This window comes from Nocardioides alcanivorans (assembly GCF_021555175.1).
GTDB lineage: Bacteria > Actinomycetota > Actinomycetes > Propionibacteriales > Nocardioidaceae > Nocardioides > Nocardioides alcanivorans.
In genome coordinates this window covers 53,648-236,599 of record NZ_JAKGRW010000057.1, presented here as the reverse complement: position 1 = coordinate 236,599, position 182,952 = coordinate 53,648, and the positions used below count along the sequence as shown (strand labels likewise).

General features: G+C 67.9%; 218 protein-coding genes, 2 tRNA genes and 22 pseudogenes (1 of these 242 running past the window's edge). 136 read left to right on the top strand and 106 right to left on the bottom strand.

The window, feature by feature from the left end; all coding sequences use genetic code 11:
• Positions 1 to 92: 92 nt before the first annotated feature.
• On the bottom strand, positions 93 to 1,073 hold the full coding sequence (locus L1066_RS25795; protein WP_235739185.1) for a protein kinase domain-containing protein: 981 nt from the start codon (positions 1,071 to 1,073) through the stop codon (positions 93 to 95).
• Positions 1,074 to 1,207: 134 nt separating this feature from the next.
• Here L1066_RS25795 and L1066_RS25790 point away from each other — a divergent pair, with 134 nt between their 5' ends.
• From L1066_RS25790 to L1066_RS25750, 9 genes are all read left to right on the top strand, one after another.
• Positions 1,208 to 1,570: an Rv2175c family DNA-binding protein gene (locus tag L1066_RS25790; RefSeq protein WP_235739184.1), complete on the top strand. Its 363-nt coding sequence runs from the start codon at positions 1,208 to 1,210 to the stop codon at positions 1,568 to 1,570.
• Entirely contained in the window at positions 1,567 to 1,992 is a 426-nt protein-coding gene (locus L1066_RS25785) for a guanyl-specific ribonuclease (protein ID WP_235739183.1), read from the top strand. Before L1066_RS25790 ends, L1066_RS25785 begins: the two co-directional genes overlap by 4 nt.
• Positions 1,989 to 2,441, top strand: coding sequence for a barstar family protein (locus tag L1066_RS27325; RefSeq protein WP_376707736.1), 453 nt, complete (start codon positions 1,989 to 1,991; stop codon positions 2,439 to 2,441). Before L1066_RS25785 ends, L1066_RS27325 begins: the two co-directional genes overlap by 4 nt.
• Positions 2,442 to 2,552: 111 nt before the next feature.
• Entirely contained in the window at positions 2,553 to 2,825 is a 273-nt protein-coding gene (locus tag L1066_RS25775) for a hypothetical protein (protein WP_235739182.1), read from the top strand.
• A complete protein-coding gene (locus L1066_RS25770) occupies positions 2,804 to 3,082 on the top strand; it encodes a hypothetical protein (RefSeq protein ID WP_235739181.1) in 279 nt (92 codons plus the stop codon). The genes L1066_RS25775 and L1066_RS25770 overlap by 22 nt, the downstream gene beginning before the upstream one ends.
• On the top strand, positions 3,079 to 3,804 hold the full coding sequence (locus L1066_RS25765; protein ID WP_235739180.1) for a hypothetical protein: 726 nt from the start codon (positions 3,079 to 3,081) through the stop codon (positions 3,802 to 3,804). Before L1066_RS25770 ends, L1066_RS25765 begins: the two co-directional genes overlap by 4 nt.
• Positions 3,804 to 4,562, top strand: a complete 759-nt coding sequence (locus L1066_RS25760; protein WP_235739179.1) for a hypothetical protein — start codon at positions 3,804 to 3,806, stop codon at positions 4,560 to 4,562. Before L1066_RS25765 ends, L1066_RS25760 begins: the two co-directional genes overlap by 1 nt.
• A 101-nt stretch (positions 4,563 to 4,663) precedes the next feature.
• Positions 4,664 to 5,653: a glycosyltransferase family 2 protein gene (locus L1066_RS25755; RefSeq protein ID WP_235739178.1), complete on the top strand. Its 990-nt coding sequence runs from the start codon at positions 4,664 to 4,666 to the stop codon at positions 5,651 to 5,653.
• A 46-nt stretch (positions 5,654 to 5,699) separates the two neighbouring features.
• Entirely contained in the window at positions 5,700 to 6,044 is a 345-nt protein-coding gene (locus L1066_RS25750; RefSeq protein WP_235739177.1) for a GtrA family protein, read from the top strand.
• A 22-nt stretch (positions 6,045 to 6,066) separates the two neighbouring features.
• Here L1066_RS25750 and L1066_RS25745 read toward each other — a convergent pair whose 3' ends face one another.
• Positions 6,067 to 7,137: a polyprenyl synthetase family protein gene (locus L1066_RS25745; RefSeq protein WP_235739176.1), complete on the bottom strand. Its 1,071-nt coding sequence runs from the start codon at positions 7,135 to 7,137 to the stop codon at positions 6,067 to 6,069.
• Between L1066_RS25745 and L1066_RS25740 the strand changes: the two are divergent.
• Positions 7,117 to 7,959: pseudogene (locus L1066_RS25740) on the top strand (methylenetetrahydrofolate reductase); the annotation flags it as partial. The gene L1066_RS25745 and the pseudogene L1066_RS25740 overlap by 21 nt on opposite strands.
• A 281-nt stretch (positions 7,960 to 8,240) precedes the next feature.
• On the opposite strand, the pseudogene L1066_RS29055 reads toward L1066_RS25740, so the two are convergent.
• From L1066_RS29055 to L1066_RS25715, 5 genes and pseudogenes are all read right to left on the bottom strand, one after another.
• A pseudogene (locus tag L1066_RS29055) lies at positions 8,241 to 9,299 on the bottom strand (phytoene desaturase family protein); the annotation flags it as partial.
• Entirely contained in the window at positions 9,296 to 9,415 is a 120-nt protein-coding gene (locus tag L1066_RS25730; RefSeq protein ID WP_235739175.1) for an FAD-dependent oxidoreductase, read from the bottom strand. The pseudogene L1066_RS29055 and the gene L1066_RS25730, both read right to left, overlap by 4 nt.
• 35 nt (positions 9,416 to 9,450) lie before the next feature.
• On the bottom strand, positions 9,451 to 10,044 hold the full coding sequence (locus L1066_RS25725) for a DUF4126 domain-containing protein (protein WP_235739174.1): 594 nt from the start codon (positions 10,042 to 10,044) through the stop codon (positions 9,451 to 9,453).
• A gap of 16 nt (positions 10,045 to 10,060) precedes the next feature.
• Entirely contained in the window at positions 10,061 to 10,426 is a 366-nt protein-coding gene (locus L1066_RS25720) for an ArsC/Spx/MgsR family protein (RefSeq protein ID WP_235739173.1), read from the bottom strand.
• Positions 10,426 to 10,917, bottom strand: a complete 492-nt coding sequence (locus tag L1066_RS25715; protein ID WP_235739172.1) for a YbaK/EbsC family protein — start codon at positions 10,915 to 10,917, stop codon at positions 10,426 to 10,428. Before L1066_RS25715 ends, L1066_RS25720 begins: the two co-directional genes overlap by 1 nt.
• A gap of 345 nt (positions 10,918 to 11,262) precedes the next feature.
• On the opposite strand from L1066_RS25715, the gene L1066_RS25710 reads away from it, so the two are divergent.
• The 3 genes from L1066_RS25710 to L1066_RS25700 all read left to right on the top strand — a co-directional run bounded on the left by L1066_RS25710 (position 11,263) and on the right by L1066_RS25700 (position 13,079).
• Positions 11,263 to 11,703 (top strand): SAV_6107 family HEPN domain-containing protein, encoded by a 441-nt coding sequence (locus L1066_RS25710; protein ID WP_235739171.1) that lies wholly within the window; start codon positions 11,263 to 11,265, stop codon positions 11,701 to 11,703.
• Positions 11,704 to 11,775: 72 nt separating this feature from the next.
• Positions 11,776 to 12,498: a methyltransferase domain-containing protein gene (locus tag L1066_RS25705; protein WP_235739170.1), complete on the top strand. Its 723-nt coding sequence runs from the start codon at positions 11,776 to 11,778 to the stop codon at positions 12,496 to 12,498.
• Between the two features lie 149 nt (positions 12,499 to 12,647).
• Positions 12,648 to 13,079 (top strand): SCO2097 family morphological protein, encoded by a 432-nt coding sequence (locus L1066_RS25700; RefSeq protein ID WP_235739169.1) that lies wholly within the window; start codon positions 12,648 to 12,650, stop codon positions 13,077 to 13,079.
• Here L1066_RS25700 and L1066_RS27320 read toward each other — a convergent pair.
• The 5 genes and pseudogenes from L1066_RS27320 to L1066_RS25670 all read right to left on the bottom strand — a co-directional run bounded on the left by L1066_RS27320 (position 13,027) and on the right by L1066_RS25670 (position 17,696).
• Positions 13,027 to 14,883, bottom strand: coding sequence for a transglutaminaseTgpA domain-containing protein (locus tag L1066_RS27320; protein ID WP_312008826.1), 1,857 nt, complete (start codon positions 14,881 to 14,883; stop codon positions 13,027 to 13,029). The two genes, L1066_RS25700 and L1066_RS27320, sit on opposite strands and share 53 nt — an antisense overlap.
• A gap of 86 nt (positions 14,884 to 14,969) precedes the next feature.
• Positions 14,970 to 15,098: pseudogene (locus L1066_RS29050) on the bottom strand (hypothetical protein); the annotation flags it as partial.
• 124 nt (positions 15,099 to 15,222) lie between these two features.
• Positions 15,223 to 15,498, bottom strand: a complete 276-nt coding sequence (locus tag L1066_RS25680; RefSeq protein WP_235739168.1) for a hypothetical protein — start codon at positions 15,496 to 15,498, stop codon at positions 15,223 to 15,225.
• Positions 15,495 to 16,754, bottom strand: coding sequence for a DUF58 domain-containing protein (locus L1066_RS25675; RefSeq protein WP_235739167.1), 1,260 nt, complete (start codon positions 16,752 to 16,754; stop codon positions 15,495 to 15,497). The genes L1066_RS25680 and L1066_RS25675 overlap by 4 nt, the downstream gene beginning before the upstream one ends.
• An 11-nt stretch (positions 16,755 to 16,765) precedes the next feature.
• Positions 16,766 to 17,696 (bottom strand): annotated as a pseudogene (locus tag L1066_RS25670) (AAA family ATPase).
• Between the two features lie 454 nt (positions 17,697 to 18,150).
• Here L1066_RS25670 and mraZ point away from each other — a divergent pair.
• From mraZ to L1066_RS25535, 27 genes and pseudogenes are all read left to right on the top strand, one after another.
• Positions 18,151 to 18,579, top strand: coding sequence for a division/cell wall cluster transcriptional repressor MraZ (gene mraZ / locus L1066_RS25665; protein WP_235739166.1), 429 nt, complete (start codon positions 18,151 to 18,153; stop codon positions 18,577 to 18,579).
• A gap of 259 nt (positions 18,580 to 18,838) precedes the next feature.
• Entirely contained in the window at positions 18,839 to 19,813 is a 975-nt protein-coding gene (gene rsmH / locus L1066_RS25660; protein ID WP_235739165.1) for a 16S rRNA (cytosine(1402)-N(4))-methyltransferase RsmH, read from the top strand.
• A 159-nt stretch (positions 19,814 to 19,972) separates the two neighbouring features.
• Positions 19,973 to 20,569: a cell division protein FtsL gene (gene ftsL / locus L1066_RS25655; RefSeq protein ID WP_235739164.1), complete on the top strand. Its 597-nt coding sequence runs from the start codon at positions 19,973 to 19,975 to the stop codon at positions 20,567 to 20,569.
• Complete coding sequence (locus L1066_RS25650) at positions 20,566 to 21,249, top strand: penicillin-binding protein 2 (RefSeq protein WP_235739163.1); 684 nt, start codon at positions 20,566 to 20,568, stop codon at positions 21,247 to 21,249. Before ftsL ends, L1066_RS25650 begins: the two co-directional genes overlap by 4 nt.
• A 14-nt stretch (positions 21,250 to 21,263) precedes the next feature.
• Positions 21,264 to 21,614, top strand: a complete 351-nt coding sequence (locus L1066_RS25645; protein ID WP_235739162.1) for a penicillin-binding transpeptidase domain-containing protein — start codon at positions 21,264 to 21,266, stop codon at positions 21,612 to 21,614.
• Complete coding sequence (locus L1066_RS25640) at positions 21,542 to 22,321, top strand: penicillin-binding transpeptidase domain-containing protein (RefSeq protein ID WP_235739161.1); 780 nt, start codon at positions 21,542 to 21,544, stop codon at positions 22,319 to 22,321. The genes L1066_RS25645 and L1066_RS25640 overlap by 73 nt, the downstream gene beginning before the upstream one ends.
• Positions 22,322 to 22,370: 49 nt before the next feature.
• Complete coding sequence (locus L1066_RS25635) at positions 22,371 to 23,933, top strand: UDP-N-acetylmuramoyl-L-alanyl-D-glutamate--2,6-diaminopimelate ligase (RefSeq protein ID WP_235739159.1); 1,563 nt, start codon at positions 22,371 to 22,373, stop codon at positions 23,931 to 23,933.
• Positions 23,934 to 23,938: 5 nt separating this feature from the next.
• Complete coding sequence (locus tag L1066_RS25630; RefSeq protein WP_235739157.1) at positions 23,939 to 25,315, top strand: UDP-N-acetylmuramoyl-tripeptide--D-alanyl-D-alanine ligase; 1,377 nt, start codon at positions 23,939 to 23,941, stop codon at positions 25,313 to 25,315.
• Positions 25,312 to 26,426, top strand: a pseudogene (gene mraY, locus L1066_RS25625) (phospho-N-acetylmuramoyl-pentapeptide-transferase). Before L1066_RS25630 ends, mraY begins: the two are co-directional and overlap by 4 nt.
• Positions 26,408 to 27,874, top strand: a pseudogene (gene murD / locus L1066_RS25620) (UDP-N-acetylmuramoyl-L-alanine--D-glutamate ligase). Before mraY ends, murD begins: the two co-directional pseudogenes overlap by 19 nt.
• Before the next feature lie 14 nt (positions 27,875 to 27,888).
• Positions 27,889 to 29,136, top strand: coding sequence for a putative lipid II flippase FtsW (ftsW, locus tag L1066_RS25615; RefSeq protein WP_235739155.1), 1,248 nt, complete (start codon positions 27,889 to 27,891; stop codon positions 29,134 to 29,136).
• An 8-nt stretch (positions 29,137 to 29,144) separates the two neighbouring features.
• Positions 29,145 to 30,214, top strand: a pseudogene (gene murG / locus L1066_RS25610) (undecaprenyldiphospho-muramoylpentapeptide beta-N-acetylglucosaminyltransferase).
• Positions 30,211 to 31,661: pseudogene (gene murC, locus L1066_RS25605) on the top strand (UDP-N-acetylmuramate--L-alanine ligase). The pseudogenes murG and murC overlap by 4 nt, the downstream one beginning before the upstream one ends.
• On the top strand, positions 31,654 to 32,163 hold the full coding sequence (locus L1066_RS25600) for a cell division protein FtsQ/DivIB (protein WP_235739151.1): 510 nt from the start codon (positions 31,654 to 31,656) through the stop codon (positions 32,161 to 32,163). Before murC ends, L1066_RS25600 begins: the two are co-directional and overlap by 8 nt.
• A 552-nt stretch (positions 32,164 to 32,715) precedes the next feature.
• Positions 32,716 to 33,661: pseudogene (gene ftsZ, locus L1066_RS25595) on the top strand (cell division protein FtsZ); the annotation flags it as partial.
• 299 nt (positions 33,662 to 33,960) lie between these two features.
• Positions 33,961 to 34,731, top strand: a complete 771-nt coding sequence (gene pgeF, locus L1066_RS25590; RefSeq protein WP_235735383.1) for a peptidoglycan editing factor PgeF — start codon at positions 33,961 to 33,963, stop codon at positions 34,729 to 34,731.
• On the top strand, positions 34,685 to 35,386 hold the full coding sequence (locus L1066_RS25585) for a YggS family pyridoxal phosphate-dependent enzyme (RefSeq protein ID WP_235735384.1): 702 nt from the start codon (positions 34,685 to 34,687) through the stop codon (positions 35,384 to 35,386). Before pgeF ends, L1066_RS25585 begins: the two co-directional genes overlap by 47 nt.
• Positions 35,387 to 35,441: 55 nt before the next feature.
• The gene (locus L1066_RS25580) at positions 35,442 to 35,912 is read left to right on the top strand and encodes a cell division protein SepF (protein WP_235735385.1); all 471 of its coding nucleotides are present in this window, start codon (positions 35,442 to 35,444) and stop codon (positions 35,910 to 35,912) included.
• A 6-nt stretch (positions 35,913 to 35,918) separates the two neighbouring features.
• The gene (locus tag L1066_RS25575; protein ID WP_235735386.1) at positions 35,919 to 36,206 is read left to right on the top strand and encodes a YggT family protein; all 288 of its coding nucleotides are present in this window, start codon (positions 35,919 to 35,921) and stop codon (positions 36,204 to 36,206) included.
• A gap of 91 nt (positions 36,207 to 36,297) precedes the next feature.
• Positions 36,298 to 37,083, top strand: a complete 786-nt coding sequence (locus L1066_RS25570) for a DivIVA domain-containing protein (protein ID WP_312007117.1) — start codon at positions 36,298 to 36,300, stop codon at positions 37,081 to 37,083.
• 190 nt (positions 37,084 to 37,273) lie between these two features.
• Entirely contained in the window at positions 37,274 to 38,221 is a 948-nt protein-coding gene (locus L1066_RS25565) for a TraR/DksA family transcriptional regulator (protein WP_235735387.1), read from the top strand.
• Positions 38,194 to 38,784: a signal peptidase II gene (gene lspA, locus L1066_RS25560; RefSeq protein ID WP_235735388.1), complete on the top strand. Its 591-nt coding sequence runs from the start codon at positions 38,194 to 38,196 to the stop codon at positions 38,782 to 38,784. Before L1066_RS25565 ends, lspA begins: the two co-directional genes overlap by 28 nt.
• Positions 38,777 to 39,706, top strand: coding sequence for an RluA family pseudouridine synthase (locus tag L1066_RS25555; protein ID WP_235735389.1), 930 nt, complete (start codon positions 38,777 to 38,779; stop codon positions 39,704 to 39,706). The genes lspA and L1066_RS25555 overlap by 8 nt, the downstream gene beginning before the upstream one ends.
• A 2-nt stretch (positions 39,707 to 39,708) precedes the next feature.
• The gene (locus L1066_RS25550; RefSeq protein ID WP_235735390.1) at positions 39,709 to 40,164 is read left to right on the top strand and encodes a GNAT family N-acetyltransferase; all 456 of its coding nucleotides are present in this window, start codon (positions 39,709 to 39,711) and stop codon (positions 40,162 to 40,164) included.
• Between the two features lie 26 nt (positions 40,165 to 40,190).
• The gene (locus L1066_RS25545) at positions 40,191 to 41,168 is read left to right on the top strand and encodes a DUF2332 domain-containing protein (RefSeq protein ID WP_235735391.1); all 978 of its coding nucleotides are present in this window, start codon (positions 40,191 to 40,193) and stop codon (positions 41,166 to 41,168) included.
• A gap of 158 nt (positions 41,169 to 41,326) precedes the next feature.
• Positions 41,327 to 44,880 (top strand): annotated as a pseudogene (dnaE, locus tag L1066_RS25540) (DNA polymerase III subunit alpha).
• Positions 44,877 to 45,461 carry a hypothetical protein gene (locus tag L1066_RS25535; protein ID WP_235735392.1) on the top strand — a complete coding sequence of 195 codons (585 nt, stop codon included), beginning with the start codon at positions 44,877 to 44,879 and terminating at the stop codon, positions 45,459 to 45,461. The pseudogene dnaE and the gene L1066_RS25535 overlap by 4 nt, the downstream one beginning before the upstream one ends.
• Positions 45,462 to 45,473: 12 nt before the next feature.
• Here the strand turns inward: L1066_RS25535 and ybaK are convergent, their stop codons facing one another.
• The 3 genes and pseudogenes from ybaK to L1066_RS29045 form a co-directional block, all read right to left on the bottom strand.
• Positions 45,474 to 45,962, bottom strand: coding sequence for a Cys-tRNA(Pro) deacylase (ybaK, locus tag L1066_RS25530; RefSeq protein WP_235735393.1), 489 nt, complete (start codon positions 45,960 to 45,962; stop codon positions 45,474 to 45,476).
• Positions 45,962 to 46,153: an LON peptidase substrate-binding domain-containing protein gene (locus L1066_RS25525; RefSeq protein WP_235739150.1), complete on the bottom strand. Its 192-nt coding sequence runs from the start codon at positions 46,151 to 46,153 to the stop codon at positions 45,962 to 45,964. The genes ybaK and L1066_RS25525 overlap by 1 nt, the downstream gene beginning before the upstream one ends.
• Positions 46,154 to 46,269: 116 nt before the next feature.
• A pseudogene (locus tag L1066_RS29045) lies at positions 46,270 to 46,584 on the bottom strand (LON peptidase substrate-binding domain-containing protein); the annotation flags it as partial.
• Between the two features lie 113 nt (positions 46,585 to 46,697).
• Here L1066_RS29045 and L1066_RS27315 point away from each other — a divergent pair.
• The 7 genes and pseudogenes from L1066_RS27315 to L1066_RS25485 all read left to right on the top strand — a co-directional run bounded on the left by L1066_RS27315 (position 46,698) and on the right by L1066_RS25485 (position 53,033).
• On the top strand, positions 46,698 to 46,826 hold the full coding sequence (locus tag L1066_RS27315; RefSeq protein ID WP_283095297.1) for a hypothetical protein: 129 nt from the start codon (positions 46,698 to 46,700) through the stop codon (positions 46,824 to 46,826).
• Positions 46,826 to 47,848 (top strand): hypothetical protein, encoded by a 1,023-nt coding sequence (locus L1066_RS25515; protein ID WP_235739148.1) that lies wholly within the window; start codon positions 46,826 to 46,828, stop codon positions 47,846 to 47,848. Before L1066_RS27315 ends, L1066_RS25515 begins: the two co-directional genes overlap by 1 nt.
• Complete coding sequence (locus tag L1066_RS25510; RefSeq protein ID WP_235739147.1) at positions 47,845 to 48,585, top strand: endonuclease/exonuclease/phosphatase family protein; 741 nt, start codon at positions 47,845 to 47,847, stop codon at positions 48,583 to 48,585. Before L1066_RS25515 ends, L1066_RS25510 begins: the two co-directional genes overlap by 4 nt.
• A gap of 125 nt (positions 48,586 to 48,710) precedes the next feature.
• Positions 48,711 to 49,731: pseudogene (gene hrcA, locus L1066_RS25505) on the top strand (heat-inducible transcriptional repressor HrcA).
• 39 nt (positions 49,732 to 49,770) lie between these two features.
• A pseudogene (dnaJ, locus tag L1066_RS25500) lies at positions 49,771 to 50,945 on the top strand (molecular chaperone DnaJ).
• Between the two features lie 4 nt (positions 50,946 to 50,949).
• Complete coding sequence (locus L1066_RS25490; protein ID WP_235739144.1) at positions 50,950 to 51,690, top strand: 16S rRNA (uracil(1498)-N(3))-methyltransferase; 741 nt, start codon at positions 50,950 to 50,952, stop codon at positions 51,688 to 51,690.
• 74 nt (positions 51,691 to 51,764) lie between these two features.
• The gene (locus tag L1066_RS25485) at positions 51,765 to 53,033 is read left to right on the top strand and encodes a cytochrome P450 (RefSeq protein WP_235739143.1); all 1,269 of its coding nucleotides are present in this window, start codon (positions 51,765 to 51,767) and stop codon (positions 53,031 to 53,033) included.
• A 113-nt stretch (positions 53,034 to 53,146) separates the two neighbouring features.
• Here the strand turns inward: L1066_RS25485 and L1066_RS25480 are convergent, their stop codons facing one another.
• From L1066_RS25480 to L1066_RS28240, 3 genes and pseudogenes are all read right to left on the bottom strand, one after another.
• Positions 53,147 to 54,214 carry a Gmad2 immunoglobulin-like domain-containing protein gene (locus tag L1066_RS25480; protein ID WP_235739142.1) on the bottom strand — a complete coding sequence of 356 codons (1,068 nt, stop codon included), beginning with the start codon at positions 54,212 to 54,214 and terminating at the stop codon, positions 53,147 to 53,149.
• Positions 54,211 to 54,375: a sigma factor-like helix-turn-helix DNA-binding protein gene (locus L1066_RS25475; RefSeq protein ID WP_235739141.1), complete on the bottom strand. Its 165-nt coding sequence runs from the start codon at positions 54,373 to 54,375 to the stop codon at positions 54,211 to 54,213. Before L1066_RS25475 ends, L1066_RS25480 begins: the two co-directional genes overlap by 4 nt.
• 200 nt (positions 54,376 to 54,575) lie before the next feature.
• Positions 54,576 to 54,665: pseudogene (locus L1066_RS28240) on the bottom strand (SigE family RNA polymerase sigma factor); the annotation flags it as partial.
• 221 nt (positions 54,666 to 54,886) lie between these two features.
• Here L1066_RS28240 and L1066_RS25465 point away from each other — a divergent pair.
• The 11 genes and pseudogenes from L1066_RS25465 (at position 54,887) to era (ending at position 63,063) form a co-directional block, all read left to right on the top strand.
• Positions 54,887 to 55,234, top strand: a complete 348-nt coding sequence (locus L1066_RS25465; protein ID WP_235739140.1) for an HIT domain-containing protein — start codon at positions 54,887 to 54,889, stop codon at positions 55,232 to 55,234.
• A 139-nt stretch (positions 55,235 to 55,373) separates the two neighbouring features.
• Positions 55,374 to 56,392 (top strand): annotated as a pseudogene (locus L1066_RS25460) (PhoH family protein).
• A complete protein-coding gene (ybeY, locus tag L1066_RS25455) occupies positions 56,389 to 56,853 on the top strand; it encodes an rRNA maturation RNase YbeY (protein ID WP_235739139.1) in 465 nt (154 codons plus the stop codon). The pseudogene L1066_RS25460 and the gene ybeY overlap by 4 nt, the downstream one beginning before the upstream one ends.
• A gap of 6 nt (positions 56,854 to 56,859) precedes the next feature.
• Entirely contained in the window at positions 56,860 to 58,176 is a 1,317-nt protein-coding gene (locus L1066_RS25450) for a hemolysin family protein (RefSeq protein WP_235739138.1), read from the top strand.
• Positions 58,169 to 58,480 (top strand): cytidine deaminase-like protein, encoded by a 312-nt coding sequence (locus tag L1066_RS25445; RefSeq protein WP_235739137.1) that lies wholly within the window; start codon positions 58,169 to 58,171, stop codon positions 58,478 to 58,480. The genes L1066_RS25450 and L1066_RS25445 overlap by 8 nt, the downstream gene beginning before the upstream one ends.
• 77 nt (positions 58,481 to 58,557) lie before the next feature.
• Complete coding sequence (locus L1066_RS25440; protein WP_235739136.1) at positions 58,558 to 59,973, top strand: FAD-binding oxidoreductase; 1,416 nt, start codon at positions 58,558 to 58,560, stop codon at positions 59,971 to 59,973.
• A complete protein-coding gene (locus tag L1066_RS25435; RefSeq protein WP_235739134.1) occupies positions 59,970 to 61,253 on the top strand; it encodes an SAM-dependent methyltransferase in 1,284 nt (427 codons plus the stop codon). Before L1066_RS25440 ends, L1066_RS25435 begins: the two co-directional genes overlap by 4 nt.
• Positions 61,254 to 61,363: 110 nt before the next feature.
• Entirely contained in the window at positions 61,364 to 61,714 is a 351-nt protein-coding gene (locus L1066_RS25430; protein WP_235739132.1) for a siderophore-interacting protein, read from the top strand.
• A gap of 14 nt (positions 61,715 to 61,728) precedes the next feature.
• Entirely contained in the window at positions 61,729 to 61,959 is a 231-nt protein-coding gene (locus L1066_RS25425) for an SIP domain-containing protein (protein ID WP_235739130.1), read from the top strand.
• Positions 61,935 to 62,141 (top strand): hypothetical protein, encoded by a 207-nt coding sequence (locus L1066_RS25420; RefSeq protein ID WP_235739129.1) that lies wholly within the window; start codon positions 61,935 to 61,937, stop codon positions 62,139 to 62,141. Before L1066_RS25425 ends, L1066_RS25420 begins: the two co-directional genes overlap by 25 nt.
• On the top strand, positions 62,134 to 63,063 hold the full coding sequence (gene era / locus L1066_RS25415) for a GTPase Era (RefSeq protein ID WP_235739128.1): 930 nt from the start codon (positions 62,134 to 62,136) through the stop codon (positions 63,061 to 63,063). The genes L1066_RS25420 and era overlap by 8 nt, the downstream gene beginning before the upstream one ends.
• A 15-nt stretch (positions 63,064 to 63,078) precedes the next feature.
• On the opposite strand, the gene L1066_RS25410 is transcribed toward era, so the two are convergent.
• From L1066_RS25410 to L1066_RS25400, 4 genes and pseudogenes are all read right to left on the bottom strand, one after another.
• Complete coding sequence (locus tag L1066_RS25410; protein WP_235739127.1) at positions 63,079 to 63,309, bottom strand: hypothetical protein; 231 nt, start codon at positions 63,307 to 63,309, stop codon at positions 63,079 to 63,081.
• Positions 63,288 to 64,022, bottom strand: a pseudogene (locus L1066_RS29040) (septum formation family protein); the annotation flags it as partial. The gene L1066_RS25410 and the pseudogene L1066_RS29040, both read right to left, overlap by 22 nt.
• Positions 63,914 to 64,582, bottom strand: coding sequence for a septum formation family protein (locus L1066_RS25405; protein ID WP_235739125.1), 669 nt, complete (start codon positions 64,580 to 64,582; stop codon positions 63,914 to 63,916). The gene L1066_RS25405 and the pseudogene L1066_RS29040, both read right to left, overlap by 109 nt.
• A gap of 200 nt (positions 64,583 to 64,782) precedes the next feature.
• Positions 64,783 to 65,286 carry a flavodoxin family protein gene (locus L1066_RS25400; RefSeq protein ID WP_235739124.1) on the bottom strand — a complete coding sequence of 168 codons (504 nt, stop codon included), beginning with the start codon at positions 65,284 to 65,286 and terminating at the stop codon, positions 64,783 to 64,785.
• A gap of 220 nt (positions 65,287 to 65,506) precedes the next feature.
• On the opposite strand from L1066_RS25400, the pseudogene leuA reads away from it, so the two are divergent.
• Positions 65,507 to 67,278, top strand: a pseudogene (leuA, locus tag L1066_RS25395) (2-isopropylmalate synthase).
• Here leuA and L1066_RS25390 read toward each other — a convergent pair.
• Positions 67,262 to 67,759: a GNAT family N-acetyltransferase gene (locus L1066_RS25390; RefSeq protein WP_235739123.1), complete on the bottom strand. Its 498-nt coding sequence runs from the start codon at positions 67,757 to 67,759 to the stop codon at positions 67,262 to 67,264. The pseudogene leuA and the gene L1066_RS25390 sit on opposite strands and share 17 nt — an antisense overlap.
• Before the next feature lie 4 nt (positions 67,760 to 67,763).
• On the bottom strand, positions 67,764 to 67,961 hold the full coding sequence (locus L1066_RS25385) for a hypothetical protein (protein ID WP_235739122.1): 198 nt from the start codon (positions 67,959 to 67,961) through the stop codon (positions 67,764 to 67,766).
• Here L1066_RS25385 and L1066_RS25380 point away from each other — a divergent pair.
• A complete protein-coding gene (locus tag L1066_RS25380) occupies positions 67,931 to 68,335 on the top strand; it encodes an acyl-CoA dehydrogenase family protein (RefSeq protein ID WP_249225470.1) in 405 nt (134 codons plus the stop codon). The two genes, L1066_RS25385 and L1066_RS25380, sit on opposite strands and share 31 nt — an antisense overlap.
• On the opposite strand, the gene L1066_RS25375 is transcribed toward L1066_RS25380, so the two are convergent.
• Together L1066_RS25375 and L1066_RS25370 are read right to left on the bottom strand one after the other, a co-directional pair.
• Entirely contained in the window at positions 68,313 to 69,788 is a 1,476-nt protein-coding gene (locus L1066_RS25375; protein WP_235739119.1) for an HNH endonuclease signature motif containing protein, read from the bottom strand. The genes L1066_RS25380 and L1066_RS25375 overlap by 23 nt on opposite strands.
• Positions 69,789 to 69,882: 94 nt before the next feature.
• Positions 69,883 to 70,035, bottom strand: coding sequence for a response regulator transcription factor (locus L1066_RS25370; protein ID WP_312008800.1), 153 nt, complete (start codon positions 70,033 to 70,035; stop codon positions 69,883 to 69,885).
• A gap of 16 nt (positions 70,036 to 70,051) precedes the next feature.
• Between L1066_RS25370 and L1066_RS25365 the strand changes: the two genes are divergently transcribed.
• Complete coding sequence (locus L1066_RS25365; protein ID WP_376707734.1) at positions 70,052 to 70,345, top strand: AMP-binding protein; 294 nt, start codon at positions 70,052 to 70,054, stop codon at positions 70,343 to 70,345.
• The gene (locus L1066_RS29035; RefSeq protein ID WP_376707733.1) at positions 70,255 to 70,566 is read left to right on the top strand and encodes an AMP-binding enzyme; all 312 of its coding nucleotides are present in this window, start codon (positions 70,255 to 70,257) and stop codon (positions 70,564 to 70,566) included. Before L1066_RS25365 ends, L1066_RS29035 begins: the two co-directional genes overlap by 91 nt.
• Positions 70,567 to 70,610: 44 nt before the next feature.
• Here L1066_RS29035 and L1066_RS25355 read toward each other — a convergent pair whose 3' ends face one another.
• The 3 genes from L1066_RS25355 to L1066_RS25345 are packed head-to-tail and all read right to left on the bottom strand — an operon-like array spanning position 70,611 to position 73,511.
• Positions 70,611 to 71,405 carry an ion transporter gene (locus tag L1066_RS25355; RefSeq protein WP_235739115.1) on the bottom strand — a complete coding sequence of 265 codons (795 nt, stop codon included), beginning with the start codon at positions 71,403 to 71,405 and terminating at the stop codon, positions 70,611 to 70,613.
• Between the two features lie 25 nt (positions 71,406 to 71,430).
• A complete protein-coding gene (locus L1066_RS25350) occupies positions 71,431 to 72,996 on the bottom strand; it encodes a long-chain-fatty-acid--CoA ligase (RefSeq protein ID WP_235739114.1) in 1,566 nt (521 codons plus the stop codon).
• Between the two features lie 17 nt (positions 72,997 to 73,013).
• A complete protein-coding gene (locus L1066_RS25345; RefSeq protein WP_235739113.1) occupies positions 73,014 to 73,511 on the bottom strand; it encodes a 2,4'-dihydroxyacetophenone dioxygenase family protein in 498 nt (165 codons plus the stop codon).
• A 110-nt stretch (positions 73,512 to 73,621) separates the two neighbouring features.
• On the opposite strand from L1066_RS25345, the pseudogene L1066_RS25340 reads away from it, so the two are divergent.
• Positions 73,622 to 74,169: pseudogene (locus tag L1066_RS25340) on the top strand (AraC family transcriptional regulator ligand-binding domain-containing protein); the annotation flags it as partial.
• A gap of 45 nt (positions 74,170 to 74,214) precedes the next feature.
• Positions 74,215 to 74,640 carry a helix-turn-helix transcriptional regulator gene (locus L1066_RS25335; protein ID WP_376707738.1) on the top strand — a complete coding sequence of 142 codons (426 nt, stop codon included), beginning with the start codon at positions 74,215 to 74,217 and terminating at the stop codon, positions 74,638 to 74,640.
• An 86-nt stretch (positions 74,641 to 74,726) separates the two neighbouring features.
• Here the strand turns inward: L1066_RS25335 and L1066_RS25330 are convergent, their stop codons facing one another.
• Positions 74,727 to 75,752, bottom strand: coding sequence for an NAD(P)H-dependent flavin oxidoreductase (locus L1066_RS25330; RefSeq protein WP_235739110.1), 1,026 nt, complete (start codon positions 75,750 to 75,752; stop codon positions 74,727 to 74,729).
• A gap of 111 nt (positions 75,753 to 75,863) precedes the next feature.
• On the opposite strand from L1066_RS25330, the gene L1066_RS25325 reads away from it, so the two are divergent.
• The 13 genes from L1066_RS25325 to L1066_RS25265 all read left to right on the top strand — a co-directional run bounded on the left by L1066_RS25325 (position 75,864) and on the right by L1066_RS25265 (position 89,655).
• Positions 75,864 to 76,757 (top strand): ketopantoate reductase family protein, encoded by an 894-nt coding sequence (locus L1066_RS25325; protein WP_235739109.1) that lies wholly within the window; start codon positions 75,864 to 75,866, stop codon positions 76,755 to 76,757.
• Positions 76,758 to 76,796: 39 nt separating this feature from the next.
• Positions 76,797 to 77,429 carry a TetR/AcrR family transcriptional regulator gene (locus L1066_RS25320; RefSeq protein ID WP_235739107.1) on the top strand — a complete coding sequence of 211 codons (633 nt, stop codon included), beginning with the start codon at positions 76,797 to 76,799 and terminating at the stop codon, positions 77,427 to 77,429.
• A 134-nt stretch (positions 77,430 to 77,563) separates the two neighbouring features.
• Positions 77,564 to 78,196 carry a TetR/AcrR family transcriptional regulator gene (locus L1066_RS25315; protein ID WP_235739106.1) on the top strand — a complete coding sequence of 211 codons (633 nt, stop codon included), beginning with the start codon at positions 77,564 to 77,566 and terminating at the stop codon, positions 78,194 to 78,196.
• A 116-nt stretch (positions 78,197 to 78,312) separates the two neighbouring features.
• The gene (locus L1066_RS25310; RefSeq protein WP_235739105.1) at positions 78,313 to 79,422 is read left to right on the top strand and encodes an enolase C-terminal domain-like protein; all 1,110 of its coding nucleotides are present in this window, start codon (positions 78,313 to 78,315) and stop codon (positions 79,420 to 79,422) included.
• Positions 79,423 to 79,450: 28 nt separating this feature from the next.
• Positions 79,451 to 80,974 carry an ABC transporter substrate-binding protein gene (locus tag L1066_RS25305; RefSeq protein WP_235739104.1) on the top strand — a complete coding sequence of 508 codons (1,524 nt, stop codon included), beginning with the start codon at positions 79,451 to 79,453 and terminating at the stop codon, positions 80,972 to 80,974.
• A 60-nt stretch (positions 80,975 to 81,034) separates the two neighbouring features.
• A complete protein-coding gene (locus L1066_RS25300; protein WP_235739103.1) occupies positions 81,035 to 81,979 on the top strand; it encodes an ABC transporter permease in 945 nt (314 codons plus the stop codon).
• Positions 81,949 to 82,893: an ABC transporter permease gene (locus L1066_RS25295; protein ID WP_235739102.1), complete on the top strand. Its 945-nt coding sequence runs from the start codon at positions 81,949 to 81,951 to the stop codon at positions 82,891 to 82,893. The genes L1066_RS25300 and L1066_RS25295 overlap by 31 nt, the downstream gene beginning before the upstream one ends.
• Positions 82,890 to 83,924 (top strand): ABC transporter ATP-binding protein, encoded by a 1,035-nt coding sequence (locus L1066_RS25290; protein WP_235739100.1) that lies wholly within the window; start codon positions 82,890 to 82,892, stop codon positions 83,922 to 83,924. Before L1066_RS25295 ends, L1066_RS25290 begins: the two co-directional genes overlap by 4 nt.
• The gene (locus L1066_RS25285; RefSeq protein WP_235739099.1) at positions 83,917 to 84,921 is read left to right on the top strand and encodes an oligopeptide/dipeptide ABC transporter ATP-binding protein; all 1,005 of its coding nucleotides are present in this window, start codon (positions 83,917 to 83,919) and stop codon (positions 84,919 to 84,921) included. Before L1066_RS25290 ends, L1066_RS25285 begins: the two co-directional genes overlap by 8 nt.
• A 4-nt stretch (positions 84,922 to 84,925) precedes the next feature.
• A complete protein-coding gene (locus tag L1066_RS25280) occupies positions 84,926 to 86,023 on the top strand; it encodes an enolase C-terminal domain-like protein (protein WP_235739097.1) in 1,098 nt (365 codons plus the stop codon).
• A gap of 50 nt (positions 86,024 to 86,073) precedes the next feature.
• Positions 86,074 to 87,801: a dihydroxy-acid dehydratase gene (locus tag L1066_RS25275; protein ID WP_283095614.1), complete on the top strand. Its 1,728-nt coding sequence runs from the start codon at positions 86,074 to 86,076 to the stop codon at positions 87,799 to 87,801.
• Positions 87,798 to 88,811 carry an NADP-dependent oxidoreductase gene (locus L1066_RS25270; protein ID WP_235739094.1) on the top strand — a complete coding sequence of 338 codons (1,014 nt, stop codon included), beginning with the start codon at positions 87,798 to 87,800 and terminating at the stop codon, positions 88,809 to 88,811. Before L1066_RS25275 ends, L1066_RS25270 begins: the two co-directional genes overlap by 4 nt.
• A gap of 61 nt (positions 88,812 to 88,872) precedes the next feature.
• Positions 88,873 to 89,655, top strand: a complete 783-nt coding sequence (locus L1066_RS25265) for a 2-keto-4-pentenoate hydratase (RefSeq protein ID WP_235739093.1) — start codon at positions 88,873 to 88,875, stop codon at positions 89,653 to 89,655.
• Between the two features lie 86 nt (positions 89,656 to 89,741).
• Here the strand turns inward: L1066_RS25265 and L1066_RS25260 are convergent, their stop codons facing one another.
• Entirely contained in the window at positions 89,742 to 90,893 is a 1,152-nt protein-coding gene (locus tag L1066_RS25260) for a PucR family transcriptional regulator (RefSeq protein ID WP_512699736.1), read from the bottom strand.
• Positions 90,894 to 91,037: 144 nt separating this feature from the next.
• Between L1066_RS25260 and L1066_RS25255 the strand changes: the two genes are divergently transcribed.
• The 4 genes and pseudogenes from L1066_RS25255 (at position 91,038) to L1066_RS25235 (ending at position 96,036) form a co-directional block, all read left to right on the top strand.
• Complete coding sequence (locus tag L1066_RS25255; protein WP_235739090.1) at positions 91,038 to 91,535, top strand: hypothetical protein; 498 nt, start codon at positions 91,038 to 91,040, stop codon at positions 91,533 to 91,535.
• Positions 91,523 to 91,756 carry a hypothetical protein gene (locus tag L1066_RS25250; RefSeq protein ID WP_235739089.1) on the top strand — a complete coding sequence of 78 codons (234 nt, stop codon included), beginning with the start codon at positions 91,523 to 91,525 and terminating at the stop codon, positions 91,754 to 91,756. Before L1066_RS25255 ends, L1066_RS25250 begins: the two co-directional genes overlap by 13 nt.
• Positions 91,753 to 94,457 (top strand): annotated as a pseudogene (locus L1066_RS25245) (indolepyruvate ferredoxin oxidoreductase family protein). Before L1066_RS25250 ends, L1066_RS25245 begins: the two are co-directional and overlap by 4 nt.
• Before the next feature lie 385 nt (positions 94,458 to 94,842).
• Positions 94,843 to 96,036, top strand: a complete 1,194-nt coding sequence (locus L1066_RS25235; RefSeq protein WP_249224046.1) for an IS30 family transposase — start codon at positions 94,843 to 94,845, stop codon at positions 96,034 to 96,036.
• A 91-nt stretch (positions 96,037 to 96,127) separates the two neighbouring features.
• Here the strand turns inward: L1066_RS25235 and L1066_RS25230 are convergent, their stop codons facing one another.
• Genes L1066_RS25230 through L1066_RS25215 form a run of 5 tightly spaced genes read right to left on the bottom strand, consistent with a single transcriptional unit; the run spans position 96,128 to position 98,997 of the window.
• Positions 96,128 to 97,279, bottom strand: a complete 1,152-nt coding sequence (locus L1066_RS25230) for an acyl-CoA dehydrogenase family protein (RefSeq protein ID WP_235739087.1) — start codon at positions 97,277 to 97,279, stop codon at positions 96,128 to 96,130.
• Positions 97,276 to 97,599 (bottom strand): Clp protease/crotonase-like domain-containing protein, encoded by a 324-nt coding sequence (locus L1066_RS28235; protein WP_312008787.1) that lies wholly within the window; start codon positions 97,597 to 97,599, stop codon positions 97,276 to 97,278. Before L1066_RS28235 ends, L1066_RS25230 begins: the two co-directional genes overlap by 4 nt.
• Positions 97,578 to 98,186, bottom strand: a complete 609-nt coding sequence (locus L1066_RS28230; RefSeq protein WP_312008785.1) for an enoyl-CoA hydratase-related protein — start codon at positions 98,184 to 98,186, stop codon at positions 97,578 to 97,580. The genes L1066_RS28235 and L1066_RS28230 overlap by 22 nt, the downstream gene beginning before the upstream one ends.
• 5 nt (positions 98,187 to 98,191) lie before the next feature.
• Positions 98,192 to 98,359 (bottom strand): hypothetical protein, encoded by a 168-nt coding sequence (locus L1066_RS25220; protein WP_235739085.1) that lies wholly within the window; start codon positions 98,357 to 98,359, stop codon positions 98,192 to 98,194.
• Complete coding sequence (locus L1066_RS25215; RefSeq protein ID WP_235739084.1) at positions 98,356 to 98,997, bottom strand: enoyl-CoA hydratase/isomerase family protein; 642 nt, start codon at positions 98,995 to 98,997, stop codon at positions 98,356 to 98,358. Before L1066_RS25215 ends, L1066_RS25220 begins: the two co-directional genes overlap by 4 nt.
• A 128-nt stretch (positions 98,998 to 99,125) precedes the next feature.
• Between L1066_RS25215 and L1066_RS25210 the strand changes: the two genes are divergently transcribed.
• From L1066_RS25210 to recO, 6 genes are all read left to right on the top strand, one after another.
• The gene (locus L1066_RS25210; RefSeq protein WP_235739083.1) at positions 99,126 to 99,779 is read left to right on the top strand and encodes a TetR/AcrR family transcriptional regulator; all 654 of its coding nucleotides are present in this window, start codon (positions 99,126 to 99,128) and stop codon (positions 99,777 to 99,779) included.
• 31 nt (positions 99,780 to 99,810) lie between these two features.
• The gene (locus L1066_RS25205; protein ID WP_235739081.1) at positions 99,811 to 100,881 is read left to right on the top strand and encodes a phosphotransferase family protein; all 1,071 of its coding nucleotides are present in this window, start codon (positions 99,811 to 99,813) and stop codon (positions 100,879 to 100,881) included.
• A gap of 21 nt (positions 100,882 to 100,902) precedes the next feature.
• Complete coding sequence (locus L1066_RS25200; RefSeq protein ID WP_235739080.1) at positions 100,903 to 102,162, top strand: acyl-CoA dehydrogenase family protein; 1,260 nt, start codon at positions 100,903 to 100,905, stop codon at positions 102,160 to 102,162.
• Positions 102,159 to 102,914 carry an SDR family NAD(P)-dependent oxidoreductase gene (locus L1066_RS25195; RefSeq protein ID WP_235739078.1) on the top strand — a complete coding sequence of 252 codons (756 nt, stop codon included), beginning with the start codon at positions 102,159 to 102,161 and terminating at the stop codon, positions 102,912 to 102,914. The genes L1066_RS25200 and L1066_RS25195 overlap by 4 nt, the downstream gene beginning before the upstream one ends.
• Before the next feature lie 245 nt (positions 102,915 to 103,159).
• Complete coding sequence (locus tag L1066_RS28225; RefSeq protein ID WP_235739076.1) at positions 103,160 to 103,780, top strand: MOSC domain-containing protein; 621 nt, start codon at positions 103,160 to 103,162, stop codon at positions 103,778 to 103,780.
• A gap of 30 nt (positions 103,781 to 103,810) precedes the next feature.
• Positions 103,811 to 104,551, top strand: coding sequence for a DNA repair protein RecO (gene recO / locus L1066_RS25185; protein WP_235739075.1), 741 nt, complete (start codon positions 103,811 to 103,813; stop codon positions 104,549 to 104,551).
• On the opposite strand, the gene L1066_RS25180 is transcribed toward recO, so the two are convergent.
• Positions 104,475 to 105,008 (bottom strand): MarR family winged helix-turn-helix transcriptional regulator, encoded by a 534-nt coding sequence (locus L1066_RS25180; RefSeq protein WP_235739073.1) that lies wholly within the window; start codon positions 105,006 to 105,008, stop codon positions 104,475 to 104,477. The two genes, recO and L1066_RS25180, sit on opposite strands and share 77 nt — an antisense overlap.
• 156 nt (positions 105,009 to 105,164) lie before the next feature.
• Between L1066_RS25180 and uppS the strand changes: the two are divergent.
• Positions 105,165 to 105,952 (top strand): annotated as a pseudogene (gene uppS / locus L1066_RS25175) (polyprenyl diphosphate synthase).
• On the opposite strand, the gene L1066_RS25170 reads toward uppS, so the two are convergent.
• From L1066_RS25170 to L1066_RS25150, 5 genes and pseudogenes are all read right to left on the bottom strand, one after another.
• Positions 105,903 to 106,316, bottom strand: a complete 414-nt coding sequence (locus L1066_RS25170; RefSeq protein ID WP_235739072.1) for a Fur family transcriptional regulator — start codon at positions 106,314 to 106,316, stop codon at positions 105,903 to 105,905. The pseudogene uppS and the gene L1066_RS25170 overlap by 50 nt on opposite strands.
• Positions 106,303 to 107,277, bottom strand: coding sequence for a metal ABC transporter permease (locus L1066_RS25165; RefSeq protein ID WP_249225462.1), 975 nt, complete (start codon positions 107,275 to 107,277; stop codon positions 106,303 to 106,305). Before L1066_RS25165 ends, L1066_RS25170 begins: the two co-directional genes overlap by 14 nt.
• Positions 107,183 to 107,650, bottom strand: coding sequence for an ATP-binding cassette domain-containing protein (locus L1066_RS25160; protein WP_235739192.1), 468 nt, complete (start codon positions 107,648 to 107,650; stop codon positions 107,183 to 107,185). Before L1066_RS25160 ends, L1066_RS25165 begins: the two co-directional genes overlap by 95 nt.
• A 46-nt stretch (positions 107,651 to 107,696) precedes the next feature.
• Entirely contained in the window at positions 107,697 to 108,116 is a 420-nt protein-coding gene (locus L1066_RS25155) for an ATP-binding cassette domain-containing protein (protein ID WP_235739070.1), read from the bottom strand.
• Positions 108,110 to 109,122, bottom strand: a pseudogene (locus tag L1066_RS25150) (metal ABC transporter substrate-binding protein). The gene L1066_RS25155 and the pseudogene L1066_RS25150 overlap by 7 nt, the downstream one beginning before the upstream one ends.
• A gap of 158 nt (positions 109,123 to 109,280) precedes the next feature.
• Here L1066_RS25150 and L1066_RS25145 point away from each other — a divergent pair.
• The 7 genes from L1066_RS25145 (at position 109,281) to L1066_RS25115 (ending at position 114,816) form a co-directional block, all read left to right on the top strand.
• Positions 109,281 to 109,595 (top strand): DMT family transporter, encoded by a 315-nt coding sequence (locus L1066_RS25145; RefSeq protein ID WP_235739069.1) that lies wholly within the window; start codon positions 109,281 to 109,283, stop codon positions 109,593 to 109,595.
• Positions 109,595 to 109,951 (top strand): antibiotic biosynthesis monooxygenase, encoded by a 357-nt coding sequence (locus L1066_RS25140; RefSeq protein ID WP_235739067.1) that lies wholly within the window; start codon positions 109,595 to 109,597, stop codon positions 109,949 to 109,951. The genes L1066_RS25145 and L1066_RS25140 overlap by 1 nt, the downstream gene beginning before the upstream one ends.
• Before the next feature lie 32 nt (positions 109,952 to 109,983).
• The gene (locus L1066_RS25135; RefSeq protein WP_235739191.1) at positions 109,984 to 111,405 is read left to right on the top strand and encodes a glycine--tRNA ligase; all 1,422 of its coding nucleotides are present in this window, start codon (positions 109,984 to 109,986) and stop codon (positions 111,403 to 111,405) included.
• 71 nt (positions 111,406 to 111,476) lie between these two features.
• The gene (locus L1066_RS25130) at positions 111,477 to 112,148 is read left to right on the top strand and encodes a hypothetical protein (RefSeq protein WP_235739066.1); all 672 of its coding nucleotides are present in this window, start codon (positions 111,477 to 111,479) and stop codon (positions 112,146 to 112,148) included.
• A 47-nt stretch (positions 112,149 to 112,195) separates the two neighbouring features.
• Positions 112,196 to 113,338, top strand: coding sequence for a tRNA dihydrouridine synthase DusB (dusB, locus tag L1066_RS25125; protein ID WP_312008777.1), 1,143 nt, complete (start codon positions 112,196 to 112,198; stop codon positions 113,336 to 113,338).
• A gap of 158 nt (positions 113,339 to 113,496) precedes the next feature.
• Positions 113,497 to 114,372 carry a VldE C-terminal domain-containing protein gene (locus L1066_RS25120; protein WP_235739064.1) on the top strand — a complete coding sequence of 292 codons (876 nt, stop codon included), beginning with the start codon at positions 113,497 to 113,499 and terminating at the stop codon, positions 114,370 to 114,372.
• A gap of 39 nt (positions 114,373 to 114,411) precedes the next feature.
• Positions 114,412 to 114,816, top strand: a complete 405-nt coding sequence (locus L1066_RS25115; RefSeq protein ID WP_235739063.1) for a VOC family protein — start codon at positions 114,412 to 114,414, stop codon at positions 114,814 to 114,816.
• An 88-nt stretch (positions 114,817 to 114,904) separates the two neighbouring features.
• On the opposite strand, the gene L1066_RS25110 is transcribed toward L1066_RS25115, so the two are convergent.
• Positions 114,905 to 115,507 (bottom strand): class I SAM-dependent methyltransferase, encoded by a 603-nt coding sequence (locus L1066_RS25110; protein ID WP_235739062.1) that lies wholly within the window; start codon positions 115,505 to 115,507, stop codon positions 114,905 to 114,907.
• A 167-nt stretch (positions 115,508 to 115,674) separates the two neighbouring features.
• On the opposite strand from L1066_RS25110, the gene L1066_RS25105 reads away from it, so the two are divergent.
• The 29 genes from L1066_RS25105 (at position 115,675) to L1066_RS24965 (ending at position 137,784) form a co-directional block, all read left to right on the top strand.
• Positions 115,675 to 116,901, top strand: a complete 1,227-nt coding sequence (locus tag L1066_RS25105; protein ID WP_235739060.1) for a deoxyguanosinetriphosphate triphosphohydrolase — start codon at positions 115,675 to 115,677, stop codon at positions 116,899 to 116,901.
• On the top strand, positions 116,874 to 118,613 hold the full coding sequence (locus tag L1066_RS25100; RefSeq protein WP_235739059.1) for a DEAD/DEAH box helicase: 1,740 nt from the start codon (positions 116,874 to 116,876) through the stop codon (positions 118,611 to 118,613). The genes L1066_RS25105 and L1066_RS25100 overlap by 28 nt, the downstream gene beginning before the upstream one ends.
• Positions 118,614 to 118,671: 58 nt before the next feature.
• Positions 118,672 to 120,561 carry a DNA primase gene (gene dnaG, locus L1066_RS25095; RefSeq protein WP_235739058.1) on the top strand — a complete coding sequence of 630 codons (1,890 nt, stop codon included), beginning with the start codon at positions 118,672 to 118,674 and terminating at the stop codon, positions 120,559 to 120,561.
• The gene (locus tag L1066_RS25090) at positions 120,558 to 120,800 is read left to right on the top strand and encodes a hypothetical protein (protein ID WP_235739057.1); all 243 of its coding nucleotides are present in this window, start codon (positions 120,558 to 120,560) and stop codon (positions 120,798 to 120,800) included. Before dnaG ends, L1066_RS25090 begins: the two co-directional genes overlap by 4 nt.
• Positions 120,800 to 121,042 carry a hypothetical protein gene (locus L1066_RS25085; protein WP_235739055.1) on the top strand — a complete coding sequence of 81 codons (243 nt, stop codon included), beginning with the start codon at positions 120,800 to 120,802 and terminating at the stop codon, positions 121,040 to 121,042. Before L1066_RS25090 ends, L1066_RS25085 begins: the two co-directional genes overlap by 1 nt.
• 86 nt (positions 121,043 to 121,128) lie before the next feature.
• A tRNA-Asn gene (locus L1066_RS25080) sits at positions 121,129 to 121,201 on the top strand.
• 342 nt (positions 121,202 to 121,543) lie between these two features.
• Complete coding sequence (locus tag L1066_RS25075; protein WP_235739053.1) at positions 121,544 to 122,143, top strand: hypothetical protein; 600 nt, start codon at positions 121,544 to 121,546, stop codon at positions 122,141 to 122,143.
• Entirely contained in the window at positions 122,140 to 122,304 is a 165-nt protein-coding gene (locus tag L1066_RS25070; RefSeq protein WP_235739052.1) for a hypothetical protein, read from the top strand. Before L1066_RS25075 ends, L1066_RS25070 begins: the two co-directional genes overlap by 4 nt.
• 192 nt (positions 122,305 to 122,496) lie before the next feature.
• Positions 122,497 to 122,751 carry a WhiB family transcriptional regulator gene (locus tag L1066_RS25065; protein WP_235739050.1) on the top strand — a complete coding sequence of 85 codons (255 nt, stop codon included), beginning with the start codon at positions 122,497 to 122,499 and terminating at the stop codon, positions 122,749 to 122,751.
• Positions 122,751 to 123,056: a hypothetical protein gene (locus L1066_RS25060; RefSeq protein ID WP_235739049.1), complete on the top strand. Its 306-nt coding sequence runs from the start codon at positions 122,751 to 122,753 to the stop codon at positions 123,054 to 123,056. The genes L1066_RS25065 and L1066_RS25060 overlap by 1 nt, the downstream gene beginning before the upstream one ends.
• A complete protein-coding gene (locus L1066_RS25055; protein ID WP_235739048.1) occupies positions 123,056 to 123,220 on the top strand; it encodes a hypothetical protein in 165 nt (54 codons plus the stop codon). The genes L1066_RS25060 and L1066_RS25055 overlap by 1 nt, the downstream gene beginning before the upstream one ends.
• Before the next feature lie 70 nt (positions 123,221 to 123,290).
• Entirely contained in the window at positions 123,291 to 123,581 is a 291-nt protein-coding gene (locus L1066_RS25050) for a hypothetical protein (RefSeq protein WP_235739047.1), read from the top strand.
• A complete protein-coding gene (locus L1066_RS25045; RefSeq protein WP_235739046.1) occupies positions 123,578 to 123,739 on the top strand; it encodes a hypothetical protein in 162 nt (53 codons plus the stop codon). The genes L1066_RS25050 and L1066_RS25045 overlap by 4 nt, the downstream gene beginning before the upstream one ends.
• The gene (locus L1066_RS25040) at positions 123,736 to 123,930 is read left to right on the top strand and encodes a hypothetical protein (RefSeq protein ID WP_235739045.1); all 195 of its coding nucleotides are present in this window, start codon (positions 123,736 to 123,738) and stop codon (positions 123,928 to 123,930) included. Before L1066_RS25045 ends, L1066_RS25040 begins: the two co-directional genes overlap by 4 nt.
• Before the next feature lie 412 nt (positions 123,931 to 124,342).
• Positions 124,343 to 124,567 carry a hypothetical protein gene (locus L1066_RS25035; RefSeq protein WP_235739044.1) on the top strand — a complete coding sequence of 75 codons (225 nt, stop codon included), beginning with the start codon at positions 124,343 to 124,345 and terminating at the stop codon, positions 124,565 to 124,567.
• On the top strand, positions 124,564 to 125,034 hold the full coding sequence (locus L1066_RS25030; RefSeq protein ID WP_235739043.1) for a hypothetical protein: 471 nt from the start codon (positions 124,564 to 124,566) through the stop codon (positions 125,032 to 125,034). The genes L1066_RS25035 and L1066_RS25030 overlap by 4 nt, the downstream gene beginning before the upstream one ends.
• A gap of 17 nt (positions 125,035 to 125,051) precedes the next feature.
• Positions 125,052 to 126,524, top strand: coding sequence for a terminase large subunit domain-containing protein (locus L1066_RS25025; protein ID WP_235739042.1), 1,473 nt, complete (start codon positions 125,052 to 125,054; stop codon positions 126,522 to 126,524).
• Between the two features lie 72 nt (positions 126,525 to 126,596).
• Positions 126,597 to 127,811, top strand: coding sequence for a phage portal protein (locus L1066_RS28220; protein ID WP_235739041.1), 1,215 nt, complete (start codon positions 126,597 to 126,599; stop codon positions 127,809 to 127,811).
• On the top strand, positions 127,808 to 129,520 hold the full coding sequence (locus L1066_RS25015; protein WP_235739040.1) for an HK97 family phage prohead protease: 1,713 nt from the start codon (positions 127,808 to 127,810) through the stop codon (positions 129,518 to 129,520). The genes L1066_RS28220 and L1066_RS25015 overlap by 4 nt, the downstream gene beginning before the upstream one ends.
• Positions 129,520 to 129,900, top strand: coding sequence for a hypothetical protein (locus L1066_RS25010; RefSeq protein ID WP_235739039.1), 381 nt, complete (start codon positions 129,520 to 129,522; stop codon positions 129,898 to 129,900). Before L1066_RS25015 ends, L1066_RS25010 begins: the two co-directional genes overlap by 1 nt.
• Positions 129,900 to 130,247, top strand: coding sequence for a hypothetical protein (locus L1066_RS25005; protein ID WP_235739038.1), 348 nt, complete (start codon positions 129,900 to 129,902; stop codon positions 130,245 to 130,247). The genes L1066_RS25010 and L1066_RS25005 overlap by 1 nt, the downstream gene beginning before the upstream one ends.
• Before the next feature lie 2 nt (positions 130,248 to 130,249).
• Positions 130,250 to 130,672 carry a hypothetical protein gene (locus L1066_RS25000; RefSeq protein ID WP_235739037.1) on the top strand — a complete coding sequence of 141 codons (423 nt, stop codon included), beginning with the start codon at positions 130,250 to 130,252 and terminating at the stop codon, positions 130,670 to 130,672.
• A 1-nt stretch (position 130,673) separates the two neighbouring features.
• On the top strand, positions 130,674 to 131,051 hold the full coding sequence (locus L1066_RS24995) for a hypothetical protein (protein ID WP_235739036.1): 378 nt from the start codon (positions 130,674 to 130,676) through the stop codon (positions 131,049 to 131,051).
• The gene (locus L1066_RS24990) at positions 131,048 to 131,380 is read left to right on the top strand and encodes a hypothetical protein (RefSeq protein WP_235739035.1); all 333 of its coding nucleotides are present in this window, start codon (positions 131,048 to 131,050) and stop codon (positions 131,378 to 131,380) included. The genes L1066_RS24995 and L1066_RS24990 overlap by 4 nt, the downstream gene beginning before the upstream one ends.
• Before the next feature lie 131 nt (positions 131,381 to 131,511).
• Positions 131,512 to 132,546: a hypothetical protein gene (locus L1066_RS24985; RefSeq protein WP_235739034.1), complete on the top strand. Its 1,035-nt coding sequence runs from the start codon at positions 131,512 to 131,514 to the stop codon at positions 132,544 to 132,546.
• The gene (locus L1066_RS24980) at positions 132,543 to 134,846 is read left to right on the top strand and encodes a hypothetical protein (RefSeq protein WP_235739033.1); all 2,304 of its coding nucleotides are present in this window, start codon (positions 132,543 to 132,545) and stop codon (positions 134,844 to 134,846) included. Before L1066_RS24985 ends, L1066_RS24980 begins: the two co-directional genes overlap by 4 nt.
• Positions 134,843 to 136,816, top strand: coding sequence for a hypothetical protein (locus tag L1066_RS24975; protein ID WP_235739032.1), 1,974 nt, complete (start codon positions 134,843 to 134,845; stop codon positions 136,814 to 136,816). The genes L1066_RS24980 and L1066_RS24975 overlap by 4 nt, the downstream gene beginning before the upstream one ends.
• A 24-nt stretch (positions 136,817 to 136,840) precedes the next feature.
• The gene (locus tag L1066_RS24970) at positions 136,841 to 137,164 is read left to right on the top strand and encodes a hypothetical protein (RefSeq protein WP_235739031.1); all 324 of its coding nucleotides are present in this window, start codon (positions 136,841 to 136,843) and stop codon (positions 137,162 to 137,164) included.
• The gene (locus L1066_RS24965) at positions 137,161 to 137,784 is read left to right on the top strand and encodes a hypothetical protein (protein WP_235739030.1); all 624 of its coding nucleotides are present in this window, start codon (positions 137,161 to 137,163) and stop codon (positions 137,782 to 137,784) included. Before L1066_RS24970 ends, L1066_RS24965 begins: the two co-directional genes overlap by 4 nt.
• Before the next feature lie 65 nt (positions 137,785 to 137,849).
• Here L1066_RS24965 and L1066_RS24960 read toward each other — a convergent pair whose 3' ends face one another.
• From L1066_RS24960 to L1066_RS24945, 4 genes are all read right to left on the bottom strand, one after another.
• Positions 137,850 to 138,071 carry a hypothetical protein gene (locus L1066_RS24960; protein ID WP_235739029.1) on the bottom strand — a complete coding sequence of 74 codons (222 nt, stop codon included), beginning with the start codon at positions 138,069 to 138,071 and terminating at the stop codon, positions 137,850 to 137,852.
• A gap of 10 nt (positions 138,072 to 138,081) precedes the next feature.
• On the bottom strand, positions 138,082 to 138,864 hold the full coding sequence (locus L1066_RS24955) for a tyrosine-type recombinase/integrase (protein ID WP_235739028.1): 783 nt from the start codon (positions 138,862 to 138,864) through the stop codon (positions 138,082 to 138,084).
• 68 nt (positions 138,865 to 138,932) lie between these two features.
• Complete coding sequence (locus L1066_RS24950) at positions 138,933 to 139,073, bottom strand: hypothetical protein (protein WP_235739027.1); 141 nt, start codon at positions 139,071 to 139,073, stop codon at positions 138,933 to 138,935.
• On the bottom strand, positions 139,073 to 139,303 hold the full coding sequence (locus L1066_RS24945; RefSeq protein ID WP_235739026.1) for a hypothetical protein: 231 nt from the start codon (positions 139,301 to 139,303) through the stop codon (positions 139,073 to 139,075). Before L1066_RS24945 ends, L1066_RS24950 begins: the two co-directional genes overlap by 1 nt.
• A gap of 343 nt (positions 139,304 to 139,646) precedes the next feature.
• On the opposite strand from L1066_RS24945, the gene L1066_RS24940 reads away from it, so the two are divergent.
• From L1066_RS24940 to L1066_RS24925, 4 genes are all read left to right on the top strand, one after another.
• Entirely contained in the window at positions 139,647 to 140,651 is a 1,005-nt protein-coding gene (locus tag L1066_RS24940; RefSeq protein WP_235739025.1) for a helix-turn-helix domain-containing protein, read from the top strand.
• A 64-nt stretch (positions 140,652 to 140,715) separates the two neighbouring features.
• Positions 140,716 to 141,432 (top strand): prevent-host-death protein, encoded by a 717-nt coding sequence (locus tag L1066_RS24935; RefSeq protein WP_235739024.1) that lies wholly within the window; start codon positions 140,716 to 140,718, stop codon positions 141,430 to 141,432.
• Between the two features lie 188 nt (positions 141,433 to 141,620).
• Positions 141,621 to 143,108, top strand: a complete 1,488-nt coding sequence (locus tag L1066_RS24930) for an aldehyde dehydrogenase family protein (protein WP_235739023.1) — start codon at positions 141,621 to 141,623, stop codon at positions 143,106 to 143,108.
• Positions 143,109 to 143,226: 118 nt separating this feature from the next.
• Positions 143,227 to 144,861, top strand: coding sequence for an AMP-binding protein (locus L1066_RS24925; RefSeq protein WP_235739022.1), 1,635 nt, complete (start codon positions 143,227 to 143,229; stop codon positions 144,859 to 144,861).
• Between the two features lie 41 nt (positions 144,862 to 144,902).
• Here the strand turns inward: L1066_RS24925 and L1066_RS24920 are convergent, their stop codons facing one another.
• From L1066_RS24920 to L1066_RS24905, 4 genes are all read right to left on the bottom strand, one after another.
• Positions 144,903 to 145,724: a vWA domain-containing protein gene (locus tag L1066_RS24920; RefSeq protein WP_235739021.1), complete on the bottom strand. Its 822-nt coding sequence runs from the start codon at positions 145,722 to 145,724 to the stop codon at positions 144,903 to 144,905.
• A 130-nt stretch (positions 145,725 to 145,854) separates the two neighbouring features.
• A complete protein-coding gene (locus tag L1066_RS24915) occupies positions 145,855 to 146,784 on the bottom strand; it encodes an AAA family ATPase (protein ID WP_235739020.1) in 930 nt (309 codons plus the stop codon).
• A gap of 13 nt (positions 146,785 to 146,797) precedes the next feature.
• Positions 146,798 to 147,385 carry a zinc-binding dehydrogenase gene (locus L1066_RS24910; RefSeq protein WP_235739019.1) on the bottom strand — a complete coding sequence of 196 codons (588 nt, stop codon included), beginning with the start codon at positions 147,383 to 147,385 and terminating at the stop codon, positions 146,798 to 146,800.
• Positions 147,382 to 147,912 carry an alcohol dehydrogenase catalytic domain-containing protein gene (locus L1066_RS24905; RefSeq protein ID WP_235739018.1) on the bottom strand — a complete coding sequence of 177 codons (531 nt, stop codon included), beginning with the start codon at positions 147,910 to 147,912 and terminating at the stop codon, positions 147,382 to 147,384. Before L1066_RS24905 ends, L1066_RS24910 begins: the two co-directional genes overlap by 4 nt.
• Positions 147,913 to 148,050: 138 nt before the next feature.
• Here L1066_RS24905 and L1066_RS24900 point away from each other — a divergent pair, with 138 nt between their 5' ends.
• The 3 genes and pseudogenes from L1066_RS24900 to L1066_RS24890 all read left to right on the top strand — a co-directional run bounded on the left by L1066_RS24900 (position 148,051) and on the right by L1066_RS24890 (position 150,963).
• The gene (locus tag L1066_RS24900; RefSeq protein WP_235739017.1) at positions 148,051 to 149,697 is read left to right on the top strand and encodes a sigma-54-dependent Fis family transcriptional regulator; all 1,647 of its coding nucleotides are present in this window, start codon (positions 148,051 to 148,053) and stop codon (positions 149,695 to 149,697) included.
• Positions 149,698 to 149,863: 166 nt separating this feature from the next.
• Positions 149,864 to 150,681 (top strand): annotated as a pseudogene (locus L1066_RS24895) (PIG-L deacetylase family protein).
• A 205-nt stretch (positions 150,682 to 150,886) separates the two neighbouring features.
• A tRNA-Ile gene (locus L1066_RS24890) sits at positions 150,887 to 150,963 on the top strand.
• Between the two features lie 4 nt (positions 150,964 to 150,967).
• On the opposite strand, the gene L1066_RS24885 is transcribed toward L1066_RS24890, so the two are convergent.
• Positions 150,968 to 151,192, bottom strand: coding sequence for a DUF3263 domain-containing protein (locus tag L1066_RS24885; protein ID WP_235739016.1), 225 nt, complete (start codon positions 151,190 to 151,192; stop codon positions 150,968 to 150,970).
• A 52-nt stretch (positions 151,193 to 151,244) separates the two neighbouring features.
• Between L1066_RS24885 and L1066_RS24880 the strand changes: the two genes are divergently transcribed.
• A complete protein-coding gene (locus tag L1066_RS24880) occupies positions 151,245 to 151,682 on the top strand; it encodes a hypothetical protein (protein WP_235739015.1) in 438 nt (145 codons plus the stop codon).
• Here L1066_RS24880 and L1066_RS24875 read toward each other — a convergent pair.
• Positions 151,679 to 151,936: a helix-turn-helix domain-containing protein gene (locus L1066_RS24875; RefSeq protein ID WP_235739014.1), complete on the bottom strand. Its 258-nt coding sequence runs from the start codon at positions 151,934 to 151,936 to the stop codon at positions 151,679 to 151,681. The genes L1066_RS24880 and L1066_RS24875 overlap by 4 nt on opposite strands.
• A gap of 355 nt (positions 151,937 to 152,291) precedes the next feature.
• Between L1066_RS24875 and L1066_RS24870 the strand changes: the two genes are divergently transcribed.
• Together L1066_RS24870 and L1066_RS24865 are read left to right on the top strand one after the other, a co-directional pair.
• Positions 152,292 to 152,456, top strand: a complete 165-nt coding sequence (locus tag L1066_RS24870) for a hypothetical protein (protein WP_235739013.1) — start codon at positions 152,292 to 152,294, stop codon at positions 152,454 to 152,456.
• Positions 152,453 to 152,647: a hypothetical protein gene (locus tag L1066_RS24865; protein ID WP_235739012.1), complete on the top strand. Its 195-nt coding sequence runs from the start codon at positions 152,453 to 152,455 to the stop codon at positions 152,645 to 152,647. The genes L1066_RS24870 and L1066_RS24865 overlap by 4 nt, the downstream gene beginning before the upstream one ends.
• 51 nt (positions 152,648 to 152,698) lie before the next feature.
• On the opposite strand, the gene L1066_RS24860 is transcribed toward L1066_RS24865, so the two are convergent.
• The 13 genes from L1066_RS24860 to L1066_RS24805 form a co-directional block, all read right to left on the bottom strand.
• Complete coding sequence (locus L1066_RS24860) at positions 152,699 to 152,953, bottom strand: hypothetical protein (protein WP_235739011.1); 255 nt, start codon at positions 152,951 to 152,953, stop codon at positions 152,699 to 152,701.
• The gene (locus L1066_RS24855; RefSeq protein ID WP_235739010.1) at positions 152,953 to 153,156 is read right to left on the bottom strand and encodes a phage holin; all 204 of its coding nucleotides are present in this window, start codon (positions 153,154 to 153,156) and stop codon (positions 152,953 to 152,955) included. Before L1066_RS24855 ends, L1066_RS24860 begins: the two co-directional genes overlap by 1 nt.
• Positions 153,156 to 153,794 carry a hypothetical protein gene (locus L1066_RS24850; RefSeq protein WP_235739009.1) on the bottom strand — a complete coding sequence of 213 codons (639 nt, stop codon included), beginning with the start codon at positions 153,792 to 153,794 and terminating at the stop codon, positions 153,156 to 153,158. Before L1066_RS24850 ends, L1066_RS24855 begins: the two co-directional genes overlap by 1 nt.
• Before the next feature lie 70 nt (positions 153,795 to 153,864).
• Positions 153,865 to 154,143: a hypothetical protein gene (locus L1066_RS24845; protein ID WP_235739008.1), complete on the bottom strand. Its 279-nt coding sequence runs from the start codon at positions 154,141 to 154,143 to the stop codon at positions 153,865 to 153,867.
• A complete protein-coding gene (locus tag L1066_RS27310; protein WP_283095613.1) occupies positions 154,140 to 154,262 on the bottom strand; it encodes a hypothetical protein in 123 nt (40 codons plus the stop codon). The genes L1066_RS24845 and L1066_RS27310 overlap by 4 nt, the downstream gene beginning before the upstream one ends.
• Positions 154,259 to 154,978, bottom strand: a complete 720-nt coding sequence (locus tag L1066_RS24840; RefSeq protein ID WP_235739007.1) for a hypothetical protein — start codon at positions 154,976 to 154,978, stop codon at positions 154,259 to 154,261. Before L1066_RS24840 ends, L1066_RS27310 begins: the two co-directional genes overlap by 4 nt.
• Positions 154,975 to 155,592: a collagen-like domain-containing protein gene (locus tag L1066_RS27305; RefSeq protein ID WP_283095612.1), complete on the bottom strand. Its 618-nt coding sequence runs from the start codon at positions 155,590 to 155,592 to the stop codon at positions 154,975 to 154,977. The genes L1066_RS24840 and L1066_RS27305 overlap by 4 nt, the downstream gene beginning before the upstream one ends.
• A complete protein-coding gene (locus L1066_RS24830; RefSeq protein WP_235739006.1) occupies positions 155,589 to 155,954 on the bottom strand; it encodes a hypothetical protein in 366 nt (121 codons plus the stop codon). The genes L1066_RS27305 and L1066_RS24830 overlap by 4 nt, the downstream gene beginning before the upstream one ends.
• The gene (locus L1066_RS26265; RefSeq protein ID WP_249225507.1) at positions 155,954 to 156,532 is read right to left on the bottom strand and encodes a hypothetical protein; all 579 of its coding nucleotides are present in this window, start codon (positions 156,530 to 156,532) and stop codon (positions 155,954 to 155,956) included. Before L1066_RS26265 ends, L1066_RS24830 begins: the two co-directional genes overlap by 1 nt.
• Positions 156,533 to 156,752: 220 nt before the next feature.
• Positions 156,753 to 157,775, bottom strand: a complete 1,023-nt coding sequence (locus tag L1066_RS24820; protein WP_235739005.1) for a hypothetical protein — start codon at positions 157,773 to 157,775, stop codon at positions 156,753 to 156,755.
• Positions 157,772 to 159,496, bottom strand: coding sequence for a hypothetical protein (locus L1066_RS24815; protein WP_235739004.1), 1,725 nt, complete (start codon positions 159,494 to 159,496; stop codon positions 157,772 to 157,774). The genes L1066_RS24820 and L1066_RS24815 overlap by 4 nt, the downstream gene beginning before the upstream one ends.
• Positions 159,493 to 160,953 (bottom strand): phage tail protein, encoded by a 1,461-nt coding sequence (locus tag L1066_RS24810; RefSeq protein ID WP_235739003.1) that lies wholly within the window; start codon positions 160,951 to 160,953, stop codon positions 159,493 to 159,495. Before L1066_RS24810 ends, L1066_RS24815 begins: the two co-directional genes overlap by 4 nt.
• Positions 160,950 to 162,017, bottom strand: coding sequence for a tape measure protein (locus tag L1066_RS24805; RefSeq protein ID WP_235739002.1), 1,068 nt, complete (start codon positions 162,015 to 162,017; stop codon positions 160,950 to 160,952). Before L1066_RS24805 ends, L1066_RS24810 begins: the two co-directional genes overlap by 4 nt.
• A gap of 58 nt (positions 162,018 to 162,075) precedes the next feature.
• Here L1066_RS24805 and L1066_RS24800 point away from each other — a divergent pair, with 58 nt between their 5' ends.
• On the top strand, positions 162,076 to 162,705 hold the full coding sequence (locus tag L1066_RS24800; protein ID WP_235739001.1) for a DUF4352 domain-containing protein: 630 nt from the start codon (positions 162,076 to 162,078) through the stop codon (positions 162,703 to 162,705).
• On the opposite strand, the gene L1066_RS24795 is transcribed toward L1066_RS24800, so the two are convergent.
• The 36 genes from L1066_RS24795 to L1066_RS24620 all read right to left on the bottom strand — a co-directional run bounded on the left by L1066_RS24795 (position 162,698) and on the right by L1066_RS24620 (position 180,459).
• The gene (locus L1066_RS24795) at positions 162,698 to 163,051 is read right to left on the bottom strand and encodes a hypothetical protein (RefSeq protein ID WP_235739000.1); all 354 of its coding nucleotides are present in this window, start codon (positions 163,049 to 163,051) and stop codon (positions 162,698 to 162,700) included. The genes L1066_RS24800 and L1066_RS24795 overlap by 8 nt on opposite strands.
• 50 nt (positions 163,052 to 163,101) lie before the next feature.
• Positions 163,102 to 163,404: a hypothetical protein gene (locus L1066_RS24790; protein ID WP_235738999.1), complete on the bottom strand. Its 303-nt coding sequence runs from the start codon at positions 163,402 to 163,404 to the stop codon at positions 163,102 to 163,104.
• An 88-nt stretch (positions 163,405 to 163,492) separates the two neighbouring features.
• Positions 163,493 to 164,056, bottom strand: a complete 564-nt coding sequence (locus tag L1066_RS24785; RefSeq protein ID WP_235738998.1) for a phage tail tube protein — start codon at positions 164,054 to 164,056, stop codon at positions 163,493 to 163,495.
• An 85-nt stretch (positions 164,057 to 164,141) separates the two neighbouring features.
• Complete coding sequence (locus L1066_RS24780) at positions 164,142 to 164,357, bottom strand: hypothetical protein (RefSeq protein ID WP_235738997.1); 216 nt, start codon at positions 164,355 to 164,357, stop codon at positions 164,142 to 164,144.
• Entirely contained in the window at positions 164,354 to 164,755 is a 402-nt protein-coding gene (locus L1066_RS24775) for a hypothetical protein (protein ID WP_235738996.1), read from the bottom strand. Before L1066_RS24775 ends, L1066_RS24780 begins: the two co-directional genes overlap by 4 nt.
• Positions 164,755 to 165,039: an HK97 gp10 family phage protein gene (locus L1066_RS24770; RefSeq protein ID WP_235738995.1), complete on the bottom strand. Its 285-nt coding sequence runs from the start codon at positions 165,037 to 165,039 to the stop codon at positions 164,755 to 164,757. The genes L1066_RS24775 and L1066_RS24770 overlap by 1 nt, the downstream gene beginning before the upstream one ends.
• Positions 165,040 to 165,042: 3 nt before the next feature.
• The gene (locus L1066_RS24765) at positions 165,043 to 165,390 is read right to left on the bottom strand and encodes a hypothetical protein (RefSeq protein WP_235738994.1); all 348 of its coding nucleotides are present in this window, start codon (positions 165,388 to 165,390) and stop codon (positions 165,043 to 165,045) included.
• Between the two features lie 2 nt (positions 165,391 to 165,392).
• Entirely contained in the window at positions 165,393 to 165,863 is a 471-nt protein-coding gene (locus tag L1066_RS24760; protein ID WP_235738993.1) for a hypothetical protein, read from the bottom strand.
• 16 nt (positions 165,864 to 165,879) lie between these two features.
• Complete coding sequence (locus L1066_RS24755) at positions 165,880 to 166,032, bottom strand: DUF7302 family protein (RefSeq protein ID WP_235738992.1); 153 nt, start codon at positions 166,030 to 166,032, stop codon at positions 165,880 to 165,882.
• The gene (locus tag L1066_RS24750) at positions 166,032 to 166,958 is read right to left on the bottom strand and encodes a major capsid protein (protein WP_235738991.1); all 927 of its coding nucleotides are present in this window, start codon (positions 166,956 to 166,958) and stop codon (positions 166,032 to 166,034) included. Before L1066_RS24750 ends, L1066_RS24755 begins: the two co-directional genes overlap by 1 nt.
• A 30-nt stretch (positions 166,959 to 166,988) precedes the next feature.
• The gene (locus L1066_RS24745) at positions 166,989 to 167,486 is read right to left on the bottom strand and encodes a capsid assembly scaffolding protein Gp46 family protein (protein ID WP_235738990.1); all 498 of its coding nucleotides are present in this window, start codon (positions 167,484 to 167,486) and stop codon (positions 166,989 to 166,991) included.
• A 67-nt stretch (positions 167,487 to 167,553) separates the two neighbouring features.
• Entirely contained in the window at positions 167,554 to 168,186 is a 633-nt protein-coding gene (locus tag L1066_RS24740) for a VG15 protein (protein WP_235738989.1), read from the bottom strand.
• Positions 168,164 to 169,777, bottom strand: a complete 1,614-nt coding sequence (locus L1066_RS24735) for a phage portal protein (RefSeq protein WP_235738988.1) — start codon at positions 169,775 to 169,777, stop codon at positions 168,164 to 168,166. Before L1066_RS24735 ends, L1066_RS24740 begins: the two co-directional genes overlap by 23 nt.
• A 13-nt stretch (positions 169,778 to 169,790) precedes the next feature.
• On the bottom strand, positions 169,791 to 170,597 hold the full coding sequence (locus L1066_RS24730) for a hypothetical protein (RefSeq protein ID WP_235738987.1): 807 nt from the start codon (positions 170,595 to 170,597) through the stop codon (positions 169,791 to 169,793).
• A 22-nt stretch (positions 170,598 to 170,619) separates the two neighbouring features.
• Entirely contained in the window at positions 170,620 to 171,246 is a 627-nt protein-coding gene (locus L1066_RS24725; RefSeq protein ID WP_235738986.1) for a terminase large subunit domain-containing protein, read from the bottom strand.
• Entirely contained in the window at positions 171,215 to 171,526 is a 312-nt protein-coding gene (locus L1066_RS24720) for a hypothetical protein (RefSeq protein WP_235738985.1), read from the bottom strand. The genes L1066_RS24725 and L1066_RS24720 overlap by 32 nt, the downstream gene beginning before the upstream one ends.
• A 99-nt stretch (positions 171,527 to 171,625) precedes the next feature.
• On the bottom strand, positions 171,626 to 171,901 hold the full coding sequence (locus L1066_RS27300; RefSeq protein WP_235738984.1) for an HNH endonuclease: 276 nt from the start codon (positions 171,899 to 171,901) through the stop codon (positions 171,626 to 171,628).
• A gap of 247 nt (positions 171,902 to 172,148) precedes the next feature.
• The gene (locus L1066_RS24710) at positions 172,149 to 172,544 is read right to left on the bottom strand and encodes a DUF6221 family protein (protein WP_235738983.1); all 396 of its coding nucleotides are present in this window, start codon (positions 172,542 to 172,544) and stop codon (positions 172,149 to 172,151) included.
• Positions 172,541 to 173,422, bottom strand: coding sequence for a hypothetical protein (locus tag L1066_RS24705; RefSeq protein WP_235738982.1), 882 nt, complete (start codon positions 173,420 to 173,422; stop codon positions 172,541 to 172,543). Before L1066_RS24705 ends, L1066_RS24710 begins: the two co-directional genes overlap by 4 nt.
• 70 nt (positions 173,423 to 173,492) lie before the next feature.
• Positions 173,493 to 173,675: a hypothetical protein gene (locus L1066_RS24700; protein ID WP_235738981.1), complete on the bottom strand. Its 183-nt coding sequence runs from the start codon at positions 173,673 to 173,675 to the stop codon at positions 173,493 to 173,495.
• Entirely contained in the window at positions 173,672 to 173,839 is a 168-nt protein-coding gene (locus L1066_RS24695; RefSeq protein WP_235738980.1) for a hypothetical protein, read from the bottom strand. Before L1066_RS24695 ends, L1066_RS24700 begins: the two co-directional genes overlap by 4 nt.
• Complete coding sequence (locus L1066_RS24690) at positions 173,836 to 174,102, bottom strand: hypothetical protein (RefSeq protein ID WP_235738979.1); 267 nt, start codon at positions 174,100 to 174,102, stop codon at positions 173,836 to 173,838. Before L1066_RS24690 ends, L1066_RS24695 begins: the two co-directional genes overlap by 4 nt.
• A complete protein-coding gene (locus L1066_RS24685) occupies positions 174,099 to 174,428 on the bottom strand; it encodes a hypothetical protein (protein WP_235738978.1) in 330 nt (109 codons plus the stop codon). Before L1066_RS24685 ends, L1066_RS24690 begins: the two co-directional genes overlap by 4 nt.
• Entirely contained in the window at positions 174,425 to 174,685 is a 261-nt protein-coding gene (locus L1066_RS24680) for a hypothetical protein (RefSeq protein ID WP_235738977.1), read from the bottom strand. Before L1066_RS24680 ends, L1066_RS24685 begins: the two co-directional genes overlap by 4 nt.
• 67 nt (positions 174,686 to 174,752) lie before the next feature.
• Positions 174,753 to 174,953, bottom strand: coding sequence for a hypothetical protein (locus L1066_RS24675; RefSeq protein ID WP_235738976.1), 201 nt, complete (start codon positions 174,951 to 174,953; stop codon positions 174,753 to 174,755).
• Positions 174,950 to 175,363: a hypothetical protein gene (locus L1066_RS24670; RefSeq protein WP_235738975.1), complete on the bottom strand. Its 414-nt coding sequence runs from the start codon at positions 175,361 to 175,363 to the stop codon at positions 174,950 to 174,952. Before L1066_RS24670 ends, L1066_RS24675 begins: the two co-directional genes overlap by 4 nt.
• Complete coding sequence (locus L1066_RS24665; protein WP_235738974.1) at positions 175,360 to 175,737, bottom strand: hypothetical protein; 378 nt, start codon at positions 175,735 to 175,737, stop codon at positions 175,360 to 175,362. The genes L1066_RS24670 and L1066_RS24665 overlap by 4 nt, the downstream gene beginning before the upstream one ends.
• Positions 175,730 to 175,975 (bottom strand): hypothetical protein, encoded by a 246-nt coding sequence (locus L1066_RS24660; RefSeq protein WP_235738973.1) that lies wholly within the window; start codon positions 175,973 to 175,975, stop codon positions 175,730 to 175,732. The genes L1066_RS24665 and L1066_RS24660 overlap by 8 nt, the downstream gene beginning before the upstream one ends.
• Positions 175,968 to 176,390, bottom strand: a complete 423-nt coding sequence (locus L1066_RS24655) for a hypothetical protein (protein WP_235738972.1) — start codon at positions 176,388 to 176,390, stop codon at positions 175,968 to 175,970. Before L1066_RS24655 ends, L1066_RS24660 begins: the two co-directional genes overlap by 8 nt.
• Before the next feature lie 204 nt (positions 176,391 to 176,594).
• A complete protein-coding gene (locus tag L1066_RS24650; RefSeq protein WP_235738971.1) occupies positions 176,595 to 176,978 on the bottom strand; it encodes a hypothetical protein in 384 nt (127 codons plus the stop codon).
• Positions 176,978 to 177,121, bottom strand: coding sequence for a hypothetical protein (locus tag L1066_RS24645; RefSeq protein ID WP_235738970.1), 144 nt, complete (start codon positions 177,119 to 177,121; stop codon positions 176,978 to 176,980). The genes L1066_RS24650 and L1066_RS24645 overlap by 1 nt, the downstream gene beginning before the upstream one ends.
• The gene (locus L1066_RS24640; RefSeq protein ID WP_235738969.1) at positions 177,118 to 177,897 is read right to left on the bottom strand and encodes a helix-turn-helix domain-containing protein; all 780 of its coding nucleotides are present in this window, start codon (positions 177,895 to 177,897) and stop codon (positions 177,118 to 177,120) included. Before L1066_RS24640 ends, L1066_RS24645 begins: the two co-directional genes overlap by 4 nt.
• A 339-nt stretch (positions 177,898 to 178,236) precedes the next feature.
• A complete protein-coding gene (locus L1066_RS24635; protein WP_235738968.1) occupies positions 178,237 to 178,428 on the bottom strand; it encodes a hypothetical protein in 192 nt (63 codons plus the stop codon).
• Positions 178,425 to 178,580: a hypothetical protein gene (locus L1066_RS24630; RefSeq protein ID WP_235738967.1), complete on the bottom strand. Its 156-nt coding sequence runs from the start codon at positions 178,578 to 178,580 to the stop codon at positions 178,425 to 178,427. The genes L1066_RS24635 and L1066_RS24630 overlap by 4 nt, the downstream gene beginning before the upstream one ends.
• On the bottom strand, positions 178,577 to 178,732 hold the full coding sequence (locus tag L1066_RS24625) for a hypothetical protein (RefSeq protein ID WP_235738966.1): 156 nt from the start codon (positions 178,730 to 178,732) through the stop codon (positions 178,577 to 178,579). Before L1066_RS24625 ends, L1066_RS24630 begins: the two co-directional genes overlap by 4 nt.
• Positions 178,729 to 180,459 carry a DNA cytosine methyltransferase gene (locus L1066_RS24620; RefSeq protein WP_235738965.1) on the bottom strand — a complete coding sequence of 577 codons (1,731 nt, stop codon included), beginning with the start codon at positions 180,457 to 180,459 and terminating at the stop codon, positions 178,729 to 178,731. Before L1066_RS24620 ends, L1066_RS24625 begins: the two co-directional genes overlap by 4 nt.
• 111 nt (positions 180,460 to 180,570) lie before the next feature.
• Here L1066_RS24620 and L1066_RS24615 point away from each other — a divergent pair, with 111 nt between their 5' ends.
• Complete coding sequence (locus L1066_RS24615; protein ID WP_235738964.1) at positions 180,571 to 180,927, top strand: hypothetical protein; 357 nt, start codon at positions 180,571 to 180,573, stop codon at positions 180,925 to 180,927.
• Positions 180,928 to 180,943: 16 nt separating this feature from the next.
• Here L1066_RS24615 and L1066_RS24610 read toward each other — a convergent pair whose 3' ends face one another.
• The 4 genes from L1066_RS24610 to L1066_RS24595 all read right to left on the bottom strand — a co-directional run.
• A complete protein-coding gene (locus L1066_RS24610) occupies positions 180,944 to 181,318 on the bottom strand; it encodes a hypothetical protein (protein ID WP_235738963.1) in 375 nt (124 codons plus the stop codon).
• The gene (locus tag L1066_RS24605) at positions 181,318 to 181,611 is read right to left on the bottom strand and encodes a hypothetical protein (RefSeq protein WP_235738962.1); all 294 of its coding nucleotides are present in this window, start codon (positions 181,609 to 181,611) and stop codon (positions 181,318 to 181,320) included. The genes L1066_RS24610 and L1066_RS24605 overlap by 1 nt, the downstream gene beginning before the upstream one ends.
• Before the next feature lie 108 nt (positions 181,612 to 181,719).
• Positions 181,720 to 182,085 (bottom strand): hypothetical protein, encoded by a 366-nt coding sequence (locus tag L1066_RS24600; RefSeq protein WP_235738961.1) that lies wholly within the window; start codon positions 182,083 to 182,085, stop codon positions 181,720 to 181,722.
• A 221-nt stretch (positions 182,086 to 182,306) separates the two neighbouring features.
• On the bottom strand, positions 182,307 to 182,952 hold the 3' portion of the coding sequence (locus L1066_RS24595) for a hypothetical protein (RefSeq protein ID WP_235738960.1). 206 nt of this gene lie beyond the right edge of the window; the window shows 646 of its 852 coding nt (coding positions 207–852); its start codon lies off the right edge, out of view; it ends in the stop codon at positions 182,307 to 182,309.

Sequence of the window (182,952 nt, the reverse complement as noted above, 5' to 3'; positions counted from 1 at the left end):
GTTGGTCGCCGGAGGTCGGGGCACGGCGAGATGGGCCAGGTGCTCCACGTCGAAGGCGCTGGTGAGGTCGGAGGGCGCCTGACCCCCGGGTGTCACGTCGAGGGGTCACGTGCGGTGTCGTGACGGTCGTCCTCGACCGGTGTCGGTGGCTTGGAGGGCAGGAGGTCGGCGACGAGCTCGGGATCGTCGACCGTGCCGGCGAGCAGCGCGGTCCGCACGCGGCGGATCTGACGCAGCAGCACCCGGGCGTCGGCCGACCGGTGCTCCCGGTCACGGGCCGTGGCGCGCGCGACGAGGGCGTCGACGTACGCGGGGATGCCGGGGACGACCGAGGACGGTGCTGGGACGTCTTCGTGGACGTGCTTGTAGGCCACCTGGATCGGCGACTCACCTTCGTGGGGGCGCTTGCCGGTGAGGAGCTCGAAGAGCACCACGCCCAGGGCATAGACGTCGGCGCGGGTGTCGGCACGACCGTCGACGACGAGTTCCGGCGCGAGGTAGGAGACGGTGCCGATGAGCACCCCTCCGGTGGCGGTGTGCTGGGTGTCGGCGCTGATGGCCTTGGCGAGGCCGAAGTCGGCGACCTTGACCTTCGGACCCTCCGGCCCGTCGGCGATCAGCACGTTCTCGGGCTTCACGTCGCGGTGGATCAGGTTGGCCTCGTGCGCGGCGGCGAGCGCGGCGACGATCGGCTCCACCAGGGCGACGGCCTTGGTGGGCGTGAGCGGTGCGTCGTGGCGGATCACGTCACGCAGGGTGCGGCCGGGCACGTACTCCATGACGAGGAAGACAGTGCCGTTCTCCTGGCCCTGGTCGTGCACGGAGACGACGTTGGGATGGGAGAGGCGGGCGGCGTGGCGCGCCTCGCGCACGAAGCGGGCGGCGAACTCCTCGTCGTCGCCGAGACCGGCATGCATCACCTTGACGGCGACGGTGCGCTCGAGGCGCTGGTCGATGGCCTCGTAGACGGTGGCCATGCCGCCGCGGGCCACCCGGGGACCGATCAGGTAGCGACCGTCGAGCACCCGACCGACCAGTGGGTCGTCCGGGTCGGTCACACGTGCTCGATCCACGGGTCGTCCTCTACTCCTGAGCGGAAGGGAAGGGGTCCGCCGGCGCCATCCTACGTAGGCCCGGGGAGAGGTCCCCGTCACGCGTGCTGTCGGCGTGGCGGAACACGTGGCTCCGGGCCTCTAAGGTGGGAGCCATGAACGACAAGGCTCCCGAACTCGGCGATCTCGTGCCGACCTGGCTCGACTGGTCCCAAGCAGCGCAGGCGCTCGACGTCAGCGTCAACAAGTTGCGCACCATGCTCAAGGAGCACCAACTGGCCACGGCCGCTCCGCGCGAGGGCGCGGGGCTGCAGATCCCGGCAGAGATGATCCAGGACGGTCTGATCGTCAAGGGCCTGCCCGGTCTGCTCACCCTCTTCCACGACGGTGGTTGGAACGACCGCGAGTGCATCGAGTGGATCTTCACCGACCAGGAGCTGCCCGGTCGCCCGATCGACGCACTGCGGGAGAACCGGGGCTCCGAGGCCAAGCGCCGCGCCCAAGCCATCGCACTGTGACGCTCGACAAACGCACCCTCCGGGCGATCAGCACCGTGCTGGTCGCCCTCGTCGCCGTGGTCGTCTGGTGGTTCCAGGCCGGCAGTGACGAGGCCGACAAGGGGCCGGATCCGTCAGCCGTCGTTGAGGTCGACACCGAGTCCGGACTCGGTCTGGTCTCCGTCGACAGCCTCCCCGCGCAGGCCGAGGACACCCTCGACCTCATCGATGCCGGCGGTCCCTTCCCCCATGACCGTGACGGTGTGGTCTTCGGCAACTACGAGGGGATCCTGCCCCAGAAGCAGCGCGGCCACTACCACGAGTACACCGTGCCCACCCCCGGCCTCTCGCACCGCGGCGCGCGTCGGATCGTGACCGGGGACGACGGCGAGTACTACTGGACCCCCGACCACTACGCCACCTTCCTGAGGATCGACCGGTGAGCGGGCTCGCGGCACTCGTCGCCGGCCACGAGGCTCCGGACGTCTGGCGGTGGACGAGCAACCGCACCGTCGAAGAGGTACGTCGCGCGGTGGCCTCCGCCGGTTGGCGCTTCGGGGCCGTGGACGGTTGGACGCTCACCGGCCGCGACCAGGTGCTCGAGGCGATCGGTGTCGCCCTGGACTTCCCTGACCACTACGGCCGCAACCTGGACGCGTTGGCTGATTGCATCGCAGAGCTGACGACCGACACGTTGCTGCTCTGGGACGGCTGGGCCGTCCTCCTCGAGGAGGACATCGCCGGCTTCCTCGGCACGTTGGCGGTGCTGACCGACCTCAGCCGGGCCTCCGCCGCGCACCGCCGAACGGCCACCGGTGCGCTGACGCCGCGGTTCGCCGTCCTGCTGCGGGGCGATGGGCCGGAGCTGCCCGACGTGGCCACGCTCGACTGACCCGCGATGGGGTGATGCATCCCACGGCTCGCCGCGGGAGAGACCTTCGCGACACCGGATCTCGGCGCGCTGAATACGGAGTTTCGGGGGCGGCGGATAACATCTGCCCTCGTGTCCACAGGTACATCTGCTACGTCGCGCCGTCGCGTCGTCTGGGTCCTGGTGGCCGTCGTGATCGCCGTCATCGCTGCTTTCAGCAACTCCTTCGGCCGCGCCGAGCCCACCGGCAACTACCGACCCCCGCTCGCACCGGCCGCGTTGGACACTGGCTGCTATCCGTTGCCGGACGGGGTGGAGTTCGACTTCCCGTTCCAGGTCCGCCGAGACGGTGACGTCGACACGGCGGAGGGGAGCGGCGCCGGATGTGGCTGCAGTACGACCTGATCAGCGACGAGGAGGCCCGAGCCGGGCTGCTGGAGGCGTTCACACGGGCCGGTTTCACGGTGGTGAGCGACGAACCGCTCGCTGCTGAGGTGACCAAGCCAGGGGTCGGCCCGGTGTCGTGGCGCATCGCGCCGCTCGACGTGGCCGACGACGTGGCCGTGCAGGGAGACGTGCACCTCGACCTGCCGGTGGTCGAGGTGCAGTCCGACGACCCGGTCTGCTCCGACCGCTTCGCGACGAAGAGGTTCCACGGATGATCGACCGCTTGCGCGACCTCCGTCGCGGTGACCAGTTGCTGCTCGGACTGCTCCTGGCCCACGTGCTGGTGAAGCTCGCCGTCTACCCCTACGTGATGCACGCCGAGCTCATCGGTGACGAGACCTCCTACGTCAACGGCGGTCGAGCCCTCTCCAACGCGCTGCGCGACCTCGTCGCGTTCAACGGGTTCGACACCGAGGAACTCTCCCGCAACGTGGTCAGCAGCGGCTGGTTCATGCCCGGGATGATGTTCTTGTGCGCGCCGCTGTTCGTGGTGTTCCCCGACGCACCGATCGAGCTGATCCGCGGCTATCTCGGCGTGGTGTCGCTGCTGCTGTCGATCGGTGCGGTGCTGGCCGTACGCCGTACCTTCGGCATCCGCTACGCGATCGGACTCGCGGTCTTCCCCGGCCTGGTCCCCATGTGGTCGAGCTTCACCTACTCCGCCTGGGGCGACCTGACCGCCGGCATCGTCGCACTGTGGTTCCTGTGTCTGCTGGTGCCGGTGCTGCGTCGGATCCGCGACGGGGTGCCCCCGTCGTGGACCGAGGGCGCCAAGCTCGGGCTGCTGGCGATCGTGGTCGTCTACTTCCGTTCCTCCACCGCCGTGCTCACCGTCGGACTCTGTCTCGTGCTCGGGCTCGCCGTGCTCTTCCTGCTGCGCGGGCGCGAACGGGTGCGCGGCTTCCTTGCCATGGTGCTGGCCGGGGAGTCTTCGTGATGGTGCTGGCGCCGTGGTCGGTGAGTGCCTCCCGGGCCCTCGACGACCGGGTGATCACGACGACGACCGTCCAGACGGTGCGCGCCAACACCTTCGGGGACCACTACCAACTCTGCTTCGGCCGCTGCGACCCGACGAGCACGATCTGGTTCACGCCGGTGCGCTACGCCCGCGAGGTCTCGCGGGCCACCGGCGTCGGCGAGGTCGAGATGTTCGGCCAGATGTCTGCCTATGCTCGCCGTGACGTGACGCCCGAGAGCTATGCGCGTGACGTCTTCCGCAACACGTCGGCCTACCTCTTCAAGCCCGGTGGGTTCGCCATCCATCTGCAGCCACCCAATGCCGGCAAGGACTTCGGCTATTGGGCCATCGCCGGGACGACCACGGTGATGTTCTTCCTGGCGATGCTGCTCGTGCTGGGCATGTTGCTGACGATCTTCCGGACCTCCTTCGAGAACAGGTGGACCGCGATCGTGCTCAAGCTCGGCATCGGAGCGCTGCTGACCCAGCCCTTCGTGCACATCGCCGGCGCACGCTACTGGACCACCATCGCGCCGCTCATGAGCATGGCGTGCGTGCTCCTCATCGGTGAGCTGCTCAGCCGCCGCAAGGGGCAGGTGGAGCCGCTCGCCGACGTACCCGAGGGTGGGGCAGTGCTTCCCACTGCGACGGTGGCCACGTGGCTCGACCGGGTGCAGTGGGTGTTGCTCATGGGCTTCGTCGCCGTCGTGGCGGTGCTGGCAGTGCTGGCGATCTGACCCTCGGCCGGGGCCTGACGGCTCCGGCTGGAACACTGGGCCCGACGAAGTCGGTGACCTGACTGACCGACGGTGTCGGTGGATGACGTGGAGGTAAGTGGATGAGCGTGACGCCGGAGCGGGCCGACCGCCGGAAGGTCGCCTACGTCCTCCCGGTCTACGAGGAGGCCGAGAACATCGGGGTCTTCCACACCGCGATCCTGGAGTCCACTGCGACCCGCCCCGATCTCGACTTCGAGTTCGTCTACGTCAACGACGGCTCCAAGGACGACTCTCTCGATCGACTCCTCGAGCTGCGTGCCGAGGACTCCCGGGTCAGCGTGATCAGCCTGTCGCGCAACTTCGGTCACCAGATGGCCGTCACCGCGGGGCTCGACGCCGTCGCGGACGCCGATGCGGTGATCATCATGGACACCGACCTGCAGGACCCGCCGCGAGTCAGCATCGAGATGATCGAGATGTGGGAGGGCGGCGTCGATGTCGTCTTCGCGCAGCGCCGCAGCCGCAAGGACAGCGTCTTCAAGCGCTCCACGGCGTGGCTCTTCTACTGGACCCTCGACCGACTCGCCTCGATCGAGATCCCGCGCAACGTCGGCGACTTCCGCCTCATGGACGCCCGCGTCGTCGCCGAGGTCTCGCGCTACCGCGAGCACGAGCGCTTCCTGCGCGGCATCGTCGCCCATGTCGGATTCCGCCAGGAGGCGTTGCTCTTCGACCGCGACGAGCGGCATGCGGGCACCACCGGCTACCCGTTGAAGAAGATGCTGAAGTTCGCCGCCAACGGCATCCTCGGCTTCTCCACCACGCCGCTGAAGATGATCTCCCGACTCGGGTTCGTGATCTCGGGCATCAGCGTGCTGCTGGCGCTCTACGTCTTCGGTGTGCGCATCTTCAACCCCGAGGACGCCGTACCCGGTTGGGCGTTCCTCGGCGTCGGCATGTTCTTGCTCAGTGGTCTTCAGCTGATCATGATGGGCGTCATCGGCAGCTATCTCGGCCGGGTCTACGTCGAGGTCCAGGACCGGCCGCTGTATTCGGTCGCGCTCGCAGCCAGGGGTGACCGGGGCGACCGACGGGAGGCGTCGCGCTGATCCGCGATCTCTTCAGCCGCACCGTGGTGCGGTTCGCCGCGGTGGGGTGGTCAACACCGCCATCGACATGGCGCTGTTCCTGCTGCTGCAGGGGTGGCTGGGCATCGTCGCTGCCAACTTCGTCTCCACCAGCGCGGGCATGACCTTCAGCTTCCTGGTCAACGGCCGCTTCACCTTCCGGGCCGAGCGGCCGACGCTGCGCGCCGCTGGGCTGTTCCTGGCCACCACCGGCGTCACCATGTGGGTGCTCCAGCCGATCGTGATCCACCTGCTGCTGGAGTTCCTCGACACCATGTGGCTGGTGAAGTTCCTGGCGATCGGGGTCAGTTTCGTCGCCAACTTCCTCGCCTACCGGTTCGTCGTCTGGCCAGTACGACACCGGAAGGCCTGAACGCCCGGTTCCCGGGCCGGGGTCAGAGGGTACGACGTGTGGCCGCGTCGGCGAGCTGGCGCAGCGGTCCCCGGGCCTCGGCACGGAAGGGACCCTCCTCGAGAGCGCGTAGCGAGGTCGTGGTGAGCTCGTCGATGAGCTCCTCGACGCGCTCGGCGGCACCCGAGTCGCGGATCAGGCCGCGGAGCTCCTCGACCTCGGCGTCGGTGAGTGCCGTGCCCAGCGCCGAGTCGAGCCGGTCGTGGTCGGCGCTCTCGAGCGCTGCGAGGGTGTGGGCGACCAGCACGGTGCGCTTGCCCTCGACGAGGTCGTCGCCGGCCGGCTTGCCGGTGACCGCCGGGTCGCCGAAGACGCCCAGCTGGTCGTCGCGCAGCTGGAAGGCCTCGCCGAGAGGCAGCCCGTAGCCGGTGAGGGCCTCGAGCTGTTCGGGAGTCGCGCCGGCCAGGGCGGCGCCGATGTGGAGCGGACGTTCGATGGAGTACTTCGCCGACTTGAAGCGCAGCACCGTCATGGCAGTGGTGACATCGGCCTTGCCGCGGGCCTGCACCGAGACGTCGAGGAACTGCCCAGCGACCACCTCGGAGCGGCACAGGTCGAAGACGTCGAGTGCGGGACCGACCCGTTCCAGGGGCAGGCCGCACCGGCGCAGCAGTTCGTCGGCCCACGTGAGCAGGAGGTCACCCAGCAGGATCGCCGTTGCGGCGCCGTACTGCTCGGGGTCACCGGGGAGACCGAGGGAGCGGTGGTGCGCGGCGAACGCCCGGTGGGTGGCGGGGCGGCCACGTCGGGTGTCGGAGGCGTCCATGTAGTCGTCGTGCACCAGCGCGCTGGCGTGCAGCACCTCGAGGGCGGCGCAGGCTCGGAGGAGCGCGGCCGGGTCAGTGGGTTCGGCGACGGCTTGGTGGCCCCACCAGCAGAAGGCGGCCCGCAGCCGCTTGCCACCACTGAGAGCGATCCGAGCCTCGTCGAGCAGGAGCGTGGCGTCCGGCCCCAAGGCGGCGAGGCGGATCGCCTGCTCGTCGACGAAGGCGTCGAGGGTCTGCTGCACCTGGTCGGCGAAGGCGGACACGTCATGGGCGGGCTCGGCGGTCACACTCCAGAGGGTAGTGATCGTGTTTCCCTGCGTGGACAGGGGTCGGCGTCCGTGCCCGGGACGCCTATGCTTCGAGCCATGGCAGCGCACGAGCCCCAGCACATCGGGGAGTTGGTCCGCAACGGCGGTCGATCCTTCTCCTTCGAGTTCTTCCCGCCCAAGGACGAGGCGGGCGAGGCGCAACTGTGGCAGGCGATCAAGGACCTCGAGCCCTACCGGCCGACCTTCGTCTCCGTGACCTACGGCGCTGGCGGCAGCACCCGCGACAAGACGGTCGCGATCACTGGCCGCATCGCCCGCGAGACCTCGATGCTGCCGATGGCCCACCTGACCTGTGTGGGCCATACCCGTGCCGAGATCGAGAACATCCTCGACGCCTACAGCTCCGAGGGCGTCAACCACGTGATGGCGTTGCGGGGAGACCCGCAGGAGGGTCCGCGTGCGGAGTGGACGCCCACCGAGGGTGGACTCAACTACGCCATCGACCTGGTCGAGCTGGCCCGCTCACGCAGCAACTTCCGGGTCGGCGTGGCCGCCTTCCCCGAGGGGCACCCCTCGGCGCGCTCACTCGACGACGACGCCGACGTGCTGGTCGCCAAGGCGAGGGCCGGCGCCGACTTCGCGGTGACCCAGATGTTCTTCCGTGCCTCTGACTACTTCGAGCTGGTCGAGCGGGTCCGTGCGCGCGGGGTCGACATCCCGATCCTGCCGGGCATCATGCCGATCCTCAACCTCAACGCGATCCGTCGCCAGGGCGAGTTGATCGGCACGAGTGTCCCCGAGGACGTCGTCGCCCGGATCAGCGCCAACGAGGGCGATCCCGCGGCCGTGCGCGCCGAAGGCATCAAGGTCGCCGCCGAGCTCTGCGACGAGTTGTTGGCCGGGGAGCCCCGGGCCTGCACTTCTACACCCTCAACCGGTCCAAGGCGACGTTGGAGATCTTCGAGGCGCTGCAGATCACCGTCTGAGTCAGACGTCGCCGATCTCCTGCGCGACGAGCGCACCCGACAGACCGACGTACGGCAGGCCCGAACCGGGGTGGCGTGCGCTCCGGCCGCGAAGACTCCCGGGATCGGGGTGCGGGTGGAGAGCCGGTCACGCAAGGTGCTGCGGCCCTGCCACAGCACGCCCATGGGTGAGCCCCGCCAGTGCTCGACCTGGGCGCGTGGCGACTGGTCGATGCGCACCTCCACGTGGTCACGCAGGTTGAGGCCGCGGCGGGTGAGGGCGATGACGATGTCCTCCGACAGCAGGCCGCGACCCAGGATCGTGACGGCGCGAGCGCCGTCGGGGGCGCGGACCCCGGCGCGCACCACCAGCATCGGGTCGCCGTGGAAGACCGCTTCGGTGGGGATCTCGGGGAGGTCGTCGCCGGTCAGCCCCAGGTGGCAGACCACCGGCGGGATGGCCGGCAGAGTACGCCGCACGTGCGGGGCGAGTGCCGGGAGCAGCCGGGGGTCGATCGCGCACACGACGCGATCGGCGTCGATCTCGCCGGAGTCGGTCGCCACCGCCACGGCCCTGCCGTCACGCACCACGATGTCGGTGACCGTGGTGCCGGTGCGCACGTCGACCTTGCGGGTGGCCAGTCGGTTGGTCATCACCTCGGCCAGGAGGCCCATCCCGCCGGGTACGGTCCAGGCACCGAAGTTCTGCTCCAGGTAGGAGACGACACCGGCCCATGCCGGCACGTCACGCGGGTCGTGGCCCTCGATGACGAACGGGTGGGCCGCCATCAGACGCAGCCGGTCGTCCTTGCCCCTGAAGGACGACTTGACGCGCTTGGCCACGGATTCGCGAGTGAAGATCCGATGGACGACGGCCTTGTCGGTGACCTCGGGACGCCACGGACGCTCGAAGTAGTTGCGCCTCAGTACGTCCCAGTCGTCGGCGAACGCGCCGACGTACGCCGCCCACTGGTCTCCCAGCCCCGGTCCCAGTTGGTCGATCGCGTCGATCTGGGCCGCACGGGAGCCGCCGGGCAGGGCGACGGAGCTGCCGTCGGCGAAATGGTGCTCGCGAATGATCTCGCGCGGTACCAGCTCGAGTTCACGCTCCAAGGGGCGACCGGACTTGCGGAAGAGGTCGCGGATGACTGCAGGCAGCAGGGTGCTGGTCGGACCGGCGTCCCAGGCGAAGCCCTCGGACTCGACGAACGTCAGTGCGCCGCCGAGCTGGGGAGGCGTTCGACCACGGTGACCTCATGCCCCCGCTTGGCGAGCCTTGCCGCCGCCGCCATGCCACCGAAGCCCCCACCGATCACCACCACACGCGCCATGCGTCGAACCCTAGAGGTGGGGCCTCCGGCGTGCCTCAGCGGATGCGCGGTACGGCGGGCGGTCGGCGGCTGCGCCAGCGTCGTAGTCCGCGGCGGACCAGGTTGACGGCGAACCAGAGCAGCACGGCGCCGGTCACCAGCAGGAAGGCGGCGATGACGGCGGCGAGTTCCGGGTGCGCGACGGCGAACCAGACGACACCGAGCACCGTGAGGTCCTCGAGGGTGCTGGCGATGGTGTTGGTGACTGGTTCGGGAGAGGTGTTGATGGCCAGTCGACCACCCATCTTGACCACGTGGGAGGCAAGCGCGGTGCCGCCGCCGACGACGCCGGCCACCGCGGCATTGAGGGTGTCGACCTCGCCGGCGAGGAGCACCCCGATCACCGCGCCGACGGTGGGTCGGACCGCAGTGGAGATCGCGTCCCACGTCGAGTCGATCAGTGGGATCTTGTCGGCGACGAACTCCATGGTGAAGAGGGCGGCCGCGATGAGCAGCACGTCCCAGCGGCCGAGGACGTCGGGGATCTGGTCATGGCCGGCGCGTTCGGCGGTGCCGAGCACGAGGACGACGAGGTAGGCGTTGACGCCGCTCGCCCAGCCGCTGGAGAAGACCAGCGCCAAGGACTCCATGTCTGCTGATCGACCGTCAGGAGGCGGACTCGACCACGCGGGCCAGCGTCTCGGTGTCACGGGCGACCACGGCGGTGCCGTCGTCGAGAGTGATGATGGGGCGCTGGATCAGTCGGGGATGCTCAGCCAGTGCGATGATCCACTGCGTGCGGTGCTCGGTGTCCTTGGGCACCTGCCTGAGGCCGATCTCCTTGGCGATCGGCTCGGTGGTGCGGGCGATGTCCCACGGCTCGAGGCCGAGGCGCTCCAGCACGTCGGTGATCTCGGCGACCGTCGGTGGCTGTTCGAGATAGCGACGCTGCACGTAGTCGGCTCCGGCCCGGTCGAGTTCGGAGACTGCGGTGCGGCACTTGGAGCAGGCGGGATTGATCCAGATCTCCATCAGTTGACCTCGATCTCCTGGGCGCCGGTCATCGCGACCAGCTCGTCGAAGGTGGTGCTGAAGACGGCGGCCGGATGGCCGGCTGCCGCCCACAGCACCTGGTGGTGGCGCAGCGCGGTGTCGATCCAGGTCGGCAGGGGCCGGGGATGGGCGAGTGGGGAGACGCCGCCGATCACCTGGCCGGTGTGCTCCTTGACGAAGTCGGGCTTGGCCCGGGTCAGGGGCCCGGTGTGCTCGGCGACCTTGGCGGTGTCGACCCGGTGGGCGCCACTGGTCAGGATCAGCCGCGGCGCGCCATCGGAGGCGAAGAGCAGGCTGTTGGCGATCGCCCCGACCTCGCAGTCGAGCGCCTCCGCGGCCAGGGCTGCGGTGTGCACCGTGTCGGGCAGCACCACGATCCGGCCGGTGCCACCACGTGCAGTCAAGGCCTCCCGGAACCTGGCCACGGTCGGATGCGCTGCCGTCTGCCCTGCCTTCTGCTCCGCAGTCATGACGACACCCTAGAGCGCGGCGACCACGAAGGTTCAGGAGAACCGCCGCCGTGGGGTTGAGCTGTGTCGGAGGGGGCGTGTACGTTTGGCCGTGTCGAACATATGTTCGACACTCCCGGCGGGAGCGTCCTCGACCCTCGCTCCCGCCGGGCACAACGCAGGGGTCGAGGCGCAAGGGTCGAAACGTTGGGTCGAGTCAGCCAGCAACAGCTCTGGGGAAGGAGCAACCTATGCGCAGACATGACGATCCCGTGGAGGTCAGGGGAGCACGTCGTGGGGGATCCGTGGCGTGATCGCCCACGCCCCGTCCGATGGCAGTTGGCAACGGGTCGGGTGCGACGCCTGATGATCGGCCACCTCCACACCCTGCCCGAAGCCACGCTCAGCTGCCTGGAGCGCTCTGCGGAGTCCCTGCATGAGGCGATCATCGCGAGCGACACCTGCACCCGCTACGCGTGCGCCCACGTGGCTGCCCTGCGGGCTGCCTCCGCGTTGATCGCTGCCCGGGCGCGGCCGGGCCGGGCCGGGCGCCGACAGCTCAATGCTTGGGTGCTGCTGCGTCAGGTGGCTCCCGAGCTGGAGGAGTGGGCCACCTTCTTCGCTGCCGGCTCCGCCAAGCGGGCTGCGGCGGAGGCAGGGGCGTCACGGGTGGTCAGTGAACGTGAGGCCGACGACCTCGTTCGCGAGGCCGATCGCTTCCTGGCCGTCGTCGAACGTTCGCTGGGACTGTTGCCACACGTGCCCTGGGAACGCCAGGTTCCCTGGCGATCGACCTGCGGGGCTTGAGCCAGCGCCACACCGCGCGCCACGGCCCGGGAGTCCCCGAAAGGGTCAGCGCCCCCGGTTAGTCTGTGGAGCATGTCTGCTGCTGAGCGTCGCGGCGCCGCCCGCACCGCCGTTGTCTGGGACGACCTGCGGGAGGTGCTCGCTGACGCGGGCGCCGTCGTCGACATCGGCGGTGGCACGGGTGGTTTCGCGGTGCCGGTGGCTGAACGCGGCCACCGGGTCACCGTGGTCGACCCCAGTCCCGATGCGCTCGCGGCACTGGCCCGACGGGCCGCCGAGAGCGGTGTGGCCGATCGCGTGGTCGGCGTCCAGGGCGACCTGCACGACCTGGCTGACGTCATCGAGCCGGGCAGTGCCGACCTGGTGCTGTGTCACGGCGTGCTTGAGGTGCTGCCCGACCCGAGCGAGGCGCTCGCCAAGATCCATGACGTGCTCCGCCCCGGTGGTGCGCTCAGCCTCGTCGTCGCCCAACGCCACGCAGCGGTGCTCGCCCGAGCGATGGCTGGCCACTTCGCCCAGGCGCTCGCTCTGCTCGACGGGGGCGAGGACCCCGAGCCGGGCCGCGGCGTGCGGCGCCGCTTCACCGCCGACGAGGTCGTCGAGTTGCTGCGGGGAGTGGGGTTCACGCCCGGGGATCCGCACGGGGTGCGGGTCTTCGCCGACCTCGTCCCCGGGTCGTTGCTCGACCTCGAGCCCGGCGGGCACCAGGCGTTGGTTGCGCTCGAGGCTGCGGTCGCCCAGCGCCGGGAGTTCCTGCCGCTGGCTGCTCAGGTGCACGTGCTCGCCACCCGCTGAGGTCGCCGCTTCGCCTCTCCTCGGGGCCGTCGGGGGATGTCGAGCCTCCACGGAAAAGTCACAAATCGGGGATGCGGCTACCGCCTTTGACTTCGGCTGCCTAGACTTGTCCCAACGCCAACAGGCGTCTCGTCGTTGGGAGGAATCCGGTGCCACTCTCCGAAGAGGAGTTGAGACTTCTCGAGCAGATGGAGCGAGCCCTCTCCGAGGAGGACCCGAAGTTCGCTTCCACGTTGCGCGGCACGACTGTCCGCCAGGTGGCGCGTCGCAGGGCCGTCCTCGCCGGGGTCGCCTTCCTTGTCGGTATTGCCGTGCTGATGACTGGCGCGATCATGGCGCAGATCCCTGTCGGGGTCATCGGTTTCGTGATCATGCTGGCCTCGGCCACCTGGGGGCTCACCGCGTTGCGTGGTCAGAGCGCCAATCCTGATGCGCCCGCTGCCAAGGAGACCAAGCACACCGGGTTCTCCGTCGTCGACGGCGGCAAGAAGTCGCGTTCGCGTTCGCGCTCCCACTCCGACACCTCCTTCATGGAGCGCATGGAAGAGCGCTGGCGACGCCGGCGCGACCAGGGTTTCTGACCGCCGGCTCGCATCGCCGTGAGTGATCACGCGTAGGAGATCGTCGGCGGGTTCCGGCCAGATCCGCGCGCCCTCGACCGCGATCGGGGCGCTCTCGGCTACTTGCTGAGGACGGAGCAGGGGAACCAGGTGGCGCGCCGCCTGGCCCGAGGGTGGCCCCGGCATGCAGGGCGGCGGTGCTCGTGCGCACCAGCTCTGCGAGCTCGGTGCGATCCGGCGGGGCGGAGGCGGGGGCATAGCGCTCCCGCTCGAGCAGGGCAACCAGCCTCTCGACTGCTTGGGCTGCGGTCGGGTTAGCCAGGGGGCCCGTCGCAGGGCGTTGTTCGCGTGCCGGCGGCGGTACGGCGCCCAACCAGTCCATGACCGCACGTCCGGTGTCGCGTGGGCTCCGGTGCTCGGGCCAGGCACGGCCGAGGTCCGAGGCGACGTCGTGGACCTCCAGCCAGGCTTGTTCGACGTCGCCGGTGGCCAGCCTGCGGTGGGTGCGGCGACGGCGTACCCACCCGGGCGCTACGGGAAGCAGCAGGAGGAGCAGCGCTACCGGGATCAGCCCGAGCCAAGCGAGGTTGAACCCGTCCTTCTCGGAGCCCTTGCGCGCGGGTGCCGCGTCTTCGGGAGCGGTCGGCTCCTGTGTCGGCTCCTGGGTGGGGTCCTGGGAGGGCGCCGACGTGGTCGGGGCCTCGGTCGGCTCGTTGGGCCGTGGGCCGTCCTCGCCGCTCCCGACCGTGTATTCGGGCACCACGGTGGCCCGGTCCTGCGGGGTCGGCTCGAACATCACCCAGCCGTAGCCGTCGAACCACAGCTCGGGCCATGCGTGCATGTCGTGACTGCTGAACTCATAGGTGTCGGTGGCGATCCGGTCGGGACGGAGGAGGCCGACCGAGACCCGGGCCGGGATGCCCAAGGAGCGAGCCATCAGTGCCATCGATGCTGCGAACTGCTCGCAGTAGCCGACCCTGCCGTCCTCGGAGAGGAAGCGCTGCAGGGCGGCGTTGCCGTTGCCGACCACGGCTCCTTCGTCGGTCTCCAGCGAGTAGGTGAAGTTCTCGGGGCTGCGGAACCAGTTCTGGAGTGCCACCGCCTTGTCGTAGCTCGACTCACGGCCGTCGGTGACCTCCTCGGCCAGCCGGTGGACGATCTCGGGCAGGTCGTCGGGCAATGAGGTGTAGTCACGCACCATGGACGATGTCGGGGGCCGTGCGCCGGCCAGCGCCTCCTGGTCGATCTCCGGGCGGGACTCCACGAGCTCGTAGGAGAGTCCCGCCGTGGTGATGTCGTCCTCGGCGGAGTGGAAGTCCATCACCGAGCGGTCGTAGCGCCAGTCGGTCCCGGCTCGGGCCTGGGAGACCACGAGCGGAGTGGGCAGCCACAACGACGAGAAGGAGTCGTTGATCTGCACGGTCATGTCGCGGTTCTCGCGCGGCACCCTCGACTCCAGTCCCACGGGCGCCGGCACCGGGCCGGTGGCGGCATTCGCGGCTGGCAGGTCGCGGTCGCCGGGGCGCCACGTGCCGCCGCTGTACTGGGTCAGCGCGGTGATCCGCAGATAGGTGGGTCGGATCCCGACCGCGGTGACCTGCATGAGGGGGATGTCCTCACCACGTTGGAGGTCACGGTGGAGATCGGCCATCGGGTTGGTGATCTGCACTTCGTTGTCGCCTCCGCCGCCGCTGCCGTCACCGTTGAAGAGTGCGAGGCTGAAGGTCGGCACGGCCAGGGAGACGACCAGGGCCGCGACGACGGCGACCGTTCCGATGGCCACGGGATGGCGTCCGGGGTCGACTCCGTCGAAGGCCCGGAAGATGTCGTTGTCACGGGGGTGCCGAAGACCCGGCCCCAGTTGCCGATCCTGATGCTTTCCTGGAGACAGAGCATCAGGAGGAAGCAGGCGGCGGTTGCGGCGAAGAGGAGCCAGTGCACCCCGACGTCCTCGTGCACGCTGATCGGGACGGTCTGGATCGCGAGGAGGGGCAGGCCTGCCAAGGGCACCCGACGCAGCGTGACGGCGAAGAAGTCCACCAGCAGGTGCAGCACCAGCGCGCCGAGCAGCGGTGCCGCGACCGCCTCGTCGACGGTGCCGGGGACCGGGGAGCCCACTGGCCGAGGGAGGAGATCGAGGCATCGAGATGACGCACGACCTCGGTCAGGGAATCGGGGTCGGCCATGCCGAGCTGCCCCACACCACGTTGGCGGCGAGGAAGATCCCCAGCAGCTGTACGCCGACCACGACCACCGCAGGCAGTCGGGCGAGTCGGCTGAGCACGCCGAGCACCGAGACCAGCACGATGCCGCCGGCGAGCGGCACCAGCAGGTCGCCGGCGCGTTCGTAGAAGGTGCCCCAGGCCAAGAAGGCCACGATGCTGGTGAGCGCCGTCGCCGCGGTGAGGGGCAGGGTGTGCAGGAGGGAGGAGCGGCTCACGGTGTGTCTCCCGATGGCAGGTTCGGGCGGCGTCCGGCCCGTCGGCCGAGCTCCTTCCACAGCGCGGGGAGCGAGTCTCCCGGGCCGACGGAGACGGCGGTCCAACCGAGGCCGGAGAGCCAGGCGGCGTCACCGGCCCCGCTGCGGCCCCGCCACTGCTCGACATCAAGAGCGAGCGCCAGTGGATGACTGCCGTGCAGCCGCATCCGCCGCAGGGCGGCGTGGTCGTGGTCGTCGAGATGCCCCAGCACGGCGATCAGCAGGGCATCACTGTGCTGTTCGACCAACCAGTCGGTGCCCAGGTGGGAGCGAGGGGTCTGCTGCATGACCGCCAGCGACTCCAGCACGGTGCCCATGCTCTGCGCGACGTCGCGCTCATGCCAGGTGCGGTCGGGATCGGTGCCGTCCGCGGTCACCAGCCGCACCTGGAAGCCACTGCGGGTCAGATGGGCCGCGATGGACGCAGCCGCCACCACTGCGGTCTCGAGCGACGATGCCGGGCCGCTGCCCCGGTGGGCGATCGTCCGGTTGTCGACGAGGACGGTCGCACGTGACTGCCACGGCTGCTCCTCGCGGCGCACCATCAGCTCACCTCGGCGCGCCGAGCTGCGCCAGTGCACCCGACGCAGGTCGTCGCCCGTGCGGTAGTCGCGCACGGTGACGTCCTCGGCGCTGCCGGTGGCGAAGGCGCGTGGTCGGTTGTCGCCCGAGCCGACCCAGACACCTCCCACCGGGATGTCGGGGAGGGCGAGCGTGCGGGGCGTGACGACGAGGGGAACGGTGCCGGGTACCAACCGTTGCAGCTCGACCATGCCGAAGGGATCCTGGATGCGGACGGCGAGGGGCCCGATGTCGAAACGACCGCGCACGTCGGAGCGCACGGCGCAGGACATCGTCCGCGTCTGGCCCGGTCTCATGCCGTCGACGACGAAGCGCGGGCGGGTGCCCAAGGCGTAGGGGAGACGTTCCTCCAGCAGCAGCAAGCCGGTGGACCGCTTGCCCTGGTTGGTCAGCTGCAGGCGCACCTCGGCAGGCTGGCCGGCGGCGACCAGCAAGGGGTGCACGCTCCGCTCGAGCCGCAGTGAGACCTTGGTGCGGCCCACGACGAACGCGCACAACAGCGGCAGCACGGCCAGCAGCAGACCGATGCGCATCAGCGCCGGCTGTCCCAGCACCGCCGCTGCCGCCGCGGCCGTCAAACCCGCCGCGAAGAAAGAGCGTCCGCGAGTGGTGAGGCCCTGCAGTCCGGTGCGCACGTCAAGCCGGCTCAGGAGGGAGTGGGCACGGGCACGGCGGCGATCAAGCCCTTGAGGATCGCATCGGCGTTGCGTCCCGACATCGCGGCTTCGACGCTGGGCACCAGGCGGTGGGCGAGCACCGGGTGAGCCATGGCGACGAGGTCGTCCGGAATCACGTAGTCACGACCGCTCAGCGCCGCACTCGCCTTGGCCGCCCGGACGATGTGCAACGTGGCGCGGGGCGAGGCACCCAGGCTGAGCTCGGGTGTACTGCGGGTGGCTGTCGTGATGGACACCGCGAAGCGGAGCACCGCGTCAGCGGTGTGCACCGACTGCACGGAGCTGATCAGCTTGCTCATCTCGGCGGTGTCGGTGACCGACTCGAGGTCGTCGAGAGGGGAGCGGTCGGCCCGGTTCTTGAGCATGGCGATCTCGGCAGTGGCCACGGGGTAGCCCATCGACACGCGGGCCATGAAGCGATCACGCTGGGCCTCGGGGAGCGCGTAGGTGCCCTCCATCTCGATCGGGTTCTGGGTGGCGATCACCATGAAGGGCGTCGCCAAGGGGTAGGTCGCATTGTCGACCGTGACCTGCTGCTCCTCCATGCACTCCAACAGTGCGGACTGGGTCTTGGGGAGGCCCGGTTGATCTCGTCGCCGACCACGATGTTGGCGAAGATCCCCCGGGGCGGAACTCGAACTGGCGCGTCTCCTGGTTGTAGACGCTCACGCCGGTCACGTCGGACGGCAGCAGGTCGGGGGTGAACTGGATTCGGCGCACCGAGGCGTCGATGGAACGGGCGAGTGCCTTGCTCAGCATCGTCTTGCCGACGCCGGGCACGTCCTCGATCAGGAGGTGTCCTTCCGCGAGCATGACCGCGACTGCCGTCCGGACGACCTCGGTCTTGCCCTCGATGACCGTCTCGATGTTGGTGCGGATCCGGTTCGCGACGCGCACCACCGCATCCAGGTCGCCTGCCACCGCTGCCACATGTCCTCCACTCGCCGTGCTTGGGATCAGTCAACCGTACGGCGCAACTGGTCGCCTGCGTCCCCCGCTGCCGTCGATTTCTCCCACGGGCGCCTGCGCCTTCTCGCGGCCGCCGCGCAGAGGATGCACCCCGCCGATCTCCACCACGGCTCCCCACTGCTCCGCCAAGGGCAACAGGGCGACGGTTCGAAGCCTCTGTTCCCCACTCCTTGCTCCACTTCGCCCCACCACGCCCCTCCACCCCCGCTCGTACGCCGTCGCTGAGCGTGATCTGCCGCCTGTGGCCGGTCGGGTTCGACCTGCGACGCGCTCCGTGGAGGGCGCGAAACTGCGCTCCCGACACGCTCCGCATGGTTGACGGTGGGGGAAAGTGGCGTAAAGTGGGGGAAGTGGAGGAAGACTGGCGCTGAAGGGATGGTGACCGATGTTTTTCGGCACCTTCACCCCGAAGCTCGACGACAAAGGTCGTCTCTTCCTCCCGGCGAAATTCAGGGACGAACTCAAGGAGGGCCTCGTGGTCACAAGGGGGCAGGAGCGGTGCCTCACCGTCTGGTCCCTCGACGACTTCGCGACCCTCACCGAGCGACTCAAGGAAGCCCCGGTCACCAACCGGGGTGCGCGTGACTACGTCCGCATGCTCTTCTCCGCGGCCTCCCAGGAGACCCCGGACAAGCAGGGGCGGATCACCCTCCCGCAGGTGCTGCGGGAGTACGCCTCGATCAACCGCGAGGTGATGGTGATCGGCGCGATGAACCGACTGGAGATCTGGGACCCGACTGCTTGGCGGAGCTACTCCGAGGAGCAGGAGTCCAAGTTCTCCGAGATCAGTGACGAAGTGTTCCCCGGCTTCTGAATGCACCACGTCTGAGCCGCTCTGCGCCACAACTCCACAACTGGTTCACAACGCGAGGTCTCGCGCCCGCTCCCACACCCGCCTTCTGGGGCACCTTCCCCGGTTCCAGACGACGGGCTTCCCAAGGGGAGCGGGCAGGGACCTGGCGAGGTGAACCGCCCACCACCAACAACGCCAGGGGTCATCACATGAAGCAGTACGTCGGCACACCACCGACGACTCGACGCGCCCACCACCAGGGACGTCGGGACTGATCGGCATGACCTCTCCCCGCCACGTCCCCGTCATGCTTGACCGGGTCGTCGCGCTGCTCGAGCCCACCCTGGCCACCCCCGGTGCCGTCGTCGTCGACTGCACCCTCGGTCTGGGCGGCCACAGCGAGGCGTTGCTCCAGGCGTTCCCCGAGTGCCGGCTGGTCGGCATCGACCGCGACTTGCACGCGCTGGAGCTCAGTCGGCAACGGTTGGCCCCGTTCGGCGAACGCGCCACCCTCGTGCACGCGGTCTACGACGAGATCGGTGAGGTGCTCGGCAATCTCGGCATCCCCGGTGTCCACGGCATCTTCTTCGATCTCGGCGTCTCCTCGATGCAGCTCGACGAGGCCGAGCGTGGCTTCGCCTACGCCAAGGACGCACCGCTCGACATGCGGATGGACGACTCCCGCGGACGCACCGCGGCGGACGTGCTCAACGAGGCTTCGGTCGGTGAGCTCACCCGGATCCTCCGGGTCTACGGCGAGGAGAAGTTCGCTCGCCGTATCGCCGAGCACGTCGAGCGGGCGCGTCAGGTCGAACCGTTCACCACGTCGGGCCGGTTGGTGGAGCTCTTGTACGACGCCATCCCCGCGCCCGCGCGACGGACCGGAGGACACCCGGCCAAGCGGACCTTCCAGGCCCTGCGGATCGAGGTGAACGACGAGCTTCGGGTGCTGGAGCGGGCGATCCCCGCTGCGCTCGACGCGGTGGTCGTCGGTGGCCGGGTGGTCGTGGAGTCCTACCAGTCCTTGGAGGACCGGCTGGTCAAGCAGGCCTTCACCGCGGTCACCCGCAGCGAGGTGCCGCCGGACATGCCCTTCGTCCCGGAGGGGATGGAGCCCAGGTTCAAGGCGGTCATCCGCGGCGCCGAGCAGGCCACTGACGACGAGACGGACATCAATCCCCGCGCCGCGTCGGTCCGACTCCGGGCCGTCGAGCGCGTCCACGCAGGCGAGACGAGCAAGGAGGGGCGCGCGTGAGTGAGTGGAGCGAGCGAACCGTTCGGAGTGAGCACGGGGAGGGACGCGCGTGAGTGAGTGGAGCGAGCGAACCGTTCGGAGTTCATGTGCGCCGAGGCGCGCGCAGCGTAGGGCGCGGAGCCTGCGGAGCAACCGGAGTGAGCACGGGGAGGGACGCGCATGAGTGAGCGGGCCGCAACCGTCCGGAGCAGGCTGCCTCGTATTGCTGAGCAGGCGGTCCAACGTGCCCGCCTCACCGTCGTTCCACGCCGCGACCGGCCCGGCAACGGCGTCCCGTTCGTGGTCTTCGTCAGTCTGCTGCTGGTGGCCGGCGTCATCGGCCTGCTCATGCTCAACACCACGATGCAGCAGAACTCCTTCCGTGCCACCGCGCTCGAGAAGGAGGCGCAAGCCCTCACTGCCCAGCGTGAAGGGCTGGAGCTCGACCTGGCCAAGCTCAATGACCCGCAGGCCGTGGCCGAACGTGCCCAGGACCTGGGCATGGTCGAGGCCAACGTGGCCGACTACGTCGATCTCGCCCAGGGCAAGGTCATCGCTTCGGGTGCGCTGCCGGCCACTGCCGACAACAAGCTGTCCATCAAGGCCAGGGCGCCGGACAAGCCGGACGTGCTCAACCCGCCCAAGAGGATCAAGTGGCGAGATGCGGACAACAACCGGCGCAACCGCGACACGGGTGCAGCCTCGTCGGATCGGGAGTCCGGGACGGGTAGGAATGGGGAGCAAGCAGAGTCCCCGGCCGACCGGAGCAACCGTTGACCTCACGCCAGTCCTCCCTCGGAGGGACACGCGGCAAGGCGCACCTGCGGCTCCGGCTGGGGTTCATCGTCATCGCGATGGTGCTCTCGTTCTTCGCGGCGCGGCTCGTCCAGCTGCAGGTGATCGACCCTGGCTCCATCGCGGCGATGGCCGCGAAGGAGGGCACCGTGCGCGTCGAGCTGCCCGCAGCCCGAGGCGCGATCCTCGACCGCACCGGCACCGAGCTGGCGACGTCGGTCAGCGGCGTCATGGTGGTGGCCGACCCCCAGATGACGAAGAAGGACGCGCCCGAGATCGCGACGATCCTGTCCGACGAGCTCGGCCTGGACTACTTCGAGACCCTCGAGCGCCTGCGTCGCGAGGACTCCCGCTTCCAGTACCTGGCCCGTCGGCTTCCGGCGACGAAGGCCACGGCGGTCGTCGAGACGTTGGTGGAGCAGGGCTACAAGGGTGTGACCACCCGGCGTGACCCGATCCGCGGCTATCCGGCCAAGGACATCGCGGCCAACCTGGTCGGTTTCCTCGGCGAGGACGAGCCGTTGGGCGGCCTCGAGCGCACCTTCGACGCGCAACTCGCCGGAGTCGACGGCGAAGCCCGCTACCAGGTGGGTGGAGGCAACCGGATCCCCCTGGGGAGAACACCACCGTCAAAGCACAGGACGGCGAGGACCTCCAGCTGACCATCGACCGCGACGTGCAGTGGTATGCGCAGCGGGCGCTGCGCAACGCGGTGGAGCGGGTCGGTGGGGAGTCCGGCACGGTCATCGTCGCGGACACCGCTTCCGGCGAGCTCCTGGCGCTGGCGGACTACCCGACGTACGACTCGAACGACCCGCTCGGTACGGCTGCGAGCGATGACGATCTCGGCTCCCGCGCCGTCTCCGAGCCCTACGAGCCGGGCTCGGTCGAGAAGGCGCTCACCTTCGCGGCGTTGCTCGACCAGGAACTGATCACCCCCGCACCCGGATCACGGTGCCCTCCGAGCTGGAGCGAGCAGGGGCCAAGCCGATCGGTGACCACTGGGACCACGACACGATCCGCCTGACGGCCGCCGGGGTGCTGGCGAAGTCGTCCAACATCGGCACCGTCATCGCGGCCCGCCAGTCCGACAAGCAGAAGCTGGCCGACTACTTGGCCGACTTCGGACTCGGTCAGCGCACCAACGTGGGCGTGCGCGGCGAGACCGCCGGGATCCTTCCCCAGGGCCAGTGGAGCGACGGCGCCCGCGACACCATCGCCTTCGGGCAGGGCCTCAGCGTCAACGCGCTCCAGATGACGGCAGCGATCAACACGATCGCCAACGGCGGCGTGCACGTGGACCTGAGCCTGGTCAAGGGCTCGACCACCACCGACACCGGGCTCGAGGTCGGCACCGACCACACCGAGACCCGTCGCGTGGTCAGCGAGCGCGCGGCGAAGGACACCGCCGAGATGATGGAGCTGGTGGCCCAGCCCGACGGGGTCTCCCCGATGGCGGCGATCCCCGGCTACCGGGTCGCCGGCAAGACCGGCACCGCCCAGCGCGTCGTCGACGGCCGCTACGACGGCAGCTTCACCGTCTCGTTCGCCGGGTTCGCTCCGGCCGACGACCCGAGGTTCACGGTCTACGTGGTCATCCAGGACCCGCAGAACGGCCAGGGCGGCGGTGGCGCCGCCGGCCCCGTCTTCGCCAAGGTGATGACCTACCTGCTCAACAAGTACGGCGTGCCCAGCACCGGCACCACGCCGAGCACCCTTCCCGTCGAATGGTGACGGCGCCCGTCGTGGTCGAGCTGAGGCACTCCTTGGGTAGCCTCAGGTGGTGACCGAAGCGGAAGTTCGACGGACGAGGCCGGCCGAGAGCCGCCGTACCCCACTGCGTGAGTTGGCCGCCCTGCTCGGGCTCCCCGAGTCCGACGACGCCACCGAGGTCACCGGTGTCACCCTGAGCACCGACCGGGTGCTGCCCGGCGACCTGTACGCCGCCCTCCCGGGCGCCCGCGTCCACGGAGCCAGCTTCGCCGGTGCGGCCGTGGCGTCCGGCGCCGTGGCGGTGCTGACCGACGCTGCCGGCGCCGAGATCGTCGCCGATGCGGGGGTCCCCACGCTCGTCGTCGAGTCGCCGCGCACCGTCCTGGGGGCTGTCTCCGCCCATGTCTACGGCCATCCCACCCGGTCGCTGCGGATGATCGGGGTGACCGGAACCCAGGGCAAGACGACCGTCACCCGACTGGTCGACCTCGCCCTGACCGGTGCCGACGTGCCCTCGGCCGTCATCGGGACCATCGGCACCAGGATCCTCGGCGACGAGGTGCCCACGAGGTTGACGACCCCCGAGGCGCCGGACCTGCAGGCGCTCTTCGCCCGCATGGTCGAGGCCGGCGTCGAGACGTGCGCGATGGAGGTCTCCAGCCACGCGTTGGCGATGGGTCGCGTCGACGGGATCGTCTTCGACGTCGCGGTCTTCACCAACCTGGGCCGTGACCACCTCGACTTCCACGCCGATCTCGAGGAGTACTTCCAGGTCAAGGCCTCCCTCTTCACGGCACGACGGTGCAAGCGGGCCGTCGTCAGCAGGGACGACGAGCACGGCCGCCGCCTGGTGGCGCACGCGCAGGTGCCGACCGAGACCTTCTCCGTCCACGATTCCGGTGCCGACTGGAGTGCACATGCGGTGGTTGCCACGGCACGGGGTTCGGCCTTCGACGTGGTGCACGGTGACGACGCGGTGGCCACGGGGGTGCCGATCGCGGGCGAGTTCAACGTGGCCAACGGCTTGGCGGCGCTCGCCGCCGGCTCCCTCTCGGGCCACGACCTGCCCCGGCTGGCTGCGGCGCTGGTCTCCGGTGCTGGGGTGCCCGGTCGCCTGGAGCGGGTGGAGACGGGGCTAGGTTTCGAGACCGTCGTCGACTACGCCCACAAACCCGACGCGGTCGAGGCCGCGCTGAGCACGCTGCGTCCGCTGACCGATGGCCGACTGATCTGCGTCATCGGCGCCGGAGGAGATCGTGACACCGGGAAACGTCCGGTGATGGGCGAGATCGCGGCTCGTCTCTCCGATCTGGTGATCGTCACCGATGACAACCCCCGCTCGGAGGATCCGGCTGCCATCCGTGCAGCTGTGCTCGCCGGGTGTGCCGGCCCCGCCGAGGTCCTCGAGATCGGAGACCGACGCAGCGCGATCCGCGCGGCCCTGGGCCGGGCCCGTCCCGGTGACGTCGTGCTGGTCGCCGGCAAGGGGCACGAGACCGGCCAGGAGGTCGCCGGCGTGGTGCACCCGTTCGACGACTGCACCGTCGTGGCCGAGGAGGCCGGTGCACTGGTCGAGGAGGCCGGTGCACTGGTCGAGGAGGCCGGTGCACTGGTCGAGGAGGCACGTCGGTGATCGCGATGACGCTTGCAGAGATCGCGGAGGTCGTCGGCGGTCGGGTCGAGGGGGACGCGGCGCTCGTCGTCTCCGGCGCGGCCAGCATCGACAGCCGTGCGGTGCCCCCGGAGGGGCTCTTCGTGGCGCTTCCCGGCGAGCGGGCCGACGGTCACGACTACGCGGTGGGCGCGGTCGAGGGTGGCGCCACCGCCGTACTGGGCAACCGAGACACCGGCGTCCCGACGGTGGTGGTCGATGACCCGGCCCGGGCCCTGGCTGCCCTGGCCAGCCATGTCCGTGGTCGCCTCACCGCCACCGTCGTCGGCATCACCGGATCCCAGGGCAAGACCGGCACCAAGGACTACCTCGCCCAGGTGCTCGCCAGCGCGGGCCCGACCGTCGCCACCGCCGGCAACTTCAACAACGAGCTCGGCGTGCCACTCACGGTGCTCCGCGCCGCCGCCGACACCCGTTTCCTCGTCGTGGAGATGGGTGCCCGCGGCAGTGGTCACATCGCCCATCTGTGCGGTGTCGCTCGACCACACCTCGGCGCGGTGCTCAACGTCGGCTCCGCCCACGCCAGCGAGTTCGGCAGCGTCGACGACACCGCCCGGGCAAAGGGCGAGCTGCTCGCCGCGCTCCCGGCCGGCGGCGCGGCCGTCGTGAACGCAGCCGATCGACGTACCCGGGTGGGACTGGAGGGCGCGCGCGTCGCGCGGGTGGTGAGTTTCGGTGCCACCGACGCCGATCTCACCTGGAGCGAACCGGAGTACGACGACCTCGGTCGCGCCCGTACCACGTTGCACTGGCAGGAGCAGGCCGCCGAGGTCCGGCTGAAGGAGATCGGGGTGCACCAGGTGGCCAATGCGGCCGCGGCCGGTGCCCTGGCGCTGGCAGCCGGCCTCGAGCTCGACCAGGTGGCCACCGCGCTCAACGGGGCGGTCAGCCAGTCGCGCTGGCGGATGGAGCTGTTGGAACGCCCCGACGGTCTCGTGGTGCTCAACGACGCCTACAACGCCAATCCCGAGTCGACGCTCGCCGGACTGGAGACGTTGCAACGCATCGCCCGGGCCAGCGGCCGACCCGCGGTCGCCGTGCTGGGGGTGATGGGGGAGCTGGGGGCGGGCCATCACGCCGGCCACGTCCGGGTGGGCCGGGCCGCCGCCGAACGCGGTATCGACCTCGTCATCGCTGTCGGCGACGAGGCTTCGGGCGTGGTCGAGGGCGCGTCGAGCATCACATCGTGGACGGGTTCCGTCGTGTCCGCGCCTGACCGGGAGTCGGCTCTGGCAAAGTTGCGCGCAGAGATCGGACCGCGCCACGTCGTCCTCGTGAAGGCGTCGCGTGCAGCCGGACTGGAAGTGTTGGCCCAGCAACTGTCGGAGGAGTCCGGAGCATGAGAGCAATCCTGCTCGGTGGGGGATTGTCGCTGATCCTGTCGCTGCTCGGCACCCGCTACGCGATCCGAGTGCTCTCGGCGCGAGGCTATGGCCAGGAGATCCGCGAGGACGGTCCCACCACCCATCAGACCAAGCGTGGCACCCCGACGATGGGTGGCATCGTCATCATCCTGGCCACGGTGATCGGCTACTTCTTCGCGAAGATCGTGACCGGCAACACGCCCAGCGCCTCGGCGCTGTTGTTGCTCTTCCTCTTCGTCGGGATGGGCACCGTCGGGTTCCTCGACGACTTCATCAAGATCTACAAGCAGCGCAACCTCGGCCTGCGCAGCAAGGCCAAGATGATCGGGCAGACCGTCATCGCCCTGGTCTTCGCGGGCCTGGCACTGTCGCCGTGGTTGGAGGACGACCGCGGCCAGACCCCGGCCTCGCGGCACCTCTCGTTCATCCGTGACCTCGACCAGTGGACACTGCCGGTCGTCGTCGTGATGCTGCTCATCTGGCTCTTCGTGACCGGGTTCAGCAATGCGGTCAACCTCACCGACGGCCTCGACGGCTTGGCCGCGGGTTCGGCGATGATGGTCTTCGGCGCCTACACGATCGTGAACATCTGGCAGAACAACCAGTGGTGCGGCCAGGAGAACATCAACTACGGGCGCTGCTACGAGGTGCGGGATCCGCTCGACCTGGCGATCATCGCCGCCGCGATCACCGGCGCCTGCTTCGGCTTCCTGTGGTGGAACGCCTCCCCGGCGCAGATCTTCATGGGCGACACCGGCTCCCTGTCGCTCGGGGAGCGCTGGCCGGCTTCGCGATCCTGACCCGCACCGAGCTGCTGCTCGTCGTCATCGGCGGTCTCTTCGTCGTGGTCACGCTGTCGGTGATGATCCAGGTCAGCTTCTTCAAGGCGTCGGCCCGCAGCGGATTGGTGCGGAAGGTCTTCCGGGTGGAGAAGGGGCACCGGGTCTTCCGGATGGCCCCACTGCACCACCACTTCGAGATGCTCGGGTGGGAGCAGGTCAACGTGGTGATCCGCTTCTGGATCATCTCCGGCCTCTTCGTCGCCACCGGCCTGGGGGTCTTCTACGCCGAATGGGTGGCGGGCACGTGAGGGACGCGTCAGCTCTCGGCCGCGCCGACCAGTGGGACGGGGTCAAGGCGGTCGTTGCCGGCTTTGGCGTGTCCGGGATCGCCGCGGTCGACAACCTGCTCTTCCTGGGCGCTGACGTCACGGCCCTCGATGAGCGGGAGAACTCCCACGGTGAACGCGCCGACCTGCTCGAGTCGCTGGGTGCCAAACTGCGACTCGGTCCCGGCAGCACCGCCACGCTTCCCGACGACGTCGACGTCGTGGTCACCTCGCCCGGCTGGCGTCCGGACGCGCCGCTGCTGGCGCAGGCGACCGCCCGCGGCATCCCGGTGTGGGGAGAGGTCGAGCTCGCCTGGCGTCTGCGTGACCTCGAGCGCCCGGCGCCGTGGTTGGCGATCACCGGCACCAACGGCAAGACCACGACGGTGCAGATGCTCGACTCGATCCTGCGTGCGGCCGGCAAGCGCAGCCTGGCGGTCGGCAACGTCGGCACCCCGATCGTCGAGGCGGTCATGGATCCGACGCCGTACGACGCACTCGCGGTCGAGCTCTCCAGCTTCCAGCTGCACTGGACCTCGTCGATGCGGGCCGAGTCGGCAGCGGTGCTCAACCTCGCAGAGGACCACCTCGACTGGTACGACGGCGCCGACGGCATGAGTCGCTATGCCGCCGACAAGGCCCGGATCTTCCACCAGGTGGAGAAGGCCTGCGTCTACAACGTCGCCGACCCGGTGACCGAGCAGATGGTCGTCGATGCCGATGTCGTCGAAGGGGCGCGGGCCATCGGGTTCACGCTCGGGATGCCTGCCGTCGGGATGCTCGGCCTGGTCGAGGACATCCTCGTCGACCGCGCCTTCATCGCCGAGCGGGCGACCAGCGCCGCCGAGCTGCTCACCATTGGTGAGCTCGCCTCCGACGCCCCCACTTCGTGGCCAACGCGCTGGCCGCGGCTGCGCTGGCGCGCTCGCACGGTGTCAGTCGCTCGGCGGTGGCCGAGGGTCTGCGGAGCTTCCGCCCCGACGGCCACCGGATCGAGAAGGTCGCGGTCGTCGGTGACGTCACCTGGGTCGACGACTCGAAGGCGACCAACCCGCACGCCGCCCAGTCGTCGCTGCAGGCCTACGAGTCCGTGGTCTGGGTGGCGGGGGACTGGCCAAGGGGGCCCACTTCGACGACCTGGTCCGTACCGTCCGTGATCGGCTGCGGGGCGTCGTACTGATCGGTGCCGACCGCGACGTGATCGCTGCTGCACTTTCGCGACACGCTCCCGATGTGCCCGTGGTGGTCGTCGGCGGCGGCGAGACTGGCTCCGACGCACTGATGGACGACGTGGTCGCTGCTGCGGCCGGACTCGCGACTCCGGGGACACCGTGCTCCTGGCGCCGGGATGCGCGTCCATGGATCAGTTCGCCGACTACGGCGAACGAGGTAGGAAGTTTGCCGAAGCGGTGCACCGCCTCGGCCGGTGAGGAAGGGGACGCGCGTGGCCAGCACCACCAGTGAGCGTCCTCGCACCGAGCAGCGCTTCCGGACTCCGTCGTGGTGGGCCACGGTCCGAGAGGCGATCGATCGCCCGCTCACCGCCTACTACCTGCTGCTCGGCGCCTCCGGGCTGCTGCTCACCATCGGACTGATCATGGTGCTGTCGGCCTCGAGCGTCTATGCGTTCAAGATGACCGGCAACTCCTACTCGATCGTCGAGAAGCAGCTGATGTGGGTGGCGATCGGTCTTCCGGTCGCGTTCATCGCCAGTCGCATCCCGCGGGTGTGGCTGCGACGACTCACCTGGCCGATGCTCATCGTCGCCATGCTGCTGCTCGCGGCGACCCAGACGCCGTTGGGCGTGCGGGTCAACGGCAACACCAACTGGCTGGCCCTCGGGCCGATCCAGATCCAGCCGTCCGAGGTCGCCAAGCTCGCGGTGGTGCTGTGGGCGGCCCACATGTATGCCAAGAAGGACAAGCGGCTCCACAACTGGCACCCGATCCTCATGCCGGTGGTGCCCGGGGTGCTCGCCGTGGCCGGACTCATCGTCATGCAGCACGACCTGGGGACGGCGCTCGTCATCTTCGCGATCCTCATCGGGATGCTCTGGGCGATCGGTGCACCGGGACGGCTCTTCGGGTTCGCCCTCGCACTCATCGGTGTGGTCGCGCTCTACCTGGCCAACAGCAACTCCGAGCGGCAGCAACGGCTCTTCAACTTCATCGATCCGTTCAAGGACTACCAGGACGCGGGCTGGCAGCCGGCTCACGGGCTCTACGCCCTGTCCACCGGCGGGCTCTTCGGCCAAGGCATCGGGGCCTCGCAGCAGAAGTGGGGCGACCTGCCGGAGGCTCACACCGACTTCATCTTCGCGGTGCTCGGCGAGGAGCTCGGTCTGGTCGGCACGTTGCTGGTGCTGGCGCTCTTCCTCACCATCGCCTACGCCGCCATCAGGGTCGCGACGCACACCAAGGATGCGTTCGTGCGTTATGCGACCTTCGGGATCATCATCTGGCTGATCGGTCAGATGATGGTCAACGTCGGAATGGTCCTCGCAGTGCTGCCGGTCATCGGCATCCCCCTACCCCTGATCTCCTACGGTGGGTCGGCCCTGTTGCCGTCCTTGGCGGCGCTGGGCATCCTGATCGGGTTCGCCCGTTCCGAGCCCGAGGCCGCGCGTGCGCTCGCCGCCCGCAAGCGCCGCCGTACCGCGGGTCTGTCCGCACCCACGTCACGTCGACCCTAGGTAGAAGAATGCGTGTCCTGCTCGCCGGTGGGGGAACTGCCGGCCACACCTCGCCCCTGCTCGCCACCGCTGATGCGCTGCGTCGGTGGGATCCGGCGACCGAGATCACCTGTCTGGGCACCCCGCGGGGGCTGGAGAACAGGGTGGTCCCCGAGGCGGGCTACCGGCTGGAGCTGATCCCGCCGGTGCCACTGCCGCGCAAGCCCAGCGGCGACCTCTTCCGCGTGCCCGGTCGGTTGCGGGCTGCGGTCAAGGAGACCCTCGCGGTCTTCGACCGGGTGCAGCCCGACGTCGTCGTCGGCTACGGCGGCTACGTCTCGATGCCGGCCTATCTCGCTGCCCGGCGCCGCAAGCTGCCACTGGTCGTCCACGAGCAGAACGCACTGCCCGGCATCGCCAACAAGGTGGGGGCCCGGATCGCGCAGCGCGTAGCGGTGAGCTTCCCCGACACCCCGTTGAAGAAGGCGGAGTACGTCGGCCTCCCGATCCGTCCGATGATCTCGGGGCTCGACCGGGATGCGCTGCGCGCCGAGGCGCGCGCCCATTTCGGACTCGACCCGGAGCGTCCGACGCTGCTGGTGACCGGTGGCTCCCAAGGGGCCCGGCGTCTCAACCAGTCGGTCTCGGAGTCCGCCCAGGCACTCGGTGCGGCCGGCGTGCAGGTGCTGCACGTGGTCGGGCCCAACGGCTCGGCCGAGCCCGTGGAGACCGGGGTGCCCTACCGGGTCGTGCACTTCGTCGACCGGATGGACCTCGCCTACGCCACGGCCGACCTGGTGCTGTGCCGTGCTGGTGCCTCCAGCGTCACCGAGGCGGCTGCGACCGGCCTGCCCGCGATCTTCGTGCCGTTGCCGATCGGCAACGGGGAGCAGGCGCTCAACGCCAAGCCCGTCGTCGACGCCGGGGAGCGCTGCTGGTCGCCGACGCCGACCTCACCGCAGACAAGGTGCGCGAACTGGTGCCGGCGTTGGCCAACGATGCAGAGCGGTTGACCGCCATGGGCGCCGCGGCCTCGGACCTGATCCCGCGCGACGCCGACGACAAGCTCGCCCGGATCATCGCGGAGGTCGCCCGATGAGGGTGCCGGTCCCTGCTCGGATGCTGCCCGCCTCGGCGTTGGGACGGGTGCACTTCATCGGCATCGGGGGTGCGGGCCTCTCGGGCATCGCCCGCATCATGCTGGCTCGTGGTGTCGTCGTCAGCGGCAGCGACGGAGCCGACTCGGCCGCGCTGGCTGCCTTGCGCGAGCTCGGCGCCCGGGTGCACGTGGGCCACGACGCGGCCCACGTGCACGACGTCGACACGCTGGTCGTGTCGACCGCGATTCGTGAGGACAACCCCGAATACCTGGCGGCCGTCGCGCAGGGGCTGCGCATCCTGCCCCGCTCCGCCGCGCTCGCCTCGGTGATGCTTGGGCGCCGTACCGTCGCCGTTGCCGGCACCCACGGCAAGACGACGACGACCTCGCTGCTCACCGTCGCGTTGCAGGCGGCAGGCGCCGACCCGACGTACGCCATCGGAGGAGAGCTCACCTCGACCGGCGTCAACGCTGCCGAGGGGACCGGTGACCTCTTCGTTGCGGAGGCGGACGAGAGTGACGGGGCGTTCCTCCACTACGCGCCGTATGCGGCCGTGGTCACCAACGTCGATGCCGACCACCTCGACCAGTGGGGCACGGAGGAGGCCTATCGAGCCGCCTTCGACGAGTTCGTCGCGACGCTCGATCCGGCCGGGTTCCTCGTGCTCTGCCTCGATGACCCGGGCGCCGCCGCGCTGGTCGCGACCGCGACCGAGGCAGGGCGCCGGGTGCTGACCTACGGCCTCGACGAACCTGCACCTGGATCCGCCGAACCTGCACAAGGTCATCTGCGAGCGGTGGATGTCGTCCACGACGGCACCCGTACGACGTTCGCCGTCGTGCGTGGCGGCGAGCGTCTGGGCGAGGTCACCCTCCGAATCCCCGGGCGCCACTACGTGCTCAACGCGCTGGCGGTGCTCGCCACCGGGCTCGAGCTGGGACTGCCGTTCGACGAACTCGCCCGCGGGTTGGGGAGTTCACCGGCACCCGGCGCCGCATGGAGCGCAAGGGCGAGGCGGGCGGCGTACGCGTCTATGACACCTATGCCCACCACCCGACCGAGATCCGTGGCGACCTCCAGGCTGCTCGCGAGGTGGCAGGTGCCGGTCGCCTGATCGTGGCCTTCCAACCCCATCTTGTCTCGCGCACCCGGCTCTTCGCCGAGCAGATGGGCCTCGAGCTGGCGGCTGCCGACGAGGTCGTCGTCGCCGACGTCTACGTCGCGCGCGAGGAGCCTGACAGTGCGGTGACCGGGCGGCTGGTCGCCGACGCATGCCCGCTCCCCGAGAGTGCGGTGGAGTTCGCCCCCACCCTCGAGGAGGTGGCCGAGGCACTCGCCCGTCGTGCACGCCCCGGCGACCTCGTGGTGACCCTCGGCGCGGGCGACATCACGACCGTGGGACCGAAGGTGATCTCGTTGCTGCAGGGTCGCGAGGCCGATGCCTGACCTCTCGGCGCGTTTCCGGCGTCGCGACACGGACCCCGAGGAGCTCACCCGGCGCAGGTTCGCGCGACGCCAGTGGCTGCGCCGCTGGCTGGTGTGGCGGGTGCTGCTCGCCGCGGCACTCGTCGTCGTGCTGGCGGCGGTCGGCGTCTGGCTGGTCTGGTTCTCCTCGGTGCTGGGCGTCTCCGGGGTCGACGTCGAGGGCACTGACCACCTCGGCGAGGACGAGGTGCGGGTGGCCGCCGCAGTCCCCGCTGGCGAGCCGCTGGCCACTCTCGACATCGCCGCGATCGAGAAGCGGGTCGAGGAACTGCCGGCGGTCAAGAACGCCGACGTCTCGCGGTCCTGGCCCGACAAGGTGTTGATCCAGGTGGAGGAGCGGCGGGTCGTCGCCGTCTTCCAAGTGGGGAGCGCTACCGCGGCATGGACGAGTCCGGTGTGGTGTTCCGCAACTTCGGCAAGCTCCCCGCCAACTTCCCGCTGCTGCGCGCCGACGGTGAGCTGAGCGGCGAGGTGCGCACCGAGGGCGCCACCGTGGCGGGCTCCTTGCCCCGCACCATCGCCAAACAGGTCGAGTACATCGAGTTGCGCACGATCGACCAGATCGACCTCCATCTCCGCGACGGCCGGACCGTCGTGTGGGGAGTGCCGAGGAGTCCGCCGAGAAGGCCGCCGTCCTCGCGGTCCTCCTCAGCGAAGAGGCCACGGTCTACGACGTCTCCGTGCCCGGTCGCCCCACCACCCGATGAGGTCTTTTCACGATCGTCCCTAACAGATTTGTCGTCACGGGTCCGATTTGTCTACAAATCTGTTAGGGACGATCGGTCCTGTGGAGAGGGTGTTGCGGAAATATCGCGGACCTGCGGGGCGTGTCGGCGGGGTTCGGGGCAGTGCCCTGCCTACTGTTCTTTGCATCGAGAGGTTGACATAACTATAACCCTTCAGTTGAGGGTTAGGGTTCATGGCAACCGATCGGTTCTTCCCCACAAGGCACCAAGTCAGGTTCACGGGTCCCACCGGATCTTTGGACGACACCGATCGGAGAGGCACGCACGACGTGGCAGCAGCACAGAACTACCTGGCCATCATCAAGGTCGTGGGCATCGGTGGGGGCGGTGTCAACGCCGTCAACCGGATGATCGAAGTCGGCCTCAAGGGCGTCGAGTTCATCGCCATCAACACCGATGCACAGGCCCTGCTCATGAGCGACGCCGATGTGAAGCTCGACATCGGTCGTGAACTCACCCGTGGACTGGGTGCCGGTGCCAACCCCGAAGTGGGTGGCCGAGCGGCCGAGGACCACGCCGACGAGATCGAAGAGGTCATCAAGGGCGCCGACATGGTGTTCGTCACCGCTGGAGAAGGCGGTGGCACCGGCACCGGTGGTGCTCCGGTCGTCGCCCGCATCGCCCGCTCGCTCGGCGCGCTGACGATCGGCGTGGTCACCCGCCCGTTCGCCTTCGAAGGCCGTCGTCGTGCCAACTCCGCCGAGGAGGGCATCGAGCAGCTGCGCGAAGAGGTCGACACCCTCATCGTCATCCCCAATGACCGGTTGCTCTCGATCAGCGATCGCAACGTGTCGGTGCTGGACGCCTTCAAGCAGGCCGACCAGGTGCTGTTGCAGGGTGTGTCCGGCATCACCGACCTGATCACCACTCCCGGTCTGATCAACCTCGACTTCGCCGACGTGAAGTCGGTCATGGCCAACGCCGGATCGGCGCTCATGGGCATCGGCTCGGCCCGGGGCGAGGACCGCTCGGTGGCCGCCGCAGAGATGGCTGTCTCCTCGCCCCTGCTCGAGGCGAGCATCGACGGCGCCCACGGTGTCCTGCTCTCCATCGCCGGTGGCTCCGACCTGGGTCTCTTCGAGATCAACGAGGCCGCCGCACTGGTGGCCGAGTCGGTGCACCCCGAGGCCAACATCATCTTCGGTGCCACGATCGATGACGCTCTCGGCGACGAGGTCCGGGTCACCGTGATCGCTGCCGGGTTCGACGGCGGCATGCCCAAGCGCCGTGACGAAGGCACGGTGCTCCGGCGCCAGCCTCCGCAGCAGACGCAGGCCGACACCCGGGCAGCTGCCCAGGCGTTGTCGGGGCAGCGCAACACCGACCGGGTGCAGCAGCAGGCGCAGCCTGCCCAGCGGCCCGTCCAGCAGCAGGAGCAGCCCGCCCCTGCTCAGCAGCAGCCCGCTCAGCAGCGTCAGCAGCCGGCACAGCAGCCGGTGCAGCGTCAGGCCCCGCGCCCGGTGGAGTTCGACGACGACGACCTCGACGTCCCGGACTTCCTCAAGTAAGCCCCGTTGTTCACCCATCGCGAGCGCATCGGCTCCGTCGACCTGGCCTTCACCGACCGGTTCGGCGGCGTCAGCGAGGCGCCGTACGACGAGCTCGACCTGGCGCTGCCGACCCCCGACCGCGTCGCCGAGTCCGAGGCCAACTGGCAACGGGTGATGGCCGAGTTCGCCCCGGGTGGAAAGCGTGTCGACATGCGTCAGGTGCACGGCAGCGTGGTCACCGCGCTCGAGGGGCCGAAGGACCCGGCACCCGAGTGCGATGGCCTGGTCACGGTCAGCCCCGACACGGTGCTGGTGGTGCGGGTTGCCGACTGCGTGCCGGTGCTGCTCGCCGATCCCGGCGCGGGGGTGGTTGCTGCCGCTCACGTCGGTAGGGCCGGGCTCGCCTCCGACGTGCTCGGGGTCACCCTCGATCAGATGGTCGCCGCCGGTGCCCGCACCATCGTCGCTCGCATCGGGCCCCACGTCTGTGGGCGGTGTTACGAAGTGCCCGCCGCTCTGCAGCGGGAGGTGGAGGCGCTCGTGCCCGGAGCGGCCGCCACCACGTCGTGGGGTACGCCGTCGCTCGACCTTGCGGCCGGCGTGCGGTCACAGCTCGCGCGGCCGGAGGTCGCCGAGGTCGCCGAGCTCGGGGTGTGCACCAAGGAGTCGCCCGATCACTATTCGCACCGCCGTGACGCGGAGCGTTCGGGACGCCAGGTCGGACTGATCATGTGGAGAGGGAGGCGCGTTGAGCCGCCGCCACGAACTTGCCGACGGGTTGGCCCGCACCCGTGAGCGCATCGCCCGCGCCTGTCGGGCCGCGAGACGTGACGCCGACGAGGTCACGCTCACCGTGGTCACCAAGTACTTCCCGGCCAGTGATGTCCGTCTCCTGGCCGACCTCGGCGTCACCGACGTGGGGGAGAACCGTCACCAGGAGGCCCAGGAGAAGGCGGCTGAGACAGCCGACTTGGGGCTCCGCTGGCATTACATCGGGGGTCTGCAGTCCAACAAGGCCGCGGCCGTGGCCCGCTATGCCGACGTCGTGGAGTCGGTCGACCGCCGCAAGTTGGTCGGTGGGCTCTCGCGCGGTGCCGTCGAGCGTGGGGCGGTGCTGCCCTGCCTGCTGCAGGTGAGCCTCGATCCGCCGGAGCAGGGCGAGGGGCGCTCCGGCGTACATCCGGACGACCTGGCCGCGCTGGCGGAGGCCGTGGTCGCGGCGGAAGGGCTGGAGCTTGCCGGCCTGATGGCAGTCGCACCGCTCGGTGCGGACGCCGACCAGGCGTTCGCTCGGCTTGCCGTGATCACCGAGCGGTTCCGCGCCGATCACCCCGATGCCACGGTCCTCTCGGCCGGCATGAGCGGAGACCTCGAGGAGGCGATCCGGCATGGCGCGACACACGTACGAATTGGCCGCGCGGTCCTCGGGGAGAGGCCCTCGGTCCAGTAATGTCACCAACATCCAACGTGCCCGACCTGGGCGCAGAACACCGGAGGAAAGACTCATGAGCGGCGCCATGCGCAGGATCGGTGAGTACCTCGGCCTGGTCGAGGAAAGCGACCGCATCTACGACGAGGAGCTCGACGACCAGGCCGAGGAGCCGGCTCGCCAGCAGGAGCGCCGTCCGGCGCCCGTTGCCGACCTGGCCGAGCGCCGTCGACCCCAGCCGGTCCCGACTTCAGGAGCAGTTGCCGAGTTGTCTCGCATCACGACCCTCCACCCCCGTACCTACAACGAGGCCCGCACCGTCGGTGAGAACTACCGCGAAGGTGTGCCCGTGATCATGAACCTGTCCGAGATGGAGGACGCCGACGCGAAGCGCCTGGTCGACTTCGCTGCGGGTCTGATCTTCGCCACCCACGGATCCATCGAGCGGGTCACCGCCAAGGTGTTCCTGCTGTCTCCTCCCAACGTCACCGTTGCGGCCGAGGACAAGCAGCGGATCGCCGAGGGTGGCTTCTTCAATCAGAGCTGACGCCAGGTGATCATCGGACAGATCATCCACATCGTCCTGTGGGTGTTCATAGCCCTGCTGTGGGTGCGCTTCATCTTCGACTGGGTGCAGATCTTCGCCCGGCAATGGTCCCCCGGGGGACCACTGCTGGTGCTCCTCGAGGTCGTCTACTCGGCCACCGATCCGCCGATCAAGGCACTGCGACGGGTGGTGCCGCCGTTGCGTCTGGGGACTATCTCCCTTGACCTCAGTTTCCTTCTGGTGCTGGTGGGGGCATACCTTCTGTTGCAACTCAACGCAGCGTTGCTGCTGTGAGCCGTTTGCCGGTCGCCGTCAGTCCCACGGCACCCGGTGACCTGTCTGGGCCCTGAGCCCAGGCGCTATTGTTCGGGACAAGAAACTGACCGTGACTACAGACGAATTGGGTGAGGTCATGCCGCTGACGCCTGAGGACGTGAGCAACAAGCGCTTTACTCCTGTCCGGCTCCGTGAGGGCTACGACATGGGTGAGGTGGACCAGTTCCTCGACGAGGTGGAAGCAGAACTGGCCCGACTGACGAAGGAGAACGAGGACCTGCGGTCCAAGCTGGCCGCAGCGCAGTCCGGCGCTCCGGTCCCGGCCGCGGAGCCCGTGCCCGCGCCGGCCCCCGCTCCGGTCGTCGAGACCAAGCCTGAGCCGGAGCCGACTCCGGTTCCGACGCCTGCTGCGGCTCCCGCACCGGCACAGGTCGAGACCATCAAGGTCGAGACCGTGGCGCAGGCCTCGGGTGCGGCAGCGCGCCTGCTCGAGATCGCCACGCGCAACGCTGACGAGCTTGTCGAGGAAGCCAAGAACGACGCGGACAAGATCGTGGGTGAGGCCCGCACCAAGGCCGAGCGCCTCGAGGCGGAGTCCAAGGCCAAGGCCGACCGCACGGAGATGGACGCACGTACTCGTGCCCAGCTCCTCGACTCCGAGACCGCGGAGCGCCGGACCCAGATGTTCGGTGCCCTCGAGACGGAGCGCGACAAGCTCCAGGCAGACGTCGAGGGTCTGCGCTCCTTCGAGCGTGAATACCGTTCGCGCCTGAAGAGCTACTTCACCGAGCAGCTCAACTCGCTCAACGCCAACAGCGACACGGGCGCGGAGATCGCCGAGGCCAGCCCGGCCCCGAAGCGACTGCGCTCGATCCTGGGTGACGAAGAGGGCTGAACCTCCTCGCTCCACGCGTACGACGGCGGTCGGCTCCCAGCGGGAGCCGGCCGCCGCTGCCATTTCCCTGAGCAGCGGGTCCCGCAGATGTGCGTGGCGCATTGAGTAAGCCGGCGGCACCCACTAGCCTCCCTCCCACCTGACCGAGTGTGACGACCGTCGCGCGTCGGTCTGACAGGACGGAGTCCCGATGGCGCGCAGCAGCAGGAAGTCAGTGATGGGCAGTGCCGCAGCGGCGGTGAAGCGCGTCATGTCACCGAAGCCGCGCGGGGAGGACGAATCCTCTGCCGCCACGCAGAAGGCAGCAACGAAGGCGGCACCTGCCAAGAAGGCACCTGCCAAGAAGGCGCCGTCAGCGAAGAAGGGCCCGGCGAAAGCCGCAGCGCCGGCGAAGAAGGCCGCGGCGAAGAAGGCGGCGAAGGCCGCAGCGCCGGCGAAGAAGGTGGCGCCGAAGCAGGGTTCGACCAAGGCTGCGGCACCTGCCAAGAAGGCTGCGCCGGCCAAGAAGGCGGCGCCGGCGAAGAAGGGCGCGGCAACGAAAGCAGCAGCCAAGAAGGCGACGCCTGCCAAGAAGGCTGCAGCAACGAAGGCGGCGTCGGCGAAGAAGGCTGCGCCGGCCAAGAAGAGCGCGGCCAAGGCGCCAGCCAAGAAGACGACGCCTGCCAAGCAGGCTGCACCAACCAAGAAGGCCGCACCAGCCGCGAAGAGCGCGCCAGCCAAGAAGGTCCCCACCGCCAGGACCTCCGCGAAGCTGGCGGTGCGCGAGGACGAGTCGGAGTGGACCAAGGCCGAGCTCAAGGAGGTCGTCGGAGAGCTCAAGGGCGAGGCCGAGCGGCTGCGTGCCGAGCTGGAGGAACACCAGCAGGAGATCACCGTGCTCCTGCGTGACTCCGGTGACGGAGCCGGTCACGACCAGGCCGACATCGGCGCCTCCAGCTTCGAGCGCGACCACGAGCTGAGCGTCTACAACAACAGTCGCGACATGCTGGCCCAGATCGAGCACGCCCTGGAGCGCATCGACGACAAGACCTATGGCGTGTGTGAGTCGTGTGGCAACCCGATCGGGAAGATGCGGCTCATGGCCTTCCCGCGTGCGACACTGTGCATGTCATGCAAGCAGCGCGAGGAGCGCCGCTGAGTTCCAGCGGCCGGAGTTCACCTTCCCGACCCGGCGATCGGCGTACCAGCAGGCTTCTCCTCTGGGCAGTCACCGTCGTCCTTCTGGTTGTCGACCAGACGACCAAGCATCTCGCCGAGACCCACCTGGTCATCGGCGAGACCAAGCCGATCCTCGGGGACCTCCTCGGGCTCCGCCTGGTCTACAACCCCGGGGCCGCCTTCAGCATGGGCACCTCGGCGACGGAGCTGCTGACGGGGTTCGCCTGCATCGCGGCGATCGTCGTCCTCGTGCTGTCGTTCCGGGTTTCCAGCAGGTTGTGGGCCGTCGGCCTGGGTTTCCTGCTGGCCGGCATCGCAGGCAACCTCACCGACCGGCTCTTCCGCGAGCCCGGCTTCTTCCGTGGCCACGTCGTCGACTTCCTCGCCCTGCCCAACTTCCCGGTCTTCAACGTCGCCGACATGTGCATCAACGTCGCCGCCTTCGTGATCATCGTCCAGGCGGTCCGTGGCATCCGTCTCGACGGCAGCCGCGAGGCAGCGGAGGAGAAGACCACCGAGCTGCCCGGGAGCAACGATGAGTGAACAACGCGTGGTGCTGATCCCGGAAGGCCTCGACGGGGAGCGTGTCGACGCGGCCATGGCACGCATGTTCGGCCTCTCCCGCACCAAGTCGGCCGAGCTGATCGCCACCGGGCTGGTCGAGCTGGACGGCAGCGGCGTGGGCAAGAGCGACCGGGTCACTGCCGGAGCCACCCTCGACGTGACGATCCCGCAGGAGCAGGACCCGCTGGCCGTCGTCCCCGAGACCGTCGAGGGCATCAAGATCATCCACGACGACGACTCGATCGTGGTGATCGACAAGCCCGTCGGCGTCGCTGTCCACCCGAGCATGGGATGGACGGGCCCGACCGTCGTCGGTCATCTCGCCGGCGCTGGCTTCCGCATCGCCACCAGCGGTGCCCCGGAGCGTCAGGGCATCGTGCAGCGCCTCGACGTGGGCACGTCGGGCGTCATGGTGATCACCAAGTCGGAGTACGCCTACTCGCGGCTCAAGAACGCCTTCCGGCAGCGCACCGTCGACAAGACCTACCACGCACTCGTGCAGGGCCATCCCGACCCGCACGAGGGCACCGTGGACGCCCCCATCGGCCGGCACCCGAAGTCCGACTGGAAGTTCGCCGTGATGGCCGACGGCCGGCACAGCATCACCCATTACGAGACGCTCGAGGCCCACCGCTTCGCGAGCCTCCTGCAGATCCACCTCGAGACCGGCCGGACCCACCAGATCCGGGTGCACATGTCGGCGCTCAAGCACCCCTGCGTCGGTGACATGACCTACGGGGCGGACCCCGCCTTGGCGCGCCGGGTGGGCCTGGAGCGGCAGTGGCTGCACGCCGTACGCCTCGGTTTCGAGCACCCGGGCACCGGTGACTACGTGACCTACGAGTCGACGTACCCCGACGACCTGCAGAACGCGCTCGACGTCATCCGCGACGCCCACTGACCGTGGCGGCGACCCTGAGCCTGCGCCCGGGCAGCGTCGAAGACCTTCCGCAGGTCGCCGACGTGATGATCGGAGCTCGCCGCGCAGCCCATCCGGCCATGCCGCCCCTGGCGCGTCCCGAGGTGGAGGTACGTCGCTGGGTCGCCGCGTGGGACCTGACGTCCGTCGATCTCTGGGTGGCCGAGTGGGACGAGGAGATCGTCGGCTTCGCGTCGGCCACCCCGACCTGGCTCGACCACCTGTACGTCGCCCCTCACCACGCCGGCACCGGCGTCGGGTCCGCGCTCCTCGCCCTGGTGCAGGCAGTGCGGCCCGAGGGAGTGGGGCTGTGGGTCTTCGAGACCAACCTCGCGGCCCGGCGCTTCTACGCACGGCACGGCTTCGCCGAGCTGCGTCGCACCGACGGTTCGGGCAATGAGGAGCGCGAGCCCGACATCGAGCTGAGCTGGCGGCCTTGAACTGCGCATCGGCGTAGCCTCGGTCCATGGACCCGTGGGGAGGCGCGCGCGAGCAGTACCAGGCCTTCGCCGAGCATGCCGTGGACTCGCCCTGCTTCGTCGACTGGAGTCGCCGCGTCGCCGACGACGAGGAGGTGCTCGCCTGGCTCGATGGGCTCCCGGCCGTCAAGCAGCAGCCCAACCTCGTCTTCGCCGCGGCCCGCTGGCACGGCGCTCCGGCGCCCGGCCCCTACGAGGGCTTCCGGCACGTCCTCCTGGAGGACGGCGGGATCCGCGCCACCATTCTCAGTCGTGCCACCCAGACCAACGAGGCGGGCCGGATGGCAACACTCGTGCCGGCGCTGGGCCAGATCGGTGGCGAGATCGCGCTGATCGAGGTCGGTGCCTCAGGTGGGCTCTGCCTTCATCCGGACCGCTGGGACTACGACTGGTCGCCGCTGGGGGAGTTGCGCGGAAGCGGGGGACCCACGCTCGTCTCGGTCCCGCTCGCTCCGTTCCCGGTGCCCACCCGGCATCCTGACGTCCGGTGGCGAGCAGGAGCAGACCTCAACCCGCTCGACGTCACCACCGATGACGCCGCCGCTTGGCTCACCAACCTGGTCTGGCCGGAGCAGGACGACCGGCGTGAGCTCCTCCAGCAGGCCATCGCGGTCGCAAGAGCCGAACCGCCTGAGATCCGCCGTGGCGACCTGTTCGACCTGCTGCCGGGGCTGCTGGCCGATGCCGGGCGGTGGGGCGTCCCGGTGGTGCAGCACACGGCCGTCATCGCCTACCTGCCCCACGAACGGCGCCGCGACTTCGACGAGATGATGCGTGCCCTGGTGGCCGAGGGCGCCTGCCGGTGGATCAGCAACGAGGACCCCGACGTGCTGCCGGAGGTCGCGAGGGCGGCTCCGGAACGGCGCAGCGATCGGTTCGTGCTCGGGATCGACGGGCACGCCGTGGCGTGGACCCACGGTCACGGGCGGGACTTCACCTGGTTCGGCGCCGGCACCGTCGGGTGAGCCGTGGGGCTGGTCACGCCGGTCGCCGAGAAGTGTCGGAGTGCCCTGCCAAGATGGCCCTGCACACGACGTAGGCTGTCTTCCTGCCCGCCACGAAGGCAGGTGTCCCTGCGTCGTGAGCTCCCGTCCGTCTCAACCCCCAGGAGTTGCTCACATCCATGGCCGCTGGCTCCGGTGACTCGTTCGTCCACCTCCACGTCCACACCGAATACTCGATGTTGGACGGCGCCTCCCTGCTCGATGGGCTCTTCACCCGGGTGCGCGATCTGGGCATGACCACGATCGCCATGACCGACCACGGCAACCTGCACGGTGCCTACGACTTCTGGTCGAAGGCGAAGAAGCACGACGTCAAGCCGATCATCGGCATCGAGGCCTACGTGACGCCGGGCACCGCGCGTGGTGAGCGTCGTCGGGTGCGCTGGGGCAAGGGCGACGTCGCCGAGGAGGGCGGCAACGACGTCGCCGGTGGCGGTGCCTACACCCACATGACGATGTGGGCCGAGACCACCGAGGGCATGCACAACCTCTTCCGGCTCTCCTCCCGCTCCAGTCTCGAGGGCTACTTCTACAAGCCCCGCATGGACAAGGAGATCCTCGCCGAGCACAGCAAGGGCATCATCGTCTCCACCGGCTGCCCGAGTGGTGCGATCCAGACCCGGCTGCGCCTGGGCCAGTACGACGAGGCCCTGCGCGAGGCCGGCGAGCTGCAGGACATCTTCGGCAAGGACAACGTCTTCCTCGAGTTGATGGACCACGGCATCGACATCGAGAAGCGGGTCCGCGAGGACCTGCTCCGGCTGGGCCGTGACATGGGCATCCGGCCGATCGCCACCAACGACTCCCACTACAACAACCCCGAGGACGCCGACGCCCACGACGCCCTGATCTGCGTCGCCTCCGGCAAGCGCCTGGCCGACCCCAACCGGCTCAAGTTCGACGGTGGCGGCTACTACATCAAGTCCGCGGCCGAGATGCGCGAGCTGTGGGCCGACCGCTTCGGCATGCCCGAGGCGTGCGACAACACCGTCGAGATCGGTGAACGCTGCAACATCGAGTTCACCGAGTCGACCGGCGGCTACATGGCCCGGGCCGACATCCCCGCGGGCGAGACCGAGGAGTCCTGGTTCCGCAAGGAGGTGTGGCGGGGCATCGAGTCGCGCTACCCCGGTGACCGGCTCACCCAGGAGGTCCGCGACCGGGTCGAGATGGAGCTCGGGATCGTCTCCCAGAAGGGCTACTGCGGCTACTACCTCGTGGTCGCCGACTTCATCAACTGGTCGAAGGACAACGGCATCAGGGTCGGCCCCGGCCGTGGCTCGGGCGCTGGCTCCATCGCTGCCTACGCCCTGCGCATCACCGACCTCTGCCCCCTCGAGCACGGCCTCTTCTTCGAGCGGTTCCTCAATCCCGAGCGTCCCTCGATGCCCGACTTCGACATCGACTTCGACGACGGACGGCGTGGTGAGGTCATCCAGTACGTCACCCAGAAGTACGGCGCCGAGCGGGTCGCGCAGATCGCCACCTTCGGCCGACTCAAGTCGAAGGCTGCGATCAAGGACGCAGCGCGCGTTCTCGATCACGGGTTCGCCATCGGTGACCGCATCACCAAGGCGCTGCCGGCCGACGTGATGGGCAAGGGCGTGCCCCTCAAGGAGCTCTTCAACGAGCAGCACAAGCGCTACGGCGAGGGTGGCGAGTTCCGCACCCTCTACGACCAGGACGTCGACGTCCGCACGATCTACAAGACCGCGGTCGGTCTCGAGGGGCAGATCCGCAACTGGGGTGTGCACGCTGCCGGCGTGATCATGTCCAGCGAGCCGTTGATCGACATCGTGCCGATCATGACGCGGCCCCAGGACGGCGCGGTGATCACCCAGTTCGACTACCCGATGTGTGAGTCGCTGGGTCTGGTCAAGATGGACTTCCTGGGTCTGTCCAACCTCCGGATCCTCGAAGACGCCTTGGTCAACATCGAGGCCAACCGCGACGAGAAGGTGGTGCTCGAGGAGCTCCCCTTCGACGACCGGGCGACCTACGAGCTGATGGGCCGTGGTGACACCCTGGGCGTCTTCCAGCTCGATGGTGGTGGCATGAGAGCGCTGCTCCGGTCGATGCAGCCCGACAAGTTCGCCGACATCACCGCCGTCAGCGCGCTCTACCGTCCGGGCCCGATGGGCGCCGACTCACACAACAAGTACGCGCGCCGCAAGAACGGCCGTGAGCCGATCGAGCCGATCCACCCCGCACTCGAGGAGGCCCTCGAGCCGGTGCTGGGTGAGACCTACGGTCTGATCGTCTACCAGGAGCAGGTGATGGCGATCGCCCAGGTCCTGGCCGGCTTCACCCTGGGTGCCGCCGACAACCTCCGCCGCGCGATGGGCAAGAAGAAGAAGGAGGAGCTCGACAAGCAGTACGCGGGCTTCCAGGCAGGGATGCTCGAGCGTGGCTACCCGCAGGAGTCGATCGACACCCTGTGGGCGATCCTGCTGCCGTTCTCCGACTACGCCTTCAACAAGTCGCACTCAGCGGCCTACGGCGTCATCACCTACTGGACCGCCTACCTCAAGGCCAACTACCCGACTGAATACATGGCTGCGCTCCTGACGTCCGTGAAGGACGACAAGGACAAGATGGCGATCTACCTCAACGAGTGTCGCCGGATGAAGATCCAGGTGCTGCCCCCGACGTCAACGAGTCGGCCGCCAACTTCACCCCGGTGGGACGCGACATCCGGTTCGGCCTCACCGCGATCCGCAACGTGGGGCACAACGTCGTCGACGGCGTCATCCTCGGCCGTGAGAAGGGGCGTTACAGCGACTTCAACGACTTCATGGACAAGGTGCCCTCGACGGTCTGCAACAAGCGGGTCATCGAGTCCTTGATCCAGGCCGGCGCCTTCGACGAGATGAAGCACAAGAGGCGGGCGCTGCTGGCCATCCACGAGGCTGCGGTCGACCAGTACGTCGACATCAAGAAGAACGAGGCCATCGGTCAGGACTCACTCTTCGGAGGGCTCTCCGAGGAGGACTCCGGGTTCGGGGTCTCGGTCACGATCCCCGAGATCGACGAGTGGGACAAGATGACCCTGCTCAGCAACGAGCGCAACATGCTGGGTCTCTACGTCTCCGATCACCCGCTGCTGGGTCTGGAGCACGTGCTCTCCCAGGGCACCGACTGCAGCATCGGTCAGCTGATGCTCGACGAGGACCGGCCCCACGGCTCGATGCTCACGGTGAGCGGCCTGGTCACCAGTGTGCAGCGCAAGATCACCAAGCGCGGCGACGCCTGGGCAACGGTGACCCTCGAAGACCTCGATGGCGCCATCGAGGTGCTCTTCTTCCCGAGTGCCTACCAACTGGCCGGCCCCCATCTGGCCGAGGACTCGATCATCCGAGTCAAGGGCAACCTGTCACGCGACAAGGACCAGCCCGAACTGCGCGGTCAGGAGGTCAGCCTGCCCGACCTCAACGACGGACCGTCGGGACCGGTGGTCATCTCGTTGCCGTCCACCCGGTGCACGCCGCCGGTGGTGGAGTCGCTGAAGGACGTCTTGGCGACGCATCCGGGCATGACGGAGGTGCAGTTGAGGCTGCTGACCCGCAACTCCACGACCGTGCTCCGTCTCGATGACCGGCTGCGAGTGACACCCTCCTCGGCGCTGTTCGCCGACCTCAAGCAACTTCTGGGGCCCGGATGCCTGGGACAGTGACCGACGAGCGCGCTTCTCGCGCGGGTCTCCTCCGCCAGGCCGCAGTGACGCTCGCTGCCTTCGTGGTGGCCGGAGTGGTGGCTGCGGGGTGCTGGTTCTGGTGGTGGTCGCCGGCTCCGGAGACCCACACCTATCTGATCGATGGCGGCCGACCGTTCTTCGAGCCCGACCAACAGTTCCGCAGCACCGGGCTCTATCTCGCGGTCGCCGTGCCGTTGGGGCTGGTGCTGGGGGCGATCTTCTTGTGGATCCACGACCACGACGAGCTCGTCACGCTCGGCCTGGTCGTGGGGTCGGCGATCGTGGCGGGGTTGGTCATGGTCGGGGTCGGGGCACTCATCGGCCCCGGCGAGCCGGCTCCGATCGACCTCACGGCCGACTACCCCGATGGCTACCCGAGCGTGCAGGCGGCACTGCGTGCCTCACCGGTCGCCTGGTTCCTCGGCTTCCCGGGAGGTGCACTCGTCGGCTCCGTGCTGGTGCTGGTCGGGTTCCCGGGCGACGCCGCCGTACGCCGTGTCGACCCCGCAGCCGTCGACGTGCCGCCGTCCGGCCAGCAGCCGGTGTCCCACGACGCCTGACCACGAGGTCAGTCACCGGGCGATCGCGGCATACCGTCCCTCGGTGACCTCGACCAGGTCATCGGGTGCGAGCGCGACCTCGAGACCGCGTCGACCACCGGAGACGTGCACGGTCTCATGCAGGATCGCGGTTTCGTCGATCACCGTCGGGTGAGTGCGTTTCTGCCCGATCGGGGAGATGCCGCCCACGACGTAGCCGGTGGCCCGCTGCGCAATCGCGGGATCGGCCATGGCGGCCTTCGAGCCACCCATCGTCCGGGCGAGCGCCTTGAGGTCGAGCTGCCCCGTGACCGGCACGACCGCCACGACGAGGCAGCCGTCGACGTCGGCGAGCAGCGTCTTGAAGACCGAGGTCGGATCGACCCCGAGCGCCTCCGCGGCCTCGAGGCCGTAGCTGGTGGCCCGCGGGTCGTGATCGTAGCCGAGCAGGGTGTGCCTGATCCCGGCTGCGCTGAGGGCAGCCACTGCCGGCGTACCGGCGGGCGCTCTGCGGGCGGCCATCAGTTCGGACTCCAGGAGTTGCGGCCAATGCCGAGTGCCGGCAGCGACGGCAGCGCCGACATCGTGCGGATCTCCTCCTCCAGCAGCTCAGTGGCCAGAGCGAGTCGCAGGGTGACGTCGGACTCCTCCAGCAGCGCCTGTCGTTCCGGCATGGTGAGCATGCTGGCGGCGGAGATGCTCCACGACAGCATCGTCGGGTCCTGGGGAGCGCGCCCATCAGCAACTCCTCACCGCTGATGTCGGAGAGCACGTGTCGATAGGTGTCGAAGGTGCTCGTGGCGCGGAGCACGAACTCCTCGGCACGTTCGGGAAGCGGGTCACGGAGGAGTTCGACCTCTCCCTCGGGATAGTCGCCGTCCTGGTGGAGCCGGTCGAGCCGGATCCGGGAACGGCCGACGGCCTCGATCTCGACGCTGCCGTCGGGGGCGACTTCGGCCTCGGTGAGCTGGAGCAGGCAGCCGATCCGGAACCAGGACTGCACCGGTGTCCCGACCTCGTGCCCGTCACGGATCGCAACCGTGCCGAAGAGCCGCTGCGCGGGATCGTCCTCGTCGAGCAGGTATTCCACCATCTGCAGGTAGCGGTCCTCGAAGACCCGGAGTGGGACGACCTGTCCCGGCATGACCACCGTGTTGAGGGGGAAGATCGGGATCGTCGCGCTCACGTTCGCCAGCCTACTGGCCGCGTGTCGCGCTCCGCGGAGCGTCCGGGCGCGTCACGCGGCAGGATGTCCCCATGTATCGCGTGAACCGCCATGTGCTCGAGGTGGGCGTCGGCCTCTGGCTGCTCGTCGACCTGCAACGGGTCTGGGCACCGTCCTTGATCACCATCTTCGGTCAGGCGGCGAGCACGCCCCGGAGCTGATGGGTCTCTTCGCGCTCGCAGTGGTCGCTGCGCCGGGGGTGCTGCTCTCGTTGCTGCGTGACAGCGGAGCGCATCGCAGGGCAGTGATGGCCACCTGGTGCCTGGTGGGAGCGCTCCTGGCCCGTGTCGTCGTCCAGGTGGTCGACGGTGGCAAGCCACAGCTGTGGGGGGCGACGGTCGGGATGGTGCTCGCACTCGCCTGGCTGTCGCTGTCGGCACGACACCGTGGCTCGGACCTGCTGGGAGGTGTCTTCCTCGGTCTCGCCGCGGCGAGCTTCTCCCACGCCGCCCTCGGCACGTGGGGCGCGGTGTGGCGCGACGACGCCTGGGCCTGGGGACTGCTGGCACTGCAGGCGGCACTCGTCGGTCGGGCCTTCGTCACCCGGGAGCAGCCGACGGACGGTCCCGCGCCCCGGATGCTCTGTCTCGCCCTCCTGCCGGCGCTGCTCCTCGCCGGGATCGCACTGGCCAACGTCGGTCGGGCCTCCGCTGACACCGGCCACCTCGGTGCCGCACTGGTGGCCGGGACGACGGCGGCGGCCGCAGGAATCGTGCTGTGGCGCCCGTCCCTGCCGCGCAGCGTGGTGGTCGTGGACGCCGCTGTGCTCGTGTTCGCCACCTTCATCGTGATGTACGGCGACCCGGGCGAAGGCATCGCGTTCGCGGCAGCGGTCGGTGTGATCGCACTGGCCGGCGTACTCATGGCGCTGGTGGGGTCGGCGGCCGAGGCTCCGGCCGGTGGCCGCGACCCGATCTGGGCGCTGTGGGCCGGCGGGCTGGTGTGGGTGGTGCTCTTCTTCGCCTACTACGCCGGCTACGACCTCGGCTATCGCGCCGACTGGCTCGTGGTCGCCCTGGCAGCGGTGCTGGCAGTTGCGGGTGTCTGGGCCGCCTTCCGCGACGCGCCCGCCGCGCACGGTGGACTCCGCAGGGGGCACGGCCTGCGGTGGCACTCGTGGCCGCTGCGGCGGTCACATTCGCATTGGCTTGGGTTGCCCCACACGCCACCGTGCGTCCGGTGACCGTGGAGGCGGTCGATCGCAACCCCGGGCTGACGGTGATGGCGTGGAACCTCCGGATGGGCTACGGCACCGACGGCCGCTTCCGGGTGGAGGAGGTGGCCGAATTGATCGCCGAGGAGGCACCCGACGTGGTGCTGCTCAGCGAGGTCGATCGTGGCTGGCTGCTCAACGGCGGTCAGGACCAGCTCAAGATCCTGGCTCGGCTGCTCGACATGGAGGCCCACTTCGGGCCGGCCGCAGATCCGGTGTGGGGCGACGCCATCCTCACCGCCGAGCCGGTGCGCTGGGAGACGCAGCCGCTGCCGGACTTCGGCGCGGTGACCGGCGCACAGATCATGGCGGCGACGGTGACCAAGGGAGGTCAGGAGTACGACGTGCTCTCGACCCATCTCCAGCCCGCCGGGCACGGCCCCGACCAGGGTCGGTTGTTGCAGGCGCAGCGGATCGCGGACTTCGCGCAGGAGCGGATCACCGAAGGCCGCCCGCTGATCCTCGGCGGCGACTTCAACCTGTCGCCGGGCACGGAGAGCTGGCTCGCGCTGCTCGACGCCGGTCTCGACGACGGTCTCGCCGATGCCCGACCGCTGTTCACCTCGCCGGCTGATGCGCCCGAGGAGCAGATCGACCACCTCTTCGTCTCCCGGGGCACCTGGGTCACTGCGGCGTGGGCGGTCAGCACCCAGCTCTCCGATCACTTCCCGGTGCTCATCACCGTCGCGCCGCCGACGACGGTCTGACCCGCTGGTAGCAGTTGTGGCGCCCCGCCGAACGCCGAAGCGGACTCCTGCCCGGCCCCGGAGTATCCTTGGCACTCGGATCGAGTGAGTGCCAGACAGGCAGCGTCGGAAGGCGAGGAGGAGCGATGGTTGTCGAGGACCGGCGGCTGGCGGTGCTCCGAGCCATCGTGGAGGACTACGTCTCCACGGAGGAACCGGTCGGCTCCAAGGCCTTGGTCGAGCGGCACCAACTGGGGTCTCCCCGGCGACGGTCCGCAACGACATGGCCGCCCTGGAGGACGAGGGGTTCATCACCCAGCCGCACACCAGCGCCGGTCGGGTGCCGACAGACAAGGGCTACCGGCTCTTCGTCGACCGCTTGACCCAGGTCAAGCCGATGTCGACGGCCGAGCGACGGGCCATCGCCTCGTTCCTCGACGGCGCCGTCGACGTCGACGACGTGGTGCAGCGCAGCGTCCGGCTGCTCTCCCAGCTCACCCGCCAGGTGGCGGTCGTGCAGTACCCGACGCTCAGCAACAGCACCGTGCGCCACGTGGAGCTGGTGTCGCTGACGCCGACTCGCCTGCTCGCCGTACTCATCCTCAGCACCGGTCGCGTCGAACAGCGCCTGGTCGAGCTCGACACCGAGGTCTCCGACGACGGCCTCGTCGAACTGCGCACCACCCTCAACTCCGCCGTCTCCGGCTCCCTGATCGCAGACGCGGTCACGGCGCTGGGGAGTACGGCGCAACCTTGCGCCCGGAGCTCGCCGCGGCCGGCCGGCTGGTCGCCACCGTGGTGCGCGAGGCCATGTCCGATCATCGGTCGGACGGGCGCGTCGCAGTGAGCGGCGCAGCCAACCTGACCCGGTTCGGCGAGTTCGACACCACCATCCGGCCCCTGCTGGAGGCGATCGAGGAGCATGTCGTGCTTCTCAAGCTGATTGGAGAGACCGGCAGCGACGGGCTGGTCACCGTCCGGATCGGTCACGAGGGACCCGTGCAGAGCCTGGCCACCACCAGCGTGGTGGCCGCGGGTTACGGCCCGGGTGAGCAGTCGGTCGCCTCGCTCGGCATCGTCGGCCCCACCCGCATGGACTATCCCGGCACCATGGCCAGCGTGCGGGCCGTGGCCCGATACGTCTCCCGCATCCTTGACGAGGCCTGACCCGCCCGGTCAGGTACAGACGAGAACACAGAAGGACAGATGAGTCAGGATCTCTACGAGCTCCTCGGGGTCTCCCGGGACGCCGACGACGCGACCATCAAGAAGGCCTACCGGAAGCTGGCGCGTCAGCTGCACCCCGACGTCAACCCCGACCCGGAGACGCAGGAGAAGTTCAAGGAGGTCAGCCACGCCTACGAGGTGCTGAGCGACCCCGACAAGCGCGCCCACTACGACCGGGGCGGCGATCCCTTCGGCGGCGGCATGGGTGGCGGCTTCGGGCAGGGGGCCGGCTTCTCCTTCACCGACATCATGGACGCCTTCTTCGGCGGCCAGGGGGGACAGGCCCAAGGCGGCAGGGGCCCGCGATCGCGGGTACGCCGTGGCCAGGATGCCCTCATCCGTCTCGAGATCGAGCTCGCCGAGGCCGCCTTCGGTGTCACCCACGAACTCAAGGTCGACACCGCGGTGCTGTGTGAGACCTGCAAGGGCGAGGGTGCTGCTGCCGGCAGCCACCCGGTCACCTGCGTCACCTGCCACGGGGCCGGCGAGGTGGCCCAGGTGCAACGGTCCTTCCTCGGTGAGATCCGCACGTTGCGTCCCTGCCCCGCCTGCCGGGGATTCGGCAGCACGATCCCCGACCCCTGCCGCGACTGCTCGGGCGACGGCCGGGTGCGTTCGCGTCGCACCATCACCGTCAAGATCCCTGCCGGAGTCGACACGGGCACCCGGGTGCAGCTCTCCGGTCAGGGCGAGGTCGGCCCGGGTGGCGGTCCGGCCGGCGACCTCTTCGTCGAGATCCAGGTGGCCCCCACGACACCTTCAAGCGTCGCGGCAACGACCTGCTGTGCCAGGTCAGCGTGCCGATGACGGCAGCGGCGTTGGGCACCCGGCTCACACTGCCGACGCTCGAGGCCGATGTCGCCGGGGAGGGCAGTGAGGTCGAGACCGAGTTCACCCTCGACATCGCGCCCGGCACGCAGTCCGGCACCGAGCAGGTCCTGCGGGCGCGCGGCGTTCCCGGGCTCCGCTCGACCGGTCGCGGCGACCTGATCGTCACCGTCATCGTCGACACCCCGTCGAAGCTCGACGAGCGTCAGGGCGAGTTGCTGCGCGAACTGGCGGCGCTGCGGGGCGAGGAGGCGCCGCAGGGTGCGCTCAACAACCAGCACAAGTCCGTCTTCGGTCGCCTGCGCGACGCGTTCAACCCGCACTGATCGCATGAGCGCCCACGTGCACTGGGTCCCTGAGCTCGGGGGCGCCGAGGTCGGGTCACTGGTCGAGGTGACCGGCGACGAGGCCCACCACGCGGTGGCCGTACGCCGGCTCCGAGTCGGTGAGGAGGTGGTGCTGACCGACGGACGTGGCACGTCCCTGACCGGCACCGTCGACGAGGTGGCCAAGCGCCGTTTCACGGTGCGCGTCGACGCGCACCGGTTCCTGGCGCGTCCGGGGCCCGAGTTCACAGTGGTGCAGGCCGTGCCGAAGGGTGAGCGCGGAGAGCTTGCCGTGGAGATGCTCACCGAGCTCGGTGTCGACACGATCGTGCCGTGGGCGGCGCAACGCTGCGTGGCGCTCTGGCGCGGTGAACGGGCCGAGAAGTCCCGCAACAAGTGGGCGGCAACCGCGCGTGAGGCTGCCAAGCAGGCCCGCCGGAGCTGGTTCCCCGACGTCACACCGATCGCCTCGACCGACGAGGTCCTGGCGCTCGTCGCCGATGCTGCCCAGGTCTTCGTGCTCCACGAGGAGGCGACGATGCCGCTGGCCGGTCTGGTTCCGGACGCGACCGGGCCGATCGTGCTCGTCGTCGGTCCCGAGGGTGGGGTGAGTCCGGAGGAGGTCGAAGCCTTCGCACGGGCCGGGGCACCCGCCGTACGGTTGGGGCCGGAGGTGCTGCGGACCTCCACGGCAGGGGTGGCGGCGATGTCCGCCTTGTTGGCGGGCTCGGCGCGCTGGCACTAGGTTCTGCGTGATCTCGGGGCCGTTCAGGGGGATCCCTGATTCAAACGGCCCTCAGGGTGGGAGAGTCTTGACTCATGAAGCGACAACTACTGGGGCTGGTGCGGCGCGGTGCGCTGCGGCTGATGCCCGCTCGGTCAGTCGATCTGTCGCGCCTGGACAAGATCCCCGACAGCCTCTCGTGGCCGCTGAAGCGTGATGGGTTCGACCCGCCGGCACGACTGGCCGAGGTCCGGGCGGTCGATCCGGTGCACAAGCTGGGATCGTTGTTGGGCATCGACATCTGGCTCGTCACCGGCGAGGAGGCCGGGCGGCAGGCGTTGACCGAGCAAGACGTGTTCAGTACCGACATCAGGCCCTACGTGGGCAAGCGTGGGGCCGCCGACGGAGACATCGGTGGGCTCGGGTTCACCGACCCGCCCGACCACACCCGGTTGCGCCGCCTCATCACGCCGGAGTTCACGATGCGCCGGCTGCAGCGGATCCAACCGTCGCTGGACCGGATCATCGCCGGTCAGCTCGACGAGATCGAGTCCCGTGCGCGGGTTCATGACGTCGTCGACCTGGTGCCGTCCTTCGCCTTTCCCATCCCGTTCCTCATGATCTGTGAGCTGCTCGGTCTTCCCGACAAGGACCGCGAGACGTTCCGCGAGCTCGGTCACGCCCGCTTCGACGTGACGACCGGTGGGGTGGGGGCGCTCGGTGCGATCTCGGAGTCCCGCGAGTTCCTGAAGGAGGCGACGGCACGGCAACGACGGGAGCCCGGTCCCGGGCTGATCGGCCAGATCATCCGGGAGCAGGGCGACGAGATCTCCGACTACGACCTGGCGGGCCTCGCCGACGGGGTCTTCACCGGCGGCATGGAGACCAGCGCGGGCATGCTCGCCATGGGCACCTCGGTGCTGCTGGGGCACTCGACCGCCTGGAAGCGGATGGGGGCCGAGCCCGACTTCGTCGCCCCGGCGGTGGAGGAGCTGCTGCGCTATCTGTCGGTGGTGCAGGTGGCCTTCCCACGATTCGCCAAGCAGGACGTCGTGGTGGGCGGTCAGCACGTGCACGCCGGCGACGTGGTGCTGGTCTCGTTGCCCGGCGCTGACCGTGATCCGGTCTTCGGCGACGCTCCCGACAGCTTCGACCCGGACCGCCCGGTCCGCTCGCACCTCGCCTTCGGGCACGGCATCCATCGCTGTGTCGGCGCCGAGCTGGCGCGCATGGAGCTCCGTGCGGCGTACCCCGCCATCGCCCAGCGTTTCCCCGAGATGCACCTCACCGACGACGACCACGAGTTCATGCCGAGCTCCCTGGTCTACGGCGTGCGCCAGGTGCTCGTCCGTCCCCACGGCTGAGCGACGCCGTACCCCGGCAGCGACGGCCAGGACCAGATAGTCCCTGACGTTCTTGCACCAAGATCGAATTCTTGGGAGCAAGAACGTCAGGGACTAACCCAGCTGGGGGTTGGTCACTCGACGACGATGGTGCGTGTGTCCTCGTCGGGGCCGGAGCCCTCAGCGCCGCCGGAGGGGTCGTCGTTGTGGAAACGGAGGACGTACTCGCCCGGCTCCAGGTCACTGACGTCGATCTCGACCTCCCAGGGGAAGAGCTTCTCGTCCATCCAGCCCTCGGCGGTGCCGAAGCCGGAGGCGACCTCTTCGCCGTCCTTGAGGATCTGGTAGCCGACCCAGGCCTCGAAGCCGTTGTTGACGCCGGTGGCCGTGAAGGAGCCCGAGACGGTGGCGCCCTCGGACGGTGAGCTGATGCTCATCAACGACAGCGTCTTGGTCGCCTTGCCGGCGTTGAGCGGCTCGGCGGTCGGGACGCCCAGGATGGTGTCGCTGGGCGAGCCGCCGAGGGTGATCTGCACCGGCACCCGGCCCTCGCCGTTGGCTGCCTGGGCGGTGTACACGAGCTGCTGCAGGGCCATCTTGGCCTCGCGGGCCGTGACGCCGGACGCCAGGTCTGCGGGGACACCACCCAGGTCGACGGTGATGAGATCGGAGGTTGCCTCCGCGGAGTTGACCGCGGTGCCGTCGGGCCAGGCACTGCGGTAGTCGGGGTCGTTGGGTGTGCCGACGACGGCCGCCTCCAGGGCGGGGGTCAGCTTGTCGCTGCCCGACAGGCTCTGGAACTCCCGGTAGAGCACCGGACCACGACCAGCATCGCCGACGTAGTAGACGGCGACCGCGGAGGACTCGACGGGCTCGTCGGTCTCGGAGGTCGTGTCGCTCGTCTCGGCCTCGGTCGGACTGGGGTCCTCGGACGTGCTCTGGGAGGTGTCGTCGGTGGGCGAGCCTGCGGGATTGGCGTCGTCCTTCTTGTCGTCGCCGCCGAACCCGCCGGACCAGGCGATCACCCCGATCACGGCGGCAGTGGCGATCGCGGCGCCACCGGCGCCGAAGAGGACGGGACGTCGTGCGGACATCTTCTTCTCCTTGGTCTTGCTCTTGATGGTGGTGATTCCCTCGTGCGGTTCGACATCGCCGACGGCCTCGTTGAGGAGGCGACGGATCTCGTCGTCGTGTTGGTTCATCGGCGTTCCTCCGTCGTGCCGGCGGCCGCGGAGCCGGCCAGGTGGGTGCGCAGGGCGGCGGCCCCACGGGAAGCGTGCGACTTGACCGCGCCCCTGCTGATGCCGAGCGTGTCGGCGATGTCGGCCTCGGACAGGTCCAGGTAGTAGCGCAGTGCGAGCACCTCGCGCTGGCGCCGGGGAGGGCAGCCAGGGCGTCGAGTACGGCGGCGCGCAGCTCGCCTGCCAGGACCTCTTCGTCAGCGGCTGGCCCGGTGGGCATCGGGGCACGGGCTTCACGGGCCTCGTGCCGGGTGACGACGCTGCGGTGGCGCAGCACCGACCGGCTGCGGTTGACCACCGACTGGCGCAGGTAGGCAAGTGCCTTGTCGGGATCGCGCAACTTGCGCCAGCGACCGTGCATTGCGATGAACGCGTCCTGCACCACCTCCTCGGCGGTGCCGACATCACGCACGAGCAGCACCGACAGGCGCACGAGTTGCCGCCAGTGCGCGGCATAGAGCGCGCTCACCGCGGTGTCGGCGTCCCACGGCTCGTGGGACCGGCTCACCGGGTCTGCCCGATCCGAGAGGAGTGCATGGGTGGTCACGCTAGTACGACGCGCGTCCCGGGCGGTCGGTTTACCTGCGGGGCGGCTCAACGTGTCGGAATCCCGGCTGTGGTTATCCTCACGCCATGAGCGCAAGCACTGACTGCATCTTCTGCAAGATCGCGGCCGGCGAGATTCCCGGCGACATCGTCGGGGAGACCGAGCTGTCGGTGGCCTTCCGCGACCTGATGCCGCAGGCGCCGACCCATGTTCTCGTGGTGCCGCGTGGTCACCACGAGAACGCTGCCGCCGTCGCCGAAGCAGCCCCCGACACGTTGGCAGACATGTTCCTGCTGGCCCGCACGGTCGCCGAGCAGGAGGCGCTGGAGGGGTACCGCGCGGTCTTCAACACCGGCGCGGCCGCGCAGCAGACCGTTTTCCACGCGCATCTGCACGTGATCGGCGGGCGCCCGTTCACCTGGCCACCGGGCTGATCGGCGCCACCCGAGCGCTCTCGACTGTGTTCCAGGCGACCTCGGCTGGGATCCGGGCGACCTCGGCTGGGATCCGGGCGACTTCGGGTGGTCATGGGAATGTGCCCCCGCGGGGCGGCGCCGTACGATGGACGGCACGATGACAGACACCCCTCACAAGGATCCCAACCGCACCCGGCACACCGTGGTCGTGCCGGCCAGCATCAACATGGTCAGCCTGCTCGGCCCAGCCGACGAGTTCCTGACTCGCATCGAGCGGGCCTTCGACGTCGACCTGCACGTGCGCGGCAACCAGATCACGATGCACGGCAACCCGGCCGAGATCGCCCTCGTCGAGCGCTGTCTCGAGGAGCTGGTCACCCTCATCCGCACCGGTCAGGGCATCTCCGCCGAGACCGTCGAGCGGGTCGCCGGCATGCTCCACACCGAGACGCAGGCGCGTCCTGCCGACGTGTTGAGCATGAACATCCTGAGCAACCGCGGACGCACGATCCGGCCCAAGACGCTCAACCAGAAGCGCTACGTCGATGCGATCGACAACAACACCATCACGTTCGGCATCGGCCCCGCGGGCACCGGCAAGACCTACCTGGCGATGGCCAAGGCCGTGCAGGCGCTGCAGGGCAAGGAGGTCAACCGGATCATCCTGAGCCGCCCGGCCGTCGAGGCGGGGAGAAGCTCGGCTTCCTGCCCGGCACCCTGACCGAGAAGATCGACCCCTATCTGCGGCCGCTCTACGACGCGCTGCACGACATGATGGATCCCGAGACGATCCCCAAACTGCTGGCCGCCGGCACCATCGAGGTCGCCCCGTTGGCCTTCCTGCGTGGCCGCTCGCTCAACGACTCCTTCATCATCCTCGACGAGGCGCAGAACACGACCCCCGAGCAGATGAAGATGTTCCTCACTCGGCTGGGCTTCGGCTCCAAGATCGTCGTCACCGGCGACGTGACCCAGGTCGACCTCCCGGGCGGCACCAAGTCGGGGCTGCGGGTCATCCAGGACATCCTCACCGACATCGAGGACATCTCCTTCAATCGCCTCACCAACCACGACGTGGTGCGGCACCGCCTGGTCGGCAAGATCGTCGAGGCGTACGACGAGTTCGACACCCGGGGCGAGCGTGCCCGGGCAGAGCGCAGAGGACAGCAGCAGTGACCATCGAGGTGATCAACGAGTCCGGGCACGAGCTCGACGTGCAACGGCTCTCGAGGCTGAGCCGCTTCGTCATGGACCAGATGCGGGTGCACCCGCAGGCCGAGCTGTGCATCAAGGCGGTCGACGAGCCGACCATCGCCCATCTCAACGAGCAGTGGATGGAGAAGGAGGGTCCCACCGACGTGCTTGCCTTCCCGATGGACGAGTTGCGCCCCGGCCTGGTCAACACGGAGCTCGAGGAGGGCGTGCTCGGCGACCTGGTGCTGTGCCCGACCATCGCCGAACGTCAGGGTGAGACCGCCGGTCACGGCAAGCAGGCCGAGATCGACCTGCTCACCGTCCACGGCATCTTGCACCTGCTCGGCTACGACCACGCCGAGCCGGACGAGCACAAGGAGATGTTCGGCCTCCAGGCCGACCTGCTCGTGCAGTGGCAGCAGTCCGCCGCGACGCAGGCCTGATCCCCGATGGAGTCTGCGGATCTCTGGTCGCTCACCGCGATCGTCGTCCTCGTCGTGCTGGCGGGGCTGCTGACCGCGGCCGATGCCGCCCTGAGTGCCTTCTCACGCGCCCGGGCGGAGGAGATCGCCTCCGAGGGCAAGGCAGGCTCACGCCGCCTGCTCCAGGTGCTCGACGACCCGGCGCAGTACCTCAACACGGCGCTCTTCCTGCGCATGCTCTTCGAGGTGTCCAGCATCGTGGTGGCCACCCACCTGGTGGTGTCGACGGTCGAGGGCTGGTGGCAGACCGTGCTCATCACGATCGGGGCCATGGTCATCGTCTCCTTCGTGGTGATCGGGGTGGCGCCGCGCACCGTCGGCCGGCAGCACTCGGTGCCCGTCGCACTCGCGTCGGCCGGACCGTTGGTGCTCATCACCCGGGTCCTCGGCCCGTTGCCCAAGCTGATGATCCTGCTCGGCAACGCACTCACCCCGGGCAAGGGTTTCAGCGACGGCCCGTTCTCGTCCGAGACCGAACTGCGCGAGCTCGTCGACATGGCGGAGGCGTCCAGCGTCATCGAGGACGGTGAGCGCAAGATGATCCACTCGGTCTTCGAGCTCGGCGACACCGTGGTGCGCGAGGTGATGGTGCCGCGCAACGACGTGGTCTTCATCGATCGTCACCGGAACCTCCGGCAGGCGCTCTCGCTCTTCCTGCGCAGCGGTTTCTCCCGGATGCCGGTGGTCGGCGAGAATCTCGACGACGTCATCGGCGTCGCCTACCTCAAGGACGTCTCCAAGCGGGTCTTCGACGACGCCGAGGCCGAGCTGACCGAGCGGATCGACCAGCACATGCGCACCGTCCACTGGGTGCCCGGGGTCAAGCCGGTCGACGACCTGCTGACCGAGATGCAGGCGCGCCGCCAGCACATCGCCGTCGTCGTCGACGAGTACGGCGGCACTGCCGGCCTGGTCACCATCGAGGACGTGCTCGAGGAGATCGTCGGCGAGATCACCGACGAGTACGACGCCGGTGAGGTGGAGGTCGAGGCCCGTGAGGACGGCTCCTTCCTGGTCTCCTCGCGCTTCCCGATCGACGACCTCGACGAGCTCTTCCCGGGTCACGACGTCGACGACGAAGACGTCGACTCGGTCGGCGGCCTGCTGGCCAAGGCACTCGGCCGGGTCCCGATCCCCGGCTCGGCCGCTGCGATCCACGGGCTGCGCTTCGAGGCCGAGGGCACCGCTGGTCGACGCAACCGGGTCGACCGGGTGCTCGTCAGTCTCGAGACACCGGCCGACGCGCTCGACGCCGAGACTGACTACGCTGATCCCCATGCCTGAGGCCACCGAACTCTCTCCCGAGGACCGCAAGCTCGTCACCCTCGCCCGCGCCACCCGTGCGCGGACCGGAGCGGCGCAGGGGGCCGCCGTACGCGACCTCGACGGGCGTACGTACGCCGGAGCGACGGTCACCTTGCCCTCGTTGCAGATCTCCGCGGTCGGCGTGTGCCTGGCCATGGCCAACTCCTCGGGATCCCAGGGACTCGAGGCCGTCGTGGTGATGGGCGCCGACGTGCTCGCGGAGCCCGACGCGGCTGCGATCAAGGAGTTCGCCGGCGACGATGTCGTCGTCCACCTCGTCTGACACCGCCTGCACGACACGGCACTCCAACTGAGCGGAAAGAAGTTGGCAGGTGCATCCGACCGGACTACGTTGGGGGTGTGACTGCTCCAGTCGTGACCTCCCCAACCTTGCGAGGATGGGGCCAGCACGAGGCGGCCGTGTCACGGCTGCGTGCCTCGATGGCCTCGATCCCACCCGGCCGGCCCGTGAGGCTCGCCAAGAAGACGTCCAACCTCTTCCGTCCGCGTGAACCGGTCACCGGCGCGCTCGACGTCTCGGGTCTCGACGGCGTCATCGCCATCGACACCGCGGCGCACACTGCCGACGTGCAGGGCATGTGCACCTACGAGGACCTCGTTGCTGCCACGTTGCCGCACGGCTTGATCCCGTTGGTGGTGCCACAGCTGCGCACCATCACCCTCGGCGGCGCGGTGACCGGCCTGGGCATCGAGTCCACCAGCTTCCGCAACGGCCTGCCGCACGAGTCGGTGCTCGAGCTCGACATCCTCACCGGTGACGGAGAGGTGGTCACGGCGGCCCCCGACGGCGAGCACGCCAACCTCTTCCACAGCTTCCCCAACTCCTACGGGAGCCTGGGCTACGCGACCCGGCTGAAGATCGAGCTGGAGGCGGTGCCGGCTCTCGTGTGGGTGCGCCACGTGGCCTTCACCGACGCCGATGAGTTCGGCCGGGTGGTCGAACGGGTGGTGGAGACCGGGCAGTGGGAGGGGCACCGGGTCGACGCGGTGGATGGCGTCGCGTTCGCACCGGACGACCTCCGGTTGACGCTCGCCCACTGGGGCGCCGGCCCGCGTGCGGGGCGGGAGCCCTCCGACTACACGGGCCAAGCGATCTACTACCGCTCCGTGGCGGAGCGCGACGACGACCTGCTCACCATGCACGACTACCTGTGGCGTTGGGACACCGACTGGTTCTGGTGCTCAGGCGCGTTCGGGCTCCACAACCCCACCGTTCGCCGGTTGTGGCCGCGCCGCTGGCGTCGCTCCGACGTCTATCACAAGCTGGTCGGACTCGACCGGCGTCACGGCATCGTCGACCGCATCGACAGGTGGAGGAAGCGACCGCAGCGAGAGCGCGTCATCCAGGACATCGAGGTGCCGGTCGAACGGCTGGGCGAGTTCCTCGACTGGTTCGACGCAGAGGTCGGGATGCGACCGGTCTGGCTCTGCCCGCTGAGGCTGCGCAACGGCGACACGGGCGCTGAGCGGCCGTGGCCGACGTACCCCCTCGAGCCCGGCCGCACCTATGTCAACGCAGGTTTCTGGGGCACCGTGCACGTCGGCCCCGATGCACCCCATGGCCCGGTCAACCGGGCGATCGAGGCCAAGGTCGAATCACTCGACGGCCACAAGTCCCTCTATTCGGAGGCGTTCTACGACCAGGAGACGTTCGATCGTCTCTACGACACCGACAACCTCAACCGGCTGCGGGATCGCCATGACCCCGACGGCCGGCTCACCTCACTCCACGACAAGGCGGTCCGACAGCATTGAGCCTCCTCACCTCAGTTTCTCTCGCCGAGACCGTCGACGGACTGCTCGTCGACGGTCTGCCCATCCGCTTCACTGCGTACGACGGAAGCGCGGCCGGTCCCGAGGACTCGCCCTACACACTGCACCTGGCCAGCGAACGCGGTCTGGCCTACCTGCTCACTGCGCCGGGTGACCTCGGCATGGCGCGCGCCTACGTGAGTGGTGACCTCGAGGTGCACGGCGACAGTCCCGGCAATCCCTATGCCGTGATGAGTCTGCTGCTCAACCACCTCGACTTCCGGCGCCCCGGCGTGGTCGAGACGGTCAACCTGCTGCGCAACATCGGGCTGAGCAACCTGGTGCCGCCTCCGCCACCCGCCTCCGAGCACCTGCCGCGCTGGCGTCGTGCCGTCGAGGGCCTGCGGCACTCGCAGGCACGTGACGCCGAGGTGATCGCCCACCACTACGACGTCTCCAACCGCTTCTACGAGATGGTGCTCGGGCCGTCGATGACCTACACCTGCGCCGTGCACGCCGACAACGACGTGTCGTTGGAGGAGGCACAGTTCGCGAAGTACGAGCTGATTGCGCAGAAGCTCGCGCTCAAGCCCGGTCAGCGACTGCTGGACGTCGGGTGTGGCTGGGGCGGGATGGTCCGCCACGTGGCCAAGGAGCACGGGGTGAAGGCGCTCGGCGTCACCTTGTCGGCCAACCAGGCCGCGTGGGGGCAGGCGAAGATCCGGGAGGAGGGCCTCGAAGATCTCGCCGAGGTTCGTCACCTCGACTACCGCGACGTGAAGGAGGGCGGGTTCGACGCAGTCAGCTCGATCGGCCTCACCGAACACATCGGGGTCGCCAACTACCCGGCCTACTTCGGGTTCCTGCGGGAGCGGCTGCGTCCTGGGGGCCGGCTGCTCAACCACTGCATCACCCGGCCCCACAACCGGCCCACGAGCACCGGCCAGTTCATCGACCGTTACGTCTTCCCCGACGGCGAGCTCACCGGCTCGGGCACCATCGTCGCGGCCGTGCAGGACGCCGGGCTCGAGGTGCAGCACACCGAGAACCTGCGCACCCACTACGCCCGCACGCTCGCCGGCTGGTCACAGAACCTGGCCGACAACTGGGACGAGTGCGTGGCCGAGGCCGGCGTCGAGATCGCCCGGGTCTGGGGCATCTACATGGCCGGGTCGCGCATCGCCTTCGAACGTGACGAGATCGAGTTGCACCACGTGCTGGCCACGCGCAACCACGACGACGGCGACAGCGAGTTCCCGCGGCGCCCCGACTGGACCCCCTGACGCCGAGGTCGCCCAGTTTCCTGCCCAGGTCGCTCAAGTCGTGGCCAGGGCATGGCGCAGGCTGGGCGGCCCGTGGGTCCTGGACCTGCGTGTCGACGTACCCTAGGGCGGTGACGACCCGAGCCGCCCAGTACACCGCGACGGTGCTGCGTCGCGAGCAGCTCTCCGACCACCTGGTCCGCCTCACCCTCGGTGGTGACGGATTGGCCGACTTCACCTCCACCGGGATCCCCGACGAGTGGGTGGGGCTGGTGGTGCCGGGCCAGTTCCAGAGCCGCTACTACACCGTACGTCGCTGGTCGGGCGGCGAGCTGGTGCTCGACGTCGTGGTCCACGAGAGTGGGCTGGTGACCGAGTGGGCAGCCGGTGACTGCGTCGGCGACGAGGTCGTCATCAACGAGGCCAAGGGCTCCTTCGACCTGCCCGAGGGGCCCGATGGCTGTTGCTCGTCGGTGACCTGACGGCACTCCCTGCCATGGCTCGAATCGCCGAGTCGGTGACCGACGTGCCGGTGAGGATCTGGGCCGAGGTGCCCGACGAGGTCGCCGACTACCTGCCCGAGGGGCCGGCGATCACCTGGCTCGACGCGGAGTCCGGCACCAGTCACCTGAGCGACGCCGTGGAGACGATCGAGTGGCCCGATGGTGAGGGCTACTTCTGGATGGCGGGGAGTCCGCCCAGATGCGGGCGATCCGCAAGAACCTGATGCGGGTGCGCAGACTGCCGAGCCATGCCTACGACGTGATGGGCTACTGGCGGGCCACGGCCGGCAGGCAGCCGCGGAAGGTCGACCCCGGTCCGATCTATCGGGCGGGCAAGGCAGCAGGAAAGACCGATGAGCAGATCTGGGCCGAATACGACGCCGCACAGGAGCGCAACGATGCATGAGACCGGCGAAGACTTCCGCAGCGGGTTCGCCTGTTTCGTGGGACGACCCAACGCAGGCAAGTCCACGCTGACCAACGCATTGGTCGGTCAGAAGGTCGCGATCACCTCGTCGCGCCCCCAGACCACGCGCACGGCGGTGCGTGGCATCGTGCACCGCGACGACGGACAGCTCGTGTTGGTCGACACTCCCGGGTTGCACAAGCCCCGCACACTGCTGGGAGAGCGCCTCAACGACATCGTGAAGACCACCTGGGCCGAGGTCGACGTGGTGGCGGTGTGCTTCCCTGCCGACGAGAAGATCGGCCCTGGTGACCGCTTCATCGTCAACGAGCTTGCCAAGGTGCGCCGGACGGTGCGGATCGCGGTGGCGACCAAGACCGACCTGGCCACGCCGGAGCAGCTCGGCGAGCACCTGCTCGCCATCCAGAAGCTCGGCCAGGAGACCGGCACCGAGTGGGCCGAGATCGTGCCGGTGTCGTCGGTGTCCGGCGACCAGGTCGACCTGCTCGCCCAGCTGCTGGTCGCGATGATGCCTCCCGGCCCGCCGCTCTATCCCGAGGGTGACCTCACCGACGCGCCCGAGGAGATCCTGGTCGCCGAGCTGATCCGCGAGGCCTCGCTCGAGGGCGTGCGTGACGAGCTCCCGCACTCCATCGCGGTCGTCGTGGAGGAGATGCGGTTGCGTGAGGACCGCCCCGCCGACAAGCCGCTGCTCGACATCCATGCCAACGTCTTCGTGGAGCGTTCCTCGCAGAAGGGCATCGTGATCGGCCACAAGGGTTCGCGGCTGCGTGACGTGGGCACCAACGCCCGCAAGCAGATCGAGGCGATGCTCGGCACCCCGGTCTTCCTCGACCTGCACGTCAAGATCGCCAAGGACTGGCAGCGCGACCCCAAGCAGCTGCGGCGGCTCGGTTTCTGACGCGGCCCCGACGGGTCAGTCCGGCGCCCAGCAGATGCCGTGGCGCCGGCCGGCCTGCCACTGGGCCTTGTCGGGCCATTCGTAGCCCCACTCGTAGCTGAGTGCGTCGGTGGCGCTGGCACGGGCGGCCTCGGCGCACGGCTCCTGCCCGGCCCCGCGGGCCGGGCCTCGCCGGGCCAACGGCCCGACTTGGCTGCGGGGATGTCGACCGTCGCCACCGAGCGCCAACTGTGCTCCTGGGAGCATGCGACCCGGGCGAAGTCGGCCGTGCCGGGCTTGGCGGTGCCGCACATGCCGAAGCGGTCGCGGCCCTCGTCGGTGTCGAGCACGCCCTTGAGCGGTCCCGGGAGATTTCCCAACTTCTCCGGCGCGATGACCGACACCAGGTCGCATCGGATCCAGGTGGCACCGCGGTCGGACTCCTCGACGCTGGGGCCGAACGAAGCGACAGCGAGCATGCTCAGGCGCTGCTGCTCGGTCGTTCCGCCCACGTAGGAGGCGAAGGCGGAGTCGCAGGCCTTCGCAGGCTGCTTGCTCAGACGCTGGGAGTCGACCGCGAGGAAGTGGCCGTCGACCGTGCCCTTCAACGAGGCGACCTTGATGGTGCGTGAGGTGTGGGGCTTGCGACACGCCACGGTGGAGTCGTCGGCCGTGGCTCGGACAGCGGTGGCGTAGTCGATGCGGTGGCAGGTGCCGTTGGCGGGCGCGGGAAGTGGCTCCTCCGGCGTACGCGGGGCAGCCGACGGGGTGGGCCCGTCCGGCTCGGCGTCGCCGCCGTCGGAGGAGCAGGCCGCCGTCGCGACCAGCAGCAGGGCAGCTGCGAGGAGCCGACCGACGGAGCTGGCGCGGATCACTTGCGAGTCCTGGCCCAACAGATGGAGCGGCGGTTGCCGGCGTCCCACTCCGCCTCGTGGAACCACGTGTAGGCGAAGTCGTAGTCCGATGGGTAGTTGAGCCATGCACCGACCGACTTGGAGCAGTAGTCGCGCGACTTGACCTCCACGAGTCGGTCGCCGGGATAGGGATCGTCGTCGGCGCCGACCTTGATGGTGGTGACCGCACGCCAGGTGTGGGGTTGTGAGCAGGGGATCTTCACCGACCCGGCGACGCTCGGCCCGTCGGCGCACACCATCCACTTGTCCTTGGGCTTGCCCAGCATCAGGTCGCGAGCGGTCGTCGGGAGCTTGAGGTATTCCTTCGACTGCTCGCCGCCACCGACGACATCGCAGCGGTACCAGCGGGCACCGTCCTCCCACGCCTTCTCGGACGGTCGGAACCAGGCCCAACTGATCACCGAGCGCATCACCAAGGACTCGTCGGCGCCGAGGAACTCCTGGAAGGCGGTCGAGCACGTCTCGTAGGCGAAGGTGCCGAGTTCGGCGTCGTCGTAGGCGGCGTCGTCGAAACGCGTGGGCAATTCGCCGGCTGCGTAGGTCTCGGCCGTGTGGAACTCGTCGCAGTCGACGGCGCGGGTCGCGTTGCTGGGATGGGCGACGTCCTGGGGGTGAGCAGCCGGCACAGGCCGACCTCGGGGACGTCGATCGAGTCGACCAGGTTGGGGTCTTCGCCCGGGTTGTCGCCGTTGTCTCCACACGCGGTGAGTGCCACCAAGATGGCGGCAACACCGAGCACCGCGACACGCATGCGGCGGGGCTTCAGCACGGTTCCTCCGAGGGCAGATGGGCGGCCTGGACAAACCCTATCCGTGACCGTCGACGATCACCGAAGGGATGGAGAGATCGTTGCGGCGACCGTGGCACCGAGGTCGCGAGCGGCGTCGAGGTGCGCGGGGGTCACCTCGCCCAGGACGTCGACGCCCGCGTGCACCTGCCGCCAGCCCAGCGCGCCCACGATCGACTGCACCGAACGCACGGCGCCGGTCGTGTCGTAGCGCCCGTGCACCCACCAGCCCCAGGGCCGCTTCGCGGTCGCACCCTCCGGTTGGTCGCTGGCGCCGCCGGAGTCGTCGAGGGCACCGCCCACCGCGAGGAACGTGGAGTCGAAGAAATGCTTGAGGGCGCCCGACATGTAGCCGAAGTTGGCCGACGTACCCAACAGGTAGCCGTCGGCGGCGAGCACGTCGTCGGCGGTGGCCTCGAGCGCTGGGCGCACCACGACCTCCACATCGGGGATGTCCTCGTGCCCGGCTCCCTCGAGTACGGCGTCACGCAGCTCCCGCAGCGAACGCGTGGGGGAATGGTGCACGACCAGTAGTCTCGACATGGATCCTCCTGAGGTTGTCGGTGGCGCCGCGGCGTCCGATCCGTCTCATCTCCACCCACCCTTGCACGCCTGCTCAGGGAGGTGGGTTAAAGTGGTCTTCGTCATGATCTCGATCAGCCTCCTCCTTCGCTGCCGCAGCGAGGTCTGAAAGCCGGACCCCCTCGTTGCGGAGTTTCGCGGTGCGCGCCCGGCACCCCATCGATCACCCGAACGAGGAACCATGACCAACCTGAGCAACACCGCCAACAACCAGCAGCCCAGTGGGATGCCGTACCAGCGCTACACGGCGTTCGTGCCCGTCGACGTGCCCGATCGCACCTGGCCGACGAAGCGCATCACCCACGCACCGCGCTGGCTGAGCACCGACCTGCGTGACGGCAACCAGGCCCTGATCGATCCGATGAGCCCGGCCCGCAAGCTGGCGATGTTCGAGCTGCTGGTCCGGATGGGCTACAAGGAGATCGAGGTCGGCTTCCCGAGCGCCAGCCAGACCGACTTCGACTTCGTCCGCCAACTGGTCGAGGAAGACCGGATCCCCGACGACGTCCAGATCTCGGTGCTGACCCAGGCGCGTGAAGACCTGATCTCGCGCACCATCGAGTCGTTGGTGGGCGCCGACCGCGCCACCGTGCACCTCTACAACGCCACGGCCCCCTGTTCCAGCGGGTCGTCTTCGGGGTCACCCCCGACGAGTGTCGCGCGATCGCGGTCCGCGGCACCGAGCTCGTCATGAAGTACGCCGAGCAGCTGTTGGGCGGCATCGTGGGGACCCAGGACTTCGGCTACCAGTACAGCCCGGAGATCTTCACCCAGTCCGACACCGACTTCGCGCTGAGTGTGTGCGAGTCGGTCTCCGACGTGTGGCAGCCCGAGGCCGGGCGCGAGATCATCCTCAACCTGCCGGCGACCGTCGAGATGTCGACGCCCAACACCTACGCCGACCAGATCGAGTACTTCGGCAGGGGCCTGACCCGGCGCGAGCACTCCGCCATCAGCCTGCACCCGCACAACGACCGGGGGACCGCGGTCGCCGCCACGGAGCTGGCCCTGATGGCCGGCGCGGACCGCGTCGAGGGCTGTCTCTTCGGCCATGGCGAGCGCACCGGCAACGTCGACCTGGTGACGCTGGCGATGAACCTGTTCAGCCAGGGCATCGACCCGCAGGTCGACTTCTCCGACATCGACGAGGTCCGGCGTACGGTCGAATACTGCACGCAGCTGCCGGTGCATCCCCGTCACCCCTATGCCGGTGACCTCGTCTACACCGCTTTCTCCGGCTCCCACCAGGACGCCATCAAGAAGGGGCTGGAGGACCTGGAGCAGAAGGCCATGGCGCAGGGCATCTCGGTGCGCGACATCGCTTGGGAAGCTCCCTACCTGCCGATCGACCCGAAGGACGTCGGCCGCACCTACGAGGCCGTCATCCGGGTCAACAGCCAGTCCGGCAAGGGCGGGGTCGCCTACATCTTGAAGGCCGAGCACAATCTCGATCTGCCGCGGCGTGCGCAGATCGAGTTCAGCAGGGTCGTCCAGGAACGCACCGACAGCGAGGGTGGCGAGATGACACCCGACCAGATCTGGCAGGTCTTCAGCTCCGAGTACCTGGAGCGCGAGACGCCGCTGAAGCTGAACTCGGTCCACACGTCCTCCGCATCGGGGGAGAAGGACCAGCTCACCGTCAACATCTATGTCGACGGTGAGATCCGCGAGCTGGTCGGTTCCGGCAACGGGCCGATCAACGCCTTCACCAACGCACTCTCCGAGATGGTCGCGGCCGAGCAGCAGCAGGGGAACCCGGCCTTCGAGAACCGGGGCGAGGTGCGGGTGCTGGACTACGCCGAGCACGCGCTCTCCGCCGGTGGCGACGCGATGGCTGCCGCCTACGTGGAGTGCGCCGTCCGCGACAAGGTGCTGTGGGGTGTCGGGGTCGATGCCAACATCGTCACGGCCTCGCTGAAGGCGGTCATCTCCGCGATCAACCGCGCCAACTGACCTGCGGCATTCGCTGCTGCGGTAGTTCGAGGACGTCGCAGAGCTGGGCGCTCCCGTCGCGCAGCGGATGCGCCTCGCCCGTGGGCACGAACCCGTAGGCGACGTACGCCGCTCGGGCGATGGGGTTGGCGCGATTGACGCCCAAGACGATCCTGTCGTCGCGCTCGCGGGCCCAGACAACCAAGTGGTCCAACAGGACCCGGGAGTGGCCGTGGCCGCGGTGGTCGCGCTCCACCCACATCGCGACCACCGTGGCCAGCCCCGGCTCCGGCTCGAAGACGGCGGCGCAGCCGATCGGTTGCCCGCCGTGCTCCACGACGAGGGTCGGATTCGCCAATCGTTGGCGCCAATCTGCTTCGGTGAACGCCCGCTCTCGCTCCAGGGTGGAGCCGAAGGCGTCCGGGCTGTCCGCAAGAGCCGTGAGGCGGAGATCCCGCCACCGCGGCCAGTCGTCGGGGGAGAGGCGTCGTACGTCGACCATGGTGTCAGTCGACCACGTCGGGTCGCGCCGACGCATCTGCAGGCAGCGGGCCCGGTGGCCAGCGGGCGCTCTGCTCACCGAACCCAGCACCATCCTCGGCGACCATCTCTCCCGAGCCCGCGCCGTCGCGAAGATCGTCGCCGGAGGAGCACGCCTTCGACACCTTCTCCACTGCGCCGGTGCGCACCGAGTCCGTCTTCAAGTTCGGTCTGCTCGGCATCGGGGTGGGCGGCCACCCCGGTCGCCCTCGGCATCGCTCGGAGAGCGCTCGACGAGATCGTCAGGATCGCGAGCGTGAAGGGCCGCGTCGGCTACGCCACTGTCATCGGTGACTCCGAGCTGTTCCGACTCGGGTTCGCCAAGTACGAGGCGCTCCACCGTGCTGCTCGTGCCTGCGTCTACGAGGTGCACGGCGAGGCCGAGGCGTGGATCAACACGGGCAACGACCTCACCGAGGTGCAGAACGCGCGGCTGCGCCAGGCGGTCACCTGGGTCCAGGAGGTCAACGCAGTGAAGTGGGCGCCCTGCTTTCGGGCAGCGCCGCGGCTTGTGTTCAGGCTGTTTGTTCGAGGGTGAGGTTGATGGTGCCGAAGCGGGTGACCAGGAACTGGTGGGCGTGCCTGTTGGTCCATAGGTAGTTGTCGTCGGGGGTGCGTTCATAACGCCACCGTCCCGAGGTCTTCACCAGATGATGTCGCCGACACAGACAAGCCAAGTTGTCAGGTCTCGTCTGGCCCGGTGGTCCGCCGTCGTCGGGGGAGACGTAACGCTCGATGTGATCCAGATCCGTGTCCCAAGCGGACTTGGTGCAGCCAGGGTAGACACAGTGCTGGTCGCGCATCCGCACCAGCTCCGCCATCCAGGTGGGTGGGTCGTGTCGATCCACCGCTTCGAGGCGACCCATGTCGATCACCGGGGTGACGGTGGCCAGCGAGCCGTGGCGGGCCAGCCAGTCCTTGAGCTGGGCGGTCAGGATCTCGCCCGTCCGGTCGGTGGAGACCACGCCAGGATCACCGCCCACGCCGCTGCCCTCACTGTGGGCTGGCACGGTCCTGGTGTCGTCGACGCCGGTCGGGCCAGTCGCGCCGGGGAGGGTGAGGAGGTCGGTGAGGTTGACGTGGGCGAAGATCCGTAGTCCGCGGCGGCGGGTGAAGGTCTCGGGGTTGTCCGTCAGCTTCGGCTGCACGCCCGCGGTGGCCGCGGCGCCGGTCTGCACGTTGCCGCCGGGCCCGATCGTGTCGTCCACGAGCCGACCGATGGCTTTGGCCAGACGGTGCTCGATGGGGTCGTTGTCGCCTTCGCTGCGCATCCGCTCGGCCTCGTCACGCAAGAGTTGGTGGAAGCGCTCGAGGTCCAACGAATCACCCGTCGCCAGGAGTTCGGAGGTGCCGCTGACCTCGTTGGCGCCTTCTGCGCAGTCCTTGTTCAGGTGTCGCAGAGTGACGTTCCAGTCGCCTTTGCCATAGGGCGCGTTGGGGTCGATGAGCTTCTCGGGGTGGAACTTCGCTGTGGCACAGGCGATCCACTTGTTGATGGTGGGCCACCCCCATCGGCCTGCTTCCTCGAGTTGGGTGTCGAACCAGCGTGCTGCCTCATACGAGAGGTTGCGGGTCTGCTGAGCCACTCGACGCGCTTTCCACGTCGGCACCTCCAATGCTTCGACCCGTTCCCACAGCCTGGGGAGGCGGTGGTGCAGATCCAGGGTGTCCGCCACCAGGGCGAGGGCGGAGGGGCGGGAGATGCCCGCAGCTGCGGAGTAGTCCTCGACCGCGAACAGCGCGACATCAGGGGTGCCGGCCCCGGCGAGCTTGTCCTCACAGTGGTTGAGGACGAACGCCTGGTCCCCGGCAACGGCAGCGGGGCGTTCGGGAGTCGGCGGGTTCAGCACCGCCAGGCGGTAGACCAGCCGCAACTGCCGACGTCCGACCTTGCGGTCATCAACAGCGTGCTCGGCCACGAAGCCCAGCAACGAGCCCAGGTCGAGGTCATCGACCTCATAGGGCTGGTGACGGGCGTCGATCTCTAGCATGAAACCAGTCAACCAAACGACACCGACAGAACCCGACGACCAACAAAATCCCAGGTCAGGCGGCTAGTTTGTCGTCACGCGGGCCTTTTCCTGATCACCCGTTGAGCGCTGCCGCGACCTGGGTTCGGTTGGTGACGCAGAGCTTCTGCAGCAACTTCTCGACGTGTCCCTCCACGGTGCGAGGGGAGAGCACCAGACGAGCAGCGATCTCTGTGTTGGAGAGTCCTTCGGCGACCATGGCGGCCACCTCGCGCTCACAGCTGGTGAGCTCCGTGAGGCCGGGGTTGCGCGAAGCAGGAATGGTCGCCCTGGGCACGACCTCGTTGAGCGCGAAGGCGATCGCCTGCGCCACTCCCGAGTTCGCCGGCACCGACCTCTCCAGCCTGCGCAAGAGCTACGACGGCGCCTCGGCCATGCCCAAGGAGGTGCTCCGCGAGCTCACGGAGCGGGCGCCCGGCCTGCGGCTGTGGAACTTCTACGGTCAGACCGAGATGGCCCCGCTCGCCACCGCGCTGCCGAGGTCGGAGCAGTTCACCCATGGCGGATCGGCCGGCTAGTCTCACAACCACGGTGGATCGAGGCGGTGCCTGCGGTCGTCGTACCGCGGGAGGGAGCCGACGTGGGTGCCGAGGAGCTGCTGGTATTCGCGAAGTCGAGGCTGGCTTCGTTCAAGGCCCCGAAGTACGTCGTGCTCGCCGACACGCTGCCCAAGAACCCGAGCGGCAAGATCCTCAAGCGTGACCCGAGGGAGGCGCACGCCTGCCTCGGCGTCGACTGAGTCCCGACGTGGACTGGACTGGGCACGGGCGTCGGGCGGCGACCTCAGCGCGGTCGAAACGCCGCCTCGGCGTCTCGTTCTCGCGCTGCTGCCCGGTCGCGCTCGCGTACGGCTTGGCGCATCTGGTCGAGGTTCTCCCGCAGGACGTCGGAGATCAGCTCGTCGGTGCGCGGGTCGTTGAGCACTTCGAAGACCAGGCGGAAGACGGTGTCGCTGACCAGGCGGACCACGTCGTCGTGGAAGGGGAGCCGCTTGAGCCGCCCGATCCTGCTGTCCTGCTTGACCAGCTCGACGATCATCGTGTCGAGCTCCTTGCGGTTCTCGTGGAGTGCCGCGGCGATGTTCTGCGTGTAGTGGCCGGTCTGCAGGACAGCAGCCACCTCATCCATCACCGCGACGGTGATCGGACGCTTGATGGCCTCGACCAGGGTGTCGGTGGAGTGCTTGATCACGGCGGCAGTGACGCGGTCGCCGACAGCGCGATCGGCGACCCGGCCGAGTCGGATGAGCACGACGACGATGCGCAGCAGTCGGAACGAGCGGAACCAAGGGTTCGTCAGCGGGATCATGCCGATGATCTCGTACCAGTTGCGCAGCGGGAAGCGCCAGCTCTCGCGGCTACGACGCCAACGCCACAGGAACTCCACGAGGAAGAGGGCGCAGATGGTGTAGTCGGCGATGATCACTCGGCGCTCGACTCTCGGGGAGACGTCCCAGAAGGTGATCCACGCCAGCAGCGCCACCGAGACCACCGCGATGAGCAGCATCGTCCAGTCCGCCCAGCCGGACGGCGGCTTGGAGGGATAGTTGCTCAAGGGTGAGGGCTTGCCGCGTTGCATGCCCTCACCCTTGCAGGTTGCTCACTCACTCCGAGCTGAGCTCCTCCCGTAGGTTTCGCTTGAGGATCTTCCCGGCGCCGGACTTCGGGAGTGGCTCAGCGGCGATGTGCACGACCCGCGGCACCTTGTAGCCGGCGATGAGCTCGCGCGCGTGGTTGCGCAGGTCCTCGGCCGTGACAGTGCTTCCGGGACGTGGATGGACGACGGCATGCACCGCCTCGCCCCACTGCTCGTCGGGTACGCCGACCACGGCCACCTCCTGGACGTCACCGTGACGGTAGAGAGCGTTCTCAACCTCGGTGGAATAGACGTTCTCACCACCAGTGATGATCATGTCCTTGAGCCGATCGACGACGAAGACGTAGCCACCCTCGTCGACGTATCCCATGTCACCGCTGCGATACCAGCCGTCGCCGGGGAGCGCCTGTGTCGTCTCGTCGAGGCGATGGAGGTAGCCGAGCATGACGTTCTCTCCGCGGATCACGATCTCGCCGACCTGGCCCGAGGGGACGACGTTGTCGTCGGAATCCCGGATCTGCACGTCGACGCCCACCGCGGGCCGCCCGGCCGAGCGGAGGCGACTGCTCGCCAGCGCGTCGTCCCCACGCAGGCCGAGACGGTGGTCCTCATGGGTCATGAAGGTGACGATGGGTGCGGCCTCGGTCATGCCGTAGACCTGGCACCAGTCGCAACCGAGCAGCTCGTTGGCCTTGGCCAGCACGGCCTGTGGCATGGGAGATGCGCCGTAGAGGACCGATTCGAGCGAGCTGATGTCGAGCTCGTCCGGCACACCGGCGCCCAGCAGCATGGTGATCATCGTCGGCACAAGCATGGCTCGGGTGACCCTTTCGGCGGCCACTGTCTCCACCCACGATCCCGGGGTGAATCCCGGGGTGATCACGTGCGTACCGCCCACCCAGGTCAACGCCACGGTGGAGGCGCCGTCGGCGAGGTGGAACATCGGGCCGGCATGCAGGTAGCGGTCCCGATGGGTATAGCCGAGGCAGATCAAGGCGTGCTTGGCGTTGGCCATGAGGTTGGCGTGCGAGAGCAGTGCTCCCTTGGGGCGTCCGGTGGTGCCTCCGGTGTAGAAGACACCGGCGACGTCGTCGCCACCCACCTCGACCGGGCGAGCGCCGACACCGGCGGTGGTGAGAGCCTCGAATGACTCGCAGTCGTCCGGCGTCGGCCCGGGGCCGGTGTGCACCAGGTGTTCGAGCGACTCGCAGGCAGCCAGCAGCCTGCGGCCCGATTCGAGGAAGGCGTCGTCGACCAGCAGCATCTTGGCCTCGGAGTCGTCGAGGATGAACTGCAGCTCGGCGAACGACAGTCGGGTGTTGACGGCGTTCAGCACCCGGCCGCTGCGTGGCGTACCCAGCCAGGCCACCAGGTGCGCGGCGTTGTTGTGAGCGAGCACGGCGACGACGTCGCCCTTGCCCAGCCCGAAGCCGTCGAGTGATCCGTCGAAGGAACGGACCCGACGGTCGAGCTCGTCGTAGGACCAGCGGGTGGTGCCGTCGACGACGGCCTCGCGGTCCGCGAAGAGCGCAACGGCACGTTCCAGCGCGGAGGAGACGGTGACGCGTGACATGTTCGGCGATTCTCCGGTCAGTGCTTGCTGTAGGTGCAGTTGCCGCCGACGACGAAGTCGGGGAGCTCGTCGCCCTGCTGCTCGAGGATCTCGACATAGAGCTTGCGGGTCACGGCGGCGTCGAAGTGGCCCACGTAGTTGCCTTCGGCGTCGTAGTTGAGGAAGGCGCCGTGGATGATGAAGAGCGCCTCGGTCTCCTCGGTCGTGCTCGAGACCAGGGTGTGGGTGGAGCCGGCCGGTTCGTAGATGTAGGAGCCCGGCGTGTTGAGCGACTCCTCGCCGTACTCGCGGTAGTGCCAGCTGCCCTTCGTGGTGTAGCCGTGGACCGCGCCGGTGTGCAGGTGTGTCGGCAGCACGGTGCCGGGAGCAAAACGGGTGTTGGCGACGAGGAAGCCACCTTCGATGTCTGCCACCAGCAGTTGGATGGAGAGACCCGGCGCGAGGATGTCGCGGGCCCACGGGATGTCCCGGGTCTGCATGGTCAGGGCGAGCGGGATCTCGACGGTGGTGGTCATGGTTCCTCCTGTGAGTTGAATGTCCGGCCAGCCCCGGACTGTGTCCATGGTCACTCCTCCTCTCGCGCCTCTTCTTGACTTAGCCCGACATCTTTTTTACTTTTCACGACATGGGTGACCTCGTGCGGGCGTCCGGCCTGCTCAACATCCCCGAGCTCATCGAGCGCCATGGGGGAGATGCGCAGGCGCTCATGGCTTGGGCGGGGATCGATCCGGTCGTCGTGGGCGACTACAACCGGTTCATCACCTACACCTCGCTCACGGCGCTGGTGGGGAAGGCTTCCGATGAGTTGGGCGTGCCCGACTTCGGTCTACGAGTCTCCAGGCTGCAGAGCCTGGAGATGATGGGGCCGATCGCGGTGATGGCACGCAACGCCGAGACGGTGGAGGCGGCGCTGTTGGGGGTGATCAAGTACCTGCACACCTACAGTCCGGCGATCCGGGCCGGACTGGTCGAGAGGGGAGGACCTCCCGGTTCACGTTCGAGATCACCTTGAACCGGCTGCCCTATCGGGCGCACCTGGAGGAGTTGGCGATGGGTGTGATCCTCGGCATGTTCGAGATGCTGGCGGGCAAGCAGTTCCGGCCGGATCGGGTCACTCTGGCGCATGCCCGGATGTCGGAGATCGACGTCTATCTCGATCACTTCGGTGCGCCGGTCGTCTTCGGCGACGAACGCAACTCACTCATCTTTCCGACGGCAGTGCTGAGGCAGCGGATCGAAGGCGGTGACTTCCAGGCCCATGCCCTGGCCCGGCAGTTCCTCGGCAGCCAGCACCGGCACCTCGATCTCGATCAATACGTGCATGAGCTGATCGAGAAGCTGGTGCCCCTGGGGCAGGGGACGCTGGAGCAGGTCGCCGCGGCACTGACCATGCATCCGCGGACGGTGCAGCGACAGTTGAGGAACCTGGGCGCCAGTTTCGAGACGTTGCTCGATGACTGGCGCAAGGAGGTGGCCCTGGAGCTGTTGGCGCGTCCGGACGTCTCGATGGCAGAGATCGCCCAGCAACTCGGCTACGCCGAGCAGAGCACCTTCACTCGCAGCTGCAGGCGGTGGTTCGCCCAGACACCACGCGCCAAGCGACAGGAGCTGAGGGCCGACGTACGTCGGCCGCAGGCTTGGTGAGCGATTGGAGCCGTGCTGTCGAGGAGAGTCACGGGTCACCACAGCGCCAGTGATACGACGGCGACTCAGGCGTGTGCCGGGGCACCTCAGAGGAGCGCCGGAGAGGGCTCCCGCATGCCGCTCAGACGCTTGTCGATGAGGTCGACGGCTTCGGAGGCGATCCGGTTGAGGAGTTCGGCGCAGGTCGGGATGTCGTGGATCAACCCCTGCGCCATGCCGACCGACCATACGCCCGCCTCGGGGTCGCCGAGCTCGTAGACGGTGCGGCCACGGATCCCGTTGACGAGGTGCTGGACGTCTTCGAACTGACCGCCGCCGGCCATGATCTCGACTGCTTCGCGCGCCACCGCGTTGCTGTGGACCCGTGAGGTGTTGCGCAGCGGACGGAAGAGGAGTTCGGTGTCGCGTTCGCTCGAGGCGACGATTGCCTCCTTGATGCGGTGATGGATGGGGGACTCCTGCGTGCACAGGAAGCGGGTGCCCATGTTGACGCCGTCCGCCCCCAAGGCCAGGGCGGCGACCAAGCCGCGTGCATCTGCAATGCCGCCCGCGGCGATCACAGGGATGTCGAGCTGTGCGGTCGCAGCAGGAATCAGGATCAGTCCGGGTACGTCGTCCTCGCCCGGATGACCTGCGCACTCGAAGCCGTCGATGCTGACTGCCGTCACGCCGACGGCTTGCGCCTTGAGTGCATGCCGGACGCTGGTGCACTTGTGGATGATCTTCACGCCGTGCTCGGCGAAGTAGTCCATGTAGGGAGCTGGGTTGGCTCCCGCCGTTTCGATGATCTGGACGCCGGCGTCCACGATCGCATGCCGCAGCTCGTCATGGTTCACGGTGCGCATGGATGGCAGGATCGTGAGATTCACGCCGAAGGGGTTGTCAGTGTGCTCACGCACCCTGCGGATCTCGGCCGCGAGGAGCTCGGGATCGGGGAAGGTGAGCGCGGTGAGCATGCCCAAGCCGCCAGCCTCGGCAACCGCTCCCACGAGCTCCGCCTTGCCGACCCACTGCATGCCGCCCTGCATGATCGGGTGCTGCACTCCGAAGGTCTCGGTGAAGCGGGTGCTGAGCTGCGGGGCGGGGCTGGTGGGGCCTGGGATGTGAGCCATGGGTGGGACCCTTCCGGGGTCGGGAGTGTCGTAGAGTTGACGCATGTGTCAAAATATGCCGAGATTGACGACCATGTCAATTGGGGTTCCGAGCTCTCGGAGGTGATCTGCGTGACTTCTCGATCGCGAGTGCTGGTGCTGGGCAGTGGGGGGATCGGGAGCCTGGTCGCGGCCAGGCTGGCCATGGATCCGGATGTCGACGTGACGCTTGCTGTTCGTCGTCCGACTTCCAGCCTGACGTTGGTGGAGGGTGACAACGAGTTCGTCGCGCCTGTCCACATCGTGACAGGACCGGCGGGGTTGGAGCGGTACGACTGGGTGGTGGTCGCGACGAAGGTCTATGACGTGCCGGGGCTCCGATCCTGGTTCGAGTCGGAGGTGTGCGATGGAGCGCGATACCTCGTTGCGCAGAACGGGGTCGAGCACGCCGAGCGCCTCGCGCCGTGGGTCCCGGCTGGGCGGGTGTTGCCGGCGATTGTCACGTACGGCGCCGAACGGGTCACCCCAGGGCGGGTCGTACAGACTCTGGCAGGGAGTGTGCGTTTGCCCTCAAACGCTCTCGCTGACGAGTTTGCGGCAGTTTCCGCGGCTGGCTCCTTGCAGGTCGACGTCGTGGCGGAGTTCGCGACCGCACTGTGGACCAAGTTGGCCCTGAACCTGGCGAGCAACTCGCTCACGACGATCGCCGACGTCCCGGTTCGTGAGGTCGCCCTGCGGCCTGGGCTTCGTGACGTGGCGACTAGCTTGGTGACCGAGTGCTGCGCCGTGGCTCGGGCCACCGGTGTGGAATTGGAGGAGTCTGTAGTCGATGAGATGGTGACGCGGTTTGCTGAATATCCACCGACGTTGCACTCGTCGATGTGGCAGGACCGACACAGTGGTCGACTATTCGAGCACGACGCGATCAGCGGAGCGCTGACGAGGATCGGACGCGCTCGCGGCATCGACACTCCTTGCGCGGCGCTGATCACCTCGCTCCTTGATGGAATCGAGATGGGATGCTGATCTCACTGTGCGCCCGTTCGTTCCTTGAGAGGATCATTGATGCCAGCACCGACTGAGTCGCAACAGGCCAGACGAGACCAGGGCCCCGTGACGGATCGAGGTGCCCAACGTCGTGCGGCGCTGCTGGTGGCCGCGAGGGAGGTCTTCGAGCGCAAGGGCTTCGTCGACACCAAGGTGAGTGACATCGCGAAGGAAGCCCACGTCTCGCACGGCACCTTCTACACCTACTTCGACACGAAGGAAGCGATCTTCAAGGAGGTGTCCAAGTCGGTCATCGAATCAATGTTGCTCTCCATGGCCACGCCGGTGCCGACCGACGACTTCCATGCCAGGATCAAGGATTCGGTCCGCCGATTCGTGCATGCCTACCGTCCTCACGCCACCATGATCGGGCTGATGGAGCAGGTGGGCACCTTCTCGCCGGAGTTGAGGGATCTGCGACTCGACATGCGTGAGACCTTCGTGAGCAGAACGCAGCGCGGGATCGGGCGGCTGGTCGAAGCGGGGCTCACCGATGCAGACATCGACGTCGAGTACACCGCCGAATCATTGGGTGCGATGCTCGAGTACGTCTGTTACGTCTGGTTCTCCCTGGACCGTCAGTTTGACGAGGACCGTCTGATCGAGACCTTGGCCGGTATCTGGGAGAAGGTGCTGGCGCCCGCTCGCTGACAGTTCTCAATCAATGCACCGACGGCGGGGGCCATCGCGGTCGCAGCCTGTTGCGTCTTCTCTTGACAGCAGGGGTGGTGATGTGTCTCACTGTCATTCACTGACGTCGTGTCAGTGAGTGACGGAGGTTCTCGATGAAGGACGATGCTGCCGGCGGTCCGAGCGACCGGGGCACGATCCGGAGCCGCTACAAGGCGCAGACGCGACGCGCCTTGGCGGAGGCGGCGGTCGCCGAGTTTGAGGAACGCGGCTATGTCCAGGCCAAGATCGAGGACATTGCTCGTCGTGCGGGCACCAGTCGAGCGACGTTCTACGTGCACTACAGCGGCAAGGCCGAGGTCATGGAGAACATGTGGGACCTGGTTCGCCGCGAATTGGTGGTGCTCTACCGCAAGCTCGTCGCCACGGAGACGCGCGACGTTCGGGCGTTGGCTGACTGGCTGAGTGACACCTACGACTTCTACACGGTCAATCGGCAACGCCTACTGGCGGTCCACGAGGCCATTGCGGTCGAGGCGGACCTGGCTGAGGCGTATTCGGAGCGCTTGGCCAACTTGGCTGACATGGTGGCGCCCTTGGTGCGCCCCGAGTTCGGCGACACTCCTGAGCTGGCTCGCACTCGCGCGGCAATGCTGACGATCCAGCACGAGCGCGTCTGCTTCCTCTGGCTCCTGCGCGGGGTTCCCTTCGAACGTGACGAGGCTGCGCAGACCTTGGCCGAACTCTGGTTTGAGCAGATCGGCACGGAGCCGTGGGTGAGAACTTGAGACTTGCGTCAAATCACTCGGCTCAAGGCCTTGACGCAGCCGGTGACCCAAGCCACACTTGACACGCGCATCACTTGATATACGCGTCAAGTTATCGGAGAGATTGAGGACCAGATATGAAGATCCAGGACGTGAGGCTCACCTCGTTCCGCATTCCGCTGCCCGGCGGGATGGAAGAGGTGATGATCAAGGGCCAGTCCATTGCGCCCTACGTCACCGACTTTCTGGCCGTCGAGGTTGTCTCGGACGACGGCCTGGTTGGCGAGGCCATCAGCCCCTACGGCGGGCTGAGCCTCGGACACTCGATCGCGGACCGCATCAGGCCGTTCCTGATCGGAAAGGACCCCGGCCACCGCGAGGCCATCTGGCAAGAGATCTGGAAGCTCGACCGTCTTTTGTACACGACCCAGTTCGCCATCGGCACGGTTGACCTGGCGATCTGGGATCTCTACTGCAAGTCGCTCAACGAGCCGCTCTATCGGGTGCTCGGCGGCGTGCGTGACAAGGTCCCGGCCTACGCCAGCGGCATGACACTGCCGACTCCGGCTGGCTTCGCTGAGGATGCGCTGATGTACAAGGAAGCTGGGTATCAGGGCTACAAGCTGCACGTCAAGGGTGAGTGGAAGGAAGACATCGAAGCCTGCGCGGCAGTTCGTGACGCGGTCGGTGACGACTACACCCTGATGATCGATCCGGCTGGTGCCTACACGCAGACCCAGGCGCTCAAGGTCGGTCGAGCACTGGAAGAACTCGACTTCCACTGGTTCGAGGAGCCTCTCCGTGACTGGGACATCCACGGTTACAAGATGCTGGCTGACAAGCTGGACATCCCGGTCATGGCACTCGAGGTGATCCCGGGTGCCGTCTACGCCAAGCCGGAATACATCGTGAGCCGCGCGGTCGACATCGTTCGTGGTGACATCTCCTTCACCGGCGGTGTCGGCCAGGTCATGAAGACTGCGCATCTTGCCGAGGCGTTCGGCATGAACATGGAAGTGCATACGAACGCGAACAGCCACATCGATGCCGCACATCTGCACTGCATCGCGGCCATGAGCAACAGCGAGTTCTTCGAGCAGCTCGTGCCGGAGAAGTTCTTCCACTTCCCGGCCTGCGAGCCGATCAAGATCGACTCCGAAGGCTTCGTGCACCTGCCCGAAGGCCCCGGCATCGGTGTCCCGCTCGACTGGGACTACATCAAGGCCCACAAGGTCGCCGAACTCTGATCTCGGGATACCTGAAAGGAACTGGGCAATGAAATTACGCAAGAGCATTGCGGTACTCGGGACTGGCGTTCTGCTGGCCGCGGCTGCGGCCTGCGGAGGTAGCTCCTCCGGATCGAGCAGCGACGGTGTGCTGAATGTGGCCTACCACCTGGCGCCTGGATCTCTCGACCCGATCGAGGTCCCGATCTGGCAGTTGACGACCTACACCGAGCCAATGTACGACGCCGTGACCTACGTCGACCCCGACGGAAACGTGCAACCGATGTTGGCGACTGAGTGGAGCTTCACCGACGACACGCTGGACCTGACGTTCCGCGAGGACGTCGCGTTCCACGACGGCACTCCCTTCAACGCGGACGCGTTCAAGGTCAACATCGACCGTCTTCTGGCTGCCGACTCTTCGCCCGTCGCCACCATGTTCGCCGCCGTCGACGGCGTGGAGGTGACTGGTGAGTTCACCGCGAGCATGAAGCTCAACGAGATCGACTCCTCCATTCCCGCCGCACTCGGTGATCGCGGAGGACTGATGGTGAGTCCCAAGGCGATCGCCGATGGCGTGGACCTCACCAGTGAGGATGCAGGTTCTGGCCCCTACGAACTCGTTGAGTACAAGCCGGGGGAGAAGGCGGTGTACGAGAAGTTCGACGGATACTGGGACGCAGCTGCCCAAGGCGTCGACAAGATCGAGATCGAGGCGATCGGTGACGGTCAGGCACGCCTCAACGGAGCGACCTCGAAGAAGTACGACATCACCTATCTCACGCCGTCGCAGTTCGAAGCGGCCAAGGGTGCAGGTCTGGACGTCGAGCAGAAGACCGGGCTCTGGTTCATCAACATCTTCACGAACCGCCAGCGCAGCGAGCTGGGCAACCTCAAGGCTCGTCAGGCCATCGCCCACGCCATTGACCGTGAGGCCATCTGCCAAGCCGTCTACTTCGATCGTTGCAAGCCGACCTCGTCGATCTTCCCGACGGAGTTCTGGGCGGGGTCGGACGATGTGCCGGCCGACTACTACGAGTTCGACCAGCAGAAGGCCAAGGACCTGCTCAAGGAGGCCGGACTCCCGAACGGCTTCGAGTTCGAGATGCTCTTCGCGGCCGGCGCAGATCCTTATCCGCAGTTCGCCGAGCTGATGCAGAGCCAGCTGAAGGAGGTCGGCATCACGATGAAACTGAAGCCGGTCGACATCAACCAGCTCTCGCCGCTCTACTTCTTCGACAAGAAGGCGGACGCGATGCTTGGAGGCGGCGGTCAAGTGGCCGACCCCGGCCAGTCGCTGCAGAAGGAGTTCGCAAGCGGCAGCACGCTGAACGCGAGTGGCGACGCACCAGGTGGACTCGATGACGTGATCAAGCGGTTGGCGGAGACGACCGACCAGGCAGCTCGTGAGGAAACCGCCCAAGAGGCCACCAAGATTGCCGCGGACCAGGTCCTGAATGTGCCTCTCGTCCAGCCGGAAGTCCTCTTCGCGCTGAACCCCGACACGATCGATGGCTACGACGCCTCCTACGTCGGCGCCTACGCGCCGACTCGCGGCGTGACGCTCAAGTAGTGCCAGCGGGGGTGGCGGACCAACTCCGTCGCCCCCGCCCTTCCAAGAAGGGACAGCCCGATGGGCAAACTCCTCATTCGCCGGGTCCTTGCGATCATTCCTGTGCTCTTCCTCGTGTCGATCCTGGCCTTCTCACTTGTCCAACTCGTTCCTGGCGACCCAGCGGTCACTTTGGCCGGGGACTCACCCAGTGATGCGCAGATCGCACTCATCCGCGAGAAGCTCGGTCTCGATCAGCCGCTTTACATGCAGTACTTCAGCTGGCTCGGATCGGTGCTGACCGGCGACTTCGGCATTTCACTCTTCAGTTCGCAGCCTGTGACCGAGGCGATCACGCAGCGCCTGCCGGCGACACTGTCACTGATCGTCGGTGCCCTGGCCGCGGCGATCGTCATCGGCCTACCGCTGGGCGTCATCTCGGGCTCGCAGCACGGGCGGTGGGCTGACCGGATCTCGAGCGTGGTGACGGCGGTCAGCCTCTCGGCGCCGAGCTATGTCATCGGACTTGTGCTGATCGTGGTCCTCGCCAACAAGATGCAGCTGTTTCCATCAACTGGATACGTTGCCATCGAGGATGGCATAGGGCTCTGGGCACAGCACTTGATTCTCCCGTCGATCGCGCTGGGCATGGTCCCCGCGGCAATCCTTGCTCGGCAGCTGCGCAGTGCTCTCGTTGGCGTCCTTGCTCAGGACTACACGCGGACCGCCACGGCCAAGGGACTGCCAGGTCGTGTGGTCCTCCTGAAACACGCCTTGCGGAACGCCGCGATCCCAGGCGTCACTGCACTGGGCACGCAGATGGCTGTGGTGATCGGCAGCACTGTGCTGATCGAGCAGATCTTCGGCATTCAAGGGTTGGGCAATCTCGCCTACAACGCTGCCCTCCAACGCGACATTCCTGTCATCCAAGGGGTCGTGCTGACTTGTGCCGTCGCAGTCCAAATGATCAACCTTGGAGTAGATGTCATGTATGGATGGCTCAATCCGAAGCTGAGGGTGGCATGAGCGCCGTGGCCGGGGTCTCCGGAGACAGCCGCTTCTCGCCGGTGGCCGCCATTGGCCGGCTGCTGCGGTCTCGGGGTGTCCGGCGCTTCATGCGCAACATTCCCGCCATCATCGGTCTCGTCATCCTCCTCGTCCTCGTGCTCACGGCGATCTTTGAACCGTGGCTCCTGCCCCAGGATCCGAACGCACAGGACTTGGGCAATACCTTCGCGCCCCCCTTCTCCGACTGGGCGCACCTGCTCGGCACCGACAATCTCGGTCGAGACGTGCTCTCACGAATCATCGCTGCCGACAGAGTGGCGCTCAGCGCTGCAGTCACCGCGGTCTCCGTCTCGATGCTTGTCGGGATCCCCTTGGGCTTCATCGCTGCCTACTTCGGTGGCTGGGTCGACGTGGTCATCGTGCGATGCACCGATGCCTTGCAGAGCCTGCCGCCCCTGATGTTGGCGATCGCTCTGCTCGGCGCGGTCGGCCCCGGGCTGACCAACGCCATGATCGTGATCGGTCTGGTCTTCTCGCCGGCATTCCTACGCATCGTGCGTGCCGCAGTCATGGAGATTCTCGGTGAGACCTATATCGAAGCCAGTCGGAGCATTGGGACCCCGACAGGCAGGCTGATCCGTACACGCCTCCTGCCCAATGCCATGCCTCCAGTACTTGTGCAGGCCTCGATCGTGACAGGCATGGCGCTCATTGCGGAGGCGAGTCTGAGTCTCCTCGGCCTCGGGGTCGCTCCGCCCCAGGCGAGCTGGGGACTGATGATCTCGCAGGGCTACAACTTCATCTACCAGCAGCCGGCCCTCGTGATCGTGCCCGGCGTGGTTCTAGCGATCGCAGTGCTCGCGCTGAACCTTGTCGGAGACGGGCTCCGCGACTCCATTGGCCGTGTTACCGGGGAAGGCGCAGACCGATGACTCTCACACCAGAACGAACCCCGATCCTCTCCGTCAAGGACTTGACGGTGGAGTTCCGCATCGGCGGCAACTGGACACCAGTGGTGACGGGGGTCTCCCTCGACGTGGCGAGTGGGGAGACCCTCGCCATCGTCGGTGAGTCAGGATCCGGGAAGTCAGTCACGTCGATGTCGCTGATGCGTCTGCTTCCGCCGCGGCAGTCGCGGGTTGCTTCGGGTTCCATCACCTTCGACAAGCACGATCTGCTGGCCATGAAGCGCCGGGAACTCAACCGGATTCGCGGTGCGGGCATCTCGATGATCTTCCAGGAGCCGATGACGAGCCTGAATCCGGCGTACACCGTGGGAGAACAGATCGCCGAAGTGGTGCGCCGCCACAAGAACCTAGGTCGTCGTGAGGCGTTCACTGTCGCGATTCGCGCGATGGAGTCGGTCGGGATCCCGCAGGCCGCCCGACGTGCGCGCGCCTACCCTCATGAGTTCTCAGGCGGCATGCGGCAGCGGATCATGATCGCGATGGCGGTCTGCTGCGAACCGCGGCTGCTGATCGCGGACGAGCCCACGACAGCTCTCGACGTCACGATCCAGGCCCAGATCCTCGACCTGCTCCGCGAGCTCCAGCGCGACACGGGCATGGGCATGATCTTCGTGACCCATGACCTGGGCGTCGTGGCTGAGGTGGCCGACCGGGTGGCGGTGATGTATGCCGGCAACATCGTTGAACAGGCCTCGGTTCACGATCTCTATTCCGACGCAGCACATCCCTACACGCACGGTCTGTTGAAGTCGATGCCGACGGGCGCTCGGCACAGTGCAGACCAGATCTACTCGATTCAGGGCGCACCGCCCCGTCCGGTGGACTTCCCACCTGGCTGTCGCTTCGCCCCTCGATGCTCCTTCGCCGCAGCTGACTGTGCGGCGTCGTTGGACCTGGTCGAAGTAGAGGAAGCGCATGCTGTGCGTTGCGTCCGGCATGGCGAGATCGATCTGAAGGTTGAGCCCTCTCGCCCGGAAGGAGTCCTCCATGTCTGAGATTGCGCCCGCGTTGAGTGTGGAGTCGGTCAGCGTCGACTTCGGAAAGCGCAAGCGGATGCGTGCCGTCTCGGAGGTGAGCTTGTCAGTCGCCCCTGGACGCACCCTTGCCATCGTGGGTGAGTCGGGCTCCGGCAAGTCCACGTTGGCGCGGGCAATGGCAGGACTCCTGCCGATTGCCGGGGGCTCGGTGACGCTGCTCGGCGAGGACTTCACCAAGCCGCGCCGCGCACAGCGGCGCGACATCCAGATGGTCTTCCAAGACCCCTACTCCTCACTGGACCCCTCCTCCTCAGTGGGAAGCTCACTCGAGGAACCGCTCATCGTTCACGAGAAGATGTCCCGGGTCGATCGGTCCAGGCGGATCGCTGAACTGCTCGACAGCGTTGGGCTGCCAGTGGATGCAGCGCGCAGGTTCCCGCATGAGTTCTCTGGAGGGCAGCGCCAGCGCATCGCCATCGCTCGAGCGATCGCGACCAATCCAAAGGTGCTACTCCTCGATGAGGCGGTCAGCGCGCTGGACGTGTCGACCCAGAACCAGATCCTGGTGCTTCTCAACGACCTGCAGGTGCAGCACGAACTGGCCTACGTCTTCATCTCTCACGACCTCGGTGTCGTGAGGTGGCTAGGAGACGAGACCGCAGTGATGTACATGGGCCGAGTTGTCGAGCAGGGGCCGACCGAGAGAGTGCACACGCAACCTGCGCATCCCTACACACGGGCCCTGACGTCCGCGATGCCGATCGCTGATCCGGTCGGTCGGGAGAGCCGGAAGCGGATCCTGATCACCGGAGAACCTCCCAACCAGTTCAAGCCCTTCACCGGCTGCATCTTCGCCAGCCGGTGCCCACTCGCCACCACGACGTGCACCACGACGGCGCCACCCGTCGTCCCCAACGCCGGGGGCGGGTCGTCCAGATGCCACCACATCGATGCTTTCCCAGTCCAGGCAGGCATGCCCAAGCATGCCGCCACCGTCGCCCTCACAACGGAGTAGTCAGATGAAGATCGAAGATGTCAAGGTCACCGTGTTCCGCCGCCCCGGCGACGGGACGAAGATCAAGGGCCAGTCGATGCAGCACCTCACCAGTGACATCGTCGCTTTGCAGGTCATCACCGATGAGGGCCACATCGGTGAGACCTTCAGTCTCGGCGGAGGCATGGGGATGGGTCACTACCTGGCCTCCTCGATCAAGCCCATGCTGATTGGCCGCAATCCGCTCGAGCGCGAGGCGATCTGGAAGGACATGTGGGACATGAACCGTCTATGGTTCAGCCCGCTGTTCATGGTCGGCACCGCCGACGTGGCGCTGTGGGATCTCTACGGCAAGATCCGCAACGCGCCGATCCATGAGGTGCTGGGAACCTTCCGTACCAAGATCCCGACGTACGCAAGCTCGATGACCCACACCAGCGTCGATGCGTTCGTCGAGGAAGCGGTGACGTTCCAGAAGTTGAACTATCACGGCTACAAGCTGCATGTCCTCGGCGAGGCCGACTTCGACATCGAATGCTGCCGCGCCGTACGTGAAGCGACGGGGAGTGACTTCAAGCTGATGGTGGACGCTGTGGCGGCGTACGACCACGCGGACGCGCTCAAGGTCGGCTACGCACTCCAAGAGCTGGGCTACCACTGGTACGAGGAGCCGCTTCGTGACTACGACCTGGCGGGCTACCGGATGCTCACTGAGAAGCTTGACATCCGGGTGGCTGGGACGGAGACCAATGAGGGCGGACTTGTTTCGCGTGCCGAGTTCGTTGCCTCGAACGCCTGCGACATCGTCCGCGCGGATCCTTCGTTCACCTACGGCATCACCCACACAAAGAAGATCGGTGCTCTCGCCGAGGCATTCGGCAAGAACCTGGAGATCCACACCAACCCAAACCCCATGATGGACGCCGCTGCGCTGCACGTGGCGCTCTCGCTTCCGAACACCGAGTTCTTCGAGCAACTCGTGCCGACCGAGACCTTCCACTTCGGGGTGGATCAGCCGGTTCAGGTCGACGCCGACGGCTATGCGCTGGCGCCGGAAGGCCCTGGCCTCGGGGTCAACATCGACTGGGACTACGTGAACGAGTACAAGATCGCCGACCTCTGACACGCATTGTCGCAGAACCGACCACTTCCGCCGATGGAGGGCACCGAACGATGGTTTCGACGCGAGAACTGCGAGCCCGAAGCAAGGCCCTGACGGAAGAGGGTCGGTGGGGCGCGCGAGCGATGCTCCGTGGGCTCGGTCTCAGCGATCAGGATTTCGACCGACCGATCGTAGGGATCGCGAACACCTGGAGTGGGGCGATGCCCTGCAACAACCATCTCCGCCAGGTCGCAGTCGATGTTGCAGCAGGGGTTCGGGCGGCGGGAGGCACCCCACTGGAGGTCAACACCATCGCCGTCAGTGACGCTGTGCTGGCGCGGGGTGGCGCTTCGCTGGTCAGCCGGGAGGTCATCGCGGACTCGATCGAGCTTGCAGCCGAGGCGTATGCCTTCGACGCACTGGTCACGATCGCCGCCTGTGACAAGACCAACTCCGGTGCTGCTCTCGGCATGGTGCGCACCGACATTCCGTCGGTCTATCTCTTCGGTGGCACCATGGCCCGGGGTGTCTGCGAGAGCCGAGATGTCTCCATCCAGGACATGGCCGAGGCAGTCGGCAAGTACAGCGCGGGGGAGATGTCCCTCGATCAGATGCGGGCCATGGAGCGAGCCGTCTGCCCCGGCTCTGGCGCCTGCACGGGGATGTACACCGCGAGCACGATGGCCACGGCTTTGGAGGTACTCGGCTTCGCGGTGCCGGGCATGTCCAGCATCCCGGCAGTCAGCGAGCAGCGAAGCCGCGCCTCGTACGACACCGGAGTGCTGGCGATGGAGGCCTTGCGCACGGGCACCACTCCTCGGCGTCTGGTGAGTCGTGCGTCGCTGCTCAATGCCATCGCGGTCACGGCTGCGCTGGGCGGTTCAACGAATCTCGTTCTGCACCTGATGGCCATTGCCCGCGAGGCTGGGGTTGAGCTGGAACTCGAGGACTTCCACCGGATCAGCGCCGCAACTCCACGCATCGGAGACTTCTTGCCTTCGGGAAGGCACTTCATGGAAGACCTCGGGACAGCGGGCGGCGTGCCGGCTGTCATGAGAGCGCTCTTGGGCGCTGGGTTGTTGAACGGCGAGGTCCCCACTGCCGATGGCCGCACGCTGGCAGAGCATCTTCGGCACGTGGCATTGCCCTCTGCTGGCCAGACGGTGGTCGCGCACACGGACCGGCCGTTGGCTCCGTCGAGCGGCTGGAGCATCTTCTACGGTGATCTTGCGCCTGAGGGGGCCGTGCTCAAGGCAACGGGGACCGACGCGCCGCCTTTCGAAGGACCGGCAGTCGTCTTCGAGTCCGAACACGAGGCGTACCTCGGTGTGCAAGCAGGGGCTGTGACCTCGGGGGACGTCGTCGTCATCCGCAACGAGGGTCCAGTCGGCGGACCCGGCATGGCTGAGACGTCCAAGACGACTGCGGCGATCGTCGGTCGTGGACATCTCGATGACGTGGCTCTGCTCACCGACGGTCGCTTCTCCGGAATCACCCATGGCTACGCCATCGGCCACATCGCTCCCGAGGCTGCGGTGGGTGGCCCGCTTGCACTGGTCATGACCGGTGATCGGATCACCATCGATCCTGCGGAGCGGCGGATCGACATCGACGTGCCGGTCGTGGAGTGGACGAGAAGACGCGAGTCTTGGAAGGCACCAGAATCGACGGCGTCCTCCAGCGTCTTTGCGAAATACGCCGCACTTGTCGGGTCGGCGTCGGACGGCGCAGTCACCCGTAGCGCCCGACAGTTGCCGGACAGCATGGCCACCGCGCACGTGCACAGGAGCGGCACATGAGGACGCGTGAGATTCACCTGACCTCCAGGCCTCGAGGCTGGCCGAATGAGGAACTGTTCCGGGTCGTCGAAGCGGAGTTGTCTGAGCCGGGACCTGGAGAGGTGCTGATCGAGAACAGCGCACTTTCAGTGGACCCCTACATGCGTCCCAAGATGGATGACGTTCCGTCCTACACCCCGCCCTACCAATTGAACGCGCCGCTGGAGGGGCGAGCCGTGGGCACCGTGATCGGATCGGGCGATCCGACGGTGCCGCTTGGTGCTCAGGTCCTCCACCGTGCTGGCTGGCGAGAGCATGCGCTCTTGCCAGCTGCCGATGTGACGCTGTTGCCTGACCTCGACGTCCCGCTGACCCATCACTTGGGCGTGCTCGGCATCACGGGCTTCACGGCCTGGATCGGGCTCAACGTGATCGAGTCCGTGACTGCTGGCGATCAGGTGTTCGTGTCGGCAGCGGCCGGTGCGGTCGGTTCCGTGGCGGGCCAGATCGCTCGACTTCGCGGTGCTGGACGCGTGGTGGGTAGCACCGGTTCGACCGAGAAGGCCTCCTGGTTGTGCGACGAACTTCGTTTCGACGCGGCAATCAACTATCGGGAAGAGCCCATCGGTGTGGCACTGCGAAGAGTGATGCCCCAGGGGTGTGATCTCGGCTTCGACAATGTCGGCGGTGACCACCTTGGCGCTGCGCTCGAGGTGATGAACGATTTCGGTCGACTGGTGATGTGTGGATCAATCTCGCTCTACAACGAGTCGCGACCAAGTCCGATGCCCGACAACCTCGTCCACGTCACGCGGAAACGATTGACCATGCGGGGTTTCATCACCTCAGATCACCTGTCGCTCCGTGAGCAGTTCCTGGCCGAGGTCGCTCCCTGGGTCAGCAGTGGAGACATGGTGACTCGCGAGACGGTGATCAATGGTCTGGACCTCATGCCGAGGGCCTTCGTGGCAATGCTGTCGGGTGCTACCACGGGAAAGACCGTTGTGCGCCTCACCGCCGCGGAACAGTGATGCGGGAATCAGCGAAAGCCGTTCCGCTGCTCGCCCAATCTCCAGCTCTGAGGACTACAGCGTGAACCACCACCTTGTCCGTGACCTTGCCGCGCACCTCGCGAAGTCCCACGACACATCGCGCCCCGTCCCGATGCTTGAGGCGTTCCACGACCTCTGCCTGGACGACGCCTATCGGGTTCAAGCCCTGACCGTTGCCAACCGACTCCTGGACGAGCAATCGCATCCTGTCGGGTGGAAGCTCAGCGGCACGAATGGGCCAGACCAACCAATGAGCGGCGTCCTGCTCGCCTCTGCGCTCCTTCCTGCCCCCGAGTTCGTCTCGTTGGATGAGGCGAACGGACCCCTGGTGGAGCCTGAACTCGTTTTCAGAATCACCAGGGACGTGAGTCACCACTCGTCGTTGGCGGAGCTGGCGGACTGCGTCGAGGTCGCGGCGGCAATCGAGATCCCACAATCACGCTTCGCTGACTGGTGGCCCGTAGGAGAGCGACCGAACATCACCAGGGCAGCTCTGGTCGCCGACAACGCGGCCAGCTTCCGAATCGCGGTCGCATCCGGGTGGCAGACGTTCTCGGCTGCGCAGATCGACTCGATCACGTGCACGCTCACGCTCCCTGATGGAAGCACCCGTGAGGGACGGGCAGGGGATGTCTATGGATCTCCGCTGAGGGCCCTGTCGTGGCTGCTGAACTGGCTACATGGGGAGCATCGCGTCGCCCCTGTCGGCGCCCTTGTCTCCTCAGGGACCTTCACTGTCCCGGCGCACGCGACCGCCGGGAGATTCTCCGCCAACTTCGGCCATGCAGGTGCGGTCGAGGTGGACTTCGTCCATGGCGCCTGAGGTTCGAGCAATGCGCTTCGAGTGTGGACGGCTGTGGCCCAAGTTTCGGTGAGACACCGCGGTGCTGCAGGGCGATCAGAGACGGTTCAGTCTTGGGCGGACAGTCGAATGGCGATCAAGGACCGGATGAGACCGTCGCCCGTGAGCGCGTCCCAGCCGGTCAGTTCCTCCCAACGGGCGAGGCGGTACTTGGCGGTGTTCGGGTGCACGTGAAGTGCCTGTGCTGCGGCAGTCAGGGAGAACCTGTGGGCGGCGAAGGCGGTGACGGCGTCGGCCAGATGTGGATGTGCTCCTGCCGTGTCGATACTCGAGCGGAGGAGCGGCTCGAGTCGGTGGGCCTCGGAGGTGAAGATGGCCGTCAACCAGTCACTGGAGAAGCGAACGACTGGCTGGGCGCGAGTCGCGGCCGCCAGCGCCAGACCGGCATCGGTGAGGCTCATTGCGGCCCCCTGGGCTCCGGTGCGTGTCAGGCCGACGCCCACGCGGAGGTCGGTCAGATCGCGGGTCATCTCGGCCAGGTTCTGCAGGTCGATGTCCTGTCCGATCAGCAGGATGCGTGCCTCCGGATCCAAGGCGCAATGGGCGACGCCGTCAAGAGTGCCGAGCTGTTCCTGCAGGGCCTCCATCACCGGAGGGGTGGCTTGGCCGGTGAGTAGGACGGTGAGACTTCCTTGCGCATCGAATCCGAGCTGATCGAAGAGCGCGGTCACCAGTCCCGAGTTGGGGGAGTTGCCGCCAAGGAGTGCCACGAGGCGACTGCGGACCTGGTGCTGGCCCGCGGCAAGGCGAGCGGTCTCGGCTGCATGGGCGGTGGTGAAGCTGGTGCTGGTTCGGTTGACGACGGCCCACAGAGGAGCAACTGCGCTGGAGAGCTCGGCAATCCACGCGGGCCCACGCTCGCTTGCGCGGGAGAACAGATAGCCCCAGATCTCCGCGGCCGCGACGTGGTAGCCCTCGATCGCGTCCACGAGAGGGATCCCGAACCGGGCGCGGTCTCGGCCGATGGCTGCTGCGTGCTCAAGGGCCTCAGCGGTCGGTCCGTCGCCGTTGCGCAGCCCGATGAGCATGGTTCTGATACTGAGCACGCTGTCGGCTATGTGCTGGTCGTAAGGAAAGTCGGCCAACGATCGGGCCCGGGACCGGATGGCGGCGACGACGAGATCGGTCAGATGGTCGACGTCATGGAGAGCTTCGTCGAGTAGTTGGTCAACGAGATGACTACTTCTTGTGGAATCCACAGTCTTTCCTCCGGAGAATGTCGTCTCCGTCAATTATTTTTGAGAGATCCGCATGGAATGCTGTGAGAGTTCTATCACGTGCGCTGGTCGCATGCGTTCTCACGCGGCCTCCGTGCGGTCGCAGCAAAGAAGGGTTGGCCCTCCATGTCCCAGACCGTCGATCTCACGCCCGCTGCCGGCGCTGAGGTTCCCGGCCCAACGCCTGTCGAGCGGCTCACGGGCATGGAGGCCCTCGTCCGTCTCCTCGTCGAGCGTGCTCGGTTGGACAAGGGTGCGGGGTTGAACACCGGCGGACTTGCGTCGGGATACCCGGGATCGCCGATCGGCAGGATCCATGACTTGTTGGAGGAGCAGAAGGAAGAGCTCCTCGCTCAAGGCATCCACCACCGCCCCGGCCTCAACGAGGAGCTCGCGGCGACCGCGATCTGGGGGAGCCAGACGGTCGGGGCCGACGACGCAGCCACGGTCGACGGCGTCTTCGGGCTCTGGTATGCCAAGGCGCCTGGCGTCGACCGGGCGGGGATGCGCTGCACCACGGCAACATGCGTGGCACCTCGCGTCACGGTGGCGTGGTGCTGGTTGCCGGTGACGACCCGAAGCCCAACGCCACCATGTATCCAAGCGACTCCGTGCCCACCCTGATCAGTTGGGGAATCCCGGTCTTCTTCCCCGGCACCACCCAAGAGGTGATCGATCTGGGCTTGCACGCCTACGAGATATCCCGGGCCAGCGGGCTGTGGACCTCACTGAAGGTGGTGACCCCGGTCGCCGACGGCTCCGGTCTGGTCCGCACCGGCGACTTCGACCCCGTGCTCCCCGACGTCGAGGACGAGGGAGGCCGTTCGTCCCCGCGCTGCGAGTGAACGACGCCTCCGTGAACATGGTGGCGGCCGAGAGGGACATGGCGCTGCGCCACCAGGTCGCGGCCGAATACGCACGACTCAACGACCTCAACCCGGTCACGGTTCCTGCGCCCGGCGCACGCATCGGGATCGTCGCACCGGGCAAGACCTATTACGACCTTCGCGAGGCGCTGGAGCTGCTCGGTCTCGATGATCTCGCTCTCGACCGGGCGGGTATCCGAATCAAGAAGGTCTCAGTGCTCTTCCCGATCGCAGCGGCTGAGTGGCGAGAGTTCGGCGAAGGAGTCGACACCGTCATCGTGGTCGAGGAGAAGCGACCGCTGCTGGAGGTTGCTGTCAAGGAAGCGTGGTACGGCGACCCCGGGGCTCCCCGGGTCCTCGGCAAGTCTGACGCCGCGAACGCGATCCTTCCGGCACACGGGGAGTTCGGCCCGGATCTTCTGGCGGACTCCCTGCGCCCGGTGTTGAGGAATCTTGGCGTGACGGATCTCCGTCCGCCGAAGTCGATCGCTCCCGGACTGCGCACCATGCTGCCGCTGGCCACGGCGCGCACCGGCTTCTTCTGCAGCGGGTGCCCGCACAGCACCGGGTTGAAGGCGCCTGAGGACGCCAAGGTCGGAGCGGGCATCGGCTGCCACATCCTGGGGCTCATCGTCGATCGGGACGAGTACGGCGACATCTCGGGCTACACCCAGATGGGGGGCGAGGGAGCCCAGTGGATCGGCATGGCTCCCTTCGTCTCCACCGAGCACATGATCCAGAACGTCGGCGACGGCACGTTCCACCACTCGGCCAGCCTCGCCATCCGGTGGGCGATCGCTGCGGAGGTGAACATCACCTTCAAGCTGCTCTACAACTCCGTGGTCGGCATGACCGGCGGTCAGGACGTGTCCGGTGGCATGGCTGTGCCCGAGATCGTCAAGAGCCTGTTTGCCGAAGGCGTCTCCAAGGTCGTCATCACCACCGACGAGCCGAACAAGTACAAGCGTCGGTCGCTGCCGCGAGGCGTCAAGGTCCGTCCGCGGGACGAGATCGTCGACGTCCAGAGGGAACTGGCCGATCATCCGGGCGTCACCGTGCTGATCCACGACCAGCAGTGCGCAGCGGACCGCCGCCGTCACATCAAGGAGATGCCCGAACGCGCGACCACCAAGGTCCTCATCAACGATCGCGTGTGTGAGGGATGCGGAGACTGCAACGCGAAGTCCCAGTGCCTCTCCGTGCAGCCCATCGAGACGGAGTTCGGTCGCAAGACGGCGATCCATCAGTCCTCTTGCAACGTGGACTACGCCTGCATGGACGGTGATTGCCCATCCTTCCTCCAGGTCGACACGAAGAACGCCAAGAAGACGAAGCGCTCCATTCCAGCAGCGCCCGCGGTTCCTGAGCCGGCGATCTCGCGGCAGGAGCGCTTCGCCGTGCACATGGCGGGCATCGGCGGCACGGGAGTCATCTCGGTCTCCAACATCATTGCCGAGGCGGCGCTGATCGAGGGACGACGTACCCGCTCACTCGACCTGACCGGTGGCACCATCAAGGCCGGCCCGGTGATCTCGCAGGTCCAGGTCTTTCCCGAAGGGGAGCCGGAGCCCTCTGCTTCGATCGAGGCGGGTGCTGCCGATGTCCTGCTCGCCTTCGATCTGCTGGCGATGATGACGCCGGACAACCTGGCACCTCTCTCGCCCGAGCGCACCGTCGTGGTCGCGAGCTCAAGCCAGGTGCCCAACGCCGAGATGGCGATCGATCCGAGCACGCCGTACCCGGCCTTCTCCCAGCTGCGGTCGATCATCGACGACACGACGCGTGCCGGAGCGAACCAGTACTTCGACGCTCAGGCGCTGGCGCTGGCGATCACCGGCAATCACATGTCGGGCAATGCGCTGATGCTCGGTGCCGCTGTGCAGACCGGAGCGCTGCCGCTGCAGCCAACCTCTGTCGAGGAGGCGATCCGCAGGCAGGGCGTCGCGGTGGAGTCGACGCTCGCGGCGTTCGCCTGGGGGCGCGCCATCGCTGCTGACCCCGGGCTCGTTGACGCGCTGCTTCCCGAGGCTGAGGTGACCGAGCAGGCGGTCGCCAAGGTGCAGGAGCTCAGGCTCCCCGCTGAGCTCGGTGCTCTCATCACGCGCCGGTACGTCGACCTCGTCGGCTTCCAGAGCGGCCGGTACGCCGACACTTGGCTCAGGCGAGTGCAGGTCGTGGCCGACCAGGACCGCCAGCACGGCGACGGCACGTTCCGTGTCACCACGGCCGTGGTCGAGAACCTGCACAAGCTGATGGCCTACAAGGACGAGTACGAGGTCGCTCGTCTGCATCTCGACTCCGTGTCGGCAGCCGAGCAGGAGTTCGGTGAAGGAGCCAAGGTCTCCTACAAGCTGCACCCCCGATCCTGAAGACCCTCGGGATGAAGCGAAAGATCACGCTCGGCCCGTGGTTTGCGCCGGTCTTCGTGCTGCTGGCCAAGATGAGGTTCTTGCGTGGCACGCCCTTCGACGTCTTCGGCCACATGCTGCTCCGCCGGATCGAGCGGGCTCTGGTCGACGACTACGTGGCGCTGAGCACAGGAGCCGTGAAGACGCTCGATGCCTCCCCTACGACGAGGTGGTCGCGCTGCTCGGGCTGCCCGCCGACATCCGCGGCTACGAGGACGTCAAGATGCGCAATCTGCGTGCGTACCTGGACCGCCGCGGTGAAGCTGCGGTGAAGCTGGGCGTCGCTGGCCCCACGCCGACGCTGGTGGACCTGGTGGGGAAGTGGAAGATGTCGTCCTAAGAGCGCGGACGCCGCGAACCCACTGGTTCGCGGCGTCCGGTGACGGAGGCGATGAAGAGGGCCCCGTACGCGACCTTGGGTTCTAGCGATCCCCGCAACACCTTGAGTTTCAAGGGGTTGCGGGGATCGTGGTTTCTGAGGAGTTGAAGGCGCTGTTCTTCGAGGCTCTTGATCGTGAGGGCGGCAGCGTTACGGCCGCTGCCCGTGCGGTCGGAGCGAATCGGAACACTGCCTATGGATGGGCCCGCAGGGCGGGCGTTCGTGGTCGTGGCAAGCCCGGTACCGGCCCGCACCCAGGGCGTGGGGAGTACGACCGGTTGCGTGCGGCAGGAGTTCGACGCCTTGTGGCTGCCGCCCGAGTCGGGGTCAACCCCCGCACTGCACAGGACTGGGACAAGGGAATTCGGAAGATCAACGGCTCGCGCCTGCACCCCGATGGTCGGTGGGTGAACTACAAGACAGGGGTGAGCACCCATGTCGAGGGACAGCAAGCGCCGACAGTCTCGGCGTTGGAAGCCCAGTTACATCCGCGGTACCTCACGCTCGTCGAGCGAGAGAAGATCGCCGACCTGCGCCGGGGCAATGCCTCGCTGCGTGAGATCGGAAGGCAGCTTGGTCGGTCGGCATCGACCATCAAGCGCGAACTGGACAACCGCTCACGCGACGGCGTCTACCGCCCCTACGCCGCGCACCGGGCGTGGTCTGCTTCGCGGAGCCGTCCCAAGGCCAGCAAGTTGGCCGCGGAAGGTCCGCTGCGCCGCTATGTAGCAGCCAAACTGCAGGATCAGTGGTCGCCCGAACAGATCTGTCACGCTCTGGTCGAGAAGTTCCCCACCGACGAGAGCATGCGGGTGAGCACAGAGACGATCTACCAGGCGATCTATGTCCAGGCCCGCGGTGGCTTGCGGCGTGAAGTTGCCCAGGCATTACGGACCGGACGGACCCGCCGCAAGCCGCACCGGCAACCCGACCAACGCACCCAGCGGTTCAGTGACCCGATGATCATGATCAGCGAGCGCCCGGCCGCGGTCGCCGACCGTGCCGTGCCAGGGCATTGGGAAGGTGACCTCATCGTCGGCACCAACTCGCAGTCCGCGATCGTGACCCTGGTCGAACGCTCGACCCGCTACGTGATGCTTGGTCACCTGCCCGGTGGCCATACGGCCGAGGAGGTTCGTGACGTTCTGATCCCGCTGATCGCGAGTCTGCCGGAACATCTTCGGGGCTCGCTGACTTGGGACCAGGGCTGCGAAATGGCCGCACACAAGCAGTTCACGATCGCGACCGGCGTACCGGTCTACTTCTGCGACCCGCACTCGCCGTGGCAACGCGGATCGAACGAGAACACCAACGGATTGCTGCGCCAGTACTTCCCCAAGAGCACCGACCTAGCGGTCCACGGCCCCGAAGACCTCGAGCTAGTCGCGCAAAAGCTCAACCGCCGGCCACGCAAAACGCTCGGCTGGAAAACTCCAGCCGAGCGTCTGCGTGATCTACTGACAGCCGTCTAAACCATCAGGTGTTGCGAGGACCGTTAGAAACCGCCGACGGCGTACGGGGCCCTCTGCGATGCGAGGCCCTGGAAGGGCCGCGCGGCGCCGTTCAGGGACGCCCAACGATCTTGCGGCCGATGATCAGCTTCATGACTTCGTTGGCGCCGCCGAAGATGCGCTGGATTCGGGCGTCCTGGTAGGCACGACCGACCGGGTACTCGAGCATGAAGCCGTAGCCGCCGTGCAGCTGCAGACAGCGGTCGATCACGTCGTTCTGCAGGTCGGAGGTCCACCACTTGGCCTGCGCCGCGTCGACATCGGTGAGCTCGCCGGCGTTGAAGGCCAGGATCGCCTGGTCGACATACACCCGGGCCACGTTGACGATCGTCTGCATCTCAGCGAGCTCGAACTGGGTGTTCTGGAAGTCGGCGATGCGCTGGCCGAAGGCCTTGCGGTCCTTCGTGTAGGTGATCGTGTCGGTGAGCACGGCCTCGGCCACGGCCACCGCGTGGGCGGCGATGGAGAGCCGCTCCAGGGGCAGCATGTTCTTCAGCTGACCGAAGCCGCCGCCGATCTCACCGAGCACGTTCTCGGTCGGCACGAAGACGTCCTCGTAGACCAGTTCGGCGGTGTCCTGGGCGTGCAGGCCGACTTTCTTGAGCTTGCGGCCTCGGGAGAAGCCCTCCATCTCCCGCTCGACGACGAAGAGCGTGAACGCACGCGGCCCGCCAGCAGGGTCGGTCTTGGCAACCGTGATCACGAGGTCGGAGTTGATGCCGTTGGTGATGAAGGTCTTGGCTCCGTTGATCACCCAGCCGCCCTCGACCTGGCGGGCGGAGGTCTTGATGCCCTGCAGGTCGGAACCGGTGCCGGGCTCGGTCATCGCGATGGCGCCGATCAGCTCACCGGCGATCATACGGGGGAGCCAGCGCTGCTTCTGCTCGTCGTTGCCGATCTCGTTGATGTAGGGGATGGCGATGTCGTCCTGCAGCGAGAAGCTCGAGGCCAGCGAGGTGGCGTGCACCTTCGCGAACTCCTCGAGGATCACGTTGCGGAAGCGGTAGTCGCCGCCCGCGCCGCCGTATTCCTCCGGGGCGGCGAGCCCGAGCAGGCCCTGCTTGCCGGCGGCGAGCCACACGTCGCGGTCGATGATGCGATCTTCGTCCCAGCGCTCGAGGTTGGGCACCACCTCGCGTTCGACGAAGGCCGCGACGCTGTTGCGGAAGGCCTCGTGGTCGTCGGTGTAGAGCGTGCGCTTCATCGGGGATCCTCCAGGGTGGTCGGGTCGAAGGCGGGGGCAGGAAAGGTGGCGAAGATGTCGGGCAGGTCGGTGGTGACCCGGTCGGGGAAGTCGGCAGGCCGCTTCTCCAGGAAGGAGGCAAAGCCCTCGCGGCCGTCGGCGCTGACGCCGCGCAGGTTCAGGCCGAACGACTCGATCTGGTGGGCCACCATCGGGTGGTCGGCGCCCTGCATGCGCCACAGCAGCTGTCGTGCGATCGCCGCGGAGACCGGAGCTGCGTTGTCGGCGATCTCACGGGCGATGCGGGTGGCGGCGTCGATCAGTTCCTCGGCTGCGTGCACGGAGCGCACGAGGCCCCGCTCGAGCGCCTCCGGGGCACGGAAGACCCGGCCCGTGAAGACCCACTCCAGAGCGGTCTGCATCCCGACCAGGCGGGGAGGAACCACGATGAGCAGGACTCGGGGATCACGCCGCGTTGGGTGAAGACATAGCCGAACTTCGCGTTCTCCGACGCCAGCCGGATGTCGGCTGCCAAGATCATGGTGGCGCCCACCCCGACGGCAGCGCCGTTGACGGCCGCGATGATCGGCTTGCGGCACTCGAACATCCGCAGCACGACTCGGCCGCCTCCGTCCCGCCGGCGAGGCAACTCGTCGCCGGGTACGTCGTACTGGGTGCCGGCGGGCGCTGTGCCGCTCGTGCGCCAGGCGGTGAAGGCGTCACCGCCGTCTACCGCGTCCATCCCGGCGCAGAAGCCACGACCGGCGCCGGTGAGGATCACGGCGCGGACGTCGTCGTCGGCGTCCACTCGATCGAACGCCTCGATCAGCTCCGCCTCCATCTCGTCGGTGAAGGCGTTCAGCCGGTCGGGCCGGTTGAGCGTGATGGTCGCGATGCCGTCCTGGACGGCGTAGCGGAGGGTCTCCACTCAGGTCACCTGTGCTTGTAGTCGGGAGCGCGCTTCTCCAGGAAGGCACGCATGGCTTCGGGCTGGTCCTCGGTGAGCGCGGCGATCACCTGTTGACGGTTCTCGAACTCGATCGCCGTCTTCAGATTGGGCATCTCCAGGGCCATCCACATGCCCTGCTTGGTCAGGGTCACCGACGCAGGGGGTTCCGCACGATCTCCGCGGCCTTGGCCAGGGCGACGTCGAGCAGTTCCTTCGCCGGCACCACTTGGGTGAGCAAGCCGATGCGGTGGGCCTCGGCGGCGTCGAAGCGACGGCCGGTGAGCATCAGCTCGTGTGCGTTGCCGGCGCCCACGACGCGGGGGAGCAGCCAGGAGATGCCGATGTCGCAGGCGGAGAAACCAGCCCGGATGAACCCGACGGCGAAGACCGCCGGCTCGGCGGCGATCCTGATGTCGCTTGCACAGACAAGGGCCAGTCCGCCGCCCGCGGCGGCTCCGTTGACGGCAGCGATGACCGGCTGGGGGAGTGCGTTGATCTTCTCCACGAGCCGGGCGATCTCGCGCTGGCGGTCCAGCGTGCCCAAGGTGAATCCCTGCTCGTCGATCCGCTCGGGGTCGCCGTAGCCGTTCAGGTCGAGTCCGGCGCAGAAGGCGCGACCAGCCCCGGTCAGCACGACGACCCGCACGTCGCGCGCACGCGCGACGCGATCGAGCTCCGCGTGGAGGGCGGACACCAACTCGACCTCGAGGGTGTTGAGCTGATCGGGACGCGACAGCGTGATCATGCGGACGCCGGGAGCGGGGTCGGTGACCACCACTGGTGGGGACATCAGGGCCTCCTGTTCGTGTGCCTATCGCTATCTAAACAAACGATCACTTAAATGACTAGGGTTGAGACGAGGTTGATCATTCTGGTTTGCTGAGGCGGTCCGCCGAGGTGGTGCGCGAAGGGGGAATCATGGCCAAGGCCATTCAGGGCAAGCCGCGACACGGCAAGGCGCCGGTGCTGCGGGCCGCCGTCGAGAGGTTCAACGAGGTCGGGTATCACGGCACGTCGATGCGCGACATCGCGCGCGGTGCTGACGTGACGGTGGCCTCGATCTATCACCACTTCCCCTCCAAGCAGGAGGTGTTGCAGGAGATCATGGTCGAGACGATGAGTGATGTCATCTCGGCCACCCGTTCGGCCCTGCTTGCTGCTGGCCGGACGCCGCGCGAACAGCTATCTGCACTGGTCAGAGCATGGATTCTGTTCCACACCGACCGGCAGGAGGAGGCGCAGATCGGCTCCTCGGAGCTGCGCAGTCTCGACGATGTCGGGCGCAGGATCGTGGTGCGACTGCGCGACGAGCAGCAACGCATGTTCGACGATGTGATCACTCGAGGGGTCGAGGTGGGCGACTTTGCGACGACACATCCACGCGAAGCTGCGCGCGCGGTGATCAACATGGGCTATTCGGTGGCGAGTTGGTACCGGCAGGGGGCGAGGTCTCTCCGGCAGAGATGGCGGAGCGCTACGTCGATCTGGCGCTGGGCACGGTCGGCTGCCGCGATTCGGGGCCGGATGACCTTCGCAGGGGGTTGTCGGTCTGAATCTTGCGCCCTATTGTGATCCAAACGTTCGTTTGGATAGGAGTGCGGAGATGGTCGACGCGAGCACAACGCGGGAGGCGCCCGACGCGGCGGAGGAGCGTGATCTCCTCGACCTGCGGGCGCTGGAGCACTACCTGGTGAAGGAACTGCCGCACGGCCCGGCCGGCCCGCTGACCGCCCGGCTCATCGCCGGGGGACGCAGCAACCCGACGTACGACGTCTCCGACGGGAGCCGGCACTGGATCCTGCGGCGTCCGCCTTACGGCGAGATCCTGCAGTCCGCACACGACATGTCGCGCGAAGCGCGGGTGATGGGCGCTCTCCACGGTTCCGCCGTTCCGGTGCCCATGGTGGTGGCTCACTGCCAGGACGCGGAGGTGCTCGGTGCGCCGTTCTACGTGATGGACATGCTCGAGGGACGCACCTACCGCACGCATGAGGACACCGGAACGCTGTCCGTCGAGCAACGCCGCGCGCTCACGGAGAGCATGGTGACCACGCTGGTCGCCCTGCACTCGATCGACCCCGCCGACGTCGGTCTGGCCGACTGGGGCCGGCCAGAGGGATATCTCCAGCGCCAGGTCTCGCGCTGGGGTCGGCAATGGCACGAGATCAAGACCTCGGAGCGCTCCGAGGTCGATGAGCTCGTCGAACGACTCACCCGGTCGATGCCGCCGCTGCGGTTCCCGGGCATCGTGCACGGCGACTTCAAGATCGACAACCTCATGGTCGACCACGACGATCCGAGCCGGATCCTGGGCCTGCTCGACTGGGAGATGTCGACCCTCGGCGACACTCTCGCCGACCTCGGTGTCCTGATCAGCTTCTGGGACGAGGTAGGGAGGCTCCACAACCCGATCACCGCCGGCGCGACGGCCCACGAAGGCTTCCCCAGCGCCGACGAGGTGGTCGCACTCTACGCAGACCGCCGGGGCATCGACGTCGACGACCTCGAGTGGTACATCGTCTTCGCCGACTTCAAGATCGCCGTCATCCTCGAGCAGATCCACCACCGCCACCTCCAGGGGACGACCGTGGGCGACTGGTTCGACGACATCGGCGACATGGTCGGCCCGTTGCTCACTCGCGCCCGCGACCGCGCAGACCGCGCAGGACTCTGAGATCTCTACCAGGAGGATCCGATGAACCCCACCCATGACGGCCTCGGCCTCGACCTCACCCCGTCGGCCAGGGCACGTGAGCTGCGCGCCGAGCTGGTGGACTTCATGAACACCTCGGTGTTCCCCGCCGAAGCGGCCTACCACGCGCACCGCGCCGCCGGCGGCCCCTACGACCACACGGTGCCACCGGTCGTCGAGGAGCTCAAGGTCGAGGCGAAGCGGCGCGGGCTGTGGAACCTCTTCCTGCCCGCTGAGTCGGGCATTTCCCAGCTCGACTACTCCGCGCTCGCCGAGATCTCCGGCTGGAGTCTGGAGCTCGCACCGGAGGCGCTGAACTGCCAGGCACCCGACACCGGCAACATGGAGCTGCTGCACCTCTTCGGCACGCCGGAGCAGAAGCAGCAGTGGCTGCAGCCACTGCTCGACGGCACGATTCGCTCGGCGTTCGCGATGACCGAGAAGGAGGTCGCCTCCTCCGACGCCACCAACATCGAGACCAGCATCGTGCGCGACCCTTCGACGGGCTCAGGGCAAGCGGCGGAGTATGTGATCAACGGGCGCAAGTGGTGGACCAGCGGAGCGGCCGACGAGCGCTGCAAGGTGTTCGTGGTGATGGGCAAGACCGATCCCGACGCCGCCCGACACCTGCAGCAGTCGATGGTTCTGGTTCCGCGAGGTACGCCGGGAGTCACCATCGTGCGCGACGTCCCGGTCTTCGGGCGGCACGATCAGCACGGGCACTGCGAGGTGCTCTTCGAGGACGTGCGAGTGCCCGCTGCCAACCTGTTGGGTGAGGAGGGCTCCGGATTCGCCCTCGCGCAGGCCCGTCTCGGCCCCGGCCGGATCCATCACTGCATGCGGGCGCTCGGTGCGGCCGAGCGGGCGATGCAGCTGATGAGTGAGCGGGTGCAGAGCCGGGTCGCCTTCGGCAAGCCGCTGGCCGACCAGGGCATGGTGCAGCAGCAGCTGGCCGAGTCGCGACTCTCCATCGAGCAGGCGCGACTGCTGTGCCAGCACGCCTCCGCGGTGATCGACAAGCACGGAAACAAGGCGGCCGCTCCCTACGTGTCGATGGCCAAGGTCTCGGTGCCGCGGGTCGCACTCGAGGTCATCGACCGCGCCATCCAGGTGCACGGCGGCGCGGGCGTGAGTGACGACGTTCCGTTGACGGCAATGTATGGCTGGCACCGGGCCATGCGAATCTTCGACGGACCTGACGAGGTGCACCTGCGCACCATCGCCAGGACCGAGCTCGGCCGCGGCTCGGAGCTGCGCCCGTGACCGCGGGAGAGCTCGCGGGCCAGGTCGCCATCGTCACCGGAGCGACCGCCGGACTCGGCGAGCGCTTCGCTCGGGTGCTCGCGGCCGCCGGCGCCGCGGTGGCGGTGACCGGACGACGTACCGAACGGATCGCGGCTGTGGCCGACTCGATCAACGCGGACGGTGGGACGGCGTACGGCGTCCGCCTCGACGTCGCCGATCCCGAGTCGATCGCCGCCTGCGTGCAGAGCGTCGTCGACGAGCTCGGCGTCCCGCGGATCCTGGTCAACAACGCCGGGATCCCGGACGCAGCGCGAGCGCACAAGATGTCGTTGGAGTTGGTCAACGCGGTGCTGGACACCAATGTGCGAGGTCCGTGGTTGATGTCCACCGAGGTGGCACGCCGCCTGATCGCGGCCGAGCTTCCCGGGCGGATCGTCAACATCTCTTCGATGAGCGCCTATCACTACAGCGGCGAGGGCGCGGCGCTCTACTGCACCTCCAAGGCGGCGGTCAGCAGGATGACCGAGACCCTCGCCGTGGAGTGGGCCCGCAACCTCATCAACGTGAACGCCGTGGCGCCGGGGGCGTTCTCCTCGGAGATGATGGACGGCATGGTGGCGCGGGTCGGCGACGTGACGACCGGCTTCCCGCGCAAGCGGCTCGGTCTGCCGGAACAACTCGACTCGACCCTGCTCTACCTGGTCTCGCCGGCATCCGAGGCGGTCACCGGCACGATCATCAAGGTCGACGACGGGCAGACGCACCGATGACATCGACGAATGCTGGGCGGGACTGGCCTGAGGAACGCGGGGCTTGATGATCATCCCCCATGAACTCGCGCCATCGAGGTCCGTGGTCACGTGGGGCTCCGGCCCACCCGGTAGCCGACGGGCGGTGGAGACACCGGTCACCAGACGAGCCGGACCACCACTAGGCTGGTGCGGGTGGCCGCCGTCCTCAGCATCCGTCGCTATCCGATCAAGTCCTGCGGGGAGAGGCGCTGACCTCCGCCGAGGTGGACGATCGTGGCATCGCCGGTGACCGGGCCTGGGCCGTGGTCGATCCCGAAGGCAAGCTCGGGTCCGGCAAGGACGGCCGCCGCTTCCGCCGTCTCGACCGGATCTTCGAGCTGGGCACCCGCTGGAGTGCCGACGTACCCGAAGTGCGTTTTCCTGACGCCACGTGGCGTCGTGTCGACGAGCCGGGTGTCGATCGAGTGCTGAGCGACCACATCGGCACGGCGGTGGGCTTCGGCCGCGAGGAAGCGACGCCACACATGGATGCCGGTTCGATCTCGTTGGTGGGTACCGCCAGCCTGCGGGCCCTGGCTGATCTCGTCGGTGACGCCGCTCCCGTGGACCCACGGCACTTCCGCGTCAACCTCGTCGTCGAGACCGATGAACCGTTCGTCGAGGAGGCGTGGGTCGATCGTGAGGTGCGGATCGGTGAGGTGGTCCTGCGTGGCGCCAAGAGGATCACCCGCTGCCGGATGGTCGATCTGGAGCAGGACGGCGCCTCCGAGCACGGCACGCTGCTGAAGACCCTCGGCCGTGAGCGCGATGCCAAGCTCGCCGTCTACTTCGACGTGGTGACGCCGGGCACGATCTCTGCCGGCGACGCGGTGGTGCTGCGCTGATTCGCCGGGTGAGAGGGGCACAATCGTCCTGTGCCCCTCTATCGCGCCGAGGCCGTCGTGCTGCGCACCCACAAGCTGGGTGAGGCCGACCGGATCATCACCCTCCTGACCCGATCCCAGGGACTCGTGCGCGCGGTGGCCAAGGGGGTACGACGCACCACGTCACGTTGGGGTTCGCGGCTGGAGCCCTTCACCCACGTCGATCTCCAGTTGGCCGAGGGCCGCAATCTCGACACCATCACGCAGGCCGAGACCCTGACGCCGTTCCAGTCCCGACTGGGCTTGGACTACGACCGCTACACCGCTGGCACCGCCATGCTCGAGACCGCCGAACGACTGATCTCGGAGGAGCGCCAGCCCTCACCGCAGCAGTTCCTGCTGCTCGTGGGTGGCCTGCGGGCGCTGACCGCCGAAGGCGGCGACCAGGAGCGCGGCGCCGGGCAGGTGCTCGACTCCTACCTGCTGCGTTCGCTGTCGGTGGCCGGCTACGCCCCGTCGTTCGACACCTGTGCCCGCTGCGACGCTCCCGGTCCGCACCGTTGGTTCAACCCCTCGGCCGGTGGCGTCCTGTGCTCCACCTGCCGGCTGCCCGGATCGGCCAATCCCGCGGCGGAGACCGTGAGACTCCTCGGCGCGTTGCTGGCCGGTGACTGGGCGGTGGTTGCTGCGACCGAACCCCGCCACCTGCGGGAGGCTACTGGTCTCGTTGCTGCTTATGTGCAGTGGCATCTGGAGCGGGGGCTGCGGTCCCTGGCGCACGTGCCTCGCTGACGGTGCCGGGAATGTGGCCGGCCTCGATCCAGCCGTCGACGGTGCTGTTGAAGCGGGTGAGTGCCTGGAGGAACTCCTCGCGCTGAGCGGGGCTCCACTCCGCCAGGATCGCATCGAGCATGCGGCGACGGTGGGAGCGTGCCTGGGCGATCGTCTCCCGGCCGAGTTCGGTCAGTTCGAGGAGGCTGGCGCGGCGGTCCGCGGGGTCGACGCTCTTCTCGACGAGGCCGGCGCGCTCCACGGCTTGCACCTGGCGGGTGATCGTGGAGGGGTCGAGCCGGAAGCGGGAGGCGATGGCGCCGAGACGCTGCGGACCGTGGTCATCGAGAAGGCAGAGGATGCCGTAGCTCGAGCGATCGAGACGGATGTCACCCGAGCGCGTGGTGATGTGGATCGCCTGACTCCGCCGGAAAAGCGTGAAGAGTTCCTGCTCGATCGCATCATTGCTGCCAGTCACAACTTCGACCCTAGACGATCAACGGTGGATCGCCGGCCCACACCGCCTATCTTTGTCGGCGTGAGTTCACCGGTTCGTCGTCCCACGCCCCATCCGTCGGGCGCCACCCCGCCCCCGATCCCGCGCGACCTGGTGCCCCGGCACGTCGCGATCGTCATGGACGGCAACGGTCGGTGGGCCAAGGAACGTGGTCTGCCGCGTACGGCGGGCCACGAACAGGGGAGAGCTCGCTGTTCGACGTGGTCGAAGGTGCCATCGAGATCGGCGTGAAGGCCGTCTCCGCCTACGCCTTCTCCACGGAGAACTGGTCGCGCTCGCCCGACGAGGTGCGTTTCCTCATGGGCTTCAACCGCGACGTGATCCGACGGCGCCGCGACGAGATGCACGCACTCGGCGTACGGGTGCGGTGGGCGGGACGAGCACCTCGCCTGTGGAAGTCGGTGATCAAGGAACTCCAGATCGCCGAGGAGATGACCAAGGACAACAAGGTCGCGACCCTGACGATGTGCGTCAACTACGGCGGGCGGGCCGAGGTCGCCGATGCGGCGAAGGCCCTCGCCCACGACGTGGCGGCGGGCAGGTTGAAGCCCGACAAGGTCGATGAGAAGACCTTCGCGCGCTATCTCTACGTGCCCGAGTTGGCCGATGCCGACCTGATCTGGCGTACGTCGGGGAGCAGCGGCTCTCCAACTTCATGCTGTGGCAGGCCGCCTATGCGGAGTTCGTCTACTCCGACGTGCTCTGGCCGGACGTGGACCGACGCCACCTGTGGCAGGCCATCGACACCTACGCACGCCGGGACCGCCGCTACGGGACGGCCTGACCTACCCTCACCTCACCGAACGCGCGAACCTTCACTCAGAACGCGCGAACCCTCACTCGGTACGGCGGGGGTCAGCGGGCGCAGGTGGCACAGGTGCCGAAGATCTCCAAGGTGTGACTGACGTCGGAGAAGCCGTGCTCCCGGGAGACCTTCTCGGTCCACCGCTCGACGGTGGGGCCTTCGATCTCCACGGTGGCCCCGCACGAGCGACAGACCAGGTGGTGGTGGTGCGAGTCCGAGCAGCGGCGATAGGTGACCTCGCCCTCCTCGGTGCGCAGGGTGTCGACCTCATCTGCCTCGGCCATCCGTTGCAGTGACCGGTAGACGGTGGCCAGTCCGACCTGCTCGCCGGACTCGGTCAGCAGCGCATGGATCTGCTGCGCGCTGCGGAACCCCTCGAACGAGTCGAGCGCCTTGGCGACTGCCAGGCGCTGACGGGTGGGGCGGGGCTGTGACTCGGGTTGGGTCGGCTCAGTGCTCGTCATAGTGCTCTCCGTGGGCGGCGTGGCGGTGGCCGTCGTGCACGTAGTCGACGTGGTCACCGTGCGGCACTGCGGTGTGTCCGCAGTTGTCACCGTGTTCGTGTGGGTGTTCCCCGGTCGTGTGGTGGGACAGGGGTGGCAGTTCGTCGAAGGGTGCTCGTTGGCGCCGGCGGTGGCGCAGGTAGGCGCCCAAGGGCCAGGTGAGCGCGAAGAGGGCGAGGGAGAGCAGCACGATGGTCGGGCCGGGAGACACGCCGGCGACCTCGAAGGATGCCCAGGCTGCGATGAGCAGGCCGCCTACGGAGGAGACGAGTCCGACCGCCATGGCGCCGTACAAGGTGGCCTTGAAGCTGCGCATGATCTGCTGGGTCGCGGCGACGGGCACGATCATCAGCGCGGAGACCAGCAGCAGACCGACGGTGCGCATGGCGACGGTGACGGTGACGGCGGCGAGCACGGCGAGCAGCAGGTTGTAGGCGCGCACGTTGAGGCCGGACACCTTCGCGTACTCCTGGTCCTGCGCGACGGCGAAGAGCTGAGGGCCGAAGCCCAGGCCGATGACCATCACCACGGCGGCCAGGGCCATGGTCACCCACACGTCCTCGACCGAGATCGTCGTGATCGAGCCGAAGAGGAACTCCTGCAGGCGAGATGCCGACTGCCCGGCGATGCCGGTGATCAGCACGCCGCCGGCGATGCCGCCGTAGAAGAGCAGCGCCAGGGCGACGTCGCCGCCGCCGTTTCCGCGCTCTCGGATCACCTCGATGAGTACGGCGCCGAGGATGGCGACGATGACCGCCGTCCATGTCGGTGAGGTGTTGGTGAGCAGGCCGAGTGCGACGCCGGTGACGGCTACGTGCCCGAGGCCGTCACCCATGAGGGAGAGGCGGCGCTGCACCAGGTAGGTGCCGACGATCGGGGCGGAGAGACCCGTGAACACCGCGGCGAACATCGCCCGGATCATGAAGTCGTAGCTGAGGACCTCGATCACGGCAGCACCTCCTGGCTCGCGGAGTCGACGGGGAGGCGATCGTGGGGACGTGGTCCACGGGAGTGGGCTCGCGGTGGTGGTGATGATGGTGGTGACCGGGGCCGAAGAACGGGCCGTGGACCTCGTGGTCGGCCAGCGGGGCGCCGTCATAGGCAACCTGGCCGTCACGCATCACGACCGCTCGATCGATCAGCGGGGCAAGGGGGCCGAGCTCGTGGGCCACCAGGACGATGGTGACACCGCGACTCTTCAAGGTGGCGAGGGTGTCGGCGAGCGCCTGCTGGTTGGGCAGGTCGACGCCGGCGGTGGGCTCGTCGAGCAGCAACAGATCGGGCTCGCCGGCCAGGGCGCGAGCAATGAGGGCTCGTTGTTGCTGCCCCCGGAGAGCACGCTCACGCCGTCACGGCGACGGTCGAGGAGGCCGACCACCTCGAGGGCCTCCTTGATCGCGGCCCGGTCGCGGGGAGCAGGGGCCGCCCGAGCCGGCGACGGCCCAGGCGCCCGGTGCTGACGACCTCCCAGACCGAAGTGGGAACGCCGCCCGTGGCGGACGAGCGCTGGGGCACGAAGCCGACGCGCGACCACTCCTTGAAGCGGGGCAGCGGGACCCCGAAGACCTCCACCGAACCCCTCGAGAGCGGGCGCAGGCCGGTCAGCGCCCGCAACAGCGTGGACTTGCCGGAGCCGTTCGCCCCCATGAGGGCGATGAACTCACCGGTGCGCACGGTCAGGTTCACGTGGCGCAGCACCGGGCGCCCGGCGATCGGCACGGTCCCGTCGGTGATGGACAGCACCGGGGCGTCGTTCAGCATGCATTGGCCTTCTGGAGCTTGGTCAGGTTGCTGCGCATGAGCGACAGATAGTCCTCATCGGCAGTCTCGTCGGTGAGCCCCTCGATGGGGTCCAGCACCTCCAAGCGTACGCCCGCGTCGTCGGCGAGCGTCCGGGCGGACTTGTCGCTGGCGAGCCGCTCGGAGAAGACGGTGGTGATCTTCTCGTCCTTCACCAGGTTCTGCAGCCGGTGCTGGTCGGCGATGGTCGCCTCCGCGCCGGGGAGAGTCCGACGACGGCCTCGAAGTGCAGGCCGTAACGGGCCAGGTAGCCGAAAGCATCGTGATTGACGACGACGGTGTCCCGCTCGCAGGAGGCGAGGCCCTCGGTGTAGTCGTGGTCGAGCTGCTCGAGGTCGGCGCGCAGGTCGGCGGCGTTGTCGCGGATCTCGTCGGCGTGATCGGGCGCGAGCTCGATCATCTCGTCGGCGACGGCGTCAGTGACATCGGCCAGCAGCAACGGGTCCAGCCAGAAGTGGGGATCGAGGTCGCCGTGGTCGTGACCGTCGTGGGAGTCGCCGTGGTCGTGGCCCTCGTGGTCGTGCTCGTCGTGACCTTCGTGGTCGTGCTCGTCGTCATGACCTTCGTGGTCGTCGTGGTCGTGGTCCGCGGACTCCGCCTCGTGGTGGGCGTCGATCAGGTCGACGACGTCGGCCACGTCGAGCGTGCGGCCGCTGGCGTTCTGGGCCACGGTCTGGTCGACGGCCGGCTGGAAGCCGGATTCATAGATGACCAGTCCGGCCTCGGAGACGGCAGCCGTCGTGGAGATGCTCAGCGCGACGTCGTGCGCCTCCTGGCCCGGGGCCGTGAGCGTCAGGATGTCGAAGTGGTCGCCGCCGACGCGATCGGCGACGTACTCGAGGGGATAGAAGGCGACGGCCACCTGGTCGGACTCGGTCTCGCCGTCGCCGCCGGTGAGGGCCGAGGAGATGGCCGAGCAGCCGGAGGCAACCAGGGCGGTCGCGGCGAGGGGGACGAGCAGTCGCATGTTCATGAGAATCATTCTCATGCCATTTGAGAATGATTGTCAAACCGAGTTCGGGTAGGGTGGATCTTGAACCTGACGAGGTACGCCGTACCAGGTCCAAGGAACGACGGCGTCGACCGTCCGGGACACCCCCGGCGGCTGATTGTGGAGGTTTCCTCATGGCCTGGTTGGTGCTGATCGTGTCCGGAATGTTCGAAACCGTGTGGGCGGTGGCGCTCGCCGAGACCAAGGGATTCACCCGGCTGATGCCCAGCGTCGTCTTCGGCGGAGCCTTGGTCGTGAGCATGGCTGGGCTGGCCATCGCGTTGCGGAGCATCCCGGTGGGCACGGGCTACGCCGTCTGGGTCGGGATCGGTGCCGTGGGCACCGCGATCTACGGCATGGCTGCCCTGGGGGAGCCGGTGACCGTGCTGCGGTCCCTGTGCCTGATGCTCATCGTGGCCGGCGTCGTCGGACTGAAGTTCGCCCACTGATGTTCGTCGTCAACCGCTTCCGGGTGCCGGTCGCCGAGGCCGAGGGATTCCGCGAGCAGTTGGAGCGGGTGCAGGCCTTGTACGCCGCAGCTCCCGGCCACCTCGCCGGCGGGATCGGACGCAATCTCGACGACCCGGAGCTTTGGGTGCTGCAGTCCGCGTGGGCAGGTGTCGGCGCCTATCGTCGCGCCCTCGCCGGTCACGAGGCGAAGCTGCTCGCGGTGCCACTGCTGAGCCGCGCGATCGATGAGCCGAGCGCCTTCGAGGAGGTGCGCGACGGCGTACCCCTGGGAGACCTTGACCGGGTGATCGAGGGCCGTGACCCGGAGGCGCGTGGGGGCCGGCGGGACCACTAGGCTGGGGATGCGCGTCGGCAGCCGGTCGGCGCATCCGATCACAGGAGCAGAAACACCGTGGCAAAGCCCCCGCATCCGCCGTTGACCAGGTCGTCTCGCTTGCCAAGCGGCGAGGTTTCGTCTTCCCCTGCGGTGAGATCTACGGCGGTACCCGGTCGGCATGGGACTACGGCCCGCTCGGTGTGGAGCTCAAGGACAACATCAAGCGCCAGTGGTGGAAGGCGATGGTGCAGGGCCGCGACGACGTCGTCGGGCTCGACTCCAGCATCATCCTGCCGCGCGAGACCTGGGTCGCCTCGGGGCACGTCGACACCTTCAACGACCCGCTGACCGAGTGCCAGTCGTGTCACAAGCGCTACCGCTACGACCACCTGCAGGAGGCGTACGCGGAGAAGAAGGGCATCGACAACCCGGACGACGTGGACCTCAAGGACGTCGCGTGCGCCAACTGCGGCACCCGCGGTGCGTGGACCGAGCCCCGTGAGTTCTCCGGCATGCTCAAGACCCACCTCGGGGTGCTCGAGGACGAGTCCGGGCTGCACTACCTGCGCCCCGAGACCGCCCAGGGCATCTTCCTCAACTTCGCCAACGTGCTGACCTCCAGCCGCCGCAAGCCGCCCTTCGGCATCGCCCAGATCGGCAAGAGCTTCCGCAACGAGATCACGCCGGGCAACTTCATCTTCCGCACTCGTGAGTTCGAGCAGATGGAGATGGAGTTCTTCGTCAAGCCGGGCGAGGACGAGGAGTGGCACAAGTACTGGATCGCGGAGCGCACCCGGTGGTACACGGATCTTGGTATCAACCCCGACAACCTGCGCCACTTCGAGCACCCGCTGGAGAAGCTGAGCCACTACTCCAAGGGCACCATCGACATCGAGTACCGCTTCGGTTTCTCCGGTTCGGAGTGGGGCGAGCTCGAAGGCATCGCCAACCGCACCGACTTCGACCTCACCACGCACGGCAAGCACTCCGGCACCGACCTGTCCTACTTCGACCAGGCGTCCAACGAGCGCTACGTGCCCTACGTGATCGAGCCGGCGGCCGGGCTGGGGCGCACGCTGATGACCTTCCTGGTCGACGCCTACACCGAGGACGAGGCGCCCAACACGAAGGGCGGCGTCGACAAGCGCACCGTGCTCAAGCTCGACCCGCGGCTGGCGCCGGTCAAGGTCGCCGTGCTCCCGCTCTCGCGCAATGCGGACCTGTCGCCCAAGGCGAAGGACCTCGCAGCCGAGCTGCGCCGCAACTGGAACGTCGACTTCGACGACTCCGGCGCCATCGGTCGCCGCTACCGCCGCCAGGACGAGATCGGTACGCCGTTCTGCGTCACCGTCGACTTCGACACCCTCGAGGACAATGCGGTCACCGTGCGCGAGCGCGACACGATGAGCCAGGAGCGGATCAGCCTTGACCGGGTGTCGGCGTACTTCGCCGAGCGCCTGCTGGGGGCCTGATCACGCGTCCGAAGCGGAAACCCCACGTGTCCCTGCCGGGGAATGACATCTCGGCAGGGACAATGGGCCGCATGAATTCTCGTCCTGCTCGTCTCGGCGCGTTCCTGCTCGCCTCCGCCCTCGTCCTGTCCGCCTGCGGGCTCGGGGACGACAAGGACGACAGCAAGAAGGAGAAGACCTCGGAGTCCGCGGCTCCCACGGCCGAGGGCACGCCTGCGGTGGGGGACAACGGCTTCACGACATGGGGCGCAGACCTGGAGTTCGGCGAGACGGCCCGCGTGCCGTGGTCGCCGAAGCAGAAGCTCAAGGGTGCCGTCGAGATCACGCTCAAGCGCGTCGAGCAGGCGCCGATGAAGTCGTTCGAGGGCTTCAAGCTGACCGCCGAGCAGAAGAAGGGCACCGCCTACTACGTGCGGGCCAAGGTGGAGAACGTCGGCAACGCCGATCTCTCCGGCTTCACGTTGCCCGTCTATCTCGACGACGGGTCCGACGTGATCTATCCGCCGGTCAACATCCCGTCGTCGTTCAAGCCCTGCGACAACAGGGAGTTGCCGAAGAAGTTCATTCCCGGCAAGAAGGCCCAGGTCTGCATGGTCTTCCTCTCCGCCCCCGGGACCCAGATGAAGGCCATTGCCCTGCAACCGGCCGAGGGCATCGACCAGATCGAGTGGACCGGTGCGGTCAGTGAGCTCGGCAAGGCCAAGCAGGGCAAGAACAAGAAGAAGGCGAAGAAGTCCAACTGAGCATCGGCTGATTTGGGGCGTCCGTCGTCAGGTCGGACAATGGCTGGGTGTCGTTGCAACTCGGTTCCCTGAATCTCGCCAGCCCGGTGGTGCTGGCGCCGATGGCTGGCATCACCAATGCCGCCTTCCGGCGCCTGTGCCTGGAGCAGATGGCCGAGCACGGCACGGGTGCCTTCGTCTGCGAGATGATCACGTCGCGCGGCCTGGTCGAGGGTGACTCGATGACGAAGGCCATGCTGACCTTCGATGAGATCGAGACCACCCGCAGCGTGCAACTCTACGGCACGGATCCGGCCTACTTGTCGAAGGCTGCCGAGATCCTGTGCGCCGACTACGGGGTGGCTCACATCGACCTCAACTTCGGCTGCCCGGTGCCCAAGATCACTCGCAAGGGTGGCGGGGGTGCCCTGCCCTACAAGCGGGGGCTGCTGGCCGACATCCTCGAGCAGACGGTGAAGGCCGCGGCGCCCTACGACGTGCCAGTCACGATGAAGACCCGGATGGGCATCGACGACGAGCACCTCACCTACCTGGATGCCGGGCGCATCGCCCAGGAGACCGGCGTCGCAGCCATTGCGCTGCACGGCCGCACGGTGGTGCAGGCCTACTCCGGCGTCGCCGACTGGGACGCCATCGGGGAACTCGTCGCATCCGTCGACATCCCGGTGCTCGGCAACGGTGACATCTGGGAGGCAGCCGATGCATTGCGCATGGTCGAGCAGACCGGTGCCGCCGGGGTCGTCGTCGGCCGTGGCTGCCTGGGGCGTCCGTGGCTCTTCCGTGACCTGTCGGCTGCGTTCGCGACCGGGACCGACACGACCACGACGTTGCCCACGCTCGGCGAGGTGACGGTCATGATGCGCCGCCACGCCGAACTGCTGAGCCAGCACATGGGGGAGGAGCGCGGTTGCAAGGAGTTCCGCAAGCACGTCTCCTGGTACCTCAAGGGATTTCGTGCGGGCGGCACGCTGCGGCACTCGTTGGCGCTGGTCAGCACGCTTGCGGAGCTCGACACGCTGCTGGCCGAACTCGACCCGGCGGAGCCGTTCCCAGTGGCCGAGCTGGGTACGCCGCGGGGTCGCCAGGGCGCGCCGCGCAAGCGAGTGGTGCTCCCCGACGGCTGGCTGGACGACACCGACGGCAGCGACTGTGCCCTCGTCGAGGACGTCGACTCCTCGTCCGGCGGCTGAGCCTCCGCGCACCGGCGATGTGGGTGACCGCATGGTGAGTTGGGTCTCCGCGCATGGGATTTCTTGGTTGAAATGTGTTTCACTCGATCCTCGTGCCCGCTTCGGCCACTCGCTGTCGCGGGCACAGACCTGTCAGCTGAAGCAAAGGAACAGGCCCTGTGGCCAGTCCCCGACATCGCCTAGCACCGCCGCCGCGCCGAAAGATCTCGGTCGCGAAGGTTGCCGCCCCCATCGCCTCCCTGGCCACCCTCGCCACCGTGGGAGCGGGCGTCCTCATCGCCAACCCGCCGAGCGACTCCGGCCCGGCAAGCGCCTCGATCGGCAACGTCCTCACCTCGACCGCCACCGCACTTGCGGAGCAGACCCGTCCCGAGCAGGTCTCCCGCAGCGCGACGCGCGACGAGAACCTGACCGGCGGGGCGACGTACTCCCGCAAGGCCGTCCAGGCCGACACCAAGGCCGCCGTGAAGAAGGCGAAGGACGAGCGGTGGACGACCGAGGGTCTCAACCTGTGGAGCTCGGCACTCGCCGACGCGACCCAGGTCGGTGAGATCGAGGCAGGCGAGAAGGTGCTGATCACGGGGCGGGAGTCCGGCGAGCGCGCCGAGATCGTCGTGAAGGGCGAGGCCCGTTGGGTGACCGCCAAGTACCTCTCCGACGAGAAGCCGCTGGACAACGGGGTCGGTGGCGTCTGCAGCAACGGCACCTCAGTGGCCCCGGGCGTGAGCGCCAACATCGTGAAGGTGCACCAAGCCGTCTGCGCCCGATTCCCGGAGATCTCCACCTATGGCACCTTCCGGGGCGACGGTGAGCACTCGCAGGGCCTTGCGGTCGACATCATGGTCAGCGGCGCCCGTGGCTGGGAGATCGCCGACTACATCCGTGCCAACTACCAGGCGCTGGGCGTCTCCTACGTCATCTACTCGCAGAAGATCTGGTCGGTCCAGCGCTCCGGTGAGGGTTGGCGGGGGATGTCCAATCGTGGCTCCACCACCGCCAACCACTACGACCACGTGCACGTCACGACCTACTGAGACAGGCCGCCGCTGCACGCGTTGCTCTAGGCTGGAAGCGTGAGCGACTGGAAACCGAGCTCCTACCCCTCGTTGAGCCCCTACCTGATCTGCCAGGACGCCGAGGGACTCATCGCCTTCCTCCAAGCAGCCTTCGGCGCGACGGTGGAGCGACGTTTCGACCGCCCGGACGGAACGCTGATGCACGCTGAGGCCAGGATCGACGACAGCATCGTGATGATCGGTGGGGGCGCGACCGAGATCGAAAGTGCGCCCGCACACCTGCATCTCTACGTCGAGGACGCGCGCACCACCTTCGATCGGGCGATCGCTGCCGGCGCAGTCGTCGTCCGTGAGCCGGAACAGGCAACCGAGGACGACGACCTGCGTGGTGGGGTGCAGGACCCCTGGGGCGTCACCTGGTGGGTTGCCACCCAGCCCACGCCGCCGCACCCGATGCCCTGACCGGACGTCATGGCTGCGTGGACAGGCCAGCTCCTGGCCCGGGCACGTCTCGCCCGGCGGCCACGTGGTCGCAGGCGAGGGCGAGAGGTCACGGGCAACGGTCAGCGATGAGTGTCCCTTGTGGTCGAACCCCGGCGTCGACGCGGGTGCGGATGTCGGAGACAGTGAAGCCTGCCTCCTCGACTCGAGCCGTCAGCTGGTCGACCGGCCAGAAGTAGGCGGTCGTCACGGCGTGGTCGAACGGGGTGAGCTCGGGGCCAAGGAAGAAGCCGAGCAGCAGGCTGCCGCCCGGCCGGATGCACCGGGCGAACTCCTCGAGGAGAGCGGGGAGGTGTGTCGGAGCGGTGTGGATGAGTGAGTACCATGCGAGCACTCCACCCAAGCTGGCGTCGTCCGCGTCGAGGCACCCAGCGTCCCCGACGCGAAACGCGACTCCCGGATGGCTCCGACGAGCAGCCTCGACGAACGCTGGCACGGGATCGACCCCTTCGACATCCACCCCGTTCTCGTGGAGGAAGCCCGTCCACTGACCCGGGCCGCAGCCTACGTCGACGATCCGCCCGCGGACGGCCCGGGCCCAGGCGAGAAGGTGGCCGCGGTCCTGCTCGGCCGCAGCCTCGATGGTGCCGAACAGATCGATGTACTCCGTCGCTCGTGCGGTGTAGGCGGAACGAACTGTCTCCAACGACATGACGTGATCCTAGGGACGTACGACGCGCGGACAACAGCCGAAGTCCGCAGGCGTGGGCCTTGCACGCGCATTTCGCCGGAATCGCTCGCATCAACTCGACACGTGGGGAGTTGGGGTGTGCGGGCCGGGTCAGGATCCGGGCCCGGCCGGGCTAGGGTCGGCGTGCCATGAACGAGGACCTCTACGACGATGCCGACCGCGAGCGGCTGGTGCCGGAGCTGCCCAAACGCGTGATCGCGCCGACCCGCGCGCCCTTCGAGCGGGACCGGGCCCGCGTCGTACACGCTGCTGCGTCGCGGCGGTTGGCCGCCAAGACGCAGGTGGTCGGGCCGCAGAGTGACGACTTCGTCCGCAACCGACTCACCCACAGCCTCGAGGTCGCCCAGATCGCCCGTGACCTTGCCCGGGCGCTGGGCTGCAGCCCCGACCTCGCCGAGACCGCGGCGCTCGCCCACGACCTCGGGCACCCGCCCTTCGGGCACAACGGGGAGACGGTGCTCGATGCGCTGGCTGCCGACTGCGGTGGGTTCGAGGGCAACGCGCAGACACTGCGCATCCTGACCCGCCTCGAGGCCAAGACCTTCGACGCCGACGGTGGCTCGGTCGGGCTCAACCTGACCCGCGCGACCCTCGACGCGTGCACGAAGTATCCGTGGGCGCGGCCCCCGGAGGGCGGCAAGTTCGGCGCGTACGCCGACGACCTGCCCGTTTTCGCCTGGATGCGTCGGGGAGCTCCCGAGCGCCAGCTGTGCGTCGAGGCCCAAGTGATGGACCTGGCCGACGACGTCGCCTACTCGGTGCACGACGTGGAGGACGGCGTGGTCGCCGGCAGCATCGATCTGCTGTGGCTCGAGGACGACGTTCGACGGCAGGAGGTGTGGGAGACCGTGCGTGGGTGGTACCTGCCGGACGCCGGCGATGACGTGCTCGACGACGCTTGGCGGGCCATGCGGGTGATGCAGAGCTGGCCGACCACGCAGTGGGACGCGAGCCGTCGGTCGACGGCTGCGCTGAAGAACCTCACCAGCGACCTGATCGGTCGTTTCTGCGGGGCAGCACAGGCAGCCAACGGACCGGACCCGGTGCGGCGGTTCACGGCAGATCTCGTGGTTCCCGATGACACGCTGCTGGAGATCACCGTGCTCAAGGGCGTCGCCGCCCACTTCGTGATGCAGAGCGGGGAGCGGAGGACGATCATGGCCGAGCAGCGTGAGTTGGTCGCCGAGCTCGTCGAGATGCTCGACGGACGGCCTGAGCTGATGGCCCGAGAGTTCGCCGACGACTTCGCCGAAGCAGCCGACGACGGTGCCCGACTCCGCGTCGTGATCGACCAGGTTGCCTCGCTCACCGACGCCTCGGCGACGGCTTGGCACGCGCGACTGACCCGCGGGTGACCGTGGCCCGCAGGACTCGTCGTACGTCGCGCAGGAAGACCGCTCAACCGATCCCCACCGCGGGGCCTGAGGAGCGGGTGTGGGTGCTCGACATCCCCTACGGCACGCAGGTCACCGGCGCGCGCTGGCATACGACGCTCAAGACCCACCTGTACGTCGGCGCCCAGCTCCCGGAGCCGATGGCGGCGTACTCGCCCCGGCCCTACACGCTGGGCCGCTTCATCGAGAACACCCTCAACCCGACGGACCGGCTCCCGTACCCGGCAGCGACCGGTGAACTCGAGCCTCGAGCATTGCAGCTCGACGGAGCGGAGGCGATCGCCCGCCGGGCCGATGCGGGCGGGCGTCAGTTCCTGCTCGCCGACGAACCGGGTGTGGGCAAGACGATCACCGCCGTGCTCGGCGCGCGAGCGGTGGGGAAGCTGCGGGGCGCGAAGCGGGTGCTCGTCGTCGCGGACCGCCCGGCCGAGATCACGATCGGCCACTGGTGTCGCACGATCGCCGCGATCGGGGACGGCGGTATGGACTGGGTGGTGATCACCTGGGACCGCTTGGAGAAGGTCGCGGCACACGAGTGGGACGTCGTCATCGCCGACGAGGCGCAGGCCGTCCGCAACACCACCACGAAGCGGTGGCAGCACTGGGTGAAGGTGTCCGGACTGACCAAACCGCACGCCAAGGCGCCGTTCGTCATCGCCGCGACCGCGACGCCCGGACACACGCCCCTGGAGCTGCCCTACTTGATCCCTGCGTATGCGCAGGAGCTCGAGCAGACGGTCGGCGACTGGTATGCAGCGGCGAAGACGGCGCGGCTCAAGGCGTTCGCCGATGCGCTGGAGCGCGAGGGGATCGGCATCGAACGTGGCCGCTACGGCCCGTCGTGGACCGAGGATCCACGGCGCAGAGCCACGGACCTGCGGCTGGTGCGGGGCTGGCTCGCCGCGGCCGAGCCACCCGCGATGATCCACCGTGCGGCTCCGTGGGGGCCGGTGCCGATCTCCGGCATGCCGGTCACACTCACCCCTGCCGAGCGGGCGGCGTACGACGCGGAATGGGGTGAGTTCTGCGCCGAGATGAATCTGGCCCGTCGAGGCCGCAACGTGGCGCGTGGCCGGGCCGCGTTGCTGCGCTTCCGCCAGAAGGCCGGGCTGATCCGCGTCGACTCGACCGTGGAGTGGATCGCGCAACAGGTGGAAGCGGATCGGCAGGTGGCCTGTTCGGTGGAGTTCGTGGGCACGGCCGCTGACCCGATCGTGGAGCGGTTGCAGGACAAGGGGGTCGACGTCGCCTGCCTCTACGGACAGGGACGCTTCGATCCGGAGGCCGAGCGGTTGCGATTCCAGACCGGCGCGGCGCCCGTGGCGGTGCTGACCGTCGTGGCATCGATCAGCCTGCACGCCGGAGAGCTGCTCCCCGACGGGTTGACGGCCTCGACCACCCCGCGCGTCGGCGTGTTCCACCAGGCGCGGTTCTCCGGCATCGCGGGTCGGCAGATCACCGGCCGCACCCATCGCGATCACCAGGTCTCGCCGTGGCACATCGCCTACGCGGAGGACACCGTCGAGGAGCGGGTGGGGCGGGTCATGGTGGAGCGGATCGCGGCGGCCTCCGACGCCGTCGGCGGCGACACCAGGGGCCTGGCGGTGGTGGCCGACCTGCTCGGCGCCGACTGGCTCCCGACGTCCAGCCTCACCGAGTCCGGGCAGGCGTGATCCACAGGTGACTCCGGTCGGGCAGCCGGGTTTCGGTCGTGCTGCGTAGACTCCGGATGTGGCCGGGCGAATCAGGGAAGACGACATCGCCGAAGTCCGCGAGAAGGCGCGGATCGACGAGGTCGTCTCTGCCTATGTGACGTTGCGCAACGCCGGTGGCGGCTCGATGAAGGGACTCTGCCCCTTCCACGACGAGAAGTCGCCCTCCTTCAACGTCAATCCGTCGCGCCAGTTCTTCCACTGCTTCGGCTGTGGTGAGGGCGGTGACGTCTTCAGCTTCTTGATGAAGATCGACGGGCTCGGCTTCAGCGAGGCCGTCGAGCGGCTGGCGGAGCAGTTCAACGTGGAGCTCCGTCGGGTCGACGGCGACGACGGGCCGCAGCAGCGCAAGGGACCGCAGCGCAGCAAGCTGATCTCGGCCAACCGGATGGCGCAGGAGTTCTACGCCGCCCAGCTCACCACCCCTGACGCCTTGGCCGCGCGTCAGTTCCTGGCGGGCCGCGGGTTCGACAAGGAGGTCGCCGATGTCTTCGGCATCGGCTTCGCTCCCCGCAGCGGCGAGGCACTCCACAAACACCTGCGCCAAGGTGGCTTCACCGACGAGGAGCTCGTCGTCGCCGGCCTCGTCGGGCAGAGCAGCCGTGGCCACTACGACCGTTTCCGTGGCCGGCTGCTGTGGCCGATCCGCGACTCCGCAGGCGACACGATCGGCTTCGGTGCCCGTCGTCTCTTCGACGACGACCGCATCGAGGCGAAGTACCTCAACACTCCGGAGACGCCGCTCTACAAGAAGTCGCAGGTGCTCTACGGCATCGACCTCGCACGCACCGAGATCGACCGCACCACCCGCGCGGTGATCGTGGAGGGCTACACCGACGTGATGGCCTGCCACGTGGCCGGGGTGAAGACGGCCGTCGCATCCTGCGGCACCGCGTTCGGCGACGACCATGCCAAGCTGCTGCGACGCTTCCTCGATCATCAGAAGGGTGGTCAGGGCGAGGTCATCTTCACCTTCGACGGTGATGCCGCGGGCCAGAAGGCCGCGATGAAGGCCTTCGAGGGTGACCACAACTTCCTTGCACAGACCTACGTGGCGGTCGAGGCTTCGGGCCTGGACCCGTGCGACCTGCGCCTGGAGAAGGGTGACGAGGCGATCCGCGAGCTCATCGAGGGCCGGGTGCCGCTCTACAGATTCGTGCTCGGCAACGTGCTGGCCCGTTTCGATCTCGACCGTGCCGACTCCCGCGTCGACGCCTTGCGCGAGGCGGCGGGGCTGGTGCACAGCGTGCGCGACAAGACCAAGGTCGAGGCCTTCACCCGCGAGCTCGCCAGCAGCATCGGGGTCGACATCGATGAAGCCCGTCGCGAGGTCAACAAGGCAGCGCGTAGGCCGAAGGGACAGCCGCAGGTGACGCTGCGCCGTACGCCCGAGGCTCCTGCCGTCGAGGAGAAGCCGAAGCCGCGCGCCCTGCCGATGCCCGATCCGCGCGATCCGCGGATCACCTTGGAGCGGGAGACGATCAAGCTGGTGCTGCACCACGCAGACGTGGTCTCCCGCATTGCCGACCCGCTCACGCCGGAGGAGTTCCAGCACCCCGCCTACCGGGTGTTGTGGACGCAGATCGTCGCTGCCGGCGGCGCGTCCGCGGCACACCCCGGCTGGGTGGCGGAGCTGCGTGACACCGCAACCGACCCGACCGTGGCCAGGCTCGTGGTGGCGCTGAGCGTCGAACCGATCCGTTCGTCGAAGGAGCCAGACGCCGCGTTCGTGCGCAGCTTCGTCTCGCGGTTGCAGGAGATGGCGGTGGCGCGCAGGATCGCCGACCTCACCTCCAAGCTGCAGCGGAGCGACCCCTCGGGGCCCGACTATCAGCAGGTCTCTGCCTCCCTCATGGAGGCGGAACGGCGCCGGCGTTCGTTGCGCGAGGTCTCGATGGGGTTGCAGTGATCGGGCGTCGTCTTCCTGAGGAGGTACGGCGCCTCCCGCTCCCGCGTGGCGAGCGCGTCCTGGCCCACGCGGTCACCCGGGATGGTCTCGCGGTGGTCGGGACGCGCGAGGCATTGCACCTGGGGGAGCAGCGGATCGGCTGGGAGCACGTGCACCGGGCCGACTGGGATCCTGACGAAGCCCGCTTGACGGTGAGCGAGGTGGGGAGTTCGGCGCCGAGCGGCCCTCCCACGTGCTGATGCTGGACGAGCCCGGCAGGCTGCTGGAGCTGGTCCGGGAGCGTGTGACCGCCACGATGGTCTTGCAGCGGCACGTGCCGATCAGCGGCGCCAAGGGGGTGTTCGTCATCGGTCGGCGCGCACCGGGTGGTGAGATCACCTGGTACTTCGACTTCGAGTGGGGCGTCGATCCCACCGACCCCGACGTGTTGCGCCGTGCTCGCGAGGCGATGGCGCAGGTGCGCGCCGACTACGGCGTCTGAAGCGGCCGGCACGCCGGTGACGGTGTAGGACCCTGATTTCGCCTCCGCCGGCACTCCTTGCTACTGTTTCACCGCTGCCAAGCGATCCCCTGTAGCTCAACTGGCAGAGCATTCGGCTGTTAACCGGAGGGTTGTTGGTTCGAGTCCAACCGGGGAGCACAGAAGCGAAGAGGCCCTGAACGGAAACGTTCAGGGCCTCCGCCAATTTCACGACGTCCTCAAGCGTGAGGTCAGTCTCCGGCGTGAGCGCGAGACGGCGCTGTGTCCACATGTGGGAAACGCCGAGACGGTGGCCCAGCTCGCGCTTGCTCACGCCCTGGCGGCCCATCTCGGCCCGGATCTCGGCAGCGAGCATCGCTGAAGGCGTTTCAAGAGTCATTGCAGTCATGCCGTGAATCATAGGCAGCGAGCTGTGCCGTTGTCACGCTTCGCGATCAACTCGACACGCCGTCGTGGCAGTCGGCGTTGCGATTGAACGGTTTCCGTGCAATCCTCCTGGCCATGAATGACAACGGTGTAACTCAGTTCGACCTGGCGGTCGACCACCTCGCGACGGCGCAGGTCTACGCCGACCACATCGCGTCGCTGCACGAGCAGCGCGCCAACGGCGAGGGCGACGCCGCCCAGCTCGGCCGGATGATCGGGGAGGCCAACAGCCAGCTCGGGTTCGCGCTCAAGGCCGCTGGCATCCGCGCCACGCTGGCAGTCGCCGAGGCCACCGCCAACGCAGCGCGTGGGTCGATGACCCTGACCAAGGCGCAACTCTCCGACCTCACCTTCGGCCGGAGCATGGACACCAAGATCGGCTCAGTGTTGCGAGCGGAGTTCCCGGATCTCGTCACTCAGGGTGAGGACAGCGTCAGCGAGGTTGGTGATGTGGCCGATCGCGTGCCCGAGCCGATCGGCGAGGGCCTCCCTGTCGTCGGTGATGGGGAATGTGGACACGTCGGTTGCGAACAGGCGTGCTGCCTCGATGGCGGATCTGTTGATGGGCATGAATCTTCCTCTACGGACGGTTGTGGAGATTGCACCGTAGAGGAGACCCCCGACGAGTCCCCGGCTCCCGAGGCCGGGGACCCGTCGGACGGGGACGAGTTGTGACGGGCGCGTTCTGGGACTGGGCTGACGCGATGGCCCACGCCCTCGCCAAACACCGTGAGACGGGCCGTAGGTACGCGGTCAAGCGTCGCCGGTGCTGGTGGCGCCAAGGGGACCCCGAGGCACTGTCTGTCGGCTGGACGGTGCGGGAGATCACCGCATGATCGCCCTGCTCGACGCCGTCTACGTCCTCGGCCTCCTCGCCGCCCTTGCTGGGCTGGTCTACCTCGCGGTGGTGCAACCCGAATGGTGACCCCCGACGTTCGTATCAACTTCACCGCCGACACTGAGGCGGCTTGGGCAGTCCTCGACGCCCTCGCTGACGAGCTGCAAGCCCTCATCGGGGGTGACGCGCCGTGAGGACTCTGCCGTGTCGCGTCGATCCCGACATGTGGTTCGACTGGGAGACTCGGGGATCCAGCACCGAGGGTTACGCCCGCATCGCTGAGGCCAAGGCCCTGTGTCGGCAGTGCCCCGTCAAGGCGGCATGCTTGGCCGAAGCGGAGCGCATCGAGGACGGTGTCGCGGACCGCACGTGGGGGATTTGGGGCGGCCTCACCCCCGAGGAACGGATCAGTCGTCGCGGCAGGCGCCGCAAGGCGGTGGCCTGATGGCCCGCCGCCGCGAACGCGAAGCACCCGACATGGCCGCGATGGTCGAGCGGATCGCCCGGGGCATGGTCCGGCGTGCCGCTGACGGCGACCTCGAAGTGCTCTCGGCCCTGCGCACCATGCGCGCCGCGATCGACACCGCGTGTATCGACGCCGCGCGCGAGCTCAACGACTTCGACGGTGGCCGGTACTCGTGGGCCGAGATCGGCGCCCAGTTGGGCATCACGAGGCAGGCCGCGTTCCAGGCGTTCGCCCGCCGCAAACCGACTGTTGACGACACCGACCGGTATGAGGGGTTGTTCTGATGGCCAGCAAGACGGAGACCGCCCAGCAGACGATCGCGCTGATCGCCCTGCTCAAGGCCCTGCCCACCCATCAGCTGTGCGACGTGCTGACCGGCCTCGACGCATCCCTGAACCACCCCACCGCCCCCGAGGACGGCCCACGCCGCCGGGGAAGCCCTGCCTGACCTGTGGCCTCATCTACCCGCGCCACATCGCCCACGCCGGATACGACGGCCACCCCTTCGAGGTGAAGCAATGAAGATGCCACCGATCAACCAGATGGTCGCGGTCTGTGCTGGCTGCAATCACTGGCAGCTCGACTTCGGCCCGCGCCCGTCGCGCTACGCCGCCGACGCCCGTGTTGCCGTGCAGATGGCCGCCGAGGCTCACGCCTTCGACCACATGCCCGACTGCCCCAACGGCACCACCGGCAGGATCAAGGTCGACGGTCAGTGGGTTGAGAGACCGTCGGTGAACGAGGACGGCAAGCCGGCTGACGGCGTGCTCGCATTCATGGGCCTCCCGCGCTGGTGGGTGTGGCGATGAAGCGTCTCTATGCCGCGACCAACGCGCCGCGCTGTGCCGTGTGCGCTGGCCCGATGGCCACCTTCGGTGACCGGACCCATCCGGCGTGCGACCCGAGCATGACCGCCCTGCGCCGTGCCTCGGTGCGCGCAACCCTGCGACGGGAGATCACCCGATGACCCCGACTCTGCTGCTGGTGCGTCCGTCACGCCGTGTGCGTGGCCGTCGTTGGCGCGTGGTCGACGGCGCGTGTGAGCGCCAAGAGCACTACCGAGACTTCGCCGACTGCCGCTGTGCCGTGTTTGCCAACAAGGCACAGGCCATCGCCTACATCGACCGTCACACCCCTGCCCTGGAGGCGCACACCTGACCGACAGAAGCATCCCCGGTGGAGCACGCACGGCGCGACCGGGGCACCCGAGAGGGTGGCACAACTCAGCGGGAGCGAACCCGGATGAACGCGTGGAGGGTGACCGCAGACGCCACGTACCGAGGGGAAGTTCCACAGGCCCACGCTCGCCTGTGGTGGATGACCAGCCGACTGCAGACACGCTGGCCACCCAGTAGCAGCCGATGCCCACACCGGGCACTCGGCCCACAGTCATGCACTGACGCTGCAACAAGGTCTAAACGGGGGAAGGTCTAGGGGGGTCATGACTATGAGTACCCCGTCCAGGGGTTCGTAGCCTGCGACCCCACCCGCCGATACCTCACAGGTGAGATGCCCACTCCGCCCCGACTGTCACTACCTGACAACCCGCAACCCCGAGAGGAAGCCGACCATGAAGGTGTACGAGTGCAGGTCACTCCCGCTGTGGGTGAGGGTGAGCCTCTACGCGGTGGAGCACTCAGGCCGACGCCTGGACTTCGGGGAGCTGCGCCGAGCCCTCGACCCCACGGCCACACCTGCTGACATCAGCCGGGCCATCCGTCGAGGCATCGCCGCCGAGCTGCTGGCCCACGACTCGACGGCTGGGTGCCTGCACTCGCTGGTGGTGCTGGCATGAAGCCGTGGTCGGGCCGCGCGGTCCAGCAGGCCCGCTGGTTCATTGAGCTGCACCACCTACCCGGCCCGTGTGGCAAGTGCAAGAAGCCCATCGACCCTGCCACCGACCGGTGGGTGGTCGGCCACATCAAGTCCCGCACCGCGTACCCGCACCTGACCTGGGACCCGAAGAACTGGCAGCCCGAGCACCGAGCCTGTTCGGACCGCTCGGCACAGCAGGCGGTGCAGGAGAAGGCTGCTCGCAACGCGCTGCGAGCGCACGGCATCGACCCCGACGACGCGCCGCTTTTTCCCGAGGACCCGACCGCCGGGGAGCCCCGCCCCTTCCCGTCTCTCTCCCCACGGGCTCTGACGGCACAGCCCAACTCGAACTGCTCCCCGGCCTCGTCCTCCCGACGCGACGCGACCGCCCACGGCTCGCGGATCTCGACCATGCCGAACCCGCCGCGATCAGCCGCGAGCCGCTGACGATCCCGCCCGAGCTGGTGTGGGACCCCGAGGCGCTGACCCAGTACCCGTGGATCGAGCCCTACGTCGACGTCCCGCCCGAGGCGACACCGCCGCTGGCGATGACCCCGCCGCCGCCCGACGCGGTCGGCTCGTATGGCCCCGAGCTGATCGAGTGGGCGCGGGTCACCATGGGCGTGAAGGTCCGCTGGTGGCAGGGCCTGGCCATCGTCCGCATCCTCGAACACCGCGCCGACGGGTCCCTGTGCTGGGAGGAGGTCGTCAAGTCCTGCTCACGCCGCTCCGGCAAGTCGGTCATCGTGCGGCTGCTCGCGGTGTGGCGTCTCGTGTTCGCCCCGCGGCTGTTCGGCGAGATGCAGCTCATCGTCCACTCGGCCTCGTCGCTGCGCATCGCCAAGGAGCCGATGCGCTACGCCGCCCACTGGGCGCGCAACCAAGAAAACCTGGAGGTCTACACCAACAACAACAACTACTCCTTCGAGGACAAGCACGAGGGGCACCGGTGGATCGTGGTGCCGCCCGACAAGACGGCCGGCCTCGACACCTGCATGGGCATCGTGGACGAGGCATGGAAGTGCCTGCCCGAGATCGTGGACGACGACCTGGAGCCGTCGCTGATGGAACGTGTCTCGCCGCAACTGCTGCTCATCTCGACAGCGCACCGCCGCGCCTCCTCGCTGATGCGTGGCCGGATCGCTGGCGCGCTGGCGGGCGAGGACATGGAGCGCGTCCTGATCCTGCTGTGGGCGGCACAGCCGACGATGGACCCCGGTGCGGTCGAGACCTGGCGGGCAGCATCCCCGCACTGGACGCCCGAGCGTGAGCGCTACCTGGCGCGCAAGTACGAGAAGGCGCTGCGCGGTGAGATCGACCCCGAGGCCGACGACCCCGACCCAATGGAAGGCTTCCGCGCCCAGTACCTCAACATGTGGCCGCTCGCGGCCGCGAAGATCGCACGAGGCACGCCGCTGATCGCCCACGAGACGGTGTGGAACCAGCTCCGCGTCCCCGCCCCGGACCGCGCTCCTGACGCGGTCGCGATCGAGGCCGGATTCGAGACCGGCGTGGCGGTGGCCTCCGCGTGGCGCCACACCGACGACGCCGCCATCGTCCGCGTGGTCGAGGCCGGTGACGTGGCCACCGCCGCGCACCTCGCCCGCCAGACAGGTTTCCGAGGCAAGCTCACAGTCGGTGCGTCCCTGCTCACCGACCCGGCCTTCAACGCCATGGCGACCGCCAAGGGGCAGGGCACCGCCCGTGGCGCGGTGCTCGACGTGGCACGGCTGCTCGCGGACGGGGACCTGCGCCACGACGGATCACCAGCCTTGGGTACGCAGGTGCTGGCGGTGCGCACCGTGCCCGGCAGCGACGGGCCACGGCTGGCCTCGCAGAGCCCCATCCATGCGGTCAAGGCGGCTGTCTGGGCCGCGACGGCCGCACGGAAACGTCGTCGTGGGCGTACCCGTCTGGGGCTCCCGTCGGGCGTTTGACAAGCAGGTGTTGGCAATCCGTGCCAACCTAACCCCCGAAATCGGGGGTTTCGGCAGGGAAGAATTTCCGGTGTGGGATTCCTTCAGTCACTGGTCCGGCGCGAGCCGCTGACACCGGCCACCAGTCCGGCGGCCAGTCGCGCTCTCGCTCGCACCGAACGGAGTCTGTCGTTCGCTCTCGACATCGACCCCGGCACCCTCTACGGCGTCCAGTCGGCCGACCAGGCCAACATCTTCCCCAACCACCCCCGCATCTCACGCCGCGAAGCACTGTCCGTGCCCTCGGTCAAGCGCGGTCGCGACCTGATCGCCGTCCTGGGCTCCCTGCCGCTGCGCCTGCTCGACGCGGACAACCAAGTCACCCCCTGCACCCTGCTGTGCCAGCCCGAGGACGGCATCCCGTCCGTCATCACCTGGACCCGCGTGGTCGAAGACCTCATCTTCGGCGAAGCCGCTGGGCTGGCGGTGACCGCGTTCGGGTGGGACGGCCGCCCGGCCACCGTGGTGCACCTCGACCAGGACAGCATCTCGGTCCCGACCCACACTCAGTCCTACCGCACCGTCACCGGCTCGGGCACCGCCACCCGCTACGCCCCCGACCCACTGCTGATCCGCATCGACTCCCCGACACCGCCGCTGCTCGTGCACGGCGCCCGCGCGATCCGCGCCCTGGGACGACTGGAAGCAGCCGCCCTCAACGCCGCCGACGGTGTCCCGCCGCAAGACTTCTTCACACCCGCAGATGAGGGCGTCGACCCGTTCCCCAACGACGGGGACCTCGATGAGGACGGCGAAGAGATCAATGAGGTCGGCGAGTTCCTTGCCGACTGGATGCGCATGAGGCAGATCCGCGCCACCGGCTACGTGCCCCACAACCTGAAGTACAACGTCAACGGCTTCAACCCCAAGGATCTCCAGCTGGTCGAAGCGCGCGAGATGGCCATCACCGAAATCGCCCGACTCATGGGCATCGACGGCGACGAGCTCGGTGTCTCCACCACCTCGCGCACCTACGCCAACATGCAGGACCGCCGACGCCAGTTCCTCGACTTCACCCTCGGCCCCTACATGCGTGCGATCGAGGGTCGGCTCTCCATGGACGACGTCACCCCACCCGGCTACACCGTGCGTTTCGACACCTCCCAGTTCGCCGCCGCCGACGACAAGACCGCCGCCGAGACCGACGAAATCCTCATCCGCGCCAAGGTGCAGACCGTCGAAGAGGTCCGCGCCCGCCGAGGCCTCGCAACCAGCGCAGCCCAACCCAGCAAGGAGATCGACGCGTGAAGCTCGACAACCCGCTCTCCGTCACCTTCGAGGTCGACCGCGAAACCCGCACCATCCGAGGTCTCGCGCTCCCGTTCGGTGACGTCGCCGTCTCCAAGGGCCGCAAGTGGACCTTTGCCAAGGGAACGTTGACGTGGTCGCGCGTCAAGGGCGTCACCCATCACGACCTCCACAACGCCTTGGCCACCGTCGCCTTCGAGGAAACAGACGAGGGACTGTGGGCCACCGCCAAGGTCGCCAAGACCACCGCAGGTGACGAGCTGCTCGCGCTCTGCACCCCCGACCCCGACACCGGCGAGGCGGTGTGGGACGGCCTCTCGGTCGGCATTGCCGAGGACGGCTTGCGCTACGTCGCGCGTGGCGACGTCCACCACGTCACTGCAGGCGTCGTCAACGAAGTCACGTTCACCCCGGTCCCCGCATTCGAGCGGGCTCGGATCACCAGCGTCGCAGCATCTGCTGCACAGGAAGGAACACCCATGAAGTGCACCAAGTGCGGCAACGTCCACCTCGACGGCGTCACCGAATGCGCCACCGCCCCCGCGTTCTCCGCCGAGTCGGGCAACGCCCTCGCCAAGGCAGTCGATGACCTCACCAAGAAGGTCGACGGCCTCGCAGATATCAAGATCCCCGTCGGTGGCGGTGCCCAGTTCCAAGTCACCGAAGAGCCCCTGTACCGCTTCGACGGCTCCAAGGCCTCCAGCGGCCACGACTTCTCCGCCGACCTGCTCGGCGCGATCAAGGGCGACCAGCAGGCAGGGGAGCGGGTGCTCGGCTTCATGTCCGAGTCACTCATCAACCCCAAGGGCTTGCAGTTCGTGGCGACCGGCGACGTCGAGAGCGTCAACCAGCCTGTCTACCGCCCGGACATGTTCAAGGACGAAGAGCCCGCCCAGCCCGCCATCATGTACGACACCTTCTACGCCGGAGGACTGAGCAGCGTCACGCCGTTCTTCTACTCCCAGCTCAAGGGCTACGGCGGCCTCATCGGTGACCACACCCAAGGCGTCCCGCCGACCGCTGGCACCTTCGAGACCGAAGACGGTGCAACCATCACCCCCGGCAGCGTGTCCGGGCGGATCTTCCTCACCCGCGAGGCCGCCGACCAAGGCGGCAACCCGCAGATCTCCGGGCTCATCTGGTCGAAGTTCCAGCGCACCTTCCGCGAGATGCTGGAACGCCGCACCGCCAAGGTGCTGCACGACAACCTCGCCAACATCACCCGCCTGGCCACCATCGCCGCTGGCGCAGAGGGCCGCGTGGTCGGTGAGGCCCTCAAGGGCGGTCTGGTCGACCTCGCGTTCACCCCGGACGGCTCCCGCTTCTCCCGCTTCTTCGGAGCCAAGGCGCTGTATCGGGCGCTCTCGCACGCCGTGGACGGCAACGACCGACCCCTCTACCCGATCCTGTCGCCGTCCAACGCCGACGGCACCTCAAGCAGCCGCCTGGGATCCATCAACGTCGCCGGGATCAACGTGGCCCCGACCTGGTCCACCGAGATCCCCTACGGTGCCGAGGGCTCGGAGCTCCCCGACGACACCTCGTTCTACGCCGACCCGATGGCCGTCAAGATCTGGAACTCCGGCCTCACCCGCCTCGACAAGGTCGGCGAGACCGCAGCCGGATGGAACATCGACGTCTTCGCCTACGTCGCCACCCACCTCTACGACCTGCGTGGCCTGCGTCGGGTCGAGTACAAGGCCGTCTGATGAGCGAGCAGCCTCCCGAGGACGAGACCACCGGCACCGATGAGGTGCCGGTGGGCCCGCCCACCATCACCGTGGTCACCGACTACCTGACCGCTCCTGGCACGACCGTGCCCGAGCACGATCAGATCGTCCAGGCCTACCGAGCTGAGAAAGCCGCTCAACGCTCGGTGTGCCGCGTCCCACCCGACGACGCCCTCTGGCCCGGAGACCTCTATGAGGCACTGTGCCGACGCGTCGCGGCCAACCTCGCCGTACGCGCCAACCCGCTGGGCATCAAAGCTGGCGGCGGGGAGTTCGGCACCGCAGTCTTCCGTGTCGGAGGCCGTGACGCCGAAGTGCGACGACTCGAAGCGCCCTGGCGCAAGAGGCGCATCGGCTGATGGGCAACGCCGACACCCGGCAGATCCTCGCCGACGCCGCCTCCGGCGTCGACGGGCTGAGGGGTCACCCGTACTACGTGCAGAACGTCGGGCCGGGTGACGTGCTGGTCGACGTCGCCCAGATCGACCACCCCAACCCGTTCGGTGGCGTCGTCACCTGGGCCGTGACGCTGGTCTGCCCGGTCGCCCTGCACGACGCCCAGCGCTACTCCGACGACCACGCCCCGGCCCTCAAGGCCGCGCTGGACCCGCACATGACGGTCACCACGATCCGTCCCCAAGCAATGCTCTTCGACGGCCGCGAGCTGCCGGTCGTCGTGATCACTGGAACCCGAGAGGAAGACTGACCATGACTGCCGCATCCCCACGCCTGCTGACCGTCGAGATCGACGGGGAGGAGAAGTCCGCCGAGCTGACCAACGGGCGCTTCAACGCCGCCGACGCCGAGGCCGACACCGTCACGTTCAAGGAAGCCCGCGAAGGCGGCGCCAAGGACTGGTTCCTGGCGTTCAGCGCCGTCCAGGACACCGCCACCGGGTCCATCTGGTCGGAGATCTTCGACAACGCCGGGGACGAGGTGCCGATCGTGTACATGCCCCACGGCAACGCGGTCCCCTCCGTCGCCGAACCGCACTTCACCGCCACCGCCATCATCGCCGCACCCGACGGCGACTTCCTCGGCGGCGACGCCAACGCCAACCCCACCGCCCGGTGGACCTTCGAGGCCCAGTGGAAGCTCAAGGCCAAGCCGGTCCGGGTCACCACGCCCTGACATGGCCTCCGGTGTGCGAGTGGAGGGCCTGACCCGTGCGACTCGGGCCCTCCGCTCCATGGGCGTCGAGGTCAACGACCTCAAGGACGCCTTCTCCCGGATCTCCACCACCGGCGCAGGGATCGCCGCCCGCTTCGCACCCAAGAAATCCGGGCGGCTCGCGAGCAACGTGCGGGGCAACCGTGCCCAGTCCAAGGCCGTCATCCGCGCCGGTGGCGCAGCAGCACCACACGCCGGACCCATCAACTACGGCTGGCCCAAACGAGGCATCAAAGCCTCCGGCTTCATGCAACGAGCAGACCGCGAGATCGAGCCCTACGCCGTCTCCATGCTCAACGACGAGATCGACACCCTCACCAAACGAAAGGGTCTGAGATGACCAGCACCGACACCACCCCCACCGCGCCGACCAGTGACCTCGACCTGGGCGACCTCCTCAACTCCGCCAACGGGTACGAAGAGATCGCCGTCGAGCAGCGATTCGGAGCCGACCCCTACGCCCTGCTCGGAACCAACGTCATCAAGTGCATGCGCGCCGGAGTGTTCATCGTCCACCGCCGCCGTGGCGCCAAGGACGCCGACGCCTACAAGGCCGCCATGGAACTCACCTCCGAGGCCCTCAACGCGTTCTTCCCCGACGACGAGGACGAGCCGATGCCCGAGGAGCCCGTCACCGAAGCGGGAAAAGACGACTCCGAGAGCGCCTAGCAGCCGAGGAGCTGGCCTCCTGGTGCCTGCTCACCGGCCAGCCTCCCGACGTCTACTACCGCCTCACCCGCCTTGAACGCGACACCTTCACCCGCATTGCCTCATCACCTCGCCGATAGGAGCTGCTGACCGTGGCCAAGCCCATCGCTATTGCCATCCTCGCCAACGGCCGTCGGGCGTCCAGGGAGTTCGAAACCCTCGGCTCCAAGGCAGCCAAGTGGGGCAAGCGGGTGGCCGCAGCCGGTGCCGTCGCCGCTGTTGCCCTGGCAAAGACCGTTGTCTCCGCAGCCTCCGACGCCCAGCAGTCCATCGGTGCCACCGAGCAGATCTACGGCAAGTACGCCGACACCGTCATCAAGCGGTCCAACCAGGCCGCCAACGCCATCGGCCTGTCCGCCAACGAGTACCGCGAACTGTCCAACGTCACCGGGGCGATGCTCAAGAGCAGCGGCATGCCCCTGGCGAAGGTCGCCGACCTCACCGACAAGCTCAACCGCCGCGCCGCCGACATGGCAGCCACCTTCGGCGGCACCACCCGCGAAGCGGTCGAGGCCGTCTCCTCGCTGCTGCGTGGTGAGGCCGACCCCATCGAGCGGTACGGCGTCTCCATCAAACAGAGCGACGTCAACGCGAGGTTGGCAGCCAAGGGCCTCGACAAGCTCGAAGGCTCCGCCAAGAAGACCGCCGAGCAGCAAGCGCGCCTCGACCTGCTCTTCGGCCAGTCCAAAGACAGCGCGGGGCAGTTCGCCCGCGAGTCCAACACCCTCGCCGGGCAGCAACAGCGACTGGCCGCGAAGATCGAGAACACCAAGGCCAAGGTCGGAGCCGTGCTCCTGCCCGCCGTCACCAAGCTCGTCGGCTACGCCAACAAGCACCTCGTGCCCGCCCTCGAAGACGGCGCCAAGTGGCTCGAACGCAACTCCGACGAGATCGCCGCCTTCGGCAAGGGCATCGGCCGCCACGCCCTCCCACCCCTCAAGACCCTCGGAGAGCTGGCAGGCAAGACCGCCAAGTGGCTCGCCGAGCTGCCTGCCCCCGTCAAGGAGGTCGGTGTCCAGGCCGGTATCGCCGCGCTGATCCTGCCCCGCCTCACCGCCGCCGCTGCTGCTGCCGGGGAGCGTTCACCGTCTCCACCGCGAAGACCAAGCAGTTCTACGCCGAGTTGACCTACGCCGAGACCCGCGCCCAGCGCACCAGCGCAGTCCTGGGCAAGCTCGGAGGTGCCGCCAAGGCCGCAGCAGGCGTCGGCGGCATGGTCCTGCTCGCGCAAGGCACTGAGGACGCCGGGACGGCCATGGGCGCGCTGCAAACCGCTGCCGGTGGTGCTGCGCTCGGCTTCTCTCTGGGCGGGCCGTGGGGCGCTGCCGTCGGCGTGGTGGGTGGTGTAGGGAAGGCGCTGTGGGACACCAAGAAAGCCAACGACGAGGCCAAGCGCGCCAGTCAGGGATTCACGCAAGCTCAGCTTGACGCCATGGCTCCACAACGTGACTACAAGGACACGCTGGACGAGACCACGGGCGCGCTGACCAAGCTCACGCGGTCTCGGGCGCACGACTACCTCGCTGAGTCCGGCGCTCTCGCCACGGCCAACCAGTACAGCATCAGCACCCGTGACCTGACCGGCGCTGCGCTCGGGCGTGCAGGTGCTGAGGAGCGGCTACACAAGCAGGTCCGGCGGGCGATCAAGCAGAACCCCGAGAACATCGCCGGGATCATAGCTATGGCCGGTGCTGCCGGTCTGAGTGCTCAGGAGATCGAGAAGGAACGGGGCGCGATCAAGGCCCGGACAGACGACACCAAGACGTGGAAGCAGGCGCTCAAGGGCGTCCCACCAGAGGTGGCGACGCGTCTCAAGCAGCTTGACTTCAAGCCGAACCTGAAGCAGATCAACACCCTGTCGGAGCGCTACAAGCTGACGCCCAAGCAGGTCACCACGATCCTGAAGGCGACCGGTAGAAGCGGCGTCGTCAAAGAGGTCGGCGGCGTCACCAAGGTCCTCAAGGACGCGGGCAAAGTCAAGGTCATCGACTCGTTCAACCCGTCACTGTCGAGCCTGCTCGGCGTGGGTGAACGCAATTCCAAGAAGGCCAACAAGAACGTCAAGGACAGCCTCAAAAACTCCACCAAGACCACGGTGGACAGCGCTACGCTCACAAGGTCGCTGTCCGGTCTCCTTGGGGTCGCCCGCACAGACGCCCGCGCCGGAGCGAGTGGCATCGGAGTCGACCTCAAGACCGGACTCCCCGCTGGGTTCGCGGGCGCTGACGCACTGTGGGCCGTCCAGGTTGCTTCCGCCGTCCGCCACGCGATCGCCGCTGGTCGCCGCGCGGCACAGGCGAAGAGCCCCTCACGCAAGACGATGGCTCTCGGCCGAGACCTCGCAGACGGCCTCGTCGTCGGCATGAGTGCCCGCAAGGGCAAGGTGAAGTCCGCGGCTCAGAAGCTGCTGGGCAACGCCCTGGCCGGTGTCGGTGGTGGCTCCAAGGGCATCGACAAGGCCCTGGACAAGGTCACCAAGAAGATTCAGAAGCGCATCACCGGCAAGAACGAGACCAAGCGCGAGAAGCGGATCCTCCAGAACCTCCGCGACGAGTACAAGGCGCTGACGAAGAACGGCAAGGCGCAAGACAAGATCAACGCCAAGCTGAAGACCGCCCAGCAGAACCTGGGCGCGCTCAAGCAGGCAGCCAAGGACGCCGCGGCCGCGGTGCTGGCCAGCGTCCGGGCCTACGGGTCGATCACCTCCCTCGAGGAGGGCCACCTCAACAACCCCGCCGCGCTGGTCGCCCAGCAGAAGGCGAGGGTCGAGAACGCCGAACGCTACGCCGAGCTGATCACCCAGCTCACCGGCAAGCTCAACAAGACCAGCCTGCAAGAACTCATCGACAAGGGCGTCGAGGGTGGCCTCGCGGCAGCCGAGGCACTCGCCGCCGGTGGCCAGTCGACCATCGACCAAGTCAACGCCCTGCAGAAGCGCCTGGACAAGGTCGGCACCGACCTCGGCAAGACCACCGTCACCCAGTTCCACCAGGCAGGCATCGACTCCGCACAGGGCCTCGTCAACGGCCTGTTGGCAAAGGAGAAGGCGCTCGACAAGGCCGCCAAGAAGCTCGCCAAGAAGCTCGTCAAGGCCGTCAAGAAGGAACTGGGGATCAATTCCCCGTCGCGAGTCGGGAAGGACCTCGGCAAGAACTTCGCCGGGAGCGTCGACCTGGGCACCAACGTCGTCCCGCTCGACCGCACCGGCCGCCTGATGGCCCGCGACCTCGTCAAAGGCTTCGGAGAGCCCACCATGACCGCCCGCGCCGCCTGGGAGGCCACGCAGGCAGCCGCAGCCGCCCAGCAGCCGATCAAGGTCGCCTTCACTCTCACAGCCCAGCAGATGAGCGCACTTCAGCGCGGCAAGGAGATTCAGATGGACCTCGACGTCTACCACGGCAACGGCGGACGGAGTCGCGCATCATGACGCAGGAATTCAATGGTCTCGACGTCCTCCGCCTGGAGGTGGAGGTAGAGCCGGACGGCCTCGTCAACTTGCTGCCCAACCCTGACGGTCGCCTCGGTGACTTCGGTTGGGTGCTGCCCGTGACCGGCACCAGCCTGGACCGTCTGCCCCTGCCCGGCCCCGAGCCCCGCAAGACCGCCCTGCGCTACAAGGGCGTCGCGTCGGTGTCGAACTACCTCACCTCCGAGTCGATGCCCGTCACTCCGGGCACCTACGTTGCAGCTGGGTGGATCAACCCGGCTGCCGAGGGCCCCCAGATCCTCGCCAGCCGTGGGCGCCTGCAGTGGCTCGACGCCGCAGGCAACGTGATCTCCCAAGGCGCCCAGACCGGCTATGTCGCCCGCTTCACACGCGGCACCATCGCCGCCGCCCTCGTGCCCGGAGGCATCTCCCATGTCCGGCTGCGCCTCGACGTCTTCGAGAACGTCTCCGGCAGCTATGTCTTCCCCAGCACCGCTGTCGGCTGGGCATTCCGCCCCGACGTCGCCACCGCCAGCACCGCGGCCGAGCTCGTCAGCTTCGCCGACCTCGAACCGCGCCAGTACCTCAACATCCTCGGACCCACCCACACCATCACGGTCTCCCGAGGCGCCCTCGACGTCGGCACCCTGTCAGCCACCATCCTCGATGCCGACCTCGACCCCGCCGCCGCTGACACGATCTCGCCCGGTCGCTACCTGTGGCTGCGTGCCCTCGTCGACGGCCTGTGGGAGTCGGTCTACGAGGGCCGGATCACCGAAGCCAAGACGTCCTACGCCAAGGCCAAAGGCGGCTCCCTGACCGACCGAGGTGCCGTGCGCATCGACCTCGTGGCCAGCGACAACATCACCCGCCTCGCCAACCAAGCCGAGTCACGATCGGTCGCCCAGATCGCCCACCTGCCGTGGCTGCTGTCCGACACCGGCGTCCCGTGGCTGGTCAACGGCCACGGCGGCCAGATCCCCGCACAGCAGGTCGTCGCGATCAACGACAACACCTCCGTCCTCGACCAGGTCGCACTCACCCGCGACACCAACCTCGGCTACGCCTGGGTGGACCGCAACAACGCCCTGCAGGTCTGGGACCCCCTCCTGCTCGACGACACCGTCGCCGCGACATTCTCCGACACCACCGGCGACCTGTCCTACTCCGCCATCGACGTCTCCTACGACGTGCAGGACTGCATCAACTCCGTGGCGGTGGAGTTCGTGCGCTACCAGCCGGTCGCGGGCGTCTCCACCAACATCAGCTACGGCCCCTACGTCGACGCCGCTTCCATCGACCGGTTCGGTGCTCGCAGCGCCACCTTCACCATCGTGGGTGCTGCTGAGAACGCCCTGGCCATCGGCATCTACGCCGACGTGATCCTTGCTGCCAACGCCACCCCACTGATCCGCTGCAACTCCCTGACGATGCCCGTGCGCAACGCCGACGAGCTGCGAGCCGCTGCCCTGCTCGACCTCTACAGCCTCATCGACGTCGCCTACGAAGACCGCGTCGACGGCGCCCTGCGCATCACCGGCATCGACCACACCATCAGCCCCGGCAAGTGGCTCACCACCTACACGTTCGCGCGCCCCACCTCGGTGGCCGCACCCACCCTCATCCCCGCACCCTCTATGCCGCCGCCGGCCGATCCCGAGCCGGACCCCGACACGGGATGGCAGGCCCTCACGCTCGCCACGGGCTGGACCGGCGCGGTCCACTACCGAGTCATCGGCGGCGTCGTCTACCTGCGAGGCCAACCCGTTCGCACCAGCGGGTCGTCGGCCACCATCGCCACGCTGCCCGTGGGCGTCCGTCCCGCCGTGTCGCTCGGGTACACCGTCCGCAACGGCAACGGCACCGCCGTCTGCAACCTCGCCATCGGCACCACAGGCGCCATCAACACCGGCTCCCTCAACGCCGCCAACCCCGTCTACCTCGACGCCATCGCCTACCCCCTCGGCTGAGCACCCTCCTGAAAGGAACCCCTCATGAAGACCACCTCCCCGGTCCTCATCATCTGCGCCACCGTCGTGGCCTGCACCGCGCTGATCACCATCGGCGCACTCGTCGCCTTGGGCTCTGACCCCGAGAGCGTCGGCGTCCTCGTCGGCGTCGTCTCCATGCTCACCGTCCAAGCCGCCAGCATGCTCCGAGGTGAGCAGACCAAGCGCACGGTGGACGACCTCGCCAACGGACGCATGGACGCCAAGATCCGTGCGGGTGTCGCTGACGTCCTCGGGGAGCACCTCATTGACCCCAAGGTGCGCGACCAACTCGACGCCGACCGCGAAGTGCGCGGTAACCACGCATGACCGCCCGCACCGGCACCGACGCGATCGCCTGGGGCCGCGCCCAGATCAGACACCCCACCCGAGGGTGGTACCGGTGGTGCCTCGTCTACGTCCGCTCCGCCTTCGGCGTCCCCGCCCGCTGGCCCGACGCCGGAAAGGCCTGGGACAACGCCCAACGCCGCCACAAGACGGCCAACGCTGCCTCCATCCCGGCCGGGGTTCCCGTCTTCTGGGAACTCCCGTCAGTGGCCGACCACGTCGCCCTGAGCACCGGAGGAGGGATGTGCCTGTCCAACGACATCCGCCGTAAAGGGCTGATTGACGAGGTCCCCATAGACGAGATCACCCGCCGATGGGGAGGCCAACTCCTCGGCTGGACCGAAGACCTCAACGGCCACACCGTCTACCAACCCACCACCACACCCACCACCCCGAAGGACTGGTTCGACATGGCCACCAAGGAAGACCTCCGCGACGTCATCGGCACCGAGCTCGACAAGCGCTTCGAAAAGGAGAAGGCCCGCGACGCCCGGGAGAAGGCCCGCGACAAGAAGCGCCACCAGAAGGTCATGGCTGCCCTCAAGGGCGCTCCAGCAGCCACCGCCGCAGCCGTAGAGGCCGCCCTCGCCGACGAGGCGTAAACTCAAGATCAACGAGAGAATCCCCACCCCGGGTCTAGAGGGGTGGGGATTCGTCTGTTGAGGGGCTAGCGGCGAGCCGAGTTGATGCCGATGAGTACGCCGGTGCCAATGACTGCGACCGCCCCGATTACTGACGCGAGACTGGTAAGCGTCCATCCGGCTAGGGCCATCGCGGTACTGCTCTCGGTTGGCGCTGCTGCCATCAGCGCCACACCGAAGGCCGCGAGGATCCCCGCGGTGAACCACAAGACCCATAGCGTCTCTGTCGATGACTTCGTTTCGCTCACGGACTGCACCTTATGCCGACGCGGCCGCGACCGCTGCGCGAACGGCATCATCGGGCAACCGGACGTAGCGGCGGGTGGTCTCGGGCCGGGAGTGGCCCAGCAGTTCCTGCACCGCGAACATGTCCCTCGTCCCGGCGTAGGCCGTCGACGCGCAACGGTGGCGCAACGTGTGGGCGGTCCAGTCCTCCGGCATCGCCTCGGACAGCAGCCGCGACACATGGCCGGGGGACAGGTGGCTTCCCTGGCCGTTGGGGAACGCCCACCCCTCGACCTTCCGCAGTCGCACCAGCAAGCCGCGGTGCACCACCGGCACTGCTCGCTCCTTGCCGCCCTTGCCCGGGATCACCAAGCTGTCACCGACCAGCCACGATGAATGCAGCCTCGCGATCTCCCCGGCCCGCAGCCCGCAGTAGGCCGCGAGCATCGCCATGAACCCGAGCCGGTCCGAGCGCGCCGCGAGCACCTTGACCAGGTGCTCCGGCGTCGGCCGAGCCACCGAGGCAGGCACGGTTACGCTCGGCAGCCGGTCCGAGGGATCGTGCTCGACGTACCCCATGCCGTGGCCCCACCGGTAGAACCCCCGCACCGACGACCTCGCGCTCTTCCTGGTCTCCGGCTGCCACTCCTCGCGGCCCATGAACTCGAGCAGCTCGACGGCGGTGGCCCGCCACGGCGCTGTCACCACCTCCGCGAGGCCGGTCAGGTAGTGCCGGTGCAGCCGGATCGTGCCCTTGGCGCGCCCCGCTGCCCGCTGTGCCGTTGCGTACTGCTCCAGTGCGATGTTCCATCCCATGTCCCCCGAGATAGACGAACGGCCCGGGGCCTGCGCCCCGAACCGTTCGACTGTGACCGAACTCGCCCCTACCCGTGCCACGACTGACCGTCGTGGTTGTCGGCCTGCGAGGCAGCCTCCGCCGCCGATGCATAGAGCAGCGGCGAGTGCTCAAGGCACGGGCCGCACCACCAGCGCCACGCGGCGCCGACCTGCTCCACCTCAGCCATCACGCCACCAGCTCGACGTCGAAGCGGGTGAGGCGGTCCGGGCAGGCCGGGTGATGCACCGGGGCCTCATCCGGGCACCAGCACGCGTCGTCCTCGTCGAGTTCGTAGCGCTGCGAGCAGTCCGAGCAGATCGGCATCCCGGGCGTGCCGCAGTAGACGCACCGTGGGCCGCTGACCAGGGGAGACAGATAACCGGAGGGTTGTTGGTTCGAGTCCAACCGGGGAGCCATGAGAAACGGCCTGTGAACTGCATTCCGCAGTTCACAGGCCGTTTCTCATGTCCATTGCATCGGACATGCATCGTTCACGCGAGTTCCGCTCCGCCAATGGGCGGACGAGGTCGAGGAGATGTGGCTGGCGCGGCCGACACTAGGTCGACCCTCCGGCAGGAATGGCTTAGCAGGTGGTGTGCCAGCCTCCTGACTTGTCCGGTAGACGGCGGCGGGCGAGATGCCCTTGGGCGGTCGGCGCGAGGGCAACGTATTGACTCTGGATGAATGCGTGGTGGAAGCACGCGTCAAGTGTTCGGTGTTCGGTATTGATCGAACACCGAACTGGTGGGATCATCGGCCCATGGAGCTCGAAGCACTTACCCAGGACGCCTTCGCCGCGTTGGGGGTGGAGGTGGGTCTGTCGCCTGCTCTCGAGGGCTTGGCCGACATCGTCATCGAGCCCGCCGGGCTCAGCATTCCGGTTCGCGTGAGGTGGCGCTCGCTCGTCGATGAGCAGGCAGCGGAACGTTTGCTGGCAGCCGAGCAGGGTGCTGGGGTCCTGTTGCTGGTCGGTGAGCGGGTCACCGAGGCGGCCCGGCGGAAGCTGCTGGCGTCCGGGGCGGGATATCTCGACCTTCGTGGACACTTGGCTCTGAAGACTCAGGGTCTGGTCGTCAGCGCGGACGTACCCACAGTGAGATCCAAGCACGGTCGCTCACAAGCACTGGCGGGCAAGGTCGGTCTGGAGGTCGCCACCAGCTTGTTGCTCTCGCCCGGGGAACCCGTGGCGGTGCGGGCGCTTGCGCGCCAGCTGGGTCGCTCGCCCAGCACCGTCTCGCAGGTCCTGACTGCGCTGCGGACCGATGGGCTCATTGATGAACGCAACGAGGTCACTGACACCGCACTGTTCTGGCGGGTGGCCGAACGATGGCCCGCCACGCGCACCTACCTCGCGAACGCTCTGGAACCACATGACGACGTGACGACGCGGGCGTTGCGGCTGGGACTGGACCCCGACGCTGCGGTGGGCTGGGCCCTCACTGACACGTCGGCCGCCGTCGGATACGGGGCACCAGTCGCCTACCGTGCCGGACAGGCCCTGGACTTCTATGTCCCGGACGAGTCGGCCCTGCACCGAGCCGTTCGCCTGCTCGGGACGACCGAAACCGCAGCCAACGCCGCCGCCAGCATCCGGGTGGCCCCGGTGCCGAGTGTGACCGCCCTCCGTTCTGCGCCGGTTGGCACGTTGCCGTGGCCTCTGGCACATCCCTTGTTCGTGGCCTTGGATCTTGCCCAAGATGTCGGTCGCGGTCGGGAGATCCTGCAGGCTTGGCGACCGGAAGGTGATGGGGAGCGTGTCTGGTAGCCGTGTCACCTTCTTTGGTGATGCCATGGTGGCAGTGGTTGAGGGTGTTTCCCAGGTCCGAGAAGTGATCGGTGACACCCCGGTCATCGTGGGCGGTCTTGCCGTCCTCGCCCGCCTCTCGAACCCGTATCGGGCAACCGTCGACCTTGACGTCGTTGATCGCTCGCACGGGAAGGCGCCGCACCTGGAGGTGCTGAGGGCGGCAATCGGTGCAACCTCGATCGAGCCAGCAGCAGTGCTCCTGCCAACGCGGTTCGGACCGGTCAAGGTCGACGTCCTTGAGGTGCGCCAGATCGAGATCGACGAGCCCAGCGACGATCCCGGGGATCGCCTCCACGCTTCCTCACATGCCTGGGCGAGTGATTCGGCTACCGAGATGGTCCTTGAGGTCGTGGGCCTCGACGGGCAGCGGACCGAAGTTGTTGCCCGAGTGGCCGAGCCGGGTCCGCTCATCGCGATGAAGCTTCAGGCCGTGATGAACAGGAGTGACGAGAAGCAGGGCACCGACCTGCTCGACATCATCAGGATCACCTTCGATGACGCCACCCGATCGGCTGGGCTCGCGCAGCTCGCCGGAGTCGCCGACAGCGTCGCCCAGGACATTGCGTTGCACGTCGATCTGTGGATGGTGCGCCGCCGAGATCAGGCCCTTCGGTTGATCCGGAGTGCAGGGGGCGCCGACATCGCCATGGAGGACATGGAACTGGCAGCAGAGCTTCTGGCTGATGCGGTGCGTCGTCCTCAGCGACGCCGTCGTCCGTCGGTTGATGGTCCCCGGTAGGCACAGCCGGTGGAAGGGGAAGAACCGTCCGGCTGTACTCCGCCCGCTCGATGTGGAGCACGTGGTGAAGGGGTTCGGCGCCGGGCAAGACCTCGTCGGGCGCTCGGATTGTCCAGAGACTGAACACCCACAGTCGCCCTGCCTGCCTAGCGTGAGCTGCGTCTCGTCGTTCACCAAAGGAGCCAGCCGTGCCCGTCACATCTGCCAAGGTCAAGGAATTCCTCAACTCCCCGATCCGCATGCTCATCGACGGCGAATGGGTCGCCGCTCGATCGGGACAGACGTTCGACACCCACAACCCGGCAACTGGGGAGGTGCTGGCTGCCGTCCCCTTCGGAAGCGGGGAGGACATCGACCTCGCGGTCGCTGCCGCCAGGCGCGTCTTCGATGCCGGTGACTGGAGTGCCATGCGCCCGAACCAGCGGGAGAAGCTCATCTGGCGCATCGCCGATCTCATGGACACCTATGCCGAGGATCTGGGCGAGCTCGAGTCCTTGGACAACGGCAAGTCCGTCGGCATCGCCACGGCGGTGGACGTTCGGTTCGCTGCGGAGTGCTTCCGTTACTACGCCGGATGGCCGACGAAGTTGACTGGAACCACGAACAGCCCCTCGATGCTGCTCGCGGACCCGAGTCAGGAGTTCCACGCCTACACGCGCCGGGAGCCAGTCGGTGTCTGCGGCCAGATCATTCCGTGGAACTTCCCCATCCTCATGGCCGCGTGGAAGATCGCTCCGGCCCTGGCGACCGGGAACGTGGTCGTCTTGAAGCCTGCCGAGCAGACCCCGTTGTCGGCGCTGTTGCTCGGCGAGATCCTCATGGAGGCCGGAGTGCCCGCGGGAGTGGTCAACATCGTCACCGGTGACGGTGAGGCTGGCGCAGCGCTCTCCAGCCACGACGATGTCGACAAGATTGCCTTCACCGGTTCCACCGAGGTGGGCAAGCTCATCGTCGAGGCCGCGCGGGGCAACTTGAAGAAGGTGTCGCTCGAGTTGGGCGGCAAGTCGCCGAACATCATCTTTGCCGACGCCGACATTCCTGCGGCTGTTGCCGGCACCATCATGGGGTTCACGTTCAACTCCGGGCAGGCTTGTGAGGCTGGCACGCGGGTCTACGTCCACGCCGACGTCTACGACGAGTTCTCCCAAGCCCTCGCCGAGGCCGTTGCGCTGCTCAAGGTGGGGCCGGGCTCCGATCCCGAGTCGGCGATCACGCCGCTGGTCTCCCTGGAGCAGCTCGACCGGGTCACGGGATACCTGGAGGCGGGCAAGGCAGCCGGGGCACGCGCCCTCGTCGGTGGTGAACGCGTCGGTGGGTCCGGCTACTACGTGGAGCCCACCGTGTTCGTCGACGCGACGCCGGACATGTCGATCGTGCGCGAGGAGATCTTCGGTCCAGTCGCGGTCGTGCTGCCGTTCACCGATGAGGACGACGTGATCGATGCCGCCAACGACACCGTGTACGGTCTGGCAGCCGGTCTGTGGACGAAGGACCTGAGCCGAGCGCACCGCGTGGCCGCACGCCTCAAGGCCGGCCAGGTGTGGATCAACACCTACCACGCGTTCGACGCCGGCCTGCCCTTCGGCGGGTACGGCCAGTCGGGCTGGGGCCGCGAACTGGGCGCCGAGGCGATCGAGCTCTACACCCAGGTCAAGGCCGTCAACATCGCCCTCTGAGCAGACGGCGGCGCGAAGGGGGCACCGGCCCGGCCGCAGCCGGGCCGATGCCCGCTCCAGCGCTCACTCGCGGACCCGGCACGTGCTGGGCCCAAACCACTGATGTCAGGAGGCAATCATGTCCGACGCCCTGGATTCCACCCTCTCCCACACTCGGGGCGAGGCCGACCCTCCGCTGATCGAGACGACGATCGGCGACAATCTCGACGCAACGGTCGCCCGTTTCGGCGACCGGGAGGCGCTGATCGATGTCGGGCAGGGCAAGCGGTGGACATATGCACAACTGCTGGCTGACGTGGACCGGCTGGCGCGAGCACTCCTCGCCGCGGGGGTGAAGAAGGGCGAGCGAGTTGGCATCTGGGCCCCGAATCGCAGCGAGTGGGTGCTCGTGCAGTTCGCCACGGCGAAGGTCGGCGCCATTCTGGTCACCATCAACCCGGCGTACCGCGCGCACGAGCTGAAGTACGTGCTCAACCAAGCAGGCATCTCGCGACTGTTCGCGGTGGAAGCGTTCAAGGCAAGCAACTACCGCTCGATGGTCGAGGAGGTGCGTGGCGACTGTCCCGCGTTGACCGAGGCGACCTACTTCGGCACGCCCGAGTGGGACGCCGTCCTGGAGCGGGCCGAGGAGGTCAGCGCCGAGGAGCTCGCGATGGCGCAGAGGGACCTCGACAGAAATGACCCGATCAACATCCAGTACACATCGGGCACCACGGGATTCCCCAAAGGCGCAACACTTTCGCACCGCAACATCCTCAACAACGGATTCTTCGTCGGGCAACTGTGCCGCTACACAGAGGCCGATCGCGTGTGCATCCCGGTGCCCTTCTATCACTGCTTCGGGATGGTGATGGGCAACCTCGCGTGCACCTCGTCAGGTGCCTGCATGGTGATCCCGGCCCCCGGGTTCGATCCGGCGCTCACCCTGCAGGCCGTCCAGGACGAGAAGTGCACCAGCCTCTACGGCGTACCCACCATGTTCATCGCGGAGTGGGCGCTGCCGAACTTCACGGACTACGACCTGTCAAGCCTGCGCACGGGAATCATGGCCGGATCTCCCTGTCCCGCCGAGCAGTTGAAGAAGCTGATTGCAGCGGGCATCGAGGAGGTCACCATCTGTTATGGCATGACGGAGACGTCACCGGTGTCGACGCAGACTCGCACCGATGAGACGTTCGAACGCAAGGTCGGCACGGTGGGACGCGTCGGGCCCCACCTGGAGATCAAGATCGTCGACCCCGTCACCGGGGAGACCCAGCCGCGCGGAGAGCCGGGAGAACTGATGACAAGGGGCTACTCGGTGATGCTTGGCTATTGGGCGCAACCCGACCTGACCGCCGAGGCGATTGAGGATGGGTGGATGCGAACCGGCGACATCGGCGTGATGGACGAATCCGGGTACGTGCGGATCAGCGGGCGGATCAAGGACATGGTGATCCGCGGCGGCGAGAACATCTATCCCCGTGAGGTCGAGGAGTTCCTCTATACGCACCCCGACATCCTCGACGCGCAGGTGATCGGCGTGCCGGACCCCAAGTATGGGGAGGAGTTGTGCGCCTGGATCCGGCTGCGCGTCGGCTCCGAAGCGATCACCGCCGACTCGCTCAGGCAGTTCTGCGCCGGAAAGCTCGCGCACTACAAGGTGCCTCGCTATGTCGAGATCGTTGACGACTACCCGATGACGGTCACCGGGAAGGTGCGCAAGGCAGAGATGCGGGAGCAAACAGCCGCGAAGCTCGGACTGGTCCAGTAGCGCGCGCCTGACACGACCGCAGCGCTGCCCCTGACGGGTCGTCACGGACGGTCGTCGGCGATCATTCGGTTGAGGGCGGCAGGCACGTCGAGGACCGACCCGATGGCTGCCACCCGGGCGCCTGCGTCCCGGGCCAAGCGCCGCGCTTCATCGTCATCGTCAGCTGGCGCCAGGATCACGAGCTCGTCGATGGCCCGGGCCGCCGGGGTGGCGTCGATCTCGTCGGTGACCCGACAGTCCGAGAGAAGCAGGACGACGCGGCGCCGGGCCCGGGCGCCGGCCAACTGGACCTTGGCCTCGCGCAGTGCCCCGGCGAGCCCGGTCGTGCCATGGCCACGCAGCGACAGGATCCGTTCGATGGTCCGCGTGGTCGCGGGCGCGTCGGAGAGCCGCTTGAGCGGCGTGGTGGTGGCGGCAAACGCAAGCACCGTGTGTTCCTCGGGCGCGAACGTCAGGCACGCCGCGCCGGCGACTGCGGCGGTGGTCAGCTGCGCACCATTCATGGATCCGGACTGGTCGATGACCAGGCACAGGGCCAACTCCGGCCGGGCCCAGTCGGCGGCGGACATCTCCTCAAGGGACGGCATCCGGGCCTCGGCGCGAGCTCCGACGATCGCGTCCATCGACTTGTCGAGGTCAAGGTCGCCCCCGCGGTGTGCCGGTACGGTCCGGCGCTTCGAGACACCGCGGCTGCGAGGAATGCCGCGTCGGGTCTGGTCGAGGATCAGTCGCGGCGCGAGTCGCCGTACGGCGTCCCTGAGGTGCTCGTCGGTCGCGTGTGACATCTCCACGAGCAGCGTCAGGGTGTCGTCAGGGTCGCTGCGGAGGGCGTCGTCGAGTGCTTCGAGGTCGAGCTCGCCCACCTCGGGGAGAGCTCGGCGAACTTCGGGTTCTTGGCCAGCTCAGCGCGCCCTGTGGTGCGTGGCGCCGACCGGCGCTGGCGCGACTCAGGTTTGCTGGGTGGGGGTGTTGAGCCCGCCCCGGGAGGCGGGCTCAGGGTTCCCCCGGCGACCCCTCGGGATCGGAATCGGAGTGGTCCTCCGGAGCGACCGGTTCAGCACCGAAGACGTCGACGTAGAGGTCGGTGATCACCTGCTCAGGGGTGCGGTCGCACGCGTCCTGGAGACGAATCCGTCCCGAGAGTGACACCCTGGCCGCTGCGAGTCCGACATGCCAGTCGTCGGTCGGCGTACTCCGCATCCTGGCCAGCTCGACCGCGAGTCGGGCGACGTCGATGGCGCCTCGCACCGACGATCCGAAGCGGATGTCCTCATGCTCGCGTGTGCTCCGGACGAGCTCGACGACCTTGGCGCGCCACTGCGGGTCGAGCCCGTCCGTGCGCAGGTCGACGATCGCCTGCTCGGCCTCTGCGCTCTGGTAGTCCATCGAGATCCGGCAGGTGCGGTCGTACAACGCGCCCGACACCCGCGCGGTGCCGACCGCGTCGAAGGGGTTCATCGCGGCGACCAAGGCGAATCCCGCAGCGGCCGCGACTCGACCGAGGCGGGGCACGTTGATCTCGAGCTCGGACATTGCGGTCAACAGGACGTTGAGGGTCTCCTCGGGGATCCGGTTGAGCTCCTCGACATAGAGGAGTCCGCCGGTGCGAAGCGCCTCCAGCAGCGGACCGTCCTCGAAGATCTCCGGAACGTAGCCCTTGCTGAGCACGAGGGCCGGGTCGAAGTGGCCGATGAGACGCGAAGGTGTGAGCTCCGCGTTGCCCTCGACCATCACGAACGGGATGTGTCGAGCCGACGCGACGCGGCGTAGCAACGTCGACTTGCCGGTGCCGGGCGGACCCTCGAGCAGCACATGGGCGCCGCTGAGCAGCGCTGCCTCAAGGAGCTCTGCCTCGGCGGCACGTTGGATGACCTCCGTCGGACCGCCTCGGCTGGCCGGTCCGACGGAGGACGCCTGTGTCACGATTCCGACGCCGTCAGTCGTGGCTGTGGATGACGACGCCACGGACGTTCTTGCCAGCGAGCAGGTCGTCGTACCCCTCGTTGACCTGATCGAGCGTGTAGGTCCTGGTGATGATCTCGTCGAGCTTGATGTCGCCGCTCTGGTAGAGCCCGAGGATTCGCGGAATGTCGACCGTCGGGTTGCAGTCGCCGAAGAGGCTGCCCTTCAGGGACTTGCGGAAGAGGGTCATGATCGAGCCCGGCAGCTCGATGTTCTGCTCCTCGAGCTTGTTGAGGCCGGTGAGCACCACGACGCCGCCCTTGCCGACCGCGTTGAAGCCGCCGGCGACGATCTCGGAGGTCATCAGGCCCGGGGTCAGGATCGCCGAATCGGCCATCTGCCCGCGGGTCATGTCGGTGAGCGTCTCCATGGCCTCGTCGGTACTGGCGAAGCTGTGCGTCGCGCCCAGTTCCATCGCCTTCTCCCGCTTGTTCTCCAGCGGGTCGATCGCGATGATGTTCTTCGCGCCGGCCAGCCGGGCACCCTGCACGGCGTTGATGCCGATGCCGCCGACGCCGACGACCATCACGGTCTCGCCGGCCTTCACGTTCGCGGTGTTCACCGCAGCCCCCAGCCAGTGGGGACGCCGCAGCCGACGAGCACGGCCTTCTCGAGGGGCAGGTCGTCGTCGACCTTGACGCAGGAGTTCTGGTGGATGACGCCGTACTGGCTGAACGTCCCGAGCATGCACATTGCGCCGTAGTCGCCGAGGGGACCGGTGATCGGGAACCGCTCGCCGGGCAGGTAGCCCTCGAGGATCGTCGCACCCATGTCGCAGATCGACTGCTGGCCGTTGGCGCAGTAGCGACAGGAGCCGCAGTTGGGGATGAAGGAGCAGACCACGTGGTCACCGACCTTGACGCGCGTGACGCCGGGGCCGACCTCCTGGATGATTCCCGCGCCTTCGTGCCCGAGCACCATGGGCAGCCGTGCCTCGAGGTCGCCGTGCGCGATGTGTACGTCGGAGTGACACAGGCCGGCGTGGGTGTATTGGATCAGCACCTCTCCCTCGCGAGGCTTGTCGAGGGTGAGTTCTTGAATCTCGATCGGCTTGCCGGTCTCGACGACTACTGCTGCCTGGGTCTTCATGGGGTCTCCTCGGGCTTGGGTCCCTTCAGCGTGGCACCGGTCACCAGAGGCAGCTGTTCAAGAACTGGACAAACAATTCTCGGGCGTGGGTGCATCATTGTTTGTGACGGCGGACACATCGGATCTCGAAGGAAACCCATGGCGCAGCGGGCGAGGAAGTACGACGAGGCCCCCGGTGCGCGCCCGGACATCGCTGCTTCTTGGCGCCGGGCGAGCTTGGCCGGCGTCGAGCACAGCGACGCCTTCGAGCGACTGGTCCCGACGGACATCGACCACAGCGGATCGCTCTTGGTGGGCGCGGGGCCGGTTCTCGACCAGTTGGAGGCGAGCCTTGCCGGCACCGGCTTCTCGACGATCCTGGGAGACCGCGAGTGCCGCATCGTCAGGCGTTGGGACGACGACCCACAGACACGCGAGCGTCTCAACGAGCTCAACATCCGTGAAGGCGCCAGCATGCTCGAGGAGACCATCGGCACCAATGGACTCGGCACCGTCTTCGAGACGCGTCACCCCGTCCTGATCCACGGGGCGGAACACTTCCTGGAGTCCTTGCGGCACTTCAGCTGCTACGGGCACCCGATCCGACACCCGCTCACGCGCCGGATCGAGGGGGTCCTCGACATCTCGGCGCTGGTCGACACGGCGAGCCCGCTGCTCCCGCCGCTGATCGCCCGGGCCGTGCATGACATCGAGCAGCGTCTCCTCGACGGCAGCCGGATCTCCGAGAAGAGCCTGCTGGCCGCCTTCCAGGAGGCGTCGGGGCGCACCAAGCACGCCGTCCTGGCCATCGGCGAGGACATCGTGATGAGCAACCAGACCGCCTCGGACATGCTCAGTTCGTCCGACATCGCGCTTCTCCGCGTGCTCGGTGAAGACCCTCCGAGCAGGGCTGACCGGGGTCTGCGGCTGACCCTCGAGACCGGACGGGCCGCGGACGTCACCGTCACGCGGGTGCCGGGCGCACGGCGCGGCGTCCTGCTTCGAGTGGTTGAGCGGGCCTCCGGGCCGCACCTCACTCCGACGATGATTCCGGTCAAGGTGCCGGAGAGTGCGTCCGCTCCGACCCTGGTGTGCGGGCCGTCCGGCACCGGGCGATCGACCCGTGCGCGGGAGCTCGGAGCCCTGCCCGCCAAGGTGCTCCACGCCGCGACGGCACTGCTCGAGGGAAAGGCTGTCTGGGCACAGGAGTTCGAGGCTGCGATGCGCCGTTCAGGTGGTTGTGTGGTGGTCGAAGGCATTGACTTGCTGTCGGATGAGCTGCTCGATCTCGTCATCGACAGGGTCGACCGGCGATCGCGACCTCAGCTGATCTTCACCTCGGGCCCGGTCGAGACACTCACCGGCAGGGCCGCCAACCTGGCCGGCACCGCGATCGTTCGCGACGAACTGACGACTCTGGCATCACGGCGCTCCGAGATCCCGAACCTGGCGGTCTCGATGCTCGCCGAGGTCGCGGCGAACGATTCCGTGCACCTGACGCCCGGTGTCATTCGCGCTCTCACGGCGCATGACTGGCCGGGCAACCTGCGTGAGCTCAAGGCCGTCATCACGTTCGCGGCCGGTCGCCGTTCGTGGGGCGGAATCGCCCTGAGCGACCTGCCCGAACAGTACCGGGTCGCCAGTCCCGTTCACTCGCTCACCACTCGGGAACGGGCCGAGCGTGATGCCATCGTGGCCGCGCTCCGCGCCTTCGACGGCAACAAGGTGCAGGCGGCGCGCGAGCTCGGCATGTCGCGTACGACGCTCTACACGCGGATCCGACAGCTCCGCATCGCCAACTGCTGACTTGCGGCGGTCTGGACCAGCAAGGCGCGTCACGCCGCTTTCTGGAGGATCGACATAACCTGCCCTCCGCCGAATCGTTGGCTGGGCAGGGAAATGGCGCCGGAGAAAACCTCCCTCCCTCCCTTCTCCGGCGTTGGGGTGTCCGCCCTCCCGCGTTCGGCACCGCATGGGGCGCGCCGAACGAGGCGGACACCCTCACCCATTCCCGACCTGGCCGTCTTCTGCCATGCTCGGTCGCATGGACAGCCAGAACGAGAAGTTCGAGCCGGTCGACGAAACCTGGCAGACGGCGCTCTGCGTGGTCGCCCATCCTGATGACATGGAGTTCGGCGCTGCCGCCGCGGTGGCCCGGTGGACAGGACAGGGAAAGAGCGTCATCTACTGCATGGTGACCAGCGGTGAGGCCGGCATCGACGGCATGCACCCGGGGAGTGCCGAAGCGTCCGCGAGGCCGAGCAGATCGAATCCGGACGCATCGTCGGGGTCGACGTGGTCGACTTCCTCGGCCAGCCGGACGGCATCCTCGAGCCGACAGTGGCACTGCGTCGCCTCATAGCCGAAGAGGTCCGGCGCCACCGTCCCGACATCGTCATCACCAACAACTTCCGCGAGACCTGGGGCGGACGCAACCTCAATCAGGCTGACCACATCGCCGTCGGGCGAGCGACGGTCGACGCCGTGCGCGATGCGGGCAACCGGTGGATCTTCCCGGAGCAGCTGACGGAGGGCCTCGAGCCGTGGGGCGGCGTACGCGAGGTGTGGGCTGCCGCATCACCCTTGTCGACTCACGCCGTCGACATCACCGAGACCTTCGACGCCGGTGTGGCCTCGTTGACAGCCCATCGCGCCTACATCGACGGCCTCGGCTGGGAGAACTGGGACCCTGAGGAGTTCCTCGCGGGAGGCGCCCGGCAGACGGGCGTCCGCCTCGGCACGAAGTTCGCGACGTCGTTCGAGGTCTTCCCCATGGGCTGGGGCGAGTGAGCCGGATCCGGGTTGGATAGGGTTCTGCTGGTCAAGGGCCGGTAGCTCAGTTGGTCAGAGCAGGAGACTCATAATCTTCCACTAGGTCCCAGAATCGACGCTCAGGCTAGATGAATCGTCAGCCTATACGTAAGCCAAACGATGAGGCAAGATCCCGGGGGTCGCAGAGGGCCTACAGGGGGTCGCCGTTAGCATTCTGCCCCGAGGGCCGTTAGCTCAGCCGGTTAGAGCAAGGGACTCATAACCCCTTAGTCGTGGGTTCAAGTCCCACACGGCCTACCAAGTTTCACCTCGCCCGCACTGCCCGCCGCCCATCCCGCACCCTCCTCAACCGCCTGACCAGCATCGGCTCCTCGGCTTCCACGTCTGCCCTCTCGATGAGCGCTGCCACCACCTGCGCATGTCGGACCGCTGACCAGCCGAGCACCTCGAGGATGTGCGCGGCCTTGGCGCCTTGGTAGCGCCAGTATTGGCCTGCGATCTCCAGTGCGGTGCGTTCCTCGTCGGTCATGGGCGCAGTGTGCACAGGGGTCCCGACACTCGAACACATGTTCTAATTGAGCATGCCCCTCGACTCCACCACGCCGCTGTCGTCGTGGCCCGGTCGCCTGACTGAGCCGCGGCACGTGTGGGTGGATGTCACGGGCGGGAGCCTGCCGGCGCGCCCTGGTCTGGTCGTGATGTGGCGGCGGATGCCGGGTCCGCGGGGTGGCTGGCAGGCGTGGGTGATCTCGGTGTCTCGGGGCGCGGTGGAGCAGGGGTGGCAGCACGGGTATCACGTGCGGCCCTGGGCAGGTGAGGAGTCGGCGGTGCACGTGCATGTCAGGGGTGGCACGAGTGAGCGCGATGGTGGACTGGGGCTGCTGGTGGACTGGCGGCCGGTCAATCGAGTGGAGGGGTCGCGGGAGTGCTTGGTGGTGTGGGCGTGCTGGCAGCCGGTGAGTGAGTATCTGGGGGTGCGGGTGGAGTGGGTGGCGGGGGATCGGGTGCGGGCGCTCTAGACCTTGGGACGGCGCGGGCTCTCGTCCTCCCAGTGCCCACAGAGGAGGTCGTCGGTGGTGACCCCCATTCTCTCGGCGAGCCGCTCGATCGTCTGGAGTGTGAGGTTGCGGGTGCCGCGTTCGATGTGCCCGATGAGGCTGAAGTGCACGCCGAGATGCTTGGCGTACTTGTCCTGTGAGAGTCCGGTGGCGTGGCGGATGGCGCGGAAGCGGGCGCCGATCTGGATGGTGAGAGGGCTGGGGTCCGGGCTCATGGGGTGCAGGGTGCCTGTCGTCGTGGGCGTGGGCAAGGGGTGACGCTGGATCGCGGTGGATCTTGTCATGTGGGTGACAAGTTTCCGAACCACAGAAGCGTAGACATGTTGACACATCGGGTCTCTCGACCGTATACTTGTAATCACAACAGCAGAGAGGAGGTGGTGGGGCTGAAAGTCTCCACATCGGAAGTGCTCGCGGCGATCATGATCGTCCTGCAGATCATCCAGATCAGACAGGCCCGCAAGAAGCGGGGGCGGCACCGCCGAGAATGAGGAAAGGCCCCGGAGAAGCCGATAACTACTCCGGGGCCGGACCCCATTGTGACACCTCCGACGAAGACAGGAGACGCACATGTTGCACAGACTGATGGTGGACCGAGGCGTTCAGGCGTCGGTCGTGGCTGGCGGCGTGCTCGCCGTGCTGGCGTCGACGGCCGGGCTGCCCTGGCCACTATGGGCAGCTTGGGCGCTCGCGACAGGGTGGGCTGTCGTCGAGGCGCAGCGGGCGCAGTCGTGAGCGAAGCCGACATCCGCACTCGCCTCGAGGCGGCTGGTGCCCGGTACGCCGAGGCGGACCGGGCGCGCGAGGATGCGCTCGCTGAGCTTGCCGCGGTGATGCAGAGCGCCCGCGACGAGGTGCCCATTGCGCAGATGGCACGACTCGGCAACGTGTCGCGGGTGACGGTCTACCGCCTCCTCGAGAAATGACGAGAGCCCCCGCCGCCACGAGGGCGACGGGGGCCGTGAGGCGCGGCGGGGTTACGTGTTGAGTGCCTGCACCGCGCTGAGGATCTGCGCGTCGCTGATGACGTTGGCGCGGAGTCCGGGCATGTCGATGTGGCTGGCGATCGCGGAGGCGTAGGCGTCTGCCCAGCCGGGCTGCGCGGCGAACTCCCATCGGCGGTCGTCGACCCATGCCTCAGGCTGGGTGATGCCCTCCAGTGCGGCGGCTGCGACGAGTCGCTCGCGGAGGTTGCCGTCGTGGGCGAGTGTGGAGACGTGCTCGTAGGCCATCAGCCGTCTCCGTCCTGAGACAGCGTCTTCGCGGGCCGGTACACCGTGGCGACACCGGTGCCGAGGATCGCGGCGACGAGAGACACCCACAGCGGGATCATCTCGTCGGCGATCAGGCCGTAACCGCCGAGCAGGGCCACGGCAGCGAGGGCCACCGGGTACAGCCGGTCGCGGACGGCGGGGGAGATGGTGGGCTTCGACATCACGCCTCCTCCTCAGTGAGCGCGGCCTCGATCGCAGCCACGTCGACGCTCGTGCCCTTGAGCAGCGCCATCACCTTCTGGTGTCGCTTCTTATCCCGCGCCTTCTCCCGCTGATCCCGCGCCTTCTCGCGGTCGAAGTGCTTCTTGATCTCCTCGCGCACCACGGTGCGCAACTCTTCCTTGGTCGCCATCTCGAACCACTCCTTCTCTTGCGGGGGCCAGCCCCAGGTCTGTGTGCTGTCGTAGCCAGACGTCCCGACCGAGACGTGGCAGTGCTTGGTGTGGCCATTGCTGCCCGAGTAGGGGCGCCAGCCCTCGCGGAGACGGGCGGTAGAGATGATCAGCCAGTCCCAGATCACGTAGGCCCCGGTGCCGAGCGCGGGGTGCTTGCCGAGCAGTGAGGCGACGTGCTCGGCGAAGGCGTCGGCGTCGAAGCCGCCCGCGGGATCGTGGGTGAAGTCCCGGGCGCGGACGACGCCGGTGCCGCTGGCGTCCTTGATCCACGGGTTGTGGTCGGAGTCGCGGGTCGCGTGGGCCGCGTCCCCGATCCCGCCGTCACTCGCCTTGGATCGCTTGGGGGCGGCGGCGTTCACCTCGGCCAGCGCGGTGTCGAGGCTGCGCGCCATTCGCCAACTCACGACTCGTCTCCGTATCCGCACTCGTTGCAGTCCCCGTCGAACCCGGGGGCGCGGCAGTAGGGGCAGTGCTTCATGACTCCACCCGCTCGTACGTCGCCTCGAAGATGTCGGGCTTGCAGGGGTAGAACTCGCCCTTCACGCCGCGGATGATCCAGTCGCCCCCGTGGTACGTCTCGGCGCGCATGACTCCTTCGAGGGTCGGGATGTCGAGCGCGGTGTACACGTCAGTCGGGTCGCTCGGCTTGGCCTCGCTGACGACGCGGCCGCCACACCATGCGGCGACCTCCTGGACGTTCTCCGGGGTGACGCGCGTGGCTTCGATCTCGACGGGCTTCTTGCGGAATTTCACGGGGTCCTCCTGAGGATCACGTCGGCGGCGAGGGTGAGGTACCAGCGCCGGGTGTCGGGGTCGGTACGCCAGAGCACGTAGGCGCCAGCGAGGGCGAGTGCTGCGGCGAGGGTGGTCACCAGACCACCCGGATCGGCCGATGATCTGACGCGGCAGTGCGCGGCTCGGGTCGTACGACGGACGGTTCCGAGCAGGCGCCCCAGTCGATGACGCGGCGGCCGTGGGTGCCGGGGAAGTCCGCCCATGGACGGTCGGGCTTGGCGAGGGTGACCGTGTCGCCGAGGAGCGACTGGAGGTAGTCGCGCTGCACCTTGCTGCGCAGGTTGATGTTCCAGTCGGCCGTCACGACCAGCACGGCGTTGGGGCGACGGCGCCGCTCCTCCTCGATCACCCGACGCAGCCCGCGCGCAGCCTCCACCCACGCCGCACCCTGCTTGTCCAGCGTCACCGGCATCCGGCGCGCCAGTCGTGCCACCTGGCCCTCGACAGACGCGGGGAGGTGCGCGGTGATGACCGTCAGCGGATAGCCGTCCGAGCGCCTGCGCATCCGGGCCACGAGCACCCAGCAGCGACGACCGAGACGGTAGGACTTGGACACGAGGACCACGCGGGCAGACAGCCGCTTCCACCTCTTGCGGCGGTGCTCGATCGTGCAGTCACCGCGCGCCGCCTTGCCCGGTCGGCGGAGGGCGGCGAACGCTCGGGTGCGGAAGACGGTGGCCGTGGTCGACTCGGTGCGGGAGATCAGTGACGACCGGCCGCGCTGAGCCTTCGCAGTCTTGCGGCGGATCCGCACCTTGCGGTCGTAGCGGCCGGATGCGTGGATGAGCCTCATGGCAGCAGCGCCCGGCACGCGGCACTGATCTTGCCGTCCGCGCCGACGTAGACACGGAAGACGAACTGCCCTTCGGGACACTCGGCAGAGGACGGAGCAAGGACGTCGCCCGGCTCACCAGCTGGACCCTGAGGCCCGGCGGGGCCGATGGGACCGACCTCACCTCGAGGTCCAACCTCCCCGCGCTCGCCCTGTGGTCCGGCCGGACCCTGCGATCCAGTCGGCCCGGTGTCGCCCGTCGCGCCGGTGCTGCCGTCCTGTCCGCTGGTGCCGTTGGTGCCGTCGTCGCCCTTAGTTCCCTTCGGCCCGCGTGCCCCCTGAGGCCCCTGCGGACCCATCGGCCCGCGGGGGCCCTGCATCAGGTTCGGCCGGTCGATACCCGCAGGGAGGTCATCGGCCTTCACGGGCTGCTTCCCGGCTCGGCGCAGTCGACGGTTTGCCTCGTCGACGAGCTCGCGCAGTTCCGCCACCTCGGCACCACGTGCCTCGGAACGCTCCTGCGCCTTGTCTAACCGGTCGCGATTCGTCTCGCCCTGGGCCAGTGCATACGCCAGCCCGACACCGACCAGGGCCAGCGTCAGCACGACGAGGGACCACTTGACGACTTGCCTCATGACTCGCCTCGCATGTTCATCAGCAGCGTGGCGACGAAGAGCGCGATCGGCAGGATGATCGACGCGGCCACCCACCGGAGATTGGTGGTCAGCTTGTCCAGCGTCGCCTGCTGCGCCTTGTCGCCCTCCTTGCGCTCAGACCGTTCGGTCTCCTGCGCTGCGACCCGTGCTGCTCGCTCCCCAGCGATGTCATCAGCAAGGTCTTTCAGCCGGTCATCCACACGCCGCTGCTCGGCGTTGAACGCGTCGGTAGACACCAGTCGGTCGAGCCGTTGGTTGAGTTGCGCGAGGCCGGTGGTGAGGTCCTCGCCCATCTTCTTGACTGCGCGGTGGAGCTCCCAGCCGCCGGGCTCGTCTGCCATCAGATAATCCTTTTCACAACCAGTTCGGTCGGAGCGTTGGGCGAGAGGTCGAGGGAGGAGACGGCGTTCTGGTAGGCGAGCAAGCGGAGGTTGGTGCCGGCGGCCAGCTCTTCGGAGGTGGAGCCGTTCAACGCCACGAAGGACGAGACGCCGGGAGCACCCTCGGCGCGGATGAGGGTGGTGGCGTTGCCGATGCCGGGATCGGTGCCAGTCCACATTTCGACGACCATGATCCGGCGACCGCCCGCGTTGCCGGCGAACGACAGGGCGGCGCTGACGTCCCACCAGCCCGCCGTCTGCAGGACCGCTGTCATGCCCGTGCCGAGGGTGACCGACCCCGCGACCATGTACTTCTGGGCGGTGCGGTTGACACGAGTGAAAGTGGCGTTGGGGATCGGCTGTGACCCGCTGTAGTAGAGCTTGGCGCCGCCCAGGATCGTGCCGCCGGCGGGTCCGGTCGGACCTTGGACCCCTTGGTCGCCGCGCGGGATCGTGAAGTTGAACGTGCGAGCCTGCGGGGTGCCACTCTGCGTGACCGATGCGTTCGTACCGGGTGGGCCTGTCGTGGTGGTGCCCACGGCGACCGTGGCTGCGGTGCCAGTCGGGCCTTGGGGTCCCGTGGGCCCTCCCGGACCCGTGAGGCCCTGAGGGCCGGTGGGACCTGCCGGACCCGTGAGGCCCTGAGGGCCGGTGGGACCCGTAGGCCCTGGGGGGCCGGTTGGCCCAGGTGGCCCGGTGGGGCCTTGGGGGCCGGGGGGCCTCCTGCCGTATATGGGTTCGGCCGGTTCCGGTAGGCCATCAGAACACCACCGTTCCGCCGAGCTCCTCGACGATCGCCGTGAAGTCGCTGGCATCGAGGTCGACTGGGTTGATCTGGATCGTGCGCTGCATCGGGCGCCACGACGTCTCCCCGATCGCGATATCGGTCCACGGCGTGCCGGTGCGCGGGTCCTCGCACCCGTGGATGCGGACCGTCGCGTCGGCACGGATGTCGCTCAGGTCGACCGCACGGCCGCCCTGATTGACCACCTGGCCCGGGGAGACCTCGAAGCCGGAGGTGAAGCGAGGCAGGCCGCCTCCGCCGCGGCGCAGGATCTCGTTGGCGATGCCCTGCGCGCGAGCCGCATCCATCACCCCGATGTCTCGGAGGTCGACCAGCCGCTCGCGGCGGCGTGTCCCCGTGGTCGCGATCACCTTCGGCATCGTGAGCGTAGGGGAGATGTACTGCGCGACCACGGTGTCGGCCTCCAATAGCGACGAGGCCGGGAGGTCGACGATGCCGGGCAGCACCCACAGCGAAGGAGCTTCCGGGTCGGTGGTGGAAGTGCGCATCAGGCCATCTGCGCCGACGCCCCAATGGAGGCTGGACTCCAAGCACCACTGGTCGAAGAGGCTCGACAGGGAGTTTGCCTCGAGCGCATCGCCCGGCAGGGAGCCCAGCGCTTCCGTGGTCGAGAAGGCGACCGCGCCCCGACTTTGCGCGGCAGCAAGGGCGACGCCGAGGTTGTTGGTTGGCTCGTCGAGGAAGTCGAGGGCCGCCGCCAACTCTGCCTGGCGGCACAGACCGTCCGCGGTGAACGATCCTGAGTCCCAGTCGGAATCGCCCAGTGTGCCGGTCCAGCACTTTCCGCCGGCGTGCAACTCCACCGGGGCGCTCGGAGGCATCCATGTCGGACGATCCCCGGAGCGCAGATTCATCTGCCACGACAATGAGTAGTTGCCGCCCGCCCGCCGATTGCCCACCTCGATGTCGTCGTAGTGCGCATGCGCGATCACCCAGGTTCCGCCGACCTTCAGCATCGGACGGGCCTGCGGGATCACCCTGCGACCTCGTACGCGTTGTGCAGGAAGCGCGGAAAGTAGGAAGGCGAGACCGCAGCGTTCGGCTGGCCGCAGACCGAGAAGACGTTCATGAATCCGGGCGGCCAGGGGTTGGACTCCCAGACCTTGGCCGCAGCCTCGATCGCGACAGCATCGGACTTGTCCGCCTTCGTGCCGATCATCAGAGACGGGAACGGGTGCTCGATGGTTGGAGCTCCCACGAAGACCTGAGTGTGGGTGCCACCGGGAAGGATCACCGTGGCGCCAGTCGAGGCATTCAGCAGATAGAGGTCATCGAACTGGATCGTCGACGTCTCGAAGTCGCTGAGTACGTCCAGCACGATCACCGACGTGAGTTCCGATCCCTTCGCTGCGCGGGCGGTCGGAAGCATCGCCGAGCCGAGCTCGACCAGCGAATAGCTGGTGCCGATCTTCACCGGCGGCTGCCACTGCTCGACGCCGAAGTCGCCAATGTCGAGACCGGCCGTACCTGCGGTCACCTCGAAGAGGGCTTCGCCGGCGGTGGCGGCCTTCATGCGCGCGAACAGGCGGTACTTGCCCGGAGGCAACTGCTGAATCGGGATGTGGAATGCGAGGGGATTCACGGCGCTCAGCGGCGTCCTGAAACCCGAGGCCGCCGTCGGGTCGGCCGGCGAACTGGGGCCGCTGGCGATCCTTGACCGGCAGGACGGATTGTGCCCAGAGCCGTCGTCGGGCCAGGTGTGCAGCAGTACTTCGCCCAGCGGGTTCTCGTGACGAATGTGCAGGTTGCCGGCAGTGCGCGCGGTTCCGTGGGTCGGGAACTTCTGGAAGAGCTGTCGCGACGTGCCAGCGAAGAGGGCAGGGTCATTGGAGCGGACCAGGCCCGAGATGCGCAGCATGGACGGGGCAGACTCTGCTGACGAACCGAGCGCGAACTGAATGGCGGGAGTTGTCGCCGGCACGGCGAGCGCATAGATCCGACGCCAGCGGGTTGCGCCGATCGCGATCGGGTCTCCGACCGGGGTCAGCTGTTCGCCCGGAGTAGCCACCCGCAGTCCGTGCGCATGCTCGGCCGGGCAGGAGTAGTCCACATGAAGATAGGGCGTGCCGATGAAGCTCACCGACGCAGTCCGGGTCAGGACGATCGGACCGACCCCCGATGACACGGCGATCCCCGTGCCGTCGTCCGTGGTCGACACGGACTGACTCGACCCGCCGGCCGTGGCCGTCCACGTGGACGGATCCTGCAGCGTCACGCGGACCGAAGGCACCCCGGAGCCCGCGCCGATCGCCGGGATCACGATCTCCTCGACGGAGCGCACGTGCGGGTGCGCCTGCATCTCCACCGAGTAGACCCGGATCAGCGCGCCCTCGAACTCGTCGGTGCGGTTGAACTCCAGCTTCGCGCGATACGTCTCCACGGCCCACGGCGTACCGGCGCCGTCGCCCGGATCGAAGGTGATCAGGCTGCGCTGCTTCTCGGCCTCTCGCTCGAGGCGCGCGCCAGCCAACTCCAGGCCAGCCATGTCGGGCTCGTCCAAGATGCCGATCTCGAATGCCAGCGTTCGATTCTCGGTGAAGTCCGAGGTGACCACCGAGCCGTCGAACAGCTCGGATTCGATGATCTCGTACAGGTTCTCGCCGACGCCGAAATTGGAGCCGAAGATCAGCCCAAACGGAACGTCCGTGATCTCCACGTCGCCCCATGTCAGACGGGGCTTGAGGTCGACATGCGTCACTTCTTCTTCGCCTTCTTCCCCTTGCGAGCACCCTTGTTGAGTTCGTTCCCGACCGCCTTGCCGATGCGCTTGTCGAGCTTCTCGACGAGGCTGTTGAGCTTGTCCGCCTTCTTCTCGAGCGACTTCAGCGACGAGCCCACCTGGGTCTGCGCGACGTTCGTCCCGAGCTTCCCGGCGATCGAGTTCATCTCGTTCCAGTCCGACTGCAGGCCCTTAAGCGCGGATGAGTCAGCGCCAGCGAGCCCGAGGATCAGCTGGGTGTTCCCCGACCCCATGAGCGCCGTCAGGAAGTCGCCCTTCAGCCCCTTCTTCAGCAACTTCGGGAACGCCGCCAGAACCGCCTTGTTGCCGGCGAGCTGCGTCCCGACACCGGACAGGAAGTCCTTCAACGACCCCGAGAACAGGTCCGGCGCGAACGCCGACTTCACCTGATCGCGGATCGACTTGAACAGGTCGACCCTCTTCGTCGCCTTGTTCAGCTGCTGCTGCAGCGACTTCAGCATCGACTTCATCGACTTGACCATCGCCGGACCGATCTTCTTGATATCGGTCGTGAAGAACTTCTTGACGCCCTTGGTGATCGAGCTCGTGGTCTTGGTCAACTTCTTGGCCTGAGTGACCATGCCCACCTGAAGGCCCTCGATGACCGACATGCCGATCGGGATGATGAGCTTGGCGGGAGAGTTGATCTTGAAGTCGCCCTTGAAGATCCCCTTGACCTCTCCGGCGACACTTCCGGCGAAGCTGGAGACCTTCCCCCAGCCCGCCTTGATGCCGGACAGCAGGCCGTCCATGATGCCCACGCCGATGTCATAGAGAAGCCGCCCGAGATCTCCAATGACACCCCGGATCCGAGTGCCGAGCCCGCCGACCCACGAGACAAGACCGCCCCACGCCTTCTTCATGCCGCCGAGGAAGCCGTCGATGACGGAGGCGCCAGCCTTGCGCAGCAGGCCGCCAAGCCCACCCAGCGCCCCGAGGATCTGCCCCGGAAGCTGACGGAACCAGCCGAGGATGGCGCTGACTCCGCGCGACACACCATCCTGCATGGCGTCGAGCGCAGAGACGACGGTCTGGAATGCCTTCTTGGCGCCGCTGGCAAACGCCTGAGCAGCAGCGCGAACCTTGGCAAAGACGCCATTGACGATGTTCCTGAACGTCTCCGACCGCTTGTATGCAACGACCAGCCCCACGGCCAGCGCCGCCAGCGCCGCCACGACGAGTCCGATCGGGTTCGCAGTCAGCGCGACATTGAGCGCCACCTGCACGCCGAGCCAGATCTTTTGAACGGCAGCGACTGCAGCGACGGCAAGCGCATACGCCTTGAAGGCAAGGACCCCGGCGCCGAGGGCGGCAGCAAGCGGAACCAGGACGCCTTCGAACTCCACGGCCTTGCTGAAGATCGCCGCGATAGCCGGGACTACCTGCTCTGCGACCACTAGGCCGAGGGCGATCATCGGGGGGCGACGGCCTTGAGTGCCGCTCCCACGTTCTTGGCGACCACCTTGCCGAACGAGATCAGGGCGGGAATCAGGTCGCGGCGAACGGACTCGCCAATTCGCACCAGAGGCGACCAGTCAATCCCCTTGATCACTGCTGTCGCCTGAGCCGCTGCCCGTCGCAGGGAGCCACCGAGTTGCTGGGCCAATGGCGCGACAGCCTTGCCCGCTCGGGTCATCCCATCGCCGAGCAGCTCCCCGGCCCTCGTGGCGAGAGGGCCGAGCTTGTCAAGCGACGTGCCAACTTTGGTGAATAGGGCCGGCATCTTCCCGAACACGCCCTGAAGGACGTTGGCGCCGAGGCGGCCGAGAGCGGCCTGCATATTGGCGAGCGATCCCGAGAAAGTCTTCCCGGACTCCTGGGCAGCGCCACCGAGGCCCTTCTGCATGGCCTTTTGGAAGGTCGCGAAGTCAACCTTGCCCTCCGAGGCCATCTTGCTGGCCTCTTCTGCGGTGACGCCGAGCTGCTTTGCCACCAGTTGCAGCGCCGGAATGCCGGCGTCGTGCAGCTGATTGACCGAGTCCATCTGCAGCTTGTTGGACGCCGCGACCTTGTTGAAGATCGCGCCCATCGAACCCATGTCGGTCCCCGCGATGGTGGCCGCGTCGCCGACGAGGGTCAGGGTGCGCTGCAGTGCCTTGCCCGGCTCAACGCCGGCGGCGACAGCAGAGGCCGCAACCGTGGCCGCCTCATCTAGACCGAACGCCGTGCCCTTCACGGACGCCAGCGCGGAGTTCATGATCTTGTCGACCGACTTCGCCGAGTGGCCAAGACCCGTCAGCTTCGCCTGGGCCTCCTCGATGCCCTTCAGTCGGCCGAAGCCCTTGAAGAGCGCCACGCCAGCGGTCGCGCCGACGGCAGCCATGGCCCCGACTGCGGTCTTCTTCAGTGCCCCCGAGAAGAACTTCCCGACACGGCTGCCGGACTTCTTCATCTCGCCAGAGACTTGAGACTCGGCTTCCTTGCCGAACCCTCGAGCCGAGGGCATGAGCGACACGAATGCCGAGGCGACCTCCGCCATGCGACCTCCTCAGATAGTGGCGCGCGACTCAGATGCGCGAAACGCCAGACGGGGACCGATGGCCGATGGAAAGATGACCCGCATGCGCTTGAACAGGACTCTTGGAATTGCGGCCCTCTTGCTCGCCCTAGGGGCGACCTCTGCATGCGACGGCAGCGAGAAGGAGGCAGAGGTCAAGGAAGAGGGCGACCGCAACGCGAAGATCGTCCAATCCGATGCGGACGATGCAGTCGACGCCGCCGACGAGGAAGCTTCCGAGGAGCCCGAGGTGGACAACGCGTCCGTGCAACTGGGCGACACGGTGATTCTTGGTGACTGGGAAGTGAAGGTCACCAAGGTGCAGGTCAACGCTGACGCCGATATCAAGCAGGCCAACCCGTACAACGACAAGCCGACAGGGCAATACGTCCTGGCGACCTACGAGGCGACCTATGTCGGCGACGAGCGCAAGGCTGATGTCACGTTCGACCTCACGTGGTCATTCACGGGCACCGACAATCAGGTCTACGAGAACTCGTACTCAGTGACTCCGGGCAGCGAATGGCCCACTGAGGCTCGCGCGGGAGGAACGGTAAAGCAGGACGTCGCATTCGATGTGCCGAAGGGAGTCATCAAGGGCGGCACCCTCGGCGTCGAGGCGATGGACAGCGACTTTGAGACGGTGTTCGCAGACTTCGTGGTCAACTGAACATCCCTTCAGCGCCCGCTGGCAGCGGGGCCGTGTGCCCTGCTCGCCGCAGTGCAGCCACAACCTGCTCCTGCGTGACCGCAATCTTCTTGCCGCGCTCCTCCGTCTTCCGCCCCTGCTTCCACGGGCGCATCGGGTGAGGCTTCGGCTTCCCCTGCTTCGGGTCGGCGTTCACTTGGTGCAGCAGGTCGAATTGATCAGCCAGCAGGAGCGCCTCGCGACTGATCGGGTACTCCCAGCCAGCCATCGCAGAGGCGAGTGCGGACGACGGGTCAGCGCGGAGAATCTTGATCAGGCGGAACGCTTCCGACCAACGCATGTCGCGCGGCACTTGGTCGAGGCCCATGCCGAAGCGGGTGCGCCAGTCGTACTCGATGGACGCGCGGTGCTCCTCGATCAGCTCGAGGAGCCCGACGATTCCCCCACGGAGGCGTCACCCCGGTTGGGCTTGAACTCCATCCACGCTTCGATGTGCTCCATCATCTTGGGGCCGGGGAGGTCGTAGAGCGCGTCGATGGCCTTCGGGTCGGCGCCGGTCGCCTCAAGGAGCGCGAATCCGAGCCGGATCTGGCCCTCTTGGCCTTCCATGGCGGCATCCCGGAGGAAGCGGCCGGGGAGCGTCTCGGCGCCGGTCTCAGCGGACGGGAGAGCGTAGGTCTCGCCGTCGACCTCGAACGTGTACTGCTGGTCGTCACTCATGTGCGGAGTCCCTTCAAGTGTGCGGAGTTGCGGAGGCTGTGCTCCCCGGCCGACGCCTCCGCACAGCGCCGGCCGGGAAGTTCATGGGTCAGGGCGCGGTGGTCGCGAGCGAAGTGGACCAGCGCTTGAAGTTGAATCCCTTCGCGCCATCCAGCTCGCCCTCAACGGTGACCTGATAGACGGTCGCCCCAGTGGAGGTGAGCGTGTGCGACTCGACCGCGGTGACGATCCCCTTGGGGATGTAGTCGCGGGTGAGTTCGGCGCCGTCCACGGAGTCGACGATGTAGGACTGGTGCGGGCGGACGGAGTTATTCGTCCACTCGAACGATCCCTCGGTGGCGGTCTGAGTGACCGTGACGCCAAAGTAGGTCTCGACGGTCTCCAGCTTCGTCTCCATCATCGCGAAGACCCACGTGGGGTTCTCGTCGGACGGCGTACGAACGATGCGCACAGTGGCGCCGTTCTGCCACGCCTTGATGGCCTCAGAGTCGCCAGCGTCGGGCAGCGCGATCTCCACGCCGTCTTCGCTGATGTACCCGAGGTCTTCGTAGCCGGTCGGTGCGCCGGAGGTTCCAGTGGGAGCGGTCGCGGTCGTCGGCCCCTTGAACACGGCGCCGGTCAGTGCAACGCGGACGTTGTCGGCATCAAGCATGTGCCAGCCCTGCCTTTCTGTGTGGTGATGCGGCGACGCCGCGGATCAGCCACCCGGTGCGGACGGGCGGAACTCTGTGGGGGAATCAGGAGAGGGCGGCGCGGAGGTCGTCGCGCGACTGACCCTCGAGGTCTTCGTCACTCATGCCCTGGGCGCGGGCGAACTCCTGCCACTCAGCGAGGCCGGCGTTGCCCTTCGGCGCGCCAGCAGTGGCCGGGCTCCAGCCCTGCGACAGGTAGCGATCGGCAACCGAGTCGGCCACCTCGATGGTCCGGCCAGCGCCGGGGTGGGTCAGCTTCATGCGAGGGCACTTCCTCTCACGTGGATCTCGGCGGTCAGGTAGCGCCGCGGGGTCTTGGACGGGTCGGCGATCTCGGTCGGCAGCGACACGGACGTCACGGCGGTGATGGCCTGCTTGCCAGCCATGCCGCCGAGGAGCGCGCCGATGAGACGTGCCAGGTCGGTGGCCTGCTGGGGCGTCGGACCGTAGACGTTGATCCCGACGCGGCACAGCGAGCGCACGTCGCCGAGGTCCGGGCCGCCGTCCGAGCGGACGGTCACCATGTACTCACGGCGTGGATTCGGGACCGTAGTGCCGACATAGACGGGCCGCTGCCAGCGAGACGCCAATGCCGATCCGAGCTCCCGCGACAGGAGCAGCTCGACGTCGGGGTAGAGGATCGCGGCTGGCTGCCACATCAGGCACCTGCCGAGCCGAGCGCCTTGGCGAGGTTGCCGGTGTTCGCTTCCACGACCCAGTCATGGTCAGTGCCGCCCTGGACGCGGGTGACGGCACGGTCGGTGGTGACCTGCTCGATGTGCAGGCCGTCGCGGTAGGCGCCAGTGTCGACGGGCGCGCTCGCTTTCGCCGCGGCTAGCACGCGTTCGGCGCGGGCGGTGGTGAACGCGCGCACCTTGTCGGACTTCAGGAGTTCCGCGATGCCGCCGGAGTTGAGCTTCCAGCCGTGGATCGACTTCGCCATCTCTCAGCCCTCCACAACGTTCGCGCGGACCACGAAGCCCGCTTGCCAGCCAGTCATTGGATGTCGCCACGTCGCCGGGCGACCGACGACCTCACAGGTGAAGCCGCGCACGATCACGCGGTCGCCGGGGAGCACGTCGGCGGGCTCCTGGCGGTACAGCACGAAGTCAGTGACCACAGCCTCGCGACCGACCTCGAGCGGCTCAGCGGACTTGGAGTCGTCGACGCCCCAGCCTTCGATGTCGACTTGCGACGCCGGGGGCACATTCCAGTCAGGCCGGTAGGTGCCGGAGTAGGGGTCGAGCATCTCGGCGGCACGGAGGCGGGTGACGGTCTCGCCGTAGGCGAACATCGTCAGACCTCGTAGAGCGGGAAGCCGGCGATGTCGGCTGCGCACGAGCAGTAGCCCGCCCCGAAGTGCAGCGAGCAGATGTCGGCATGGATGGACGACCCGCGGGCGGGCGCGGTGTCGATCGAGAAGGCTTGGCGGCCTGCAGTGATCGCCGAGCAGATCGCGCGAAGGTCGACGATCTCTGAGGGCCACAGGTTGTAGCCGGTCCGCTGGCGGGTGTCGACAGTCATCCCGAAGGGGCCGGCATTCTGGGACGCCAGCGCCCCGGAGCCAGCTTCGGCCCAGCGCTTCACTGCGCCGAGCAGGATCAGCTTCGCCTCAGCAAGCTGGTCCGCCGACGGGGCGGGATCGGTAGAGGTGAGGCAGGGGGCGACTCGCGAAGCCCGCGCGTTGGCACCGGCCACCATCGCTGCGACCATCTCGCCCGACTGCAACCCAGCCGGGAGGTCGGTCACCTTGATGATCTCAGCCACGGGTCGCCCCCTTTCCTCAGTCCGACTTCTTCGGGGACGCCGCCGCCTTCTTGGCGGGCGCCTTCGGTGCGGGCTTGTCGGCCCGCTCCCACTCGCCGCCCAGGCGGGCGGCCTCTTCATCAGGGCACGAGACCGCTACGCCGGTCCGCTTGTTGCGAAGGCGTGCCATCAGACGAGGTCGTGGACCTTGGCGAACTTGCCGAGGTCACCGATGGCCATGTAGATGACGACCTCGGAGCGGAGGGCGATCTCGTTGTAGCCCTTCAGGTCGCGCGGGGCGCCGTCCTCGTCGAAGATGTTGTCGGGGTTGCCGTACTCGATCATCTCCAGAGGGATCTGGCGCTGGTATCCCCACTTGACCTGGGTGTAGTCGCCGACGATGGCGCGGATCTTGGTGTCGGCGAGCTCGGGCGCACCGGAGACAGTGGAAGACATGCCGTACTTGAGACCACGCCACACGCCGTCGGTCCCGTAGCCCATGCCGGGGTAGCGCTCCAGTCCCGCCTGGGCGGTGCCAGTGGGCCACACCTCGGAAGCCAGCGAGAAGCCGTAGCCGGCGTCGAAGGCGATGCCGTTGGGCATCCCGGAGCCACTGCCCGCGATCAGCGCGACGGCCGCGTTGAGCTCGTCGGTCGGGGCGCCGGCGACCTCCACGACCTTGGTGGTCTGCGAGAGGTACTTGGTCGCCTTCGCCGAGACGGTCCCGGTGAGGGGGTTGATGCCGTGGAAGGCGAACAGGTCGACGAAGCGACCCATGCCAGCGCCGATCGCCGGGGCGACCAGGTCGTCGATGATGCCCAGCTGGTAGTCCTCGTCGGCCCACTTGAACTCGTCGGAGACGCGGACGGTGATCTGCGCCTTGACGGGCTCGGCGGAGAACGGGGTGAGGGCGAAGGGGTCCTGGCCGGACTTCTTCTCGCCCTCGCCGACGATCTGCGCACGGGGCACGCCGGAGAAGGTGGCGCCCTTGACGGGGCCGAACAGCGTGGGCTTGCTCGGGACGAGCTTGGGAAGGACGCCGGAGTCGAGGGCGGCCTCGGTGACGATGCCGAGCGAGGTGCCGGGCAGGGAGAGGGAGGAGGTGTCGAGAGCCATGATGGCGCCTCGCTTTCTGTGAGTTCTGGATTAGCCCCGGCCGGTCAGGTTCCGCACGAATGCGCGGCGGTCTTCGTCTCCGGCCGTGAGCACGGGGGTCTGCCCCTCGCGGGGCACGTGGTTGCCGTTCTTCTTGCGGTCGGCGTCGCGGTCGGCGAGGCGCTTGGCCTGTTTGGTCAAGGTCTCTTCGTCCGTGCCGGTGAGGAACAGCTCGATGTCGTCGGCGTCAGTGATGCCGTGGTCGGCTGCGATCTTGAGTCGTGTCGACTCGCGGCGGGTGTTGGTGAGTTCGGCCTCGAGGTCGGCGAGGCGCTTGGCGGCCTTCTCGGCTTCGGTCTGGTTCGCCTGCTCGATCTCGTCGAGCTTGGCGGCCTTGGCCTTCAGGTCGTCGTAGTCGGCAGGCTTGGCCCGCTTGACGCGCTCGCCGATGATCCGGTTGAGCTCGTCCTGCGACGTGATGACCTTGAACTCGTCAGCGGCGGGCGTCTCTCCGCTGGGGGTGTTGCCGCCCTCGGGTGCGTCAGACATCTGTTCCTCCATCGACCGCCCACTTGACCGCGGGGCGTAGTGCGTAACCCGTCGAGCGACGGGGAGATCAGTGGGTCCGCAGGTATTCGCGGACGCGGGCGCGGTCGGCCTCGGTGGAGGTCTTCGCACTGGGGGTGAATGGCTTGACGGGGACGGGTTGGCCTCTCCAGGCGACCGTTGCGGAGCAGCCGCATTCGTCGTGGCTGGCGAAGTCGGCAGTGGCCTCGGAGTAGACGCTGCCGCGGCCGGCGAGCATGGAGCAGAAGGTGCAGGCGTTGCCGTCTGTCACTCGCTGCCAGCCGGCTGCTGCGCGGTCGTCGATGGAGTTGCTCGTGACCGTGAGGCGGACATGGTCGGCGATGCGCCGCTGTACGCCGCCGAGGATCAGCGACTGGAGTGCGGCGCCGTCGGTGGCGGTTCCTACTGCCCAACTGACCAGGGAGTGAGCGCCGCGGTCGTCCGGGCTGATCGGCAGAGCGTAGAAGCGACCGCTCGCACCGGCCTTCTCGCGCTGCTGGTCGTACCACTCGGCAGCCATGGCGCCACCCGCTGCGCCGTACTCGCGCACGATCGCAGGCAGCAGGTCATGCAGGGCCTCGCCTGCGTTCGCACCGGCTGCGACGAGGCGCCACAGGCGAGACAGGTCGAGGTCCGCGAGACGGACCAGAGAGGCCGTCTCAGCCCGCAGGCTGGCTGCCACTTGCGCCCTTGTCCTCGAGCTTCGTGGCGTCCGACTCGGGCAGTCTCAGGGAGACCGGGACGGCGCCAGTGAATCCGATGCCCGCGAAGCCGACGCGCTCGGCGGCTTCGACAGGATCCACGCCGGAGCGAATCAGGACACCCATCGCGTCAGCCTTCGCCTTGACGGCAACCGGGTCCTCGGCTGCCGGAGCGCCGACGTCACGGAGCCGGTCGAGGACCCCCGATCCTTGGCCGCGGCGCTTCTCAGCCATGATGCGGCGGATCTGCTGCTCATCGAGACCCAGCAACTCCAGCTCGACCTCGGACGTGGCCGCAGCGATCAGCGGGACGACCTTGGAGCCAGCATCAGCCTGCGCAGACGGCGAGACGTAGCGACGGTCGCGCCACTTCGGCTCGATCGTCTTCCACTCGCTCGGGATCTCCGTCTCGCCATTGAGGATCGCCAAGGCGCGGAGGTGGGACCGCTTGACCGCCGGCGACCAGTCCTCCACGGCGCCATCGGCTTCCGCAATGAGCTCATACTGCGAGGCGTCATAGGAGTCGGCCGAGGTCGGGTTCGCGAAGTCGGTGATGGCCAGCGCAGAGTCCGGCAGTGAGGACTCGCGGGCGAACAGCTTCGCCAGGGTGTTCAGCCACGCCAGGTTGGGCGTGGGGGCAGAGGCAGGGAACTGCTTGATGTCGGCGCGGTCAAGGTTGTTGTCGCGCGCATTCGGGTCATCGGCAGGGAGATCAGGGACGCCCCGAATCCGGCCGAGCGCGGCAGACATGGCCGCGATGTTCGCGCCATCCTCACCCTTGATGTCCTTGGCGAGCGCACCCAGCAACCAGAAGTCCGGGTAGCTGAACACGTCCATGTGACCCTCGGTGCGAATCAGCGCCCGGACGGCCTGCTTCTGAAGGCCGATCAGCGGGCGAGTGATCCGAGAGGAGCCCATGGGGCGACCGACGCGCGGCTTGTAGGCCATCACCTCGACCGGCACACCCCACGCATGATCCTGGTGGTCGACCTCCCATGCGCTGCCGTCCTTCTTGGCGGTGATCGTGAGGCCGTCAAGGTAGAGAGCGAACTCGACGATGCCGCCCTGCTCGTCCCGACCCAAGACGGACAAGAGGTTGTCCATCCGGCGCCGACGCGGGTTCCAGTCGCCCGTGGCGTTCAGGGCGTCGCGGACATGGATGAGCGACTTCGGCTCGTAGCCCTCGCCAGTCGTGTTGACCAAGAAGGCGGGGCCATGGATCAGCGAGGACACCTTGGCCGAGTTGATCTCCGAGCGCAGGTTGTTGTCGTCCCAGACGTCCTGAGCCCCGATGTCCGACAGGTCGCCGTCGGCCCACACGAAGCGCTCCAGCGTGCAGCGGCGGCCAAGGCTGTCGACCCCCTTGCCCGTCCAGCCCAGCACGATGCCCATGCGGAAGTACTGGAGAGGGATCGTGTCCCCGATCCGGCGGGCCACCTCTTGGTTGTCGTACAGGCGCTGACGGAGCAGGTTGCGTGGCTTCTTCGCCTCAAGCTGAGCCACCAGGCGATTCAGGGTGATCTGCTCGTCGACGGTCAGTCCGGGGACGGTCAGGGTGTCGAGTTGACTCACGCTGCACCGCCTCTCATCTTGTGGAGCTCGCTCGACCGGATCGAGCAGATGTGCTGCCGGTCGGCTTCTCGTTGATCGTGGCCGCGACGCGCGCCAAGGTGACGGCGACGAGCGGGGCGATGTTCACGGACGGGTCCTTGCGGTCATAGCCCCAGCCGCCGGCAGTGCCGATCGCACGCTTCCGGGCTCCCTCGCGGGCGTCGTTCACGGACTCCTGGTCGGCGTGAGTCAGGCGGCCGGCCTCGAGATCGGACACGGTCAGCCCGCAGCCGCGAGCCATGTCGGCAGAGTTGCCAGTGAGGACCTTGACCTTGCGAGCACGCAGCGCCGGGATCATCGACGCCGCCGGGCTCACGGAGTCGATCAAGACCGGGATGCGGCGACCGGCGCGAGCAGCGACCCACTCGACTGCCCCCGGCTCGTCGATGCCAGCCCAGACTTCCTCGAGGTGGGCCGACGACTCCTCGAGCCAGCAGGCGCCCACCGAGATCTGCCGATCGTGGGACATGTCGACAGCCATCGCGGAAGGCTTCGTGGTGCTCGCCGGGCCGACGTCGACAGCGTCGCGCCACAGCGGACCGTTGATGGGGGAGAACTGCTTGGTGAGCTCGTCCCAGATGCCACGTGCCTCGCGGTTCCAGGCGTCGTCGTTCTTGAGCTTCTTCCGCAGGCGCAGCAGGGCGCGGTGCGTGGTGCGGTGCGGGTAGGACGGGTTCGCCTTGCGCAGCTGCTCCGGGTCCATCGGGTCAGTGCCTCGGTCGGCGCTCGTCTCGATGTAGAGCGTCGAATCGGACTCGCCGTCGAGTGCCTCTTGGCGCAAGAGGGTGAAGAACTCGCCGGGGTCACGGGGCCGCGGGGGTGCCCATGACGAAGAAGAGCGGGTTCGGTGCCGTGTTCTGGGTTGCGCCGAGATCCTCGAGGGTGGACTCGGGCAAGATCTGACCCTCGTCGCAGACCAGGATGTCGACGCCGGCGAACCCACGGCCAAAACCAGACTCGCGGGCACCGAAGAGGATGCGAGACCCGTTGTTGAAGTGGATCGCTTCATCGCCCTTGCCGTGAAGAACCTGGCGAATGTGGGCCGCCACCTTGGGCCGCTTGGCCATGCCGTCGAACTGATCGAACGTCTCGCGCGCCGTCGTCTTGCGGTGCGCCGTCCAGATCACCGTCAGTCCCGGCTTGAGCAGGCAGAGGGCGAAGATGATGCAGGCGATGAGGTAGGTCTTGCCGACCTGCCGCGGGATGCTGATGCACGTCGTGTCCGCGGCATAGGTTCCGTCGGATCGCTTCGCGACGATGAGCCGACCGGCATCGAACTGCCAGCGGTCGAATCCCCAGCCGAGTCGGGTGCAGGTCTTGAAGACCGACGGCCACTCAGTGGAGGCAATCCCCTCAGGTGCCACGACGTGGCGGGCAACCTCGGAGAGTGGCCGAGCGTTAGTAGCCGGTGCCGTCCCAGACTTCGTCATCGGCGCTCACGACCACCGAGTGATCCTCGTCCTCGGCCACGACGATGGCCTCGATGTCGCGGCCGATCTCGATCTGGCGACGCGAGAGTGCAGCCAGGTCGCGCGCCGCGGTATTCGGATCATCGAGCGCCTTGGCGAGACGGCGACGCATCGCCTTGAGTTCCTCGAGACGTGAGCCGGCTTCGGCGGCCTCGAGGATGGTCTTCGGCTTCTCGGCCTCAGCCTCGGCGGCGGCAATATCCGCCTCGGTGACCGCGGCAAGCTTCTTGCGAGGAGGCATCGCGCTCACCTCCGAGCCTGTGGAAAAAGGGAATGGGGGTGCCCGCCTATGCCAGAGGGTGCGGCGGGCTGGGCCTTGAGGGGCGCCCCCGCCCAGGGGTCACCAGGAGCGCGAGGTGACGAAGACGCGGGGCGCGAAGTCCTCGGGCAGCTTGGCCGCCTTGGTCTGGTTGCAGGACCTGTGGGCGGCCTGCTTGTTCGCGAGCTCGTCGACCCCGCCCTTGGCGAGTGGGATGACGTGGTCGACGACGAAGGACATCGGGTCGAGGTAGGGCAGCGAGTAGTCGATCTCGCCTTCGCAGATCCCGCAGGGCGGCTTGGTGCGGCGGATGGCTGCTCGGTCGCGGTCGCGGGCGGCGGTGTTGCGCTGACTCACACGCCCACCCCCACCCAAGGCAGACCCGACGCAGCCGAGAGCATGCTGCATTGTCGCCCTTCGATCCTCAGCCCGTGGAAGGTCGGGCGAGGTGACGTATGACCTCGGGCAGGGATGGCGGTCCAGCGCGGGTCGAGGTGCGCTGGTCCGGACATGCGAGAAGCCCCGGCCCGGGAGTGGCTCAGGGCTTTGGGTACAACTGTCCGGGACCCATTGTGCTGGACCCGGTCCGGGATTGCAAGCAGGGTCAGCGCTCGTTCCATGCCGGGTCATAGTCCGGGTGGTCGGCGTACACCGAGGCGAGGGCCCGGAGCGTCGAGCACGGCCACTCGCTCCACGCCTCGGCGCGCGGATCTTGCTCGCAGGTGCTGCACGACCACCACTCTGGCGAGATGGGAAGGCTGCCCCCGTCGTCGGGTGCATGCAGCTCCACGATCTGCCGCTTGGCCTCGCACTCAGCCTGCACGCGGCTCTCGTCGATCACGAGCGCCGGCCAGCCCATGTCACCCAAGCCCTCTTGGTCGATCGGGGAGTGCAGCTCCACCGTCGTGGACCCGAACTCGCGCTCGACGTCCTCCCGCTGTGCCATCGCCATGGCCTCGTCGTCGGCGATCCGCGCCAGCAGGAACTCCACGATCGTCATGCGCTCATCATCCCCTTCGCTTGCGCCGCGTACTCCACGTCGGCCACCCGATAGACCACGCGCCCCGAGTCTTGGCGCTTGGCCACCAAGGGCTCGCCGTCCTCGATGGGCCGTGACCACGATCGCACGGTCGCAGCCTTCACGCCCGTCCGCTCCTGCATCTCGACGTCGGTCAGCCACTCGGCCTCGGCGCGGTGCACCTGCATCACGGCGAACCGATACTGCGCGTCCGTCGAGAACTCCCGGCACTGCGGGCAGCGCCACCCGTCGGCGTGAGCGAGGATGCCCCACTCGCGCACCAGCGGGATGCGGCACGTCATGCACGGCGCTCCCGTGTCCCGCTGCTCCCCGTCCCTCAGCACATCCTCGAGGTGACCGCGGCACGCTCGCACCTCTCGGCGCAGCACGTCGAACGGGAAGTCGCCGTCCTGCGCGAGCCCGGTCAGCTGGCCGGCGAGGTAGTCGGCTGCCCGGTCGATGGTGAGTCGCAGCGTGGTCGGCTGGCTCAGGTGCTCGCGGACCACCATGTCCCACGTGCCGAGCACCCAGAGCGGATGCTCCTCGCCCACCTTGGCGTCCTCGTGCCATCGGTGGCCGTAGCGACCGCGCTGGCGCCACTGCTCGGGGTCTGCCGCTGGCCCAGCGAGGTCGGCAGCCTCGGAGTCGATGCCGCGCACCTCGGCCTCCTCGGGCAGCTCGGCGGCCTTGTCGGCAATGGTCCTCAGGTCGTCGCGTACGTCGCCGACGCACGACGGGCAGGTCAGCACGCCGGGCCGGACGTGCCTATGCCCGCACGATCCGCAGTGCAGGTCCGGGCACTCACTGCCGTCTTCGAGCTCGCGCGGCTGGTCACTGGCTACCCACTGGCACTTGGTCACTTCGTCTCCTCGGAAATCAGCGAGCCCCGCCGGGCGTCAGCCAGGCGGGGCGGTTGGTCGGTGGTGCGGGTTAGCGGGTGATGTCGATGCGTTCGAGCGGCCCGAGGGTGAAGCGGCAGAGCTTCCCCACTCGCAGTACGCGGACTCGCGGCCCGAAGCCGAACAGCGGCTCCCAGTCGCCTCTGCGCCAGTCGAGTTGCCACCCGAGGGCGCGGATGGCGCAGATCTGGCGGCTCAGGTAGAGGCGGCTCACGAGTCATCCCCTTCCCAGAGCAGCGGCTCAATCTCGGGCTCGTTGGTGAACCCGAGGATCTTCGGCGTGGGTCCGGCTTCGTTGCTGTCGTAGACGCGCTCGGGTCCGCCGGTGATGCTCACGTCGACGTCGTACGGCTCCCAGCGGTCGATGGGGTGCCTCATGCTTCCTCCTTGGCTTGGCATGCCGGGCAAACGATGGGATCGACGAAGTACGCCGGCGCTCGTCGCTCCTCGATGGCCGCACTGACCAGCCGGTGTCCGAGCAGGAGCCGCAGGCCGCTGAGCCGCTTGTGCCACTCGGCCCACTCGGCTCCGACGCGCTCGTGCAGTTCAAGCGACGGGTGCTGGCCAGCATCCTGCGGCGGTTCGTAGGCGAGCAGGTCGGCGATCTGGTCGAGCAGCATGTCGTTGATGCGGTCGCTCATGCTTCCTCCGAAATCGAAGCGGCCCCGTCGTCTGACGGGGCCGTGGTGGTTGGTTGCAGGTCGGGTGGTGGCTCTGGCGCGAATCTCCACACGCCGTCGTGCACGCCCTGCTCCTGCGCCATGCGTGCGAAGCAGCCCGGGCAGCAGATCCCTTCGCGGCCGGTCTCCTGTGCCCATGTGGCGGTGACGGCGCGCCACATGGTGCGGTCGGCGTACCAGAGCGGGTTCCGGCCGCCGCAGAGGTGGCAGTAGTCCTCGGGGTGAATGTCTGGCCAGCCGAGGGCGCGTTGGGTGGCGACGTAGGCGGGCGTCACCTGCGTGGTCACGATCCCTCTCCCATCACCCGCGCCACGAGAGCGTCGAGGGCGGTCTTGGCGTACTCGTCGACAGTCACGCAGGGCCATCGTTCATCCTCGTAGGCCACGATCGCCTCCGCCACCACCTCCCGCACCTCGTCGCTCCACAGCCAGTCAGCGAACACGTCCAGCACGTTGTCCACGTCGGAGTCCAGTGCTCCACGGGTGGCACGCATCGTCTCGGCCACGCGCTCCCACAGCGGCATCCCTTCCCAGGAGTCACTCATCACGCGCCTCCCTCAACTGACTGGCGGGCGATGCGGGCTGCGATCTTGCGAAGGCTGGTCGCGTGCTTCATGCGGTTGTCCGCCCCCGGAGAGTCATCTTCTCGATCGCCTCCGCGATGATCTTGGCCTGATCCTTGCGGGCAGCCTGCTCACGGGCCGCGATGATCTTCTCGACGGCGGGCGCGAGCCAGCCGAGGCCCTTACTTACGTCGCCCGCGAGCCATGCGCTCCACAGCGCCTCCCGCTCGACCCGGGTGAGCCCGCTCATGACTTCCTCCATCCGGCGTTGATGACCGCGTCGGCGTCTCTGCGCCAGTTGTCGCGCACACCCTCGGGGAGCAGGTCCCACGGGCAGGCGTCAGGCGGGGTGTTGCACTCCCGGATCAATCGCGCCAACTCGTCCCGGTCGGCTGTCGGCTCTCCGTGCGTCGGGCAGTCCATGTCCGCCTCGACGCCACTGCCAAAGCAGCACTCGGCGCAGTGCGTGAGTCCGTGACCATCGTTGCCGCGACCGGGGCACGGTGGGCAAGCGCAGTCGGCCGTCGGCTCCGGGTGACGATCCAGCAGGGCGCGGAGTTGCCCGTTGATGCAGCAGGTCTCCTCGCACCCCACGGCGCCGGTGAACTCGCACCGCAGGCTCTCCACCAGCGTGGCGAGTTCGGTTCGCAGCTCGCTCACTGGCCTGCCTCCTCGTCTGTCGCGGGCTGGGCGAGGGCGGCGCGGATGCGGTGGTTTGCGTAGTCCGAGCCTCCGAGCGACACCTCGATGTGCCAGTCGGGCTCCCGCATCAGCGCCTCCACTCGTGCCAGCGCCTCCCGTGCAGCGTCACGCTCGGCCACGAGTGCGTCCACCGCCCGCCGGGCCTCAGTGAGCGCGGTGCGGAGGTCGGTCGCCACCTCGGCCTTGGTGTCGGCGCACCCAGCCCAGTATTCGGCGGCTTCACGCTTTCCTGCGACGGTGCAGGCTCGTTGATCCTCGCGGTCGGACTTGAGGTTGCGCTCCCATTCATCGGCCAGCGTCTCGATCGCGGCCAGCGGGTCGTGGTCAGTCATCGGAGCCCTCCTGGTTGGTGACGAGGTCACCGTCAGGTCGTCCCTCGGGTGGCGTTGGCATGGGCGCGTGGATCAGCACGGGCAGCCACAGCACGTGCAGGTCGTCCGACAGTTGCTCGACCATCGGGGCGGGGTCGGCCGTGATGAGCCACGGGACGATGCGGCCGTTGATCGTCGGCAGCTTGCCGGCGTCCAACTCGTACACGGTCGCCAGTTCGGGACGGGTCGGGTCACTCATGGGGGTCTCCTTCGGGGGTGGGCTTCCGCGCTTCTCGTGCGACGCGGATGCGTTCTCGGGTGGCGCTCAGGTCGGGTGCCGGCGCGTGGTCCTTGCGTCGGCTGGGTTGTTCGCAGATGCAGCGGTCGATGTGGCGTCCGCAGGTGGTGCACGCTTCGTGCGGCTTGGGGTTGCTTGGCGCTTCGGGGCCGGGAGCATCGGGCAGGAACGGCCGGTGGATGGCCGCCGGGGTGCGCGCCTGCGGGTCCGCAGCGTGACGGGCTACCCGTTCGATGCTGGGGTGCAGTCCGCGGCCGACGAGCTGCTGCGTGGCGGCGAGTGTCCCGGCTTCGTCCCACGTCGTCGCGTTGGTTTCGACGCGGAGGCGGATGGCCAGGTAGGCGAGGGCTCGGGCGTCCTGGTCAGTGACGGGCACGGATGCCCTCCCGTCGCTCTCTGCCTGCGCCGGAGGCGTCATCCATGGCCGCTCGGCTCGGGTCCGCAGGGTGCCCGGATCGGGGTCGCGCGGGAGGTGAGTTGCGAATGGATGGTGAGCTAAATATGGGTCGGGACGGGACGGGACGGGACGGGCGATTCGGGTGCGACTCGCACGGGTATCGCAAGTGCGATCGGTTTGCGATCACGATGCCTCTCCTTCCTTGCACCATTCACAGTCGGGATGGATGACCCCGCGGCGCTTGTGCCACCGCAGGTGATTGCCGTGCGCGCCAGCTGTTCCCTTGGCCTCGGCGGCACGCTTCACGTCGTCGGCAGAGGGCTGCCTTCCGTCCCATTGATGGAAGGCGTAGCCACTCGGCAACTCGCCCCACAGGCCCGCCTGTACGAGCCGGTTGGCTTCACCCTTGGTGCCCATCTGGCGCGCGACATGGGATGGCACGAAGCCGTCAGTGAGTTGCTGCATCGACCACGCCCCGGCGCGCACCCACAGGCCCATGGCGGCATTCCCGGCCGCGAGAGTCTTGGCGTGGAATGCGAGCGTGTCGTCCACTCTGAACCAGGGCATCAGGTCTTTCCCTCCTTCGGCAGGTGCCTCGCCCACAGCGGGTCGAGGTCTCGTTCGTTCACGACCCAGCGCTCCCACGAGCAGCCGCTGCAGGAGTGCAGGTGGCCGCCGGACGCGCGCTTGCGGATGCGTTCGTGCTTCATGACGCCCTCTGCAGTCGCCACACGTTCCAGCCGGTGCGGCGTTCTACTTCGCTGAGGCTGACTCCAGCGGCCTTCCAGCGGCGGAGCACCTCGACCCTGTCTTCGCGGGTCACCTTGAGTCGCCAGTCGCCCGCGAGGACGCGCTCGACGGCAACCGGGTCGTATCCGGCGAACCACGGGGTGGCGGTCGGGTCCTCGTCGAGGTCGTCGATGTCCTCCCATGCGAGCGGCGGCATCCACCCCTTCGCCTCGGCTCGCTTGCGCGCTTCGTCGCTCGGGCCGGGTGTCATGTGCAGCACTTCGTAGACCGCGCACACGAGGTCGAAGTTCTTCCGGTTGGCGTACTTGGCTTTCCCGCGCGCCATCCGGGCAAGGTTGCCGGGGTCGATGCCGACACGGTCGCCGAGCGCATTGAAGGTCCACCCGATGGCGGCGAGCGCCTGCAGGCGTCGGGCCTGTCGGTGAGTGGCGATGCGGTCGGATTCGGTGATGCGAGCGGCGAGGATGCGGCGCTCAGTGTCGCGAGTGATGCGCTCCTTGCTGCCGGTGATCTTGGCGACGGTGGAGTCTCCAACCCCGGCCGCGCGGGCGATGGTTGCGACGCTGGCACCTTGGGCTCGCAGCGCAGCGATGTGGGCTCGTGCTGCCGCGGCGTCGACGGTGGTCGTGGATGGCTCCCAGGTTCCGTAGGCGCGTTTCCTGTAGCGGTCGCGGGACCATTCGCGGACGTTGCACTTGGGACACCGCATGCACTCACAGGTGCGTGGCGCGGGCATCAGGATGCCTTCCTTTCGAGCCGGGCGAGACGCTTGCGTTCGGAGTAGGCGATTGCGCGGCATTGGTCGCCGCAGTACTTGACGCCGCCCTTGGTTGCGGTGGTGAAGTCGCGGGCGCATTGGGCGCAGGTGACGGTGCGGCCTTCTGGCCTCTTCGCTTCGTCCTCGATGAGTCCTGCGATCGTGTCCGCCAGAGTGGGCCTCCGTGGTGCCCCTGTGCACGTCCACTTCGCCGGGTCCCGCGTGATGACGCCCCACTGGGGAGCTCTCTTTCGAGGCGTTCGCAGCAGGGCGTGAGGCGGTCGAATGGCCGCGGTGGTCGGTGGTAGATGACCGTCTTCACGGTGTCTCCTTGGGTTCACAGCGGCGGTGATAGCCGCTCTTGGATTCGGTCCGCTTCCCGCATTCGGGGCGTCGGCACATGACGGACAGGCGCCCGGTCGGTACGCCGTCGCGCGCTCGCTGGACGCCGGCGTTGAACTCGGCGAAGGTGTCGGGGGAGTGGGTGGGCTTGGGGAGGAAGGGGTTCACGTCTCCTCCAGCAGCTCGAGCAGGTCCGTCTGTCCGGGGTCGTGGCAGATCTCGCTGTCGGGTCGCCACTTGCCGTCGACCTGAAAACAGCAGTGGCCGACATGGCCAAGGGCGTGGTTGTTCGCCCAGCAGCGGCAGGCGTCTTCGCTCACGTGACCTCCACCTCCGCGTCTGCTGGCACGGCGACGATGAGCACGTGCCGGTCGGGTGGCAGCGGGTAGTCGCCGATGATCTGGCCGGTCAACGTGACCTCGCGGCACTCGCGGATGGTGGCGTCGGAGAGTTGGCTGGCTTTGCGCTTCATGCCAGCGACTCCGCAACCGCCGCGATCAGGTCTCGTGCGGCAGGCGGCGTGACCGCGTTCCCGCAGAGCTTGACCCGCTCCCGCCTCGTCCCCGACCAGATGTAGTCGGCGGGGAACGCCATGCCCGCGGCGACCTCATGCGGCTCGAGCATCCGGAACAGGCAGTCGTCGACCTGGGCCTCGGCGGCCTTGATGTCACCGGGCGTGATGACCGACTGGTGGCCGGTCGTCGTGAGCGTCCGCATGACCTCGTGTGCCGGGGTCATCATCTCGGCCCCGTCGCCCTTGCTGCTGTTGTGCCGCTGAATCAGCGCGTACCTGTCGACAGTGGTCAGTGTGCCGATCGGCCTGCTGGTCGGCTCAGACCCCTTGCTGGCTCCGTAGTACGGCATGACGAGGCCGTGGTGGTTGCCTGACGCGGTGAACGTGGAGGCGGGCTGCTCGACCGATCGGGCCTTGGAGCCTCCGCCGCGCAGTTCGGCGATGAACGGCGGCTCGATGATCGACATGTTGCCGCCGCTTGCCGTGACGGTGCGGAGAGCCTCGCTGGCGGGCTTGGTGTGCCGCTCGGGCGCTCCGCCGGGGATTCCGTAGTGCCTGGTGACCAGTGCCGTGGTCTCGCGCGTGGTCATGGTGCGGTGTGGCTCGTCGATCGGGCGTGCGTCGTCGTTCCATGTGCCGCCAGCGGGGACGCAGAGCGCCTTGGTCTCCTGTGTGTGCAGCGTCTTGAGCGCGTCGAGCGTCGACCAAGCGCGGTAGTAGCCGTTCGGATTGCCGTACGCCGGGTGCTTCGGGTCGGCGGCGTCGTACTGGTTGCCGCCGGACTCCATGTGGAACGGGCTCCAGTATTTGGCGATCCCGGCCGCGATCCTGCGCCGCGTCTTGTCGGCCAGCGGCTTGGCCCGGTCGCCGATCCGCTTCCCGCGTAGCGACCAGTCGATCGCAGCGGCGGCAGGCAGATAGCCGGGCTCCACGGTGGTCCCACAGGCGGCGTGGAGGTAGACGTACTGGCTCCGGTACTTGCCCACGACGCGGCCGTTCTTCCACACCTGCTGCGACTCAACGACCTCGGCGCAGACCGGGCACCAGGCGAGCGGCCGCATCACGGCGTCGATGTCCGGCGCGCGGTTGCCCTTGAGCCAGCACACGACATAGAGCCGGTCGCGGGACTGCGGGGCCGGGTCGCCATGAGCCTGTGCGTGCATGCTGTTGAGCGATACGACGCGGAATTGGTAGCCGAGCCGCTCGAGGCTCTTGCGCCACAGGGCCCACGCCTCGGCGAACTTCTGGTTCGTCGCGATGTCGACGACGTTCTCAATCACCATCGCCTTGTAGCGGTGGTGCTCGGCGAACCGGAGGACGTCGAACATGAGCAGTCGGGACCGCTGCACGATCGCGGTCTCGGGGTCCTCGTCAATGAGCTCGGGGTCGAGCAGCGACAGGAGGTCCACCTCGGTGGAGATGGACGAGTACTTGCCGCCGGACGCCTGCGACCACTTGGTGCACTCGGGCGACGCCCAAAGGATGTCCGTCCTCGGGAAGTAGCGTGGGTCTTCCTCGTGAAGGTCGACGGCTGCGTGGTCAGCGTCGGGGTGGTTCTGGTTGTGCACCTCGACGGCGAGGTCCCAGTGGTTGGCGGCGATCTTGATCTCGATACCAGGGATCTGGATGGCCCCGGTTGAGGATCCTCCGCCTCCGCAGAAGAGGTCGGTGACGGTCAGCGTCATGGTTGCTCCCAAATCAGAAAAGCCGCCCTTGGGCGGCTGGTTAGTGAAGACGAAGAAAGGGCTGCGCGGAGTCCCGCGTGGCGCTACCTTGGGTCGATGAGGTCGGCGGCCATGGCGCTCGTGGCAGCCTTGGTTCTCGCCGGATGTTCGGGTGACGAGGCCGAGGCTCGCGATCTTGCCCAGGAGGCGTGCGACTGGTTCGAGTCGCAGACAGAGGATTCGCCCGAGAGTGAGAAGGCGGATCTCTACATCGCCAAGCTGGACAAGGCGGCAGACCTTGCGGGAAGGGCGAGTGGACTGGATTCCCGCTGGGATGATCTGGCCGAGGCGTTCGTGCGGCAGTACAGGGTCGCTGCGCGGATCGCTGAGGCCAAAGAGCGGGACGAGCAGATCTCGAACGGTCCCGATCTAGTCAATGGCTTCATGGAGGCCGGCGAAGTGATCGATCTCGAGTGCCGGAAGTTCTGACCGCCTGACGCATATGTCACGCGTCGGGTCTCAGCGCGGCGCGGAGTCGTTTGGCGGCGCCGCGCCGGACCGCGAATCCGGTGAGCGGTACGCCGCGATCCACGGCGTCGTCCCACTCGCGCTCCCACTCCTCCGCCAGCGTCTCCACCTTCCCCAGCCGCCTGCGGAGGTCGTCGCGCTCGGCGGTCACCGTGTCGGTGAACGCCAAGGCGATGCCGCGGTGCTGCAGTTGGGCCAGGTCTTCGGCGGTGACTCGGTTCGTCGCGACGATCTTCAGGAAGATGTTGAACGTGCCCTCGTCCATCGCTACCGCCTCGACTTGGGCGGCTATCCGCTCAGCGTCGCGGACCGTCTCGCCGAGGCGGCGTTTGTGTGCGTCTCCGATCTCCATCAGTACCAGTCCCCGCCGTCTTCGCGGATCGACTCGGCCATCGGCACATAGAACCGCTCGTCATCCTGAGCGCCGCCCCAGTCGAACCTGCCGAAGCCGTCGAAGCGGATCGTCACCCACCAGCACTTGTGACTCGTGTCGGTGATAGTGAAGTCGCATCCTGCGCGCAGGAGGGCCAAGCACTCTCCGAGTTGCCGCTGGGCTGCCGAAGTGTCGCGGTTGCTCCACCGATCGTGCGGGACCACGCCCCGTTCGCACAGGTCAATCAGTTCCTCGCGGGTTGGCTTACTCATCACTCTCTCCATTCAGCCGAGCGTCGAAGCGCTCGATAATTCGGTTCGGAAGCCAGCACGCCGCGTTGACCAGCCACACGGCGATGCGCAGGGGGATGCTCGGGCGGGTCATGGGGTGGCCTCCTCGATCGGCTCCCACTCGTAGAAGTCGCCCTCCCAGACTGGGCGGATCGGCGTGCGGGCGATGGTGAAGCGAGGCCCGCCGAGCGCCAGTTCCTTGATGCATCCGCCCTCGTTCAGGAAGAGCTCGACGTTGCATTCGCCCGGCTGCATCACCGCGCGGCAGTCGTCGTGCGTGATCCACTTGGCGACCTTGCCGTCGAGCGTCACGTCTTCGTGGCGGATGATCTCGCCGTAGGTCTCGCAGTCGTCGGGGCAGGACAGGCGGCAGTTGGCGTCGGGCGGCGAGGTGCACACGCAGCGCGCCTCGACGCACTCGCGGTCGAACTCCCAGGCGATCTCGTGGCCGCTCACCTGTGCCTCCCCCGCAGTCCCGGCAGCGTTCCCCGGCCCGGTCGCGTCGATCCGCCATGACGGCGACGACGATGAGGCCGATGAAGACGATGATCAGGGCGGCGGTCATTGGTCCTCCCAGCACGAGCAGGCGCAGGCGACCACGCAGTCAGTGGCCTCATCGAGAGCCTCGCCGCCACAATTCAGGTGCTTCCCGGCTCGGCACTCGGGGCAGATGGCGGTCATGAGGTTGCCTCGGGCCGCGCGGGCAGGTGGTCCAGCACCTGGCGGGCCTCGTCCTCGGTGAGCTCCTTGGACGACTGGATGTCGCGGCCGGTGACCTTGGAGAAGAACTCGTGCGCCTGCTCCTTGGCGATGCCGGCCTCTCGCATGGAGGCGAACATGGCCTTGGCGAGCGCCGACGACGTGTCAAGCCGGGGCTTCTCGGGGACCTCCTCGGACTCGACGACCTGCTCGGCGGTGACCTTGGGGCGCAGGGCTGCACGCATGCGATCGGCGGCAGGGGCGGAGGTGGTGGCGGGTCGCTGCTCCACCGCCTCGGAGATGGAGAGTTCCTCGACGTTGTGCGCCATGCCCAGCAGGGCGTCGGGGGCGATGCGGCGGGCCACGTCGCCAGAGGCGCGGGCGTAGAGCATCGAACGCGGGTCGGTCTTGTACTTGGCGTTGGTCATGTACCCGGCGCGCTGGGCGTCCTCGGTGGTCCACGTGACCCGCTCGATCTGCTGCGAGCCCTTGCGGCGTCCGGCGACGGTGACGCTGCCCTCGGCCTCGTCCTCGGTCCAGAGTTCGTGGCCCTTGCTCAGCACGATGGCGACCATCGTCCGGGCGTAGAGCGCGGGCTTGCCGCCGATGACGTAGATGTTCTGG

Bases quoted from the DNA above. Each gene is read 5' to 3' on its own strand.
- L1066_RS25005 (WP_235739038.1), top strand. From the start codon at position 129,900: ATGGGCAACGCCGACACCCGGCAGATCCTCGCCGACGCCGCCTCCGGC.
- L1066_RS25480 (WP_235739142.1), bottom strand. From the start codon at position 54,214: ATGAACCAACACGACGACGAGATCCGTCGCCTCCTCAACGAGGCCGTC.
- L1066_RS24925 (WP_235739022.1), top strand. From the start codon at position 143,227: ATGTCCGACGCCCTGGATTCCACCCTCTCCCACACTCGGGGCGAGGCC.
- L1066_RS24665 (WP_235738974.1), bottom strand. From the start codon at position 175,737: ATGACTGACCACGACCCGCTGGCCGCGATCGAGACGCTGGCCGATGAA.
- L1066_RS24790 (WP_235738999.1), bottom strand. From the start codon at position 163,404: ATGAGTGACGACCAGCAGTACACGTTCGAGGTCGACGGCGAGACCTAC.
- L1066_RS24800 (WP_235739001.1), top strand. From the start codon at position 162,076: ATGGCCGATGGAAAGATGACCCGCATGCGCTTGAACAGGACTCTTGGA.
- L1066_RS24750 (WP_235738991.1), bottom strand. From the start codon at position 166,958: ATGGCTCTCGACACCTCCTCCCTCTCCCTGCCCGGCACCTCGCTCGGC.
- L1066_RS25545 (WP_235735391.1), top strand. From the start codon at position 40,191: ATGGACCCGTGGGGAGGCGCGCGCGAGCAGTACCAGGCCTTCGCCGAG.
- rsmH (WP_235739165.1), top strand. From the start codon at position 18,839: ATGACCTCTCCCCGCCACGTCCCCGTCATGCTTGACCGGGTCGTCGCG.
- L1066_RS25300 (WP_235739103.1), top strand. From the start codon at position 81,035: ATGGGCAAACTCCTCATTCGCCGGGTCCTTGCGATCATTCCTGTGCTC.
- L1066_RS25075 (WP_235739053.1), top strand. From the start codon at position 121,544: ATGAATGACAACGGTGTAACTCAGTTCGACCTGGCGGTCGACCACCTC.
- L1066_RS25490 (WP_235739144.1), top strand. From the start codon at position 50,950: ATGAGCGCCCACGTGCACTGGGTCCCTGAGCTCGGGGGCGCCGAGGTC.
- L1066_RS25425 (WP_235739130.1), top strand. From the start codon at position 61,729: ATGGCTCGAATCGCCGAGTCGGTGACCGACGTGCCGGTGAGGATCTGG.
- L1066_RS25630 (WP_235739157.1), top strand. From the start codon at position 23,939: ATGACGCTTGCAGAGATCGCGGAGGTCGTCGGCGGTCGGGTCGAGGGG.
- L1066_RS25230 (WP_235739087.1), bottom strand. From the start codon at position 97,279: ATGAAGCGCACGCTCTACACCGACGACCACGAGGCCTTCCGCAACAGC.
- L1066_RS25280 (WP_235739097.1), top strand. From the start codon at position 84,926: ATGAAGATCGAAGATGTCAAGGTCACCGTGTTCCGCCGCCCCGGCGAC.
- L1066_RS25725 (WP_235739174.1), bottom strand. From the start codon at position 10,044: ATGGAGTCCTTGGCGCTGGTCTTCTCCAGCGGCTGGGCGAGCGGCGTC.
- L1066_RS25720 (WP_235739173.1), bottom strand. From the start codon at position 10,426: ATGGAGATCTGGATCAATCCCGCCTGCTCCAAGTGCCGCACCGCAGTC.
- L1066_RS24765 (WP_235738994.1), bottom strand. From the start codon at position 165,390: ATGTTCGCCTACGGCGAGACCGTCACCCGCCTCCGTGCCGCCGAGATG.
- L1066_RS25030 (WP_235739043.1), top strand. From the start codon at position 124,564: ATGAAGCCGTGGTCGGGCCGCGCGGTCCAGCAGGCCCGCTGGTTCATT.
- mraZ (WP_235739166.1), top strand. From the start codon at position 18,151: ATGTTTTTCGGCACCTTCACCCCGAAGCTCGACGACAAAGGTCGTCTC.
- L1066_RS24905 (WP_235739018.1), bottom strand. From the start codon at position 147,912: ATGAAGACCCAGGCAGCAGTAGTCGTCGAGACCGGCAAGCCGATCGAG.
- L1066_RS24775 (WP_235738996.1), bottom strand. From the start codon at position 164,755: ATGTGGCAGCCAGCCGCGATCCTCTACCCCGACGTCGAGCTGCTCCTG.
- L1066_RS25730 (WP_235739175.1), bottom strand. From the start codon at position 9,415: ATGGCGCGTGTGGTGGTGATCGGTGGGGGCTTCGGTGGCATGGCGGCG.
- L1066_RS25345 (WP_235739113.1), bottom strand. From the start codon at position 73,511: ATGACCACCACCGTCGAGATCCCGCTCGCCCTGACCATGCAGACCCGG.
- L1066_RS24970 (WP_235739031.1), top strand. From the start codon at position 136,841: ATGAAGACCACCTCCCCGGTCCTCATCATCTGCGCCACCGTCGTGGCC.
- L1066_RS24725 (WP_235738986.1), bottom strand. From the start codon at position 171,246: ATGACGAAGTCTGGGACGGCACCGGCTACTAACGCTCGGCCACTCTCC.
- L1066_RS24950 (WP_235739027.1), bottom strand. From the start codon at position 139,073: ATGGCTGAGGTGGAGCAGGTCGGCGCCGCGTGGCGCTGGTGGTGCGGC.
- L1066_RS25000 (WP_235739037.1), top strand. From the start codon at position 130,250: ATGACTGCCGCATCCCCACGCCTGCTGACCGTCGAGATCGACGGGGAG.
- L1066_RS25705 (WP_235739170.1), top strand. From the start codon at position 11,776: ATGTCTGCTGCTGAGCGTCGCGGCGCCGCCCGCACCGCCGTTGTCTGG.
- L1066_RS25330 (WP_235739110.1), bottom strand. From the start codon at position 75,752: ATGGCTCACATCCCAGGCCCCACCAGCCCCGCCCCGCAGCTCAGCACC.
- L1066_RS25275 (WP_283095614.1), top strand. From the start codon at position 86,074: ATGGTTTCGACGCGAGAACTGCGAGCCCGAAGCAAGGCCCTGACGGAA.
- L1066_RS24780 (WP_235738997.1), bottom strand. From the start codon at position 164,357: ATGAAGCTGACCCACCCCGGCGCTGGCCGGACCATCGAGGTGGCCGAC.
- L1066_RS25445 (WP_235739137.1), top strand. From the start codon at position 58,169: ATGCCTGAGGCCACCGAACTCTCTCCCGAGGACCGCAAGCTCGTCACC.
- L1066_RS25410 (WP_235739127.1), bottom strand. From the start codon at position 63,309: ATGCTCCCAGGAGCACAGTTGGCGCTCGGTGGCGACGGTCGACATCCC.
- L1066_RS25085 (WP_235739055.1), top strand. From the start codon at position 120,800: ATGCTGGACGAGCCCGGCAGGCTGCTGGAGCTGGTCCGGGAGCGTGTG.
- L1066_RS25200 (WP_235739080.1), top strand. From the start codon at position 100,903: ATGAACCCCACCCATGACGGCCTCGGCCTCGACCTCACCCCGTCGGCC.
- L1066_RS25555 (WP_235735389.1), top strand. From the start codon at position 38,777: ATGAGTGAACAACGCGTGGTGCTGATCCCGGAAGGCCTCGACGGGGAG.
- L1066_RS24785 (WP_235738998.1), bottom strand. From the start codon at position 164,056: ATGCTTGATGCCGACAACGTCCGCGTTGCACTGACCGGCGCCGTGTTC.
- L1066_RS24680 (WP_235738977.1), bottom strand. From the start codon at position 174,685: ATGAGTGACTCCTGGGAAGGGATGCCGCTGTGGGAGCGCGTGGCCGAG.
- L1066_RS25055 (WP_235739048.1), top strand. From the start codon at position 123,056: ATGGCCAGCAAGACGGAGACCGCCCAGCAGACGATCGCGCTGATCGCC.
- L1066_RS25295 (WP_235739102.1), top strand. From the start codon at position 81,949: ATGGCTCAATCCGAAGCTGAGGGTGGCATGAGCGCCGTGGCCGGGGTC.
- L1066_RS25765 (WP_235739180.1), top strand. From the start codon at position 3,079: ATGATCGACCGCTTGCGCGACCTCCGTCGCGGTGACCAGTTGCTGCTC.
- L1066_RS25140 (WP_235739067.1), top strand. From the start codon at position 109,595: ATGTTCGTCGTCAACCGCTTCCGGGTGCCGGTCGCCGAGGCCGAGGGA.
- L1066_RS25285 (WP_235739099.1), top strand. From the start codon at position 83,917: ATGTCTGAGATTGCGCCCGCGTTGAGTGTGGAGTCGGTCAGCGTCGAC.
- L1066_RS25465 (WP_235739140.1), top strand. From the start codon at position 54,887: ATGAGCGCAAGCACTGACTGCATCTTCTGCAAGATCGCGGCCGGCGAG.
- L1066_RS24975 (WP_235739032.1), top strand. From the start codon at position 134,843: ATGACGCAGGAATTCAATGGTCTCGACGTCCTCCGCCTGGAGGTGGAG.
- L1066_RS24710 (WP_235738983.1), bottom strand. From the start codon at position 172,544: ATGACGATCGTGGAGTTCCTGCTGGCGCGGATCGCCGACGACGAGGCC.
- L1066_RS25040 (WP_235739045.1), top strand. From the start codon at position 123,736: ATGACCCCGACTCTGCTGCTGGTGCGTCCGTCACGCCGTGTGCGTGGC.
- L1066_RS24610 (WP_235738963.1), bottom strand. From the start codon at position 181,318: ATGGAGATCGGAGACGCACACAAACGCCGCCTCGGCGAGACGGTCCGC.
- L1066_RS25320 (WP_235739107.1), top strand. From the start codon at position 76,797: ATGCCAGCACCGACTGAGTCGCAACAGGCCAGACGAGACCAGGGCCCC.
- L1066_RS24990 (WP_235739035.1), top strand. From the start codon at position 131,048: ATGACCAGCACCGACACCACCCCCACCGCGCCGACCAGTGACCTCGAC.
- L1066_RS25290 (WP_235739100.1), top strand. From the start codon at position 82,890: ATGACTCTCACACCAGAACGAACCCCGATCCTCTCCGTCAAGGACTTG.
- L1066_RS25215 (WP_235739084.1), bottom strand. From the start codon at position 98,997: ATGTCCCCACCAGTGGTGGTCACCGACCCCGCTCCCGGCGTCCGCATG.
- L1066_RS25600 (WP_235739151.1), top strand. From the start codon at position 31,654: ATGCCTGACCTCTCGGCGCGTTTCCGGCGTCGCGACACGGACCCCGAG.
- L1066_RS24900 (WP_235739017.1), top strand. From the start codon at position 148,051: ATGGCGCAGCGGGCGAGGAAGTACGACGAGGCCCCCGGTGCGCGCCCG.
- L1066_RS24880 (WP_235739015.1), top strand. From the start codon at position 151,245: ATGCCCCTCGACTCCACCACGCCGCTGTCGTCGTGGCCCGGTCGCCTG.
- L1066_RS25110 (WP_235739062.1), bottom strand. From the start codon at position 115,507: ATGTCGTTGGAGACAGTTCGTTCCGCCTACACCGCACGAGCGACGGAG.
- L1066_RS24995 (WP_235739036.1), top strand. From the start codon at position 130,674: ATGGCCTCCGGTGTGCGAGTGGAGGGCCTGACCCGTGCGACTCGGGCC.
- L1066_RS25350 (WP_235739114.1), bottom strand. From the start codon at position 72,996: ATGTCACGCGTCACCGTCTCCTCCGCGCTGGAACGTGCCGTTGCGCTC.
- L1066_RS24695 (WP_235738980.1), bottom strand. From the start codon at position 173,839: ATGAGGCACCCCATCGACCGCTGGGAGCCGTACGACGTCGACGTGAGC.
- L1066_RS24870 (WP_235739013.1), top strand. From the start codon at position 152,292: ATGTTGCACAGACTGATGGTGGACCGAGGCGTTCAGGCGTCGGTCGTG.
- L1066_RS25255 (WP_235739090.1), top strand. From the start codon at position 91,038: ATGTCCCAGACCGTCGATCTCACGCCCGCTGCCGGCGCTGAGGTTCCC.
- L1066_RS24830 (WP_235739006.1), bottom strand. From the start codon at position 155,954: ATGGCAGACGAGCCCGGCGGCTGGGAGCTCCACCGCGCAGTCAAGAAG.
- L1066_RS25755 (WP_235739178.1), top strand. From the start codon at position 4,664: ATGAGCGTGACGCCGGAGCGGGCCGACCGCCGGAAGGTCGCCTACGTC.
- L1066_RS25390 (WP_235739123.1), bottom strand. From the start codon at position 67,759: ATGGTCGACGTACGACGCCTCTCCCCCGACGACTGGCCGCGGTGGCGG.
- L1066_RS24955 (WP_235739028.1), bottom strand. From the start codon at position 138,864: ATGGGATGGAACATCGCACTGGAGCAGTACGCAACGGCACAGCGGGCA.
- L1066_RS24640 (WP_235738969.1), bottom strand. From the start codon at position 177,897: ATGCCCGCGCCACGCACCTGTGAGTGCATGCGGTGTCCCAAGTGCAAC.
- L1066_RS24965 (WP_235739030.1), top strand. From the start codon at position 137,161: ATGACCGCCCGCACCGGCACCGACGCGATCGCCTGGGGCCGCGCCCAG.
- L1066_RS25760 (WP_235739179.1), top strand. From the start codon at position 3,804: ATGGTGCTGGCGCCGTGGTCGGTGAGTGCCTCCCGGGCCCTCGACGAC.
- L1066_RS25205 (WP_235739081.1), top strand. From the start codon at position 99,811: ATGGTCGACGCGAGCACAACGCGGGAGGCGCCCGACGCGGCGGAGGAG.
- L1066_RS25310 (WP_235739105.1), top strand. From the start codon at position 78,313: ATGAAGATCCAGGACGTGAGGCTCACCTCGTTCCGCATTCCGCTGCCC.
- L1066_RS25060 (WP_235739049.1), top strand. From the start codon at position 122,751: ATGGCCCGCCGCCGCGAACGCGAAGCACCCGACATGGCCGCGATGGTC.
- L1066_RS24755 (WP_235738992.1), bottom strand. From the start codon at position 166,032: ATGGCACGCCTTCGCAACAAGCGGACCGGCGTAGCGGTCTCGTGCCCT.
- L1066_RS27315 (WP_283095297.1), top strand. From the start codon at position 46,698: ATGTATCGCGTGAACCGCCATGTGCTCGAGGTGGGCGTCGGCCTCTGG.
- L1066_RS25145 (WP_235739069.1), top strand. From the start codon at position 109,281: ATGGCCTGGTTGGTGCTGATCGTGTCCGGAATGTTCGAAACCGTGTGG.
- L1066_RS25515 (WP_235739148.1), top strand. From the start codon at position 46,826: ATGGGTCTCTTCGCGCTCGCAGTGGTCGCTGCGCCGGGGGTGCTGCTC.
- L1066_RS24620 (WP_235738965.1), bottom strand. From the start codon at position 180,459: ATGACGCTGACCGTCACCGACCTCTTCTGCGGAGGCGGAGGATCCTCA.
- L1066_RS25400 (WP_235739124.1), bottom strand. From the start codon at position 65,286: ATGTCGAGACTACTGGTCGTGCACCATTCCCCCACGCGTTCGCTGCGG.
- L1066_RS24885 (WP_235739016.1), bottom strand. From the start codon at position 151,192: ATGACCGACGAGGAACGCACCGCACTGGAGATCGCAGGCCAATACTGG.
- L1066_RS25170 (WP_235739072.1), bottom strand. From the start codon at position 106,316: ATGACGAGCACTGAGCCGACCCAACCCGAGTCACAGCCCCGCCCCACC.
- L1066_RS25355 (WP_235739115.1), bottom strand. From the start codon at position 71,405: ATGCAACGCGGCAAGCCCTCACCCTTGAGCAACTATCCCTCCAAGCCG.
- L1066_RS24660 (WP_235738973.1), bottom strand. From the start codon at position 175,975: ATGAGTGACCCGACCCGTCCCGAACTGGCGACCGTGTACGAGTTGGAC.
- L1066_RS25045 (WP_235739046.1), top strand. From the start codon at position 123,578: ATGAAGCGTCTCTATGCCGCGACCAACGCGCCGCGCTGTGCCGTGTGC.
- L1066_RS24615 (WP_235738964.1), top strand. From the start codon at position 180,571: ATGGCGCTCGTGGCAGCCTTGGTTCTCGCCGGATGTTCGGGTGACGAG.
- lspA (WP_235735388.1), top strand. From the start codon at position 38,194: ATGCAAGCAGCGCGAGGAGCGCCGCTGAGTTCCAGCGGCCGGAGTTCA.
- L1066_RS25565 (WP_235735387.1), top strand. From the start codon at position 37,274: ATGGCGCGCAGCAGCAGGAAGTCAGTGATGGGCAGTGCCGCAGCGGCG.
- ftsL (WP_235739164.1), top strand. From the start codon at position 19,973: ATGAGTGAGCGGGCCGCAACCGTCCGGAGCAGGCTGCCTCGTATTGCT.
- L1066_RS25270 (WP_235739094.1), top strand. From the start codon at position 87,798: ATGAGGACGCGTGAGATTCACCTGACCTCCAGGCCTCGAGGCTGGCCG.
- L1066_RS24940 (WP_235739025.1), top strand. From the start codon at position 139,647: ATGGAGCTCGAAGCACTTACCCAGGACGCCTTCGCCGCGTTGGGGGTG.
- L1066_RS25035 (WP_235739044.1), top strand. From the start codon at position 124,343: ATGAAGGTGTACGAGTGCAGGTCACTCCCGCTGTGGGTGAGGGTGAGC.
- L1066_RS24605 (WP_235738962.1), bottom strand. From the start codon at position 181,611: ATGAGTAAGCCAACCCGCGAGGAACTGATTGACCTGTGCGAACGGGGC.
- L1066_RS24810 (WP_235739003.1), bottom strand. From the start codon at position 160,953: ATGATCGCCCTCGGCCTAGTGGTCGCAGAGCAGGTAGTCCCGGCTATC.
- L1066_RS25130 (WP_235739066.1), top strand. From the start codon at position 111,477: ATGAATTCTCGTCCTGCTCGTCTCGGCGCGTTCCTGCTCGCCTCCGCC.
- L1066_RS24860 (WP_235739011.1), bottom strand. From the start codon at position 152,953: ATGGCCTACGAGCACGTCTCCACACTCGCCCACGACGGCAACCTCCGC.
- L1066_RS24855 (WP_235739010.1), bottom strand. From the start codon at position 153,156: ATGTCGAAGCCCACCATCTCCCCCGCCGTCCGCGACCGGCTGTACCCG.
- L1066_RS24945 (WP_235739026.1), bottom strand. From the start codon at position 139,303: ATGGCTCCCCGGTTGGACTCGAACCAACAACCCTCCGGTTATCTGTCT.
- L1066_RS25375 (WP_235739119.1), bottom strand. From the start codon at position 69,788: ATGCTAGAGATCGACGCCCGTCACCAGCCCTATGAGGTCGATGACCTC.
- L1066_RS24770 (WP_235738995.1), bottom strand. From the start codon at position 165,039: ATGGCGAAGTCGATCCACGGCTGGAAGCTCAACTCCGGCGGCATCGCG.
- L1066_RS24875 (WP_235739014.1), bottom strand. From the start codon at position 151,936: ATGAGCCCGGACCCCAGCCCTCTCACCATCCAGATCGGCGCCCGCTTC.
- L1066_RS25580 (WP_235735385.1), top strand. From the start codon at position 35,442: ATGAGCGGCGCCATGCGCAGGATCGGTGAGTACCTCGGCCTGGTCGAG.
- L1066_RS24805 (WP_235739002.1), bottom strand. From the start codon at position 162,017: ATGGCGGAGGTCGCCTCGGCATTCGTGTCGCTCATGCCCTCGGCTCGA.
- ybaK (WP_235735393.1), bottom strand. From the start codon at position 45,962: ATGGCCGCCCGCAGAGCGCCCGCCGGTACGCCGGCAGTGGCTGCCCTC.
- L1066_RS25210 (WP_235739083.1), top strand. From the start codon at position 99,126: ATGGCCAAGGCCATTCAGGGCAAGCCGCGACACGGCAAGGCGCCGGTG.
- L1066_RS25165 (WP_249225462.1), bottom strand. From the start codon at position 107,277: ATGATCCGGGCGATGTTCGCCGCGGTGTTCACGGGTCTCTCCGCCCCG.
- L1066_RS25525 (WP_235739150.1), bottom strand. From the start codon at position 46,153: ATGCTGTCGTGGAGCATCTCCGCCGCCAGCATGCTCACCATGCCGGAA.
- L1066_RS25420 (WP_235739129.1), top strand. From the start codon at position 61,935: ATGCGGGCGATCCGCAAGAACCTGATGCGGGTGCGCAGACTGCCGAGC.
- L1066_RS25450 (WP_235739138.1), top strand. From the start codon at position 56,860: ATGGAGTCTGCGGATCTCTGGTCGCTCACCGCGATCGTCGTCCTCGTC.
- era (WP_235739128.1), top strand. From the start codon at position 62,134: ATGCATGAGACCGGCGAAGACTTCCGCAGCGGGTTCGCCTGTTTCGTG.
- L1066_RS24625 (WP_235738966.1), bottom strand. From the start codon at position 178,732: ATGAAGCGCAAAGCCAGCCAACTCTCCGACGCCACCATCCGCGAGTGC.
- L1066_RS25155 (WP_235739070.1), bottom strand. From the start codon at position 108,116: ATGCTGAACGACGCCCCGGTGCTGTCCATCACCGACGGGACCGTGCCG.
- L1066_RS24675 (WP_235738976.1), bottom strand. From the start codon at position 174,953: ATGAGCGGGCTCACCCGGGTCGAGCGGGAGGCGCTGTGGAGCGCATGG.
- L1066_RS25050 (WP_235739047.1), top strand. From the start codon at position 123,291: ATGAAGATGCCACCGATCAACCAGATGGTCGCGGTCTGTGCTGGCTGC.
- L1066_RS25305 (WP_235739104.1), top strand. From the start codon at position 79,451: ATGAAATTACGCAAGAGCATTGCGGTACTCGGGACTGGCGTTCTGCTG.
- L1066_RS25710 (WP_235739171.1), top strand. From the start codon at position 11,263: ATGATCGGCCACCTCCACACCCTGCCCGAAGCCACGCTCAGCTGCCTG.
- L1066_RS25485 (WP_235739143.1), top strand. From the start codon at position 51,765: ATGAAGCGACAACTACTGGGGCTGGTGCGGCGCGGTGCGCTGCGGCTG.
- L1066_RS25770 (WP_235739181.1), top strand. From the start codon at position 2,804: ATGTGGCTGCAGTACGACCTGATCAGCGACGAGGAGGCCCGAGCCGGG.
- L1066_RS25315 (WP_235739106.1), top strand. From the start codon at position 77,564: ATGAAGGACGATGCTGCCGGCGGTCCGAGCGACCGGGGCACGATCCGG.
- L1066_RS25715 (WP_235739172.1), bottom strand. From the start codon at position 10,917: ATGACTGCGGAGCAGAAGGCAGGGCAGACGGCAGCGCATCCGACCGTG.
- L1066_RS24650 (WP_235738971.1), bottom strand. From the start codon at position 176,978: ATGCCCTGGTTCAGAGTGGACGACACGCTCGCATTCCACGCCAAGACT.
- L1066_RS24840 (WP_235739007.1), bottom strand. From the start codon at position 154,978: ATGAGGCTCATCCACGCATCCGGCCGCTACGACCGCAAGGTGCGGATC.
- L1066_RS24720 (WP_235738985.1), bottom strand. From the start codon at position 171,526: ATGCCTCCTCGCAAGAAGCTTGCCGCGGTCACCGAGGCGGATATTGCC.
- L1066_RS27305 (WP_283095612.1), bottom strand. From the start codon at position 155,592: ATGAGGCAAGTCGTCAAGTGGTCCCTCGTCGTGCTGACGCTGGCCCTG.
- L1066_RS25105 (WP_235739060.1), top strand. From the start codon at position 115,675: ATGAACGAGGACCTCTACGACGATGCCGACCGCGAGCGGCTGGTGCCG.
- L1066_RS24645 (WP_235738970.1), bottom strand. From the start codon at position 177,121: ATGAAGCACGAACGCATCCGCAAGCGCGCGTCCGGCGGCCACCTGCAC.
- L1066_RS25790 (WP_235739184.1), top strand. From the start codon at position 1,208: ATGAACGACAAGGCTCCCGAACTCGGCGATCTCGTGCCGACCTGGCTC.
- L1066_RS24795 (WP_235739000.1), bottom strand. From the start codon at position 163,051: ATGGGCCTCGACCAAGTGCCGCGCGACATGCGTTGGTCGGAAGCGTTC.
- L1066_RS25010 (WP_235739039.1), top strand. From the start codon at position 129,520: ATGAGCGAGCAGCCTCCCGAGGACGAGACCACCGGCACCGATGAGGTG.
- L1066_RS24745 (WP_235738990.1), bottom strand. From the start codon at position 167,486: ATGTCTGACGCACCCGAGGGCGGCAACACCCCCAGCGGAGAGACGCCC.
- L1066_RS24690 (WP_235738979.1), bottom strand. From the start codon at position 174,102: ATGAGCGACCGCATCAACGACATGCTGCTCGACCAGATCGCCGACCTG.